205 protein-coding genes and 2 pseudogenes (2 of these 207 running past the window's edge) are annotated in these 229,679 nt (G+C 65.3%); 119 read left to right on the forward strand and 88 right to left on the reverse strand.

Annotated elements, in window-relative coordinates; all coding sequences use genetic code 11:
• From ARTH_RS17825 to ARTH_RS17835, 3 genes are all read left to right on the forward strand, one after another.
• On the forward strand, positions 1-352 hold the 3' portion of the coding sequence (locus tag ARTH_RS17825; RefSeq protein WP_232223546.1) for a PTS sugar transporter subunit IIA. 161 nt of this gene lie to the left of the window's left edge; only the last 352 of its 513 coding nucleotides appear in the window; the start codon falls outside the window, past its left edge; it ends in the stop codon at positions 350-352.
• A 4-nt stretch (positions 353-356) separates the two neighbouring features.
• On the forward strand, positions 357-1,073 hold the full coding sequence (locus ARTH_RS17830; protein ID WP_011693342.1) for a GntR family transcriptional regulator: 717 nt from the start codon (positions 357-359) through the stop codon (positions 1,071-1,073).
• A 124-nt stretch (positions 1,074-1,197) separates the two neighbouring features.
• Positions 1,198-2,055, forward strand: a complete 858-nt coding sequence (locus ARTH_RS17835; protein ID WP_043430032.1) for a prephenate dehydratase — start codon at positions 1,198-1,200, stop codon at positions 2,053-2,055.
• A gap of 9 nt (positions 2,056-2,064) precedes the next feature.
• Here ARTH_RS17835 and ARTH_RS17840 read toward each other — a convergent pair whose 3' ends face one another.
• Positions 2,065-3,981 (reverse strand): FAD-binding monooxygenase, encoded by a 1,917-nt coding sequence (locus ARTH_RS17840; RefSeq protein WP_011693344.1) that lies wholly within the window; start codon positions 3,979-3,981, stop codon positions 2,065-2,067.
• Between the two features lie 222 nt (positions 3,982-4,203).
• Between ARTH_RS17840 and ARTH_RS17845 the strand changes: the two genes are divergently transcribed.
• From ARTH_RS17845 to ARTH_RS17875, 7 genes are all read left to right on the forward strand, one after another.
• Positions 4,204-5,673 carry a fumarylacetoacetate hydrolase family protein gene (locus tag ARTH_RS17845; RefSeq protein WP_011693345.1) on the forward strand — a complete coding sequence of 490 codons (1,470 nt, stop codon included), beginning with the start codon at positions 4,204-4,206 and terminating at the stop codon, positions 5,671-5,673.
• The gene (locus ARTH_RS17850; protein ID WP_011693346.1) at positions 5,666-6,349 is read left to right on the forward strand and encodes a GntR family transcriptional regulator; all 684 of its coding nucleotides are present in this window, start codon (positions 5,666-5,668) and stop codon (positions 6,347-6,349) included. The genes ARTH_RS17845 and ARTH_RS17850 overlap by 8 nt, the downstream gene beginning before the upstream one ends.
• A gap of 9 nt (positions 6,350-6,358) precedes the next feature.
• On the forward strand, positions 6,359-7,873 hold the full coding sequence (hpaE, locus tag ARTH_RS17855; protein WP_011693347.1) for a 5-carboxymethyl-2-hydroxymuconate semialdehyde dehydrogenase: 1,515 nt from the start codon (positions 6,359-6,361) through the stop codon (positions 7,871-7,873).
• 50 nt (positions 7,874-7,923) lie between these two features.
• A complete protein-coding gene (gene hpaD / locus ARTH_RS17860; RefSeq protein WP_011693348.1) occupies positions 7,924-9,009 on the forward strand; it encodes a 3,4-dihydroxyphenylacetate 2,3-dioxygenase in 1,086 nt (361 codons plus the stop codon).
• Positions 9,010-9,011: 2 nt separating this feature from the next.
• A complete protein-coding gene (gene hpaH / locus ARTH_RS17865) occupies positions 9,012-9,797 on the forward strand; it encodes a 2-oxo-hept-4-ene-1,7-dioate hydratase (RefSeq protein WP_011693349.1) in 786 nt (261 codons plus the stop codon).
• Positions 9,782-10,603, forward strand: a complete 822-nt coding sequence (locus ARTH_RS17870) for an aldolase/citrate lyase family protein (protein WP_011693350.1) — start codon at positions 9,782-9,784, stop codon at positions 10,601-10,603. The genes hpaH and ARTH_RS17870 overlap by 16 nt, the downstream gene beginning before the upstream one ends.
• Positions 10,604-10,723: 120 nt before the next feature.
• Positions 10,724-12,895: a transglycosylase domain-containing protein gene (locus ARTH_RS17875; RefSeq protein WP_011693351.1), complete on the forward strand. Its 2,172-nt coding sequence runs from the start codon at positions 10,724-10,726 to the stop codon at positions 12,893-12,895.
• Between the two features lie 3 nt (positions 12,896-12,898).
• On the opposite strand, the gene ARTH_RS17880 is transcribed toward ARTH_RS17875, so the two are convergent.
• The gene (locus ARTH_RS17880) at positions 12,899-13,633 is read right to left on the reverse strand and encodes a FadR/GntR family transcriptional regulator (RefSeq protein ID WP_011693352.1); all 735 of its coding nucleotides are present in this window, start codon (positions 13,631-13,633) and stop codon (positions 12,899-12,901) included.
• A gap of 191 nt (positions 13,634-13,824) precedes the next feature.
• Between ARTH_RS17880 and ARTH_RS17885 the strand changes: the two genes are divergently transcribed.
• The 4 genes from ARTH_RS17885 (at position 13,825) to ARTH_RS17900 (ending at position 18,091) form a co-directional block, all read left to right on the forward strand.
• Positions 13,825-14,370: a gluconokinase gene (locus ARTH_RS17885; protein WP_011693353.1), complete on the forward strand. Its 546-nt coding sequence runs from the start codon at positions 13,825-13,827 to the stop codon at positions 14,368-14,370.
• Between the two features lie 72 nt (positions 14,371-14,442).
• Positions 14,443-15,846: a GntP family permease gene (locus tag ARTH_RS17890; RefSeq protein ID WP_011693354.1), complete on the forward strand. Its 1,404-nt coding sequence runs from the start codon at positions 14,443-14,445 to the stop codon at positions 15,844-15,846.
• Positions 15,847-16,223: 377 nt separating this feature from the next.
• A complete protein-coding gene (locus ARTH_RS17895; RefSeq protein ID WP_198011522.1) occupies positions 16,224-17,537 on the forward strand; it encodes an ammonium transporter in 1,314 nt (437 codons plus the stop codon).
• 269 nt (positions 17,538-17,806) lie between these two features.
• Positions 17,807-18,091 carry a DUF1540 domain-containing protein gene (locus tag ARTH_RS17900; protein ID WP_011693356.1) on the forward strand — a complete coding sequence of 95 codons (285 nt, stop codon included), beginning with the start codon at positions 17,807-17,809 and terminating at the stop codon, positions 18,089-18,091.
• A gap of 98 nt (positions 18,092-18,189) precedes the next feature.
• Here ARTH_RS17900 and ARTH_RS17905 read toward each other — a convergent pair whose 3' ends face one another.
• Positions 18,190-18,561, reverse strand: a complete 372-nt coding sequence (locus ARTH_RS17905) for a hypothetical protein (RefSeq protein WP_011693357.1) — start codon at positions 18,559-18,561, stop codon at positions 18,190-18,192.
• A gap of 165 nt (positions 18,562-18,726) precedes the next feature.
• On the opposite strand from ARTH_RS17905, the gene ARTH_RS17910 reads away from it, so the two are divergent.
• Positions 18,727-18,912 (forward strand): hypothetical protein, encoded by a 186-nt coding sequence (locus tag ARTH_RS17910; RefSeq protein WP_043430035.1) that lies wholly within the window; start codon positions 18,727-18,729, stop codon positions 18,910-18,912.
• 6 nt (positions 18,913-18,918) lie between these two features.
• Positions 18,919-19,233: a DUF6221 family protein gene (locus ARTH_RS17915; RefSeq protein ID WP_011693358.1), complete on the forward strand. Its 315-nt coding sequence runs from the start codon at positions 18,919-18,921 to the stop codon at positions 19,231-19,233.
• A 16-nt stretch (positions 19,234-19,249) separates the two neighbouring features.
• Here ARTH_RS17915 and ARTH_RS17920 read toward each other — a convergent pair whose 3' ends face one another.
• Positions 19,250-20,017 carry a hypothetical protein gene (locus ARTH_RS17920; protein ID WP_011693359.1) on the reverse strand — a complete coding sequence of 256 codons (768 nt, stop codon included), beginning with the start codon at positions 20,015-20,017 and terminating at the stop codon, positions 19,250-19,252.
• 156 nt (positions 20,018-20,173) lie between these two features.
• Here ARTH_RS17920 and ARTH_RS17925 point away from each other — a divergent pair, with 156 nt between their 5' ends.
• A complete protein-coding gene (locus tag ARTH_RS17925; protein ID WP_011693360.1) occupies positions 20,174-20,815 on the forward strand; it encodes an NADPH-dependent F420 reductase in 642 nt (213 codons plus the stop codon).
• Positions 20,816-20,859: 44 nt separating this feature from the next.
• Here the strand turns inward: ARTH_RS17925 and ARTH_RS17930 are convergent, their stop codons facing one another.
• Positions 20,860-21,465: a J-domain-containing protein gene (locus ARTH_RS17930; RefSeq protein ID WP_011693361.1), complete on the reverse strand. Its 606-nt coding sequence runs from the start codon at positions 21,463-21,465 to the stop codon at positions 20,860-20,862.
• A gap of 335 nt (positions 21,466-21,800) precedes the next feature.
• On the opposite strand from ARTH_RS17930, the gene ARTH_RS17935 reads away from it, so the two are divergent.
• On the forward strand, positions 21,801-22,118 hold the full coding sequence (locus ARTH_RS17935) for a hypothetical protein (RefSeq protein WP_043430038.1): 318 nt from the start codon (positions 21,801-21,803) through the stop codon (positions 22,116-22,118).
• Positions 22,119-22,186: 68 nt separating this feature from the next.
• On the forward strand, positions 22,187-23,377 hold the full coding sequence (locus tag ARTH_RS17940) for a winged helix DNA-binding domain-containing protein (protein WP_052309725.1): 1,191 nt from the start codon (positions 22,187-22,189) through the stop codon (positions 23,375-23,377).
• Between the two features lie 69 nt (positions 23,378-23,446).
• Here the strand turns inward: ARTH_RS17940 and ARTH_RS17945 are convergent, their stop codons facing one another.
• The gene (locus tag ARTH_RS17945) at positions 23,447-24,133 is read right to left on the reverse strand and encodes a DUF2848 domain-containing protein (protein ID WP_011693364.1); all 687 of its coding nucleotides are present in this window, start codon (positions 24,131-24,133) and stop codon (positions 23,447-23,449) included.
• Positions 24,134-24,281: 148 nt separating this feature from the next.
• Between ARTH_RS17945 and ARTH_RS17950 the strand changes: the two genes are divergently transcribed.
• The gene (locus ARTH_RS17950; RefSeq protein ID WP_011693365.1) at positions 24,282-25,673 is read left to right on the forward strand and encodes an MFS transporter; all 1,392 of its coding nucleotides are present in this window, start codon (positions 24,282-24,284) and stop codon (positions 25,671-25,673) included.
• A 13-nt stretch (positions 25,674-25,686) separates the two neighbouring features.
• Here the strand turns inward: ARTH_RS17950 and ARTH_RS17955 are convergent, their stop codons facing one another.
• Entirely contained in the window at positions 25,687-26,343 is a 657-nt protein-coding gene (locus ARTH_RS17955) for a GntR family transcriptional regulator (RefSeq protein WP_011693366.1), read from the reverse strand.
• A gap of 32 nt (positions 26,344-26,375) precedes the next feature.
• On the opposite strand from ARTH_RS17955, the gene ARTH_RS17960 reads away from it, so the two are divergent.
• From ARTH_RS17960 to ARTH_RS18000, 10 genes are all read left to right on the forward strand, one after another.
• The gene (locus ARTH_RS17960; protein WP_011693367.1) at positions 26,376-27,170 is read left to right on the forward strand and encodes a carbon-nitrogen hydrolase family protein; all 795 of its coding nucleotides are present in this window, start codon (positions 26,376-26,378) and stop codon (positions 27,168-27,170) included.
• An 86-nt stretch (positions 27,171-27,256) separates the two neighbouring features.
• On the forward strand, positions 27,257-27,358 hold the full coding sequence (locus tag ARTH_RS23975; protein ID WP_156810703.1) for a DUF2630 family protein: 102 nt from the start codon (positions 27,257-27,259) through the stop codon (positions 27,356-27,358).
• Between the two features lie 92 nt (positions 27,359-27,450).
• Positions 27,451-28,179 carry a FadR/GntR family transcriptional regulator gene (locus tag ARTH_RS17965; RefSeq protein WP_011693368.1) on the forward strand — a complete coding sequence of 243 codons (729 nt, stop codon included), beginning with the start codon at positions 27,451-27,453 and terminating at the stop codon, positions 28,177-28,179.
• Between the two features lie 197 nt (positions 28,180-28,376).
• Positions 28,377-29,792 carry an aspartate ammonia-lyase gene (locus tag ARTH_RS17970; protein ID WP_011693369.1) on the forward strand — a complete coding sequence of 472 codons (1,416 nt, stop codon included), beginning with the start codon at positions 28,377-28,379 and terminating at the stop codon, positions 29,790-29,792.
• 88 nt (positions 29,793-29,880) lie between these two features.
• Positions 29,881-31,182: a dicarboxylate/amino acid:cation symporter gene (locus tag ARTH_RS17975; protein ID WP_011693370.1), complete on the forward strand. Its 1,302-nt coding sequence runs from the start codon at positions 29,881-29,883 to the stop codon at positions 31,180-31,182.
• 63 nt (positions 31,183-31,245) lie between these two features.
• Positions 31,246-31,539: an ArsR family transcriptional regulator gene (locus tag ARTH_RS17980; RefSeq protein ID WP_011693371.1), complete on the forward strand. Its 294-nt coding sequence runs from the start codon at positions 31,246-31,248 to the stop codon at positions 31,537-31,539.
• 268 nt (positions 31,540-31,807) lie between these two features.
• Positions 31,808-33,406, forward strand: a complete 1,599-nt coding sequence (locus ARTH_RS17985) for a PucR family transcriptional regulator (RefSeq protein ID WP_011693372.1) — start codon at positions 31,808-31,810, stop codon at positions 33,404-33,406.
• Positions 33,403-34,347: a glutaminase gene (locus ARTH_RS17990; protein WP_011693373.1), complete on the forward strand. Its 945-nt coding sequence runs from the start codon at positions 33,403-33,405 to the stop codon at positions 34,345-34,347. The genes ARTH_RS17985 and ARTH_RS17990 overlap by 4 nt, the downstream gene beginning before the upstream one ends.
• Positions 34,348-34,421: 74 nt before the next feature.
• Entirely contained in the window at positions 34,422-35,936 is a 1,515-nt protein-coding gene (locus ARTH_RS17995; RefSeq protein WP_011693374.1) for an amino acid permease, read from the forward strand.
• Positions 35,937-36,182: 246 nt separating this feature from the next.
• A complete protein-coding gene (locus tag ARTH_RS18000) occupies positions 36,183-37,958 on the forward strand; it encodes a thiamine pyrophosphate-dependent enzyme (RefSeq protein ID WP_083812717.1) in 1,776 nt (591 codons plus the stop codon).
• On the opposite strand, the gene ARTH_RS18005 is transcribed toward ARTH_RS18000, so the two are convergent.
• The gene (locus tag ARTH_RS18005) at positions 37,927-38,634 is read right to left on the reverse strand and encodes a DUF2306 domain-containing protein (RefSeq protein ID WP_011693376.1); all 708 of its coding nucleotides are present in this window, start codon (positions 38,632-38,634) and stop codon (positions 37,927-37,929) included. The two genes, ARTH_RS18000 and ARTH_RS18005, sit on opposite strands and share 32 nt — an antisense overlap.
• Before the next feature lie 415 nt (positions 38,635-39,049).
• Between ARTH_RS18005 and ARTH_RS18010 the strand changes: the two genes are divergently transcribed.
• Positions 39,050-39,247, forward strand: coding sequence for a hypothetical protein (locus tag ARTH_RS18010; protein ID WP_011693996.1), 198 nt, complete (start codon positions 39,050-39,052; stop codon positions 39,245-39,247).
• Between the two features lie 135 nt (positions 39,248-39,382).
• On the opposite strand, the gene ARTH_RS18015 is transcribed toward ARTH_RS18010, so the two are convergent.
• From ARTH_RS18015 to ARTH_RS18025, 3 genes are read right to left on the reverse strand one after another with little or no spacing between them, the layout of a single operon-like run.
• The gene (locus ARTH_RS18015; protein ID WP_011693377.1) at positions 39,383-39,880 is read right to left on the reverse strand and encodes an SRPBCC family protein; all 498 of its coding nucleotides are present in this window, start codon (positions 39,878-39,880) and stop codon (positions 39,383-39,385) included.
• Positions 39,881-39,892: 12 nt separating this feature from the next.
• Positions 39,893-40,225, reverse strand: a complete 333-nt coding sequence (locus ARTH_RS18020) for an ArsR/SmtB family transcription factor (RefSeq protein ID WP_011693378.1) — start codon at positions 40,223-40,225, stop codon at positions 39,893-39,895.
• Between the two features lie 58 nt (positions 40,226-40,283).
• Positions 40,284-41,669 (reverse strand): NtaA/DmoA family FMN-dependent monooxygenase, encoded by a 1,386-nt coding sequence (locus tag ARTH_RS18025; protein WP_442852980.1) that lies wholly within the window; start codon positions 41,667-41,669, stop codon positions 40,284-40,286.
• 152 nt (positions 41,670-41,821) lie between these two features.
• On the opposite strand from ARTH_RS18025, the gene ARTH_RS18030 reads away from it, so the two are divergent.
• The 3 genes from ARTH_RS18030 to ARTH_RS23980 are packed head-to-tail and all read left to right on the forward strand — an operon-like array spanning position 41,822 to position 43,810.
• Positions 41,822-42,256: a hypothetical protein gene (locus ARTH_RS18030; protein ID WP_232223547.1), complete on the forward strand. Its 435-nt coding sequence runs from the start codon at positions 41,822-41,824 to the stop codon at positions 42,254-42,256.
• Positions 42,253-43,002 (forward strand): cyclase family protein, encoded by a 750-nt coding sequence (locus ARTH_RS18035; protein ID WP_011693381.1) that lies wholly within the window; start codon positions 42,253-42,255, stop codon positions 43,000-43,002. Before ARTH_RS18030 ends, ARTH_RS18035 begins: the two co-directional genes overlap by 4 nt.
• Positions 43,003-43,048: 46 nt before the next feature.
• Positions 43,049-43,810: an IclR family transcriptional regulator gene (locus tag ARTH_RS23980; RefSeq protein ID WP_011693382.1), complete on the forward strand. Its 762-nt coding sequence runs from the start codon at positions 43,049-43,051 to the stop codon at positions 43,808-43,810.
• On the opposite strand, the gene ARTH_RS18045 is transcribed toward ARTH_RS23980, so the two are convergent.
• Both ARTH_RS18045 and ARTH_RS18050 read right to left on the reverse strand, forming a co-directional pair.
• Positions 43,803-44,579 (reverse strand): IclR family transcriptional regulator, encoded by a 777-nt coding sequence (locus ARTH_RS18045; RefSeq protein ID WP_011693383.1) that lies wholly within the window; start codon positions 44,577-44,579, stop codon positions 43,803-43,805. The two genes, ARTH_RS23980 and ARTH_RS18045, sit on opposite strands and share 8 nt — an antisense overlap.
• Before the next feature lie 188 nt (positions 44,580-44,767).
• Complete coding sequence (locus tag ARTH_RS18050; protein ID WP_011693384.1) at positions 44,768-46,225, reverse strand: amino acid permease; 1,458 nt, start codon at positions 46,223-46,225, stop codon at positions 44,768-44,770.
• A gap of 300 nt (positions 46,226-46,525) precedes the next feature.
• Here ARTH_RS18050 and ARTH_RS18055 point away from each other — a divergent pair, with 300 nt between their 5' ends.
• Together ARTH_RS18055 and ARTH_RS18060 are read left to right on the forward strand one after the other, a co-directional pair.
• Positions 46,526-47,575: a homoserine dehydrogenase gene (locus ARTH_RS18055; RefSeq protein ID WP_011693385.1), complete on the forward strand. Its 1,050-nt coding sequence runs from the start codon at positions 46,526-46,528 to the stop codon at positions 47,573-47,575.
• Positions 47,576-47,582: 7 nt separating this feature from the next.
• Positions 47,583-48,977, forward strand: a complete 1,395-nt coding sequence (locus ARTH_RS18060; protein WP_011693386.1) for an aldehyde dehydrogenase family protein — start codon at positions 47,583-47,585, stop codon at positions 48,975-48,977.
• 13 nt (positions 48,978-48,990) lie between these two features.
• On the opposite strand, the gene ARTH_RS18065 is transcribed toward ARTH_RS18060, so the two are convergent.
• Entirely contained in the window at positions 48,991-49,464 is a 474-nt protein-coding gene (locus ARTH_RS18065; protein ID WP_011693387.1) for an Lrp/AsnC family transcriptional regulator, read from the reverse strand.
• Positions 49,465-49,547: 83 nt separating this feature from the next.
• Between ARTH_RS18065 and ARTH_RS18070 the strand changes: the two genes are divergently transcribed.
• Both ARTH_RS18070 and ARTH_RS18075 read left to right on the forward strand, forming a co-directional pair.
• On the forward strand, positions 49,548-50,246 hold the full coding sequence (locus ARTH_RS18070) for an HAD hydrolase-like protein (RefSeq protein ID WP_011693388.1): 699 nt from the start codon (positions 49,548-49,550) through the stop codon (positions 50,244-50,246).
• A gap of 55 nt (positions 50,247-50,301) precedes the next feature.
• Positions 50,302-51,549 (forward strand): NYN domain-containing protein, encoded by a 1,248-nt coding sequence (locus tag ARTH_RS18075; RefSeq protein ID WP_011693389.1) that lies wholly within the window; start codon positions 50,302-50,304, stop codon positions 51,547-51,549.
• Positions 51,550-51,649: 100 nt separating this feature from the next.
• On the opposite strand, the gene ARTH_RS18080 is transcribed toward ARTH_RS18075, so the two are convergent.
• Entirely contained in the window at positions 51,650-51,913 is a 264-nt protein-coding gene (locus ARTH_RS18080) for a GlsB/YeaQ/YmgE family stress response membrane protein (RefSeq protein WP_011693390.1), read from the reverse strand.
• A 323-nt stretch (positions 51,914-52,236) separates the two neighbouring features.
• Here ARTH_RS18080 and ARTH_RS18085 point away from each other — a divergent pair, with 323 nt between their 5' ends.
• Complete coding sequence (locus ARTH_RS18085) at positions 52,237-53,697, forward strand: hypothetical protein (protein WP_011693391.1); 1,461 nt, start codon at positions 52,237-52,239, stop codon at positions 53,695-53,697.
• A 9-nt stretch (positions 53,698-53,706) separates the two neighbouring features.
• On the opposite strand, the gene ARTH_RS18090 is transcribed toward ARTH_RS18085, so the two are convergent.
• Positions 53,707-54,624, reverse strand: coding sequence for a DUF817 domain-containing protein (locus ARTH_RS18090; protein WP_011693392.1), 918 nt, complete (start codon positions 54,622-54,624; stop codon positions 53,707-53,709).
• 79 nt (positions 54,625-54,703) lie between these two features.
• Positions 54,704-55,477: an oxygenase MpaB family protein gene (locus ARTH_RS18095; protein WP_011693393.1), complete on the reverse strand. Its 774-nt coding sequence runs from the start codon at positions 55,475-55,477 to the stop codon at positions 54,704-54,706.
• A gap of 65 nt (positions 55,478-55,542) precedes the next feature.
• Between ARTH_RS18095 and ARTH_RS18100 the strand changes: the two genes are divergently transcribed.
• Positions 55,543-56,034: an NUDIX domain-containing protein gene (locus ARTH_RS18100; protein ID WP_011693394.1), complete on the forward strand. Its 492-nt coding sequence runs from the start codon at positions 55,543-55,545 to the stop codon at positions 56,032-56,034.
• 41 nt (positions 56,035-56,075) lie between these two features.
• On the opposite strand, the gene ARTH_RS18105 is transcribed toward ARTH_RS18100, so the two are convergent.
• Both ARTH_RS18105 and ARTH_RS18110 read right to left on the reverse strand, forming a co-directional pair.
• Positions 56,076-56,435, reverse strand: a complete 360-nt coding sequence (locus ARTH_RS18105) for a TfoX/Sxy family protein (RefSeq protein WP_011693395.1) — start codon at positions 56,433-56,435, stop codon at positions 56,076-56,078.
• Positions 56,436-56,480: 45 nt separating this feature from the next.
• Positions 56,481-57,527: a metallophosphoesterase gene (locus ARTH_RS18110; protein ID WP_011693396.1), complete on the reverse strand. Its 1,047-nt coding sequence runs from the start codon at positions 57,525-57,527 to the stop codon at positions 56,481-56,483.
• Positions 57,528-57,706: 179 nt separating this feature from the next.
• Between ARTH_RS18110 and ARTH_RS18115 the strand changes: the two genes are divergently transcribed.
• From ARTH_RS18115 to ARTH_RS18130, 4 genes are all read left to right on the forward strand, one after another.
• Positions 57,707-59,581: a Na+/H+ antiporter gene (locus ARTH_RS18115; RefSeq protein ID WP_011693397.1), complete on the forward strand. Its 1,875-nt coding sequence runs from the start codon at positions 57,707-57,709 to the stop codon at positions 59,579-59,581.
• A 123-nt stretch (positions 59,582-59,704) separates the two neighbouring features.
• Entirely contained in the window at positions 59,705-61,357 is a 1,653-nt protein-coding gene (locus ARTH_RS18120; RefSeq protein WP_011693398.1) for an alkaline phosphatase D family protein, read from the forward strand.
• The gene (locus ARTH_RS18125; RefSeq protein WP_011693399.1) at positions 61,354-62,634 is read left to right on the forward strand and encodes an alkaline phosphatase family protein; all 1,281 of its coding nucleotides are present in this window, start codon (positions 61,354-61,356) and stop codon (positions 62,632-62,634) included. The genes ARTH_RS18120 and ARTH_RS18125 overlap by 4 nt, the downstream gene beginning before the upstream one ends.
• Before the next feature lie 56 nt (positions 62,635-62,690).
• Entirely contained in the window at positions 62,691-63,263 is a 573-nt protein-coding gene (locus ARTH_RS18130) for an MOSC domain-containing protein (protein WP_011693400.1), read from the forward strand.
• A gap of 67 nt (positions 63,264-63,330) precedes the next feature.
• On the opposite strand, the gene ARTH_RS18135 is transcribed toward ARTH_RS18130, so the two are convergent.
• Genes ARTH_RS18135 through ARTH_RS18145 form a run of 3 tightly spaced genes read right to left on the reverse strand, consistent with a single transcriptional unit; the run spans position 63,331 to position 65,752 of the window.
• On the reverse strand, positions 63,331-63,594 hold the full coding sequence (locus ARTH_RS18135) for a hypothetical protein (protein ID WP_043430047.1): 264 nt from the start codon (positions 63,592-63,594) through the stop codon (positions 63,331-63,333).
• Positions 63,591-64,394 carry a putative hydro-lyase gene (locus ARTH_RS18140; protein WP_011693401.1) on the reverse strand — a complete coding sequence of 268 codons (804 nt, stop codon included), beginning with the start codon at positions 64,392-64,394 and terminating at the stop codon, positions 63,591-63,593. The genes ARTH_RS18135 and ARTH_RS18140 overlap by 4 nt, the downstream gene beginning before the upstream one ends.
• Positions 64,391-65,752 carry an MFS transporter gene (locus tag ARTH_RS18145; RefSeq protein ID WP_011693402.1) on the reverse strand — a complete coding sequence of 454 codons (1,362 nt, stop codon included), beginning with the start codon at positions 65,750-65,752 and terminating at the stop codon, positions 64,391-64,393. Before ARTH_RS18145 ends, ARTH_RS18140 begins: the two co-directional genes overlap by 4 nt.
• A gap of 413 nt (positions 65,753-66,165) precedes the next feature.
• Between ARTH_RS18145 and ARTH_RS23610 the strand changes: the two genes are divergently transcribed.
• Complete coding sequence (locus tag ARTH_RS23610; protein ID WP_011693403.1) at positions 66,166-66,339, forward strand: CsbD family protein; 174 nt, start codon at positions 66,166-66,168, stop codon at positions 66,337-66,339.
• Positions 66,340-66,515: 176 nt separating this feature from the next.
• A complete protein-coding gene (locus tag ARTH_RS18155) occupies positions 66,516-66,764 on the forward strand; it encodes a hypothetical protein (protein ID WP_043430053.1) in 249 nt (82 codons plus the stop codon).
• Between the two features lie 114 nt (positions 66,765-66,878).
• Here the strand turns inward: ARTH_RS18155 and ARTH_RS24130 are convergent, their stop codons facing one another.
• On the reverse strand, positions 66,879-67,046 hold the full coding sequence (locus tag ARTH_RS24130; protein WP_198011621.1) for a hypothetical protein: 168 nt from the start codon (positions 67,044-67,046) through the stop codon (positions 66,879-66,881).
• A 7-nt stretch (positions 67,047-67,053) separates the two neighbouring features.
• Here ARTH_RS24130 and ARTH_RS18160 point away from each other — a divergent pair, with 7 nt between their 5' ends.
• The 5 genes from ARTH_RS18160 to ARTH_RS18180 all read left to right on the forward strand — a co-directional run bounded on the left by ARTH_RS18160 (position 67,054) and on the right by ARTH_RS18180 (position 71,000).
• A complete protein-coding gene (locus ARTH_RS18160) occupies positions 67,054-67,506 on the forward strand; it encodes a helix-turn-helix domain-containing protein (RefSeq protein ID WP_232223549.1) in 453 nt (150 codons plus the stop codon).
• 171 nt (positions 67,507-67,677) lie between these two features.
• Positions 67,678-67,977, forward strand: coding sequence for a DUF4193 domain-containing protein (locus ARTH_RS18165; RefSeq protein ID WP_011693406.1), 300 nt, complete (start codon positions 67,678-67,680; stop codon positions 67,975-67,977).
• A 60-nt stretch (positions 67,978-68,037) separates the two neighbouring features.
• Positions 68,038-68,421 carry an RNA-binding S4 domain-containing protein gene (locus ARTH_RS18170; protein ID WP_011693407.1) on the forward strand — a complete coding sequence of 128 codons (384 nt, stop codon included), beginning with the start codon at positions 68,038-68,040 and terminating at the stop codon, positions 68,419-68,421.
• Positions 68,422-68,429: 8 nt separating this feature from the next.
• Positions 68,430-70,181 carry a long-chain-fatty-acid--CoA ligase gene (locus ARTH_RS18175; RefSeq protein WP_011693408.1) on the forward strand — a complete coding sequence of 584 codons (1,752 nt, stop codon included), beginning with the start codon at positions 68,430-68,432 and terminating at the stop codon, positions 70,179-70,181.
• A gap of 510 nt (positions 70,182-70,691) precedes the next feature.
• Positions 70,692-71,000 (forward strand): hypothetical protein, encoded by a 309-nt coding sequence (locus tag ARTH_RS18180; protein WP_011693409.1) that lies wholly within the window; start codon positions 70,692-70,694, stop codon positions 70,998-71,000.
• Between the two features lie 33 nt (positions 71,001-71,033).
• Here the strand turns inward: ARTH_RS18180 and ARTH_RS18185 are convergent, their stop codons facing one another.
• Entirely contained in the window at positions 71,034-71,846 is an 813-nt protein-coding gene (locus tag ARTH_RS18185) for an alpha/beta fold hydrolase (protein WP_011693410.1), read from the reverse strand.
• A gap of 37 nt (positions 71,847-71,883) precedes the next feature.
• Between ARTH_RS18185 and ARTH_RS18190 the strand changes: the two genes are divergently transcribed.
• Complete coding sequence (locus ARTH_RS18190) at positions 71,884-72,294, forward strand: VOC family protein (RefSeq protein WP_011693411.1); 411 nt, start codon at positions 71,884-71,886, stop codon at positions 72,292-72,294.
• On the opposite strand, the gene ARTH_RS18195 is transcribed toward ARTH_RS18190, so the two are convergent.
• Positions 72,284-73,021, reverse strand: a complete 738-nt coding sequence (locus tag ARTH_RS18195; RefSeq protein ID WP_011693412.1) for a GOLPH3/VPS74 family protein — start codon at positions 73,019-73,021, stop codon at positions 72,284-72,286. The two genes, ARTH_RS18190 and ARTH_RS18195, sit on opposite strands and share 11 nt — an antisense overlap.
• Positions 73,022-73,310: 289 nt before the next feature.
• Here ARTH_RS18195 and ARTH_RS18200 point away from each other — a divergent pair, with 289 nt between their 5' ends.
• From ARTH_RS18200 to ARTH_RS18230, 7 genes are all read left to right on the forward strand, one after another.
• Positions 73,311-74,366 carry an iron-containing redox enzyme family protein gene (locus ARTH_RS18200; protein ID WP_011693413.1) on the forward strand — a complete coding sequence of 352 codons (1,056 nt, stop codon included), beginning with the start codon at positions 73,311-73,313 and terminating at the stop codon, positions 74,364-74,366.
• 20 nt (positions 74,367-74,386) lie between these two features.
• Entirely contained in the window at positions 74,387-74,617 is a 231-nt protein-coding gene (locus ARTH_RS18205; RefSeq protein ID WP_043430061.1) for a CDGSH iron-sulfur domain-containing protein, read from the forward strand.
• 237 nt (positions 74,618-74,854) lie between these two features.
• Positions 74,855-75,754 carry a MurR/RpiR family transcriptional regulator gene (locus tag ARTH_RS18210; RefSeq protein WP_011693415.1) on the forward strand — a complete coding sequence of 300 codons (900 nt, stop codon included), beginning with the start codon at positions 74,855-74,857 and terminating at the stop codon, positions 75,752-75,754.
• A gap of 37 nt (positions 75,755-75,791) precedes the next feature.
• Entirely contained in the window at positions 75,792-76,697 is a 906-nt protein-coding gene (locus ARTH_RS18215) for an NAD(P)-dependent oxidoreductase (RefSeq protein ID WP_011693416.1), read from the forward strand.
• 32 nt (positions 76,698-76,729) lie between these two features.
• Complete coding sequence (locus tag ARTH_RS18220) at positions 76,730-78,277, forward strand: aldehyde dehydrogenase family protein (RefSeq protein WP_011693417.1); 1,548 nt, start codon at positions 76,730-76,732, stop codon at positions 78,275-78,277.
• 28 nt (positions 78,278-78,305) lie between these two features.
• The gene (locus tag ARTH_RS18225) at positions 78,306-79,532 is read left to right on the forward strand and encodes an amidohydrolase (protein WP_011693418.1); all 1,227 of its coding nucleotides are present in this window, start codon (positions 78,306-78,308) and stop codon (positions 79,530-79,532) included.
• On the forward strand, positions 79,529-80,902 hold the full coding sequence (locus ARTH_RS18230) for a DUF3100 domain-containing protein (RefSeq protein ID WP_011693419.1): 1,374 nt from the start codon (positions 79,529-79,531) through the stop codon (positions 80,900-80,902). Before ARTH_RS18225 ends, ARTH_RS18230 begins: the two co-directional genes overlap by 4 nt.
• Positions 80,903-80,998: 96 nt before the next feature.
• On the opposite strand, the gene ARTH_RS18235 is transcribed toward ARTH_RS18230, so the two are convergent.
• The 4 genes from ARTH_RS18235 to ARTH_RS18250 form a co-directional block, all read right to left on the reverse strand.
• On the reverse strand, positions 80,999-81,667 hold the full coding sequence (locus ARTH_RS18235; protein ID WP_011693420.1) for a GntR family transcriptional regulator: 669 nt from the start codon (positions 81,665-81,667) through the stop codon (positions 80,999-81,001).
• Between the two features lie 44 nt (positions 81,668-81,711).
• Entirely contained in the window at positions 81,712-82,698 is a 987-nt protein-coding gene (locus ARTH_RS18240) for an ornithine cyclodeaminase family protein (RefSeq protein WP_011693421.1), read from the reverse strand.
• Positions 82,699-82,785: 87 nt separating this feature from the next.
• Positions 82,786-84,123, reverse strand: a complete 1,338-nt coding sequence (locus tag ARTH_RS18245; RefSeq protein ID WP_011693422.1) for an amidohydrolase family protein — start codon at positions 84,121-84,123, stop codon at positions 82,786-82,788.
• 191 nt (positions 84,124-84,314) lie between these two features.
• A complete protein-coding gene (locus ARTH_RS18250; protein WP_011693423.1) occupies positions 84,315-85,802 on the reverse strand; it encodes an amidohydrolase family protein in 1,488 nt (495 codons plus the stop codon).
• A gap of 165 nt (positions 85,803-85,967) precedes the next feature.
• Here ARTH_RS18250 and ARTH_RS18255 point away from each other — a divergent pair, with 165 nt between their 5' ends.
• The 3 genes from ARTH_RS18255 (at position 85,968) to ARTH_RS18265 (ending at position 89,502) form a co-directional block, all read left to right on the forward strand.
• On the forward strand, positions 85,968-87,425 hold the full coding sequence (locus tag ARTH_RS18255; protein WP_156810706.1) for a DUF3100 domain-containing protein: 1,458 nt from the start codon (positions 85,968-85,970) through the stop codon (positions 87,423-87,425).
• Positions 87,426-87,514: 89 nt separating this feature from the next.
• Positions 87,515-88,747, forward strand: coding sequence for an amidohydrolase family protein (locus ARTH_RS18260; protein WP_011693425.1), 1,233 nt, complete (start codon positions 87,515-87,517; stop codon positions 88,745-88,747).
• Between the two features lie 230 nt (positions 88,748-88,977).
• The gene (locus ARTH_RS18265; RefSeq protein ID WP_011693426.1) at positions 88,978-89,502 is read left to right on the forward strand and encodes a flavodoxin domain-containing protein; all 525 of its coding nucleotides are present in this window, start codon (positions 88,978-88,980) and stop codon (positions 89,500-89,502) included.
• A gap of 71 nt (positions 89,503-89,573) precedes the next feature.
• Here ARTH_RS18265 and ARTH_RS18270 read toward each other — a convergent pair whose 3' ends face one another.
• The 4 genes from ARTH_RS18270 to ARTH_RS18285 form a co-directional block, all read right to left on the reverse strand.
• On the reverse strand, positions 89,574-90,467 hold the full coding sequence (locus ARTH_RS18270; protein WP_232223550.1) for an NAD(P)-dependent oxidoreductase: 894 nt from the start codon (positions 90,465-90,467) through the stop codon (positions 89,574-89,576).
• Between the two features lie 19 nt (positions 90,468-90,486).
• Positions 90,487-92,406, reverse strand: coding sequence for a TRAP transporter large permease (locus tag ARTH_RS18275; RefSeq protein WP_043431088.1), 1,920 nt, complete (start codon positions 92,404-92,406; stop codon positions 90,487-90,489).
• An 84-nt stretch (positions 92,407-92,490) separates the two neighbouring features.
• Entirely contained in the window at positions 92,491-93,522 is a 1,032-nt protein-coding gene (locus ARTH_RS18280; RefSeq protein WP_011693429.1) for a DctP family TRAP transporter solute-binding subunit, read from the reverse strand.
• Positions 93,523-93,615: 93 nt separating this feature from the next.
• On the reverse strand, positions 93,616-94,968 hold the full coding sequence (locus ARTH_RS18285) for an NAD(P)H-dependent oxidoreductase (protein WP_011693430.1): 1,353 nt from the start codon (positions 94,966-94,968) through the stop codon (positions 93,616-93,618).
• 247 nt (positions 94,969-95,215) lie between these two features.
• Here ARTH_RS18285 and ARTH_RS18290 point away from each other — a divergent pair, with 247 nt between their 5' ends.
• Together ARTH_RS18290 and ARTH_RS18295 are read left to right on the forward strand one after the other, a co-directional pair.
• Entirely contained in the window at positions 95,216-96,250 is a 1,035-nt protein-coding gene (locus ARTH_RS18290; protein WP_043430062.1) for a LacI family DNA-binding transcriptional regulator, read from the forward strand.
• A gap of 9 nt (positions 96,251-96,259) precedes the next feature.
• On the forward strand, positions 96,260-96,571 hold the full coding sequence (locus ARTH_RS18295; RefSeq protein WP_011693432.1) for a putative quinol monooxygenase: 312 nt from the start codon (positions 96,260-96,262) through the stop codon (positions 96,569-96,571).
• 86 nt (positions 96,572-96,657) lie between these two features.
• On the opposite strand, the gene ARTH_RS18300 is transcribed toward ARTH_RS18295, so the two are convergent.
• The 6 genes and pseudogenes from ARTH_RS18300 to ARTH_RS18325 all read right to left on the reverse strand — a co-directional run bounded on the left by ARTH_RS18300 (position 96,658) and on the right by ARTH_RS18325 (position 102,031).
• On the reverse strand, positions 96,658-97,434 hold the full coding sequence (locus ARTH_RS18300) for a hypothetical protein (RefSeq protein ID WP_156810707.1): 777 nt from the start codon (positions 97,432-97,434) through the stop codon (positions 96,658-96,660).
• A 137-nt stretch (positions 97,435-97,571) separates the two neighbouring features.
• Positions 97,572-99,022: pseudogene (locus ARTH_RS18305) on the reverse strand (DUF222 domain-containing protein).
• Between the two features lie 124 nt (positions 99,023-99,146).
• Positions 99,147-100,022 carry an aminoglycoside phosphotransferase family protein gene (locus ARTH_RS18310; protein ID WP_232223551.1) on the reverse strand — a complete coding sequence of 292 codons (876 nt, stop codon included), beginning with the start codon at positions 100,020-100,022 and terminating at the stop codon, positions 99,147-99,149.
• Between the two features lie 177 nt (positions 100,023-100,199).
• Positions 100,200-100,526 (reverse strand): helix-turn-helix transcriptional regulator, encoded by a 327-nt coding sequence (locus tag ARTH_RS18315; protein ID WP_011693437.1) that lies wholly within the window; start codon positions 100,524-100,526, stop codon positions 100,200-100,202.
• Complete coding sequence (locus ARTH_RS18320) at positions 100,523-101,551, reverse strand: TerC family protein (protein ID WP_011693438.1); 1,029 nt, start codon at positions 101,549-101,551, stop codon at positions 100,523-100,525. The genes ARTH_RS18315 and ARTH_RS18320 overlap by 4 nt, the downstream gene beginning before the upstream one ends.
• A 183-nt stretch (positions 101,552-101,734) precedes the next feature.
• Positions 101,735-102,031 (reverse strand): hypothetical protein, encoded by a 297-nt coding sequence (locus ARTH_RS18325; RefSeq protein WP_156810708.1) that lies wholly within the window; start codon positions 102,029-102,031, stop codon positions 101,735-101,737.
• A gap of 167 nt (positions 102,032-102,198) precedes the next feature.
• Here ARTH_RS18325 and ARTH_RS18330 point away from each other — a divergent pair, with 167 nt between their 5' ends.
• The 4 genes from ARTH_RS18330 to ARTH_RS18345 all read left to right on the forward strand — a co-directional run bounded on the left by ARTH_RS18330 (position 102,199) and on the right by ARTH_RS18345 (position 105,466).
• Positions 102,199-102,738: a TspO/MBR family protein gene (locus ARTH_RS18330; RefSeq protein WP_307800682.1), complete on the forward strand. Its 540-nt coding sequence runs from the start codon at positions 102,199-102,201 to the stop codon at positions 102,736-102,738.
• Positions 102,739-102,784: 46 nt separating this feature from the next.
• Positions 102,785-103,522 (forward strand): VOC family protein, encoded by a 738-nt coding sequence (locus ARTH_RS18335; protein ID WP_011693441.1) that lies wholly within the window; start codon positions 102,785-102,787, stop codon positions 103,520-103,522.
• A gap of 184 nt (positions 103,523-103,706) precedes the next feature.
• Complete coding sequence (locus ARTH_RS18340; RefSeq protein ID WP_011693442.1) at positions 103,707-104,798, forward strand: type I restriction endonuclease; 1,092 nt, start codon at positions 103,707-103,709, stop codon at positions 104,796-104,798.
• Positions 104,795-105,466 (forward strand): hypothetical protein, encoded by a 672-nt coding sequence (locus ARTH_RS18345; RefSeq protein ID WP_011693443.1) that lies wholly within the window; start codon positions 104,795-104,797, stop codon positions 105,464-105,466. Before ARTH_RS18340 ends, ARTH_RS18345 begins: the two co-directional genes overlap by 4 nt.
• Before the next feature lie 93 nt (positions 105,467-105,559).
• Here ARTH_RS18345 and ARTH_RS18350 read toward each other — a convergent pair whose 3' ends face one another.
• Positions 105,560-106,333, reverse strand: coding sequence for a GOLPH3/VPS74 family protein (locus tag ARTH_RS18350; protein ID WP_011693444.1), 774 nt, complete (start codon positions 106,331-106,333; stop codon positions 105,560-105,562).
• Between the two features lie 78 nt (positions 106,334-106,411).
• The gene (locus ARTH_RS18355; RefSeq protein WP_011693445.1) at positions 106,412-106,852 is read right to left on the reverse strand and encodes a CBU_0592 family membrane protein; all 441 of its coding nucleotides are present in this window, start codon (positions 106,850-106,852) and stop codon (positions 106,412-106,414) included.
• Between the two features lie 184 nt (positions 106,853-107,036).
• Here ARTH_RS18355 and ARTH_RS18360 point away from each other — a divergent pair, with 184 nt between their 5' ends.
• The gene (locus ARTH_RS18360) at positions 107,037-107,960 is read left to right on the forward strand and encodes a LysR family transcriptional regulator (RefSeq protein WP_011693446.1); all 924 of its coding nucleotides are present in this window, start codon (positions 107,037-107,039) and stop codon (positions 107,958-107,960) included.
• Between the two features lie 98 nt (positions 107,961-108,058).
• Here ARTH_RS18360 and ARTH_RS18365 read toward each other — a convergent pair whose 3' ends face one another.
• Positions 108,059-108,364 (reverse strand): hypothetical protein, encoded by a 306-nt coding sequence (locus ARTH_RS18365; protein ID WP_011693447.1) that lies wholly within the window; start codon positions 108,362-108,364, stop codon positions 108,059-108,061.
• Between the two features lie 147 nt (positions 108,365-108,511).
• On the opposite strand from ARTH_RS18365, the gene ARTH_RS18370 reads away from it, so the two are divergent.
• From ARTH_RS18370 to ARTH_RS18380, 3 genes are all read left to right on the forward strand, one after another.
• Positions 108,512-109,069 (forward strand): hypothetical protein, encoded by a 558-nt coding sequence (locus tag ARTH_RS18370; RefSeq protein ID WP_011693448.1) that lies wholly within the window; start codon positions 108,512-108,514, stop codon positions 109,067-109,069.
• Complete coding sequence (locus tag ARTH_RS18375) at positions 109,066-111,966, forward strand: ATP-binding cassette domain-containing protein (RefSeq protein ID WP_011693449.1); 2,901 nt, start codon at positions 109,066-109,068, stop codon at positions 111,964-111,966. Before ARTH_RS18370 ends, ARTH_RS18375 begins: the two co-directional genes overlap by 4 nt.
• A 164-nt stretch (positions 111,967-112,130) precedes the next feature.
• Entirely contained in the window at positions 112,131-112,955 is an 825-nt protein-coding gene (locus ARTH_RS18380; protein WP_011693450.1) for an alpha/beta fold hydrolase, read from the forward strand.
• Positions 112,956-113,064: 109 nt separating this feature from the next.
• Here ARTH_RS18380 and ARTH_RS18385 read toward each other — a convergent pair whose 3' ends face one another.
• The 10 genes and pseudogenes from ARTH_RS18385 to ARTH_RS18425 form a co-directional block, all read right to left on the reverse strand.
• On the reverse strand, positions 113,065-114,297 hold the full coding sequence (locus ARTH_RS18385) for a saccharopine dehydrogenase family protein (protein ID WP_011693451.1): 1,233 nt from the start codon (positions 114,295-114,297) through the stop codon (positions 113,065-113,067).
• 90 nt (positions 114,298-114,387) lie between these two features.
• Positions 114,388-118,038, reverse strand: coding sequence for a methionine synthase (gene metH / locus ARTH_RS18390; RefSeq protein WP_011693452.1), 3,651 nt, complete (start codon positions 118,036-118,038; stop codon positions 114,388-114,390).
• A 281-nt stretch (positions 118,039-118,319) separates the two neighbouring features.
• Positions 118,320-119,279 carry a carbohydrate kinase family protein gene (locus tag ARTH_RS23615; protein WP_011693453.1) on the reverse strand — a complete coding sequence of 320 codons (960 nt, stop codon included), beginning with the start codon at positions 119,277-119,279 and terminating at the stop codon, positions 118,320-118,322.
• A gap of 69 nt (positions 119,280-119,348) precedes the next feature.
• The gene (locus tag ARTH_RS18395) at positions 119,349-120,791 is read right to left on the reverse strand and encodes a hypothetical protein (RefSeq protein ID WP_232223552.1); all 1,443 of its coding nucleotides are present in this window, start codon (positions 120,789-120,791) and stop codon (positions 119,349-119,351) included.
• Between the two features lie 420 nt (positions 120,792-121,211).
• Entirely contained in the window at positions 121,212-122,300 is a 1,089-nt protein-coding gene (locus ARTH_RS18400) for a hypothetical protein (protein WP_043430070.1), read from the reverse strand.
• Positions 122,297-124,090, reverse strand: a complete 1,794-nt coding sequence (locus ARTH_RS23620; RefSeq protein ID WP_232223553.1) for an ORC-CDC6 family AAA ATPase — start codon at positions 124,088-124,090, stop codon at positions 122,297-122,299. Before ARTH_RS23620 ends, ARTH_RS18400 begins: the two co-directional genes overlap by 4 nt.
• A gap of 254 nt (positions 124,091-124,344) precedes the next feature.
• Positions 124,345-125,460, reverse strand: coding sequence for a phosphoribosyltransferase-like protein (locus tag ARTH_RS18410; protein ID WP_011693457.1), 1,116 nt, complete (start codon positions 125,458-125,460; stop codon positions 124,345-124,347).
• A gap of 320 nt (positions 125,461-125,780) precedes the next feature.
• Positions 125,781-127,388, reverse strand: coding sequence for a hypothetical protein (locus ARTH_RS18415; protein WP_011693458.1), 1,608 nt, complete (start codon positions 127,386-127,388; stop codon positions 125,781-125,783).
• 192 nt (positions 127,389-127,580) lie between these two features.
• Positions 127,581-128,475 (reverse strand): annotated as a pseudogene (locus tag ARTH_RS18420) (ABC transporter ATP-binding protein); the annotation flags it as partial.
• A 71-nt stretch (positions 128,476-128,546) separates the two neighbouring features.
• The gene (locus ARTH_RS18425) at positions 128,547-129,965 is read right to left on the reverse strand and encodes an amino acid permease (RefSeq protein WP_043431094.1); all 1,419 of its coding nucleotides are present in this window, start codon (positions 129,963-129,965) and stop codon (positions 128,547-128,549) included.
• Positions 129,966-130,628: 663 nt separating this feature from the next.
• Here ARTH_RS18425 and ARTH_RS18430 point away from each other — a divergent pair.
• Together ARTH_RS18430 and ARTH_RS18435 are read left to right on the forward strand one after the other, a co-directional pair.
• On the forward strand, positions 130,629-132,032 hold the full coding sequence (locus tag ARTH_RS18430; RefSeq protein ID WP_011693461.1) for a DUF6421 family protein: 1,404 nt from the start codon (positions 130,629-130,631) through the stop codon (positions 132,030-132,032).
• A complete protein-coding gene (locus ARTH_RS18435) occupies positions 132,029-132,787 on the forward strand; it encodes an SDR family NAD(P)-dependent oxidoreductase (RefSeq protein WP_011693462.1) in 759 nt (252 codons plus the stop codon). Before ARTH_RS18430 ends, ARTH_RS18435 begins: the two co-directional genes overlap by 4 nt.
• A 103-nt stretch (positions 132,788-132,890) precedes the next feature.
• Here the strand turns inward: ARTH_RS18435 and ARTH_RS18440 are convergent, their stop codons facing one another.
• Together ARTH_RS18440 and ARTH_RS18445 are read right to left on the reverse strand one after the other, a co-directional pair.
• Positions 132,891-134,888 carry an ABC transporter ATP-binding protein gene (locus ARTH_RS18440; protein ID WP_011693463.1) on the reverse strand — a complete coding sequence of 666 codons (1,998 nt, stop codon included), beginning with the start codon at positions 134,886-134,888 and terminating at the stop codon, positions 132,891-132,893.
• A complete protein-coding gene (locus ARTH_RS18445; RefSeq protein ID WP_011693464.1) occupies positions 134,885-136,633 on the reverse strand; it encodes an ABC transporter ATP-binding protein in 1,749 nt (582 codons plus the stop codon). Before ARTH_RS18445 ends, ARTH_RS18440 begins: the two co-directional genes overlap by 4 nt.
• A gap of 406 nt (positions 136,634-137,039) precedes the next feature.
• Between ARTH_RS18445 and ARTH_RS18450 the strand changes: the two genes are divergently transcribed.
• From ARTH_RS18450 to ARTH_RS18500, 11 genes are all read left to right on the forward strand, one after another.
• Positions 137,040-139,091 carry a hydantoinase/oxoprolinase family protein gene (locus tag ARTH_RS18450; RefSeq protein WP_011693466.1) on the forward strand — a complete coding sequence of 684 codons (2,052 nt, stop codon included), beginning with the start codon at positions 137,040-137,042 and terminating at the stop codon, positions 139,089-139,091.
• A gap of 10 nt (positions 139,092-139,101) precedes the next feature.
• Positions 139,102-140,775, forward strand: coding sequence for a hydantoinase B/oxoprolinase family protein (locus ARTH_RS18455; RefSeq protein ID WP_011693467.1), 1,674 nt, complete (start codon positions 139,102-139,104; stop codon positions 140,773-140,775).
• A 23-nt stretch (positions 140,776-140,798) separates the two neighbouring features.
• Positions 140,799-141,821: a sugar ABC transporter substrate-binding protein gene (locus tag ARTH_RS18460; RefSeq protein ID WP_011693468.1), complete on the forward strand. Its 1,023-nt coding sequence runs from the start codon at positions 140,799-140,801 to the stop codon at positions 141,819-141,821.
• A gap of 98 nt (positions 141,822-141,919) precedes the next feature.
• On the forward strand, positions 141,920-143,446 hold the full coding sequence (locus ARTH_RS18465) for a sugar ABC transporter ATP-binding protein (RefSeq protein WP_011693469.1): 1,527 nt from the start codon (positions 141,920-141,922) through the stop codon (positions 143,444-143,446).
• 11 nt (positions 143,447-143,457) lie between these two features.
• Entirely contained in the window at positions 143,458-144,441 is a 984-nt protein-coding gene (locus ARTH_RS18470) for an ABC transporter permease (RefSeq protein ID WP_011693470.1), read from the forward strand.
• An 83-nt stretch (positions 144,442-144,524) separates the two neighbouring features.
• Entirely contained in the window at positions 144,525-145,844 is a 1,320-nt protein-coding gene (locus ARTH_RS18475) for a hydantoinase/oxoprolinase N-terminal domain-containing protein (protein WP_011693471.1), read from the forward strand.
• Positions 145,841-146,923: a DUF917 domain-containing protein gene (locus tag ARTH_RS18480; RefSeq protein ID WP_011693472.1), complete on the forward strand. Its 1,083-nt coding sequence runs from the start codon at positions 145,841-145,843 to the stop codon at positions 146,921-146,923. Before ARTH_RS18475 ends, ARTH_RS18480 begins: the two co-directional genes overlap by 4 nt.
• Positions 146,916-148,460, forward strand: a complete 1,545-nt coding sequence (locus tag ARTH_RS18485; protein WP_232223554.1) for a helix-turn-helix domain-containing protein — start codon at positions 146,916-146,918, stop codon at positions 148,458-148,460. The genes ARTH_RS18480 and ARTH_RS18485 overlap by 8 nt, the downstream gene beginning before the upstream one ends.
• Entirely contained in the window at positions 148,444-148,899 is a 456-nt protein-coding gene (locus tag ARTH_RS18490; RefSeq protein WP_011693474.1) for a GAF domain-containing protein, read from the forward strand. The genes ARTH_RS18485 and ARTH_RS18490 overlap by 17 nt, the downstream gene beginning before the upstream one ends.
• A 33-nt stretch (positions 148,900-148,932) precedes the next feature.
• On the forward strand, positions 148,933-150,219 hold the full coding sequence (locus tag ARTH_RS18495; RefSeq protein ID WP_011693475.1) for a metal-dependent hydrolase family protein: 1,287 nt from the start codon (positions 148,933-148,935) through the stop codon (positions 150,217-150,219).
• A 206-nt stretch (positions 150,220-150,425) separates the two neighbouring features.
• Positions 150,426-150,860 (forward strand): hypothetical protein, encoded by a 435-nt coding sequence (locus ARTH_RS18500; protein ID WP_011693476.1) that lies wholly within the window; start codon positions 150,426-150,428, stop codon positions 150,858-150,860.
• A 34-nt stretch (positions 150,861-150,894) separates the two neighbouring features.
• Here ARTH_RS18500 and ARTH_RS18505 read toward each other — a convergent pair whose 3' ends face one another.
• The 3 genes from ARTH_RS18505 to ARTH_RS18515 all read right to left on the reverse strand — a co-directional run bounded on the left by ARTH_RS18505 (position 150,895) and on the right by ARTH_RS18515 (position 152,478).
• A complete protein-coding gene (locus tag ARTH_RS18505) occupies positions 150,895-151,224 on the reverse strand; it encodes a YegP family protein (protein ID WP_043430078.1) in 330 nt (109 codons plus the stop codon).
• A 124-nt stretch (positions 151,225-151,348) separates the two neighbouring features.
• Positions 151,349-151,747 carry a hypothetical protein gene (locus tag ARTH_RS18510; RefSeq protein WP_011693478.1) on the reverse strand — a complete coding sequence of 133 codons (399 nt, stop codon included), beginning with the start codon at positions 151,745-151,747 and terminating at the stop codon, positions 151,349-151,351.
• Positions 151,748-151,758: 11 nt separating this feature from the next.
• Complete coding sequence (locus tag ARTH_RS18515) at positions 151,759-152,478, reverse strand: GAF and ANTAR domain-containing protein (protein ID WP_011693479.1); 720 nt, start codon at positions 152,476-152,478, stop codon at positions 151,759-151,761.
• A 349-nt stretch (positions 152,479-152,827) separates the two neighbouring features.
• On the opposite strand from ARTH_RS18515, the gene ARTH_RS18520 reads away from it, so the two are divergent.
• Positions 152,828-153,559, forward strand: a complete 732-nt coding sequence (locus ARTH_RS18520; RefSeq protein ID WP_332248801.1) for a PhzF family phenazine biosynthesis protein — start codon at positions 152,828-152,830, stop codon at positions 153,557-153,559.
• 16 nt (positions 153,560-153,575) lie between these two features.
• Here ARTH_RS18520 and ARTH_RS18525 read toward each other — a convergent pair whose 3' ends face one another.
• Positions 153,576-154,403 carry a response regulator transcription factor gene (locus ARTH_RS18525; RefSeq protein ID WP_011693481.1) on the reverse strand — a complete coding sequence of 276 codons (828 nt, stop codon included), beginning with the start codon at positions 154,401-154,403 and terminating at the stop codon, positions 153,576-153,578.
• 274 nt (positions 154,404-154,677) lie between these two features.
• On the opposite strand from ARTH_RS18525, the gene ARTH_RS18530 reads away from it, so the two are divergent.
• Positions 154,678-155,709 (forward strand): hypothetical protein, encoded by a 1,032-nt coding sequence (locus ARTH_RS18530; protein ID WP_232223555.1) that lies wholly within the window; start codon positions 154,678-154,680, stop codon positions 155,707-155,709.
• Positions 155,710-155,773: 64 nt separating this feature from the next.
• Here the strand turns inward: ARTH_RS18530 and ARTH_RS24135 are convergent, their stop codons facing one another.
• The gene (locus ARTH_RS24135) at positions 155,774-155,932 is read right to left on the reverse strand and encodes a hypothetical protein (protein WP_198011523.1); all 159 of its coding nucleotides are present in this window, start codon (positions 155,930-155,932) and stop codon (positions 155,774-155,776) included.
• A 6-nt stretch (positions 155,933-155,938) separates the two neighbouring features.
• Positions 155,939-156,988 carry a glycosyltransferase family 2 protein gene (locus tag ARTH_RS18535; RefSeq protein ID WP_011693483.1) on the reverse strand — a complete coding sequence of 350 codons (1,050 nt, stop codon included), beginning with the start codon at positions 156,986-156,988 and terminating at the stop codon, positions 155,939-155,941.
• A gap of 276 nt (positions 156,989-157,264) precedes the next feature.
• On the opposite strand from ARTH_RS18535, the gene ARTH_RS18540 reads away from it, so the two are divergent.
• From ARTH_RS18540 to ARTH_RS23235, 6 genes are all read left to right on the forward strand, one after another.
• On the forward strand, positions 157,265-158,980 hold the full coding sequence (locus ARTH_RS18540) for an NAD(P)H-dependent oxidoreductase subunit E (protein WP_232223556.1): 1,716 nt from the start codon (positions 157,265-157,267) through the stop codon (positions 158,978-158,980).
• Entirely contained in the window at positions 158,977-161,643 is a 2,667-nt protein-coding gene (gene fdhF, locus ARTH_RS18545) for a formate dehydrogenase subunit alpha (protein WP_011693485.1), read from the forward strand. The genes ARTH_RS18540 and fdhF overlap by 4 nt, the downstream gene beginning before the upstream one ends.
• A 144-nt stretch (positions 161,644-161,787) precedes the next feature.
• Complete coding sequence (locus tag ARTH_RS18550; protein WP_011693486.1) at positions 161,788-162,261, forward strand: Hsp20/alpha crystallin family protein; 474 nt, start codon at positions 161,788-161,790, stop codon at positions 162,259-162,261.
• A gap of 196 nt (positions 162,262-162,457) precedes the next feature.
• Positions 162,458-163,819 (forward strand): hemolysin family protein, encoded by a 1,362-nt coding sequence (locus ARTH_RS18555; RefSeq protein ID WP_011693487.1) that lies wholly within the window; start codon positions 162,458-162,460, stop codon positions 163,817-163,819.
• Complete coding sequence (locus ARTH_RS18560; RefSeq protein ID WP_011693488.1) at positions 163,812-164,852, forward strand: hemolysin family protein; 1,041 nt, start codon at positions 163,812-163,814, stop codon at positions 164,850-164,852. Before ARTH_RS18555 ends, ARTH_RS18560 begins: the two co-directional genes overlap by 8 nt.
• 68 nt (positions 164,853-164,920) lie before the next feature.
• On the forward strand, positions 164,921-165,691 hold the full coding sequence (locus ARTH_RS23235) for a nuclease-related domain-containing protein (protein WP_011693489.1): 771 nt from the start codon (positions 164,921-164,923) through the stop codon (positions 165,689-165,691).
• Here ARTH_RS23235 and ARTH_RS18570 read toward each other — a convergent pair.
• Positions 165,688-166,374, reverse strand: coding sequence for a TetR/AcrR family transcriptional regulator (locus ARTH_RS18570; protein WP_011693490.1), 687 nt, complete (start codon positions 166,372-166,374; stop codon positions 165,688-165,690). The two genes, ARTH_RS23235 and ARTH_RS18570, sit on opposite strands and share 4 nt — an antisense overlap.
• A 232-nt stretch (positions 166,375-166,606) precedes the next feature.
• Between ARTH_RS18570 and ARTH_RS18575 the strand changes: the two genes are divergently transcribed.
• From ARTH_RS18575 to atzF, 5 genes are read left to right on the forward strand one after another with little or no spacing between them, the layout of a single operon-like run.
• Positions 166,607-168,118 (forward strand): amino acid permease, encoded by a 1,512-nt coding sequence (locus ARTH_RS18575; RefSeq protein WP_011693491.1) that lies wholly within the window; start codon positions 166,607-166,609, stop codon positions 168,116-168,118.
• 55 nt (positions 168,119-168,173) lie between these two features.
• Positions 168,174-169,076, forward strand: a complete 903-nt coding sequence (locus ARTH_RS18580; RefSeq protein ID WP_011693492.1) for an urea amidolyase associated protein UAAP1 — start codon at positions 168,174-168,176, stop codon at positions 169,074-169,076.
• The gene (locus tag ARTH_RS18585; RefSeq protein ID WP_011693493.1) at positions 169,073-169,744 is read left to right on the forward strand and encodes an urea amidolyase associated protein UAAP2; all 672 of its coding nucleotides are present in this window, start codon (positions 169,073-169,075) and stop codon (positions 169,742-169,744) included. Before ARTH_RS18580 ends, ARTH_RS18585 begins: the two co-directional genes overlap by 4 nt.
• Entirely contained in the window at positions 169,744-173,448 is a 3,705-nt protein-coding gene (gene uca, locus ARTH_RS18590; protein WP_011693494.1) for an urea carboxylase, read from the forward strand. The genes ARTH_RS18585 and uca overlap by 1 nt, the downstream gene beginning before the upstream one ends.
• Positions 173,445-175,328 carry an allophanate hydrolase gene (gene atzF, locus ARTH_RS18595; protein ID WP_011693495.1) on the forward strand — a complete coding sequence of 628 codons (1,884 nt, stop codon included), beginning with the start codon at positions 173,445-173,447 and terminating at the stop codon, positions 175,326-175,328. Before uca ends, atzF begins: the two co-directional genes overlap by 4 nt.
• Before the next feature lies 1 nt (position 175,329).
• Here atzF and ARTH_RS18600 read toward each other — a convergent pair whose 3' ends face one another.
• Positions 175,330-176,250, reverse strand: a complete 921-nt coding sequence (locus ARTH_RS18600) for a 2-hydroxyacid dehydrogenase (protein ID WP_011693496.1) — start codon at positions 176,248-176,250, stop codon at positions 175,330-175,332.
• A 139-nt stretch (positions 176,251-176,389) separates the two neighbouring features.
• Between ARTH_RS18600 and ARTH_RS18605 the strand changes: the two genes are divergently transcribed.
• Positions 176,390-176,779 (forward strand): VOC family protein, encoded by a 390-nt coding sequence (locus ARTH_RS18605; RefSeq protein ID WP_011693497.1) that lies wholly within the window; start codon positions 176,390-176,392, stop codon positions 176,777-176,779.
• A gap of 222 nt (positions 176,780-177,001) precedes the next feature.
• Positions 177,002-179,665, forward strand: coding sequence for an exo-rhamnogalacturonan lyase family protein (locus tag ARTH_RS18610; protein ID WP_011693498.1), 2,664 nt, complete (start codon positions 177,002-177,004; stop codon positions 179,663-179,665).
• Here ARTH_RS18610 and ARTH_RS18615 read toward each other — a convergent pair.
• The 3 genes from ARTH_RS18615 to ARTH_RS18625 form a co-directional block, all read right to left on the reverse strand.
• Positions 179,662-180,792 carry a Gfo/Idh/MocA family protein gene (locus tag ARTH_RS18615; protein WP_011693499.1) on the reverse strand — a complete coding sequence of 377 codons (1,131 nt, stop codon included), beginning with the start codon at positions 180,790-180,792 and terminating at the stop codon, positions 179,662-179,664. The genes ARTH_RS18610 and ARTH_RS18615 overlap by 4 nt on opposite strands.
• Positions 180,793-180,897: 105 nt before the next feature.
• Positions 180,898-182,301 (reverse strand): C4-dicarboxylate transporter DctA, encoded by a 1,404-nt coding sequence (locus ARTH_RS18620; RefSeq protein ID WP_011693500.1) that lies wholly within the window; start codon positions 182,299-182,301, stop codon positions 180,898-180,900.
• A gap of 150 nt (positions 182,302-182,451) precedes the next feature.
• Positions 182,452-182,694: a hypothetical protein gene (locus tag ARTH_RS18625; protein WP_011693501.1), complete on the reverse strand. Its 243-nt coding sequence runs from the start codon at positions 182,692-182,694 to the stop codon at positions 182,452-182,454.
• A gap of 380 nt (positions 182,695-183,074) precedes the next feature.
• Here ARTH_RS18625 and ARTH_RS18630 point away from each other — a divergent pair, with 380 nt between their 5' ends.
• The gene (locus ARTH_RS18630) at positions 183,075-183,545 is read left to right on the forward strand and encodes a hypothetical protein (RefSeq protein WP_011693502.1); all 471 of its coding nucleotides are present in this window, start codon (positions 183,075-183,077) and stop codon (positions 183,543-183,545) included.
• 91 nt (positions 183,546-183,636) lie between these two features.
• The gene (locus ARTH_RS18635; protein ID WP_011693503.1) at positions 183,637-184,287 is read left to right on the forward strand and encodes an SRPBCC family protein; all 651 of its coding nucleotides are present in this window, start codon (positions 183,637-183,639) and stop codon (positions 184,285-184,287) included.
• A gap of 65 nt (positions 184,288-184,352) precedes the next feature.
• Here ARTH_RS18635 and ARTH_RS18640 read toward each other — a convergent pair whose 3' ends face one another.
• Both ARTH_RS18640 and ARTH_RS18645 read right to left on the reverse strand, forming a co-directional pair.
• Positions 184,353-186,386 (reverse strand): rhamnogalacturonan lyase, encoded by a 2,034-nt coding sequence (locus ARTH_RS18640; RefSeq protein ID WP_011693504.1) that lies wholly within the window; start codon positions 186,384-186,386, stop codon positions 184,353-184,355.
• Between the two features lie 263 nt (positions 186,387-186,649).
• Positions 186,650-187,498 (reverse strand): hypothetical protein, encoded by an 849-nt coding sequence (locus ARTH_RS18645; RefSeq protein ID WP_011693505.1) that lies wholly within the window; start codon positions 187,496-187,498, stop codon positions 186,650-186,652.
• Positions 187,499-187,649: 151 nt separating this feature from the next.
• Here ARTH_RS18645 and ARTH_RS18650 point away from each other — a divergent pair, with 151 nt between their 5' ends.
• Positions 187,650-187,826, forward strand: a complete 177-nt coding sequence (locus ARTH_RS18650) for a CsbD family protein (protein ID WP_043430082.1) — start codon at positions 187,650-187,652, stop codon at positions 187,824-187,826.
• A gap of 118 nt (positions 187,827-187,944) precedes the next feature.
• Here the strand turns inward: ARTH_RS18650 and ARTH_RS18655 are convergent, their stop codons facing one another.
• The 7 genes from ARTH_RS18655 to ARTH_RS18685 form a co-directional block, all read right to left on the reverse strand.
• Positions 187,945-189,201 carry a Gfo/Idh/MocA family protein gene (locus ARTH_RS18655; protein WP_011693507.1) on the reverse strand — a complete coding sequence of 419 codons (1,257 nt, stop codon included), beginning with the start codon at positions 189,199-189,201 and terminating at the stop codon, positions 187,945-187,947.
• A gap of 43 nt (positions 189,202-189,244) precedes the next feature.
• Positions 189,245-189,994: a ThuA domain-containing protein gene (locus ARTH_RS18660; protein WP_011693508.1), complete on the reverse strand. Its 750-nt coding sequence runs from the start codon at positions 189,992-189,994 to the stop codon at positions 189,245-189,247.
• 1 nt (position 189,995) lies between these two features.
• On the reverse strand, positions 189,996-191,099 hold the full coding sequence (locus ARTH_RS18665; protein ID WP_011693509.1) for a Gfo/Idh/MocA family protein: 1,104 nt from the start codon (positions 191,097-191,099) through the stop codon (positions 189,996-189,998).
• 62 nt (positions 191,100-191,161) lie between these two features.
• A complete protein-coding gene (locus tag ARTH_RS18670; RefSeq protein ID WP_011693510.1) occupies positions 191,162-192,061 on the reverse strand; it encodes a carbohydrate ABC transporter permease in 900 nt (299 codons plus the stop codon).
• The gene (locus ARTH_RS18675) at positions 192,058-192,990 is read right to left on the reverse strand and encodes a carbohydrate ABC transporter permease (protein WP_011693511.1); all 933 of its coding nucleotides are present in this window, start codon (positions 192,988-192,990) and stop codon (positions 192,058-192,060) included. Before ARTH_RS18675 ends, ARTH_RS18670 begins: the two co-directional genes overlap by 4 nt.
• A gap of 2 nt (positions 192,991-192,992) precedes the next feature.
• Complete coding sequence (locus ARTH_RS18680; RefSeq protein WP_011693512.1) at positions 192,993-194,354, reverse strand: ABC transporter substrate-binding protein; 1,362 nt, start codon at positions 194,352-194,354, stop codon at positions 192,993-192,995.
• Positions 194,355-194,557: 203 nt separating this feature from the next.
• Positions 194,558-195,556 carry a LacI family DNA-binding transcriptional regulator gene (locus ARTH_RS18685; RefSeq protein ID WP_011693513.1) on the reverse strand — a complete coding sequence of 333 codons (999 nt, stop codon included), beginning with the start codon at positions 195,554-195,556 and terminating at the stop codon, positions 194,558-194,560.
• A 344-nt stretch (positions 195,557-195,900) separates the two neighbouring features.
• Between ARTH_RS18685 and ARTH_RS18690 the strand changes: the two genes are divergently transcribed.
• The 7 genes from ARTH_RS18690 to bcp all read left to right on the forward strand — a co-directional run bounded on the left by ARTH_RS18690 (position 195,901) and on the right by bcp (position 203,461).
• Positions 195,901-196,701 (forward strand): hydroxypyruvate isomerase family protein, encoded by an 801-nt coding sequence (locus ARTH_RS18690; RefSeq protein ID WP_011693514.1) that lies wholly within the window; start codon positions 195,901-195,903, stop codon positions 196,699-196,701.
• Positions 196,702-196,750: 49 nt separating this feature from the next.
• Complete coding sequence (locus ARTH_RS18695; RefSeq protein ID WP_011693515.1) at positions 196,751-197,629, forward strand: 2-hydroxy-3-oxopropionate reductase; 879 nt, start codon at positions 196,751-196,753, stop codon at positions 197,627-197,629.
• A gap of 144 nt (positions 197,630-197,773) precedes the next feature.
• Entirely contained in the window at positions 197,774-199,552 is a 1,779-nt protein-coding gene (gene gcl, locus ARTH_RS18700; protein ID WP_011693516.1) for a glyoxylate carboligase, read from the forward strand.
• A gap of 2 nt (positions 199,553-199,554) precedes the next feature.
• A complete protein-coding gene (locus ARTH_RS18705) occupies positions 199,555-200,784 on the forward strand; it encodes a glycerate kinase (protein WP_011693517.1) in 1,230 nt (409 codons plus the stop codon).
• Complete coding sequence (allB, locus tag ARTH_RS18710) at positions 200,777-202,120, forward strand: allantoinase AllB (protein ID WP_011693518.1); 1,344 nt, start codon at positions 200,777-200,779, stop codon at positions 202,118-202,120. Before ARTH_RS18705 ends, allB begins: the two co-directional genes overlap by 8 nt.
• An 11-nt stretch (positions 202,121-202,131) precedes the next feature.
• Complete coding sequence (locus tag ARTH_RS18715) at positions 202,132-202,896, forward strand: winged helix-turn-helix domain-containing protein (RefSeq protein WP_011693519.1); 765 nt, start codon at positions 202,132-202,134, stop codon at positions 202,894-202,896.
• An 85-nt stretch (positions 202,897-202,981) separates the two neighbouring features.
• Entirely contained in the window at positions 202,982-203,461 is a 480-nt protein-coding gene (gene bcp / locus ARTH_RS18720) for a thioredoxin-dependent thiol peroxidase (RefSeq protein WP_011693520.1), read from the forward strand.
• Between the two features lie 301 nt (positions 203,462-203,762).
• Here the strand turns inward: bcp and ARTH_RS18725 are convergent, their stop codons facing one another.
• Together ARTH_RS18725 and ARTH_RS18730 are read right to left on the reverse strand one after the other, a co-directional pair.
• Positions 203,763-204,728 carry a polysaccharide deacetylase family protein gene (locus tag ARTH_RS18725; RefSeq protein WP_011693521.1) on the reverse strand — a complete coding sequence of 322 codons (966 nt, stop codon included), beginning with the start codon at positions 204,726-204,728 and terminating at the stop codon, positions 203,763-203,765.
• A 14-nt stretch (positions 204,729-204,742) separates the two neighbouring features.
• Positions 204,743-206,281 carry a purine-cytosine permease family protein gene (locus ARTH_RS18730; protein ID WP_052309726.1) on the reverse strand — a complete coding sequence of 513 codons (1,539 nt, stop codon included), beginning with the start codon at positions 206,279-206,281 and terminating at the stop codon, positions 204,743-204,745.
• 107 nt (positions 206,282-206,388) lie between these two features.
• Between ARTH_RS18730 and ARTH_RS18735 the strand changes: the two genes are divergently transcribed.
• Positions 206,389-208,038 (forward strand): PucR family transcriptional regulator, encoded by a 1,650-nt coding sequence (locus ARTH_RS18735; RefSeq protein ID WP_011693523.1) that lies wholly within the window; start codon positions 206,389-206,391, stop codon positions 208,036-208,038.
• A gap of 156 nt (positions 208,039-208,194) precedes the next feature.
• Here ARTH_RS18735 and purU (ARTH_RS18740) read toward each other — a convergent pair whose 3' ends face one another.
• From purU (ARTH_RS18740) to glyA, 7 genes are read right to left on the reverse strand one after another with little or no spacing between them, the layout of a single operon-like run.
• Complete coding sequence (gene purU / locus ARTH_RS18740) at positions 208,195-209,106, reverse strand: formyltetrahydrofolate deformylase (RefSeq protein ID WP_011693524.1); 912 nt, start codon at positions 209,104-209,106, stop codon at positions 208,195-208,197.
• A 3-nt stretch (positions 209,107-209,109) separates the two neighbouring features.
• Positions 209,110-210,483 carry an L-serine ammonia-lyase gene (locus tag ARTH_RS18745; protein WP_011693525.1) on the reverse strand — a complete coding sequence of 458 codons (1,374 nt, stop codon included), beginning with the start codon at positions 210,481-210,483 and terminating at the stop codon, positions 209,110-209,112.
• Positions 210,483-211,118 (reverse strand): sarcosine oxidase subunit gamma, encoded by a 636-nt coding sequence (locus ARTH_RS18750; RefSeq protein WP_011693526.1) that lies wholly within the window; start codon positions 211,116-211,118, stop codon positions 210,483-210,485. Before ARTH_RS18750 ends, ARTH_RS18745 begins: the two co-directional genes overlap by 1 nt.
• Positions 211,111-214,065 carry a sarcosine oxidase subunit alpha family protein gene (locus ARTH_RS18755; RefSeq protein ID WP_011693527.1) on the reverse strand — a complete coding sequence of 985 codons (2,955 nt, stop codon included), beginning with the start codon at positions 214,063-214,065 and terminating at the stop codon, positions 211,111-211,113. The genes ARTH_RS18750 and ARTH_RS18755 overlap by 8 nt, the downstream gene beginning before the upstream one ends.
• On the reverse strand, positions 214,062-214,499 hold the full coding sequence (locus ARTH_RS18760) for a sarcosine oxidase subunit delta (RefSeq protein ID WP_011693528.1): 438 nt from the start codon (positions 214,497-214,499) through the stop codon (positions 214,062-214,064). The genes ARTH_RS18755 and ARTH_RS18760 overlap by 4 nt, the downstream gene beginning before the upstream one ends.
• Positions 214,500-214,526: 27 nt before the next feature.
• The gene (locus ARTH_RS18765) at positions 214,527-215,747 is read right to left on the reverse strand and encodes a sarcosine oxidase subunit beta family protein (protein WP_011693529.1); all 1,221 of its coding nucleotides are present in this window, start codon (positions 215,745-215,747) and stop codon (positions 214,527-214,529) included.
• On the reverse strand, positions 215,744-217,105 hold the full coding sequence (gene glyA / locus ARTH_RS18770) for a serine hydroxymethyltransferase (protein ID WP_011693530.1): 1,362 nt from the start codon (positions 217,103-217,105) through the stop codon (positions 215,744-215,746). The genes ARTH_RS18765 and glyA overlap by 4 nt, the downstream gene beginning before the upstream one ends.
• A 206-nt stretch (positions 217,106-217,311) precedes the next feature.
• Here glyA and ARTH_RS18775 point away from each other — a divergent pair, with 206 nt between their 5' ends.
• Complete coding sequence (locus ARTH_RS18775; protein WP_011693531.1) at positions 217,312-217,983, forward strand: GntR family transcriptional regulator; 672 nt, start codon at positions 217,312-217,314, stop codon at positions 217,981-217,983.
• Positions 217,984-218,163: 180 nt separating this feature from the next.
• Here ARTH_RS18775 and ARTH_RS18780 read toward each other — a convergent pair whose 3' ends face one another.
• From ARTH_RS18780 to hxlB, 4 genes are all read right to left on the reverse strand, one after another.
• Positions 218,164-218,724, reverse strand: a complete 561-nt coding sequence (locus tag ARTH_RS18780; RefSeq protein ID WP_011693532.1) for a hypothetical protein — start codon at positions 218,722-218,724, stop codon at positions 218,164-218,166.
• A gap of 178 nt (positions 218,725-218,902) precedes the next feature.
• Positions 218,903-219,043, reverse strand: coding sequence for a hypothetical protein (locus tag ARTH_RS23985; RefSeq protein WP_156810710.1), 141 nt, complete (start codon positions 219,041-219,043; stop codon positions 218,903-218,905).
• A 163-nt stretch (positions 219,044-219,206) separates the two neighbouring features.
• Positions 219,207-219,830: a 3-hexulose-6-phosphate synthase gene (gene hxlA, locus ARTH_RS18785; protein ID WP_011693533.1), complete on the reverse strand. Its 624-nt coding sequence runs from the start codon at positions 219,828-219,830 to the stop codon at positions 219,207-219,209.
• Between the two features lie 48 nt (positions 219,831-219,878).
• On the reverse strand, positions 219,879-220,481 hold the full coding sequence (gene hxlB, locus ARTH_RS18790; RefSeq protein ID WP_011693534.1) for a 6-phospho-3-hexuloisomerase: 603 nt from the start codon (positions 220,479-220,481) through the stop codon (positions 219,879-219,881).
• 135 nt (positions 220,482-220,616) lie between these two features.
• Between hxlB and ARTH_RS18795 the strand changes: the two genes are divergently transcribed.
• From ARTH_RS18795 to ARTH_RS18805, 3 genes are all read left to right on the forward strand, one after another.
• The gene (locus tag ARTH_RS18795) at positions 220,617-221,897 is read left to right on the forward strand and encodes a helix-turn-helix transcriptional regulator (RefSeq protein WP_011693535.1); all 1,281 of its coding nucleotides are present in this window, start codon (positions 220,617-220,619) and stop codon (positions 221,895-221,897) included.
• Positions 221,898-221,942: 45 nt separating this feature from the next.
• Entirely contained in the window at positions 221,943-222,515 is a 573-nt protein-coding gene (locus ARTH_RS18800; protein ID WP_011693536.1) for a GNAT family N-acetyltransferase, read from the forward strand.
• A gap of 138 nt (positions 222,516-222,653) precedes the next feature.
• A complete protein-coding gene (locus tag ARTH_RS18805) occupies positions 222,654-223,463 on the forward strand; it encodes an IclR family transcriptional regulator (RefSeq protein WP_011693537.1) in 810 nt (269 codons plus the stop codon).
• Positions 223,464-223,498: 35 nt separating this feature from the next.
• Here ARTH_RS18805 and ARTH_RS18810 read toward each other — a convergent pair whose 3' ends face one another.
• Positions 223,499-224,431, reverse strand: a complete 933-nt coding sequence (locus ARTH_RS18810) for a LysR family transcriptional regulator (protein ID WP_043430085.1) — start codon at positions 224,429-224,431, stop codon at positions 223,499-223,501.
• A gap of 156 nt (positions 224,432-224,587) precedes the next feature.
• Here ARTH_RS18810 and ARTH_RS18815 point away from each other — a divergent pair, with 156 nt between their 5' ends.
• From ARTH_RS18815 to purU (ARTH_RS18830), 4 genes are all read left to right on the forward strand, one after another.
• Positions 224,588-225,892: an aromatic ring-hydroxylating oxygenase subunit alpha gene (locus ARTH_RS18815; protein ID WP_011693539.1), complete on the forward strand. Its 1,305-nt coding sequence runs from the start codon at positions 224,588-224,590 to the stop codon at positions 225,890-225,892.
• A complete protein-coding gene (locus tag ARTH_RS18820; protein WP_011693540.1) occupies positions 225,889-227,292 on the forward strand; it encodes a ferredoxin reductase in 1,404 nt (467 codons plus the stop codon). The genes ARTH_RS18815 and ARTH_RS18820 overlap by 4 nt, the downstream gene beginning before the upstream one ends.
• Positions 227,293-227,580: 288 nt before the next feature.
• Complete coding sequence (locus tag ARTH_RS18825; protein ID WP_011693541.1) at positions 227,581-229,470, forward strand: BCCT family transporter; 1,890 nt, start codon at positions 227,581-227,583, stop codon at positions 229,468-229,470.
• 9 nt (positions 229,471-229,479) lie between these two features.
• Positions 229,480-229,679, forward strand: the 5' portion of a protein-coding gene (gene purU / locus ARTH_RS18830) for a formyltetrahydrofolate deformylase (RefSeq protein ID WP_011693542.1). Its footprint extends 730 nt past the window's final position; only the first 200 of its 930 coding nucleotides appear in the window; it begins with the start codon at positions 229,480-229,482; the stop codon falls past the right edge of the window.

Consider the following 229,679-nt stretch of genomic DNA (forward strand, 5'->3'; position numbering starts at 1 on the left):
CGACGACGCCGGGGTGCTCACCGCCGTCGCACCGCTGGACGGCCGGGTCATCAAAGTCATGCCGCACGCCTACATCGTCCAGCACGCCTCGGGACCCGCAGTGCTGGTCCACGTCGGCATCGACACGGTGGGCCTGAAGGGCGAAGGCTTCAGCGTACTGGCGCAGAAAGGGGACCAGGTCCGGGCCGGAGACCCCATGATCAGCGTCGATGTCACGTTCGTCCGCTCGAACAACCTGAGCATGTGCAGCCCCGTGGTGGTCCTGGACAGCAAAGCGGATGCCGTTGAACTGCCGGCTTCCGGCGGCCGCGTGGAAGCGGGCGGACACCTGTTCAACCTGCCCGGACAATAGAGCTATGGATACGGCGGGGGAACTCAAACACGTCTGGGTGCGCAGGCAGCTCCAGGACCTCGTGGCCACCAGGCTGCGGCCCGGGGACGCGCTGCTGGGGGAACGCCAGCTGGAGGAACAGTTCGGGGTGTCGCGCATTACGGTGCGGCGGGCAATCTCGGACCTCGTCCAGGACGGGGCACTGGTCCGGATCAAGGGCAAGGGGACCTTCGTCTCGCACGGGCTGGTTCGTTCAACCCTCCATCTGGCCTCCTTCAATGAGGACATGCGGGCTGCCGGCTTCGAACCCAGCACCAAGGTCATCACGGCCGCGACGGCGGAGCCGCCCGCCGCGGCGGCCGAGCACCTGGGGCTGCCTCCGGGGCAGGCGGCCTACCAGGTACGCAGGCTGCGCCTCGCAAACGGGGCACCCGTCAGCGTTGACGAATCCTGGCTGCCGCCCCCGCTCCTGCCGGACCTGCTCGCCGAGGACCTGACTGGCTCGCTTTACCGGGTCCTCGCTGCCTCCGGGCATCCGGTGCAGCATGTGGAACAGACCGTCGAGGCTGCCGCCGCATCGGAGGACACCGCGGTCCTGCTGGACATCGAGCCCGGGGCCCCCGTGCTCCTCTTCAGGCGCCGCTCCTTCACCGGCCAGGAGGATCCGGGCACGCCCATCGAGTACTCCATCTCGACGTACCGCTCAGACCGGTACCAGGTGTCGATGCGGCTGGCGCTCTGACGGGAGCGCGGCTGTTCTCGTCCCACCCAACTGACTGGCAGTGAATGTCGTGAAACGCGCGAATGGCGACGTTAAATGCGAGCCGGTTGGGTGGGAGCCGCCAGGACGTGAAACCATACCGACCATGGCCCAGAAGATTGCGTACCAAGGTGAACCCGGCGCTAATTCCAATATTGCGTGCGCCCAGATGTTCCCGGAGCTGGAGAGCATCCCGTGCGCCAGCTTCGAGGACGCCTTCGAGCTGGTATCCGGCGGTGAAGCCGACCTGGCCATGATTCCGATCGAGAACTCGATCGCGGGACGGGTGGCGGACATCCACATCCTGCTCCCCCAGTCCCGCCTGCAGATCGTGGGCGAGTTCTTCCTGCCCATCCACTTCGACCTGCTGGGCATCCCCGGCAGCACCATCGAAGGCGCCACGGAGGTCCACAGCCACATCCACGCCCTGGGCCAGTGCCGGCGCCTCATCCGCAGCGCCGGCCTGAAGCCTGTCATTGCCGGGGACACTGCAGGCTCTGCCCGGGAGGTGAGCGAATGGAACGATCCTGCCAAACTTTCCCTCGCTCCCCCGCTCGCGGCACAGATCTACGGCCTGGAGGTGCTCGCCTCGAGGGTTGAGGATGACCCCTCCAACACCACCCGGTTCGTGGTCCTGGCGCCGGAAAAGGAACTGCCCTCCCGGGAGGCGTTGCCGGGACCGGCCGTGACCAGCCTCTTGTTCCGAGTCCGCAACGTCCCCTCCGCGCTCTTCAAGGCCCTCGGCGGATTTGCCACAAACGGCGTGAACATGACCCGGCTGGAAAGCTACATGGTGGGCAACGAGTTTGCCGCCACCATGTTCATGGCCGACGTCGAAGGCCACCCCGAGGACCTGCCCGTCCGGCTGGCCCTCGAGGAACTGGACTTCTTCACCACCGCAGTGCGCATCCTGGGCGTCTATGCCGCCGCCGAATACCGGACAGGGCAGGCAGTCGCCGGCTGACGTCCGGGGCTAGACTGCCGCGGCCCGTCCCGTAGCCAGGAGGGGTGCGAAGAACGCACCGAGTTCCGCCGTCGCAGCCAGGGGCAGGACGTTGGCCACGTATTGGTCCGGGCGAACCACCACGATCACGCCGCCGCGGTCCAGGCCGCGCAGCTCGAAGATGTCAGCCTTCGGATCGGTGGCGTACACCTTCTCGTAATCCGTCAGCTGGAACGGGCCAACCTGCGGCTTGAACACCGCCGGCACTGCGTTGATATCGATGTCCGTGTGGGGCTGCTGGTAGATCACCTTCACGTCGAACCATGCGTCGAGGTCGGCGCCCGACGGCGTGGCGGCCAGCGGCGAGTCCGGCGCCTGCGCAATCCACTCGGCAAAGTCGGCCACTGCTGAGGGGACACCCTGCTGTCCCGCTGCCGGCGCGGCGGCGTCGGCGAAGACATAGATGCGCCACCGTCCGTCGGCTGTGGCGTGGTGTCCGAGTTGCATGGGGTTGGTATCGCAGACCCGCACGACGGGCGCTGACTTGAAGCGCTTGCCGACGGGGAAACCGGCGGCCAGGTCCTGGTGTCCGGTGCCGCCGGTGAGCATCGACGGGGCGTACTGGGTCATGAATCCGGCCGGGAACTCGGCGGTGCTGACGTAGAAGTCCTCAAGCTCGGAAGGGCTCTCGAACTCTTCAGGCTTCTTCGCCATCATCGTGGACCACTCTTTGTCGAAGTCGATGAGGTTCTTGGCGATGACCTGACGTTCGTCCGAGTACGTGGTCAGCAGGCTTTCCGGGCTGCGGCCCTCGAGGACGTGGCCAAGCTTCCAGGCCAGGTTGAAACCGTCCTGCATGGAGACGTTCATGCCCTGGCCGGCCTTGGCGCTGTGCGTGTGGCAGGCGTCGCCGGTGATGAATACGCGCGGCGTGCGGGTGCCCCGCTGGTCCGGGAGGACGTCGTCGAACCGGTCAGTGAGCCGGTGGCCCACCTCGTACACGCTGTGCCACGCGACATTTCGGACGTCGAGCGTGTACGGGTGGAGGATCTCGTTCGCCTTGCGGATGATCTCTTCGATGGAAGTGTTGCGCACGGCGCCCTTGTCGTTCGGGTCCACCTCGCCGAGGTCAACATACATGCGGAACAGGAAGCCGCCTTCGCGCGGGATGAGCAGGATGCTTCCGCCCGACCCGGACTGGATGGCGCACTTTGTGCGGATATCGGGGAAGTCGGTGACGGCCAGGGCGTCCATAACACCCCAGGCGTGGTTGGCGGCGTCGCCGGCCAGGGTGCAGCCAATCGCATCGCGTACCTTGCTGCGCGCGCCGTCTGCACCAATCACATATTTGGCCCGGACAACCTTCTCCCGGCCTTCCTGGGGGCCTGCAGTGTGAAGCAAGGTCACCGTGACCGGATACTCGCCCTCGCCGGTGACCTCCAGGCTCCGGAACTCAAAGCCGTAGTCAGGCGCCATGCGGGTAGGCGAGTTCGCCATGAATTCAGCGAAGTAGTCCAGCACGCGGGCCTGGTTGACGATGAGGTGCGGGAACTCACTGATCCCCATCTCGTCGTCCACCGCGCGGGCTCCCCGGATGATGCGCGAGTGGTCGGCCGGGTCCGGCTTCCAGAACGCCATTTCGGTGATGTGGTACGCCTCGGCGATGATCCGCTCGGCGAAGCCGAAGGCCTGGAAGGTCTCGACGCTCCTCGCCTGGATGCCGTCTGCCTGGCCGATGGGCAGCCTGCCGGCACGGCGTTCCACGATCCGCGTGGTGACGCCCGGGAACTGGGACAGCTGGGCGGCGGCCAGCATGCCGGCAGGGCCTGTGCCGACAATCAGGACGTCCACTTCATCAGGAAGCTCAGTAGGCCGATTGATGCCTACGCCTGCTGCCGGCTGGACTCGCGGGTCACCGGATACGTAACCGTGATGGTGGAATTGCACGGGGGTCCTCACTTCATTGTGTGGCGGCGAATCGCCGTCTTCGGTATTCGATATCAGAACTCAGTGTTCGATAATAGAAATCTAATGCTCAATCAAAACTGTACGCAGATATGACCTGCGTTACAAGCAGCCCGGAAAACTCCCGAATGCAAGGGGTTGACGTTCCACGCTTCCTAGGCAATAGTTATCGTATACGATTTCGTACTCGATGAGGAGTAACTCTTGGAACAGGTCACCGACCACCTCCTGGCCGCGGCCCGCAAAGTCATCGCGGTGCATATCAACTACCCCAGCCGGGCAGCCCAGCGCGGCCGCACTCCGGAGCAGCCCTCGTACTTCCTGAAGCCGTCCTCCTCCCTGGCGATCGGGTCGGCAGAAGCCCCTTCAACGGTGGAGCGCCCGGCCGGATGTGAGCTCCTCGGTTACGAAGGCGAGATCGCCCTGATCATCGGCAAGCCGGCCCGCCGCGTGGGCATCGAGGACGCCTGGAGCCATGTCGAATGGGTCACCGCCAGCAACGACCTAGGCGTCTACGACCTCCGCTACGCGGACAAGGGCTCCAACCTCCGTTCCAAGGGCGGGGACGGTTTCACGCCGATCGGCCCGGGGCTGATCGCCGCCGACGCCGTGAACCCCGCACAACTGCGGATCCGCACCTGGCATAACGGCGAACTGGTCCAGGACGACACCACCGAAGACCTCCTCTTTCCGTTCGCCCGGCTCATCGCGGACCTGTCCCAGCTGCTCACCCTCGAAGAGGGCGACATCATCCTCACCGGCACCCCGGCCGGCGCTTCCGTCGCCAAGCCGGGCGACGTCATCGAGGTTGAAGTCAGCACTCCTGACGCGACCACCGGGCGGCTGGCCACCCGGGTGGAGGAAGGCACGACGCCGTTCGCGGACTTCGGCGCCCGCCCCAAGACCGATGACCTCCAGCGGGAGGAAGCATACGGTTCGCGGGAAGCGGCCGGGCTTGCCGCCGTCGGACCTGTCCTCTCGCCGGAGCTGAAGGCCAAGCTGGAAAGCGTCTGCACGGCCACGCTGTCCTCCCAGCTGCGCAAGCGCGGCCTGAACAACGTCAGCATCGACGGCCTCACCTCAACGCGTCCGGAGAAGCGGATCGTGGGCCTGGCCCGGACCCTGCGCTACGTGCCGAACCGCGAGGACCTCTTCAAGACCCACGGCGGCGGCTTCAACGCCCAGAAGAAGGCCATCGACTCGGTCAACGAGGGCGAAATCCTGGTGATGGAAGCCCGCGGCGAAAAGGGCACCGGCACCATCGGCGACATCCTGGCCCTCCGCGCCCAGGTCCGCGGCGCCGCCGCCGTCATCACCGATGGCGGCGTCCGTGACTTCTCCGCTGTGGCCGCCATGGACATGCCCACGTACTACTCCAACCCGCACCCCGCGGTGCTGGGGCGCCGGCACATCCCGTGGGACACCGACATCACGATCGCCTGCGGCGGCACCACCGTACAGCCCGGGGACATCATCGTGGCCGATGCGGACGGCATCCTGGTGATCCCGCCGGCCCTCGCCGAGGAGCTTGCGGACGATTCCATCGCCCAGGAACGCGAGGAGGCGTTCATCGCCGAGATGGTGCAGCAGGGCCACAGCGTGGACGGCCTCTACCCGTTGAACTCCGAATGGCGGGCCAAGTACGACGAATGGGAAGGCCCCGCACATGACTGAAACAGTGGTGGCCGGTAGCAAGTCCGAGCAGGCGTACGCGGCCGTCAAGGCCCGGATCGTGGACGGCACCTACTCCCCCGGTTACCGGCTGGTGCTGGCAAAAATTGCCGAGGACCTGGGCGTCAGCGTGGTGCCCGTCCGCGAAGCCATCCGCCGGCTCGAGGCCGAAGGGCTGGTCACGTTCGAGCGGAACGTCGGAGCCACCGTGTCCGGCATCGACCCCACCGAGTACCTCTACACCATGCAGACCCTGAGCATCGTCGAAGGTGCCGCCACGGCTCTCTCGGCTCCACTGATCGGGTCGGCGGACGTGGCCCGGGCCCGGGCCGTCAACGAGGAAATGCGCGAATGCCTCGAGCACTTCGACCCCGTCCGCTTCACCCGGCTGAACCAGGACTTCCACAGCGTCCTGTTCGAGCACTGCCCCAACCCGCACATCCTGGACCTGGTCCACCGGGGCTGGAACCGGCTAGCTTCGCTGCGGTCCTCCACGTTCCGGTTCGTCCCCGGCCGCGCCCGCGACTCCGTGGACGAACACGAGGCCCTGCTCCGGCTCATCGAATCCGGTGCGGGGGCCGACGAAATAGAAAAGGCGGCCCGCCTGCACCGCAGCGCCACCCTGGACGCCTACCTGGCCCAAGCCACCTCCACCGAACAACAGACCGCACAGCAGTAAGGAAAAACAATGACGTTCACTGCCGCAGAAACCACGTCCCATTACGTTCCGCAGGACCTTCCCAGCCACATCCAGCACTACATCAACGGTGAATTCGTTGACTCCGTGGGCGGTAAGACCTTCGACGTCCTGGATCCGGTTTCCAACACCAACTACGCCACCGCCGCCGCCGGCCAGAAGGAAGACATCGACCTCGCCGTCGCCGCCGCCCGCGAAGCCTTCAGCAACGGTCCCTGGCCGAAGATGAAGCCCCGCGAACGTGCCCGGATCCTGAACAAAATCGCCGACGCCGTCGAAGCCCAGGAAGAACGCCTGGCCGAACTGGAAACGTTCGACACCGGCCTGCCCATCACCCAGGCCAAGGGCCAGGCCCTGCGCGCGGCAGAGAACTTCCGTTTCTTCGCGGACCTGATCGTGGCCCAGTTCGACGACGCCATGAAGGTCCCGGGCTCGCAGATCAACTACGTGAACCGCAAGCCGATCGGCGTCGCCGGGCTCATCACCCCGTGGAACACCCCGTTCATGCTGGAGTCCTGGAAGCTCGCCCCGGCACTGGCCACCGGCAACACCGTGGTCCTCAAGCCCGCCGAATTCACGCCGCTCTCCGCCTCGCTGTGGGCCACCATCTTCAAGGACGCAGGCCTGCCCGACGGCGTGTTCAACTTGGTCAACGGCCTCGGCGAGGAAGCCGGCGACGCCCTGGTCAAGCACCCGGACGTCCCGCTGATTTCCTTCACCGGCGAGACCACCACCGGGCAGACGATCTTCCGCAACGCCGCCGCCAACCTCAAGGGCCTCTCCATGGAACTCGGCGGCAAGTCCCCCTGCGTCGTGTTCGCCGACGCCGACCTCGACGCCGCAATCGACTCCGCCCTCTTCGGCGTCTTCTCCCTCAACGGCGAACGCTGCACCGCCGGCTCCCGCATCCTGGTGGAACGCGCCATCTACGACGAGTTCTGCGAAAGGTACGCCGCCCGCGCCAAGAACATCGTCGTCGGCGACCCCCACGACCCCAAGACCCAGGTGGGCGCCCTGGTCCACCCGGAGCACTTCGCCAAGGTGGCCTCCTACGTGGAGATCGGCAAATCAGAAGGCCGGCTCCTCGCCGGCGGCGGACGCCCGGAAGGCCTGCCGGAAGGCAACTACATCGCCCCCACCGTGTTCGCCGACGTCGCCCCCGACGCGAGGATCTTCCAGGAGGAAATCTTCGGCCCCGTCGTCGCCATCACCCCGTTCGAGAACGACGACGAAGCACTCGCCCTCGCGAACAACACCAAGTACGGTCTGGCCGCCTACATCTGGACCCAGAACCTCACCCGCGCCCACAACTTCTCGCAGAACGTCGAGGCCGGCATGGTGTGGCTGAACAGCCACAACGTCCGCGACCTCCGCACCCCGTTCGGCGGCGTCAAGGCCTCCGGCCTGGGCCACGAGGGCGGCTACCGCTCCATCGATTTCTACACCGACCAGCAGGCCGTGCACATCACCCTCGGCACTGTCCACACCCCCAAATTCGGCGCCTAGTCCCGGTCCGCAAGACCACCCCGACCCCCTTTCAAAGAAGAGAGAACGCCATGAGCAACGTCATCCCCAAGCCCTCCGTTCCGGCCCCTGACATCGTCCGCTGCGCGTACATGGAAATCGTGGTCACGGACCTCGCGAAGTCCCGCGAGTTCTACGTTGACCTCCTCGGCCTGCACGTCACCGAGGAAGACGAGAACAACATCTACCTGCGCTCCCTCGAGGAGTTCATCCACCACAACCTGGTGCTGCGCAAGGGACCCATCGCCGCCGTCGCAGCCTTCGCCTACCGGGTGAAGTCCCCCGCCGAGGTGGACGCCGCCGAGGCGTACTACAAGGAGCTCGGCTGCCGCACCGAACGCCGCAAGGAAGGCTTCACCAAGGGCATCGGCGATTCCGTCCGCGTCGAGGACCCGCTGGGCTTCCCGTACGAATTCTTCTACGACGTGGAGCACGTGGAACGCCTCACCCAGCGCTACGACCTCTACTCCGCCGGCGAACTGGTCCGGCTGGACCACTTCAACCAGGTCACCCCGGACGTTCCCCGCGGCCGCAAGTACCTCGAGGACCTCGGTTTCCGTGTCTCCGAGGACATCCAGGACTCCGACGGCGTCTCCTACGCCGTGTGGATGCACCGCAAGCAGACCGTCCACGACACCGCACTGACCGGCGGCAACGGCCCCCGCATGCACCACGTCGCGTTCGCCACCCACGAGAAGCACAACATCATCCAGATCTGCGACAAGATGGGCGCCCTGCGCATCAGCGACCGGATCGAACGCGGCCCCGGCCGGCACGGCGTGTCCAACGCCTTCTACCTCTACATCCTGGACCCGGACGGGCACCGCATCGAGATCTACACCCAGGACTACTACACCGGAGACCCGGACAACCCCACCATCACCTGGGACGTCCACGACAACCAGCGCCGCGACTGGTGGGGCAACCCCGTCGTCCCCTCCTGGTACACCGAGGCCTCCCTCGTCCTGGACCTCGACGGCAACCCGCAGCCCGTCATCGTCCGCGAGGAAAAGTCCGAGATGGCCGTGACCGTGGGCGCCGACGGCTTCTCCTACACCCGCAAGGACGGTTCGCCCGAGGGTGACCGGACGGGCTTCAAGCTCGGAGTCCAGGTCTAGCCATGCTGGATGCCAAGACGATCGAAGCCATTGCAGACGAACTGCTGGAAGCCGGCCGCAACCGCAAGCCGGTGCCCCGCCTGACGTCCCGCTACCCGGAGATGACCGTGGAGGATTCCTACGCCGTCCAGCAGCTCTGGCGGAGCCGTAACGAGGACGCCGGCCGAAAGCTCGTCGGCCGCAAGATCGGCCTCACGTCCAAGGCGATGCAGGCCGCCACCGGCATCACCGAACCGGACTACGGCGCCATCTTCGATGACATGGTCCTCGAAACCGGCTGCTCCGTGCAGTGGGACCGGTACACGCATCCGCGGGTGGAGGTCGAGCTGGCATTCGTGCTCAAGGACGGGCTCAAAGGCCCCGGCTGCACCATCTTCGATGTCCTGAACGCCACCGACTACGTGGTTCCGGCCCTGGAGATCCTGGACTCCAGGATCGAAATGGAGGGCAGGACCATCGTGGACACCATCGCGGACAACGCCGCGATGGGCGCCATGGTGGTCGGCGGCCGCCCGGTGAAGCCGGACGCCGTGGACCTCCGCTGGGTCTCGGCCATCCTCTACAAGAACCAGACCGTTGAAGAAACCGGCGTGGCCGCCGGGGTCCTGGACCACCCCGCCAACGGAGTGCACTGGCTCGCCAACAAAATCGCCGCCCACGGTGACGGCATGAAGGCCGGAGACATCATCCTCGCCGGCTCCTTCACCCGCCCCCTCTGGGTGTATAAGGGCGACACCGTCCACGCAGACTACGGACCCCTGGGAGTTGTGACATGCCGCTTCGAGTAGAACCGGACGCCACGTTCCGCCACGCCCTCGCCGCCGCCAGCCGGCCGCTCATGGGGATGTGGGTGTGCTCCGGCAGCCCCCTGGTGGCCGAACTCTGCGCGGGGGCCGGCCTGGACTGGCTGCTGATCGACGCCGAGCACAGCCCCAACGGGCTCGAATCCGTCCTCGCCCAGCTGCAGGCCGTCCACGGCTACCCGGTCCAGGCCATGGTCCGGCCGCCGGTCAACGACACCGTGCTGATCAAGCAGTACCTGGACCTGGGCGTCCAGAACCTGCTGGTACCCATGGTGAACTCCGCCGCGGAGGCCGAAGCCGCAGTGGCCGCCACCCGGTACCCGCCCCACGGGGTCCGCGGTGTGGGCTCAGCCCTGGCCCGGGCCTCGCGGTGGAACCGCATCCCGGACTACCTCGCCCGCGCCAGCGAAACCGTCAGCGTCACCGTCCAGATCGAATCCGAAGCCGCGGTCGCCGCCGTGGAGAACATTCTGGCAGTCGACGGCGTGGACGCCATCTTCCTGGGCCCCTCCGACCTCGCCGCCTCCATGGGCGTGCTGGGACAGCAGGAACACCCCCAGGTGCGCGCCGCCGTCGAACACTGCCTCACCGCCGCCAAAGCGGCAGGCAAACCAGCCGGAGTGAACGCCTTCAACCCCGCCACCGCCCGCAGCTACCTCGCGGCCGGCGCCACATTCGTGCTGGTGGGCGCCGACGTCGCCCTCCTGGCCCGCGGCACCGAAGCCCTCGCCGCCGAATACATCCGTCCGGAACCGGTGGTTGAGCCGCCCCACACCCCAGCCAGCTATTGAGCCGCCACCCCCCTTCGGCGGGTAGGACAGCAGGACGGCAGGGTAGGGCAGTAGGACTCTGTCCGGCTGGCGGCCGCCCGGCGTAGCCTTGAATCACTGGCACGCGTGATAGCTGGAAAAATGGCGCCGAAGAAGCGATGGGGTTCCCGTCTGGCCGCAGCCTTGGGAAGGCTGATCGGATTTATTGCCGTGAGCGCCGTCTGCGGGGTCCTGGCCGCCAGCCTGGTGGCACCCAGCGTGGCGGCGGCAGGTGTGACGGTCAGCACTTCGATCACGTTCTTCAACAGCCTGCCCGGTGACCTCACCGTCGATCCTCCCTCGCAGGCCACCAAGATGGTGACCGCAGACGGCCAGCCCATCGCCACCTTCTACGCGGAGAACCGGGTGCGGGTCACCCTCGACCAGATGTCGCCCTTCATCAAGGACGCCATCGTGGCGATCGAGGACAGCCGCTTCTACGAACATGGCGGCGTCGACCCGCAGGGCATCCTCCGGGCGCTGACGTTCAATGTCACCCAGGGCGGCCGTCAGGGTGCGTCCACGCTGACCCAGCAGTACGTCACCAACGTCATCAACGAGTCGCATCTCTCTGCGGATCAAAGCGAGCAGGTGGTCCTCAGCGGCCAGAAGAGCGTTGGCGACAAGGTCCGGGAGATGAAGCTCGCCGTCGAGCTGGAGAAGAAATACACCAAGGACCAAATCCTCGAAGGCTACCTGAACATCGTGTTCTTCAACCGGGACGCCTACGGAATCGAGGCAGCCGCCCGGCACTTCTTCAGCACGTCCGCCAAGGACCTCACCTTGCCGCAGGCGGCCATGCTGGCCGGGCTGGTGAACAGCCCCAGCTTTTACGACCCCGCCGTGCATCCGGAGAACTCGCTGCAACGCCGCAACCAGGTCCTGGGCAACATGCTGGAGCAGCGGAAAATCACCCAGGCCGAGCATGACGCCGCCGTGGCCACGGGGGTGGAACTGAAGGTCACCCCGGGCCGGCAGGGCTGCGCCGCCGCCGTTATTGCACCGTACTTCTGCGACTACGTGTCCCACCTGATCCTCAACAACCCGGCCTACGGCGCGGACCCCAACGACCGGGAACGGCTGTTGTACCGCGGCGGCCTGACCATCGTCACCACGCTGGACAGCAGGCTGCAGGCCGCCGCCCAGGCCCAGGTGGACGCCACCGCCGGCGCGAACCCGGACAAATGGGGGGCTGCCCTGGTAACCATCCAGCCCGGGTCCGGCAGGATCCTGGCCATGGCGCAGAACACCGTGTTCCTTCCCGCGGAAGGAAAGTTCGACACCCAGCTGAACTTCAACGTCGACTCCAAGGACGCCAACGGCAATGACCTCAACGGGGCCGGCGGGTTCCAGCCCGGATCCACCATGAAGCCGTTCACGTTCGCGGAATGGCTGAATGAAGGCAAACCCCTGAACGCGATGGTCGACGCCTCCCGGCGGACCTATCCGCTCGACTTCCCGTGGCGGTCCAGCTGCGGAAAGGTGCTGGGTGCCTACAACACCGCCCAGCGGAACGAGGGCGCGGCGGACGATCTCCAAAACAATGACCCGGGCTACTACCGGCCCATGCCCGTCAATTACGGCCTGTACAACTCCATCAATACGGCAACCTTCGCTGAAGCCGCGCAGCTGGACTTCTGCGGCATCCAGAAGATGGTGGATGCAGTGGGCCTCCACAGCGGCCTGGACGGAGCGCAGGTGAACATGCACCAGCTCGGCAACCTGCTGGGCGCCATCGGCGTGGCTCCCCTTCACCTGGCCAACGCCTTTGCCACGTTCGCCGATGACGGCCGCTACTGCTCGCCCATCGCCATAGCGGACGTGACTGACACGGCACAACGCCACCTGCCGTCCGAGTCCTCCCAGTGCCGCAGCGCCGTCAAGCCCGATGTGGCCCGCGGCGTCAACGCCGTGCTCCAGGACGTACTGAAGTTGGGATCCGGTGTCTATATCGAGCCGAAAGTCCAGAGCAAGGTGCCGGTGGCGGCCAAGACGGGAACGTCAAACAACAACGGCGCCACCTGGGTGGTCGGTTACACCTCCAGCCTGGCCACGGCGTCCTTCTTCGGAGACACTTTGGAAGGCCAGCAGCGGGCAGGCCAGAACGTCACCATCAACGGCAAGTTCTACAAGTCGATCGACGGCTACATGCTCGCCGGGCCGCAGTGGGCCAACTATATGATGCAGGTGGCCGGGCTGTACCCGGCCGAGGCCTTCCCTCCGCCGCCGCCGTCCATGAGCAACCCGACGCCGGCGCCGACGCCTTCCCGCTAGGTCCTAGGGCAGCCCCATCGCGGTGCGGACCTCATCGAGGATGTTGTGCATGGCGGCCTCCGCTGTGCCGGCGTCGCCCCCGGCAACCGCCGCCGCCACGGCCTCGTGCGCCGCCAGCGCTTCAGGACGCGGCTTGAAGGGCATCAATCCTTGTTTAGTCCGGCTGGACAGGACTTCGGCCACCATGCCGTCCAGGGCCTTGAACATTTCGTTCCCGCTGCTGTGCAGGAGCAGGCTGTGGAAGGCGATGTCCGCTTTGAGGAATGCTTCCAGCTCGCCGGCTTCGCCAAGCCGCCGTAATTCTGCAGCCAGCGCGGTGAGCTGACGGCGTTCGGCTGCGCCCGCACGCCGCGCAGCACCCGCCGCGGCAATGGGTTCGACGGCGATCCGGAGTTCCGTGAGGCTGCTGTACTGCTCGGCCCGGCGGCTGGACGCGAGCCGCCACCGCACCAGCTTGGGATCAAAGACGTTCCAGAGTTCGGGGTCCTGCACCACGATGCCCACCCGCCGGCGTGAGTACACCAGGTTCATCGATTCCAGGACGCGCATGGTGTCCCGGGCCAGGGTGCGGGACACGTTGTACTGCTGCTGCAGGTCGTCCAGGGTCAGCCGGCGGCCGGGGGCCAGCTCACCGGAAACGATGGCTTCGCCGAGGGCGTCGAGCACCCGCAGGTGCAGGGCCGGAACCGCCGTCTCACCATCGGTTGCGCCTGCGTGGTCCTCTGTCTCCATCGACATCTTTGTAGCCTCCCTCTGCGCCGCGGCGCCTGGCCTCCAGTTTAGGCCACAAAACGTCAAAGGTATGACCTGTGTTACAAAAAGATGCTACTAATCGCCTCAAATGGTGCTATCTTATTTTCCTATCCAGCGTCCGCTGCTGGCTTGAGCTTCATTCCGAAGCCAACGACGTCTTCTACGGAGGTAGAACAATGAAGTTTCCTGCCATGCATTTGGTAGTCATGGGTGTCGCCGGAGCCGGCAAGTCCACCATCGCCGGGGCCCTCTCCCGGGATCTCGGCTGGGACATGGCCGAGGCGGACCAGTTCCACCCCGACTCCAACATCGCCAAAATGAACGCCGGCACACCGCTGCAGGATGAGGACCGCTGGCCTTGGCTGCAGTCCATCCGCGATTGGATGACCGCCCAGGCCGCGGAAGGCAAAAGCACCGTCCTGACCTGCTCCGCCCTCAAGCACAGCTACCGCCAGCTCCTCTCGGAGGCAGAAGGCACGGTGGTCTTCATCCACCTCGACGGCGATCCCGCCCTGCTCGGCGAGCGCATGCGCGGACGCGAGGGACACTTCATGCCGGTGACGCTCCTGCCCAGCCAGCTGGCCACCCTTGAGCCGCTGACGCCGGAGGAACTCGCCGCCGGAAGCCTTCGGCTGGACATCACGCGCACACCTGAAGACCTGATCCAGGCCATCAAGGCCGAACTCCACCTGCCGGCCGGCCACGCCCCCAGCACTTCCTGATCTCCCGCTTCCCCTAAGCTCCACTCCCCCAAGCTCCACAGCCCCCCAACACATCTGTTTCAAAGGAGAACCATGACCATCGAAGGATGGACTCAAACCCTCGGCGCAGGCCCCCTGCTGCTGATTGCCGGCGCCGCCATCTTGGTGCTGCTGTTCCTCATCATCAAGCTGCGCATGCACGCGCTGCTCGCCCTGATCCTCATCAGCCTGGCAACCGCCTTCGCCACCGGCATCCCGGCGGACAAGGTGGTTCCGGTGCTGGTCAACGGATTCGGCAGCACCCTGGGCACTGTTGCCCTGCTGGTCGGCCTCGGCGCCATGCTGGGCCGCATCGTAGAGACCAGCGGCGGCGCCAAAGCCCTGGCCGACTACCTCATCAACCTCTTCGGTGAGAAGCGCGCGCCGTTCGCGCTGGGCCTCGCCTCGCTGATCTTCGGCTTCCCCATCTTCTTCGACGCCGGCCTGGTGGTCATGCTGCCCGTGGTCTTCGCAGTGGCGCACCGGCTTGGCGGCGGCGTGCTGCGCTACGGCCTGCCGGCCGCAGGTGCCTTCTCCGTGATGCACATCTTCCTGCCCCCGCACCCGGGACCGGTCTCCGCGGCTACGTTCTTCGACGCCAACATCGGGCTCGTCCTGATCGCCGGCCTCATCACTGCCATCCCCACCTGGTACGTCACTGCCTACCTGTTCGGCCTGTGGACCGGCAAGAAGCTGGTCCTCCCCGTTCCGGAACTGCTGGGCCACGCCGACTCCGCCGCCGAAGAGAACCCGCCGCGCTTCCGCACGGTCGTGGGCGTCCTGCTCCTCCCGCTGGTCCTCATCTTCCTTAACACCGGCCTCAGCACCCTGGCTTCCTCCGGTGTCCTTCCGGCTTCGGCAAAGACCGAAGCCTGGTACCAGATCCTGCGCACCCTCGGTGAAACGCCGGTGGCACTGCTGATCGCGGTACTGGTGGCCATGTTCGTACTGGGCAGGCTTCGCGGCTCCCGCGGCGCCACCCTGGAGAAGCTGCTCGAATCCTCGCTCGGCCCGGTCTGCTCCGTCATCCTGATCACCGGCGCCGGCGGCATGTTCGGCGGCGTGCTGCGCACCTCCGGCATTGGCACCGCCCTGGCCGGCGTCCTCGGCGACGTCGGCATCCCCCTGCTGCTGGCCGGCTTCCTGATCTCGGCCATCCTGCGCATCGCACAGGGTTCCGCCACCGTGGCACTGACCACCACCGCCGGGCTGATCGCTCCCGCGGTGGCCCTGGCCGGCATGAACGGCATGCAGGTGGCCGCCCTGGTCATCGCCGTAGCCGCCGGCTCCGTGGTGGTCTCGCACGTCAACGACTCCGGCTTCTGGCTGGTGGGCCGCTTCTTCGGCATGGACGTCAAGACCACCCTGAAGACCTGGACCGTCATGGAAACGCTGATCGGCGTCATGGGTTTCGCTATCGCTGCCGCCATCTTCGGCGTGGCCGGCCTGGCCGGCTAGCCGGCCGAACCATCTCCGGGTCAACCCGGTAACGCAACAGAGAACGACGGCGGCACGTACCGCCGTCGTTCTCGCTTTAACGCCGGCCCATCGCCGGCCTGGCCGGATGCTCAACCGTCAATCCATGGGAAGTGAGCAGCCGGTCATCTCGCGGAAACGTATCCCGCCAAAAGCATCCCGCCATCCCATCCGCACGCCTCCGTTAACATTCCCGAAACACAGTGGTCATGTGATCTTCACGCAAGGGCCGTTCCTGTAACTTTCCCGCAACGTGGCGCCCCATTATCGGAAACACGGAACGTGAACCATTGAGCGGGGGCGTGGCCCGGAATCACTCGAGGTCCCGTACGGAAGACTTGATGAGAAGGGACACGCAGGTGCAAATCACTGCGGAAAACGTCTGGGTGCTGGTGTCAACGGCCCTCGTGCTGATCATGACGCCCGGCCTCGGCCTCTTTTATGGCGGCATGACCCGGGCCAAGGCGGCACTCAACATGATCATGATGAGTTTCATCTCCGCGGGCATCGTCGGCGTCATCTGGGTGCTGTGGGGTTACTCCATGAGCGGCGGGGAGGGCGTGCTGGGCATCTTCGGCAACCCGTTCGCCAACTTCGGGCTCACCAACCTCATCGGCTCCCCGGACCTCATCAAGGCAGCCTACGCGGGCACGTTCGCCATGGTCACCGTTGCCCTCATCAGCGGCGCAATCGCCGACCGCGCCAAGTTCAGCTCGTGGGCGCTCTTTGTGCCCATCTGGGTCACCTTGGTGTACTGCCCGCTGGCCTACATGGTCTGGGGCGGCGGACTGCTGGGCGCCAACGGAGCCATCACCTCCGTGTTCGGGCAGGTCATCGACTTCGCCGGCGGCACCGTGGTCGAAATCAGCTCCGGTGTTGCAGCACTGGTCCTGGCCGTCATCGTTGGCAAGCGCCAGGGCTTCGGCAAGGACCCCAACCACCGCCCGCACAACATCCCCTTCATCATGCTCGGTGCCGCCATCCTCTGGTTCGGCTGGTTCGGCTTCAACGGCGGCGCAGCCACCACGGCAGAGCAGGCCGGCCTGATCTGGATCAACACACTGGTGGCCCCTGCCGCGGCCATGCTGAGCTGGCTGGTCACCGAAAAGATCCGCCACGGACACCCGACCTCCCTGGGCGCAGCCTCCGGCGTGGTGGCCGGCCTGGTGGCGATCACCCCGTCCTGCGCCAACATCAGCCCGGTGGCCGCAATCGGCCTGGGCCTTGCCGCCGGCGCCCTCTGCGCCATCTTCGTGGACCTGAAGTACCGGTTCGGCCTCGACGACTCCCTCGATGTGGTGGGCGTGCACCTCGGCGGCGGCCTCATCGGAACCCTGGCACTTGGCTTCATTGCACTGCCGGTGGACGGCCAGGGCGGCGGCCTCTTCTACGGCGGCGGACTCCACCAGCTGGTGGCCCAGACGGTTGCCGTGCTGGTGACCGTCCTGCTCTCCGGCCTGGTGACCACCGTGCTGGGCCTCGCCATCCACAAGACCCTCGGTTTCCGGGTCAGCGAGGAAGCGGAGAACGCAGGGGTGGACCTGTCCGAGCACGCCGAGACCGCCTACGCATTCGGTGAGCTGTCCCGCAGCCGCTTCAACCCGTTCCACCACCACGTGCCCGCTCCGGCAACCGCTCCGGCAGCGCAGGAAAAGGAAGACAGCCTGGTATAGCTGCCTTCTCCGGGTGTGCTTCGCTGGATCAGGATCGAGGGGCCGGCGGCGGTTTGGGAAGGCCCCCCGGACGTACCGGGAGTCGTGCCGTCGGCCCTACCTCAATTCTAGGGAGCGGGGCATTTCCGGACCATAGGCCCTTGTGCCCTAAGCGCCCGCAATTCCCGCAATTAGGTCATGCGTTTGGGTCTTTTTGATTGGGCGGAACGGGCCTACCGTGGACGCAGGGAGCCGCCCGCCCGGGCAGCCGAACCACGGAGGATCTTCCTATGACAACGCACGTCGCAGACTGCAGTGTTTCCAACTGTTCCTTCAACGACCACTCGCATTGCAACGCCGCCGCCATCACGGTGGGCGGGAGCGAAGACCACGCGTCATGCGCCACTTTCATCGACACCGGCATCCATGGCGGCCTGCCCAAGGTCCTGGCCGACGTCGGAGCCTGCCAACGCTCGGAATGCGCCCATAACGACCACCTGATGTGCAAGGCGCCCGAGGTCCGCGTGGGTCCCGGGGCGGACAACGCCGACTGCCTTACCTACGCGCACGCGTAGCGGCACTCCCCGCGGGGACTACTAACTGAACGCAGCGGACGACGGCGGGACTTCCCGCCGTCGTCCGCTTGCGTTTGCCGGCCACCGGCGTCCAGCGGTCATTGCGCCGGCGCCTCAGGTTCGGATGTCTCCATCCAGTTCACCACGCTGCTGCCGCCGTGGGCGCGGCTGAGTGTCTCCTGGAGGGCGTCGGCCTCCTGCGCGGCGATGTCCAGCTCAGCCACCGCTGTCATCACGCCGCGGGCACTTTCATTGTGCGGGCGGAAATAGTGCGTTCCGGCTGCCGCTGCCCGGTGCCATGCGGCCAGTTCCCGGATGGCTTGGGCGATGGAGCCCTGAGTTTCCGTCAGGCTGCGGAGGATTTCATGGCTGTCCGAGGGTGCGTCCAGGTTCCTGGTGGCACGGGCAAGGTACCGGGCCGCTTCCTGCATCTGCTGCGCTGCACGCCGTGGTCCGTTCGTCTCTGACACTGTCCTGCTCCTTCGCTGGGCTGTCCTCCGATGGGACCTATTGTCCTCCACCCCGGCAGCGCGGGTAGGGGCGGAAAGGTCCTTGACAGCCCCATGGCACCGGGAGCTAGATGATCAGTAGCGGGGATCCACAAATCAGGACAAAAGCACAGCAAAGGACCGGACATGAGCGAGAACCCACGCGCGTCGGAGCGTGTCCACAGTGAAGCTCCGGCCGAGGGCGACGAGAACGCTGATCCGAGGGACATCCGGGTGCATTCCCAGGAGCCGGCCGAAGGCTCCGATGTAACAGGCGGGGCGGGCCCCGACGTCACAGGCGCCGACCTCACGGATGGCGCGGCCGGCGGCTGAACCGTTGTGGACATTGTCGAATTCCTGTCCTTGCGCATCAGGGAAGATGAGGCGGCAGCCCTAAAAATCCTCAGCGACCGCACGGTTTCCGAGTCGGCGAAATGGTACGAGCACCGGCTTTTGCTGGAGTGCGAGGCGAAGAAGAAGGTCATCCGGATCGTTGAATCAGCGCGGCAGACCGCGCTGGCCACTATGGTCAGCGACCCGTTCGAAGAGGAATCCCGCTGGATTCCTGAAGCCATTGAATGGACCACTCGATCGCTGAAGGCCCTGGCGCTGCCCTACGCCGATCACCCGGATTTCGAAGAGGACTGGCGCTGAACGGGGTGGCGGCTGGCTAGCCCGCGGGCCGCAACGAGGTGATCATCCGCCTGATGTCGCGGTACTCCGCGGTCTCCGTATAAATCTTGGCTTTCTCCAGATACGGCAGGGACGGGTCGCCCGGTGTTTCATTGTTCGCCGGGTCGTAGAACGCCCCGAACATGGCAGCGTTCGGCGGCCAGGTGAAGAAGTGGAAGATGGCGCATGCGGAGTCCCCCGACGCTGGCGGACCGGAGGTGATGCCGTAGCCCGCAGCGGGGGTATCTGCCGGTCCCGGGGCAGCCGCGTTTCCGCGGGTCTCATACACGAACCGGGGTGTGGATCCCTTGAGAGTCAGCGCCGGCAGATCCTGCGAGTCCAGGACGGAATACGGGAACCGGTCGGTGCAGGTTGACCCCGTTGCCATGTTGGTCCGAAGCGTGGCCAACGGTTTCCCGGCCTGGTTGGTGATCTCGGCGAAGGCGCCGCCGCCCTCCGCCAGCTCGCCGGCCGGATCCTTCACGCTCCACGGGGCGGGATGGTCGAAAATCAGCTGGCCGTCGGCCGTCGTGTAGCTGGTCCACGCCGCGGAGGCGGTGGACGTCCCGGTCCCATCCGGCCTCGTCGTTTCGCCCGGGACATGCGTCGATCCCGGCGGGGCGGATGCCGTCACAGAGGCAGGCAGGTCGCTCGCGGTTCCTGCCGACGTTTCCGGCGGGCCGGCCGGCTGGGCGCAACCGGCCAGCAGGCTGGCAATGAGGAAGGCGGCAGGGGAAAGAAAACGGGATCGTGTTCGCGAGTTCATGCCATTCTCCTTGGGCCAGGATCCGGTCCCTTCATTCTGACGCTTCGCAGGGTTCTCGGGATCGTTGTTTACCCGATTGGCACCGAACCGATGCCGGGCATAACGATTTGTTGCACGCTGTGAAATATCCCCTGCCGGGTTGGTGTTGGCCCGGATATGACAACAATCGGAATCATCGGTGCAGGACACATTGGCAGCCAGATTGCCCGCAAGGCCGTGGAACTCGGCTACGAGGTGGTCATCAGCAATTCGCGCGGACCGGAAACGCTGACGGACTTCGTGGCGGAGCTGGGACCGCGGGCTAAAGCCGCAACAGCGGCGGAGGCGGCCGCGGCGGGCGATTTCGCCGTCGTGACCGTGCCCCTCAAGAGCATCAGGGACGTTCCGGTGCAGCCGCTGGAAGGCAAGATCGTGATTGACACCAACAACTACTACTGGGAACGGGACGGCCGCTTCCCTGAGCTGGACAGCGGCCAGGAGACAACGTCCGGGCTGCTGCAGAAGCACCTCCCCACTTCCAAGGTGGCCAAGGGCTTCAACCACATCATGGCCAGGGAAATCACCACTGACGGAACGCCGGCCGGCACGGAAGGCCGCCGGGCCCTTGCCACGGCCAGCGACTATCCCGAGGCTGCGGAACTCGTGACCAGGTTCTACGACGAGTTCGGCTTCGACACCGTCAACGTCGGTCCCCTGTCAGAAAGCTGGCGCGTTGAGCGCGACCGCCCGGCGTATGTGGTGCGCCAGACTGCCGCCGAGCTTACGGAAAGCTTGGACCGGGCTCCGCGCACCATCTGACGTTCACGCAGTATGGCCACCTGCGGTTGGCCGTCAGGTGGCCGTCAGGTTCTACCGCTCCAGACCCGCCGCCACCACGAGCGCTTCACTTCAGGCTCCGGTGGCGGCGGCGCGGCTGCAGCAACGGCCGCACGGCGCTCGCGCCAGAGCTCCACCTCGGCGTCAACATCACGGGTCCTGGTAATGACGGGCGGCCCGCCCTGGAGCTGGCGCCGTGCGTCGATCACGCGCTTATTGAAGTCCTGGAGGATGTCGCGGACCTGCTTTTCCGAATACTGGGCATCGAGCCTGGCATCCAGCCCGGCGTCCTCGGTCCGCAGGAGAATGGCTTTCGGGCCCATCCCGGTGATGTTCTCGCGCTGGATCAGGCCCTTGACCCACCAGTCGGGGTCGTAGCCTTCGCCCAGCCCCGGGATGGGTTTGCCGGCGTACTTCAGGTTGTCGAACTTTCCCTGGGCCATGGCGTCCCGGATCAGGTATTCAACCCGCCTGGCGTCATCCACTTTCCGCCGCTTGTCCCGTTCCTTTTCCTCGGCAGCGGCGAGCTCGGCCTCCTCCTGGGCCGACATTCCGGTTGCGCGGACGGCGCGTAGCTCGGCGGCACGTTCCACCCGGCGCCTGAACGCGCCGCCGGTTCCTTCGCTGGTCATGTAAACACCGCCCCGATCCTGAATAACCTGCCTTCCAGTATTCAGAGGCCTTGAGGGAGTTTCAATAAGGCGGTAACGGGACCGGGGACACAAGCACTGCCCGGGCGACAGCTCCCCCGGACATAGGATTCAAACAGCACCAGGAAACATGCCGGACGCGGAGTTTCACCGAGACCTATATCCGAGAGGGCCAGATGGACCAGCCAAGGCTCGCCATGAAGGCAAGACGGCGACGCACCCGCAACCCGGGCACCGCGCCGCTTCCCGTGCCAAAGGCCAGACTGCGTGGCCGGTTGATTCTCCGGCTTCTTCTTGCTTTTCCGGCAGGACTGATCTTGGCCGCCATGGTAATCGCCGCATTCGGGCTCGAGCTTTCCGCGGCTCGGACGGCCACCTACTCGGGACTGGCGCTCTCGTATGCCCTGTTCCTGTTCGTCACCTGGCGCCTCGGAGTCATGCGGCGGGCCGCCTTTGCAGCCTCCGGCGGCGATCCCCAGGCGGCCGGTGTGCTGTTGTTCGGGGTCATGAAGCCTCGCAGCCGCGCCAATGGTTCCCGATCAGGCGGCTCAGGCGACAACGGCTACTTCGGCGATGGCGACAGCTCCGACGGCGGTGACGGCGGTGGCGGCGACGGCGGTGGCGGCGGCGACTGACGCGGCCGGAATCCCAAGTGGCGGGGTTGGCTCCCGCGGTGGCTGGCCGCCGGCGATAGTATGTGCCAGTGGCTGACAGGGTTTCGAAGGTCGACGTCATAGCGTTCCGCCTGGCCGCCCATCATCTCGACGAACGGTTGGGCGAAGGCGGTCTGCTGGACGCAGCCGGCAGGTGCGGGATTCAGAACAGCCCGCCCGGGTCGGCGCTACTAGCCCTGCACGCCAGGGTGCGCAACCTGACACAGCAACAGGTGGCCGGCGCCGTCGCCAAGGAGAAGAGCCTGCTGCAGACCTGGTGCATGCGAGGATCACCGTTCTACTTCCCGGCCCTGGACGCGCCGGTATTCACTACCGGAGTCCTACCGCCGACCGAGGAGGCGATGCGCCATCTGGTGGTCGGGGTGGAGCCGGCGCTGGACAAGCTTGGCATAAGCCTGACCGAGGCGGTGGAGCTGGCCGATGCGGAAATCCATGAGGTACTGTCCGGGCGCAGGCTCGCCATCAACGAGCTGGGGGCGGAGATCGCCACGCGGATTGCCCGCAGGCTGCCGAAGCGACAACGCGACATCTGGGAGGACAACGGTCCCTACGCCCCGGGGCAGCCGCTCGGTGAGGGCGTCGTGCATTTCTGCGTCCGTATCCTCACGCTGCAAAGGGTGCTCTGCCTCGCGCCGCGCGTGGGGAACCAATCTCCGTTCGTCCTGGTCGACGAGTGGCTTGGCGATCCAATCCCGGACATCGACCCTGAACTCGCGCGCGCCGAACTGCTTCGCCGCTACCTGCGCTGCTATGGACCGTCCACGCGCGGCGACTTCGCCTCGTGGGCGGGGGTCCATGCCGGTGACACCGGCCCCTGGTGGAACCTGGTCGGGACCGAGCTGACCCCGGTCGAGTTCGGCGGCACGTCCTGGATCCTCACCGAAGATCTCGACGCACTGCGGTCCGCCCCGGCGCCGACGGGGGTGCGGCTGCTCCCGCCCGGTGACCCTTACACGCAGATGCGCGACCGGGAAACGATCGTCGACAAGAAGTACCACCGGGAAGTGTGGAGGATGGCCGGCGGACCGGGAACAGTCCTCGCAGGCGGCAAAATCACCGGCACATGGCGCTCACGCAAGAGCGGCCGGAAGCTGGCCCTCACCATCACGACGTTCGGCTCATTGCCGGATCGGGACAGGACGTCGCTACAGGGTGAGGCCGGGCAGGTCGCGGCGCTGCGAGGCGCATCGTCGGTGGACGTCGCGTTCGGCACCTACTGACCGTCCCTGGCGCGGACGACGGCGGGACCTCCCGCCGTCGTCCGCTCCTGTTTGTTCCGGGGAGCCGCATCAGCCGATCGGCTCGGCCATCTGTTCCACCACATACTGGGCCTCCACGGAGGCGCCGGTCACCGGATCGGCCATCTCGACCTTCCAGCTGCGGGCGAACTGGTCCACCCCGTGGGTCATGGCCACCGTGCCGGAGATGAGCACCGTGCCGGGCTCGTTGAGACCGCGTTCGGCGAGGACGTCCAGCCAGTAGTCGGGGCTCAGCAACGCGCCCAGCGAGCTGTCCTGGATGAGGGTGTCCGGTGTGTCGCCCTCCCCCACCCAGCCCCTGAGCGTGATCTGGTCCAGGTGCTCCCGAACGTCGTCAAGGCGCCAGGCTTTGCGTCCCAGGACGTCAGGGCTGGCGTTCTTGCTCCAGGCAACGCCGTGGACCTCCAGCTGACGGTCAGTGTGGTCGCAGGCCACCGTCAGCAGTACGCCGTCCTCGGTGATCACCAGCGCCCATTCGGCTTCTCCTGAAGTCCGGTCATGTTGCACGCGGACTTCGGAAACCTGCTGGGCCAGGTACGGCGACACGGGATAGAGCGCCGGGGTGGTTGCGGGGCCGGGAACTCCCAGCTCGGCCAACTCGGCGATGTGGGCCTGTACCTCTTCCTGCTGCCGCCCTGCGTAGCCGGCGTTCAGGAGGTGCTTGACCTCGACTTTTCGGGTGGTGCCGTCGGGAAGTTCGAAGCTCAGAGTCGTCATGTTCTGTCCATCCTTTGCGTGTCCTGCTCGAGAAATTTACAAACCGGAAACCGGAAACGATCGCCAATGTACATCCAGTATGCGTAATGTATACATTTAACGCCAGCGTGACAGGCGTCACCGTAAACATCTCGTGGAGGACAACACCATGGCCAACGTCCCAGTTCAGGCTTCCGGCGCAGCGCCGCGCCCGGGCAAGCCGATGCACCCGAAGGGCCTGTATAAGGCCTTTGCCGCAAGCCTTACCGGCACCGCACTCGAGTGGTACGACTTCGCCGTCTACTCAGCCGCAGCCGCCGTCGTATTCCCCATCGTCTTCTTCCCGTCATCCGATCCCCTGACCGGCACCATCCTGGCGTTTTCAACCTACGCTGTGGGCTACGTTTCCCGCCCCGTGGGCGGCATCATCTTCGGCCGGCTCGGCGACCGGATCGGCCGCAAGAAGGTCCTGGTCACCACCCTCATGATCATCGGCGTGGCCACCGTGCTGATCGGCGTGCTTCCCGGGTACGGCAGCATCGGCATCACCGCCCCGATCATCCTGGTGCTGCTGCGCTTCGCCCAGGGCGTGGGCGTAGGCGGCGAATGGGGCGGCGCCGTGCTGCTCTCCAGCGAATACGGGGATCCCCACCGGCGCGGCTTCTGGGCATCCGCCGCCCAGGTGGGCCCTCCCGCCGGCAACCTCATGGCGAACGGCGCGCTGGCCGTCCTGACCCTCACCCTGACCGAAGAGCAGTTCATCAGCTTCGGGTGGCGCATCGCCTTCCTGGTCTCGGCCGTGCTGGTCGGATTCGGGCTCTGGATCCGGCTCAAGCTGGAAGACACTCCGATCTTCAAGGCCATTGAGGCCCACGGCGAACAGCCCAACGCCCCGGTCCGGGAGGTCTTCAGCAAGGAACTCCGGCCGCTCATCGCCGCCACGCTGTGCCGGGTTGGTCCTGACGTGCTCTACGCCCTGTTCACCGTCTTCACCCTTACCTATGGCATCCAGGCCCTCGGCTACGAGCGCAGCCAGGTCCTCACCGCTGTGCTGATCGGCTCCGCATTCCAGCTGTTCATGATCCCGCTGGCCGGCGCCGTATCGGACCGCTTCAACCGCCGCCTGGTCTACGGCACGGCCGCGGTGCTGGGCGCCGTCTGGACATTCATCTTCTTCGGCATCCTCGGCGGAGACAATGAGCCGATGCTGATCGCGGGCATCGTCCTGGGCCTCATGGCACACTCATTCATGTACGGACCGCAGGCCGCCTTCATTGTGGAGCAGTTCTCCCCCAGGCTCCGGTCCACCGGAAGTTCGCTGGCATACACCTTCGCCGGCGTGATCGGCGGCGCGATTGCCCCGCTGATGTTCACGCTGCTGCTGTCCCAGTTCGGCACCTGGATTCCGGTGGCCATCTATGTTGCCGTGGCCGCCGCCGTCACCGCAGTAGGCCTGGCGCTCGGCCGGGATTCCAACACAGTGGAGGACGAGGACTACCGCCTGCTGCTCGAAGGATCCGCAGCAGCGCGCCAGCCGTCCGCCGTCGCGGAATCCCGCTGACGATCCGGCGTTTTCAGGTGCGGAGCAGGATGTCCCGGGTCACGGCCAGGTGATGGTCAATGGCTTCCTGCGCCTTCGCCGCGTCGCCGGACACCAGGGCATCGAGGATGCCCTGGTGTTCGGCGCACACCTGCTCGCGCCGGCCTCCGGTACGGAACAGCGCGGACACGCCCACCAGGATCTGCCGGACGTGGAGCTTGCTGTACGTCCGGGAGATGAGCTCATTTCCGGCGGCGTCAATGAGCTGCTGGTGGAACAGGGTGTCCAGGCGGATGAACTCCCGGGCAGCCTCCGGGTTCAGGTCCTCGGGAAGGGCCGCCTGCTGGTCCAGGGTGTCCTGCATCGTCCGGGCGGGGACACGCTTCTGTTCGATTACCAGGCGGGCGGCATGGCTTTCCAGCACTCCGCGCAGTTCCATCAGCTCGGACATTTCACGGCCGGTCACCGGTGGGACGTACGCCCCGCGCTGCGGAATCAGTTCCACCAGGCCGTCCGAGACGAGCAGCAGGAGCGCTTCCCGCACCGGAGTGCGCGAGACCCCGATCTCGGCGGCAAGCTCCTGCTCATTCAGGAACTTCCCCTGGACTTCGGGATCGATCAGGATGTTTTCACGCAGGTACGCGTACGCCTTCTCGCGGCCGGACGCCGCTGTCCCCGAACTTTTTCGCATACATCATGTATACAACAGACTGGAGTAATTTCATGCGTTTAGCAGTGGCCCAAATCATCACGGGAGCCGATCCGTCCGCCAACCTGGAGCTGATTCGAGAATACGCCACCCGGGCCAAAGCCGCCGGAGCCGAGCTGGTGGTATTTCCGGAGGCAGCCATGCGCGCCTTCGGCAACAGCCTGGCGGACATCGCCGAGCCGCTGGACGGACCATGGGCCAATGCCGTCCGGACCATTGCCAGGGGCCTGGGTATCGCCGTCGTCGCCGGCATGTTTACCCCGGGAGACAACGGCCGCGTACGGAACACGCTGCTGGTCACCGGCCCGGGGCTGGACACTTCCTACGACAAGATCCATCTGTTTGACGCCTTTGGTTTCGCCGAGTCCGATTCGGTGGACGCCGGCACGTCGCCTGTGACGTTCGAACTCAACGGCACGGTGATCGGCCTTGCGACCTGTTACGACGTGCGCTTCCCCGCGCTTTTTGCGGCCAACGCGCGGGCCGGCGCCCAGGTCAACATCGTCTGCGCCTCGTGGGGCGCCGGCGAAGGCAAGGCGGAGCAGTGGGACCTGCTGGTGCGGGCCCGCGCCGTGGACAGCACCACGTTCGTCGTGGCAAGCGGCCAGGGCAATCCCGCCAGCATCGGGCTCCCCGCCGCCGGCACTGCGCCCACCGGCATCGGCCACAGCGCCGTGGTGTCACCGCTCGGCAGTCCCCTGGTCACATTGGGCGGCGAACCCGAACTGGCCGTGCTGGACATCGACACCGCCGTCATTACCGACGTCCGCGCAAAGCTGCCGGTCCTCGCCAACGCGCGGAACCTTTAGCGGCAGTACGGAAGCAGACGGTGCGGGAGCGGACGACGGCGGGACGTCCCGCCGTCGTCCGCTTTCGCGTGTGCAGGCTGCCGTTTGTGCCGGCCGCGGGTCCGCACGGCCCGCAGAAACAGTACGGCGAGAATCCGGACGAGGCCGAGGTGCGGCCGGTCAAGCAGGTGGAGGACTACCGCGGCTGATTCGGCGTCCTTTTCGGCGGCGAAAGCACCTCGCGGTACGCAATATTCAGGAGCCCTTTGACAGGTTCTGTGACAAGTGCCATAGTCGTCGTATGAACCTGTTGGACAGCTGGACAGCTGCGCAAGACCGAGTGGTGCGCGTTGGCGCGGCCGAGGCGGTGTTTGCATCCCTTCGCAGCGCCATCGAGGGCGGCAGGATTCCGGTCGGCACCCGTCTCGACTCGGAGGCCTCGCTCGCCAAGCAATACGGTGTGAGCCGGACGATGGTCCGGGAGGCGCTGCGTTCATGCACCGCACTGGGATTGACGGCCACCCACACAGGCAAGGGCACCTTCGTCATCGCTGACAAGGTGGCCCAGGACCTCAAGCTCGGCAAGTATTCGGCCAGCGCCCTCGTCGAAGCCCGCCCCCACGTCGAAGTGCCTGCCGCCGGCCTGGCAGCCCAGCGCCGCAGCGCCGAAGATGTGGAGGCACTTCGGGAAATCCTTCGGGAAATGTCCCAGGAGGACGACCTCCAGCAGTGGGTGCTGTTGAACACCGAGTTCCACGTGACCATCGCCCGGTGCAGCGGCAACGGCGTGTTCGAGTCATTCCTCTCGGATATCTGTGACGCCATGGCGAACCAGTCCAACACCCTCAACCTCGTGGCTGACCGGCGCAAGGAATCCGGCGAAGAGCACGCGCGCATTTTCGCTGCCATCGAGAGCGGATCAGCCGAGGAAGCGTCCCAGGCCATGAGGATGCATCTGCACGGGGTGGAATGCGCCCTGGGCACCATCGTCCCCGGAAGCGAGAACTCCACGTCCGGCCATACGCGCTAAACCCTCCTAAGCCCCGAAGTCCATCCAGCGTCCCCTGACCTGCCCTACCCGCCGCAAACCCGCGTGCCTCCCCCCGCCGTGGCACCCCTATGCCTCCATGCTGGCGGCGGCGTCCCCCAAGCCTGCACCGGCCCCAGGCTCTGTGCCCCAAGAATTCCATCGTCCAAACCCGTCAACGAAGCCCCGCGAGGACCCCCATGACTCTTCCCCTTACCGCCCCGAAAACCCGTTCCGAGCATGATCTGCTGGGTGACCGGGATGTTCCCGCTGCCGCGTACTGGGGTGTGCACACCCTCCGGGCCGTGGAGAACTTCCCCATCACCGGCCAGCCGCTCTCCACCAACATGCACCTGGTCCGCGGCCTCGCCGCCGTGAAACTCGCCGCCGCCCGCACCAACCACGAACTCGGCCTCCTCGACGCCGAACGCGCCGACGCCATCGCAGCGGCCTGCACCGACGTCCTCAACGGCAAACTCAACGACCAGTTCGTCGTGGACGTCATCCAGGGCGGCGCCGGAACCTCCTCGAACATGAACGCCAACGAGGTCATCGCCAACCGCGCCCTGGAAATCCTCGGACACCCCAAAGGCCACTACACCCGCCTGCACCCCAACGACCACGTCAACCTCTCCCAGTCCACCAACGACGTCTACCCCACCGCCGTGAAACTCGGCACCATCTTCGCCGCCCGCGAACTCCTGGACGCCCTCGCCGAACTCGAAGACGCCTGCGCCGCCAAAGCCCTCGAATTCCGCACCGTCGTCAAAATGGGCCGCACCCAGCTCCAGGACGCCGTCCCCATGACCCTCGGCCAGGAATTCGGCACCTACGCCGTCACCATCGGCGAAGACCGGCTCCGCCTGGCCGAAGCGGACCTGCTCATCCACGAAATCAACCTCGGCGCCACCGCCATCGGCACCGGCCTGAACGCCCCCGCCGGCTACGCCGCCACCGCCTGCCGCCACCTCGCCGAAATCACCGGCCTGCCCCTGGTCACCGCCCCGGACCTCATCGAAGCCACCCAGGACGTCGGCGCCTTCGTCCACCTCTCCGGCGTCCTCAAACGCGTCGCCGTGAAACTCTCCAAAATCTGCAACGACCTGCGCCTGCTCTCCTCCGGCCCCCGCGCCGGCTTCGGCGAAATCAACCTCCCCGCCGTGCAATCCGGATCCTCCATCATGCCCGGCAAAATCAACCCCGTGATCCCCGAAGTCGTCTCCCAGGTCGCCTACGAAGTCATCGGCAACGACGTCACCATCACCATGGCCGCCGAAGCCGGACAACTCCAGCTCAACGCCTTCGAACCCATCATCGTCCACAGCCTCCACAAGAGCATCTCCCACCTCGAAGCCGCCTGCCGCACCCTCACCGCACGCTGCATCCAGGGCATCACCGCCAACACCGACCACCTCCGCCGAACCGTCGAACAATCCATCGGCCTCGTCACCGCCCTCAACCCCCACCTCGGCTACACCACCGCAACCGCCATCGCCCAGGAAGCCCTCGCCACCGGCAAAGGCGTCGCCGAACTCGTCCTCGAACACAACCTGCTCACCGCCGAGCAACTCGAAGACCTCCTCAGCCCCCAACGCCTGGCCAACCTCAGCAAGTAGCGCAACCCAAACCACACCCCACCCGCCACGGGAGCAGGGGCACACCGCCGTGCCCAAATTTCCCAGGCCTTTTACCCAAGGACTGACCATGAAAAACAAATCAACGATGTGGATTCTGGCCGCACTCGTCTTCGGAATCCTCAGCGGGCTGCTTTTCCACTGGCTGCTGCCGGTGGACTCACGCGAATCCGTCGTGTCCGTCCTGGACACCGTGACGCACATGTTCCTGAACCTCATCAAAATGATCATTGCCCCGCTGATCTTTGCCACCCTCGTCTCCGGCATCGCGGGAGCGGCCAAATCCGCAGGCGTGGGCAAGCTCTTTGGGCGATCCATGATCTGGTTCCTGTCCGCCTCCGTCCTGGTGGGCGCCTTCGGTTTCGTCACCGCCCATGTGCTCAACGTCGGTGACGGGCTCAACCTGATGCCGGGCGGTGACGCGGGGATGGAAACGAAGCCCCTCGATTACCAGGCGTTTGTCACCCACATCATCCCCACGAGCGTCTTCGCCGCACTGACCGAAAACAACCCCCTTCAGATCCTTGTCTTCGGCGCTCTCTTCGGCATCGCCCTGCTGAATCTTCGGAAGAAGGGCCGCTCCTCCATAGCGGATGCCATCGATGAACTGATGGGCGTCATGTTGAAAGTCACCGGATATGTGATGAAGGCGGCCCCGGTGGGCGTTTTCGCCGGCATCGCAGCAGCCTTCACATCCAAGGGCCTGGATGCGTTTGCCACTTATGCCTCGTTTATCGGCGGCTTCTATGTTTCCCTCTCCGCACTCTGGGCGATCATGATCGCGGTCGCGGTCGCGTTCCTCGGACGGGCGGCCTTCCGGCTGGTCCGAATTGTGCGTGAACCCATGGTGATCGCGTTCGCCACCTCCAGCAGTGAAGCCGCCCTGCCCAAGCTCATCGAAGGCCTGACCAAGTTCGGCATCGAGAAGCGCACCACCGGCTTCGTGTTGCCCTTGGGTTACTCGTTCAACGTGGACGGCTCCATGATGTACATGACCTTCGCCTCGGTCTTCCTGATCAACGCCTACGGCATCGATATGGACCTTGGCCAGCAGATCGCGATGACCGCAATGCTCCTCCTCAGCAGCAAGGGCATGGCCGGCGTGCCGCGCGGGTCACTCGTCGTCGTAGCCGCGGTGGTCCCTGCCTTCGGTATCCCCGCCGCCGGCATTGGCGTCCTGCTGGTGATCGACCAGCTCCTGGACATGGGACGCACCGCCACCAACATCCTGGGAAATGCCATCGCCACCGCGGTGATCGGCCAGAAGCACGACCAATCCTCTTCCGCCCCCGAAGAGGCCTCTTCCGGAACGGCCCTCGGAGCGCTGGACGCTGAATTCAGTAGAGAGCCTGAGCGCGTTTCGATGCACTAAAGGACCTCGCCCGGCCACCCTCGTTTCAATCACCACTACCCCACCGAATGAAAGGGCATGCCAATGACCGCTGATTTTGAGCTGCAGAGCCCGAAGGACGTGCAAACCCTCGAGCGGACGGCAAGGACGCGGAGAACACCGATCAGGGCACAAATCATCGACTACCTGGCAAGCAATGGCGCTAGCAAAGTAGCCGACATCAGTAGCGGCATCGCTTCCTGCCGGGACTCCGTAAGGCACCATCTGGCCGCCCTTGAAAGCGCTTCGATCGTCCGTTCCAACATCGCCCCCGGAGAAAGGGGACGGTTCACGCCCTTCTACGCCCTCGCCCCCGGAAGAACAGAGCCGGATTCCTGACCGGCGGCGCCGGCCACTAAGCAATCGGACGACGGCGGGACCATCCGCCGTCGTCCGCTGTGCCTTAACCGGCATCCAGAAAAGCAACCGGCGTCCAGAAAAAGCCGAAGTTCCACGTCAGCGTCCCCGGCCGGCAACGCCTTGGTTCGGGGACCTAAAACGCAGCGCAGGATTTAGTCCGGCATCCATATTCTCCCCGAAATGCTCTGGATAGCATGGGGTGACCGGACAGAGCCGTCCGGCGGGGTATCAACGCAGAAGGAAGCCCATGGCCGCAGCTACAGTGGACGACATCCTGTCGGATCTCCCTCTGGGTTTCGCCAGCCTCATCCTCCGGCCGTCCCGCGCGGATTCCCCCATTGAACGCTTCCTGATCGTTGACTCCGACGACGAGACATCCGACGGCGGCGCCGCCTTTGTGCTGCTGATCGGGGTTCGCGGGCGCTCCGCTTTGCCCGCGCTGCGGCGCCTTCTGAAGGATCCTCCCCTGGTGATCGCGGTCAAGGGCAGTCCGGGTGAACTCGAGGAAGCCGAAGAGCTGCTCCGCGCAGCAGGAACAGGCCTTCTCCTGGTGGACCCGGCCGCCGACTGGGACCGGCTCCTGTCCATCGCCAAGGACCGCATCACGCCGCGCAGCTACCAGAGCGAGGTGCTGACGCTGCTGGAAGAAGACCTGTTCGCCATCGCGCAGACCACCGCACGCCTGACGTCCAGCCACGTGGTCATCGAGGACGCCGCCAACAAGGTCCTGGCGTACTCCACGGTGACGAATGACATCGACGAGCTCCGCAAGGCATCGATCCTTGCCCGCCGCGGTCCGCGGAAATACGAACTCCTCCTCAAGGACCTCGGCGCCTACCGCGAACTGCACCGGACCCGCCTGCCAGTCAGGGTTCCGGCCCGGCCCCAGGACGGACTTCGGGAGCGCATTGCCATCACATTGTTCGCCGGCGACCGCATTATGGGGTACATCTGGCTGCAGGAAACCGGCGACGGCTTCGGGGCCGACGTCGACTACGTCCTCACCGGATCCGCGGCGCGGGCGTCCGCCGAGCTGATCCGTTACCGCAACCAGCAGTCCGTGCACATGCGGCAGGACCGGATTGCGCGGATCCTATCCGGGCCGGCCGAAGCCGCGGCGAGCGCCCACAGCGAGAAGATCCCGGCGGACCGCCCCGCAGCACTCGTTCTGCTAGGGATGTCAGCAACTGACGCGCAGGCGGACGATGCGGCCCTCAAACACGGTGAACTCGCCAACCTCGCTTCCATCCATGCGGCCGCCTATAAACAGTCAGCCGTCGTGGGGCAGTTCAACGGCGACACCGCGGTGATCATCCCGGCGCTCCAGTCCGCGAATGCCGAAGCCGGACTCCGGAGCCTCGCCGAAGCCATCGTGCGGGACGCTGGAAAGCATCTGGGTATCAGTCCCTTCGCCGCGGTGGGACCCATCGCCCCTGATCTGCTGTCCATCCATTCGGTGACCGCAAAAACGGAGGCACTGCTCGGCTGCATGCGGCGGTCCGGGACGGCCGGGGTGGCCACCGTTGACGATTTTGAAGTGGACATCCTCTTCCAGGAAGCACTGGAGAACTTCACCGCTTCGGCTTTCCGCCATCGCAGCCTCTGGTCCCTCCTCCGCCACGACGGGGAACTGGCTGAGACCCTTCGGGTGTATTTCGAGGCGTCACTGGATGTCAGCGAATGCGCCAGGCGAATGAAGCTGCACAAGAACACCGTTTACTACAGGATCAGCAAGGCCAGCCGCGTGACCGGCCTGAACTTCACCGATCCCCGCCATTCATTGGTCGCCCTGCTCCACATCCAGGAGTGGGCCGGCAAGCATAAGGAGCACCCGGGCAACCCATGAAGACAGCACTCGACTCGCCGCCTCTCGACCTGGTCCTGGACGACATCGTGCGAAACCACCGGCCGCGGGCCGAAGCAGGATCGGTTCCCGCAGGCATCCCCCACCTCTCCTCCCCGCCGTTCAGCCGCTTCGGCATTGCCGTGGCCACCTCGTCCGGGGAAGTCTTCAGCGCGGGCGACGCCGACGTTCCCTTCTCCATCCAGAGCATCTCCAAGGTCTTCACGCTGGCCCTGGCACTCAGCGCGGACGACCCCGGCGCGCTCTGGTCCCGGGTCCTTCGCGAACCGTCCGGCACGTCCTTCAACTCCCTGGTACAGCTCGAAGTGGAGCACGGGATCCCCCGGAATCCGTTTATCAACTCGGGCGCCCTGGTGGTCACCGACCATCTCATGGACGGATTTCCCGACGCCGCCGAACACCTCCTGCGCTTCCTCTCCCGGGAAGCGGGCCGCCGCACGGGCGGGCAGGGCCCGTTCATCGACGAGGAAGCCGCGAAGGGTGAGCTGGCCAACAGCAGCCGAAACCTCGCCCTGGCCCACTTCCTGAAGGGCTTCGGCAACCTGCGCTACCCCGCGCAGGCAGTAGTGGAAAACTACGTCAGGCAGTGCTCCATCATGATGACCTGCGTGGAGACAGCGAAGGCCGCGCTCTTCCTCGCGCAGGACGGCCGGGGCGCGCAGGGCACCGTGGTGTCCCGGAGCGAGGCCAAACGCATCAGCTCCATCATGCTCACGTGCGGAATGTATGACGCGGCCGGCGAATTTGCCTACCGCGTCGGGCTTCCGGGGAAGAGCGGTGTGGGTGGCGGCATCCTGGCGATCGTGCCCGGCGAAGGGGCCATCTGCGTGTGGAGCCCCCGGCTGGATGCCAAAGGCAACTCCCTGGCCGGGACTGCCGCCCTCGCCGATCTGGCCGACCGCACCGGATGGTCTGTGTTCTAACCCGTCCCCCAGCTGTTTCCAATAACTCCCGCTAGACCCCCATTTAGATCTTTGACAGGTCGAAAGGAACACCCATGTCCAACAACCCCAATGGCGAGGTTGCTTTGTACGAGGCCGACGGCGGCCACGCCCACGCACCCGATTCCCTCATCCACGCTGAAGACGCCGGCTACCACAAGGGCCTCAAGGCGCGGCAGATCCAGATGATCGCGATCGGCGGCGCGATCGGCACCGGCCTGTTCCTTGGCGCCGGCGGCCGCCTCAACGCGGCCGGCCCCTCCCTGGTAATCGCCTACGCCGTCTGCGGCTTCTTTGCTTTCCTGATCCTCCGCGCGCTGGGCGAGCTGGTGCTGCACCGGCCGTCGTCGGGCTCGTTCGTGTCCTACGCCCGGGAGTTCTTCGGTGAGAAGGCCGCCTTCATCTCGGGGTGGTTCTACTGGATCAACTGGGCCACCACCACCATCGTGGACATCACCGCAGTGGCGCTCTATATGAACTTCTTCGGCAAGTACGTCCCGTGGATGGGCGCCGTGCCGCAGTGGACCTGGGCCCTGATCGCGCTGGTAGTGGTTCTTTGCCTCAACCTCGTTTCGGTGAAGGTCTTCGGCGAGCTGGAGTTCTGGTTCGCCCTGATCAAGGTGGCAGCGCTGGGGGCGTTCCTCATCATCGGCACGTACTTCGTCATCTTCGGCACACCGGTGGACGGGCAGGACGTCGGGCTGAGCCTGATCTCGGACAACGGCGGCATCTTCCCCACTGGTCTGCTGCCGATGATCATCCTGATGCAGGGTGTGCTGTTCGCCTACGCCTCCATCGAGCTCGTGGGCACCGCCGCCGGTGAAACCGAGAACCCGGAGAAGATCATGCCCAAGGCCATCAACTCGGTGGTGTTCCGCATCGCGGTGTTCTACGTCGGTTCAGTCCTGCTGCTGGCGCTCCTGCTTCCCTACACGTCCTACGAGAAGGGCGTCAGCCCGTTCGTGACATTCTTCGGCTCGCTGGGCATCGAAGGCGTGGACGTCATCATGAACCTGGTGGTCCTCACGGCCGCCCTGTCCTCCCTCAACGCCGGCCTCTACTCCACCGGCCGGATCCTGCGCTCCATGTCCATGGCCGGTTCCGCCCCCAGGTTCGCGGCCCGCATGAACAAGGCAGGAGTCCCTTACGGCGGCATCGCCCTCACGGCGGTGGTCTCACTGCTGGGCGTGCCGCTGAACTACCTCGTCCCCGCACAGGCCTTCGAAATCGTGCTGAACGTGGCCTCGGTGGGCATCGTTGTCACGTGGGCCACCATCGTGGTGTGCCAGATCCAGCTCAAACGCTGGGCGGACAGGGGTTGGGTGGAGCGTCCCGCCTTCCGGATGTTCGGTGCGCCCTACACCGGCTACCTCAGCCTGCTGTTCCTGCTCGGCGTGCTGGTCATGGTGTTCATCGATTCCCCGCTTACCTTGCTGGTGACCCTCGTGGCCTGCGCGCTGATGGTGGCGGGCTGGTACTCCTGCCGGAAACGGATCCATGAAATCGCCGAGGTCCGGAACGGATACACGGGCGCCGCACCCGTGGTGGCCAACAGAACTCCCATCCGGTAAGCGCACACCCGCCCGCTTTTTCCCCCGGCCCCGCAGCCCCAGACCCCACCAACAACCGACGAAAGCCCGCCATGAACCGACAAGACCTGCTAAGCCCCCAAACCATCGGGGCGTCAACGGAAAACCAGACGACGGACAGTTGCGAGGACGGCTGCTTCTTCTGCACCGGACCGGAAACCGACTAGGCGCCACCGGCGCTCCACCCAACGCACGCACACCAACACCCAACCCAGAAGACAAGCAGAGATGACAACGGAATCCGCATCCACCATGACAGCAACCGACACCAGGCCGATCGACGCCGGCACCAGCAATCACCTCGCGGTACGGCCCGCTTCCGCGGCCGACCCCGGAACACTGAACCCCCGTGGCGGTAGGGCAGGCTCCGGGACCCTGAAATCCGCCGGGCACGTCATAGTGGATTCCCTCGCGATGCACGGGGTGGAACGCACCTACGTTGTTCCCGGCGAAAGCTTCCTGGACGTGCTGGACGGGCTGCACGGCTCCGGCATCGACACGGTGGTCTGCCGGCACGAAGGAGGCGCCGCGTATATGGCCGAAGCCGACGGCAAGATGAACCAGCGCCCGGGGGTGGCCATGGTGACCCGCGGACCCGGTGCGGCCAACGCCCACGTGGGGCTGCATACCGCCTGGCAGGACTCCACCCCCATGCTGCTCTTCGTGGGGCTCATTCCTTTTGCGCACCGTGACCGCGAGGCATTCCAGGAATTCGACATCAAGGCCTGGTTCGACACCGGTGCGAAGCGCGTCATGGTGCTGGACCACGCCGAGCGGGCATCCGAGATCGTTGCGGAAGCCATGTTTGCAGCGATGAGCGGGCGGCCGGGTCCCGTTGTGGTGGGCCTGCCGGAGGACATCATCCGGCAGCAGGTCGATCCGGCGCTGCACCCGGCCATCCCCGTGGCTGCGGGCGGCATGAGCGCCACGGACGCAGAAGCCCTTGCCGGTGCCTTGTCTCTTTCCAAGAAGCCGCTGTTTGTCACCGGCGGCAACGACTGGACCCAGGAGGCGGCCGGCCAGCTGACCGGCTGGCTCGAAAAGCACCACATCCCGGCCGCCGCGGAATGGCGCACGCAGGGTACTGTCTCCTTTGATTCGCCATCCTACGTGGGACCGATCGGCTACGGCCGCCCCCGCCCCACGTATGACCTCCTGGAGGAAACCGACCTGCTCGTTTTCGTCGGGACGGTGCCCGGGGACGTGATTACTGACGGCTTTGTCTGCCGCCAGGACTGGAACAAGCAGAACTTCCTGGTGACCATCGACCCCTCGCTGCGCGGCCGCTCGGGCCCCGTCTCACGGCAGATCGTGGCCAAACCGGAAGCCTTCGTCCGCGATCTGCTGGGCATAGAGCTGCCCGTGAAAGACGAGTGGAAAGCGTGGACGGCCAGGATGCGCACCGAGCAGGCGGCGTTCGCGGCGCTGCCGCCGGCAGCGCCGGCTGCGGGGCCGGCCAGGATGGACACGCTGATGGCCAACCTCGTTCCGCGGCTCCCCGAGGACGCCATGGTGACGTTCGGTGCAGGTGAGCACACCAACTGGGCGCACCGCTACTTCCCCACCCGTCGTTATGCCTCCATGATCAGCGCCAGGAACGGCTCGATGGGCTACTCCATCCCGTCCGCCATCGCCGCCTCGCTGGCCAGCCCGCAGCGGCGGGTGGTAACCATCGCGGGCGACGGCGAGTTTTTGATGAACGGGCAGGAGCTGGCCACGGCAGCCCAGTACGGGGCAACGCCGCTCATCATCGTGATGGACAACCAGGAATACGGCACCATCCGCACCCATCAGGAACGGCACTACCCGTCCCGGGTTTCGGGGACGCAGCTGAAGAACCCCGACTTCGGCCTCATGGCTAAAGCGTTTGGCGGTTTCGGCGTCACCGTCACCCGCGACGAGGATGTGCCGGCCGCCCTCGACGCCGCTTTCGGGGCCATCGACCGGGACGGGACGTTTGCCCTCATCCACCTCATCGTGGAACAGCGGGTGAAGGCGTACTGACCGGCCGCCGGACCCCGCCCGCCGCCCGCCGGGCGCGGCGGCGAATGACGTACTCGGCAACCGCGACGTTGATCAGCCACCCCGCTCCCAGCAGCACCGCGCGTGTGGGCACATCCGTGGGGCCGACCAGGAGGAGCCACGGGATGCCCACCAGGGCCTGGGTTCCCGCGCCCACGGCGATAGCGTATGCGCGCGTCATCCAGGCGCTGTGCGCTGCGAAGTCCCGGCGCCTGACGGCGAGGATCCCCAGGACGATACTCACGAGCATCGCGGAGCCGAAGAAGAGCCGGAGCGGGACGTCGGTGAAGCCGTCCGGGAGCGGGTAGAAGACGGACATCCACAGCCCGGAGAGCGCTGCGAGCAGGCCTGCCGGGATGAGAACGCGTCCGGCGATACGGTGCCTGCCGCGCCTGCCCCGTAGTGAGGGAACGAACTGGAACGCCCCCAGAAGGGAGTAGACGGTGACGCTGACAATGTGCGTCACCACCGGGACGGGAGAGGCGAAGAACCGCGCGTTTTGCGGCGTCACCTCTGCACCGGACGTCAGTTCGGCCAGCCGGAGGGCCCCGAAAATGACCGGAATGAGGCTCAGCAGGATGAGGCCGGCGGGCACGGGCCATTGGGGCCGGGGGCGCCGGACGGAGGCGGCGGCGGGAGTGATGGTTTCGGTTGACATGGCCGGCCCTTCGCATGGCTGGTATACGGCGTACACCTCTTGCGATTGAGGATAGGTGTACGCCGTACACTTGTCAATGAAAGTGCGCCCCGCCGCCCCGCCCCCGCCCCGCGCACAGGGCTGTGATGAGTCTCACGTGCAATGAACGGATCCTGGCTTGAGCCGCCGCCACCCCTCCGTGCATCATGGAAAGGACGGTTGAGAATGCGATTTCACAGCCTCACCAGCCCTTGTTTCCGCGCTAAGGCGCAGGGAATGCAGCGGCTTAGAACGACCCAACCTGGTGGACGCAACGAGGCCAAACCAGTGAGCTCGCCGAGCTGCGCAAGGCCTCAGAGCGTTCATGAATAGACCCGTCCCGGGCTCCGCGCCGATGCGAAGCCCATGACCAAATTTATGAATGAGGCACCGAATAATGACGTTCGAAACCAATCACTCCGTGACCCTTAAGATCTGGGACCGCTCCGCCATCGACCACACGCTGGACGCCCTGGTGCACGACATTTCCACGAAGGCCAACGCCCACCGGAACGATGTTGCCGTCACCCTCAGCGGACCGAACACCTTCACGGTGAGCCTGAACCGCAGCGCCGCCCAGGGCGCCGCTGTCTAGGAAACCCGCAGTCCGGTAAAGTCGCGGCCTGGTAAGCCAGGCTCAACACAACGCAAGCGGACGACGCCGGGATCTTCCCGCCGTCGTCCGCTTGCGTTTTCGGATTATTCCGTCGGTGCCGGTCCGGGCGGCCCGCTACGCGTGGGAGTGCTCGGTGAGGAGGGCATCGATCTGCCCGGCGGCCTCCTTCAGGCCTTCCTCCATACCCATGTCCACCATCTGCTGCATCTGCTCTTCGGATTCAAAGGTGGACATCATGGTCATGCGGGTGCGTCCGCCGAGGTCTTCGAGGGTGACAGTGGCGTGGGCGATCCCCATGGCTTCAACATGGTCACCGTTTTCGTCGGCAAAACCGTCGTCGAACTCCAGCTGGTTCGGCGCCTCGATCGTGATGAACTTCCACCAGCCGCGGGGCTTCTCGCCTTCGGGGGTTGTCATGTAATAGCCGGCCTTCCCGCCGGGCTGGAAGTCGAACCGGTCAAACGTGGCAGGATAGCCGGGCGGGCCCCACCAGCGCTCCAGCTGGCGCGGGTCTTCCCAGATCTGCCAGACACGCTCGACGCCGGCGTCGAACTCGGCCACGAGTGTAAGGCTGAGTGCCTCGAGATTCTTGGTGGAACTGATAACAGGCATTGCGAAACCTTCCTATCCTTCAGCCAGAATGTCTGCGATCCGCTCGGCGCGCTGCCGCCAGATCGCTTCATACTCGTCAAGCAGCCGGCGGGCTTTCTGCAGGGCTTCACGGTTACCCCGCACGATCTGCTCCCTTCCGCGCTTCTCCTTGGTGACCAGGGAAGCGCGCTCCAACACCGCCACGTGCTTCTGTACGGCGGCGAAGCTCATGGCGTAGAGGGCTGCGAGGCCGGAAACAGAATAATCCGCCACGGCCACCCGCCGGACGATGTCCCGGCGGGTGGTATCCGCGAGCGCTTGGAACAGGCGGTCAACGTCGGCATCACTCAACTGATCTACAACCATTTGGTTGTAGATTATGACTGCCGCGTCCTGCTGTCAATGGGTCAACGCTGTCAACGGGTTAGCGCTGGCGGAATCCGGCCCCGTAAGCCGTGCCCGCCATCAGGTCCGCACCGTCGGCACGGAGCCGGGAGCGCAATGTGCCCTTCTTCGGTTCCGTGTCGTAGAGCCCCCTCTTGGCAAGCTCCGGCACCACCAGCTCCGCGAAGTCATTCAGGGAACCCGGGCTGACCAGCGGGTTGATCATGTAGCCATCCAGCCCCGACGCCGCCGCGTGGTCCTGGATCTGCGAGGCGACATCCTCCGGCGTGCCGATGAACAGCAGGTCCGTTCCGCGGGTGACCTCGGAGAATTTGCGCCGCACATCCCCCGCGGTGAGCGGCCGGTCCTGCGGCGCCCCCTTGACCACGTAGGAAGTGAGTCCGTTGGATGCCGTGGCCAGCGGCTCGTCGTTGGCGTATTTGCTGAGGTCGATCCCGGTGTCGCCGGCATAGCTGACCAGCTGCGCCTCCAGATGGTAGTTGCGCTGCAGTTCCTCGTACTTTTCCTGCGCTTCGATCGCGGTGGGCGCGGTGATGATCCGGGCGAGCGCCATGGAGCGGACCTCGCCGGCGGGACGGCCACCCTCCAGCGCCCGCCGGTTGATATCCGCCAGGCCTGCGGCGATTTCCTGCGGGTCCTTCTTGGGCAGCAGGATCACTTCGGCATGCTTGGCGGCGAATTCGCGGCCCCGCGGAGACCACCCCGCCTGGAACAGGGTGGGGGTCCGCTGCGGCGACGGCGAGGTCAACGACGGTCCGTCGACCCGGAAATGCTCGCCGTCGTGGTTGATCGGCTGGACGGAACCGGGACGCGCATACATCCTTTCGCTCTTGCTGCCGACGACGGCGTCGCCCGCCCAGCTGCCTTCCAGCAGTTTGTAGAACACATCCATGAACTCGTCCGCGCGGCCGTACCTGTCCGCGTGCTTGAGCATCTCGTCCATACCGAAGTTCCTGGCCGCGCTGGAAAGGTATGAGGTGACGATATTCCAGCCGATCCGGCCGTTGCTGAGGTGGTCCAGGGTGCCGAAGCGGCGGGCAAGGGAGAACGGGTGCTCGTAGGTGGTCGACGCCGTGATGACGAAGGACAGCCGCTCCGTCAGCGCCGCCAGCGCCGGGACATAGATGAACGGGTCATTCGCCGGTGCCTCGACAGCCCAGCCCAAGGCCGCGTCGGCAGATCCGCCGTAGACGTCATAGAGGCCCAGCACGTCGGCGAAGAACAGCGCATCAAGGTTGGCCTGTTCCGCCGTCACGGCCACATCCCGCCAGCGGTCCAGGGAATTTACCGCCAGGCGGTCATCCAGCGGATGCGTCCAGAGGCTTGGGGCGCCGCCGCAACCGACGCTTGCCTGTTCGTAGAGGGCAAAAAGCAGCGGGGTGGCGGGGGTGCTCAAGGGAATCACTTCGCTTTCGTAGACGGGGCAATGGCAATCTATGTGCATCATATACAAGTAAATATGCTTGTGCTGCTCATCACAGTCTGTCAGGATGAATCAAAAGCCGCACGACGGCTCCGGACGATCGAGGGAAGAGGCATCAAGGCATGGATATTGGAATGAAAAGTGTGCGCAAACTCCGCGTCCACTGGCCCATTGGCGCAGGTTCCCTGAGGCGGCTGGTGGAGGGCGACCTGGAGGTCCTGAAGGCGGACCCCGGCCTTTCGTCACTTTTCGACACACTCGAGTCCTGCCCCGATCTCGGGGACTTCGGAAACTACCGGCATGTTTTCGAATCGAGTCTCGGCTTCGAGGGCTTCACGGCATCGGCCGGGGCAAATCCCACCTTCGGCCGCGCAGATGAAAGAACGTTTTCGCCCACCTTTGTCCTGACCACGTATCTGGACGCGGATCTGTCCGAGGAGGCCGTCAGCCGGCTCGTGGAGCGCATGATCGAAGTTCACCCCTGGGAGGTGCCGGTCATCGAACTTTCCGGGCCGGTCCGGGTTTCCACGGCAGCGTCTGTTCGTCCCGCACTGGGGCGGGCATCATGACGGTCCAGGCCACCGGGCTCTGGGAAGGTTTCCAGTCGCTGCTGTCCGGCCGGTCGTTCACCGATCTGACGCACGCCTTCCACCCCGGCCAGCCACACTTCCCTGCTTTTCCGGACGAACGCCGGACGGCTCTTTTCGATCTGGAAAACGGCGACGGCTTCACGGCACACGTCTACTCCATCGTCGGCCAGTGGGGCACCCACGTCGACCCGCCGTCGCACTTTATCCGTGGCGGGCGAACGCTGGACAACATCCCCGTGGATGACATGGTGCTGCCCCTGGTGGTGCTGGACATCAGCACCAGGGCCGCGGGTGACGCTGACGCCACGCCCACGCTGGATGACGTCAGCGCGTGGGAGGAGCGCAACGGAAGGATCCCGGCGGGCGCGTTCGTGGCGCTCCGGACCGGCTGGAGCAACCGCTGGCCGGACCCGGAGGCCATGGCGAACCGGGATCGCGACGGCGTCAGCCACACCCCGGGCTGGTCCCGGGAGGTGCTGTCCTTCCTGGTCGGCGAGCGGAACATCACGGCGATCGGCCACGAGCAGACCGACACGGACCCGGGCAAGGCGACGTCGAACCAGGACTTCAGCCTGGAAACCTACATCCTTGCCCAGGATTGCTGGCAGATAGAGCTGCTCGCCAACCTGGACGGCCTGCCGGAATCAGGTGCCGTGCTGGTGGCTGCCTGGCCGAAGCCGCAAGGCGGAAGCGGATTCCCCGCCCGGGTCTTCGCGATCCACTAGGAACAATCCCCCTGCCCCTCCTGAGCCAGGAACTAAGATCGGATCCATGTCGAAGATCTCCAGCATGGGCCGCGGAATGCAAGTCGTCTTCGCCGTCGGGTCCCGTCACAAGGGCGGGGCGCGGGGCGCGACGGTCGGGGACATCGCCGCAGATCTCGGCAAGGACCGCAGCCAGATCTCTCGCGGGCTCAAGGCCGCCCAGCAGGAAAACTTCCTGCTGCGTGGCGGGCACCGGGAGTATTCGCTGGACTGGAGCCTCTATACGGATGCGCAGTTGCTCACTGAGCAAAGGCTGCGGACCGAGGGATTGACGGCATTGGAGGGGCTCGTCGAGGATACCGGCGAAGGCTGCTTCCTGGGTGTCCTCAACGGTGACAGCACCGTGACCATCGGTGAGCATGTCCCGTCGAACAGCACGATGGTGGGCTCGTGGATCGGCCGGCCCTACCCCGCGTACTGCAGCGACGCCGGCCAGGCGCTGCTGTGGGACTCCAGCGATGCCGAGGTCCGTGCCGTCTTCAGCCATACCGAATTTGTGCGCCACGGCCCCAACACTCCCGCCGACGTCGAGGACTTCCTTGTTCGCCTGGCCGGGGCGCGGGAGCGCGGATACTCGGTGGTGGATGAAGAGGCGGAGCCTCGCCTGTACTCCGTGGCCGTTCCGGTGCGCGACTTCCGCGGCGAGACCGTCGCCGCGTTGCAGGTGGTCGGATCAAAGGCGCGGCTGGAGCCGAAGTGCGACGAGATTGCTGCCGCGGCCCTGAAGTGGGGCGGCCGGTTGGAAGCGGCCCTGGGGCGTCCTAGCTGACTCCGGCGCCGGCCGCACCCACCGCTGCGAGGCGCCTTGCCGCCGAGTGCAGTGCATCGGCAATTTCCCCGGTCCGGAGCTCAACAGCGTTGCGGCTGCCCAGGACGGAGAGGGCTGCGCTGACCCGTCCGTCCGGATCCCTCACGGGCACGGCCAGCTCATGGACATCGTGCTCAAACTCCTCGGCCGCCCTGATGAAGCCCTGCGGCCGGTCCTGCTCCATCAATTCGCACACTTCCGGCACGGAGTGGGCCGCCCTGGGGCCGCCCACGCCGATGAAGTCCATGCCCTGAAGGAGCTCCTCAAGATCGGCTGCCTTGTGGTCCCAGAGCAGGGCACGGCCTGATCCCGTGCACCAGACGGGTGTGACCATGCCCGGTTTCACAAAGCTTCCCAGCACGCCGTCATTGCTGGACGTCCTGAGGAGGATCACCCGCACACCGTCACGGACTGACAGCCGGGCCCGCAGCCCGAACTCCGCCACGAAGAGTTCCAGTTCGCTCTTGGCCTGGCCGATCCAGCCGACGTTGAGGCTGGCCGCAAGCTGGAAGAAGGCCGGACCGGCACGGAACGGTCCGCGTTCCACCCGCTCCAGAATGGCCAGCTCGCACAGCTCCTGGGTAAGCCGGGACACCCGGCTTTGGTCCATCTCCAATTCGGCGGCGAGCTGAGATACCCCCAACAGTCCCCTGCCCCTCTTCTCGCGGTCGACGATCAGCCGGACAATGCGAAGGCCCTGGCCCAGCGATGACGCTTCCGACAATTCCAAGCTGAACCGCTCCCTCTGGTGGACTTCAACGCCCATTCTCACACAGCGCAGGCAGTGGTGACCGGCAGCTTTCGTCCTGCCGGAACGGCCGCCTTCGGAGGCACACGCCAAGGCCCGGCGGCCGAACACTGGTTCGGCCGCCGGGCATGCGGGTTGCCGCAGATCTGCCGTAGATCTGCCGCAGCAGGCTACTTGGCGAGCTGCTGCCGCCGTCCGTACTTGTAGTAGAAGAAGGCGTAGCAGGCACCCACAAACGGAATGCCGAAGTACAGGGCTGCGACCTGGTTCGGGTCGAAAGCGATGCCGATCAGCGAGATGAGGCACAGCGCGAAGGCAAGGATCGGAACCACCGGGAACAGCGGCGCCTTGTAGGCGAGGTCGTCGACGTTTCCGCCGTTCCGAACGAAGGCCCGCCTGTGGAAGAAGTGCGACGCCGTGATGGACATCCATACCCCCACAACAGCGAACCCGGCGACAGAAACCAGCGCGAGATAGACCGATTCCGGAGCGACCACGCTGCTGATGAGCGAAGCCAGCCCGCCGACCATGCTGACGCAGAGGGCGATGAGGGGAATCCCGCGTTTGGTGAGCTTCCGGAATGCCTTCGGCGCGTGCCCTTCCTCGGACAGGGAAAAGAGCATCCTTGCGCAGGAGAACAAGCCGCTGTTTCCGGCGGAGAGCAGCGCGGTGATGATGACGAAGTTCATGATGTCCGCGGCATAGGGGATGCCGATGGAGGAAAAGACGGTGACGAAGGGGCTCTCGTCCAGGCCTACCTGGTCAAAGGGGATGGTGGCGGCGATGACTGCGATGGCGCCTACAAAGAAGATGAGCAGGCGGAACACCGTGGTCCGCATTGCTTTGGGAATGCTTGTCTCGGGGTTGGCCGTTTCGCCCGCTGCGACGCCGATGAGTTCCGAACCGGAGAACGCGTAGAAGACCGCCAGGGCAGTCACCAGGACGCCGGAAAAGCCGTTGGGGAATAGTCCGCCCGACGTGTTGAAGTTTTCGAGCAGGAACGGGTGGGAGCCGCCGGCCAGCGGGTGGAAGCCGACCAGTGCGGCGCTGCCAAAGGCAATCAGGACCACGATGGCGCCCACCTTGATGATGGAGAACCAGAACTCGGATTCGCCGAAGAACCGCGAAGAGACGGCGTTCAGGGCAAACAGGATGGACGCGAAAACGACGCACCAGACCCACACCTCAATTCCCGGGAACCACCGCTGCATGAGCAGGCCGGCCGCGGTGAACTCGGATCCCAGCGCCACGGCCCAGCACAGCCAGTAAAGCCACGCTGTGGTGAAACCGGTGGCGGGACCGATGGATCTGGCCGCGTAGATGTGGAACGCGCCCGAGACCGGGTAGGCGATGGCCAGTTCCCCGAGGCAGGCCATGACGAGGTAAACGACGAAGGCGCCCACGAGATACGCCAGAACCGCGCCCAGCGGGCCGGCCTGGGAGATCGTGTAGCCCGAACTGAGGAAAAGGCCCGACCCGATGACGCCGCCCATGGCGATCATCACCAGGTGCCGCGGGCCCATGGATCGCTGGAGCCCCGGCGCCGGACCGCGCTCTGGCGCAGCGGGTTCCGATTCAGGCGGTAAAGAAGCCTGCGGATCCAAGCGGGTTGTGGAGGAAAGTTCCATGAATTGCTCCCGGGAGAGTAGTCGAGGTGCGAACGGGATTGATGCACCGGAAAGCCTCGGAGGGCGTTGGGGACCAGACCGGTAAACCCAACCACCGTGATGAAAGTAACACCAAAACGCCTTTTTGATCTTTAAAAACATTCCTAGATGCATATATTGCACGATTGTTAAGGGCTGACGATACGTATGGCGTCATCCTTGGTCACTTTGCGCAGTCCTTTGGGCGGAATCACATGGCGGGACGGACACGGGGCGCCCTGAGCATGGAAACACCAAGCAATTCCGAGAGAAGGACACGGCATGACCACCTATGACCTTGCACTGATCGGCTTCGGCGGAGTGAACCGCAGCCTGGCTGAGCTGATCGCCGCCCGCGGGGAAGCACTCCGCGCCGAGGTGGGCTTCGGCCTGCGTGTAGTTGCCATCACGGATCTGCGCCTCGGGTCCCTCGTGGACGCCGGCGGTATTGATCTGTCCATGGCCCTGGCGCTGGGCGGCGACGGCGAAACCTTTGCCCGGCACGGCGGTTCCGCGGAGCCGGATAACGAGGGCGTGATCCGCAACTGCGCAGCGGACATCATCTGCGAGGCCACCTTCACCAATCCCGAGGACGGCGAGCCCGCGGTGTCGCACGTCCGCTGGGCACTGGAGTCGGGCAAGAGCGTCTGCACCACCAACAAGGGACCCGTGGCGCTTCGGGGCCGGGAACTGGCAGCCCTGGCGGAACGGCAAGGTGTCCGCTTCGAGTTTGAAGGTGCCGTCATGAGCGGCACTCCGGTGATCCGGCTTGCCAAGCAGATGTTCGGCGGCCTGCAGCTCAACGGCTTCGAAGGGATCATGAACGGCACCAGCAACTACGTTCTGGGGCGCATGGAAGCCGGCTTTGAACTTGCTGAGGCTGTCCGGGAGGCCCAGGAGCTGGGTTACGCAGAGGCGAATCCCGCCGCGGACCTCGAGGGTTTCGACGTGCAGCTGAAGGTGCTGATCCTCGCCAACGAATTGCTTGGCGGGAACCTGGAACTGAAGGACGTCCGCCGGGAGGGAATCTCCGCGCTGACGCCCGGGGATATCCGGGCAGCCGCTTCGTCCGGCCGGCGCTGGAAGCTGATCGGATCCGCCAGGCGGACTCCCGACGGCGGCATCGCGGCAAGCGTTGCACCGCGCGCCGTTGATGTTGCGCACAGCCTTGCCGGCATTTCGGGCGCCACGAACGCGGTTTCGTTCGAGACCGACCTGCTGGGCCCCGTGACGGTTTCCGGCCCCGGCGCCGGACGCATCGAGACGGCCTACGCGCTGCTCTCCGACATCATGGCCATCCACAAGATGTCGGAAGGACTGGCACGTGTCTGAGGCCACCATGCTGCAGGTTGTCCGCGCCCCACGGCTCCACGAGGTGACCAGTCCCTACGACGGCAGGGTTGTGGGAGACGTCCCCATCACCGATGTCAGTGCTGTCGAAGAAGTGATGGCCGCGGCACGCTCCGGCGCCGTGGCGGCGAAATCCCTGTCCCGCCATGAACGTGCCGCCATCCTGTCCGCGGCCGCCTCCGACATCGAGCGCAGGAGCGGGGTCTTTGCCCGGACCATTGTGGCGGAGGCCGGGAAGACCGTCCGCCAGGCGCGCAAGGAGGTGCACCGGGCCATCAACACCCTCCGGCTGTCCGCAGAGGAGGCACGGCGCGGCGCCGGCGAGGTCATCCCCTTCGACTCCTATGCCGGATCAGAGGACCGGACCGGCTGGTTCACACGTGAGCCGCTGGGGATCATTGCGGCCATCACTCCTTTCAACGATCCCCTCAACCTGGTGGCACACAAGGTGGGCCCGGCGATCGCAGGGGGCAACGCCGTCGTACTCAAGCCGTCAGCCCTCACGCCGTTGTCCGCACAGCTGCTGGCCGACGCCCTGTACGACGCCGGCCTGCCGCCGGAGGTCCTGACGGTGGTCCACGGCGGGAGGGATGTTGCGGCTGCCATCATCAGGACCCGGGACGTGCGGATGGTGTCCTTTACCGGCGGGTTCGCGACCGGTGAGGCAATCGCCCGCACGGCCGGGTTGAAGAAGCTCGCCATGGACCTGGGCGGCAACGCACCGGTGATAGTCCTTGACGATGCGGATGTGGACCGTGCGGTGGATTCCTGCGTATCCGGAGCGTTCTGGGCTGCGGGGCAGAACTGCGTGGGAGTGCAGAGGATCCTGGTCCACCGCTCCATCTACGGCGAATTCCGTGCAAAGTTCCTGGCGGCCACCAGCGCGCTGGTCACCGGGGACCCCGCCGAGGAACGGACCGACGTTGGCCCCATGATTACCCCCGCTGCAGTTCGGGAGGTCCAGCTCAAGATCAGCGGGGCCGTTGACGCCGGCGCGACGGTCCTGGCGGGGAACCGGGCGGAGGGAAATGTCCTGCTGCCCACGGTCCTGGAGTCCGTTCCGGAGGATTGCCGCCTCTGGCAGGAGGAAGTCTTCGGACCGGTGGTGATGCTCAGGGCTTTCAGCACGTGTGCCGAAGCCATCGAACTGGCGAACTCCATCGAGTTCAGCCTGCATGCAGGCATCTTCACCCGCTCGCTCGCGTCCGCCATGGGCGCGGCACGGGACCTGGACGCGGGCGGCGTGATGATCAATGACTCCTCCGATTACAGGTTCGACGGCATGCCGTTCGGCGGGTCCAAGTACGGCAGCATGGGCCGCGAAGGCGTCCGGTTCGCCCTTGAGGAGATGACGCAGCCCAAGGTGGTCTGCATCAGAAGCTAGCGAGGCAGCAGGCCTATGGCCCGGCCGTTCCGGGCCCGTCTGATCCCTGCCGCCGGATGACGTTGGACAGGGTCAGCGCCGTGACGGTATCGCCGACCCCGGGCAGCGCCGCGATCTGCTCCCAGATCTCCTGGACCCTGTCCAGCGAGCGCGCCTCCAGCCTCACCAGCAGGTCAAAGTCGCCGCTCAGGACATCGCACAGGACCACTTCGGGAATGGTCCGCAGCGCTGCCAGGACGTCGGCACCACGCATGCGGTCCTTGCGGTAAATCATGAGGAATGCGGAGACCATGCTCTGGCCCACGCTGCCCGCCACAATCGTGTAGCCCTGGATGTAGCCCTGCCGCTCCAGGCGGTCAACACGCTGCCGCACGGCGTTCCGGGACAAAAGCACCCTGCCGGCCAGTTCGGCATGGGACACCCGGGCATTCTTCGTCAGTTCCGCAAGGATCTTCTGGTCGATGTGATCCAAACCCGCCCCGTCCATCCCTACCCTCCGCCGCAATCATCGGCTCACCCTTGTCCCTTGGACAGGGTGGCCGATGCCGTAGCCAGAAAGGCTCCGCAGAAATGATACGTCCACACCGGGACAATCAGCCGCCCGCCGCCATCACCTGCATTCTGTTCGACATGGACGGGACGCTTCTGGATTCCGCTCCGGGCGTGATGGACAGCGCTGCCCGGGCGCTCAGGGCGGTGAATGCCCCCGTCCCTCCACGCGGGGAACTGCTCAAGTATGTCGGACCGCCCATGTACGAGTCGTTCAGGCACAGCGCCGGGCTGGACGAAGCAACCGCCCGGGACGCGCTCCGGCACTATCGCGCAGCCTACGCCGAGACAGGGGCACTGCAATCCGGCCTATTTGGCGGTATTGACAGCCTTTTGGGTCAGCTGGATTCGTTGCAGTGTCCGATGGCGGTGGCAACGTCCAAGGTGGAGGACCAGGCGGTCCGGCTGGCCATCGCCCTTGGGATTGACCGTCACTTCGCTGACATCTGCGGTGCCTCCGACGCAGCAGGAAGGGCCTCCAAGGAGGATGTCATTGCCGAATCGCTGGCACGGCTCGATGCACAGGGGGTGGACATCTCCGGCGCGGTCATGGTGGGCGACCGGAGCTACGACATTGCCGGAGCGGCCGCACACCGGATCCCTACGATTTTTGTCTCGTGGGGCTACGGGGAACCGTCGGAGGCCCGTGGCGCTGCGGCTGTTGCACAGACGCCCGATACTCTTGGGCGGCTGCTATCCGCCGGCGTCCCGACCGCCTGAGCGTGTCGTGAATAAGGCGGCTGCAGGTTTTCCGGCGTGCTGGCACACTGGGCAGATGAAAGAGTCGCCGTCCCCTGCCCGACGGCCCGGAATCCGGGCGGCCATGTTTGTCGACTTCGACAACGTGTACACGGGGTTGCTGGCCCTCGATCCCCTGGCGGCGAAGCGTTTCGCCGAGGATCCCAAACACTGGGCCGATGCCTTGTCAGCCGGCGGCTCCGCCGAAAGTTCCCGCCGCTTCCTGATCAGAAACTGTTACCTGAACCCGGTGGTGTACTCGAAGTACCGGACGTACTGGACCCGTGCCGGTTTCCGGGTGATCGACTGCCCGTCGCTGACGCAGCGCGGGAAGTCCAGCACCGACATCAACCTGGTGCTGGATGCGATGGACGCGTTGTCCGGCAGCGCAGGCATCGACGAGTTCTTCATCGCTTCGGCAGATGCCGATTTCACGTCCCTCATCCAGCGGTTCCGGGCAGCGGACAAGATGACCACGGTCATCGCCGCCGGTGCGGTTGCCTTCGCCTACCGCGAGATGGCGGACAGCGTGGTGGAGTCCCACGACTTCGTGGCGATCCTCAACGGCACCACCGCTGAGCCAATCCGCGCCGTCGCCTCTGTCCAGCCCCTGCAGGCACAGACGGCCGCCAAGGTAAAACCCAAGGCAAAGTCGAAGGCCGTTTCCGCCGCGGTCCGGGAGGTCTGCGATTTCGTCCGGGCCGCACCGGGTCCTGTTGTCGGAGCCATGGTGGCCCACCGTGCACTCACGGCGGACCCTTCCCTGAAAACAGACTGGGGCGGGTACGGGAAGTTCGGGACCTGGGTGGCCCAGATCGGCAACGGTGTTGAATACTCCCCCTCACGGGGCGGCTGGGTCTGGGACGCGCAGAGGTTTTCCAGCGACGACCTGCCCGCCGATGCGGACGTCGAGCCCGGCATCGAGGAACGGGTCACCAGGGTGACGGACGTGCCCGCACTCTCCGAGGCGCAGTTCCGGCAGCTATTCCAGGCTATGGCAGCACGGCTTCGCGAACAGCCGGTCAACCGCAACGAGCTCTCCCGGCTCGTCCGGGATGACTGCGTCACCGCCGGCCAGCCGGTGTCCCGCGGTGCGGTGAACTTTGTGGTCCAGGGCCTCGGCTACGTCAATTACCAGCTCAATGAAGATGCGACGGCGGAGGGGCTGGCGGCGGCCTGGACCGAGAACGTGGAAGAGCTCTGCCGCGTGGCGCTGATGGAGTTCGACGACGGCGAGAAGGCGGCGCTGCGCCGCTGGGCCAGCGGCGGCTACCTGGCGGCCTAGTTGCGCTGCGGCGGGCGCCGGTGAGAGGACGACGGCGGGGAGGAGTCGCCGTCGTCCGTCTCGGTTTTCTTTGCCTTACGCCGGCCTCACAAGCCGCGGGTCAGGCCCTGCTTCGACGCGTGACGGCACCGAAGATGCCCAGCACAATCACGGCGCCCAGAATAGCCAGCAGCCAGGTCCTGAGATCGAAGAACTCAGCGAGGCCGCCGCCGAAGACCAGCGAACCGATCCATCCGCCAAGGATGGCGCCGACCACACCCAGTACCAGGGTGACTACCCAGCCGCCGCCCTGCCTTCCGGGAAGTATGGCCTTTGCGATAGCTCCCGCGATCAAGCCGAGCAGGAGAAATCCGAGAATTCCCATGACGAGCTTCCTTCCGAATGAGAGAACCGCTTAGCTGCGGCAGGTGCAGGGATTCCTGCTGGGCGGGTCATGCCCCTTGCCTGCTGACCTCCGCGGTCCGGGTTGCCGGCACCTGCCGGTGAGTGCATTCTAGGGATTGTCCTGTGGCCCGTCACGAGTGGCCGCCACCCGAATATGCGGCCGCCTACGTGCACCGCCGTCACCGACTACCCGCATCCCGCGCCCGAGGCCGAGGCCGAGGCCGAGGCCGAGGCCGAGGCCAAAATACCCTAGTGGGTATGCCTGCTCAACCATAGCCTTGGCTTCTGGAAAGGAGGCCGAAGATGCCCGTTTGCGGAATCGAAATCGGCGGTGGGTTCGGGCGGGGCGGACGGTGGATAGCGTGCGCCGCGGCCGCCCTGCTGGTGCTGGCGGGATGCTCATCCGGAGGCGGGACGCCGGGTGCAAGTCCGTCGGAGGGGACGCCGACCGCGACAGTCACTACGCCGCCCGCCTCCTCATCAAGCGGACCTGGAACAACCGGGCTGCCCGAAGCGGTCTTTACGGACCAGGAACTCGTGGCGATCATCAACGGAGTGGCTCAGCACCGGGGCGTGCAGTTTCCCACGGCGCAGGACTCCGCCCGTCAGCGAAGCGGAGCCTCGAGCGGCACCTTCCCCCAAGTCAGCACCGAGACGACACCCAGCGAGTGCACCAGCCTCGTCCCCCAAAACCCCTTCAGCCGCTGGGCCGACAAGGGCGTGAACTTCGCCGAGGGCGCCATGCCGATGGGTGCGCAGTCGGGACCGGCCACCACCATCATGATCACACTGCGAAGCGCGGAAAAGGATGCCATCGCCAAGGCCGATTTCGGCTACACGGACGATCTGGCGTCCCGTTGCGGCCACTTTGACCTGGCATCAACGGAGTCGGGCCGGACCTCCACATACGCCGTCCAGCTCTTGGCGGCTCCCCCGATCGGGGAGAAACAGCACGGCTTGATGCAGACCACAAAGCCGAAGGGCCCGGGGGACTACGGCTCGGTGGTACTGCGGTCTCTTGCAGGAACAATGTCCATCACCCTGAGTCTGGCTGTCGCCGAGCTCAACTCAGAGGCCGACGCGAAGCCTGCCCTCGACTCCATGGCCGCCCTGGCGAAGGAACTCATCGACCAGGCCGTGACGAAGCCTCCGACAGTTGCCCCGCCGCCGTCCAACTCCCGGTCCGCTGATGATCTCGTGGCACTGTTCAAGGGCGTCACCGGGCCGGACGGAAGTCCCGTGGCACTGCCCGGCGCCTCGGTTATCGGCCCGGCGCCCGGCTCTTCCGCGGGTCCGTCGCTGCAGGGGCCGGTGCCTCCGTGCACCTACAACGACGAAGCATATTACGGCTCGCTCCTGGGCTCGGTCCTCGGCCAGGGGCAGATCCAAGGTGCCAGCAAGATGGATTACACCGAATTCAGCGTGATCAGCATGCCGACGACGGCGGCGCCGCCTTATCCCTTGGACACCCGGGCGGCTGCACTCCGGGATTGCGCGACGATCCAGGAGGTCATTCTTGGCGGCGGCTCGCGTGAGTGGTCGGCCGTTTCGAAGCTGAACACAACCATTGCCGCCGACTCAAGCTACGCCGTCGCCTATCAGTTGTCGGACGGGACGGGCGAATGGCACGTCCGGGCCGGCGCGCGCAAGGGGACGTTGTCGGTGGAGGCCAATAACAGGACGTCCTCGAAGGCCGCAGCCCAGGCCACCGCCGACGCGCTGGCGGCCTTCTTTGGCAGCGTGTTCTCCCATGCCGGGCTGTAGAACCTTTCCTCACATTGGGGGCCGTGCGATCCCTCCCGGAACCACATGCAGACGGGTTTCACCGCCGGTATCCTCCGTCGCTTCCGGCGGCTGCGGCTTGTAGACCCAGGCCACCAGCACCACTGAGATGATCATCAGCAGGAACCACGAAACCAGCTTGTCGGGCGACACCATGTGCCAGCCGTCCACCTGGTTGGGGTAGAGCCAGGCCCCCGACCAGGTGGCGATGTTCTCCGCAATCCAGATGAACAGCGCCACCAGGAGGAACGCCAGGACCAGCGGCATCCGGAAGGTCCGGCGGAAGACGCGGAAGTGCATGACGCACCGTCCAAAGACGATTACGACGGCGGCCAGCAGCACCCAGCGCGCGTCCCAGGTGTAGTGGTGGGTGAAGAAGTTCACGTAGACGGCCGCGGCAATGACCGCGGTGATCCACCGCCGCGGGTACCGTGCAAAGCGCAGGTCGAAGAGCCGGTAGACACGCACCATGTAGGAACCGACCGCCGCGTACATAAAGCCGCTGAAGAGGGGCACCGCACCGATGCGAAGGAACCCTTCGGCCTCATAGGACCACGAGCCGACGTCGGTCTTGAACAGCTCCATCACCGTTCCCACGATGTGGAACAGGACAATAACCCTCAGCTCGCGGACAGTTTCCAGCCGTGTGGCCACCATCAGGATCTGGATGACGACGGCGGCCAGGGTCAGGAAGTCGTTCCGGGCCAAACCGGCGTCGTCCGGATACCACAGGCGTGCCGCCAGGAGCACGGCGAGGAGCGCGGCCCCAAAGATGCATGCCCAGCCCTGCTTGAGGCCGAAGACCACGAACTCGGTGAGCCTGGAGCGGGCGCCACCGGCTGGCCCTTTGTCCAGGAATCGGTGGGCACGCTGATCGATCAAGAGCTCTACGGATGTGAAACTCCGCACTGACGTACCCCGTTCCCCCGCCACGAGTGGCAATGTTGATTTCCCCGCCGGATTGAGCCGGACCAGGGCGTTTCAGAATCTAGGCCGGGCTGAGCCGGCCCAGGCAGTAGTTCTTGGGCCAGTGGCGGACCCGCCGCGGCAGCCGCGGATAGACCACGGCGGACCACCGCATGGTGCGGTCGAACCAGCGGCCGTGGCGCTCGCTCCACGGCAGTCCGAAACCCCGCCGGAGCTTGTCCGGCAGCAGGCCCGCGGTGATGAAGCGGGCCAGCGGCATGGCAAGGCGCTGCCACAGCAGGGGGTCCTCCGGATAGAGCAGGCTGCGGGCCACGTGTGACGTGACGTCGTCGGCTTCCAGCCCCTCCAGCGAGGTCTTCCAGTAGCTTCCGAACGCCTCGCGATCTGCCGGCCACAGTTCCGCGGGAAGCTGGAGGGCGGTGCCGAGTCTCACGTAGTCCCGGTACATGAGGTCTGCCGCGTCATCGTCCAGCGTTCCGTAGATTCTCTCGTAAACCGTGACGGCGGTGTCGTATAGGGTTGCCACCACCCAGAGCTGGGATTGCGCGTCGAAGGCGTCATAGCCGGCGGAGCGGGCGTCGGGCTTCCGGCGGACGGGGCCGTGGGCACGGTTCACGCGGCGACGCACCGCCGCCACCTGCTCCTCGGTGCCGTAGACAACGGCATACACGTAGGTGAGGGTGGCACGAAGCCGGTCCAGCGGACGCTCGGCAAAGTTGCTGTGCTCGGCGACGCCGTGACCCACCGCCGGGTTGGCGATCTGCAGCAGAATTGCCCGCCCTGCCCCAGCCAGCAGAACGCCTTCTGCTCCCATGTCGGCAAGTCCACGCACCATGCCCACACACTACCCGAGAGCCGACCCTCAGCGTCGTCGCGTATAGCCTTGGACCAGGAGGCACTATGACGGTTCGAAGCGCAGGCATATTGCTGTACCGGTGGAATCCCGCGGCTCAGGTGGAGGTCTGGATAGCCCATATGGGCGGACCGTTCTGGGCCCGGAAGGACGAGCACGCGTGGTCCGTCCCCAAGGGTGAATACCCTGAGGACGAGGATGCCCTGACGGCCGCCAAACGCGAGTTCGCAGAAGAAATGGGCACCCCGGCCCCGCCCGCTGACTACATCGGCCTGGGCGCCTTCCGGCAGCCGTCCGGCAAGGTCATCACCGTCTTCGCGGCCGAGTGGGATTTCCGGCCCGAACGCATTGAGAGCAACACTTTCCCGCTGGAATGGCCTAGGGGCTCCGGCGTCATCAGGCACTATCCCGAGATCGACGACGCCCGCTGGTTCACCGAGGCGGAGGCGCGCACCAAGCTCGTGAAAGGCCAGCTTCCCATCCTTGACGCCCTCGTTCAGCGAATCGGAGTTCAAACTCCCGGGGACAGCACCTCCTGAGGTGACGAAGGCCTAGGACGAGGCAAGTCCGCCACCGTTCATTACTTTTTCGGCTTGGAACTCTTGGGCGCCTTCGGCGGCAGTGCGGCGACATGCGCGAGCGCCCGGGCCAGCCACGGTTCGATCTCTTCCGGCGGGCCCTGGACCGGGAGCCCCGCATAGCCGCCCATGGGCCGTTCGGCCGAGATGAATGGCAGGACTTCCCGGCTCGTCATCAGCTCTTCGCGGTCAGCATCCGCGAGCTTCAGTCCCAGGGTGGAGCCGTAGAGCCCCGCGAACATGTTTCCGTTGACGAAGGCACCGAGGTTCCCGAACATCGGCTTGATCTCGATGCCCGGCAGCCCTGCCATCAGTGACCTGAACTGCTCTTTGTCGGCCTCGGTGGCTTTTGCCATTTCCATGTAAGCGCCTTCCGGTACGGGGCCTTTATTATCGCCCCCGCCGGACTACGGACGGAAAGGAACCTTTTCCCAGGACAGGACGCCGTGGCCGGACGCGTTGTTTTCCGCCACTGTGAACCTCACGTAATTCGTGGCGTTGGCCGAGCCGTCGACGGTGATGCGCTGCAGGTCATCCGCAGCTTCCTGGCCGTAGATCTTCAGCCAAGGCGAGCCTTCGGCAAGGGGCTGGTTTTCGGCGTAGACGTGGCTGTCGCCGTTGATGAGGTAGACCGGGCCATCGAAGCGGTTCGTTTCCTCGGTTATCGTCCTGACGATCTCGCGGAAGCCCGAGACCGAGTCCGGGTTGGCGGTAGCCGCGTCGAGCAGCGAAGGGTCGAACATGTCCGCCTGGGTCATGAGGACCACAGCCCTGTCGTTGCGCCGGGTCGCATCCTTGAAGGTGTCCCGGACCTGATCCAGGACCGCCTTTGTTCGGTGGTCCACCTCGGCCTGCTGCTCGGGTGTCACTGCGGTTTCACCGATGCCGGTCCACGGCTGGAGCGAGTTGTTGCTGCCCTGGACGTTCACCACGGAGAATGCCACGCGGTTCCTGGTGAAGCGGACATTCTCCGGCAGCCCGAGGGCTTCCTGGCTCTTCACTGGCATGGTCCGGCCGAGGGTTTTTCCCGGTGCGTTGAAGAAGACCTCCCGAAGCTTGTCCAGCCGCTCCAGGGGGTTGTACGCGCCGTTGTTCCCCCGGTGGCAGTCCACCCATTCGTTGTCGCCGGGCGTGTAGACCAACGGATGTTCGAAGGAGTCGAACTCGGAGCGGATATATGCGAAGTACTCGTCCGAGCAAACGGACGACCCGTTCTTGATGTCACCGACGTGGGCCACAAAGTCCAGGCCGCGGTCGGCGTTGATGTCCTGGATGCGGGAAGGGAATTTTGCGGTCTCGGCGTCGCCGTACGGGATGTCCCCGATGACACCGAAGCTAAACGCCTGCTGGCTGGAAGGATCTTCCCTGGCGTGGGGGGCGGCGGATGCCGGGGCTGCGATCCCGGCCAGGGACATGAGCGCCACGACGGCGGTGACAGCGGTTTTCACGAGCACAGGGGTTCTCCTTGGTGGAGCTCAACGGGTTTCGGCTCAGGCGGTCACGCGCTGAACGGGGGTGCGTGAAAAGAGTGCCCGCCCCGGAATAACGCGCGAGAACCGCACGGTGTCGGCGCCGTGAACGGAAAATGTCGCTACACCGCCTTGCACCTTTTATCGCCTGACAGAATGACCCCATGGAGATCGCACTGGGACTGCTGGTTCTCGTGGCCGTTGTCTGCGCCGGCAGCGCACTCGGCCGGAAGCTCAACGTGTCCGTCCCCCTGCTGCTGGTGCTGGCCGGCGTCGCTGGTTCTTTCCTCCCCTTCGTCCCACGCATTGAACTCAATCCCGAATTGGTCCTCGTCGGGCTGTTGCCGCCGCTGCTGTACGCGGCCGCGCTGCGGACCTCGCTCTTCGATTTCGGCTCCAACCGGCGCGCCATCGGGCTGCTTTCAGTGGGCTACGTCATTTTCGGAACCCTCACCGTGGGCTTTGTGGTCTGGTGGCTGTTCCCGGAGATCCCGCTGGCCGCCGCGATCGCCCTCGGCGCCGTCGTCGCGCCGCCCGACGCAGTGGCCGCGACCGCCATCGCCCGGAAAGTGGGGATGCCGCGCCGGATCGTCACCATCCTCGAAGGCGAATCCCTGGTCAACGATGCCACCGCACTCGTCTGCCTCCGCGCCGCCATCGCGGCGATCGCCGGGTCCGTGTCCGCGGCCGGGATCGCCGGCGGCTTCCTGCTGGCGGCAGGCGGCGGACTGGTGGTGGGCCTCGCCGCCGCCTACGTACTGACCGAGCTCCGCAAGCGGATCCGAAACGTCCCGATCAACACCTCGACGTCGCTGATAGCCCCGTTCGTCGCCTACCTCCCCGCCGAGGCAATCCACGCTTCCGGGGTGCTCGCCGTCGTCGTCACCGGGCTCGTGATGGGCACCAAAGCGCCGTCCATGCCCAACGGCGCCGCCCGGCTGAGCCAGCGCAGCAACTGGAACACGGTGCAGTTCCTGCTGGAAAACTCCGTGTTCCTGCTGATCGGCTTGCAGGTCCGCACCATCATCGAGGGCGTCCAGGACGATTCGCTGGGCGCCGGACGGATCTGGGCAGGCTGCGCCGTGATCCTGCTGGCGGTGCTGCTGCTGCGGCCGGTGTGGGTCTTCCCGGCGACCTACCTGCCCCGGCTGATCCCGGCTGTGCGGCGAAAGGATCCGGCGCCGCCGTGGCAGTTCGCCGCGATCGTGTCCTGGGCGGGGATGCGCGGGGTGGTGACGCTGGCCGCGGTGCTGGTGCTGCCCGCCGACCTGGAGCACCGCTCCGTGCTGATCCTGGCCGCGATGGTGGTGGTGGGCGGGACCCTGACGCTGCAGGGCTTCACCTTGCCTGCGCTGGTCCGGTTGCTCCGGGTTCAGGGTCCGGACCAGCGCGAGGACGCCTTGAACCAGGCCTCCCTGATGCAGTTGGCCACCGCCGCCGGAGTGCAGCGGCTGCAGGAACTGCGCAGCGACGATGACCCGCCGGAGGTGGTCGCGATGCTGAAGCGGCGGACCCAGGAGCGCGGGCTGGCGGCCTGGGAGCGGCTCGGCCGGCCGACGGCGGAGGCCGCGACCCCGAGCCAGCGCTATGCCCAGCTGCGGCTTGCCATGCTGGAAGCTGAGCGGGCCAAGGTGCTGGAGCTGCGGCGCGGAGGCGAGTACGCGCACGAAGTACTCAGCGAGGTCCTGGACCGGCTGGACGTTGAGGAGTCGATGCTCGACCTCTCACTGGATGAGCTGGATACTTCCGGCGAGGGCGGCGGGGAAGGCATCGCGCGCCCGGGCGGGGTGTGCGGCCACCTCGAGTCCGCCCGGTCCCCGGAGGTGCCGCGCGACCCCTTCTGCGCGGACTGCCACCGGGAAGGGACGACGCCGGTCCACCTCAGGATGTGCCTGGCCTGCGGAAACGTGGGGTGCTGCGACTCCTCCCCCGGAACGCACGCGTCCCGGCACTTCGCGGCCACCGGCCACCCTGTGATGCGGAGCATCGAGCCGGGTGAAGACTGGCGCTGGTGCTATGAGGACGACCTGCTGGGGTGACCGCGATGCATCCACTTAAGGCCGGATTGCGTCTTTAGCCAACGGACAAACAGTGGGCAAACAGCTGGAAAACAGGCGCCGGGAAAGCCCAATCCGCTACTCGCGGGTAGGAATACTGGAACAATGAACAACTTTACTCGTCGTCAAGTACTGCGTTCTGCCGTGGTGGTGGCCGCAGCAGGAGCCGCCGCCACCGCGTTGACCGGCACCGCTGGCACCCCTGCCCGCGCAGCCGGCGCGGGAGCCTTCGGTCACGGTGTTGCCTCCGGTGACCCGCTGCCTGACAGCGTGCTGCTCTGGACCCGGGTCACACCGTCGCCCGATGCGCTACCCGGAAGCGGGTTGGGCCCGGACGTGTCCGTGGGCTGGGAGGTCGCGGCCGACGCCGGCTTCAAGAAGATCGTGGCCCGGGGTACTGCCGCCACCGGCGCGGCCCGGGACCACACCGTCAAGGTCATCGCAGGCCGGCTCGCGCCCGGCACGAGCTACTGGTACCGATTCACTCTTGGCCGGTCGGTGTCTCCGGTTGGCCGTTCACGAACAGCGCCAGCGGCCGGCGCTCCGGTGGACCGGCTGAAGTTCGGCGTCGTGTCCTGCGCCAACTGGCAGGCGGGCCATTTCTCCTCCTACCGCCACCTTGCCGGCCGAGGAGATCTCGACGCCGTGCTCCACCTCGGCGACTACCTCTACGAATACGGCCCGGGCGAATACCAGGCGCGCGACGTGGTGGTCCGCCCCCACGAGCCCGCCCACGAGATGACCCAACTGGCCCACTACCGCCGCCGCCACGCGCAGTACAAGACCGACACCGACCTGCAGGCCCTGCACGCTGCCGCACCCTTTATCGTCACCTGGGATGACCACGAATCGGCCAACGATGCCTGGAAGGGCGGCGCCGAGAACCACACGGAAGGCACCGAAGGGGCCTGGAGCGCGCGGTTTTCCGCCGCGCACCAGGCATACGCCGAATGGATGCCCGTGCGCTACGAACCGGGCGGACAGATTTACCGGCGGTTCGACTTCGGTTCGCTGGCCAGCCTGTCCATGCTGGACCTGCGTACCTACCGGGACCAGCAGGCCGCCAGCGGCACCGACGCTGCAGTCAGCGACCCCGCCCGCACCATCACCGGCACCGCCCAGATGGACTGGCTGCTGGGCAACCTGAAGTCCACCGGCCCGCAGTGGAAGCTCGTAGGCAACCCGGTCATGATCGCACCCGTCCGGGTTCCTTCTACCCTGAGCACGGCCGAATTGGCCGGTGTGCAAAAGCTGATGGGCGGGACGAGCATCAGCGGCGTGCCCTACAACGTGGACCAGTGGGACGGCTATGAGGCGGACCGCAACCGCGTGGTCCGCCACCTGCGGGATAACGCCGTCAAGGACACTGTGTTCCTCACCGGCGACATCCACTCCGGCTGGGCCTGCGACATCCCTGCGGATCCGGCCAGCTACCCGGCCACCGGCGATTCCGTGGCCGCGGAACTGGTCTGCACGTCCGTCACGAGCGACAACCTCGATGACATCCTCAACGTCCCGCCGCGGACCGGATCCGTCGCCGTCGAGAACGCCATCAAGGCGGCCAACCCGCACGTGAAATACCTTGATTTCGACTCGCACGGCTACTCCGTCCTGGACGTGACGGCCGCCGGAGTCCGGATGGACTGGTACGTCCTTGCCGACCGCACCTCCGCCAGCTCAGGATCCACGCTGTCCACATCGTTCAACGTTCAAGCCAACACCAGCAAAGTCACGCCGGCCCAGGGAGGACTCCAGTGAGCCGTTCAACACCCCCACGCCCGACGCCGGGACGCCGGCAGTTCCTGCAGCTCGCCGCTGCCGGCGGTGCCGCCGTCGTTCTTTCCGCCGCACCAGGAACGGCGTGGGCCGCACCGACCGCGGGACGGACCCGGTGCTACGTGCTCGTGGTGGACGGCTGCCGCCCGGACGAGATCACCCCCGCGCTGACGCCGCGGCTGGCTGACCTGCGTGCAGCCGGCACCAACTTCCCGGCGGCACGGTCCCTCCCGGTCATGGAGACCATTCCCAACCACGTGATGATGATGAGCGGCGTGCGACCGGACCGCTCTGGCGTTCCGGCCAACGCGATCTACGATAGGGCCGAGGGTGTGGTCCGCGACCTCGACCGGTCCACGGACCTGCACTTCCCGACCATTCTGGACCGCTTGCAGGAGCGCGGGCTCACCACCGGCTCGGTGCTGAGCAAGAAGTACCTCTATGGCATCTTCGGAGCCAGGGCAAGCTACCGGTGGGAACCGCAGCCGGTGCTTCCGGTAACCGGCCATGCTCCCGATGCCGCCACGATGGACGCCCTGCTGGCGATGGCAGGCGGGCCGGATCCGGACTTCGTGTTCACAAACTTGGGCGACATTGACCGCGTGGGCCACTCCGACCTTTCCGGCACCACGCTGCGAGCCGCCCGGGAATCCGCACTGGCGGACACGGACCTGCAGGTGGGCCGCTTCATCGACCATCTCAAAGGCACGGGCAAGTGGGAGTCCAGTGTGGTGATGGTGCTCGCCGACCACTCCATGGACTGGTCCATCCCCACGAACGTGGTTTCCGTCGACCTGGTCCTGCAGTCCCGTCCGGAGTTGCAGCACAACGTCAGGATCGCCCAGAACGGCGGGGCTGACCTGCTCTACTGGACCGGTCCTGATGCAGAGCGTGCGGCCGGTATGGCTGCCGTCGAACAGTTAGTCAGCGCCCATGAGGGAGTGCTGTCCGTCCATAAACCGGTGGACCTGCGGCTGGGGACCGAGGCCGGAGACCTCGTAGCCTACTGCCGCGCCGGCTGGCGTTTCTCCGACCCGTATGTGGCTTCCAACCCGATCCCGGGAAACCACGGACACCCCGCCACCGAACCCATCCCCTTCTTCATCTCCGGCGGCAGCCCGCTGGTGGCACCCGGGACGGTGTCCTCGGAGCATGCAAGGACTATCGATGTTGCACCGACCATCGGCACCATTTACGGGCTCAAAGCCCCGGACGGCGGGTATGACGGAACTTCGCGGTCCGGCTCCCTGCGGCTCTGACTTTCGTGCGTGCCATGCGGCTGCGGCTGCCCTCCGATGAACGATAGTTTTGAGGCATGACGGCAAGCTACAGGTACAACGTTGAGGTCCTGCATCTTCTGGTGTCGCCGGCCCATGCCTACTTTGGCCGCGCACGGGAGGGGGCCGCGGACGTGCCCACCACCGACGCAGACCAGGTGGAGATGGTGGCCGGCAAAGGCATCGTGGGCGACAGGTTCTTCGGTAAGGCCGCCCACATGGATGCTGCCGTCACCCTTTTCGCCGTCGAGGCACTCGAGGCCATGGCCGCGGAGCTGGGGGCCGCACCGTTTGACCCGCTGCTGACGCGGCGCAACGTAGTCCTCAGGGGTGCCCACCTGGCTCCGCTGCTGGGCGGGGAGTTTGCGCTGGAATCGCGCGGGGATGTGGTTCGGCTCAAGGCCGGGCGGCCCGCCAACCCCTGCGCCTGGATGGACCAGATGCTCGCGCCCGGCGCGCACAAGGCCATGCGCGGGCGGGGCGGCGTGCGCTGCCAGGTGGTTTCAGGCGGCATCCTGCACCGCGGCCCGGCAGTGCTCGTCAGCCCCGTGCCCCTCGCCCCCGAAAGTGCCGGCACACCCACGCTGCTGCGGGCGTCCCGGCTGCCGTAGCAGGTCCCAGGCAACGCAAGCGGACGACGGCGGGAGGTCCCGTCGTCGTCCGTTTGCCGGTTGGTCTTTACAGCCTGTGGTGCTCCGGCGCTGCACGGCGGGCGTCGCCGGATCCGGCTTTGCTGGCCGGGAGGCCAACGTAGGTCCAAATGCAGGGCCGGCCGGACTCGCCCGGGAGGAGCTGGCCCTCGAACAGGGAGACGCTGGTTCCTGTTGGACTCTGCCAGACGCCGGTCAGTTCGCAGTGCGTCCCGGTGGCCTGGCGCCGCGATGCGGTCAGGTTCATGATCCTGCGGGCCCGTGCCTCGGCAACGGGAAGTCTCTTCTTCACAATGACACTCCTGCCGGTTCCCGGTAGTTGCTCTCGGGAACATCCGTGATGAACATATGCCCGGGGGCGTGGCTGATGGCAAACGAGGGCCTGGATGCCATCACGGCGCTTTGCGGGGTCACCCCGCAGGCCCAGAAGACCGGCACCTCCCCTGGCCGGATCTCCACCGCGTCTCCAAAGTCGGGGCGGTTGATGTCGGCGATGCCAAGATCTTCGGGAGACCCGACATGAACCGGGCTGCCGTGGACCTTCGGGACTTCCGACGTCACCCGGATGGCCGTGTCGACCAGCCCCGGCAGCATGGGACGCATGGAGACCACCATCGGACCGTGGATGCGTCCCGCAGGGGTGCACTCAATGTTCGTACGGTACATGGGCACGTTGCGGCCGGTTTCGGTGTGCCGCAGCGGGATGCCCTCGCTGGCGAGGGCGGCCTCAAAAGTGAAGCTGCAGCCAATAAGGACGCCCACCATGTCATCACGCCAGACCGACGTCGCATCGGTGACTTCGTCGGCAAGTTCGCCGTCCACCCATATGCGGTAGGCCGGGACGTCGCTGCGGATGTCCGATCCTGCGGCGAGGACGCTTTCGTGACGCCCCGCCGGGATGATGTCGATGACGGGGCAGGCCTTGGGATTGAGCCGGCAGAATTCAATGAATTCATCGGCGTAGTCGGCCGCCACGGCAATCAGGTTCGCCTGCGTGTATCCGTCGCTCCATCCGGAGGTGGGGGTGACCAGGCCGTTGCGGAACTTCAGGCGTGCGTCGGAGGGCGCCATGAGGGCGGTTGCCTGGTTCATCGGGCCACGGCCTCAGTGAGTTCCACCGGGGACTGCAGGTATTCCTCGTCCTCGGCAACGTTGGAGTCACGCCCCAGTGCCAGCCCCACCAGGGTCAGCAGGCAGGCGACGCTAAGGTACATGGCAACCGGGACCCAGCTATGGAAGGTGCTCAGCAGCAGGGTGAACATGAACGGTGCAATGGCACCGCCGATGATGCCTGCGAAGGTGTAGGCCAGTGAACTGCCGGTGGAGCGGAGCCGCGGCGAGAACTGTTCAACTACGAAGGCTGCCTGAGGCCCGTACATGAAGGAGTGGCACAGCAGGCCCAGGACCGTTCCCACGATCAGCATGACCGGGGACCGTCCCTCCAGGACGATGAAGAACAAGTACGCCCACACGGCGGCGGCCACTGCTGCGATGGCGTAGACCAGCCGGCGGTTGATGCGGTCCGAGATGGCGCCGGCAAGCGGCATGGTGAACAGCTGGACGGCTGAACCGACGAGCACAGCCACCAGCACCTGGCCGCGGTCGAAGCCGAGCTCCTGGATGCCGTAGGTGAGGGTGAAGACGGTGCACAATGCGTAGGTGACGTCCGGGCCGATCCGGCTGAGCATGGCGGCAATGAGGGGCCGGCGCTGGGTGGTCAGGACTTCCCGGATCGGGGCCTTGGGCTTGTCTCCCCTGGCTTCCATGGCCTTGAAGATGGGGGTGTCCTCAAGCTTGAGCCGGATCCAGAGGCCGAAGGCCACCAGCAGCGCGGAGATGAGGAACGCGATCCTCCAGCCGTAGTCGAGGAAGGCTTGCTCCGACAGGGTCAGGGTCAGGACTGCGAGCGCGCCGTTGGCCATCAGGTTGCCGGCAGGCGGTCCGATCTGCGCCGCGGATGCCCAGAATCCGCGGCGGCGGGGGTCACCGAACTCGCTGGAGAGCAGCACTGCCCCGCCCCATTCGCCGCCGACGCCCACGCCCTGGGCGAAGCGGAGGAAGACCAGGATGGCGGGGGCGATGACGCCGATGTTGTCGTACGTGGGTAGCAGGCCGATGAGGAACGTGGCGACGCCGATGAGCATCAGCGTGATGACCAGGATCTTCTTGCGGCCGATCTCATCCCCCAGCCGTCCGAAGATGATGCCGCCGACGGGCCGGGAAATGTAGCCCACGGCGTAGGTGGAGAAGGCCAGCAGGGTGCCCGTGACCGGGTCCGAGGCCGGGAAGAAGATCAGCGGGAAAACGATCGCGGCGGCGGCGGAGTAGACGGCGAAGTCGTAGAACTCCAGGGCGGTTCCGGTCAGGCTGGCCGCAAATGCCTTGTACATGCTCTTGCGCCCTATAACGGGCTTCGGGTCACCGGGGGCCATAACTGATGGAGTGGCCATGTGTATCCTCCATGAAAAGTGTGGATTTTATCCGCGTGTGGCGGATGGTGCTGGGGCGCCACGTTGTCCGGCTAGCGAAGTTGCAAGCGCGCAAATGGCGGGGTGCGCGACTACCGTGACGGGCTGCGGAAGTCGAAAATACGAGCGATCGTTGGATCGTTGAACAATCCGAACTGTTGAACAATCTACGCGACGTAGATCACACCGTCAAGGGTTAAATAACCGCCACTTCAACACTGGGGCTTGGAGTCCTCGTCCTCGTGGCGCCGGGACCCGCATGCGACTTCAGCTGCATCGGCACTTGCGCCGCAATCCAGTCAGCATGCTTACTATTTGGGCATGATCGGGTTTACGATGAAGTTGTAGGCCACCGGCGGAACGCCGGCGGCAACCAAACCGGAGGGAGTAACACCATGGGTCTGGGAGACAAGATCGATAACGCTGCCGAGAAGCTTGGGGGCAAGGGCAAGGAAGCTGCCGGAGAAGCCAAGGGCGATCCGGGCCTGAAGGCCGAAGGTCAGGCTGATCAAAGCAAAGCCGACCTGAAGCAGGCCGGCGAGAAGGTCAAGGACGCCTTCAAGGAATAGTCCGCCGCCAAACAGGAAGGGTGCCACTCCAGTGCGGGCGGCACCCTTCCTTGCCCTAACACGCTCCGCCAAAGCGGCCGACGTCGTAGATACTCAAGGCCGCATCACCCCAGGCTGCAACGGGAACGGGCAGCAAGCATCCGGAGCAAATGGTCCGGCTGTTGACAGGAAGTCCAGTGGATCCGACCACCGTTGCCGGGTACGCGCTCATTTACATGGCAGCAATAGCGGGCATAGTTGTCCTTTTGTTGCCGATCCTCGTCCTGTTTCTCCTGCTACTGCTGGTGACGGGAGCCGTTGGAATCGTTCTCCTCGTACTGAAGACCCTCACGGTCGGACTCATCAGGGGCATCACCACGCTTTTCACAAGTTCGCGCAGCCACCGCCAGCCCAGGAGCCCCAGCGATGAACTGGTGCCGCATTAGCCTCTCACCGGTGATGAGCGACGGCGGGGCATCCCGCCGTCGACCGTTTGCGGTGACCTATGAACGGGACCGCAGGGATTCCAGCGTTCCCCGGGCACCGACGCTGTGGAGGTCCTAGAGGGCCTCAAGGTAAGCCGCAACAAAGACCGGGCTGTCCACCAGGTCGCCGAAGACTTCGCGGTTGGAGATGAAGGCGAGCGGTTCCTCGCGCTGATGCGCGGCGGCTGCCATCAACGGGATCGAGTTCCTGGGCCGCTCAGCCGTGAAGGCGGCCGCGTCCATTGAGGCGATGGGCGCCTCCACCGGGCTGGAACGGCTTCATCATCTGTTTGAACTGTTCGCGGTACTTGCCTATGCACCCGCTGAAGAACGCCGGTATCTCGCCGATGAGTGGTTCCGGCCGCAGCTGGACGGCCAGGCCGCGGCCGTGGTGGACATCATCCTGGAGTACGTATTCACCAACCATGCCGGAAACGTCAAGATGTCCGAGGCCGCGGCCCTGGTGGGAATGCCGGAGCCTACCTTCTCGAAGTATTTCAAGCGCGCCACCGGCCAGAACTTCAGCGCCCTGGTCCGCAAGCTCCGGCTGGCGCACGCGCGGCGGCTGCTGGAGCGCAGCGACAAAGCGATTTCCGAGATCTGCTACGAAGTCGGCTTCTCCAACCTGTCCAACTTCAACCGGCATTTCCTTAACGACGCCGGCGAAACCCCCCGGAACTACCGGCAACGGGTACAAAGCTGACCGCCTTTCGCCCCTCCGCAAGCGCACGACGGCGGGACTTCCCGCCGTCGTCCGCTTGCGTTTGGTGCCGCAGCAGAAGGCCTTTTATGTTCCCGCCGGAGTGGCTAAGATGTGTTTTCTTCAGACGGTACACAGACGCCGTCTTCGCCTGCTCCAAGGAGAGACCGGCACATGGCAACCGACTATGACGCGCCCCGGGTGACCACAGAGGACGAGGCAAATGACGCGGCCGACGTTCTCAAACCCGAGCGCTCGGCCACGCAAACGTCCCAGATCGACGTGGACGAGTCCGATCTGGCCGACTCCTTCGAGCTCCCGGGAGCCGACCTGTCGCATGAGGAACTCCTGGTTCAGATCATCCCCGTCCAGAAGGACGAGTTCACCTGCATGTCGTGCTTCCTGGTCCACCACCGCAGCCAGCTGGCCCGCGAGAAGGACGGCATGAAGTACTGCAAGGATTGCGAAGGCTAGGTCACGCCTGCTGCCGCACGGTCGCTGGACGATCGCGTCCCGCTATACTCGGCTGCAGTCATGAGCAGCCTTCCGTCAGCCCCCGCCACAGTCCGCATTGATGCCTGGCTGTGGGCCATTCGCGCCTACAAGACCCGTTCTGCAGCCACTGCCGCCTGCCGGGCCGGGCACGTCCGGCTCAACGGAAACCCTGCCAAGGCCTCGCAGTCGCTGGTTCCGGGCGACACCGTCCGGGTCCGCCAGCCGGGTTACGAACGGATTCTTGAGGTCCGGCGGCTGATCGCCAAGCGCGTGGGCGCCGAGGCGGCCGCACACTGCTTCACCGACCACACGCCGCCCAGGCCGGTGGCGCCCGCACTCGGTCTTCCGCAACGCGACCGCGGAACCGGGCGGCCTACCAAGAAGGACCGCCGGGAAATGGAACGCCTGCGCGGGCCGGCCTAGGACTGATCGTGAAGAAGAACAGCAATGCCCAGCAGCCCGGGCACCTCTGGAGCGACCGCCCGTGGACCAGTTCCTACGGGCCGGGCGTGCCGGCCGACCTGGTGCTGCCCCAGGGCTCACTGGTGGACCTCATGGACAGCTCCATACGTCGCTACGGGTCGAAGACCGCCCTTGAGTTCTTCGGCGCCCGCACCAGCTACCGTGAGCTCGGCGCACTGATCAGCAAGGCGGCCGCCGGTCTGAAGAAACTGGGTGTCAAGGCCGGCGACAGGGTTGCCCTGGTCATGCCGAACTGCCCGCAGCACATCGTCGCATTCCATGCCGTGCTGCGTCTCGGCGCGGTGGTGGTCGAACACAATCCGCTTTACACGGACCGGGAACTGCGCCACCAGTTCGAGGACCACGGAGCCGCTGTCGCAGTTGTCTGGGACAAGGCGGTGGAGCGGGTCCGGCAGTTGCCGGCCGACGTCGGGCTCCGGAGTATCGTCTCGGTGGAGCTCATCCCGGCCATGCCCCTGGTGCAACGGCTGGCGCTGCGGCTTCCGGTTCCCGCGGCCCGCAAGGCACGCGGGGCCCTCACCGTGGGAAAGGACCAGCCGAAGGGCCGGGCCGCTCCGGCTGCGCGGCCGGTTCTGCCCTGGCGGAAGCTCCTCGAATCCGGAGAGCTCAAGAAGAAGCATCCGCGCCCCGCGCCCCAGGACCTCGCCGTCCTCCAGTACACGTCCGGCACCACCGGCTTGCCTAAGGGCGCCATGCTCAGCCACGCCAACCTGCAGGCAAATGCGGCGCAGGGCCGCGCCTGGGTGCCGGGGCTCAAGGAGGGTCGGGAAACCGTCTACGCAGTGCTGCCAATGTTCCACGCTTACGGTCTGACGCTCTGCATGACCTTCGCCTTGAGCATCGGCGCGAAGCTGGTCCTGTTCCCAAAGTTTGATGTGGACCTCGTGTTAAGGGCGCTCAAGAGGTCCCCGGCGACCTTCCTGCCGGCCGTGCCGCCCATTTATGACCGGATCGCGGCCGCGGCGGCTGAACGCGGCATCGGGCTGGAAAGCATCCGATACTCCATTTCCGGTGCCATGAACCTTCCGACGTCGACGGTGGAGACCTGGGAGAAGGCGACAGGCGGCTACCTGATCGAGGGCTACGGGCTGACCGAGACGTCCCCGATAGCGATCGGCAACCCTTTCGGCCCCAGCCGCAAGCCGGGCACCGTCGGGGTGCCGTTCCCGCTGACCGACATCCGGGTGGTGGATCCCAGGAATGTTGCGCGGGACCGCGCCCCAGGCGAGGAGGGGGAACTCCTGATCCGTGGTCCGCAGGTGTTCTCCGGCTACTGGAACCGCCCGGAGGAGACCAAAGAGGCACTCCTCGACGGCGGCTGGTTCCGCACCGGCGACATCGTCTCCGTGGACGACGACTACTTCGTCACGATCCGGGACCGGATCAAGGAGCTGATCATCACGGGCGGGTTCAACGTCTCACCCAGCGAGGTGGAGGACGTCCTTGCCACGTTCCCCGGTGTTTCGGAAGTCTCCGTGGTCGGGTTGCAACGCCCGAGTGGCGGCGAGGACGTGGTCGCCGCAGTAGTGCCCATCCCGGGCACCACCATTGATCCGGACGCGCTCCTGGCCTTTGCCCGGAAGCACCTGACCGCATACAAGGTGCCGCGCCGGGTGGTGGTGCTTGATTCCCTCCCGCGCTCGCTCATAGGCAAGGTCCTCCGTCGTGAGATCCGGGACACCCTCGTGGCCGGGCGGTGAGCCTCGGCTCCTTCTGTCGCCGCCAGTTCCCGCGCCTAAGCCACGCGGGACGGTGCGGGCCACCTGAACCACTGGTATGACTCCCGGGAGCCATGCGCCCAACACGGCCAGCGCACTAATTCAGGTTGTTCTCCGCCGTTTCGGGCCCGCCCGTTTAATTCTACGGACCTTCCGCCGACGTCCGTTTGCGTTAAGCGTTGTCACGCAGGCAGCTAGTGAGTAATCTACGGCCATCCGGACTTTCCGCCGCATCAGGCGGCGCCCGGAACGGCGCTGTCGTCAGGGGCCACGCCCCATACCTATAAGGCGCCCAGCCACCGCATTGGCCCGCCGTGCCGAACCAGGACGCCACGCTTCCATTCAAGGGAGAACCTGATGTTAGGCACCAGAAGCTGCCTTGCCGCCGCTCTTGCAGCCACCCTCGTGGCCATATAGCCACCCCCGCACAAGCAGCCCCCGCAACGCTCGTAAGCGCCGGGCCGGGAATCCTCGTCGCCGACGGCGCAGCGGGTGGATGTTCCCGTCACCTTCGTTTGCGACACCGATCCCGCATTGATCATCGCAATACCCGTGGTCCAACTCACCCAAAGAGTCAGCGACGGGCGGATCGCCGGCGGCGGCGGAAATGATCAGCTCAGCTGCACCAAGCAGACCCAAACAGTCACCATACGAGTAATCCCGAACATGATGGCGTTCAACGAAGGTGCCGCCGCGGCTTCGGTCTACCTGCAAACGTGCAGCGCGCAATTCCAGTGTTCCGCCAAGATTGTCCACACCGTAATTACGCTCGCCAATCCGGCCGGCGACGGGCAGGACTGACATTGGGCAGGACTCAGGAGAACAGCTAAGCCCCTAGCCGTCGAGGAACAGCATCAGGAACGGGGCGGTGGCGTGCATCGTCCGCAGGTCCCCGACGCTGGCGGCCTGCTCGCCAAGGTAGTCGCCGTGGCCGCCGGGGACGACCAGCAGGCGGGCCCCCGGGATGAGCGTGGCCATCCGGTCGGCGTACGCGGCGGTGACGATGTCCCGGTCGCCGCACACCACCAGTGTGGGCGCCGTGACGGTGCCCAGTTCGTCGTCGGACCAACCGGGGAAGTCAAGGATGCGCCGGCGATCCAGCTCGAAGAGCCGCTCCAGGTGGCCGGGTTCCGGGTTCAGGAGGCGGTCGGCGTCCTTATAGGCGTCGGGCATGTCCGCCAGCGTGGCCGTTGCCATGCCGTTCCAGAACTCCTCCGGCACGGCGTCGCGGCTCACAAAGGTGGAAGCCACGATGAGGCGCCGGACAGCGGCGGGGCGTGCGAGTGCCAGCGCGATCGCGGTGTGCCCGCCGGCGCTGAATCCCAGCACATCAACGGTTTCGACGTTGAGGTCGCCCAGGACGGCGAGAATGTCGCCGGCGGAGTTCTCGGCGGTGAGCGGGCGGCTGGTGGGCTGGGTGCGGCCGTGGCCCTCCTCCTCCACGGCGATCACCTGGCGGTGTTCGGCCAGCAGCGGGATGAGTTCACTGAAGTTCGTGCCGATGGTGGAGCCGCCGCCCGGGATGAGGAGCAGCGGCGGCCGGCCCGCGAACGCCTCCCCGTGGACCTCGTAATACATGCGGAGGCCGTTGTTGTCCGCGTAGCCGTGGCAGAAGGTTGGATCTGTCCGGTTTCTGCTGTACGTCATCGAGTATTCCCATCTGATTTTCGGAGAGGAGCCAGAAATGCCCAACGATCTTACGGACATGGTCAGCGTCCGCTACATGGTTGACGACGTCGAGGCGGCCGTCGACTTCTACACAAAACACCTCGGATTCACCCTCAGGATGAGCGCGGCGCCGGCGTTCGCCGACGTCGGGCGCGGCCGGCTGCGTCTCCTGCTGAGCGGGCCGGCCAGCTCGGCAGGGCGGCCGATGCCGGATGGCGCGGTGCCGTTACCGGGAGGATGGAACCGCATCCATCTCATCGTGGACGATATTGCGGCAGAGGTCGACCGGTTGCGCGCAGCCGGGCTCACCTTCCGGAACGACATCGTCAGCGGCCCGGGCGGCCAGCAGATCCTGCTCGTGGACCCGGCCGGAAACGTCGTCGAGTTGTTCCAGCCCGCGGGCGAACAGCCCCGGCCTAGGTCATAGCCTCTGCCTCCGCCATCCGGATCATTCGCAGTTCGTCCGCCACCGCACGGGCAGGCCAGTAGTCCTTCGCCAGCTTTCGAGGAAAGTCCCGATCAGCTTCCGGGAACATTTTGTCGAGCAGCCCGGCCGCCTCAAGCAGGGCGATCAGGGCTGTGGTCCTGGCGTCTGCCGGTTTGGCATCGGCCGGCGTCGCAGTTGCCTGCGGCGCTACCGGCGCCGCAGTTGCCGGCGGCGAGGCCGGCGTCGCAGCCGCCGGCTTGAGTCCGAGTGCGTCATGGATCTTCTTCAAAAGCGCGGCCTCCGGACCGTGGTCCTTCTCCGGATACCGCACGGACTTGAACAGGCCCAGATGCTTCTCGCCGACCCGGTCCACAATGCCTTTCGAAGCCATCCCCTCATAGGCGCGCTGCACTTCTGCCCGCCCCTCCAGCATGGAGACCCACCGTTTGGGAGTATGAGGCCGCGATTTGTGACGGATGAGCTCCAGCTGGTGCTGGAAGTCCGATTGCGGGACGGTCCCGGTAGCCCTCACGTGCTTCCCGTCCAGCCGGACCGCGCCGAGTAGTTCCAGCTCGGCCAATATTGCCCCTGCCACAGTGGTCCGGAGTATGTAGGCCGGCACTTCGGGGGCGCCGTCGGTGTCGTTCGTAGCCAGGAGGAGGAATGCCTGGGGAAGGCTCAGCTCCGGGGCCCTGGGTTCCTCCGCCTGAGGTGTTTGTGCATCCATACGATCATGGTGGCGCAGTTACGCGACTACCACAATGAGTCTCGGCAAAGCCGCCGCGCGCTGCCACCGGCCCTTGCGCGTTCAATAGCAAGTATGCTTAGTATCCATCACGACGAAGGGAACCACCGCCATGAAGAAACTGCTCATCGCTTTCCTCCCCACCATCATCAGCCGCGTCATGCGCGCCCGGCGGGCGAAACAGAACCCTGCCGCCAACCCCCGCAACCGGAACCGGCTCTAACCCCGTCCGCAGCAGCGCCCGCCTGGCACGAGAATCCCTAGGAGAACCATGAACATCCCCGACCCGCGGGGGCCGGTCAGCGCCGCCCTGCTAGCACTCCTCGCCGGCCAGCCCGACGCGGACGCAGCAGCCCTTACCGGCCTGCAGGTACTCGTCTCCGCTCAGCTGGCCGAGACCGGGGACGTCATCGAGGACGAGGACCTCCAGTTGGCGCTTTTCTGTCTCTACGAGCTGCACTATGGCGGACTGGACGGCGTGGATGACGGCTGGGAGTGGACTCCGGGCCTGATCGCCGTCCGGCGGCTGCTGGAGCAGCCGTTCGAGGAGGCGTTGCGGACGGCGGCGCGGACCGAGGCCCCCGCGGCTCCCCCGGTCACCACGGGAGTCCCTGCCAGTGACGCCGTGGCCACCGTCCTGTTCACCCTCGCGGCCGCGGACACCGGGCCCAGCCTTTCGAAGCACGTCGCGAAGAAGGCCAGCCCCGACCAGCTCCGGGAATTCCTCATCCACAAATCCCTCTATCAGCTCAAGGAAGCGGACCCGCACACGTGGGCAATCCCCCGCCTCTCCGGCCGCGCCAAAGCCGCCCTGGTGGAGATCCAGGCCGACGAATACGGCGGCGGCCGCGCGGACCGGATGCACAGCGCCCTCTTCGCCAGGACCATGCGCGCCCTCGATCTCGATGACCGGTACGGCGCCTACGTCGATGCAGTGCCCGCGATTGCCCTTGCTTCGGTAAACATGATGTCCCTCTTCGGATTGAACCGCCGCCTCCGCGGTGCCATCTCCGGGCACCTGGCGATCTACGAGATGACGTCCTCCCGGCCCAACCAGCTCTATGGCAACGGTTTCCGCCGCCATAATTTCGACGCGGCAGCAACCGCCTACTTCGATGAACACGTGGAGGCCGACGCCGTCCACGAGCAGATCGCAGGACGGGATCTCGCGGGAGGTCTGGTGGAGGCAGAACCGGACCTGCTCCCCGACGTGCTGTTCGGGGCGACGGCGGCCATTGCCTTAGACACCAGGCTCACCCTCCGCATCCTCGAGGCCTGGGAGAACGGGCGCACCTCACTCCGCACCGGCCTCCCCGCTGCCGCATGACCACGCACCAGGAAGGGCACATGAACCAGGAGCCCGCTGAAGGTTCGATCGTCGTCTGCCCGGACGGGCCCTTGCTGGTCCGTGGTGACTTCGAGATTGTCACGCCTTCCGGAGAGCCCGTGCCGAGGCAGCGCCGGACGGTGGCGCTCTGCCGGTGCGGGGCGTCAGCGATCAAACCCTACTGCGACGGGACACACAAGCTGATCAAGTTCCGGACCGAACCTGCCGGGCCGGCAGACACCGGGCCCTAGGCGCCACTTCAGCGCGGACATCGGCGCTGACTCCAACAGCTGACTCCAAAAGGTGAACGGACGACGGCGGGACCTCCCGCCGTCGTCCGTTGCTGTTTGCGCCGCGGCAGCCCAAAGGCCGCCGCAACGAGGATTTACAAGCCGGAAACCAAAAAGCCTGTTCGCAAACGAAATTGCATAGTAGATTTGATGCAATCAGCCTTGCAGAGTGATGTGCGTTACAGAAGAGGTCCGGACTTGAACACCAACGCGGTCGATCTTGAAGCCGGCGGAGCAGGCGCGGGCGGCGCCGGCAACGTTTCCCAGGCGTGGCTCGGCGACGCCCTGCCGGACGTTCCGCTGTCCAAGGCGCAGAGCCGGGTGGTGGATGTCATCGCCCGCAATCCGCAGCTCTCCTCATACGCGGACATCGCCGAGATCGCCCAGCGGGCGGACGTCAACAACTCCACGGTGGTCCGCACGGCCCAACACCTGGGCTACCGAGGCTGGCCCGATCTCCAGCGGGAACTGCGCTCGCGCTACCTCGTCATGATCTCCACCGAGGACACCCTGACCGAGCATGGCGAACACCGCAGCCCCCTCCACGACGCGATCAACCACGACATCGAGAATCTCCGCCTGACGCTGGACTCCAATACGGGCGACGACGCCGAGGCCGCCATTGCTGCCATGGCCGCCGCCAAATCCATCACCGCCGTCGGGCTTGGCTCTTTCGCCGGCCCCGCCAGCGTGATGGCGCACCTGGGCTCGACCATGGGCTACCCCATCACGTTGGAGAACCGCGCCGGCGTCCACCTCGCTTCCAGCACCAACACCCTCGGCGAAGGGGACGTCCTGGTGGTCATCAACATGTGGCGCTCCATCCGGCAGATCATCGTCACAGCCGAAGCCGCCAAGCAGGCAGGTGCCACGGTCATCGCCATCAGCGACATGCGCCGCGGCCGCCTGGCCGCGGCCGCCGACCACCTCCTGGTGGTGGCCTCGGAAGGCATCTCCTTCTTCCAGTCCGTCACCGCGGCAAACTCCGTGGTCTACGGCCTCCTCGCGGGCATGGAGGCTGCACATCCCGAACGCAGCCGCGCCGCCATCCGGCGCACCCAGCAGCTCTGGAAAGACCTGGACATCTACCTCGACTGACCCCCACAACCCCACACGTATCCCCCAGGAGTACTTCATGAACACCAGCACCCGCATAGCCGTCATTGGCCTTGGAGCCATGGGCGGAGCCATGGCTGCCACGCTGCATAAAGCCGGCTGGGACGTCACCGGCTTCGACCCCTCCGAGGCCGCCCGGACCGCAGCCGCCCAAACCGGAATCGCCACCACCGCCAGCCTTGACGACGTCGCCGGAACCCCTTACGCCGTCCTCTCACTGCCTGCAGCCAGCATCGTGGAAACCACCGTTCCCCGGCTCCTGGCCGTACCGGGGACCGTGGCGATCATTGACACCACCACCTCCGAACCGGCCACGAGCAAGCAGATGGCCCACCTTGCCGACACACAAGGCGCGGCCTTCGTTGACGCTCCGGTCTCCGGTGGCCGCGACGGTGCAGCATCGGGATCCCTGAGCGCGTTCGTTGGCGGAACCGACGCCGCCCTCGCCGCCGCCGAACCCGTACTCCTCGCCCTCACCGGCGGCAAGTACAGCCACATCGGCGGCCCCGGCAGCGGCAACGTGGTCAAGCTCCTCAACAACGTCCTGGCGGCGGCCAACCTGGTGTCCGTGGGCGAGGCGCTCGGAGTGGCCAAGGCCTACGGCATCGATCCCGCCAAGGCGGCGGCCAGCATTAGCGAAGCCTCCGGCGGCAGCAGAGTCTCGGCCAACATGTACCCCACCTGGGTACTCAGCGGCACCCACGATTCCGGCTTCTCGCTCGGCCTGATGGCCCGGGATGCCGCCCTCGCCGTGGAGGTCGCCGCCCAGATCGGCGAAAGCCCGGCCCTCCTTGCAGCCGTGGCCGGGCAGTGGCAGGACGCCCTCGCCGCCCTCGGACCGCGCGCCGACTTCACCGAAATCGCCAGGACCGTCGCCCCCGCCATCACGCCAGCGGGCGCGCCGTCCACCACACCCGTCTCCTGATCCCCGGATCCCAGCCCTGAAGGACCATCACTTTGAGCATCACCACAGCACCCACCTCCTCCTCGGCGGCCACCGCCCGGGCCGTCCTCGACGCAGCCTTTCCGGCCGGCCTCGGCGCCTTCCTTGACGGTAAGACCGTTCCCGGCAGCGGAGAGAGCATCACCCTCACTGCCGCGGCCACCGGCGAAGCTTTTGCCAGCCACGCTGACCCCGGCGCCGAAGGTGCCAACGCCATCCTGGAAAGCTCGACGGCGGGCGCGGCAGCCTGGGGCGCGATGAACGGCTTCGAAAGGGCCGCCATCCTGCGCAATGTGAGCCGCGTCGTGGAAGCGCACGGCGAGGAACTTGCCATCCTCGAGTCCGCCACCACCGGCAAACCCATCCGGGACGCCCGCGTCGAGGCCGCCAAGGTGGCCGAGATGTTCGGCTACTACGCCGGCTGGGCGGACAAGCTGACGGGTCTCACCATTCCGGTTCCCGGCCCGTGGCACACCTACACCGAACGCGTCCCCTGGGGCGTCGTCGTCGCCATCACGCCCTGGAACGCTCCCCTGTTTACGGCGGGCTGGAATTCCGCCGCCCCGCTGGCCGCCGGCAATGCCGTGATCATCAAGCCCAGCGAATTCACTCCGGCATCCTCCGTCCGGCTCGCCCAGCTGGCGCACGAGGCAGGCCTGCCGGCAGGTGTGTTCAATGTGGCGGCCGGGCTGGGCCAGACCATGGGCGCGGCCCTCACCACCGACCGGCGGGTGGGCAAAATCAGCTTCATCGGCTCCGTCCCCACCGGCCGGCGCGTGGCTGTTGCGGCTGCGCAGGCCGGGATTCCCGCCCTCTTGGAGCTCGGCGGCAAGAGCGCGAACATCGTCTTCGCCGATGCGGACCTGGACCGTGCCGCCGACGGCGCCATCTCGGCGATCTTCTCCGGCGCCGGGCAGTCATGTGTCGCCGGATCGCGGCTCCTGGTGGAGCGGAGCGTGCACGCACAGTTCATTGAGCTCGTGGCGGACCGTGCCGCCCGGCTGCGGGTGGGCGACCCGCTCAGCGCGGACACCGAGGTGGGCCCGATCATCACGGCCCGGCAGTTCGCCACGGTCAACACCCTCATCGAAGCAGGAATGAACGACGGCGGCCGCCGGGTCACCGGGGCGGCACTTCCGGACGCCCTCGCCGGGTCCACGCTGTCCGGCGGGCACTGGGTCATGCCCACCCTGCTCGACGGCGTCACGCCCGCAAACCGCCTCGAAACGACGGAGGTGTTCGGTCCGGTGGTGGGTGCCGACGCCTTCGACACCGAAGCTGAAGCCATCGCCCGGGCCAACAACACCAACTTCGGCCTGGCCGGCGCCGTGTGGACGTCCGACATTTCCCGCGCGCACCATATCGCCCGCGAGGTGAAGGCGGGAACGTTCTGGATCAACTCCTACAAGACCATCCACGTGGCGGTTCCGTTCGGCGGCTTCGGCGACTCCGGCCACGGGCGCTCGTCCGGCCCTGGCGTCCTGGACGAGTACACCCAGACGAAGGCGGTCTGGGTGCCAACGCGGGCTGCCGGCTCCCCCTTCCCGTCCCTGTCCTACTAAAGCGCCCTACGAGAACAGGCAGATACTGATGGAACTGACAGACTCAAGCCCCGCCCTGGCGGCGCTCCGCACGGCCCTTGCCGCCGGCGTCGAAAACTGGAAGCCCCGCGTCCAGGCCATGGCGCGGGAAATCCATGCCGCGAAGGAGGTCTCCTTCGAGGAGGTCCGTTCCGCCGAGGCGGCGGCGGCACTGCTGGCCGAAGGCGGCTTCGAGGTTGAACGCGGCACCGGCGGGCTGCCCACAGCGTTCACCGCGAGCGCGGGCAGCGGCGAACTGACCGTGGCGCTGTGCGTGGAATACGATGCGCTCCCGGACATCGGGCACGCCTGCGGGCACAACCTGATCGCGGGCGCATCGGTGGCCGCCGCACTGGCCCTGCAACCGCACGTGGACCAGCTGGGCATCACGCTGAAGGCCATCGGAACGCCCGCCGAGGAGCATGGCGGCGGCAAGGTGCTCATGCTGGAGCAGGGAGCGTTCGACGGCGTGGGGCTGGCTTTGATGGTCCATCCCGTCCAGGACGGGCTGACCTACAACCCGGCCGGCACCAGTGCGCAGGCCGTGGGCCGGTACAAGGCGACGTTCACCGGCAAGGCCGCCCACGCGGCAGCGGCCCCGCACCTGGGCGTAAACGCCGCGGACGCGGCCGTGCTGAGCCAGGTGGCCATTGGGCTGCTCCGCCAGCAGATCCCCTCGGACCACCGCATCGCCTGCTTCGTTGAGGAAGCCGGACACGTCACCAACATCATTCCGGAGCGGGCCGTGGTCCAGTTTGAATGCCGGGCCTTCACCCTGCCGGAATACGACGCGCTGCACCAGCGCGTTCGCCGCTGTTTCGAAGGAGCCGCGATGGCCACCGGAACAACGCTGGCCATCGAGGAGGCGGAACCCCTCTACGAGCCCCTCCTCCAGGACGATGCCCTGGCTGCGCACTGGACCGATGCGATGGAGGTGTTCGGCAAGGACATCTCGCGTTCGTCAGGCCTCAGCGGCGGCTCCACCGACATGGGCAACATCTCCCAGGTCATCCCGTCCCTGCATCCGTGGCTGAGCATTCCGGGTGCTGACGTTCCCATTCACTCGCATGCGTTCGCCGCGCTGGCCGACTCCCCGGAGGCGTACGGGGTGATGTTTGAAGCAGCCACCGCGCTGGCCTGGACGGTCGCCGCAGCAGCCTCAACCCCCGCACAAAGAGAACGCTTCATCAAAGCGGCATACCGCCGTCGTACTTTCACCCAGGAAGGCACATCATGAGCACCACCAAAACAGCGCGGATAGACAAGGCCGGCACCAAGCTGACCATCCCCATTGCCGCCCTGGCCCTTGTGATCGCCGTCGCGGTCCAGTTCATCGGCCAGGCCAAGATCGACGTCGGAATTGGCGCCATCATCATCTTCCCCATGGTGTGGGGCCTCATCGTGGGCCTGCTCGTCTCCATCCAGAAATTCAAGCCGCTCGGCCTTGACCTCCAGCGCGTTGCGGCTGCCCTCGTGGGCGTCGCCGTGCTGCTGCTGGTGGCCCGGCTGGCCTTCAATATCGGACCCAGCCTTCCCAGCCTCATCAAGGCCGGGCCGGCGCTGCTCCTCCAGGAGGTCGGCCACCTGCTGGGCACCATCGTGCTGGCACTCCCCCTGGCAGTGCTGCTCCGGATGGGCAAGGCAACCGTGGGTGCCACGTTCTCCCTGGACCGGGAACCGTCGTTCGCCATGGTCTCGGAAAAGTACGGACCGGATTCGGACCAGTACCGCGGCGTGCTGGCCATGTATGTTTTCGGCACCCTGTTCGGGGCCGTGTTCATCACGCTCCTCACCTCACTGGTGGCCAACTGGAAGATCTTCGATCCGCTGGCCCTGGCCATGGGCGCCGGCGTAGGTTCCGGCTCCATGATGGCGGCCTCCGCGGCCAGCATCGTCGCCGCCTACCCGGCCGATCAGGAAGCCATCCTGGGCATGGCCGCCGTGTCCAACCTGATCACCACCGTCCTGGGCGTCTACGTCGGCATCTACATTGCGCTGCCGCTGGCCGACCGCTTCTACAAGGCCCTCACCCGGAAGCAGACAGCACGCGAAGCTGCCGCCGTAACAGCAGGCGCCACCGCCGAGCGCAGCGCCGCCGACATCGACCGTGAAGAAGCACAGGCCGAGGAAAACCGCCTGTTCCGCGAGCGCGTCGCCGAATCCTCGGCAGCCATCAAACTCCCGCTGTGGCTGTCCCTGTCGGTGCTGACGGTGCTCGGCATCGCCACGGCTTCGGTGGCGGCCAAGGGTTTCAGCCTGACGATTGTGGCCGGCTACGCCATCATGCTCGCCCTCGTGCTGGTCAGCATCGCCCTGGCGAAGGTCACCCGGAAGATCTCGGCGATCGTTTTCATCACCACCATCGGCGCCTACATCTCCAGCCCGTGGTTCTTCGGGGCAGGGGCGCTCAATGCCGCCGTCAAGACCGTGGACTTCCTGTCCATCGCCACGGTCATGCTGACGCTGGCGGGCCTGTCGCTGGGCAAGGACATCCCGCTGCTGAAGAACATCGGCTGGAAGATCATCCCGGTGGGCCTGGTGGCCATCACGGCGTCCTTCCTGCTTTCCACCGTGATCGCGGAGTTCGCCCTGGGGCTCTGGCACTAGGACCCCCGGCTTTCGGAACAAACAGAAAGGACGACGGCAGGACATCCCGCCGTCGTCCTTTCTGTTTGGTCAGCCTGTCCGGTCAGCTCTGTTCGGTCAGTTTTCGGGCAGGCGCCCGGCCAGTCCTTGGAGTGACGGCTCGCGGCCCAGCTCCACATGCGCGTAGGCCAGCGCCGCCGCCAGCTCCGCCTTGCCGTCATAGATGGCCTTGCACAGGCTCAGGTGCTCAGCGCACTGCACCTGGGGATCACGGTGCCCGGTCAAGGTGAAGAGCCACTGCATCCGGCCCAGCAGCGGCTTCATGGAGTACTCCAGCAGCGAGTTGCCTCCCATCGCCACAATCTCTGCGTGCAGGGCCGTGTTGCTGAGCGGGATCTGCGCGTGATCGTGGCGCATGGTTGCTTCTTCCGCCTGGTCCATCATGTGCTGCAACCGCGACGAGGACTGGCCCCTTGCCGCGGCCTGGGCGGCGAGGCGTGCGGCGAGGACCTCCAGGCTGAGCCGCACGTCAAAGAGTTCGTTCACGTCGCGCAGGGTGATCTGCTTGACGGTGGCACCACGCCGGGGGGACGTATCAATAAAGCCTTCGGCTTCGAGCTGCTGGAGGGCTTCCCTGACGGGTACGCGGGAAACGGCCAGGGTCTGGGACAGCTCACGTTCCCGCAGCCGGGAGCCCGGCGCGAAGTCGCCTGAAATGATCAGTTCCCGGATCCGCGCCCGGGCCGTGTCCGAGGAGGACGCGGGGGATTCCGCTTGGACCGTCATACATACCTCCCGTTATTGCTCCGGCGTCGTGCTTCCGCAGCCTCTCAGTTATTCAACGCCACGCGGGTGCCAACCCCCTTGCTGAGCGCAGCGTCGTACAGGAGCCGCCCGATGGCAAGGTCCTGCAGACCGATACCTACCGAATTGAACAAGGTTACGTCCTCAGCACTGACGCGGCCCGGTCGTGTCCCGGCCGCCACGTCACCAAGTTCGGCTTCCACGTCCTCAAAGCCCATCACACCCTCGGCCACCGGGATGATGAGCCCGCCGGATTTTGCTTTGGCCGTGGCCAGGCTGTCCACGAAAACCCTCGCCCTCACCATGCCCGCGGAATCTATCTCCCGGTGGTCCGCGCGGGGACGGGATCCGACAGCGTTCACGTGCAGCCCGGGCTTGAACCACTCGCCTTTTACCAGGGGCTCAACGGCCGGTGTGAGGGTGCACAGCACGTCGGCGGCCTCCACCACTTCCCGGACGCTGGCAGCCCGCGTGATGTTCAGGCCGTGATGGGATATTTCGGCGCAGAAGGCGGCGACGGTGTCCGCGGAACGGGACCACACCACCACGTTTTCGATCGGGAGGACGGAAAGCATGGCTTCCACATGCGCCACCGCCAGGGCACCTGCCCCGACCAGCCCCAGCGTGGTGCTGCCTGGCCTGGCGAGCAGCTTCGTCGCCACGGCGCTGGCGGCGGCAGTCCGGACCCGTGTGGGCACTTTGCCGTCCAGGATCGCCAGGGTCTCACCGGTCAGCTGGGAGACGAGCATGATCGTGGACCGCTGGGTGGGCAGGCTGGACTCCCGGTTCGCAGGGATGTCCGCCAGCAGTTTCACTGATGCCAGTTCTTCGGCGCTGGACAGCGCTGCCATCGGCAGGAACCTCGCGTCAGACGAGGGCAGGAGGAGGGAATCCGGCGCCGGCTGAACGGCGGTGCCCCGGCTGAGGCCGGCAAAAACGCGTTCGACGGCGGCAATCGTCGCGGGCATATCGGCCAGGGCCTGGAGCTCGGAGGCCTTAAGAATCAGGGTCATGGGTGGCTTTCTCAAATGGGCGCGGCTAAACGCTCGGGCAGGGTAAGGCGGGCGGGGACAGCGTCGCCGCTATCCCCTGTCCCTCGATCAGAGGTCGTTCCGGACAAGGACCCCCTGTGCCACCACAGCCCGGATTTCTTCCAGGGCCGAAGCGCTGCTCAACGGATCGGAGTCCACAATGACGGCGTCGGCGAAGGAACCGCGCATCAGTCGGCCCGCGCTCTCACCCCAGCCGAGCAAGGCGGCGGCGTTCACCGTCGCTGCCCTGAGCGCTTCCAGCGGAGACAGCCCTGCCTCGGCAAGAAGACGGACTTCCGTGCCAATCGGGGTTACGTCGGATCCGAAAGAGTCCGTCCCGGCAACGATGGTCACACCGGCTTCATGGGCAGCTTTGACGGCGGCTTTGATGATGGGCGTGTATTCCTTGCCGCGGGCGGCGAGGATGGGATTGGGCGAGCCCGCCATCCCTGTGATGGCATCCATGGTTGGCGTGAAGTAGGTCCCTCGGCGGGCCATCCGGGAAATGGTCTCCTCGGTGACGAAGACGCCGTGCTCGATGCTCCGAACACCGGCCCGGACTGCGCCGTCGATCCCTTCCGCGCTGTAGGCGTGGCACAGCACTCCTGCTTTTCCTGCGGCCGTGACCACGGCAGAGAGCTGATCGTAGGTGTAGACGAGTTCGCGGGGGTCCTGTTCCGGCAGCCCCGCCCGGGGGTTGGCCCGGGTTTTGATCACCTGGGCGCCGCGTTTCAGGTTGGTGCGGGTGAGGTAGGCAAGGTCCGATGGTTCGGCGACTCCCCCGGACAAGGAGGCGAGTGGTGCAAGGTCCGGGTCTGCAAGGAGCGAGTCCCCGAGTTCGGGTGAAATGAACAGCCCGGCCGGGCTCATCCGGGGCGAGGCGCCGGCGGCCCAGGCGGGCAGGGCAGCAAGGGCGACGTCCTGGTAGAAGCTGCTCGACCCGCTCCTGACGCTGGTCGCGCCGCCCTGCAGGATGGCCCGTGCATCGGCCAGTGCGTTGGCATGGACGTGCACGTCGATGAGGCCGGGGAGGACAAAGCGGCCGGCGGCATTCACGATGCGGGCGCGCCCGGCAAGTGCGGCCACGGCACGCCGTGTTTCCTCCCGGCTGCCGACGGCGGTGACCTTACCGCCTTCCAGGACAAGGACCCCGTCTGGCACGGCGTCGCCTGTCATGGGGTCCACTATGGTGCCGCCCTCGATGATCATGGGCTGCGGTGAAGCGGGCCGGCCGGGGTAGCCGGGACCGGATGCGTTGCCCTCCGCTTTCGCGGCCGGGGCACCTCCCAGCTGAGCGGCAAGGCTTGCCACTGAGATTCCGGCGAGGGCGGCCGCCCCGGCGAGGATGCCGCGGCGCGGAACCGCAGCGGGGGGCACAGCGGCAGGGGTGTGATCATGCAGGCACATTGTTTTCTCCAATGGAATGGGCCGCTCCGCAACACTGCGGGAGCCGATGTCAGCAGGTCAAAGTCATGGTTCCGGTAAGGGGGCGGAGGAGCTTTCCCAGGATGCGCCGGCAGCCCTCGCATGTATCCACCATACCGCCTTTGGTATACCAAGCCAATAGTGGGCGGCATGGTAGTCCGTAGCTCCCGTCGCTACGGGACAACAACCGGACGGCCAATTTCGGCGTGCGGATAGGTGGGCGGAAACAGCTCATCGGAAGCACGGCGCCGGACGTCCCGCTCCGAGTAGGCAGCCCGCATCGCCTCGAACAGCCCCTGACCCCCGGCCCGCAGCGCGTCCAGGTCAACGCCGGGCAGGGCACCGTCCACCACCACGGGGCGGCCGGCCACAAAAGTATCCGTAACCTGCCGCGCCGTGCCGTTGAGCACCAGGGTGCGAAGCGGATCCTCGACGACGCCGTCGCCGAAGTGGCCCAGGGAGAACACCGTGATGTCGGCCTGCATGCCGGGCGCCAGCCTCCCGAGGTCTTTCCGGCCAAGAGCTCGCGCGCCGCCGAGGGTCGCGGCGTCAAAGTAGTCGGCCAGGGTCCCGGCGTCGGCCCTCCCCTCAACCATCCGGGTCAGGTGCATGCCCACGTCCATGCCCCGCACCAGGTCCGGCGGGAAAGAGTCGGTACCCAGGCACATATTGATTCCGGCCTCGCGGAAACGGTCGAACGAATCGAGCTGCTTCTGGTAGCGGAACGAGGTCAGCGGGCAGTGGACAATGCTGACGCCGTGCCGGGCCAGCACGTCCAGCGGACCTCCGGGAGCCGACGCGGCAGGGTCCTTGCCGCTAATCACCACCCCGTGCGGAATGAGAAGGCGGGTGCCGAACAGGCCGGTGGATTCGAGCAGTTCCAGGACGCCGCGTCCGGCTGAACGCTGCAGCAGCTCGTCCTCGAGGGGCGACTGGAGGCAGTGGAGCCGGACAATCGCGTCCCGATCGCGGGCGATCCTCGCCGTCTCCCGCATGAGGTTTTCGGACAGCGTCTCAATGCGGCACGGCAGCAATACGCCGGTGACGAGGGGGTCATTTAGCCCGGCGGCATGGTCGAGGAAACGCTCAGCGTCGCTCAGGCCGGCAACCCCCCGGGCTTCGTCAAAGTGGACCTCGCGGCTGCCTGCTGCAGTGGTGACGTGGACCCCGGAACGGTAGGCGGGGCCGAGGTAGCCCCGCAGGCCGATCCGTCGGCTGGTCTCTGCCATGTCCACGAGCTCGTCGAAGCCTTCGGCCCAGGAACTGTGGATCTCGGAGGCGATGGGCATGTAGGTGGTAATGCCGTGCAGGGCGAGCTGGGCAAGGGCGAATTCGCGGATGGTGGCGCGTTCCGACGGCGTGAACACGTCCCGGCGGCGGCTGGCGAAGTAGTCGTCCGACCACAGGTGGCCGGCGGCGACGTCAGGCGAGGGCCACGAGTCCAGGATGAGGTGGTCGATGTCGGCGAGGGCATCCAGGTCGATCAGTCCAGGCATCACCAGGCTCTGGCCAAAGTCGCGTTCCTCATCAACCGGGCCCTCATAGTTGCGACCCACGAAGATGATGGAATCTCCTTCGAAGACGACTTCGCCGTCGGAGATGAGCGTGTGCCGGGTTCCGTCGAACCCCAGAACGAACCGGGCCGAGATCTTCGTGTACAAGGTGCCTCCTTGGGGCAGCGGCCGGGGATTACCGGCGTTTGAAAAATGTGACTTGCCTCTCAATGGGTACGAGTATACAGTCACTTGGTATACCAAAGCTTGATTCCGCAAGTGCGAGACGTCTTTGTTCTGATCCCCCAACTCCTCCTTGGAAAGGCCTGCGCCATGCCCAACGAAACGAAGACCACAGGCGGCCCGGTACCCGCCTTAGTGGACGCGCCGCCCTCCCGTTCCTTCCGTGCCCGGCCCGCCCTGTGGCTCGGGATGATCGCGCTCTCCACAGCGGTCTGTGCCGTGGCCATCACGATCGGCACCCACAAGTTGCAGCTCGGTCCGGCCGCCATCGTCCTGATGCCCATCCTGTGGACCGTGCTCATTGGCGGATTCCTCGGCGTCCAGAAGTGGAAGCCGATCGGAGGGCGTGCACGTGCGGTGTCCACGCACCTGATGGACGTATCCATCGTTTTCTTCCTGGCAGGCCTCGGGACCCAGATTGGCCCGTCGCTGACGAAGTTCACCGACATTGGCCCCGCGATACTCCTCCAGGAGGTCGGGCACGTGGTCGGCACCGTGATCCTGGCCCTGCCGGTGGCAGTTGCCCTTGGATTGGGCCGTACTGCAATCGGCGCCACCTGGTCGATCGACCGCGAGTCCTACCTCGCCTTCGCCATCCAGCGATTCGGCGTCCGTTCCCCCGAGTACCGCGGTGTTTTCGCAGTGTGGGTGCTGGGCAGTGTGTTTGGCGCCGTGTTCATCTCCCTGCTCGCCGGTCTTCTCGGCGGACTGGACTTCTTCGATCCCCGCGCCCTGGCGCTGGGCCTGGGACTGGGTTCCGCTTCCATGATGCTCGGGGGCGTCGGAGCCCTGTCCATCCTCTACCCCGAGATGGCCGGGGAGATCATGGCCCTCGCTGCGCTTTCCAACCTCGTGACCAACATCGTCGGCTTCTACGCCGGCGTCTTTATCGCGCTGCCGATGTGCCAGAAGCTCTACAAGATGTGGTCCCGCATCTTCGGACGGGACGACCTCGGCCGCCGTGTCCGCCACAGTGTTCCCAGTGGCGCGACAGTCGGAGCCCGAGCAGGCCGCACAGGCGCTGCGCTCCCGGGCGGGGCATTGACCGACTCCGATGACGCGTCTGGCACGGACACCGTGGACGTCAACGGAATCGAAGAGGATCCCACAGTTGTCCGGACACCCAGGACGTGGCTCATCGCATTCGCCGCGACCGGAGTGGCCGGTTTCTTCCTGAACACCCTTGGCACCGGTTCAGCGCAGCCGTTGGACGTGGTCGGCATCCTCATCCTGCTGGCTCTCACTGCCATCGCGCTGGTGCTCGCGAAGCTCGTCCCGGTTGTGCCGTCCAGCATCTGGGTGCTGGCCCTGGCCACGATTGCCTCCGCGACGTTCCTGCCCATCGGGCCCTTCGTCGCCTCCGCCACGCAGCACATCAGCGTCCTCTTCGCAGGCCTGCCCATGATCGCCCTGATCGGCATGTCACTGGGCCGCGACGTGAAGGCCCTGCGCTCACTGAGCTGGAAGATCATTATCGTCGCCCTGATGACGTTCACGGCGAGCTTCGTCGCCGCGGCAGCGATTGCACAGGTTGCCTTCCACTTCTAGTCCATGGTGCGGTAGGGAAGGCGCCGGTGCCACTGTACCGGCGCCTTCCCCGCCGTCGTGGTCACCAGCCCATCCGAAAGGAATGAATCATGCTCATCACTAACGTCCGCCCCTGGGGCGGGGACAACGTAGACCTCGAGGTTCACGAGGGGCGTATTGCAGCCGTTCATCCCGCGGGGACCGGCGACGTGTCAGCTGACGCCGCCGGCGGCACGATCGACGGACGCGGCCGCATCGCCTTCCCCGCTTTCACGGACGTGCACGTCCACCTCGACTCGACCCGGATAGGACTGCCGTTTCGGGAGCACACCGCCTCTCCCGGGGTGTGGAACATGATGTGCAACGACCGGGAAAACTGGCGTGACACGCCCATCCCGTACGCGGATGTGGTGGCAGGAACGCTGGAACGGATGATTGCGCGGGGCACCACACGCGTCCGTTCCTATGCGCAGATCGATGTGGACTGCAAGCTTGAGCGCTTCGAAGCAGTCCTGGCGGCGAAGGAGCGCTTCGCCCACGCGGCCGAGGTAGAAGTCATGGCTTTCCCCCAGGCGGGCCTCCTCCTCGAGGACGGCACTGTGCCGCTCCTTGAGGAGGCCCTCCGTGCGGGGGCGACCACCATCGGCGGCATTGATCCCTGCCAGCTGGACCGCGACCCGGCCCGCCATCTGGACATCGTCTTCGAGCTGGCCGAGAAGTACGGGGTGGACGTGGATATTCACCTGCACGAGCCCGGCCATCTGGGGGTCTTCAGTGCGGAACTCATCTTCGAACGCACCCGCGCACTGGGCATGCAGGGACGCGTCTCGCTTTCCCACGCCTACGATCTGGCCAACGTCCACCCCGATGTGACCGCCCGGATCGTGGAGCAGATGGCCGAGCTGGACGTCGCCTGGGCGACCGTGGCCCCGGCAAGTGGAGGCGCCCAGTTCGACCTGGCCCGGATGACGGAGGCCGGGATCCGCGTTGGTCTGGGCGAGGATGGTCAACGGGATTACTGGAGTCCGTATGGCAATTGCGACATGCTCGACCGCACCTGGCAGCTGGCCTTCACGCACCGGCTGCGCAAGGACCGTCTCATCGAGCACTGCGCGGCGATCGCCACGGTCGGAGGCGCGTCCATCATGGACCGCACCGTCCCGCGGCTCACCAGCCCCGACGACCGGCCGGGCCTGACCCCAGGCGACCGGGCCGACGTCGTCCTGGTAGACGGCGAAACCGTCACCAGCACCGTCATGGACCGCGGCACCGACCGCACCGTCATACACGACGGCAGGCTCGTCGCCGACGGGCTGGCTGTTCTTCCACGCGCAGCCGGGTAATAAACACCGGCCCCATTCGTCATCATCGGTGACCAACACGAAACGAACCGGCGGCAGCCCCGGAGTCCGCCGCCCGGGCCGCGGCCAGCGGTGAAAAGCCGGCTCCCGTTCCGGGTCGTTCGACCCTACGGCTGCATCCCCGGGCGTGCTCAGACTGGTGTGAGAAGGTCCGTGGATCATTCAGGCGATGCCCTCTTCGCGCGCGGGCCGTCAGCACAAGGAGGCCAATCATGGCCAAGATCTACCTTCCCTACGGGACTACCGAGGGGCAGACTGCCAAGATCGCCGAGTACATCGCGGACGTGGTGCGGGCACACGGCCACAGCGCGGACCCGGCGGACATCAAGCAGGCCGGGGACACGATCCCGGACGGGTACGACGCCGTGATCGTTGGCGCGTCGGTCCACCTGGGAAAGCACGAAGACTACGTCCGGGACTTCGTGCGGAAGAACGGTGATGTCCTGACGCGCCTCCCGTCCGCGCTCTTTTCTGTCAGCCTGGCTGCCCACGGGGACGCCGAGAACGCGGAGAGCTACGTCGAGAAATTCGAGCATGAAACGGGCTGGCGGCCTGCTCGGGTGGGACTCTTCGGCGGGGCGCTGCTCTACACGCAGTACGGGTTCCTCAAGCGGCACATGATGAAGAAGATCGCCAGCGACAAAGGCAGCCTGGATACCGACACATCGCAGGATTACGTCTACACCGAGTGGGATGGTGTCAGGCGGTTCGCAGAGGACTTCCTCGGCAGCTTGTGAGCTGATCCCCCGTTCCCGGCGACGCCACTCCCTCGTAGGCGCGCCGTTGCGTTTGTTCCCCTGTCTGGAGGCTAAGACAGTAAGGTCCGGTAGATGCCGGTATGGTCCATGTCACCGTCGCCGGCCGCGATCATCTCTTCGAACGAACTCTGCAGGCACGCAGCCAACGGAAGGTTTATCCCGTGTGCCGCGGCAATCTCGGCTATGAAGTTGAGGTCTTTGAGCTGGTTCTTCGCAGAACCGCCACCCTCGAAGTCCTGGTCGATCCAGCGGTGTCCCTTTTGCCTTAGGACCTCTGAGTTGGCAAGGCCGCCTGCCAGAGTGGTTTGCACCTTCTCAAGGTCCAATGCGGCAGTGCTTGCGAGGGCCATCGCTTCGGCCAGGGCGTTTACCGTGGCGGCGACGACGATCTGGTTGCACGCCTTCACCGTTGACCCCGCGCCGGTTTTGCCGAAATGAACGGCTGTTGAGCTGTATAGCCCGAAGAGCGGGGTCAGGCGCTCCACGGCCTCGGCCGGTCCGCCAACCATGATGCTCAGCCGGCCCTCTTCAGCACCGATGGTTCCGCCACTGAGGGGTGCGTCCACGACGGTCAGTCCCCAGTTGCGCAGGCAGTCGTCGGCGAACTCCGCGACCGCCACCGGTGACACCGTCCCGTGAATCACCAAGACCGGATGCTCGATGCCGGCGGCCTTCCATCCTGCCAGCAGGCCGTCCTCGCCGGGAAGTAGCGCCGCAACCTGGGGGAGGTCGGGCAATACAGTCAGCACGACTTCGCTTGCGGCCGCGGCCGGGGTGGCTACGACGGTCCCTCCCCCGATCGCGCGGGCCTTTTCCGCTGTGCGGTTCCAGAGAGTAAGCGGAACGTGGCCGGCGAGGATGTTCCGGGCGATCGGGGCCCCCATGGGCCCCGTGCCGATGAGGGCCACGGAGCCGCGGAAGCCGGGCATTTCCTTCTCACTCATTGCGGGTGTTGTCATTCGCTTAGAAGGGGATCAGTCCGGCGAGGGCGGGAAGGAATGTGCTGAACCACGGGACTGCGGCAAGAACGAGGAGCCCGAGGAACACGGCGATGAGGTAGGGCCAGAAGTGCTTGAGGCTCTTCTCGACAGTTTCGTGGGCGGTTGCGCAGGCGACGTAGAAGCCGACGCCGGCTGGCGGTGCGAATGAGCCGATACCCATGGAGATGATCAGTACCATCGCGTACTGCACGGGGTTGACGCCGAAGTCGACGGCGATCGGCAGGAGCAGGGGCGCGAAGATCAGTACCGCGGGGAGGCCTTCAAGGAGCTGGCCCATGATGATCAGCAGGACGATGGTGAACAGCATAAAGAGCAGTGGTGAGTCGCCGAGCCCTGACATGAGGTCGTGGATCTGCTGGGAGACACCTGCAAGCGCGAGGGTCTGGGCCAGCGGCGACGCCGCCGCGATGATGAACAACACCATTCCCGCCGTCGTCGTGGTTTCCCGCAGCGTGTCACCCAGCAGCCGCTTGCTGCCGCGCCGGTAAGCGGCGGCGAGGATGAAGGCGTAGGCGACGGCCACGGACGACACTTCAGTGGGTGTGGCAAAGCCGCTGAGGATTCCCACCACCATGCCCACAGGAAGCAGAAGAGTCGGAATTGCGAAGAAGGTTGCCGATCCGCGTTCACGCCAGCTGGATTTGGGGCTGGCGACGCCGCCCTGTTTGCGGGCGCGGAAGAAGACGAGCGCCATGACACAGAGGGCCAGGAAGGCGGCGGGAACGAAGCCGGCCAGGAACAGCGTGGTGGTGGAGATGGTGGTGATGGATCCAAGGATCAGGAGCACGATGCTCGGCGGGATGGTTTCGCCCATAATGGCCGAGGCCGACAGGACGGCGACGACTTCTCCACGGGGGTACTTTCGTTCTTCGAGCATGCCGCGCATCGTGGTGCCCACTGCTGCGACGTCGGCCACCTTGGAGCCGGAGATGCCGGAGAAGATGTACATGGTCACGACGACCACCTGGAGCAGGCCACCGCGCAGGTGCCCGATCAGGGCATCGACTAGCTTGGCCAGCGGAAGGGTCAGGCCGGCGGAGTTCATTACCGTGCCGGCAAGGATAAAGAACGGGATCGCCAGAAGGACGAAGCCCTTAGCCCCGGAAGCCATTCCGATGGGGATGGCGCTGACCTCGGAAATGCCACCCAGGTAAAGGTAGATCCCGGATGCCAGGGCAAGGACGAATGCGATGGGCAGGCCCAGGAACAGCAGCATGAACAAAAGCAGGAGGACGACGCCGAGCAGGACGTTGGGGGTGGCGTAGTAGAAGAGCGGCTGGGCCACAAGGACGAGAACAATCAGTCCGGCGGCGATTCCCGCAGCAATGAGTGCCGGCCGGCGGTCCTGGCGCCACAGTTTGAGGAGGGCGAACCAGGCGATCAGCACCATGCCGACGGAGAAGGGCAGTGAGACCCAGAAAACGGGCAGCTGCAGGATCGGGGTCTTTTCCTCGATCTGCTGGACAAGGGTGGGAACGAACAGCGCAAATGCGCCTGCGCTCATGATGAACACCAGCCAGTCGACCAGGGCGGCCAGGTAAGGCTTCCAAGTGGCGGGGAGGCGCATGATGAGGGCCTGGACGGACATGTGCGCGCCCTTGGGGTACGCGATGGCGCCGCCGATGAAAGCGATGGTCAGCAGCGCGATCTCGGAGACTTCCTGGGTCCAGAGCACGGAATCGCCGGTGACCACCCTCACCATGATGTTCAGCAGGATCACGACGAGCTCCGCGAGGATGGCAGCGCCCACAACCCATTCAAGCGTTTTGTCTAGCCACAGGGCACCGCTCCAACGCGGGGGTACATGGCCGTGGTGGAGTATCTCTTCCGCGTCCGAGGGGAGGACCTCCTCGAGTTCCTCGGGCGTAGTGATGTTTTTCATGGGCTTCCAGACTGTCGACATTGAGAGTGGGACTTTTCCTTGCGGGTGGCCCGGGGAGCGTTCGGCTCCCCGGGCCGGCGGGGGCTACTTGGTGGTGGTGAAAGCGATGGCCTGGTCGAAGAAGTCCTTGCCGATCAGCTGGGAGAAGGTCGGGTAAAGGCTCTTGGAAGCCGCTTTGAATTCCTCCAGACCGGAGGCGCTGAGCTCGTTGGATTTCATGCCCTTGGCGGTGAGTTCCTCGAGCTGCTTCTTGGACTGCTCGGCGTCGTAACCGGTCTTAAAGGTGGCGGTTTCCTCAGAGGCGTCCGTGAGGGCCTTCTTCTGCTCATCGGTGAGGGTGTCCCACTTCTTCGAGGAGAGGGCGAGTACCCAGGCGTCGTTGATGTGGTTGGTCATCGAAATGTACTTCTGGACTTCTGAGAACTTGTTCGTCCACGGCACCTCGATCGGGTTTTCCTGGCCGTTGATCGTTCCGGTCTGCAGACCGGTGAAGACCTCAGAGAATGCCATGGTGGTGGGGCTGGCGCCGAGCTTGCTGAAGTAGTCGGTCCACAACGGGTTGCCTGGAACCCGGATCTTAAGTCCCTTCAGATCCGAGGGCTGTTCGATGGGGCGAACGGAGTTCGTAATTTCCCGGCCGGTCCGGGTGAGGAAGGAAAGCGCGACCGTGTCTTTGGCGGCAAGCTTTTCCTTCAGCGCCTGGCCCGGCTTTCCTGCCAGGAACGCCGCTTCCTCGGTGGTGTCTTTGAAGAGGAACGGAATGCTGATGGCGTTCATTTCAGGTACGACGGCTGCGTAGACGGACGTCGACAGGATAAGTGCATCGAGGGAACCGCCCTGCAGGCGTGTCACAGCCGCGTTCTGGTCTCCACTGAAGCTCGTTCCGTTGGGGACTACGGTGACAGTCACGGACCCGTTGGACGTCTTCTTGACCTGGTCGGCGAAATGCTGGGCCGAGACACCAACGGAGGACGTGAGCGGATCGGGGATGGAGAGCTGGATCTTGGCCACCGGCGCTCCAGTCCCGCCGGAGGCCCCTGAGGCACATCCGGCGAGGACTGAGGCGGCGAGGGTGCATGCCAGCATTCCGGTGAGGGCGCGGGTCTTGGATTTCATGTGATGCCTTTCTTCATTGGAAGGAGTCTTGTTCCGGAGGCGTGAACGTCATCGGCCGAAGTTCATTGCCGCGCCCGGTTTGGTGCGGGAGGGTCAGGCGTTGAGGGCGAATTCCGCGACGAGCGCTTCGGTTTCCCGGCGAACCTCCAGGGCCTGGGACAGGGAGTCGTCCATGATGACGTCGTCCCAGCCCACGATCCCGCCCTTGGCCACGTCGTTCCGCAGTTCCACGTGGTGGGCCAACGCAACCGGGAGGGCGCCGGTTGCGACGGAGTGCTTGGCCGAAACCAGCTGACCCCAGACCGTGTACCCGCCTTCGCCGTCGAGGAATTCGCCGGCTTTGAGGTTCTTCTTTGCTGTCGCAACAACGTCGCCGAAGAACCCGATCGGCGAACCTGTGGAGATCCCGCGGAGAGCTGCGTTGGCGATGGACATATTCAATTCGAGGCCCACGTAGTGGTAGGGGCGGTAGAGCGCGGCGTACTGGCCGGTGGGGTCCGGGTGCCACGGGTACTCAGTGAAGCAGCCGGAAACGTAGGCGTTGGTGGCCTTGACCACGACGAACACGCCCTCCTGGGTGTTGTGCGGGATCCACGTGCCGTCACGCTTGACGCTGGACATGACGTCAACGGTTCCTTCGTGGGCGAGGACTCCCCCGGCGTCGGCCGGACGGCAGATTGTGGCGATCTCTTCAACGTCCCCCGGCGTAAACGTAAGCCCGGTGTCGGAAGGCACGAGTCCGGCGCCGTTGGCTACGGCGGCCATCTCGATGGAGGCCTTTGTGCCGTCACGGAAGGAGGTGTGCATATTCGGGTTCAGCTGCCCGGAATCGGTGAGTTCCTTGGAGAACTCCCAGTTCTCCCAGACGTTGTCGGGATTCATCTCGTGATAGTGCTCAAGGAACTTTGCGCCCTTGCCGGCACAGACAACATCGAAGCCGCTGGTGCGTGCCCAGTCGACAAGTTCCATGATGAGGGCCGGCTGGTCACCGTAAGCCATCGAATAGACCACACCGGCGGCTTCTGCGCGCCTGGCAAGGGCCGGACCCGCCAGGGCGTCGGCCTCCACCGTGACCATGATGATGTGCTTCTTCGTCTCGATGGCACGCAGTGCATGCTTCACTCCGACGATGGGGTTGCCCGTCGCTTCGACAATGACGTCGATATCTACATCAAAGAGCTCGTCCGCGTTGGCCACGATGGTCGTGGAGCGGTCCCTGAGGGCGGTAGCGATGTCCGGCGCGATCTGGTTCTTGGGCCAACCCACAAGCTCGAATGCCCCTTCGGCGCGCTTGACGTTGATGTCGGCGATAGCGACGACATGGATTCCCGGGATGTTGTTTGCCTGAGCCAGGTACATGGTGCCGTAGCGGCCGGCTCCGATGAGTCCGACTCGGATCGGACGGCCATCCTGCTCGCGGTCGCTAAGAAGCTTGTGGAGGTTCATGGGGATCTCTCTGATTGGCGTTCCGCGTCGAGAAGGGCCTCCACCGGAGGGGCGGAGCAACTTCTCCGTCGCAAACTGGAATTTTAGGACCGGAGTGGAACCGGTTCCACTTTTGTACCAGTCGGTGATAGGCTGTGTCAACAGTCACACCGGAACGCAAACGAAGGTTTCTCAGGGAGCATCCCAGGGCTAATGAACAGCTCGTGGTGATCGCATGCCGGGCCAGGAGCCTCACCGAGGAGGAGAAGTGAAGAAGGCGCCAACAATTCGCGATGTCGCGTCGGCGGCCGGAGTTTCAGTCTCGGTGGTGTCCCGGGTACTGAACCCTGACTCAGGCCCGGTCGCGCCGGCCAAGCGCGAAACGGTGTTGCGGGTCATTGACGAACTCGGGTACCGGCCCCGTGCCGCCGCCCGTGAACTCAGCGTCGGCCATACCCCCACAATTGGCCTGGTGGTGGCAGACCTGGCCAACCCCTTTTTTGCGCAGCTGGCCGACCGCGTCGTCTGGGAGGCCCGCAGCCACGGCGTGCAGGTGATGGTGATGACCACCCAGGAAGACCCCCACCTTGAAGCCGACAGCCTGGACACACTCCTTGACCGCTCAGTCGGAGGAGTCATTGCCACGCCCACCGGAGCAAACATTGAGAAGTGGGCACGCCTCCAGTCCCTGGGTGTGAATGTGGTCTTCGTCGACCGCACCATTCCGGAACTCGAAGACGTGGACCTGGTGAGCATCGAAAACGTAGATTCGGCCCGACGCGCCACCGAACACATGCTCGGCCTCGGACACAGGCGTATTGGCCTCATTACCGGGCCCGTCAGCACCTCGACGGGGCGGTCCAGGATCGAGGGCTACAAAGCCGCGCACAACAACTTTTCGATCAGCGTGGACCCCCAGCTCATCCGGGATGTAGCGTTCCGGGGAGACGGCGGGGGTGACGCCGTCGGGTCTCTTCTGGCCCTGCCGGACCGCCCCACGGCGCTCATTGTGGCCAACACCGCCCAGGTTCTGAGCTCCGTCCGGCGCCTTGTCCAGATCGGCGTGCGGATACCTGACGATCTGTCGGTCATTGTCTTTGACGACAACCCCTGGACAGAACTGACCAACCCGCCGTTGAGCGTGATCCGTCAGCCGATCGACATGCTCGCGGTGCACTCGTTGGAGCTGGTTCTGGGCAGGATGCAGGGACGGCTCCCTGCGGCTCCCCGCACGATTGAAGTTAAGGCCGACTTTGTCCCACGCAGCAGTTGCTCACCTCTCGCCCTCTCCCCTATCAGCTAAGGAAATTTCATGACTGTCATTGTCACCGCAGAATTCACTCCCAAAGAGGGCGCCTACGACCAGGTGGTCGCCGCGCTCTCCCCCGCCATTGCAGAGGTGCACGAAGAACCCGGCTGCCTGCTGTACGCCATCCATGAATCGCCGACCGGCCAGATCATGATGATTGAAAAGTGGGAAAGCGCCGAGCTGCTCGATGCCCACGGCGCCGGCGATGCCGTCAAACGGCTCAACGCCTCGCTCGAGGGTCTTCTGGAGAAACCGGTGGATGTCACGCGACTGGTGCCGATCCCCGCCGGGACTCCCCACCAGGGCGAACTCTAAGCAGTACCCGATACGGGCAGCGGACGACGGCGGGACTTCCCGCCGTCGTCCGTTTGCGTTTGATCTGGGGAATGTCCCCCCGCCGGCTATTCCGGCAGGCGGCCGACGTCGCTGACGGGTCCCTTACGGCGCCGCCGCAGCTGTTGACCCGGCACCGACGGCGGGCCTGCCAACGGGAGGTCTTCCCGCCGTCGTCCGGCCAGCTCGCTAAACCGGTCGACAGCCTGCTGGGCCGCCGCCTGCAAGTCCGGAACCAGGGTAGCGGCCCGGGCATAGGTGCCAACTGCGGTTAGGGCTTCGGTTAGCAGCCGGAGGGGAATCTCCCCGGATGCGCCACCGCCCTGCATCAGTACGGCCCCGCGATCAGCCGCCAGCGTGTCAGCCATGGTGCCCACGGTGATGCGCTGCCACACGTCAGGGATGCTCTCCACGCTCACCAGACTTTCGCGCAGCGGCCATGTTGCGATGAATCGGGCAAGCCACGCCTTGTGCCGCTTTTTGTGCCGCCATTCCTGCCAATGCGGGTAGAAGCTGAAGACGATTGCGAACGGCGCGATGATTCCCAGCAACACAAGCGCCCAGTCCGCTTCCCCTTGGTAGGGCCCGTCTGCCGCGTCGCTGTAGACGGACCACATCACGCCGGCGGCGATGCACGACAGAATCCACGTGACGCCCAAGACATCCCGGATGCGTTTCTGTGATCTGGTGGCGTACTGGACGGGGGCCGGTTCGGAGACGATGAGAGCTTCAGCCGCAGTGAGCCCGGTGTTCAGCAGTTTGGATGTCCCGGCATCCTGCAAACCCGACGGGTGCGGCACTTCCAGGTACACCGGCGGTAGTCCCTGCGTTTCCTGGGCAGGCACAGCAGTTCCCTCGTCCACGTCTCCCCCAATAAGGCCGTCCGGCTAGGACTCTTGAGTATAAGGTCCGTTCCTGGCTGCCCTCGGCATTCGCCACCGGTGGTTGACTGGGCAGCGGGCAGGACCGTGCACGGGTGATCCTATGCCGCGATGAATTGTGCCCAGTCAGGGAAGGGGTCGGCGGGTAATGGTGGCCCGGTCTCTCCGGGACCGGTGGCGCCGGTGCTTCCCTCCGCGCCGGCGGGTAGGTCCGGCCAGTGTGGTGGTTCCCATTCCGGTACCCACTCCGGGTCGTCGTCCTCCACCGCGGGGTTTTCGCCCGCGGGCTCCGCGCCGGCGGGTAGGTCGGGCCAGTGTGGTGGTTCCCAGTCCTGTTGTTCGCTGGGGTAGGAGCGTCCTGCGGGTGAGATCCAGCGCGGTGGCTGGTCCCGGGTGGCGTCGACCGGCGTCCATGCTGTGGTGTGTTTGAGCCGGTGGTGCTTCGGGCATGGCTGGCCCAGGTTGGTGATGTCGGTGCCGCCACCTGCGGACCAGGCCAGCAGGTGGTCCGCTTCGTTATCCAGGGAGTGGTTGTTGCAGCCGGGAAACGGGCACCGGCCGTCCCGAAGCCGCAGCCATTGGCGCATCGCTTTCGGAACCGGGTAGCTGCTGCGTCCGATCTCCAGCGGCGCCCCGCTGCGCGGGTCGGTCAGCACACGCAGGAACGATCCGGCGCCCTCGCCGAGAAGCCGGCGGGCCATGGACGGCGGAACAGGACCATACCCGTCCAGGGTGGCCGGTTCCGTCCCCGCGCCCAGCAGCGACAGCACCGGGACGGTCACCAACACCTGCGCCTTCGGCGACGGAACACCTTCGGCAATGCCTGCGATGAGCCAGTCAGCGGCGACGTCCGCGCGGAGCTGGGTCAGGGTCCGGGATTCGGCCGGGCCCTGCAGGAGAGCCAGGCCATGCCGTCCCGGTCCGGGACAAACTCCAGCCGGCGGTCCGTCACGGCCTTGCGGTGGCGTGCTTCGAGGCTGACCGGATGGTGCCGCTCACGCCAGCTGCGGGCTTTGGCCCGGAACCTGCCCGGCACCAGCTGCCCGGCCGGGCAGCCCCGCGCAGCAAAGGGAGCTTCGGGGTCCAGGAAATGAGCCTCCAGGGCAGCAGCCGCGACCGGGTCCAGGCCGGATGTTTCATCACAGATGATGCGCGCGTGCTGCCACGAAATGCCCCCAGCCCGCAGCGCGGACAGCGTCAGCGGCAACCGGGTGGTCAGGATGACTGAGTCCGCCAGGAACGCCGCTGCCGATCTTTCACTCACCGTCAGGACACAGGCCACCTCCGCCGTGACCGCCATCTCTTGGGCGGTGCGCTCCTGCGGGGAAACGGCCGGGACCGCCAAGGCCGCGGCAGCGCGGACGTACCCTGCGGCGAAGTGCACCTTCACCGCGGCCAGCATGGCCTCCAGGCCACCCACCCCGGCCAGGCCGTCCAGGCACGCGTCCGCCTCGTCCCGCAAAGGATCAGCACCAGACGAGGCCAGGTTCCCGGCGCCGTTCCCGGCCCCGCGGCCGGCACACGCAGCCAAGGCAGAAAGGGAGGCCGCCATGCCCTCCAACGTCTCCGCCACTGCTTTGCCGTCCATACCCACAGCATGTCAGCAGGGTCTGACAAAAAACCCCGGACCATTAACCCCGCTTCAAAGCCAACCCGCTTCAAAGCCGCAGGCAGAGTCAGCCTTCCAGAATCTGCCTGATCCCGAACTCTCCGACGGCGAACATCCGCGGATTATCGTCGGAGTTGCTCAACATGGCGGTGGAAAGGATGAGAGCCCAGCCCCGGGCCCTCATCCAGGTGTCCCATTCCACTGCGGGGCCAAAGGCGTCCGTGAAGCGGCGGCGGGCGCCGGCGTCGAACATCAGCCACCCCACCGCGAGGTCGACAGCCGGGTCCCCCGCCCCGACGTCACCGAAATCGATGACGCCGGCCAGCGAGCCGTCCTCCGCCAGCAGGATATTGCCCGGGTGAAGGTCGCCGTGGAGCATCACCGCCGGGCCGTCCCAGGCTCTAGCGGCACACGCCTGCGCCCACACCTCCTTCAGCGCTGCCGCCTGCGGGTAGCGTCCGCGGTCCGCGAGCCGTTCCAGCACCGCAGAGTTACGGTCCGTCAGCGGCACGCCGCGGAAAGGATTCACCGGGACGCCGGTTTCGGCGGCCACGTGGAGGGCCAGGAGGAACTCGGCCAGGCCCTCGGCGGCCGGCCCGCGGTCTGCAAGGCCGGCGTCGGCCGCGGCGTCCCCGGGGACCCACCGCACGATGCTCCACGGCCAAGGAAAGTCCAACGTCGGCCGGCCGGCATGGACGGGGACAGGAACCGCAAACGGGGAGCGTCGGGCTATGCCGGGAAGGTAACGCAGCTCATGCAGTATCAGGGAAACCGCCTCCGGCCTGCGTGGCAGCCGGACGGCCAGGTCGTCGCCGAGCCGGAAAGTCGCGTTGTCCCAGCCATTCGCCACCCGCTCCAACGGACGATCGCCGAGGTCGGGCCGCTGGTCCCGGACGAGGCCCTGGACGACGGCGTCACTCACTTCCACCGTGGCTGGTGGCATTCCCGCCATTCAGGGTTCCGCCTTCCTTGTTCCTGCGTCTAAATGTTCCGGCGAGGCATCCGGCCCCTTCCATTGTCAGGTACGGACGTTACGGTCCGCCTTGGGGGCGCACTGCCAAGCGGACGACGGCGGGACGTCCCGCCGTCGTCCGCTTGCGTTTGAAAACGGGCAACGTTCTTACGGCGCCGGATCGGAGAACAGGCGGATCAGCCCGTCGATTTCGCGTGCTGCCTCGGTGGGATGCCGGAAATGCTGATGCGGTTCAATGTTGTAGAAGGTGCGGCGTCCCACCCGGGTGCGGTGCAGGTATCCGCCGCTTTCAAGGTCTTTGAGGATCTGGAGGGCCGCCCGCGGCGTGATGCCCACCCGGTCGGCGATGTCCGCCACACGCATTTCGGGGTCCGCCGCCACGGCCAGCAGCACGTGCCCGTGGTTGGTGAGGAAGGTCCACCCGGCCCGCCCGGAAGCGGGCAGGCCGGGGCGGGATGCTTCCTCCGGATTCACGTCCGGACCGATTTCTTACCGGGACGCCGCCACAACGGTTCCAGCGCTTCGATCTCCTCGGCTGAGGCGGTTCCGAAGGGCGGGTTCTGCGGCGCGGGGAGCGCGTGACGTGCCTGCCCGCGGGTGACCCAGAGGCTTGCCGCGATGGATACGCCGAGGATTGTGGCGATGACGGCGAGCGACACCGGGGTGGGGATGTAGTAGATGTCGATCTTGAGGAGCATCTTGATGCCGACCCAGATCAGGACGAGTGCCAGGCCGATCTTGAGGTAGATGAACCGGTGGATCAGGTCGGCCAGGAGGAAGTACATGGCCCGGAGTCCCAGGATGGCGAAGGCGTTGGCGGTGAAGACGAGGAATACTTCGTCGGTGACCGCGAAGATTGCCGGAATGGAGTCAACCGCGAAGATGATGTCGGTGACTTCAACCAGCACCAGGACGGCCAGCAACGGGGTGGCGAGGAGGGCGCCGCGCTTGCGGATCAGGAACCGCTGGCCGTGGAAGTCCTCGGTCATGGGCACCCGCCGGCGGAAGAGCGCCAGCGCCTTGGATTTCTCCGGGTCCAGGTGCTCGTTGCGGTGGCGGATCATCTGGTAGCCGGTGTAGAGCAGGAAGGCCGCGAAGAGGTACAGCACCCATCCGGCGCTGGCGATGATCGCGGAGCCGGCCGCGATGAAGATGCCGCGGAACACCAGCGCGCCCAGCACACCGAAGAACAGGACGCGGTGCTGGTACTCCCGGGGCACCGCGAAGTACGTGAAGATGATGGCCCAGATGAACACGTTGTCCACGGCCAGGGACTTCTCGATCAGGTATCCGGCGAAGTACTGCTGGCCGAACTCGGCCCCGTAGATCCGCCATACCAGCGCACCGAAACCAACTCCGAAGGCAACCCAGACAGCCGACCACAGGGCCGCCTCCCGGACACCGATCACATGTGCCTTGCGGTGCGCGAAAAGGTCCACAGCCAGCATAAGGACAATGAAGCCAAGGACGGCCAACCAGGCCCATAGGGGAACGTTCATCAGACAAACCCGCTTCCAGTCAGTTCAACCAACTGGAGGTCTTTCCCGGTCCTCTGGGGACCTGTCCCGCCGGGCCGTTCAGGGACGGCCGGACTGACGACGGAACATTCAGGGGATACTCCCCTCCGTACGAAATAGTGAAACATATTTCACCTGTTACGGCAATGGGTGAGCGGGCGGCTTTCAGGCCGGGGGACGCGGCTCGACGTGGAGGGTTTCCAGATAGTCCTCGTCGTACTTGTCGTCCCGGACGTCGTCATTCGGGAAACCACCGGGAAGGCTGCCCTGATTGAGGCCGGCCAGAAGGACGTGCTCAAGCCGCACCTCGGTGTTCATAGCCGTTGCCTGGACGGTTCCCGTCGCCGTACCCGGTATTTTTGCGTTGGCCATCTCATCGATGCCGGCCACGCTGGCTGCGACCAGGAAGAACGCCGCGACGGCGGCCAGCCCGCGAACTGTTCTCCTTCTCCATGCGCTCATACCCTGATCGTCGTCCACCCGCATTGGAACAAGTCACCGATTGCCTTTGGGCAGGCTGTGAAAGCCAGTAGGCGAACGACGGCGGGCGGACGACGGCGGGGGTCCCGCCGTCGTGGTTTGACGGTCGTGGTTTGACGGGAGGGCTCGCAGTTGTTCACAGTAAGTCAGTGCTCTTGAACGTTGAACAAAGCGCCCCGGGCACTCCCGCCCCCGGCACACGGCCGCGGAGGCGGCAGATCGCGGCCCTCCTCGGTTTCTTGGCGGCGTCCTGTGCGGTGTCGCTGCTGGGCTCCCTGCCGATCAGGATGAACAGTGCCTGGTACGCGGCCGCGGACAAGGCACCGTGGACCCCGCCGGGGTGGATGTTCGGCTCGGTCTGGCTGGTGCTATATGCCGCCATGGCGGTGGCGGCATGGCTGGTGTGGCGTCAGCAGCGGCACCCGCGCCGGCCGGCGCTCAAGGTCTATGGCAGCCTGCTGCTGCTGAACCTGTCGTGGCCGCTGATGTTTTTCGGCATGTATCCGATGATGGGCACCGCAGCCCTGTGGCTGGCGCTGCTGGTGATCGCGGCGCACGCGGTGATTGCGACCCTCGCCGTGCTGCACTTCGGGCCGATCAGTACGACGGCGGGGGTACTGATGCTGCCCTACGTTTCGTGGCTGGTGTTCTCGGGCAGCCTGAACCTGTACGCGGCCCTGAACAACTAGGGTTCGCCTCCCGTTTCGGATGCTGGCTGTTATAGGGTCTGGCGGTATGGCATTGCAACTCGTTCAGGTGAATTTCAAGGCTCGGGATGACGCAGCGATCGGCCGGTTCTGGGCGGAGGCACTCGGCTGGGGTGTTTCCAGCGAGGGACCCGGCGTGACCAATGTTGAACCCGTGGGCTTCGTCTGGCCGGACCCCGTCGCCGTCTGCGTGGATGTGGTCACCGTCCCGGACCCCGAAACGGTCAACTACCGCGCGCACCTCGATCTCGCCACCGCCTCCGCGGCCCACCAGGCGGAGCTGGTGGCCCGGCTGAAGGAGCTCGGTGCGACGCCCGCCGACGTGGGCCAGGGTGATGTGCCGTGGACGGCCATGGCCGACCCGGAGGGCAACCTGTTCCGCGTGCTGGAACCCCGGTCGATCTACCGGGACACCGGGCCGATAGCCGCCGTGGTGGTCAACTGCGCGGACCCGCGGGCCATGGCCCGGTTCTGGGGCGAGGCGATGGACTGGACCCTGCATGAGGTGACCGACGATCACGCCAGGCTGCGATCCGCCAAGGGTGTGGGGCCGTATCTTGAGTTCCTTCGCGAGCCAGTTTTGAAGACCCTCTGCGGCCGCGTCCATCTGGACCTGATGCCGTACCCCGGTGATGACCAAGCGGCCGAGGTGGCCCGGCTGCGGGCTCTGGGCGCCACTGACGCCGACGTCGGCCAGGGCGATGTGCCGTGGGCGTGCCTCGCCGACTCAGAGGGCAACGAATTCTGCGTCCTCGCTCCGCGGTGAGGCGCGGTGGCTCGGCTGGCGGGGCTGGTGCGAACTCCCGGAGCCTGAACTAAGCGGCGCCACTTAGACAACCAAATGTCGAAATGTTCACCAGCGCCTCCTGCAAAAACCATGCCTACATTTCGGTTAGATTCGGCTCCGCTGCGCTACGGTTGGCAGCACCAACATTTTTCAAGGGGGACAAATGGAGTTTGCAGAAAAACTTTCGGCTCTGGCAGCAAAGGTGCGTCAGCAGCGAGGTGTGATCCAAACTGAGGAGGCTACAAAGAACGCCTTTGTCATGCCCTTCATTTCCACAATTCTTGGTTACGACGTCTTCAATCCCATGGAGGTCGTTCCAGAGTTCATCGCGGATGTAGGTCTCAAGAAGGGCGAGAAGATCGACTACGCCATCGTTAAGGACGGCGAAGTCCAGATCCTGATCGAGTGCAAAAAGTCCACGGAACCAGTGAAGATCGAGCACGCCTCGCAGCTTTTTCGGTACTTTGCCGTCACGAACGCCAGAATCGCTATCCTGACCAACGGCGAGGTGTACCAGTTCTTCACGGACCTCGATGCACCGAACCGCATGGACGAAAAGCCGTTTCTCGTCCTCGATTTAAGCGACATTGATGAGTCCCTCATCCCGGAACTGCAGAAGCTATCCAAGGACGTCTTTGATCTCGATTCAATCATCAGTGCCGCTGGTGAACTGAAATACATCGGTGAACTCAAGAGGACTTTGGCGGCTCAATTCAAGGAGCCGGAGGATGAGTGGGTCAAGTTCCTCACTGGTCGCGTTTATCCGGGCCCTTACACTCAGAAAGTCCGTGAACAATTCACAGCCTTGGTAACCAAGGCGTCCAAACAGTTCCTGAACGACCAGGTGAACGAGCGCCTAAAGAAAGCCCTCGGCGCCCCCAGCTTCCCACAAGCCGACGACGCCACGGCGGCGGCCACCGTCACAAGCGCCCCTGTCGCCGAAGCCGACCTGGCCGAAGCGGATGGTTTGGAAACAACACTGGAGGAAATCGAGGGCTACCAGATCGTCCGGGCAATCGTCTGCAGCGAAGTGAAGCCCGCTCGCGTGGTTCAGAGGGACGCCAAGTCCTATTTCGCAGTGCTGCTGGACGACAACAACCGCAAGCCGATTGCGCGCCTGCACTTCAACCGTACGCAGAAGTACATCGGAATCTTTGACGTCAACAAAGAAGAGACGCGCGTGCCCATCAGCTCGCTGGAAGAAATCTACGAGCACACGGAAGCCCTTCGGGCGAGTGTGAAGAGCTACCTGTGAGCGCAACTATTTCTGACCTCGATCGGCTTCTCGTCGCCATCGCGGCCATACCGACGCCCTGGAAAGAATGGCCTGGCGGCTATCCTGGCCGCCTGGATCTCGCCTTGGTAGACGCCGTCATGTCGATCCGGTTCCGGTACGGACGAGAACGCAAAGACGGATCGTGGACAGGCGCGCGCGGCGCGGTCTTGCGATATCAGGCGTACTCAGACCACGTCGCCCCTGCAGAGAAGATGAAGAATCTCGCGAATCAGGATCCGATTGCGCTCGAAAGGATTCTGAATCGCCAGAAGGTCCATTCCGGGAAGACCAAAGCTTGTGCGATCGTGGAGGCGGCGCAACGCTTCCTAGCGATTGACGTAACCGAGCCGGCGCACTTACGGCCCGACGATGCTGAACATAGAGCTCAGTACACTGGCGTCTCGGGCCTAGGTCCAGTCACGTGGGAGTACTTCACCATGCTCCTAAGCCACGACGGCGTAAAAGCGGACACGTGGATCAGAAGGTTCGTCGAAAGATCCGTCCAGCGCAATGTGTCTTCGGACGAGGCTGGCGCCCTGATCAAGGAGGCTGCCAATAAGCTCGACGTAAGAGAGACGAAACTCGACTACGCAGTGTGGAACTACGCCAGCACCACGCGGTTAGAGACCATGCCGAAACTATCCTGATCTTCCCAGGGCAGAAACTGCGGACGGCGGCGGGACGGCCGCCGTCGTCCCCGCGGTGAGGCGCGCACTCCCCGCCGTCGTCCGCGGACAGCACTACAAGGTTGCGGCTTCTTCCTCCGCCAGTCTGATCAGGCGGAGTTCGTCCTCCACGGCACGGGTGGGCCAATAGTCCCTGGCCAGCTCATTTGCCCGGGTTAGGTCTGCTGCCGGGAAGAGCTTGCCGAGCAGTCCGGCCGCCTGAAGCAGGGCGATCAGCACCGTGGTCCGGAGATCGGGCCCTTTGGACTCAGGTTTCGCGGCAGGTTTCGCAGCATCAGGCGCCCCTTCCCCGGAAACCCCGGCCTCAGCCGCCGCTGCATCAGGCGCCCCTGCCTCGGTAACCCCCGCCTCAGGAACCTCGAGATTGGACGGCGCACCACTGAGTGCCGCTTCGATCTTTTTCAGGAGCACCTCCTCCGCAGCGTGGTCCTTGTGCGGGTATCGTACGGCCCGGAACCGGCCCAGATGCTTTTCACCGACGTGCTCCACGATGCCCGCCGACGCCATTCCCTCGTACACACCCTGCACTTCGGCGCGGCTGTCCAGTACGGAGACCCACCACTTGGGAGTGCGGGCACGGGATTTGCCGCGGATGAGTTCCAGCTCGTCCTGGAAGTCCGTTTGCGGGACAGTCCCGGTGGCCCTGACGTGCTTCCCCTGCAGCTCGATCGCACCGAGCAGCGCCAGCTCGGCCAATATTGCCCCTGCCACAGTGGTCCTGAGTGCGAACACCGGCACTTCAGGTTTGCCGTTGTTGTCGTTCGTTGCCAGAAGGAGGAAGGCCTGGGGAAGACTCAACTCCGCTGCGTTCGGTGTTTCAGCGTTCATAGCATCATGGTGGCCCTGTTGGGCCGCCACCACAATGAGGAACTAAAAGCGGCGACGTCAACGTGAGCGGGAACCCCGTCAGCGAGTCCCGGCAGTGCTGCTCAGGTGCGCGGAGTCCGCTGTCCACCCGTCACGCAGGCTGGCGTGGCACTCGGCCGCACGTTCGGCGACGTCGCCGTGAACCGCAGACGTAATTGCCTCGACAACAGCGATCTGTCCGGTCGTGTCGGGGACGCCCGGAAATTGCACCTGCGGCGCCTCAACCGCGTCCACCGGCGAATCGTGCGTGGCACGCATGCGAAGAATCGCGATGGCGGAAATAAGGCACCAGGCAATGTTCGTGACCACGGAAGGCCACGCTTCGTGGACCGCACCATTGACGATGAAGGCACATGCACCGATGAGGTTGGCCACCTGGAAGCGCTTGCCGGCCTTCAACCAGCCCATGGAGACGGACAGGTATGCCGACAGGATCAGAACTGCCCCCGACCAACCTGCGATTTCCCACAGCAGTTCCATGATGTCCTTTCGAGGTGATGCCCGGCTGCCATCCGCTGGCGGAATGAAGTTGGCGGGCTACGCGTGTGTTTGGAGTCCGGCCTGGATGTCGCCCGCGGGCCTGCCGTTTCAACAGCAATTATGGGGACGTACCACCTTTAGAGCAATTGCATTCCACTGAAGTCCTGGTTTAGATGTACTTAACATGGACATCGATCCGCGCCGGTTGCGCGTGCTTCTTGCAATTGCTCGTACGGGCGGCGTGCTGGCCGCAGCGGACGAGCTGGGACTTACGCCCTCGGCCGTCTCACAGCAGCTCACCAAATTGGAGGACGAGACGGGGCACGCCTTGGTGGTGCGCACGCCCAAGGGTTCGGTTTTGACACCCGCCGGCCTGGCAGTTGCCGAAGCAGGCGAGGAGATTGAACGCGCCCTCAGTGTTGCTCGCGCCCGAATCGAAGGCGGGGCCAAGGTCGCAGGAGTCGTGCGCGTGGGCGGGTTCACCAGCTTTGTTCGGACGGTGGTGATCCCGCGCCTGCCCGGCTGGCGCACCCAGTACCCGCAATTGGAGATCAGGATCTTTGAGGACGACTTCCCTGCCTTGATGCGGCTGCTACGTCAGCGCCAGCTCGACGCCGTCGTGGTCGAGCTCGACTCTACGACCGCCGAGCAACGTTCACTGTCCGCCGGAATGATTGAAGAGCCCCTCCTTGACGAACCATGGAAGCTGGTGGTTCCGTCGGGTGCACTGCTCACCACCGAGAACGTTGATCTTGCCGGGCTGCCCTTTCCGTGGCTCGGCGTCGAGCCGTCCGCGGCCAACGCGGCGGTGCTCGGTCGCCTTCGCCAGTCAACGGGTGCCCGGATGGAGACGGTCCATCAGTACCAGGACACGCTTACCGCCCTCGCGCTCGTGGCCGCGGGCGAGGGTATTGCGATCGCACCCACCCTGGCATTGAGCGGCGTCCGCCATGACGGGGTGGATGTCCTGGACGTCCCCGGATTGGGCACGCGACGTATCGTCCTGCGACGGTTCGACCGGCGGCGGTCAGCCAACATGCCCGTGGACACAGTCGCGCGCCTCCTGCGGGAATCGGCGGCAGCGTTCGATACCCGGTCCACATCCTGACCGGCCGCAGCAGAAGGGACGGACGACGGCGGGAGGTCCCGCCGTCGTCCGCTTGCGTTTGGCGTTGCTCCACACAGGGCTGCCGTGCGGGGCAGCGGTCAGTCCGCGCCCTGGCCCTCGCGGGCCGTCTCCTCCAGGATCCTGGCTGTGGGGGCTGCGGTCATCAGCTGCCCTATCACCTCGGGGTTGTCCCACACCTCGCTGCGTAGCCGTCCCAGAAAGGCGTTCGCAGAGTCCTTGGTGTCGAAGTCAAGGAGCACAGCCACTCTGTTCCGGTCCTCCGTATCCCGGAACAGGCGGACAGACCTGGCGCCCGAGGCCGCGCGGCCTGCAGGATCGCTGTCGAATACTTTTTTGAAGGCCTCGTAATCCCGGACCGGATAGCTGATCTGCAAGGTGAACATCGTCGTTCCTTTCGCTCGGACTGTGGCAGGTCAAACTTAGGACTTCCGGCATTATCCCGGTAGGGCCGAAGGACGGTGCAGACCGCGCTAACGTCACACAACGCGACGGCATCCCGATCCGGACAGGCCACGCCCTACCCTTGACATGTGACTTTGACTAAGATCCGCACCGCCGCCGCGAGCTCCCTCGCCGCCGCAGGCCTCCTGTTTACCCTCGCCGCCTGTTCCACGCCGGCCGCCACCCAGCCGACCACCTCCGCACCGGCGTCGCCGGCAACGGCTTCATCCAGCGCCTCCTCCGGGCCCTGCACCGGAGTGAAGGTCATCGTAGATTCCGGCGCCCTGAAGCAGGCTGCCGCTGACACATCCGTCTGCGTGCCCGCGGACGCGCCAATCCTCGCGTCCACGGTGCTCGAAGAGGCCAAGGTGAAAACCGAGGGTACCGCCCAATATCCCAAGGAACTGGCGTGCCGGGTGAACGGTGTGCCCGCCGCGGACTTCGACATCACCCACAAGGGCGGCACGTACCGGGAAGACTGCAGCAAGATGCCTGCCGCCTTTGCGTACTGGGCCCTCTGGGTGAAGCCGGCTTCCGGTGACTGGGCATACGCCCAGGAAGGCCTCGCCACGTTGAAGGTGAGCCCCGGCGAGAGCCTGGAACTGCTCTTCACGGTCGACGGCGAACCGGCCGCACCCGCGGCATGACCTTCCGACCCGCGCCGCTACGTGCAGGGGCGGCCCTCGCCGTCGTCTTCATCGTGGCGCGGGTCATCTACCGCGTCCTTTTCAACGGGGCAGGCATCGCCGAGCCGGTTCTGCTCGACCTGCCGGCGATTCGGCTGCCTGCCCCGTACGCCCATGTGGTCCTCCTCGGCCCGGTCACGGCGCCCGGACTGTGGGCGGCGGTCCTGTCCGCCCTGCCGATTGCAGGAATGTTCCTTGGTTTCGGCCTGCTCAACGCCTGGGTGGACGTGGCCCGCGGCTTTGTGCACCTGGCCCGCCGCGGCCCCATGCAGGGCTTGGCCCGGACGCTTGTGGTGGCCTGGGCGGCACTCCCCGCGCTTTCCGACGCCGTGACCTCCGTGCGCCTGGCATTCCGGTTGCGGGGCGAACGCTTCGGGCCCCGAGCCCTTGTTCCCGTGCTGGAGCGCACCCTTGAGCACGCGGCCCGGGTTGCCGCGGCCCTGGAGCTGCGTGGATTCGGGAGCCGGGCGGCACCCCAGCCCGGCAGCGGTACCGAAACACCGCTTTTCGTCCGGAATGCCGAGTTCCGCATTGGTGACGCGCAGGTGCGCGTCACGGAATTCACGCCGTCTAGCGGGTCCATGACGGTGATCACCGGGCCCACGGGCTCCGGCAAGTCCACTATCCTGCGAGGTATCGCGGGCCTCCTCTCCCACGTTGACGGCGGAGAAATTACCGGGACCGTGCGCGTCGCCGGAGCGGACCGTTCCGCCACGCCGCCGCGCGATACCGCCCGCCTCGTCGGCGTCGTATTGCAGAATCCCCGCGCCGCATTCGCCACCACCCGGGTCCGGGACGAAATCGCCCTGGCCCTTGAGCTGCGCGGCATGGCATCCGGTGCCGCCAAGGCCCGGGTGCTGGAGATTGCGGAGAGCATTGGAGTCTCGGCCCTGCTGGACCGGAATGTCAGCACCCTCTCGGCGGGCGAGGCGACGCTCGTTGCCATCGCCGCTGCCGTGGTGGAGCAGCCTGCCCTCCTCCTGGTTGATGAGCCCCTGGCCGACCTTGACACCGCAGCACGCGGACACGTCATCGCGGTGCTTCACGCCCTCGCCCGGGACGCCGGTGTCTGCGTCATCGTGGCGGAGCACCGAGCGGAGCCGCTCGTCCCGGTCGCCGATTCGTGGTGGACTATCGACGACGGCGACCTGGTGCCGGGTGCCGCACCATCCCCGCCGCCGCGCCTTGTCGACGCCGGTCCAATGCCGGCAGAGCCTGCGGACTTCGCGCCCGTACTGACGGCGACACAGCTTGCGGTGCACCGCAAGGGCACGCCGCTGGTGCGCGACGCATCCCTGACCCTGCACCGCGGTGAAGTGGTGGCCCTGGTGGGGCCGAACGGGGCCGGGAAGTCGTCCCTCCTGGTGGCGCTAGCCCTTGGTGAGGGCATGGTGAGTGAAGGAACTGGCAGTGCAGGAAAGCGCGACGTCGGCACGGTGGACGGCGGAAAGGCCGACGGCGGGCGCGTCGCCCTGGTCCCGGACGCCTCGGACGACCTCTTCACGCGGGATACCGTCGCCGGCGAGCTCCGCGCGGCAGAGCGCCGCCTTGCGCGCCGAAAGAACGGCGGACAGCCCGCGCCCGGCTTTGCGGCGTCGCGCCTGGCCCGTCTGCGGGGCGACGTCACGATCCCCATTGGCCAGGAGCATCCGCGGGACCTCTCTGCGGGGGAACGCAGGATCCTGGCGATCGTGCTCCAGACCATGGACGACCCCCGGGTGCTCCTGATCGATGAGCCGACCCGCGGACTGGATCCCGCGGCGCGCACGGCAGTCTCGGCGGCGCTCCGGGCTGCAGCGGATTCCGGTGCGGCGGTCCTGATCGCCACGCACGACCTCGACTTTGCCCACAGCCTTGGCGCCCGGATCCTCCCGATGCATGACGGCGTCGCGCCCTCCTCTGCGGCAGCCGATGTACCTGAACCGCCCCTTCCGCTCCCCCGGACGGCGGGCGCCGGACCAAGGCCGGAGGTCATCGAACCAGACTCGAAGGGCGCAAAAAGACGGCGCCGCATCCGGATGCCACGGGGCATCGAGCTCGCCGTCCTCGCAGCTGCAAACCTTCTGGCCCTCGCAGCATTCTGCTGGCCGCTGCTCGCCGCGGCCTTCCCCGAGGATGCCGCCGCGGCACTCCCCTATGCGGCGCTGGCCATTGCGCCGATCGCCGTCGTCGCCATTGTCGTGTCCCTTGACGGCTCGGTCCGCTCCGCACACACGGTGGCGCTGCTCGGCGTCCTGGCGGCAGTAGGTTCGGCGGTCCGGGTGGCCAGCACCGGCGTCGGGGGTGTAGAGGCAGTCTTTATCCTGCTGATCCTGGCCGGCCGGGCCTTCGGCCCCCGTTTCGGCATGCTCCTCGGCGCCGCCACCATCGCCCTCTCCAGCGCCCTGTGGGGTGGCATCGGGCCGTGGACGCCGTTCCAGATCTTTGCGTGTGCGTGGGTGGGCGCCGGGGCCGGCCTGCTCCCCCGCCGGGTGCGGGGCAAAGCCGAGCTGTGGATGTTGTGCGGCTACGGAGTCGTGGCGTCCTACCTGTTCGGCCTGCTGACCAACCTGTGGTTCTGGCCCTTCGCGGTGGGCGCCGGCACCGGCATCTCCTACGTGCCCGGCGCACCGCTGGGCACCAACCTCAGCAGCTTCCTGCTCTACTCGCTGTTGACGTCGACGGCGGGCTGGGACACCCTGCGTGCCATCACCACCATCGTCGGAATCGCCGTGGTGGGGCGAGCCATTCTCGCCGCGCTCCGGCGGGTGAAGCCGGTCTCCGGCGCGGTTCCTGGACCCGGCGGGCAGGCCGTGCAGGCTCAATCCGCCCAGGCTAAATCCACCCAGTCCGAGGACCGGCTACACATTGGAGTTTGAGGACACCCGACACAGGTCCCTGTCGGGGAGTCGCGTAAGCCGCGTCGCACGCAATGGGCTGAACGGACGTCGCCTTGAAGGTCATAGTGCGGGGATCCCTAGGATTAGCTATTCCCCGTGGATAGTCTGGGACAGGACGCCACCCGATATAGGTCAGTGAGAATGTGAAAGAAGGAGTTGCTGCGGTAATAGGCCGGAACAACGTCACCATATCGGGCCGGGATGACGGGCCTGTGATGATGTTTGCCCACGGTTTCGGCTGCGATCAGGCTATGTGGCGGAAGCTGCTGCCCTATTTCGTTGATGACTACCGGCTGGTGCTTTTTGACCATGTTGGTGCAGGACACTCTGACATCAGCGCCTATGACTGGGAGAAGTACGGGTCCCTCAACGGGTACGCTTCGGACCTGCTGGAGATTTGCGCCGCTCTTGACCTTGAGGATGTCATCCTGGTGGGCCACAGTGTCAGCACGATGATTGCCGTGATCGCCGCTGTGCAGGACCCCAACCGTTTCTCCCACCTGGTTCTGCTTGCTCCTTCGCCCCGTCATACGGATGACCCGTACGACGGCTACGTGGGCGGCTTTTCGCGGGAAGACATCGAGGGCCTGCTGGCATCTCTGGACAGCGATTATTTCGCGTGGGCCGCGGCCTTGGCCCCCATGGTTATGGGCAACCCGCAGGAGCCTGAACTAGCGGAGGACCTGCGTGTCAGCTTCTGCCGGACGAATCCGACCATCGCACGGCACTTCGCCGGGGTAACTTTCTTTTCCGACACCCGCCCTGAACTGAAAAAGTTGCGCACCAGCTGCCTGATCCTGCAGTGCTCCGACGATCGGCTTGCCCCGCCGGAAGTGGGCGCCTACCTGCACAAGAATCTGGAACACAGCACCCTGGTGCAGCTCCAGGCCACCGGGCACTGCCCCCACGTCAGCGCCCCGGAGGAAACAGCCCGGGCAATTCTGCACTACCTCGACACCCACTCCTGACGGAAGCCGCTGGCCCGCGCCCGGTTTGCAGCCTTCTTTCATCAAACACCCCCGCGGGTGCCCGGATAACAGGATTGCCCCGTTTTCAGGCGAGCTGCAGGATCCGGGTTCAGGCGAGTTTGCTTACCTGGTAAGTGTGGCCGGCCGCGCGGAGCCGCTGTATGAGCACGTTGCCGAGTGCCGTGGCCGGCGTCAGTGACCCTTTAGCGGTCGGCAGCCGGTCACCATCGAGGGCAAGGGCGAGTGCAGTCTCCCCTGCCATCACGGCGGTGGCGGCATAGCCGGGATCACCGGGGCCAGCAGCAATCGCTTGGTAACGCTGGCCGTCCTCGGTGCGGGCGGTCACCTGGGAGTGGAACCAGCCCGCGCGCTGCGTGCTGGTGCTCGGACCCGTACCCGGTGCCGGAAGAAAGCGGTCGAGCACCTTCCGGGTAGGCGGGAAGGCCATCGCGCCCGTGAATGCCCTGAGCCCGAGTGCCATTGCCCTTGGGATGACCGCTCCTGCCGGTCCGGGGGCCACCCCCATCACCTCGCCGTACTGAAGGGAGCGCCCGTAGGCCCAGCGCTGCAATGCGTTGCTGCGGCGCACTATCCGGGTGTTGAACGGGGCCATGATGAAAGGCGCGGTCCAGGTGCCGTCAGCGGAACGGCGCACAGGACCGGCGTCAGGCGGCTGTGGTGTCGTTGGCTCCCGTGTGCGGTCGGGGCTCAGGGCGTAGGGGTCCGCGGCTAGTGACCTCAGTGCGGTGCTCGATCGCATCGCATCGAGCTGCCCGCGCATCGATTCGAGGGTGCCCCCGCTGATGCCGGCCCTGGCCCTAGCCTCGAGTTGGACCTCGACCAGACCGCCAGCGCCATCGGCTTCTGCCGCCTGATGAAGCAGCAGTACGGCGAGGTCGGACGGCACAGAGTCGTAGCCGCAGGAGTGCACGATCCTGGCCCCACTCGTCCTGGCCAGAGCGTCGTAGCAATCGATCGCCTCTCGGATGAAGAACACCTCACCGGCGAGGTCGGCGTAGTGGGTACCGGCCCGGGCGCAGGCCTCGACGACGGGCAGTCCGTGTTTCGCGTATGGACCGACGGTTGTGAAGAGCACGCGTGTGTTCGCAGCCAGGGCGGCGATTGAGTCCGCGTCCTCCGAGGAGGCTTCGATGAGGGCCCACCCGTGCGCCGCGGCCGGCAACTCCGCCCGAACCGCCTCGAGCCTGGAGTTGGACCGGCCCGCGAGTCCAACCCGCATCCCGGCCGGTGCATGCTCGGCGATGTAGACGGCAATCAGTCTGCCAACGAAACCCGTCGCTCCGTAGATCACGAGGTCATGTTCCCGAGATGAGGTGTCCATGACTGCAGCCTTTCACAGCGGCATTGCACTTAGCAGCTTTGGACCGGTTACCCCGGAGGCGCTGCGTCCCCGCCCCGATCCGGCTCCAACTCACACCTTGAAGTACTTCGCCTCCGGGTGGTGGAACACGAACGCGTCCGTGGACTGCTCGGGGTGCAGCATCAGCTCATCGCTGAGGACCACGCCCATCCGCTCGGGCTTCAGCAGCTCCGTCACCTTGCGGCGGTCCTCCATGTCAGGGCAGGCGGGGTACCCCAGCGAGAACCGGGCACCGCGGTAATCGAGCTTGAAGTACCCGGCTTTGTCCTTGGGCTCCTCAGCCGCGAAGCCCAGCTCGGAGCGGATGCGCGCATGCCAGAACTCCGCCAGGGCCTCGGTGAGCTGCATGACCAGGCCGTTGAGCTCGTAGTAGTCGCGGTAGTGGTTCCCCTTGAACAGCTCGGACGTCACCTCGTCGATCTTCGAACCGGCGGTGACCAGCTGCACGGGCAGGACGTCCACCTGCCCCGATTCGCGCGAACGGACGAAGTCGGCGAGGCACAGGTGCCGGTCCCGGCGCTGGCGCGGGAAGTCGAAACGCAGCCGCTCGGTGCCGATCGGACCGCCTGAGCCACCATCGGGGGCGAGCAGGCCCGGGGTGCCGAGCACACCGTCGTGGTCCTCCCCGTGGTGCAGCACCACCACCTGTTCCCCCTCGGAGACCACCGGGAAATAGCCGTACGCGACGGACGCATCCAGCATTCCCTCGGCGAGGATGCGGTCCAGCCAGTACCGGAGGCGCGGCCGGCCCTCGAGTTCCACCAGCTCCTCATAGGAGGCGCCGTCATCGCCGCGGCCGGGCTTGAGCCCCCACTGCCCCATGAACGTGGCGCGCTCGTCGAGCAACGCCGCGTAGTCGTGGAGCGCGACGCCGCGGACAATGCGGGTGCCCCAGAACGGCGGCGAAGGCACTAGGTTGTCGGAGGCGACGTCGGAACGGCCGGGCATAGCTTCCGGTTCGGTCACCGTGAACTTCGGGCCGCCCTTATGGATCCGCTTCTTCAGCGGCGGAAGGCCGACGGCGTCCGGATCGGCGCCCCGGGCCACCTGTACCAGGGGTTCCATGAGTGCCAGGCCCTCGAAGGCGTCCTTGGCGTACCGGACGGTTCCTTCAAACTGCTCCGCGAGGTCCTGCTCCACGTAGGCGCGGGTCAGGGCTGCGCCGCCGAGGATGATGGGCCACTTCTTCGCGAGGCCCCGGGACTGGAGTTCCGCGAGGTTTTCCTTCATCACCACGGTGGACTTCACCAGGAGCCCGGACATGCCGATCACGTCGGCGTTGTGCTCCTCGGCTGCGGCCATGATCTCGGCGATGCCCTGCTTGATGCCGATGTTGACCACTTTGTAGCCGTTGTTGGTGAGGATGATGTCCACCAGGTTCTTGCCGATGTCGTGCACGTCGCCACGCACAGTGGCGATCACCATGGTGCCCTTGCCCGAGGAATCCGACTTCTCCATGTGCGGCTCGAGCAGGGCCACCGCATTCTTCATGACCTCGGCGGACTGCAGCACGAACGGCAACTGCATCTCGCCGGCGCCAAAGCGCTCACCCACCACCTTCATGCCTTCGAGCAGCTGGTCGTTGATGATGCCGAGCGGGGTCATGCCTTCGCTGCGGGCGAGGTCCAGGTCAGCTTCCAGGCCCTTGCCTTCGCCGTCGATGATGCGCCGCTGCAGCCGTTCGCCGGTGGGCAGGGCGGCGAGTTCGGCGGCGCGCTGGTCCTTGAGCGCTGCGGTGTCGACGCCGGCGAACAGGTCCAGCATGATGGCCAGGGGGTCGTAAGTGACGTTGCCGTCGGCATCGTATTCGCGGCGGTCATAGACGAGGTCCAGGGCCACTTTGCGCTGTTCTTCCGGGAGGGAGGCGAGCGGCACGATCTTGGCGGCGTCGATGATGCCGCTGGACAGGCCGGCCTGGACGGCTTCGTGCAGAAACACGGAGTTCAGCACCACGCGCGCTGCCGGGTTGAGGCCGAAGGAGACGTTGGAGACACCGAGGGTGGTGTTGATGCCGGGGTACTTGGTGGTGATCTGGCGGATGGCCTCGATCGTTTCGATGCCGTCGCGTCGGGTTTCTTCCTGGCCGGTGGCGACGGGGAAGGTCAGGGCGTCCACGATGATGTCCTCGACGCGCATACCCCATTCGCCCACCAGGGCGTCGACGAGGCGGGAGGCGATGGCCACCTTGCCTTCGGTGGTGCGGGCCTGGCCCTGTTCGTCGATGGTCAGGGCGATCACGGCGGTACCGTGTTCCTTCACTAGCGGCATGATGCGCGCGAAGCGGCTGTTCGGGCCGTCGCCGTCCTCGTAGTTGACGGAGTTGACCACCGGGCGGCCGCCGATGAGTTCGAGCCCTGCCTGCAGCACGGGCGGTTCGGTGGAGTCGATGACGAGCGGGAGGGTGGAGGCCGATGCGAAACGCGACACGATTTCCTTGATGTCGGCCACGCCGTCGCGCCCCACGTAGTCGATGCAGACATCGAGCAGGTGTGCGCCCACACGGACCTGCTCGCGGGCAATATCGACGCAGTCGTCCCAGCGTTCTTCGAGCATCGCCTGGCGGAACGCCTTCGAACCGTTCGCGTTGGTGCGCTCCCCGATGGCGAGGTAGGCGGATTCCTGGTCGAACGGCACGTGATGGTAAAGGGAAGCGATGCCGGCTTCACGTTCGGTGGGGACGCGGCTGCCGTCGGCGCCCCTGCCGCCGCTGGTGACGGCGGCGCTGGCGCGCAAGGGCGCAAGGCGTTCGACGACGGCGGCCATGTGTTCCGGCGTCGTACCGCAACAGCCGCCCACCAGGCCCAGGCCGAATTCCCGCACGAACTGCTCGTGTGCGGTGGCGAGTTCGCTGGGTGACAGCGGATAGTGCGCGCCGTTGGGGCCAAGCACAGGGAGGCCGGCGTTGGGCATGCAGGCGATGGCCACGGAGGACTGCTTGGAGAGGTGGCGCAGGTGCTCGCTCATCTCATCGGGCCCGGTGGCGCAGTTCAGGCCGATGGCGTCGACGCCGAGCGGCTCGAGGGCGGTGAGCGCGGCGCCGATCTCGGAGCCCATGAGCATGGTTCCGGTGGTCTCGACCGTCACCTCCACGAAGATGGGGAGCCGGATGCCGCGGGTGACGATGGCCTGCTTGCAGCCGTTGACCGCGGCTTTGGTCTGCAGGAGGTCCTGGCTGGTTTCGATGAGGAAGGCATCCGCGCCGCCGTCGATCAGGCCCTCGGCCTGCAGTGCGAAGGTCTGCTTGAGGTAGTCGTAGGTGGTGTGGCCCAGGCTGGGGAGCTTGGTGCCCGGCCCCATGGAGCCCAGGACCCACCGCATGCGTCCGTCTGTTTTTTCTGCCGCTTCGGCGCGCTCGCGGGCGATCGCAGCACCCTTGCGGGCGAGCTCCTCGATGCGGTCGTCGATGCCGTAGTCGGAGAGGTTGGACCAGTTGGCGCCGAAGGTGTTGGTTTCCACCGCGTCGATGCCTGTGGCGAAGTACGCGTCGTGGATGTCCGCGAGGACGTCCGGGCGCGTGTCATTGAGGATCTCGTTGCAGCCTTCGAGTCCCAGGAAGTCTTTTTCGAGGGACAGTTCCCGGCCCTGCAGCATGGTGCCCATCGCGCCGTCGGCAATGACGACCCGGGTGTTCACTGCATCCAGGAGCTCCTGGGCGCGGACGGGGCGGGGGACGGACTCAATATCAAGCGCGAAACGAGGCATCTAAACAGGTTACGTCTGGTGGCTCCAACGTTGCGCTGTGTGTCCGTGTACTACGGCGGCGGGTGGGTGCGCTCCTTCCTAGATCTTGCACAGGATCTGCTCCGGAGTCCGCGAGGTGCTGGAGTTTGTCCACATCGCACCACGCCGGTTGATTTTTAAGGCCATGACAGCCAGCCTTGCGAGCATCCTGCCAACCGCTCCGAAATGTCGAGTGTTAGGAGAAACGGGGTCCGGGGTTTGCCCTCGCTCTCTCCCCCAGAAGGAGACCTTCACAGCAAGGGTCAGGCTGAAATGGTATTTCTCTGCGAACTAGGAGTATCACCTTGTAAGGTTTTCGATTCACGGACAACGCGAGGACAAGCAAACCGTTCAAAGTCAGCGATGTCTAACTTCTCCGGAACCTTCGGGTGAACACCCTCCCAAGAACACGCCATCGCTCCGAGCGATTGTCCCTTCGCAACTGCACGCGAGACACCCTCGGTGCTAAGCCCCTCGGTAGATTGAGCCGAAAAGAGACTGTCGAGTAGGCCGGCCGTGGTCCAGTCTCCTGCACCAGCAGAATCGACTTTGCTTGGTACTGCTTCCGGCGGGAAGTGCGTCCATAGGGCTTCTTTGGCAAAGCGAACTTGAGCACCTTCGGAGCCCCGAGTTTCCACTAGCGTTGCGCTGCTGTCGGCAAGACGATCTATGAACGAAGATGAACGTTCCGAACTGAATTTCACTAGTTGTGCAGCGTTAATCGCTCTATCGAATAGCTGAGGTCTTCCCAGTCCTGCGGGCTCAAAGACTACGAAAGTTCCCTGACCAGCCCATGACTCTGCAATAGCGAGCGTAAAAAGGCTAGGGCGGTCAAAAAAGAACACGTCCGGAGGCGGCAGTTCAAGGACAAGCGACCGCGCCTTCTCGTTTGGGGTTGGACGGTGCTTCGCGAAGGCAGTGGCACAAATAGGACAACGAAAGCGCCAAACGTGGTCGCCGCGGTGTTCGATTTGAAGGACCACCGGTGTTGTCCACTCTTCATCTTGGCGAAGGTGGACAACGCCCACGCCCTCGCCTTCCAACTCCGACTTAAGAAACTCGCCGGCGGGATCGGCACCAATTGTGCCAATCAACTGAGTTTTCCACCCCAACCCTTGAAGTGCCCTAGCGACGTTCGTAGCCGTACCACCGGACGAAACACTCATTCCGTTACCCATGATCACGTCGACGGCGCTGAAGCCGCTACTTACAAATGTTCGCACGAGGTGGCTCCGGTCATCGTAGCTTTCCGGCTTGGTTCGCCGGTCGGGACGTCGTAGTTTGTCACCACGTCAATGATCGCTGTTTTTCAGCAATAGATACAGTTGGCTCTTACTCAAGGTCAACTTAGAGAGCGTCTCAACTAGCGCTCGCGGGCCCCTTGACCCAGCGCTGGCGATGTTCCAGCACCTTGTAGGATCAGCCGAACACGCGTCGACCGACACAGTCATTGTATTGGCGCCAAGCAGCGTGAAATCATTCCCACCGGGTTGGCCCTGGTCTCCGATTGCCAGTGCAGATCCGTGACGGGTGATGATGTCCGCTAAGACCCTCTCCTTCCCGTATTTATAGTCGGTAATGTCAACGCTGTGGCCGCTGGAGGCAACTCGCGCAGAATGGCTGTCGTCGTCGACCAGTGCGATCACAAGCTCCCGGAGTGAATTTGAGGTCATTTTCCGACTGTCACTCGTGACCGTAATTTGGGAGGGCCTGACCCGGACGCTGATCAATCTTCTGTCCGAGAACGGTTTTAGCCGATCCTGCAGTCGCCCGAACCAGTCCGGGGCTTCGTTGCGCGATTCACGCAGATCTTCGCTAAGTTCCTGTTGCCAGGCGCCGTTGTGCAGTCCCATCGAAATCATGGGCCAGAACTGACGCGGTACCCATCTTCTAAGATCCTCGTGAAGGCTACCCCCTCGGCCTGAAGCGAAAGCCAATGGAATACCGCCAGCGACCACGCCCACAAGTGCAGTTTGAACTGTTGAGTCAGGTAAGTCATATCGACCAGCGGTGGTGACACACGTTCCGTCGTAGTCAAGAACCAGCGCCTTGACGGGTTTGGAGCGGAGGTCAGCAACCCACGCTGAGTATTCGGCCGAGTACAGCTCCCAAGCCTCTTTAGAGCCGATTTCAAAGCCAGCAGCCTGAACCTTTCGCAATACAGGCCCGACTTTCTGAATAGGGTACAGACGCTTGAACGGCAAATGGTACAAAGAGCGACCATAGGCCGGAACCTGAGGCCTGCTAGGTTCGACCATCTGAATAGCAGCGGCTTCCGCAGGCAAGTTCATTGCGCCTGCCAGCAAGTCCAACGCCGCGGCAGAACCCGTTAGCAGCGTCTCAATTCTGTGAACGCTGAGCCGGTCGGGAAGAGTTGCGATTGTCTTAGCTGCCAGGGCGGCGGACGATGGACTCACTAGTGCCACAACGGTCGTTGTTTCTGATCGGCGCTCCAAACCCACGTGTCGCCCGTGCGCCAGGTTTCTGTAGTCGGCAAGCTGAACGGAGCTTAAACCAAGTTCGTGCATGCGCGTCTCAATGTCGACGGCTGCCGCTCGGCCGTCTTGGGCATGGAGAACTAAGAGCCGCTCCATAATTGTTTTACGAATTGTCACGCAGACATTCGGTAAGACTCGCGGCAAGTCTTCTCTGTAAAGCCGTGTCACTACAGCCGCCATGACGAGCACACTCTGCGTAGCAAGAAAGCCGTCTTGAATTTGGCTGGGAACAGTCACAACAGTTACGGAAGGTTCCGACATGGGGGTGCTAAGTTCTGACTGTACCCGCTGGGTGACCATGACAACTGGCACACCGTGAGCCAGAGCATGAGAAATAGCCATTCCAGTATCGGGGTGCTTTGCGCGGGCAGAAAATATTATCAGGGCAGCATTACAGGTTCTGCCGACAACTTCCACGAACTTAAGAGGTGTCAGGGCGAGAGCGAAGGCTCCAGTCGATCGATGATGTAGGTCCGCAGCGTGCTCCGCCGCTGGCATCGTTCCACCGCTGCCGACCGCATATAGCGGTCTACCCCGAAGCACCTCATATGCCGAATATAGTTGTCTCTCGTCCGGCTGCGTAAGTGCAGCTTCATAGGCTGACTGAAGCCCATCGAGCTCGTCATTGTAGTTGGCCAAGTGGAGCCCTTTCCAAAGCTACTTATAGGGCTTTCCTGTGAGCCACGCGGTATAAATCCAAGGCTCGCGGTCAACGGGACCAGAGCCGTCAAGTCGATAGGCCATAGGTCGGACGTGGCCGACCACGATATTGGCCTCATGGGCTGCTAAAAGAACCCCCAGGCTAAGGATCTTACTCGTGTGCTCGCTGACGACGATCGTGGCCCCTCCCAACGGTGCCAACGCGGTCCTATATCGATCTGCGAGCCAAACCAACTGGCGGTATAGATCGAAGGGATTCGTCTCTGATGCGTACAACACATTTCTGGGTTCAAACTGCAGTTCATCGATAAGCAACGCCCGATGCTCAAGTACGAGTTCGTCGCCTCTCCTAGGATTCCTCGAGGGAAACGGGAGTACCGGACAGACTTCGTCCGGCTCCAAGAGGTTTGTTAGTGCTCTCAATTCTTCCCCGGCGCCAGCACCCAGGACAGGGACCCAAATGCAAGTTTTGGAGACATCGGGCAGTCGTTCGAAGCCCGCAAGCGTCCCCGGCGCATCGAGGCCGCTGGCAATGATTCTCGCATCCGTGGAAACATCTTCGGACACAGTGACTAGAAGATTACCGTCAAAGCGCCTCCCATCGGCAACATCTGGCAGCGATTGCTGGAGAAGCAGTTGGAGTACGGTGAACGATATGGATGACGGAAGACCGCTCATGTCGACAATTACTGTGTCAAACTCCAAAACACGGTGTTCTGCCTGCAACTGCCGGCTTAACACAGTGCCGACAGTGTTGGGATCAAGCACCTGCGGTGAATCTAAAATCGTGAGCTGACTTCCGAAAAGTCTTTGAAGCTCTGCTTCATTTTCCGTAGCCGCAGCTTCTGCATCGTCATGTTCTCCACTAACGCTGGGCTTGAGGGCCAAGACGGTAAGACCGCCCCAATGCTGCTCAGCGATCAAACGTGGTGTGTCCAAGGTCCTAGGATCAAATCCTGCCCCACATATCAGAAGAGAGGATTCGCCTTCTTTGCACACTTCATTCCACAGAATTTGGCTCTTCTCCGTGCCATCTGCGAACACATAGTCATACCAGCGGAGCTGTGCTGAGGCCGCGGTGGTCATTTGGGCCACCCCTCCAGAGTGCTGAGAGGCATCGTAGGATCCGGGGCTGGCTGGACCCCGCCAATCTGTCGAGCGATTTCAATTTTTCGGGCTAACTTGGTGATTGATTGTTCTCGAAAACCGCCCCTTTGCAGAGGAAGGTCGAAATGGGGACACAAGAGTCGATTCAGATAAAATACTGACCATTTTTGGCCTTTAGCGCTAGTTCCTTCAGATGACATTTCCAGCAGGTTGTTTGCCACCGCCGATGACAGTGCTCGAGAAAGACGCTCGTAGCGAGCATCAGGACCGCGACCGTCCTTTCGGCCAAAAAGAAAAGAACGCTCGTGCATGGCAATTGCAGTGCCGGTTACACCAGGAGCATAAGGAGCTGTGGATCTATATGTCTCCAGACGACTGTGGTCAGCGACGGTGTGCAATAAGGCCAGCACATCCTGCCCATGCGCAACGCGACGAACTACAGCCTCCCACAGCTGCTTACTGGACCGACGTACACGTTGATCTTGCTCTGCCGCGCTAAGGTAGGGGCCGGTTCGCCTGCGCTGAGCAACCGCCGATGTCATCAGGTCAAACATGTCGCCGCCAAGGCTCAAATATTGTTCGACGTTTCGGCTAGAAAGGTCGGCAAGGGTTTCATGACCTGTGTAATACGGCAAATTAAACTCGGTGGCCAGGAATAGCCGCGCAGCGCCCTTTGTACTTGACGACGACATGCGTGTTGCCTGACCAGCTTCAATTTCATATTCGAAAAGTGCAGGCTGGGAACGCCTCACATCCCTTTCGATAAGAATCTGGAGTTCTCGCCAATCTAGAGCGGCTTCTAAGCGATCCACACCAGCTTGTCTGCCCTCGGCGGCTGACAGCCACCCGGCGTATCGAGGATTAGCAGCAACAAGAGTCCGGAGTTCGGCCGCAACGGCATCAAAGACTTCCTTCCTGCGGCCGGCAGGAATTTGTTCGGCTGTACTAAGGAGAGTCGTGAAGGGTTCATGGATATTCAACGACGCCAAGCGCACCTGCGCGCGACTGTCCGCGATACCTCCGAGAATTCTACCCAGCCGTGTTGAATGTCCCCCCTTTGCGCCTGCAGTGAGTTCGTCTTCCAAAGCAACCATTTGATAGTCGCGACCGTCAGTGGTGCCCGTCAGAAGTTCATGATCCGGAACAGCGTCTTTGCGCTCCGCAATCCACCTGCCCAAGTTGTTGGCTCGGTCCAAAAGTTGAGTATACAGAGCCTCGCGTTGCGCCACCTCAAGCTCGTGCACATCATCGAAAAGGACAACAGGCCTATAGTCAACAACACGTCCATCAATTTCGATTTTGACATTCCCCAACAGCGGCAGGGCGTACAGTCGGGAATGACCTGTCTCCGATTCCCATTCAACTGGCAATAACGAATCCAGCAGAGAAAGGACGCTTCGTTCTTTATTGCGCACGATGCCGAGAAGCGTCTCACCGTCGATACCATCAGAATCTCGGGCCGAAAGCGCACTATCCTTATATGAGTCATCGATCTGAGCCAGTGCTTCTCTGGCTGACTCACCCTCTGATCCTTCTCGTGGAATGAGGCGCAGACGCTTGGCATCCAAAGGAAAACGTAGTCCACTCGCGGACATAACTGCCTCCACAGCGCGAGCAATTATTCGCGCGTCCAGAAGCTTGAAGAATATTTTTTGATTGCCGATTCCGCTTGGTCCCAGGTCAATTAGCGACCTGTAATCTTTTCCTACACTGACCAAAACGCCGAGGATCCGCAACTTCCCGTTGCCTATGACATCAAGATCCTCCAAGGCTCTGCGAAGTGCCCTTATTGCGTCGTCAGGGTTGTCAATTCGGGTAATAGCGTTGAGGGACTCAGGCGTCAGCAGGCGAAGAATGGAAGTCTTACCGGCACCCGGCGCACTGCGAAGGACGACAAGTCTGTTCCAAGCACTTTCCGCGGGCGGTAAGACTTCCAACATACCCACACTGAAAGTCCGGATAAAGCTTATATGGTCGCGTTGCTGCTCGGTGAAGCGAAGGCGAAACGGATTCCCCACGACCACTAGGGCCTACCTGGATGATGACGTTCGTGGCGAGGAAACACGCCTAACCATTCACTCAGAGAGTCGTCACTCTTACGTCCTTCGATGGACTCGTCTTTCCAGATGATGGGCGGAGCGTTGTTCGGAGCGTTGTGGTGGATAACGAGTGGCAAAGCACTTCCTCCGAAGCCATGTGATAGGTCACCGGCAAGGCCGGAGTGTGCATTATCCCATTCTTCGCGAAAGTACGCCGAACAAAGCTTCCAGAACTCGGGATCGGAGTTTTCCGTCAGAGGAAAGTCATCATCAAAAGTGTGGGCGGCGACCAACGAAACCTCCGGTTCAAGATAGCCCGCTTCCGCCATTCGGGCTGCTAGCTGCGATTGTGCCAGCTTAGTAAGCAAGTAGAGCAGAACAATTACGTGGGCATCCTCAGCGATGACTCCGCTGGTTTTGAGATTTGTCACATGGTTATGTATTTTCGGCAATTTGCCTTTCCACCCGTCTCCCTCCCGTCGAAGCATGGTTGTTCCGCTTCCTGAAAAATCATCAACCACGATGACCAAGCTAAATTTCGCTTCGCCAGGCAAGTTCATTGACTCCAGCGCCTCCGCAAGTTTTGCACTCATGTCACTGGCCTTTTCGTCATCGACGGTGGAAACCAGATGAAACTGTTCGGTGGAAAGTGGACTTGCACGTCGCAGTTTGTCCAGACGTGCGCCATCGCTCATGCCCAGAATCAGTGTCCTGCGCTGGCGGGATAAGAACTCCGGCGAGCTTGCAATCTTTTTCACCGACCATGACGGGATGCCGAGTTCTGCCGCTACAGCTTTGAGCAAGCGCGGACGCAGCATGTCCTTGTACACGGTGGAAACGAGGTGATCAAGTTCAGTAGCGGAGATATAAGCCAGGCGGTGTAGAACAAAATTGAGGGCGGTCTCTCGATCTTCTTGCTTAAACTCACTAAGCCATACCGCGAGAGATTCAATAAAGCGAACTCCGGGAGTGTAACCACCATAGTCGTCATACTTAATGTCAGCGAGAGTGCGAAGCCGCTGCGTGATTTCGGTGAGGTGAGCAAGGTCCTGGATTCCTGTGACCTCCGCGAGTAGCTGCTCGGCCAGAAGTGCCTTCATCTATCACTCCAAGTTCTAACCATCACCGCGCGCAGGATTTGCACGTGGCTTCACCGTATCGTAGGAACATGTAGACGCTTTCTTCTCGTGCATCCAAAACACGTTACGACACTTGTCATGAAGGCTACGGGACAAGCGCGCTGGGAACACTGACCCGTTGGCCGAAAAGACTAGAGGCCCCGTCGCTGGCCTATCTTCTTCTGAGGCGGAGGACAACCTGCCAACGACGGGGATCTGAGGTTTCCCCGGCGGTACCGATTTCTGTCACCGCAGGGCTGCCCTTACGCTGCCTGTTTGCCTACGATTATGAAGAATCGGGCCTAATCTTCATAGTTAAAAAGAGGTTCGCTTTCTTCATCAGAAGATGAATGGGCTATGGCAGAGCCTGAATCTTTCGCTTTCTTTTCCCGCCAGTCTGGCGTGTATATCCAGCTGCTTCGGCGGAGGTTGTCGAATTCTGCGACCGAAGTCCAAAACTCCGGGATCTTTTTGCTGAGGCGGACGTTTGCCTGCTGGCCAAGGTCAATCATGAATACCATCATCTTTATTCCTGCACTGGCACCCGACTTGAGTTTGGTGTCTTTTATGCGATGGATCAGGCGGAGGTTTTCAAGTTGCTGAATCTCCTTGCCCCACACGTCGCGTTCGAGCTGGGCCTGAGGCACCAGCACGAACGATTCGCCAGTTGAAGCCACAAAATCACATATGTCACGCCAGCGATTGCTGAGAGCGGAGGCGTCGGACTCTGCATCACGCTGGAATGCTTCTTGTTCCTTTACGTTCATCTGCTTCTTTACAGCGCTCTGTATATCGACGGCCCAAATTTTCAGTATGGCGTCTTCGTGGTACTCACCCTTTTTACTCATTCGCTCAACTGCTTCATCGAGAGACGCTTCGGTCAAGGTGATGTAGTCCCTAGTAACTGCTCCGCCGCACGCCAACACCATTCGGTTGCGCGAATCATCAGTAAACAATTCCGTCGGCGTAACGTAGGGGGACACAACCCCGGCCAAGACGTCCTCCAGGAACCTACGCGCTGTAGCGAAATCTGCCAGAGTAACATCAAGTGGCACGACACTAAGATCGTGGCCAGGTTCCATTCCAACGGGCGGATGACCGTCCACATAGGGGTGCAGCCGTGAGCCTACACCGCCCACTTTCAGCCAAACTCCTGTGCCCTTACACACCTGATGGAGATATCCCAGAACGGAAGGCTGGTCGTTTATGGGTACGAAGTAGTAGTCATCCAAAAACACAACAGCATGCCCATCGGGAGACACCTTCATCACATCCACGAGCAAGTCCGAGATTCGAGCAGCAATCGATTGGAGACGCTGGATCTTGAATTCCTCGTACTCTCCAACGGCTGATATTTCTTCGTCGCGGCTGCGCTGAGCGGACGCGGTCGCGCCAGCCTCCTGACCAGCGTAGTTACCCTTCAATGCTATCTGGGCGCCGCTATCTCTTTTGTTATTCACCCTGCGGCTCAACTGCTTGACGAGCCTCTGCGGGTCCGTCAACATTTGCCGCAGCTCAGATTCCAACGACGACATCTTCCACTTCAGGCGGAGACGTGGCAGGAACTCCCTTGCGGTCAGCTTCGGCTGAATCTCCCGCATTAGAGCTATCAGAACTTCAATCAGAACGTCGGGGTAGTCGCGACCGTTGTACTTTTCCATGTCGAGTATGGCAACGGGAATCTGCTTACTTTTCAGGTTCTTGCGCAAAACGAAGAGAAGCGTCGACTTGCCGGTTCCTCTACGACCAGTAAGGAGCTGATGGCGCTCAGCTGAGAGTTTGTCCTGAAGCCCCGGCGTCAGTTCGACGAATCGGTCGACGACGCTATCCGCAGTGCTTGCATCTGTTCTCGCCGCTTTGGCAAGAGCTTTACGGACCTCGCCAAGATTTCTGATGTGCAGTTCAGCCAATTAGTCCCCCAAAGTGATAAATATTGCTGCGACGATTCTACGTCGTCAAGGGGACCTAACTGCTCATTGGTCTTCGTGCGGAAGGGCTGAAATCCATCTGCAGAAATCAGACGCTACCGTTTCCCAATGGGCTTAATTCGTCTAAGCGCAAAGCGATTATTTGCACTCCCCACGACGAGGACGATGCCCTCCTTAGACCTCCGCCACCGGAGCCGCGAACTGGGCCTCGTACAACCGCGCATAAGCCCCGCCCGCAGCCAGCAAGGAAGAGTGCGTGCCCTGCTCCACGATCTGGCCGGCCTCCATCACCAGGATGAGGTCGGCGTCGCGGATGGTGGACAGGCGGTGCGCGATCACGAAGGAAGTACGGTCGGACCGCAAAGCCCGCATGGCCTTCTGCACCAGCACCTCGGTCCGGGTATCCACGGATGAAGTCGCCTCATCCAGGATCAGCACCGACGGCCGGGCCAGGAACGCCCGCGCAATCGTCAGCAACTGCTTCTCGCCTGCGGACACATTGGACCCCTCATCCTCCAGCACCGTGTCGTACCCCTCGGGCAGTGACCGAACGAACCGGTCCACATACGTCGCCGTCGCCGCCTCCATGATTTCCGCCTCCGAAGCAGTGGGCCGGCCGTACGCAATGTTGTCCCGGATGGTCCCGCCGAACAGCCACGTGTCCTGCAGCACCATGCCCAGCCGCGAGCGCAGCTCACGCCGCGGCACCGAGGTGATGTCCACGCCGTCGAGCGTTATCCGCCCGGCGTCGATCTCGTAAAACCGCATCATCAGGTTCACCAGCGTGGTCTTGCCCGCACCGGTCGGGCCGACGATCGCCACCGTCTGCCCGGGCTCTGCAACCAACGAAAGGTCCGAAATGAGCGGCTTGTCCGGTGAATAGGAGAACGACACGTTCTCGAACACCCGCTCCGCCGGGGCCACGCCGGACTGCAGCAGGTTGGCCATGGACCCCCAGCTGCGCCAGCGGCTGGGTGAACTGTCGCGAGTACTGGATGAAGCCCTGCACGTCCCCAAGTTGCATCGCGCCGGACGCCACCTGCAGGCCGCCCACCACGGCTATCTCCACGTCCTTTACTGCCCTGGGGGCGGAGCGAAGCCGGGTGCTGCTCTCACCCGGCTCCCCTCATTCTGGCCTCGTTAGTGGGTGGCGACCCTGGGTTCGTCCTCGACGTCCTTAGGCGCCGTGAGATCCATCTCGAGCAGCGGCACTACTTTGGACTTGGTGATGTAGCGGTGACCCAGCCACAGAACGATGAAGACCGGCAACCCGATGTAGGAAGAAAGCACCTCCACGGACCGTCCGGCAAGCACAGCCTCGTAGTTCTGTCCCGCGATGACCAGTATGAGCAGGGCGAAGGCCAGCAGCGGGCCAATGGGGAACAGGGATGCCTTGTACGGCAGGTCACTGACTTTGTTTCCCTGGGCCAGGAAGCCGCGCCTGAAACGGTAGTGGGAGACCGCGATTCCCGCCCAGACGATGAAGCCGCATAGGCCCGACATGTTCAGCAGCCAGGAGTAGGCTGCACCCTGCCCGACGATCGCGGAGAGGAATCCGAAGAGTCCCACGGCCGCCGTCGCGAGCAACGCCGCAATCGGCACGCCGCGCGTATTGGTTCGGCCGAAGATCTTCGGGGCCATGCCGTCATGGGCCATGGCGTAAAGCATCCGGGTGGAGGCATATAGTCCGGAGTTGCCCGCGGACAGGATTGCGGTCAGGATCACGGCGTTCATCAAGGCCGCCGCGAAGGCAATTCCGGCACGAGAGAAGACCAGCGTAAAGGGCGATGATGCAATATCGGACTCACCGGAGGCCAGCAGGCTCGGATCGGTGAACGGGATGAGGCAGCCGATGATAAAGATGGCGCCAATGTAGAAAAGCATGATGCGCCAGAAGACAGTGCGGATAGCTTTCGGCACCTCGCGGCGCGGGTCCTTCGCTTCGCCTGCGGCGACTCCTACGAGCTCGGTGCCCTGGAAGGAGAACCCGGCAACCATGAAGACCGAGATGATCGAGACCCAGCCCCCGTGGAACACGTCGTCGCGGTTTTCCCAGTTGCTCAGTCCCGGAGAGTTATCCCCGAGGATGCCGAAAATCATCAGCACGCCGGCGATCAGGAAGAGCACCACTGCGCTGACCTTGATCAGTGAGAGCCAGAACTCCGACTCACCAAAGGCCTTGGCCGAGAGGGCATTGAGCCCGGTCAGCACCAGCAGGAAGAACCCTGCCCACACCCACCCTGGTACCCCCGGGAACCAGAAGTCCATGATGATTCCGGCCGCGACCAGCTCTGCGGCCACCGTGATGGCCCAGTTGAACCAATAGTTCCAGCCGATCGCGAACCCAAAGGACGGGGAGACGAAACGGGTGGCAAAGGACTGGAACGAACCGGCAACCGGAATTTTGGCGGACATCTCGCCCAGTGACTGCATCAACAGGAATACCATCAGCCCAACCAGCGCGTAGCCGGCCAACGCCCCGCCGGGACCTGCCTGGGAAATGGTGCTGCCCGAGGCCACAAACAGCCCGGTACCGATCGCACCGCCGATGGCGATCATCTGCAGGTGGCGGTGGTTCAGCCCGCGCTTGAGTTCGTTGGTGGATTCGCCGGAACCGTGATCTGCCGCTATCGCAAGGGAAGACCCCACTGTTCCATCGGGCTTGATTTCTTCTTCGAATTCAATAGCCCGATCACTTAATTGCGTTTGGGAGCCAAGTCCCATGGTGCCTCCGAAAAGGTAGCTGCGGTGAATTGGGGCCTTCCGAAGCCCTCGGGCCGGGAAGGACGGTGATCAAGCTAACACAGGCAAAGGAAGCGACTTTTGGCGTGGCGAATGTTGCACGTCCGACGGGTCAAGTACTTACGCATAGGCGGTGGCAATCCAATCCGAGCCCAAGAGTTGCTGATTTGATCTCGCTCGGTGACTAAGCGGCTCTGATGATCTGCTATGGCGCGTTGGTAGACGGCGAGCAGCCAATGCCACTGAGGGCGCAGGGTGCAGGAGCCGAACCCCCATTCGTCCCGAGACCGCCGCCGCTTCATCGGTGATACGCCGCTTCTGGGGATGTCTTAAAAGCACCGACCCCAAGGTCAGACACAGGCATTGCGCTGAAGAGCAGTCCTCGAGCAAAAGTATCTCTTATGCAGTATGGAAGAACCCTTCACGGATGCTTACGCACTGCTAGCTTCTTCAGGAAATCCCTCAACGGAAGGAAAGAGCATGTCTGTAATCGCAAACCCTGAAGTGACAACCATCCGGGCAGAAGACCTCAGGGCGCTCCCCGCATGGCAGGCCCTGAAGGCAGCCGTCGTCGGGCTGCAGCAAATACAAGTGCAGGACGGTTCCGTTCCGGAACCCGCTGACCACGGCCAGGCCAGCCGGAATGTCGGCATCATTACGGACTCACTCAACGATCTTCGCCACCACCTCCCCCACGACACGGACTACCTTGAACTGCTCGTGCAGGACTTCCAGCGGTGGGCGTCCGAGGGCTTCGCCGTACCGGACTTCCACGACTCATTGGTAGCCTTCCACCCCGAGCAGTGGCGCATCGACGGGCTGCCGCACCTGGTTCTGTTTCCCATGTACACGCAGAACGGCAGCACGAACCGCTACTTCGAGGCCGTCCTCATCGAGGTCATTTGGCCTTCGTTCGTGGCTGACCTGGAGGCAACAAAATACTCCAACAAGCTGTTCGTCCCCATCAGCTTCATCGATTTCACGCCCGGCTATGACACAAACTCCGCAGTTCTCTTCCCCGAGAGCGTAGCGGTCCGGAGCACCCCTTCCTTCACGTGGGGCGGTATCTTCGCGGACCGCGAAGCTGCCCGGTTCCGTCGCGTCCTCAAAGCTGCTACGGACATCACTTCCCTGGACCTGCCGGCTGACGCCGCAGAATTCATCGACGACCAACACCTCACGGAGAAGACCTTCGTGATGTGGGATCTGATCCATGACCGGACCCACATGCGCGGTGACCTGCCCTTTGACCCCTTCATGATCAAGCAGCGGATGCCGTATTTCCTGTACTCCCTGGAGGAGCTCCGGTGCGATCTGACCGCCTTCCGCGAGTCCGTCCTCATCGAGCGGGACGAAACGGCTTCCGAGGACGCGCGCAAGCACGCCAAGCTGGTCCAGTACGCCGTGATCTTCGACCGCATTTTCCGATTCGCGATTACAGGGAACAGGGTCCGTAACTACGACGCCGTGGGCGGCCAATTGCTGTTCGCCTGGATGCACCAGCACCGGGTCCTGCACTGGACCGATGGAAAGTTGAGCATCGACTGGACGGACGTCGCCGGCGTGGTCGTCGGGCTGGGTCTCCGCATCGAGGAACTCTACTGGCGTTCAATCGACCGGCCGAAGACCGCACACTGGCTGGCTGCCTACGAGCTCGTCTCGGAAACCCTCACCCCCCACCCGGCCTCCGTATGGGCCAAGGGACCGGAGGCCCTTCCGCTGAACGGCCCCCTCCGGGGCCTGACGGACCAGATCCTTGATGACGAATTCCCCCTGTCGATGTTCTACGAAGCACTGGAGAAGAAGATGCGCCCTGTTATTGACTCAACTGCCGGGATCACCGGGAAGAGCCCTGTGAAGACCGACGGCGAGGCAGGCGCATGAGCCAGGACCTCTCGGGGCGTACGGTCGTCGTCGCCGGTTCGACAAGCGCCGCCGGCGTCGCTGTAGTCCGCAGCCTCTCGCAAGCAGGTGCGCGCGTGGCCGCAGTGGACATTCTTGAGGACCGAGTGCGGGAGCTCTCGGGAGCATATGACAACGTCACGGGCCATGTCTGCAACCTCGCGGACCTGCAAGCCGTTGAGGACCTGGCGACGTCCGTCCGGAACGATCTGGGTCCCGTGGACGGCCTTATCCATCTTGTAGGAGGGTGGCGGGGCGGTACCGGAATTACCGGCCAGACGGATGAAGACTGGGACTTCCTGCACACCAGTGTTCTCACCACCCTGAGGAACACCAGCCGCGCGTTTTACGATGACTTGGCTGCCTCGCCTGTGGGCCGCCTGGCCGTTGTTTCCGCACAGTCCGCCGCCTCGCCGACAGCGGGCGGCGCCGCCTATGCCGCCGTCAAGTCCGCCGCCGAGGCATGGACCCTGGCCGTGGCCGACGGATTCCGGCACCTGCAGGGCGGAGATGGAGGCCCCCACTCCGCTCAGCACTCAGCCGCCCTGGTCTTCGTCGTCAAGGCTCTGGTCGACGACCGGATGCGCGCAGCCCAGCCGGAACGGAAATTTCCGGGCTACACCGATGTCAGTGTCCTTGCCGACGCTGTACAGCGGATCTTCGGCCTGGAGGCAGAACAGATCAACGGGCGGCGCCTGCCCCTCACGGCCGGCCACCTCGTGGGCGCACCGGCATAGGCGTCAGCGTTGATACCAAAGCAGGCGTCCCGCGCGGGGACTGACTGCACGATCCGGCCTGCGATATCTAGAGCAGAGCTTCAGCAACCGGCCGATGCCCCCTCTAAACCTCCGCCACCGGAGCCGCGAACTGCGCCTCGTACAGCCGCGCATAGGCCCCGCCCGCAGCCAGCAAGGAAGCATGCGTCCCCTGCTCCACGATCTGGCCGGCCTCCATCACCAGGATGAGGTCGGCGTCGCGGATGGTGGACAGGCGGTGCGCAATGACAAACGAAGTCCGGTCGGACCGCAGCGCACTCATCGCCTTCTGCACCAGCACCTCAGTGCGGGTATCCACTGACGAGGTCGCTTCATCGAGAATCAGCACCGATGGCCGCGCCAGGAACGCCCGGGCAATCGTCAGCAGCTGCTTCTCGCCCGCCGAAACGTTCCCGCCCTCGTCCTCCAGCACCGTGTCGTAGCCCTCCGGCAGGGAGTGCACGAACCGGTCCACGTACGTCGCCGTCGCCGCCTCCAGGATCTCCTCCTCGGGAGCATCAGGCCGCCCGTACGCGATGTTGTCCCGGATGGTCCCGCCGAACAGCCACGTATCCTGCAGCACCATGCCCATCCGCGAGCGCAGCTCGCGCCGGGAAACAGAGGTGATGTCCACGCCGTCGAGCGTTATCCGTCCCGCATCAATCTCGTAGAACCGCATCATCAGGTTCACCAGCGTCGTCTTCCCGGCCCCCGTGGGGCCGACAATCGCCACGGTCTGCCCGGGCTCGGCCACCAACGAAAGGTCCGAAATCAGCGGTTTGTCCGGTGTGTAGGAGAACGAGACGTTCTCGAACACCAGCCGCCCCTGCCCTCCGTCGGGCGCAGAACCAGCAGCTTCAGGAGACTGCTCCTCCTCATCCAGGAGCTCGAACACCCGCTCCGCCGATGCCACCCCGGACTGCAGCAGGTTGGCCATGGACCCCAGCTGGGCCAGCGGCTGGGTGAACTGCCGCGAGTACTGGATGAACGCCTGCACATCGCCCAGCTGCATCGCCCCGGACGCCACCTGCAGGCCGCCCACCACGGCGATCCCCACGTACACCAGGTTCCCGATGAACGTCATGGCCGGCATGATCAAGCCGGAGATGAACTGCGCGCCGAAGCTCGCCTCATACAGCTCCGCGTTCTTCTGCCGGAACCGCTCCCCCACCTCCTGCTGCCGGCCGAACACCTTCACCAGCGCATGCCCGGTGTACGTCTCCTCGATCTGCCCGTTCAGCTCGCCCGTGTGCTTCCACTGCGCCACGAACAGCTTCTGCGAGCGCTTGGCGATCATCGTCGTCGTCACCAGCGTCAACGGAATGGTCACCAGCGCAATCAGCGCCAGCGTGGGCGAAAGCAGGAACATCATCACCAGCACGCCCAGCACGGTCAGCAGCGAGGTGACCGCCTGGCTGATGGACTGCTGCAGGCTCTGGGAAATGTTGTCGACGTCGTTCGTCACCCGGCTGAGCAGCTCACCGCGCTGGATCGAATCGAAATACCGCAGCGGCAGCCGGTTGATCTTCGCCTCGATCCGCTCGCGCAGCCGGTACACCGTCCGCTGCACCACGCCGTTGAGTATGTAGGCCTGGATCCACATGAACGCGGACGCCAGCACATACAGCACCAGCGCCCACAGCAGCACGTTGGCCAGCGCCGTGAAGTCGATCCCCTGCCCGGGAGTCAGCGCCATGGCACTGAGCATGTCCGCCTTCTGGTTCTCCCCCGCGGCCCGCAGCTGCGCGATCAGCTGCGCCTTGCTCACCCCCGCCGGGAGCTGCTTGGATACGACGCCGGCGAAGATGAGGTTGGTGCCCTCGCCCAGCAGCCGCGGCCCGATCACGGACAACGCCACCGCAGCGACGCTCAGCACAATCACCAGCACCAGCCACAGCCGCTCCGGCCGCAGCGTGCCCAGCAGCCGCTTGGCGGACGGCCAGAAGTTCATCGCCTTTTCGGCGGGGACGTTCATCCCGGCGAACGGTCCCCCGTGCCCGGGGCCGCCCCGCGGCCTGGGGATGCGTTCGACGGCGGCAGTCCCGCCGGGTGCCCCGCCTGCCGGCCTGCCTGTGGTGCTCATACCGCCTCCTCCGCTGCCAGCTGCGAGGACACAATCTCGCGGTACGTCTCCGACGTTTCCAGAAGCTCATCGTGCGTTCCGTGGCCGACTATCCTGCCGTCGTCGAGCACCAGGATCTGGTCCGCGTCCGCGATGCTGGACACCCGCTGGGCGATGATCACCAGGGTGGCGCCGGAGGTGTCGTGCTTGAGCGCCTGCCGCAGCCGGGCGTCCGTGGCGGTGTCCAGCGAGGAGAACGAGTCGTCAAAAATGTAGAGCTCGGGCCGTTTCACCAGCGCCCGGGCTATCGCGATCCGCTGCCGCTGCCCGCCGGAGACGTTGGTGCCGCCCTGCGAAATCGGCGCATCGAGGCCGCCCTCCATCTCCCGGACGAACTCCTGCGCCTGCGCGGTGGACAGCGCCCGCCACAGCTCATCCTCCGTTGCGTCCGGCTTGCCGTAGAGCAGGTTGCTGCGCACCGTGCCGGAGAACAGGTACGGCCGCTGCGGCACCAGCCCGATGTGCCCCCACAGCTGGTCCGGCTGCAGCTCGCGGACGTCCACGCCGTCGAACTTCACCGAACCGGTGGTCGCATCGAAAAGCCGCGGCAGCAGGTTCACCAGGGTGGTCTTGCCGGACCCGGTGCTGCCGATGATCGCCGTCGTCTGCCCCGACCGGGCCGTGAAACTGATGCCGGACAAAACCGGCTGCTCGGCACCCGGGTAGGCGAACCCGACGTCGTGCATTTCCAGCTCGCCGCTGCCCGCACCGCCACGGCCGGTGCCGGCGGTGACCGGATGCTCCGGCGGCCGCACGCTCGACTCCGTGGTGAGCACCTGCCCGATCCGGTCCGCCGAAACAGCCGCACGCGGGATCATCACGGCCATGAACGTGGCCATCATGACGGACATCAGGATCTGCAGCAGGTAGCTGAGGAACGCGATCAGCGTGCCCACCTGCATGGAGCCGTCCTCGATCCGGAACGAGCCGAACCAGATCACCGCCACGCTGGAGACGTTCAGCACCAGCATCACCACGGGAAAGGCGAGCGCCATCAGCCGGCCGGCCCGGAGCGCAGTGTCCGTGACGTCCTCGTTGGCGCGTCCGAACCGGGCGGTTTCGATGTCCTCGCGCACGAACGCCCGCACCACCCGGATGCCGGTGAGCTGCTCGCGTAGCACCCGGTTCACGGTGTCGATCCGCACCTGCATCTTGCGGAACAGCGGCACCATCCGGGTGATGATGAGCCCGACGGCGATCAGCAGCACCGGGACGCTGACGGCAATCAGCCAGGACAGCTGCGCATCCTGCCGGACCGCCATGATCACCCCGCCGATGCTGAGCATGGGCGCGGCCACCATCAGCGTGGCGGACATCAGGACCAGCTGCTGGACCTGCTGGACGTCGTTCGTGGAGCGGGTGATGAGGCTCGGCGCGCCGAACCGGGTGACCTCCTGCTCGGAGAACTCCCCCACCCGGGTGAAGATGGCGCCGCGCAGGTCCCGGCCCAGCGCCATGGCAGCCTTCGCCCCGAAGTACACGGCCACCACCGCGCACGCGATCTGCAGCATCGTGATGAACAGCATCAGGCTGCCCACCCGCAGGATGTAGCCGGTGTCCCCCTTCGCCACGCCCTGATCGATGATGTCCGCGTTGAGCGTGGGCAGGTACAGCGACGCGATGGACTGCGCCAGCTGGAAAATCACGACGGCGATCAGCAGCCGCCGCTGCGGCCGCAGGTATTCAACAAGCAGTTTCCAGAGCATCCGGAACTCCAACCCATTTCGGTCCCGCGGGAAGCGGTTCGAAGGTCAGTTTACGTCTGGTTGCTGGGGGCAACCAGCAGGCGTCCGGCAGAAGTGGGCGGGTTCTCCCAGAGCGTATTCCCCGCGCTCCCAGGCGCCGTCGGCTAACCTTCCCGGCGGCCGGCCATGGAACGGTAGGACCGCCTGACAACACCGCCATGAACGCGTCAAGCACCATAGCTGAAATCCATCCCACAATTTCTCAGGTGCCAAAATCCCGCTCCAAATGGTGTTCTCCAGAGCCTCATTAGGCAGCACGCCCTTTCCCCTCCTCCAGGTTTGTGCATAATGCAACCGGTTCCGGAACCCCTGATGTCTAACGTGATCTTCCACACACCAAATCATTCAGAACGATGAGGAGATACACATGCCGAACTACAGGGTGTCGATGGATATCGGCGGAACGTTCACGGACATCGTGGCGTACGACCAGGCTGCGGGGACCTATGAGGCGACGAAAGCATCCACCACGCCAGGCAACCTGAGCGCCGGCGTCATCGCCGGCCTCGAATCGATTGTTAGCGACCTGTCCGACATCGAATTCCTGGTGCACGGCACTACCCAGGGCCTTAACGCTTTCCTCGAACGCCGCGGCGTTCCCGTGCTGCTGCTGGCTACTGCCGGTGTCGAGGACACCTACCACATTGCCCGCGGCCCCCGCCTCGAGCTCTACAACGCCCAGTACCGCAAGCCGGCTCCCCTCGTCGAGCGGAAGGACGTCATCGGGATCGGCGGACGCCTGGACGGTCAGGGCCACGTGATCCGGCCGCTCGACGAAGTGGCAGTACGCCAGGCGGCCCGCCGGGCACTGGACGAAGGATACGGCGCCGTGGCCGTTGCCTTCCTCTTCAGCTACAAGAACCCGGCCCACGAACTTCGTGCCCGCGAAATCCTGCTCGAAGAACTGGGTGAAGACTTCACCATCTCCCTTTCGCATGAAGCAGCCAAGGAATGGCGCGAATACGAGCGCACCTCGTCCGCCGTCGTCGAGGCGTACACCGGCCCCGTGGTCCGCAACTACCTCCTGGACCTGGAGGAGAAGCTTGCCGACCGCGGCGTGGAGGCTCCCCTGCACATCATGCAGTCCTCCGGCGGCGTGCTCACCGCCGAGTCCGCCCGCAAGCGTCCCCTTCAGACCCTGCTGTCCGGGCCGGTGGGCGGCGCCATGGGCGATGTCGAACTGGCCGGCGTGTCCGGCAACCGCAACCTCATCGGTGTTGACATGGGCGGCACCTCCTTCGACGTCTCCCTGGTAGTCGACGGGAAACCCGATGTGTCCACCGAAGCCCACCTCGAAGGCCTGCCAATGCTCATGAGCGTCGTCAACATCCACACCGTGGGCGCCGGCGGCGGCTCTGTGGCATGGCTCGAAGCCGGCGGCCTCCGGGTGGGCCCGCGTTCGGCCGGCGCCACCCCTGGGCCGGCCTGCTACGGCCGCGGCGGCACCGAACCCACCGTCACCGATGCCAACCTGGTGCTCGGCCGGGTCGACCCCGACTGGTTCGCAGGCGGACAGGTCACCCTGGACCGGGAAGCAGCCGTCACCGCCCTCAAAACCGTGGGAGACCAGCTCGGCCTGGATCCGATCGCCATGGCCGAAGGCATCTGCGACGTCGCCAACTCCCAGATGGCCCAGGCCATCAGGACCATCACCATCTCCCGCGGCATCGAACCCCGCGACTTTGCCCTCGTCGCCTTCGGCGGCGCAGGACCAATGCATGCAGTCTTCCTCGCCAAGGAGCTTGGAATACCGGAAACCGTGGTTCCCCGTTTCCCCGGCGCGTTCTCGGCGTGGGGCATGCTGCAGACGAACATCCGCAAGGACTTCTCCGAACCGTACTTCTTCCTCGACGAGGACATCGACGTGGCTGACATGGCCGGTGTCCTGCGAAGAATGGAAGTTGAGGGGCTGAGGTCCCTTGTCTCCGAGGGCGTCCCCGAGGAAAGCCGCCGCACCACCGTCTCCGTGGACGTCCGCTACCAGTCGCAGGAATTTTCGCTGAACGTCCCACTGACGTCCGCCGACGAACCCGAGTCAGAGGGCTTCGTCGCCAACCTGGCTACCCGCTTCTCCGCGATGTACCACGAGCGCTACGGGCACTCCAACCTGGGCGCCCCCATCGAGATCGTCGCACTGCGGACGCAGGCGGTGGGCGACCTGGGCCGGCTGGAGGCACCGCTCTTCGCCGCAGCACAGAGCCCGGAATTCAAGCACGAAATGCGCCGGGTGGTCTTTGACCACGAAGAACACGAGACCACCGTGGTTCGCCGCGACGACCTGGCCGCGGGGCACACCTTTGAAGGTCCCGCCATCATCGTGGAGCAGACCGCCACCACCGTGGTGCCGCCCGGGTTCAACGTCACAGTCGACGAGTTCGGCTCCCTGGTCATCCGCACTGAAGACGCAGAAGGAAATTGAGGTACCACTAATGACAATCGCTGCAGTCAAAACCCTGGATCCCGTAACCGTGGAGATCATCCGCAACGCGCTCACCAGCGCCGCGGACGATATGAATGCAACCCTGATCCGCTCCGCCTACTCGCCCATCCTCTATGAGGGCGGTGACTGCGTGGTGGCGCTGCTGGACAAGGAACACCGTGTACTCGGACAATCCGCGGGGCTCCCGCTGTTCCTCGGCAACCTGGAAACGTGCTCCATCGCTGTGGAGGAGCTGTACGGCCGCGAAGTCTGGCAGGAAGGGGACGTGTGGATCCTCAACGACTCCTACCTTGGCGGAACGCACCTGAACGATGTCACCATCTTCGCGCCGATTTTTGATGACGGCTCGGTGGTTGGCTTCGCCGCCACCCGCGCGCACTGGATGGACATGGGGTCCAAGGATGTGGGCGGCTCGATGGATGCCACGGACATCTTCCAGGAAGGCTTCCGTATGGGGCCGGTCAAGCTCATGGAAGCCGGCATTGAAACCTCGGTGGTGGACCTGATCCGCACCAACGTGCGTTTCCCCTACCAGACCATCGGCGACATGCACGCGATGATCGCCGCACTCCGGATGGGAACCACCCGGATGAAGGAGCTGGTGGGCCGGTACGGCATGGAGCAGCTCGATGCTGCCCGCGATGAAATCTTCCGCCAGACAGAGGAGATCGAGCGCGAAACCGTCCGAAACATCCCGGACGGCGTCTATGAAGCCGAAGGCGTGCTGGACAACGACGGCATCAACCTGGACACGCCCATCCCCATCCGGCTGAAGATCACCGTTGCCGGCGACACTGTTGACTTCGACGTCACCGGCTCCGCCGACCAGACCATGGGCCCGGTCAACTGCGGCGCAGCCCAAGCCGTTTCGGCCCTGCGCGTGGGGTACAAGCTCCTCGTCAGCCCGGACTCCAACTCCAACGGCGGATCCTTCCGCCCACTGACCACGCAGGTGCGTTCCGGGTCGGTGCTCGGCGCCGTGGCACCTGCACCGTGCCAGTGGTACTTCTCCCATCTGGGGCTGCTGATCGACCTGGTCTCCAAGGCAATGGCCCCCGCAATGCCTGAACGCGTAGCCAGCGCCAGCCACGGCGACTCAATGATCATCACCGCCGCTGGCTTCGATCCCCGCTTCGGCCGGAACTTCGTCAGCATGGAAGCCACTCTGGGCGGCTGGGGCGCCTGGCAGGGCACGGATGGCGAATCCGCCATGATCAACAACGTCAACGGCTCGCTCAAGGACCTGCCCATCGAAATGATGGAAACCCGGTACCCGCTGCGGATCAACGAGTACTCCATCCGGCCGAACTCCGGTGGCCCAGGGCAGTGGCGCGGCGGCAACGGAGTTATCCGTGAATACGAGTTCCTGGCCGACTGCGTGGTAGGCCTCTGGTTCGAAAGGTCCAAGACGCCGGCCTGGGGCCTCTTCGGCGGTTCCGACGCCCAGGGCCCGGAAGTGGTGATCAACCCCGGCCGGCACGACGAGGTCCGGACGCTGAAGGCCAACGCACGGAAGGTCAAGGCCGGCGACGTCGTCCGCCTGGCAGTCGGGGGCGGTGGCGGTTTCGGAGATGTCTCCAAACGTACCCGTGAAGACATCAAGTACGACATCGTCAACGGTTTCATCACCGAGGACTTCGCCAAGACCCACTACGGCTACTAAACGCCGCATAGAAAGGACTGACCGTGAAAATCACCAAGCGTCCAGCCGCAGCGATGGCCCTCATGAGCCTCGCCCTGCTGACCTCAGCATGCGCCCCGCCTGCCCAAAGCAGCACCACAGAAGCAGTGGCTGCCGGTGCAGACCAGAAACTCAACGTTGGATTCTTCGGCTTTGCCAAATCCAACGGCTTTGCCCAGGGCACGTACCTCGGCGTGGAGCAGGCGGCGAAAGCCAACAACGCCAGCGCCACCTTCGTGGACTCCAATTTCAGTGCCCAGACGCAGGTCCAGCAGATCCAGGATGCCGTCACCTCCAAGCAGTTCGAGGTGATCGTAGTCCAGGCAAATGACAACCAGGCCCTCATCGCACCTTTGACGCAGGCCGTACAGGCGGGCATCACGGTAGTTGTCGAATTCTCTGTCATCGGGCCAAAGTTCGACACCATCCAGCCGCAGGTTCCTGGTGCCATCAGCATCGTGGACCTGCCCACCCGCAACGGCAAGGTGCTCGGCGAGATGGGCAAGCAAGCCTGCGCCACGGTGCCGGGTGACACGTGCAAGGTAGCCTACCTTGAAGGCTTCAAGTCCCTGCCCCTGGATAATGCCCGGACCGAGGCTGTGAAGGCGGAACTGGCAACCGATCCGAAGATCAAGCTCGTTGCCAGTGTCGAAGGCGGGTACACCCAGGACACCGGCCGCCAGGCATTCCAAAACGTCTCACAGGCGAACCCTGATGTTGACGTGGTGATTGGCGCATCCCAGGCCATAACCGGGGCCGCCGCGGCCGCCGGGAACAGTGACGTCAAGTTCATCGGCAACGGTGCATCCGTTTCCAATGTGGAGGCGGTCCGGTCCGGTAAATGGTTCTCCATCTACGTCAGCGACGTCGTGGCCAACGGTGCCAAGGCCACCGAACTGGGGCTCGCCAAGGCGCGGGGCAAGCAGGTGGAAACTGCCATCGACGAAGCCAGCCTGTCCCCCAACAACGGCAAAGGCACTAAAGAGGCACTTGATGCCCTGAACTACGTCTCAAAATACTCGGACTAGTCCACCCCCCTCCAGGGGGCAACCCCGGGGCCGGAGCCTGACCGCTTCGGCCCCCGGGGACCCTGGTCCTCAAGTCCCTTCCATTTCCAGAGGTCAACATGGCGATACAACAGTTGGAAAAACCTGAGCATGCCGGCCGGCGGACCGCCCCGGAGATCACCGTCTCCGGAATCGGCAAACGGTACGGTGCAACCCCGGTGCTGATGGACGTCACCCTGTCGGTAACCCCCGGAGAAATCCACGGCATCATGGGGGAAAACGGCGCCGGAAAGAGCACCCTGCTGAAAATCCTGGGCGGTGCCATCATGGCGGACTCCGGAACCATGGAATTGGACGGAAATCCGGTCAGGATCACAACCCCACGGGACGCCATCTCCCAAGGGATTTCCCTCATCTCCCAGGAACTGGCCCTGATCCCCAACCTGTCGGTGCTGGAGAATGTCTTCCTGGGCCGCTGGTCGAACAGGGGAAGCCTCCTCCGCCCAACCAAGGACGGTGACCATTTCGCCCGGCTGTTGGAAGAGACCGGTTTTGACCTGGACCCCCGGGCAACCGTGGGGAACCTGCCTATCGGCCAACAGCAGCAGGTAGAAATCCTGAAAGCCCTCGCCCGCGGGGCGAAGGTGCTGTGTATGGACGAACCCACAGCGGTCCTTAACGAGGCGGAGAAGGAAAAACTCCTGCAGGTCATCAAAAGGCTGGCCCAGACCGGGACCACAATCCTCATCGTCTCTCATTACCTGGAGGAAGTCCTGGAGTTGGTGGACCGGGTGACCATACTCCGCGACGGACAGCACATCGTCACCGAAGACGCCGCCGGCCATACGCCGGAGTCGCTCGTGCGGCTGATGGTCGGCAGGGACGTCGATTTCCTCCTCCCCGAGATTCGGCAGGTTCAGTCCCAAGCTGACACGGTTCTCCGGGTTGTTGGGTTGACCAGCGCCAAGGTCAAGGAGATCTCTTTTCAAGTTCGCCGGGGGGAGATCCTGGGCATCGCCGGGCTGGTGGGCAGCGGCCGCAGCGAAACCCTGCTCGCCGTTTTCGGTGCAGACCGGACGACCGGCGGTCACGTGGAAGTCAACGGACGCCGTATCCGCGCCAGCTCCATCAGGGACGCCATCAAAGCCGGTATAGCGCTCATTCCGGAGTCGCGGAAAGAACAGGGCCTGGTCATGTCCCGGCCGGCCTCAGAGAACATTGCCCTCTCAACCCTGTCCGGCCGGTCATGGGCCGGCTTCGTCAGTGCACGGCGGGAAAAGGCGGCCGTCAAGGACGTCAGCAGGTCAGTTGACCTGCGCGGCGCCCGCCCGGGACAGCCTATTGCCAACCTTTCCGGCGGGAACCAGCAGAAGGCTCTTTTCGCCAAATGGCTGTTGGATCCTCCGGCAGTGCTGTTGGTGGATGAACCCACCCGGGGAGTGGATATCGCAGCCAAGGCCCGAATCCACAGCATCATCGCCGAATTGGCTGCCAAAGGTACAGCAGTCATCGTCGTCAGTTCCGAGCTCGAGGAAGTACTCGGCCTGTCCCACCGTATCCATGTCATGAGGCACGGGCGCATTGTTGCCGAGTTCGACCGAAACGCCTCCCGCGATGAAGTCATGACTTCCGCTTTCCTGAAATAGGTGAATCCAAAATGAGCACAACAACAGTTGCCGTGCCTTCGACGGCAGAGAAAAAGTTCAATCTGAATCTCAAAGATTTCGGGATCGTTTTTGGCCTGGCCGCCATCATGCTGTTCCTGGCCTTGAACACCGGAACATTCCTCTCGGGCCGCAATTTCATCAATCTGTTCGACCAGGCCGCCGTGGTGGGGCTGCTCGCGGCGGCAGCCACGCTGTGCATCATCAGCGGGGTCTTTGACCTTTCGTCAACAGCGACCCTCGCTGTCTCCGCCATTTCGGGGGTAATGCTCACCCAGCATTTCGGCGTTGCGGCTGGATTCTTCGGAGCTTTGCTGGTGGGCGCCCTGCTGGGGACCGTTACAGGGCTGATCGTGGTCAGCACCAAGGTCAACTCGTTCATCGGAACGTTGGCGGTGAGCATCATCTACCGGGGCCTGGCTATTGTGATCACCGGCGGCGCAATTGTGGCACCGCTGCCTGACCAGCTTGCATCGTTCCAGACCTGGACCTGGCCCAGCCTCTTCGGCCTGACTGCCGGCTCGGTATTAATGCTGGTGATGACCATGGTGCTGGGAATTGTTCTCTGGCGCACCACCTTCGGCCGCAGGATCTACGCAGTAGGCGGCAACCAGGAAGCCGCCCGTCTTAGCGGCATCCGTACGGGTTCAATCCACGTTGCGGTCTTTGCTATCAGCGGCCTCTGCTCTGCAATGGCCGGGATGATCCTGGCCTCGCGTGCCGGCTCGGCTCAGCCGGCCATGGCCATCGGCATCGAACTCACGGCCATCGCCGCCGTGGTGATCGGCGGGACCAGCATCCTGGGCGGCCAGGGCGCCATGTGGAGGGCCTTCGTGGGAGTCATGATCCTCACCGTCATCAGCAACGGTTTCAACCTGCTGCATTGGGATACCACTTACCAGCAGGTGGTGACAGGCGTCCTCATCCTGGTGGCCGTTGCAGCGGACGGATTGTTCTTCCGCAAAGCGACCAGATGACTGTCCAGGGTGGACCCTAGTTATATGACATGGATGCAGCGCGGGGCAGGGGCCCGGCAGGAAGTTGAACAGGAGGCCCGGCGATGCGGATAGGACTGATGCTTCAGGGCAGCAGCTGCCGGGCGCTTGTTCTGGAGGGACGCTCCGTCATCTCCGCGGCCGAGCAGACGCAGGCCAGCAGCCTGGCTGAAGCGCTGGACCGGGTGCTGTCCGAGTTACGCCTGCAGTTCGGGAGCCGGATCACGGACGTAACGGCCGACGTCGGACGCGTACTCGGCGCGGGGCAGCCAGGGGACGTCGTCGCTATCCGCATCTCTCCCCGCCCTCCGGCTGATCGGTTCCACAACACCAGCCTGCCGGCGCTCATTGAGCCGGCTGTGATCAGGACCATGCATGTCCGCGGCGGCCACGACCTGCGGGGACGGCCCCTTGCGCCGCTGGACCTGAAAGCATTCCTGGTGGAATTACCCTCCATCCTGTCTGGGGGGTTGCGGAACGTAGCCATTACCGCCGTCGGCTCCACCGCCTCCCCGGAGCACGAAACGCGTATCGCGGATGCCATCCTGTCGAACAACAGCGACATGCGGATCAGCATCTCCAGTGATTTCTACTCAAGCGTGTTCCGCGACCGCGACTACACAGCCGTCCTTAATAGTGCCTTGATGGAATCGGGTGAAGGGCTGGCGGCAATGCTGGAAGAAGCGGGGCAGCGCCACTTCCCCTCCGCCACACTGTCCTATGCCAGGAACGACGGAGGCCGGGCACCCCTTGCGCGGCTGGCGGTGGCCCCCGTGCACGCGCTTCGTCCGGAACCTGCAATGGCGATCCTCGGCGCAGCAACGCTGGGCGGGCTGCCTGACGGCGAAGTAGTTGTCTGCACCGATGAGGATGTCAGCGTGGGCAACATGCGCCGTGGTCTCCCTGTTGCCCACAGCCTCATCCGACAGGGGTATGAAGCGGGCCTCGCCACCAACGCCGCCATCGTCGAACCGTACACCGCCAACCATTTAGTCCGGCACGACATCCCGTCAGTGGTCGCCGACGCCCGCACCAGCCAGGACATCCCGCCCGACTACGGCCTGGTTCCCACACTTCCAGACGCCCGGGACCTGACCCTCATAGGCTGTGCCGCGACACCCCTTACAGCGTGGATCGACAGGCTCGAAAGCGTCAGCGGACAGGCGGACCTGCAGCGGGTGCAGAACCGCGCCGAGGAGGAAGCCCGGTCTGCGGCGGTCCAGCTGGGAGCAAGCCCCACGGAAACCCGCATCATCGAATCGAACGTGTTCGCCATGCCCTACGGGAATCCCGGAATCGTCCGGATCCGGGTCCAGGCCGCAGGTGGGACCTCCAGCCATGAAGAACATGGCTTGGCCACACACTCTTTGGGGGCCACCGCATGAGTACCATCCTCACAGCCGAAGACGTTCGGCACCTCCGAACCGGTGCCCATTTCCTGGCCTGCGCCATCGATCCCACCGCCATCCATATCTACGCCGGCATGATCCAGGAGGCCATGAAGAACCGGTCCGTGGAGCTCGTCACCGTGGATGAACTCGCTCCAGAGGATCTGGTGGTGGCTGTCGGCATGGTGACCCAAGGCCTGTTCATCGCTGACATGCCCCCGGTGGGTGACGAGTTCACGGGCTGTATCGACGCGATCGAAACCAGGCTCGGCCGCAAGGTGCGGGCCATCTATTCGCTCGCCGCCGCCAACATCAACGGAATAATTCCACTCATGGTAGGGCTCCAGTCCTCGCTTCCCGTTATCGACTCCGACCCCATGGGGCGCGTGTTCCCCCTCATCAGCCAGACCACCTTGAACATTGGCGGGGTCAGCATCGGCCCCATAGCGCTCATGGGAGTAACCGGCGAGCGCGCCCTGGTGGAGGCCAGTGATCCGCAACGCGCCGAGACGCTGGTGCGTGCACTCGTCACCGAGCTCGGCGGCTGGGCCGCCACCGTCATGTATCCATGCTCCGCACGTGAGCTGAAGGAGCACGGAGTCCACGGCTCCATCAGCCGGATGATCCGAATAGGACAGATCCTCGACGCCGAAACCTCAGCGGAGAGCAAATTCCTGTCACTTGCCGACTTCCTGGGCGTGACCCGGATTGCACGGGCGCGGGTGAGCCACATCGAAGGCCTCTCCCGCCCTACCGACCTGGGACTGCCGGCCCAGCCATCAAGTGTGACCCTGGAGGATGAAACCACCGGCCAAATCATCCGGCTGGAGGTCCAGAATGAGATTTTGCTGGTGCTCGTGGACGGTGCCGTAGCGGCAGCCGTCCCCGACATGGTGACGCTGCTCAACCCCGAACACGGATCTGTGGCCAACCTGGACGACGTCCGGGTAGGCAACGTTGTGGACGTGCTTAGACTCAATGCCGCCCCGCAGTGGTACTCCGAGGCCGGACTGGACCTGGCCGAACCGGCTGCGTTCGGCATTCCACTCAAGCATCCAAGGCGGCGCCATGGGTAGGTCGATGAAGGACACGCGGCTCGATGTTGCGGGACTGCTGGCGCACGGGTCCCTGCGCGGCACGACTCCGCTGTACCTTACCCCCACCAGCGCACTTGTCGAAAGTGTCGTCCTTGTCTCCCAGCTGGAGGCGATCCAGCGGGTGCGCCCGAACACAGTTGTGGTCCTCGCGGCAGAAATGGGCTCGGGTGGATGGCTTGTGTCCGCGGCACTGCGGCATGCCTGGGAGCGGCGGGCCAGTGCCGTCGTCGTCGCCGGGAGCACCTATTCCAACGCTGTAATCGGCCTGGCAGAACGACTGGGCATCACGCTGTTGGCCGCTGAAGGTAACCCGGCCGAAGTCGCGTTGTCTTTGGCAGCTGAGATCGGTGCTGCCCTGTCCGTAGTGGATGCCGAACTCGCCCGGTTCGCCCGTGCCGTGGCCAAGGACAGCACACTCGCTGACGTCCTCAAGACCATATCCGGTGAACTGGATGGCGTAGGCGTCTCGCTCGAATACGACGGCGTCCTCCTCGCCTCAGCCGGTGGTGCCCCGCGGGATTCGGCCGAGGTCATTAGGGTTGACATTGGCGCTGCCAACGCCGCCGTCCCTTCAGCCCTCACCGCCCGTGTACCCGCCTCCGGTGTACACAACCTGCGGCTGGTTCGTTCGATCCTCGAAGTAGCGGCTCCTTCCGTAAAGGCCGCATGGTTGTTGGGCAACTCCCGGGACGCGGCCCGCGCTGTTCCCACTGCGGCGCTCGCCGGGCTAATCCAGGACCCAGGTTCTTCGGGCGCCGCCTTCGAGGAAGATCACCGGCACCTCCTGTCGCAGCTTGGTTGGCGCCGCAACGAACGCTACGTGGCCGCGTGGATCTGCCCCAGCGACGTGCACGCATCTGGTCCCGACCTGACGGCTGTGCTGAGGCTGCTCTGGCGTAAGGTCGCTGCACGCAGTCCGCTGGCGGAGGTCGACGGCGGCTGGCTGGCACTTGTCCCGTCAGCGCATCAGGCTGCGGTGGCACAGCTCGAGCTCCGCCTCAAGGCCAGGCTGCGGCCCGCCCTGGCCGAACTGCGTCTGGTCGCCGGTCTGTCCCGCTGGACGGAAGAGGCACCGCCGCTTCCGTCCATCATTCAGGAGGCCCGGCTGGCTGCAGTGTCAGCGCGGCCGGCGGGCCCGGGCACAATACTTGGCTTTGCCGGCCTGGGCGTAGCGGCGGCATCTACATTCGTCGACAAGGACGCCGTGGCACTGGTGGCTGCGCTGACCCTGCCGCGGCTTATGGATTCTCCTGACCGGGAGGCGATAGTGGCAGCTGTAGCAGCGTTCCTTGATCACGGCGGATCGGTTACCCTCGCAGCGGCGGCGCTCGATGTGCACCGCAACACCCTTCAGGCCCGGCTGAGCCGTGCACGGGAACTCGGCGTCCCGTTGGACCATCCAGCCGAGTTGCTGTCCGTCCATCTGATCCTCGCCGTGCTGGCGGCAGCGCATGAGAAACCAACTTCCCCAAATCCGTACGAAACCAGAAAGGACTCCCATGAGTTCCCAGTTTGAATCCTTCGACGACGTCTGCGCCTCCGCCCGGGAAACAGTGGGCGTGCGTCTCTTCACCGCCTCCGTGATCGCCGACGAAGGCAGCAGCATGGCGCGCATTTACACCACCCACCCCGAGGTCTACCCGATAGGCGGGAAGAAGACCCTCTCGGGGGACACCAATCCGGTTTGGCTGGAGCAGGTCCTCATCGGCCAGCAGCCATTCCTGGGCGCTGACATAGAAGCGGTCAGGGCATTCTTCTTCGACTCCGGAACCATTGAATCGCTGGGGTGCGGCGCGATCGTGAATGTCCCGGTGGTGAGCGGTGGGCGCACTATCGGCTCCATGAACTTCCTGGCGCCCGAAGGCAGCTATGACCAGTCTTCCGTGGATGCCGCCGTGGTAGTTGCGGGGCGCTCCGTCCAGCTCCTCGAAGCCGCTTTGGCAGCCACCAGCTAGCCCGCCGACGTCGACAGGAAGGAAACACTTCACGTGGTCCCCAATCTCCCGGGAAACCTGACCATCCGGAACGCCAGGATCTTCGACGGCGAATCCCCGGCTCTCGTTGAGGGCTCCATCACTGTCCGCGACGGCCGGATCACAGCCGTGCGCGGCAGCGCAGAAGACAGTGGCGCCTCGCCCGACTCCGAGACAGCACTCGACGCGGGCGGCCGGGTGGTGATTCCCGGCCTCATCGACGCCCACTTCCACGCCTACGCGCTTAGCCTGACCTCGGCGCTGAACGAAACAGGGCCTTTGAGCTACTCCGCGCTGGCCGGTGCCCGCAGACTTGAGGCCGCACTCCGCCGGGGCTTCACCTCGGTGAGGGACGTGGCTGGGGGCGATGTGGGCCTTTCGGCTGCAATCGAGGAAGGACTGTGCCCCGGACCCCGCTACTTCTATACCGGTCCCGCGCTGAGCCAAACCGGCGGCCACGGTGATATTCGCGCCGCGAACGATGGAAGCTGCTTTCATGGCGGTCATATGTGCGAGGTGGTGGATGGCGTTGAGGACTTGCTGCGGGCGGTGCGCCACAGGTTCCGGACCGGTGCCACCGCCATCAAGCTCATGACCTCCGGGGGAGTGATCTCCCCCGTCGATCCGATTCGTGTCCCCCAGTACAGCGCCGCGGAGATCCGGGCGGTCACTGAGGAGGCATCCCGGCGGGGCAGTTACGCCACCGCGCACGCTTACTCACCAGAAGCCATCAGCCATTCGGTGCTCAACGGGGTTCGCTGCATCGAACATGGCAACCTCCTGGATGCTGAAACCGCCCGGCTGATGGCGGAGTACGACGTCTATCTCGTGCCCACGTTGGTGACGTACGATGCGATGGGCCGCCGCGGAGCGGAAATCGGGCTTACCGAAATGGGCGCCGCCAAGAATCACGAAGTATTGGCCGCGGGAAAGAACGCCGTCACACTGGCACGGGAGGCCGGGGTCCGGATTGGCTTCGGCACCGACCTTATGGGTGAACTTGAGGATGAACAGCTGGCCGGGCTGCGCCTTCAGGTCGAAGTGCTGGGCGTCTACGACGCACTCCGCTCGGCGACATCGACGAACGCCGCACTCCTCGGGCGGGAAGACCTAGGACACATCGCGGAGGGGGCCTGCGCGGACTTAGTGATACTGGACGGCGATCCCTTCGAGGAGCCCTCAGTGCTTTGGGACGGGAGCCGGAAACGCATAGTCATCAAGGCCGGCCACATTGTCTCCTCAGACGGCCTTCGGGCCGGTAAAGCGGCGATGGACGAGGCGATCAGCGGCGCTCACAGCTGACGACTTTTTGCTGAGACAGGACCAGCGAGACTCCCATACGAGCACATCGTCGCAGCATCTCCGCCGCCAGCCCTGGATGGTGCGGAAGTAGCGCAGTACCGGGTAGCTCACTGAATGCTGCAGCCCGATGGCCGCCCGTGTGACAAGACGGCTCGCCGGCCGGTGGCTAGGCTGGGACATTCGGCGCGCTCGAGGGCGCGGAATTCATGGTGAAGATGGGGGACCCTTTGGGGGAACAGCGTGTGATTTTTGGCGGACCGGCCACGGTACCGCCGGTGGTGCGGGCGTCGACGGCGTTCTGGCTGGCCAGTGCACTGGTGGCCGGCGTGCTGCCCGTCGTCTTGGAGTTCGCTGGAGCCGGCACCGGTCCGTCCACGCCCATCTGGGCCGTGATTGCCCTGGCAGTTCCCCTGGTGGCCCTGCAGGTATGGGGGGCCTTCCGGCTCCTGGCAGGCGTGAGATGGGTCCGCACCGTGCTCACGGTCATCGCCGTGCTTTCCGCCGCAGGAGCGCCGTTCGATCTGTCACTTGTTGTGGTGACCGGGCTGGCCCTCACATTGGCCGGCGCCGTATTGATGTGGCTGCCGCCGGCGAACGCGTTCTTCCGGGGAGAACACCAGCCTGCCGGGGCGCCCCACTAGGCGCCGGTCAGCCCCGGTACCCGGTTCAGCCGGCCTACCGGCGGGCTGCCGAGCTGAGTTGCGGCTGCCCGTGCTCCGGGTGCGGGTTGTTGTGGGCGGCGCGCATGCGGAGCAACGCGGCGCCGCTGTGGACCGGCGCCGGCTGCGAGGGCCGGATCCGGTGGGACGGTTCGATCCGGCGGCTGCTGCTCATATCGCGGATCAGGCCGGTTCCGGCGATCTCACGAACCAGCGCGATCCCCTGCGCGGCAGCTCGCTTTGTAGGGTACTTCAATGAAATCGCCACGAGTTCCCCGGCCTTGCCGATAAGCCTGAACCTGTACCCGCCGTCGGGCGCGCTAATTAGTTCGAAGTGTCCGGACATCGTTGTCACTCTCCACTCTCAAGGTCGTTTTGTTCACCTTTTCCACCCTAGCCTCGGGCCCGACGCACAAATCAGGGCCGAAGGGCCCCTACGCCCATGCGCCCGTTCTGCTAGCTGAGTAGAGCTAGCCGTCCTCGGAAGGGTCGGTGAACTCGTCAGGTCCGGGCCTGCCGTGGCCGTCGCGACCGCCTGCGGACTCGGACTCCTGGCCGGATTCGTGGGCCGCTTCCGGTACCGCTTCCGGCACCCCCTCCACCGCTTCCGGCAAATTCAGGTCATCGGAGTATGGGGCAAAGAGGCGTGGCATGGCCTCGATGAGTTCGTTGGCGGCCATTGCAAGCAGGTCCCGTTGGATCGGCGGCAGGGACAACAAGCCTTGCAGGTACGCCTCGACTTCGTATTCGCCGACGCTTCCGCCAAGGCTGAAGTAGTTCAGCCACAATTCCCCGGGCGTGATCTCCGCAGCCTTGAGCGCCGCCCTGAGTTGCCGGCGTTGCTCGGGTTCGTTGCGATCGAAGCCCATGGGTGCGCCCCCTAATTCCTGGCGTCCGGCATCTCAGCAATGAGCCCGGCAGCGGCCTGCAGGAGGGACGAACGGCGCTCCCTGGACTGGCGAATCAGTTCTTCCAGGGCACGCTCGTGGCCGAACCCGTGGCGCTGCATCAGTATCCCGCAGGCACGGTTCACCGTATCCCTGCTTTCCAAGGCGGCGTGGAGGTCGGCGCTGATGTGCTGGGGCATCTCGCTGGCCTGGACATGGGAAAGCAACGTTACGGCCGGGACAGCGAACAGCTCCAAGAGCCTTGCTGTGGCGGGCGTGTAAGACGCGGGAAGCGCCGCGTACACCTTGATGGTGCCGATGCTCTGCTTGTCCGCTACCAACACTGCGCTCACCACCGATCGGATGGGGAGTCCTTCGACAGCCGCCCTCCACCGCGGCCAGCGGTCATCCGCGCGGACGTCTTCCACAACAATGGTTTCCTCGGCAGCCCACGCCGTCAGGCACGGTCCTTCACCGAGCTCGTACTGAAGCGAGTCGGCCTGTTCCACCACCCTGTCGGTGGCACCGTAGCTGGTCCTGCGGCCTTGCCCATCCAGAACGGAAACGCCGGCGCCGGCGGTGCCGGGAACTGAGTCCTTGACAGCCCTGGCCAGGACCTCAACGGCAGTGACGACTTTTTCCTCGGTCAGGAGCAAACCGCGGATCCTGCCGATCGCGCCGGAGAGATCATCCAAGGGAAGCTTCTTTGCCATGGACGGACCTCCGGCCGGTAGCCGGACCATCCGAGTCGGCGGACCGTCCGGAGCAATCGTGTGCGGGTATGAGGTTCGAGCCCGCAGTCTCAGCTTAGCCCCGGCGGCGTGCGGGACGCATAAGGTTCACAACAAGGCCACTTTCGGGAAACGGCTATGGTTCCCGGCCGGACCGCCGCCTAGCGTTGGGGGAACACTCCCCGGAGCTCCCCGCCATCCAGAGAAAGACCATCATGCCCACCGATGTGAACGAATACCCCTTCTCCCAGGTAGACGTCTTTGCTCCCGGCCCCAAAGCCGGGAACCCCGTCGCCTCGTTCATGACGCGGACGGACTGAGCACGGAACAGATGCAGAGCTTCGCGAACTGGACCAACCTGTCGGAGACCACGTTCCTGCTGAAGCCGTCCCACCCGGAAGCGGACTACAGGCTGAGGATTTTCACGCCCGCATCCGAACTGCCCTTTGCCGGGCATCCCACGCTCGGCTCGGCCCACGCCTGGCTAGCAGAGGGCGGACAGCCGCTCCGTGAAGGTGAGCTGCTACAGGAATGCGAGGCCGGCCTGGTGAAGATCCGCCGCGCCGGCACCGACCTGGCATTTGCGGCACCGCCGCTGGTCCGCTCGGGCGCGGTTGACCCGGCAGCCCTGGAACAGGCCGTCGTCAGCCTGGGCGTCGACGCCGGGCAGGTCCTCGGCAGCAACTGGGTGGACAACGATCCCGGCTGGCTGGGTATCCGGCTGGAATCAGCGGAACAGGTGCTGGGACTCCAGCCGGATTTTGCCACCATGGACCAGCTCCGTGTGGGCGTCATCGGCAGGTACGCGGAGGGAGGACCGGCGGACTTCGAGGTCCGGGCCTTCGTTCCCGGGTTCGGCGTTCCCGAAGACCCTGTAACCGGCAGCCTCAACGCCGGCCTGGCGCAATGGCTCCTCCGCGAAGGAACTGTGGATGGGAACTACACCGTCCAGCAAGGCACCGCCCTGGGACGCGACGGCCTGGTGACAGTCAGCGTCGAGGACGAGGACATCTGGATCGGCGGAACCAGCCGCGCCGTGGTGAGCGGCCGCGTGTCGATCTAGCGGACTGCGTGGGGTGTTACTGCATGGTCATCCGGTACCCTACTCCCCTGACCGTCTGCACCCACCGCGGGGAACGCGAACTGTCACCCAGGCGCTTTCGCAGGTTCCCCATATGCACCTCCAGGACCCGTTCGTCCCTGGCCGCCACGGCGGAACCCGGGACAGCAGGCTCGTTCCGCAGATAGCGGGCGAGGTCCGCCCTGGTCAGCACCGCACCCCTGTTTTGGAGCAGTGCACGGAGCAGATCGAACTGGGTCCGGGTGAGGTCAACGGCTCTTCCGTCCACTGTTACCGTGCGGGTGCCGTCCATCAGGGCAAGGCCCCGATGTTCAAAGTCCCATCCGACTCCTGCGGCAGAAGCCGCGGCCGCCAGTTGAGGGGTTGCAGAGGCGGCTGCAGCGGGCGTTTCCGCACTGTAGGGTTTGGCGACGAAGTGTCCTGCGGCGCACTGGGCCGCTTCCACCATCGCGTGACGCCTGGGTCTGCGGAGCAGGGCGGCGATCCTGGCGCGGAGCTCGCGCGGACGGAAGGGCTTGGCCAGGTAGTCGTCAGCACCGGCCTCAAGCCCAAGCAGCGCATCCGCTTCGCTCGCCAGTGCGCTGACCATGACCACGTAGGCGTGGCTGAAGGTACGGATCCTGCGTGAGGCCTCGATGCCGTCAAAGTCGGGGAGCCCTACCTCCAAGGTGACCAGGACGGGGTCGTGCTTCCGCACGGCAGCCACACCTTCGGCGCCGGACGCCGCTGCAACAACCTCGAATCCGGATTGGACAAGCAACTCCTCCAGAGCCTCCCTGCTGCGACCGTCGCCGTCAACCACCACAGCCATGCCGCGCGTAACCATCAAAACCCCTCAGAAATTCTCGTACATATTCAGCTCTAGTAAGTACCAGCAATTCCTCAATTGCGAATTGCGTAAAAATTGTGCATTTATTGAGGAAGGCCAAAAAGTAAATATCAGCATTCAGCTATTGCCAACCAAACCCCGCTGAATGATGATCATCATGTGCTCACTGGGGGCGCGGCGCTGCTGTTATCAGCGCAAAAGTAGGGGGCGTTAAATGGTTTCCTTGAGGTCTCGCGTCGCAAAAGCGGTCTGGCTGAACAGACCGCTTGCAATGCTGGCAGCCGCCAGCCTGGTCATGTTGTCCGCAACAACCCCGGCGCATGCCGCCGACACCACCCCCCTGGACCCGGACCCGGGCCCCGCGGGCAGCTTCGCCTGGAAGGGGTTCAACTGGGAAAAGCGGTTCTGGGGCGGTGCGCCACAGTTCAACAAGACCTTCGACGCGGCCAACGTCAGCAATCCCGACAGCAACGGATACGTCACGCTTTCCCTAACCAACCCGACCGGCAGCGCCCCTGTCGGCGCAGAGTTCCAGTCCACCCGGCAGGGATTCGGCTACGGCACTTACAGCACCACGGTGGAGAAAGATGTGAGCGCCCTCCAGAAGGAAGTGGTGTGGGGTTGCCTGTTCACCTACGATCCCCTCGCCACTCCCGGTTACAACGAGATCGACCTGTGCGAGGCATCCGCCTGGGGCGGCGGCGCAAGCTACGGGGAATCCTGGCCCGTAACCCAGGCGCACGGCTACTGGTTCGATGCCACCAAGCCGCCGGGGCAGGGCAACAACACCATCGTCTTTGATACGACGAATGACGCAATCCTCACCCACAAAATGGTCTGGGAACCGGGAAAGATCACTTTCGAAACCTTCGCCGGCGAGGGCTACGGGGGAACCCTTCTCAAGCGAACAGTCCTCCAGGGAAGCACCGTTCCCGTGCCGGCCAAAGAAGCCATCCACTTCAACCTTTGGGTCACTGGCGGTGGCGGCGGCGATCCCGAACATGTGAAACCCGAATCCGTGGTGATCCGGGACTTCTCGTTCACACCGGCGGCCAGCACCACCCCGGTTGCCGAGTCACCCATCACGCTGACGGCCGCCAACAGCAAGGTCAAAGGCGTCAATTCCACCACCCTGAAGTGGACCGGGGCCACGGGGTCCAGCGTCACACTGTGGATCAATGGCACCCCGAAGACCGTCCCCAATACCGGCAGCTTCGTGAACAAGTTCAAGGGCGGAGCAACCACAAGCTACAAGGTCTGCGATGCTGCCGCATGCTCCAACGCCGTGAGTGTGGTGACCTGAGCCGAACACGAACCGGTGGCCCGGATTCTTTGCGAATCCGGGCCACCGGCACGATCAGGCTGAGTTACTTTGCCCGGACCGGCACGATCCGTTTGACGGCCATGCCGAGCGCCACGAGGGCGAAGGCTGCAAGCGCGAACCAAAAGAGGTCACCGGCCCCGGTTGCGGCGAGGGTTCCGGCACCGACACCGGCTGCTGCGGGAGCTGCTGGGTTGCTGTACATAAAGTGTTACCAAGCTTTCTTTTTGTTGAGTGCTACATCCACGTAAGCCTTCGCGTGGACTACCTGAAGGAACAGGTCGATCAGAAGTTCGTACATCGTTGCGGCGGCGAGCATGTACTTCCAGCCACGCAGCCGCACAGTCACTACCCGTTCGATCACGAAGACACCGGTCACGGCCATCCAGAAGGGCTGAATGTGCAGCCCTTCTCCCGTGCCCAGTGCAAAAGCCACCGTTCCGAAGTAGGCCAACGACACCACAATGCCTGTCACGGAGAGCGCCTGCCTCCCCCAGTACGGCCGGGTCACCCTGGTCCAGCCGTACTGGACACAGTTCTCCACGGCTCCGCGCTTCCATCTCAGCCGCTGTGCCCAGAGCTCACGCCAGGTCGGCATGATTTCGGTGACGAGCGTGCAGTCGGCCGGCGATTTGATGCGGTAGTTGAGGGTCAGCAGCGCGAAGGACAACTCGTTGTCCTCGGTCAGGACGGAGGTGTCGTAAACGCCTCCCCTGCAGTTACCCGGCGGCAGCGTGCCGTCAAGCCGGGCTTCGATGACATCCTCCAAGGTCCGGACGCGGAAGAGCGCGGCCGTTCCGGTCACCACAAGGCACTTGCCGTGAAGCCGCTTCACGTCCCGGGCGTAGCGTGCGTACTCATTACGCTGAAGGTGACCCACGAATCCGCCGCCGTCGGCGCCGCGGAAGACGCCGCCCACGGCGCCAAGCCGCCTGTCGGCACGCAGGTGAGCGGTTGCCCGCTCGATGAAGTCATGGCTCAACTGCGAATCCGCGTCCTGGACGAGGATCATGTCTTCCGGATTCGCGCCCGGCAGTAGGCCCTCCAGCGCAAAATTCAAGGCGCCGGCTTTTTTATCTGTGTTTCCCACCGTGCGGATGACCTCTGCGCCGAGCGCCAGTGCGATTTCCCCGGTGGCATCGGTGCATTTGTCGGCAACCACCACCACCCTGTCCGGCGGCTGAGTCTGGGATTTGAGGGATTCGAGCGTGTCAGAAATACCTGCAGCTTCATTATGCGCAGGGATAATAACTGTAATCACAGGAGTTCGGCACCCGCAGTCCCGGGAACAGAATTCACATAGTCACGCACAGGCTCCGCAGCTCCCCACTGAATTAGTCAACTGATTGTTGACTTTGAGTTTTTCAACGGGAACGCAAGCAGGCGGAAAGTATTCGAAAAGGAATCCGCAATCTTCCGTCAAGGAAACTCACACTCAACGGGACCTCAATGTTGCGCCCGCAATTAAGCGGAGTTACTCAATGCGGGAACCTGCCGGCAAGGGGACTTTCGGCTCTTCCCGTCCGGGAGTTCAGGAGTGAACGTTGAACGCATGCGGGAACCACCGACAGGGCGCCCGGGCGCCGAAGCCGATGACCGGCCGGACCGGAACAATGACGATCCCTTCCTCCGGTATGCCGGCCGCTTCGACCGGGCGCTGAGGGACGTCCCGGATGCGCTCCGTTCCTCCCGCACCCCTCCCGCCGGAGTAGCCCGCACGTTGGGACTGCCCGCGGCGGCCGTCGAAGGACCCGCATCGTTCTTCGCTGATTTCTCCGCGCCCCGCGGAGCCCGGCACGTCCGGGTGTGTTCCGCCGCCGCCTGCTTCGCGGCAACCGGCGGCGCGCACGTCCCCGAAGTGGAGGCTGCCCTCGGGGTGCCGTCCGGCAGCAAAAGCCCGGACGGCACCGTTTCGCTCCAGGCAGTGCGCTGCCTGGGCTACTGCTTCGCCGGACCCGCGGCCCTCGTCGGTGACGAGGCTTGCGCCGGCCCCGACCTCGCAGCACAGCTGCTTGGCTCGTCCCCGCGGACGGACCCTCCCATCCCGGTCTACAACGACAGCCCAGTCCCCGTGGTGACCGCCGGACTGCTCGGAGCGTCGCCCCCGTGGTCGGTTTGGCCGGACGTGGCCGCCTCAGCAACCCCAGAGGACATTCTGCTCAGGGTTGAAGCCGCACAGCTGAGAGGGCGGGGCGGGGCCGGGTTCCGCGCGGCCGCCAAATGGCGGGCCGCCCTTGACCACCCTGCACCACGCGTGGTCGTGGCCAATGGCGATGAAGGCGACCCTGGTTCCTATGCGGACCGCCTGCTCATGGAACAGGACGCGCACCGCGTGCTCGAGGGGCTGGTCCTGGCCTGCTTCGCCGTCGGTGCAACCACCGGCATCGTATTTGTACGCTCCGAGTATCCGCTCGCCGCCGCCCGGCTCCGCAATGCGCTGCACGAGGCACGACGAGCCGGGCATCTCGGCCCGGACATTGCAGGCAGCGGCTTCAGCCTGGAAGTGCGCGTTGCCGAAGGCGCAGGGTCCTACGTCTCCGGCGAGGAGACGGCCCTGCTCAACGGGTTGGCCGGGCTGCGCGGCGTCGTGCGGCCCCGGCCTCCGTTCCCCACGGAGCGCGGGTTCCATGGCCGGCCCACGGTGGTCAACAACGTCGAAACGCTGTGCGCGGTCCCGTGGATCGTGCAGCACGGCGGTCCGGCCTATGCGGCGCTGGGAACCTCGGATGAGGCCGGCACCGTGATCGCCTGCCTGTCCGAACGGTTCCTCCGGCCCGGAGCCTACGAGGTGGAGATCGGGACCCCGGTGAGACGGATCGTGGAGGAACTCGGCGGCGGGCTTCGCGGCGGGGCGACACTGCGCGCCATTCAGATCGGCGGCCCGCTGGGCGGTTTCCTTGGGCCCGATGACCTTGACGTGCCGCTGAGCGACACAGCATTGGCACGGCATGGGGCAGCCCTCGGCCACGCGGGAATCGTCGCCTTCGATGACAGGCTCAGTGGTGAGCAGGTGCTGCGGAACCTGTGGGACTTTGCCGCAGCCGAGAGCTGCGGACAATGCTCGCCCTGCCGGGTGGGAACGTGGCGGGGACGCGCCTTGGCGGAGCTCCCGGACGCCCCGGATGTCGGCAGCGAACGCGGCGATGTGCTGCGCACGATGGCGGCGGGCAGCCTGTGCGCCTTCGGCCGCCGGGTACCTGCCGCGGTCCGCAGCCTTGTCCGCGTTTACGGGCTTGCCGGGTGGCCGTCATGAAACTTCTGGTCGACGGCCGCCAGGTTGATGTCCCGCCCGGAGCCACGCTGCTCGACGCGGTGCGGGCAGCCGGCCTGGCCCTCCCGACGCTGTGCCATGATGACCGGCTCACCACGGCAGCCTCGTGCCGGACGTGCCTGGTTGACGTCACCGGCCGCGGCGTTGCTGCCGCCTGCAGCACCCCAGCCGAGGAGGGGCTGCGCATCGCGGTCGAGGCGTCCCGGCCCGTCCGCCGCGACGCGCTGGCGGCCATCGTGGCGGGGTTGCCGGCCCGCGCGCTGGAAGTCCCCGCAGACCGCAGCGAACTGGTCCGGCAATGCGTCGAGTACGGGGTGGTGGCTCCGGCGGGTTCCGTGGAATTTCCAGCGCGCGGAGCCGACCACTCCCACCCCTACGTCAAGCTCGACCGTGACCTCTGCATTGCCTGCGGTCGGTGCGTCCGCGCCTGCGCGGAAATCCAGGGCACGTTCGCCCTGACGCTGGTGGGCCGCGGCGCCGGCACGGTGGTGGCACCCGGGACGGGAGGTCCTTGGGTGGAATCCGATTGCGTCTCCTGCGGGGCCTGCGTGGACACGTGCCCCACCAGTGCATTGTCCGAGCCCGGGCTGCTGAATCTCCTGCCGATCGAACGCCAGACCCTGACCACATGCGGCTATTGCGGAGTGGGCTGCAGCCTCGAGGTCTCCACCCGCGACAACGAAATAATGACTGTACGGCCCGCCCGCGAGGGGTCGGTGAACCGGGGCCATGCCTGCGTCAAAGGACGGTTTTCCCATGGATTCCTCGGATCGGTTGAGCGCCTGACCACCCCGCTGATCCGCAGGAACGGCAGCCTCGCACCGGCAACCTGGGAGGAGGCCACCGCCTACGTTGCTGCACGGCTCGGCACGGTCCGGGACACGGCCCCGGACGGATTTGCCCTCATCTCCTCTGCCCGGGCCACCAACGAGGAGAACTACCTGGCCCAGAAGTTCGCCCGGGCCCTCATGGGTACGAACAACGTGGACAACTGCTCCCGGCTCTGTCATTCCCCTTCAGCCGCCGGCTTGACGGCCTCGTTCGGCCTGTCCGGCGGAACAAACCCATTCGACGACCTGGACCGGTGTGACGCGGTCCTCCTGGTCGGCGCCAACCCGACGGCCGCCCACCCGGTGGTGGGATCCCGCATCTTCCAGCGGGTCATGGACGGCGCCCGCCTGGTGGTGGTCGATCCCCGTCGCACCTTCCTGGCCCGGCACGCGGACGTCCACCTGAGGCCCAGGCCGGGCACCAACGTGGCCGTGTTCAACGGACTGGCGCACGTCCTGGTCCGTGAGGGGTTGGTGGACGAGGCGTTCCTTGCGGCCAGCACCAGCGGCTACGAGGAATTGTCCGGGATGCTCCACGACTACCCTCCGGACCGGGTGGCCCGAATCTCCGGCGTCCCGGCAGACGATCTGGTGCGGGCCGCCGTCGTGTACGGTCAGGCACTGGCTCCCGCCATTTTCTACGGCCTTGGCGTAACCGAACACCGGCACGGCACGGACGGGGTGCGGACGCTGTCCAACCTGGCAATCCTTCGCGGCGCCGTGGGGCCGGGCATCGGCGGAGGGGTGAACCCGCTCCGCGGGCAGAACAACGTTCAGGGCGCCTCGGACATGGGCGCCCTGCCCGACCTGCTGCCCGGTTACCAGAAAGTCCTGGATCCGTCGGCCCGGTCCCGGTGCGCCGCGGCCTGGCAGTCCGAGGTGCCGCCGCAGCCTGGCCTTCGCATCCCCCAGATGTTCGCTGCCGCCCGTGCCGGGGCGTTGAAGGCGCTGTGGATCATCGGAGAGGATGTGCTCACCACCGACCCGGACAGCACATCGGTGCGGGCGGCCCTGGAGTCCTGTCCGCTGGTGATCTGCAACGATTTGTTCCTCTCCGCGACGGCCGCCGCCGCGGACGTCGTCTTCCCGGTGGCCGCGTGGCTCGAGAAGGATGGCACGTTCGTCAATTTCGACAGGCGCTTTCAGCGGGTGCGGGCCGCCGTCGTACCGCCTGCAGGCGTCCGCACCGACTTCGCCGTGCTCCACGCAGTCGCCGCCGGCATGGACGCTGATCTTGGCTGCGCCACACCGGCGGAAGCGCTGGCGGAATGCGCCGCGGTGGCCCCGCTGTTCGGTGGCATCTCCCACCCGAGGCTGGACCGGGACGGTCCCCTGCACTGGCCGTGCGGATCCGTCGATTCCCCCGGCACTCCGCGGCTCTACGAGGATCATTTCGCCACACCGGATGGTTTGGCGCGCCTGGCCGCCAGGCCGTACCTGCCGCCGGGCGAGCAATGTGATCAGGACTTCCCGTTCCTGCTCATCACCGGGCGCCGGGCGGAGCACTACAACTCAGGCAGCATGACGCGCCGTACGGACAACAGCACCCTGTTGCCCCGGGAGACGATCGACATCGAGCCCGGGGACGCCGCGGCCCTGGGGCTGGTCGAGGGAGGCGCCGTCAGGCTGAGCAGCCGCCACGGCACAGCCGTCCTGCCAGCGCGGATCACGGACGAGGTGGAACCCGGCCAGGTGTTCGCGGGCTTCCATTTCCCCGGCGCCGCGGTCAACAACCTCACCTCACCCGTTGAGGACGAGGTCACGGGATGCCCCGAGTACAAGCTGACCGCCGTCCGGCTGTCCGGTCCCGGCTGACGCATTTGCCAAGGGGCAGAGCCTTCGCTGGGCCCTCCCGCGACGACGGGTCTTTGTCCCCTGTTAGTTGTTTTCCGGCAGGTATGTACTGAAAGTACACCCGCCCCAGCGCGGGCCATCCCTGACATTAGTTTGGAGAAAGCCATGTCTGATCTGCTTAAATGGTCGCCGCGCGCGGCTTCCCGATGGACCTCACCGTTCGACGCTTTGCTGAGGTCTCCCCTGGAGTTCATGGACTCCCTGGACCGCATGTTTGAATCGACGGCCGGAACCTCTCCGATCCGCGTCGAGGAGTTCGTTGACGGCAAGACCCTGGTGGTACGGGCTGAGATGCCAGGAGTTGATCCCGACAAAGACGTGGAGATCACCATCGTTGACGGCACCTTGCGCATCCACGCCGAACGCCAGGAAAAGGAAGAGCACAAGGACAAGAACCGCTATCGGTCAGAATTCCGCTACGGATCCTTCAGCCGCAGCATCCCCCTGCCCGAGGGCGTGAAGGAAGATGACATCAAGGCCTCCTACACCGACGGCGTCCTTGAAGTCCGCACACCACTGCCGGAAGAAGCCGCAGCCCAGGCCGAGGCTCCCAAGAAACTTCCGATCAGCCGCGGCTAGGGCCGGGTCCGACCACCATTCGCAGGATGGGCTGCCGGCGCCGGAACCGGCGGCCCCGCGACGGCACGCCCCGTCAACACCAAAGGACTCAAAGCCCGTAGACTAGACGGCATTATGGATGACCCTCCTTCACATATGCCCAAGCCCCTCCACCTTCTGACCGGTTCACCGGCCACCACGGGAGAGGGGCGCCCGAATGTATGAATGGATCATGCTCGGTATCGGCCTTGTCCTCACGGTGGGTACCGGCTTCTTCGTAGCGTCCGAGTTCGCGCTGGTCAACCTTGACCGCAACGACCTTGAAGCCCGCCAGGCCCGCGGCGAGAAACGCCTTGCGCCCACCATCAAGGCCCTCAAGATCACCTCGACGCATCTCTCCGGAGCCCAGCTCGGCATTACGCTGACCACGCTCCTCACCGGCTACACCTTTGAACCGGCCATCAGCAAAATGCTCAGCGGCCCGTTGCTGGCCGCAGGCCTGCCTGAGTCCGTGGTGCCGGGGATCGGCGCCGTGGCGGGGATCTTCCTGGCCACCATTTTCTCGATGGTGATTGGCGAACTCGTCCCGAAGAACTTCGCGCTGGCCCTTCCGTTGGCCACCGCCAAGATCGTGGTCCCCTTCCAGGCCCTGTTCACCGCCGTCTTCAAGCCCGTCATCCTGCTGTTCAACAACACTGCCAACGGCATCATCAGGTCGTTTGGCATCGAGCCGAAAGAGGAGCTTTCCGGCGCGCGCAGCGCCGAGGAACTCAGCTCGCTGGTGCGGCGGTCCGCGCTGGAAGGCGTGCTCGACGTCGACCATGCCGTCTTGTTGCACCGCACCCTCCGCTTCTCTGAGCACTCCGCTGCCGACGTCATGACGCCCCGCGTCCGGATGACGGCGGTGAATGCCGACGACACGGCGGAGCAGATCGTCACCCTGGCCACGTCCACCGGCTACTCGCGTTTTCCGGTGATCGGACGGGACCGCGACGACGTCCTGGGGGTCCTGCACGTCAAGCAGGCGTTCGCTGTTGCCTTGGAAGAACGTGCCAATGTGACCGCCGCGAGCCTCATGATCGACCCGCTGCGGGTCCCCGAATCCATGGGCGTGGACACGCTGCTGGTCCTGCTCCGCAGGCAGGGCCTCCAGGTGGCCATCGTGTCCGACGAGCACGGCGGAACGGCCGGCATCGTCACCCTCGAAGACCTGGTGGAGGAGATCGTGGGCGAACTCGAGGACGAACACGACCGCGCACGCGTGGGTGTGGTCCGGATCGGCCGCGCCATCACATTCGACGCCTCGCTGCGCCCGGACGAACTGCTGGACCGGACAGGGATTGAAGTGCCCGACGGCGAGGAGTACGACACCATCGCGGGTTTCGTCACCGACCAGCTGGACCGGATCCCCGAGCTCGGCGACGAAGTCACCGTGGATGGCGGAACGCTGCGCGTGGAACGCGTGGTGGGAACCCACGTGGAGCGCCTCCGCTTCACGCCGGACGAATCACAGGAAGCACCCCAGAGCCCGCATGACCGCATCATCGACACCCTCACCTCGGAGCTGACCCATGAGTGAATACCTTCCCGGCATCATCTGGCTGGTGGTGCTCCTGGTGGTCAACGCCTTCTTCGTCGGGGCCGAGTTCGCTGTCATCTCCGCCCGCCGGTCGCAGGTCGAGCCCAAGGCCGAGGCCGGCAGCAAGGCCGCGAAGACCACGCTGTGGGCCATGGAGCATGCCACGCTGATGCTGGCCACCAGCCAGCTGGGCATCACCGTGTGCTCGCTCGTGATCCTGAACGTTTCCGAACCCGCCATCCACCACCTGCTGGAAATCCCCCTGGGCCTGACCTCGCTCTCCGGCGAAGCGATCGGGATCATCGCCTTCGTGGCCGCGCTGTTGCTGGTGACCTTCCTGCACGTGGTCATCGGTGAAATGGTGCCCAAGAACATCTCGTTCTCCGTTCCCACCCGGGCCGCGCTCATCCTTGCCCCGCCGCTGGTGATGGTGTCACGCTTGTTCAAGCCGGTGATCTGGACCCTTAACGGGATCGCAAACTCCATCCTGCGGCTCTTCAAGGTCCAGCCCAAGGATGAGGCTACCAGCGCCTACACCCTGGACGAGGTGGCCAACATCGTGGAGCAGTCCACCCGGGACGGCATGCTCACGGACACCACCGGCACGCTGAACGCAGCGTTCGAATTCACCGCCAAGACCGTGGCGGACGTGGAAGTGCCGATCAGCGAGATGGTGCTCCTGCCGGCCTCGTCGACGCCGGCGGACATCCAGAGCGCGGTGGCCCGGCACGGGTTCTCCCGCTACATCCTGACGGACGACGACGGCGTGCCCTCCGGCTATCTGCACCTCAAGGACGTCATGGACCTGACGTCCCCGGAAAAATTCGCCAGGCCCGTGCCGGCCAAGAGAATCCGACGGCTCGCCTCCGCGTTCAGCGGCAGCGACCTCGAGGACGCGCTGGCCACCATGCGCCGCACCGGCGCCCACGTGGCCCGGGTCTTCGACGCGGACGGGAAGACCACCGGCGTCCTCTTCCTGGAGGACATCATCGAAGAGCTGGTGGGCGAAGTGCAGGACGCCACGAGCGCCTAGCCGCGCCCGTGGAAGAGTGACCGCGTGCCGAAACCGGCTGTGCCGGAGCGGAGGCTTATGCTCGGCGCATGCATGAGCTGAGCAACCGCGTACCGGGGCAGGAAGTCATCGCCAAGCTTCTGGACGTCCAGGGACAAGAGGCCGACCGTTCACTGTTGGGACGGATATTCGGCGCCGATCCGCTCAGCGCCGAGGCCCGCCCTTGGTACCGGGGTGCCCTTGGCGAAGTGGCGGTGGGAAGGTTGCTCGCCGGGCTTGGCCCCGAATGGACCGTCCTCCACGCTATTCCTGTGGGCGCGGGAACCTCAGATATCGACCACGTGCTGATCGGTCCGGCCGGGGTTTTCACTGTCAATACCAAGAACCATTCCGACCAATCTGTGTGGGTCGCGGGGCGGACGCTTATGGTGGCAGGGCAGCGGCAGCGTCACATACCCAATGCAGCACATGAGGCAGCCCGGGCGGGCAAGCTGTTAAGCGCGGCGTCCGGCATCCCGGTGGAGGTTAGCGGGGTGGTGGTGATCATTGCACCCAAGAACCTGACCATCAAGAAAGCACCTGAAGGCGCCCAGGTGCTGTCTGACCGGCAGATACTGCGCTGGCTCCGTGGGCTGCGACCGGCGCTGAGCGCCGATCAGGTTTTCAGGATTGCGTCAGCAGCCCGGCTGCCTCGAACGTGGCATCGGAATCCCGGGCTTCAAGCAGATCCAGTTGAACTGCAGGACCGCTTCGACGCTCTCCGGGACCACGTGGACCGGGCGCGGCGGCGGCGCATGTTGTGGGTGCTCGCCGCCTTCGTCGGCCTTTTCTCCATGATCTTCCTCAGCCCGCTCTTCTAGCGCCCGTGTTGCGCGATCAGTTCCCTGCTGAGTTCGCGAATCCCGGGCAGTTCGGCCGAAAGTCCGGCCAGCACGACGGCGGCATCGGCCGTCTGGGAAGGTGACGCACTGTCCGCGAGCCCGTCAGCGCGAAGGTTGATCAGGGACTCAACCAGGCGGAATGCCAGCTCACCGAGCGGCGCGCTGCCGGGACCGCCGGCCGCCGGAAGGAGCTCCTCCACCTTTTGGCCCAGGTCCTGGTACCGCTGCCGCAGCTCCCGCCTGTCCGCCATGAACGGCTCGAAACGCTCGGCGCGCGCTTCCGGCAGGTGGTACAGGATGCCGAGGTTCCACCGTGCACTGCACAGCAGGCCGCCGTCATAGAGCGCGACTGAATGGAGCGCCGCGGCCGCCGCCACTGCACCGGCCGGGCGGGGAGCTGCGCAGACGGCCCTCGCGAAGTCCAGGCCACCGGCCACGGTGCCCTTCAGCAGCTCGCCGAGGATGTCATCCTTGGTGCCGAAGTGATGGTAGAGCGACGACTGGCGCATGCCCACGGCATCGGCGATCGCCCTCGTGGAAGTGTTCGCGAAGCCCTGGCCCGTAAAGAGTTCGGCGGCCGCATCGAGGATTTCGTCCCGGGCGGTGGCCCCCGGGCGCACTGGCTGCTGCTTGCGGGGTCGTCCCGGTCCGGCTGAAGTCACCCCACATTCTTACACCGCAGGCGGCTGCCGGATGCCCTGCCGTTGGACGCCGGGGTAACGGTGAGTTTTTGTTCACCGAACCGAAACACCTCGAAATCCAGCTTTTACACGGGCGAAACGGAACGGGGACACTGCGCTGGAAAACTATCAAGTGACCGGTATTTCGGGAGGGGCCCATCCAGTGGCTACCCAGATGTGGTCACCAGCCCCCGTTCCAGACACGGAGAAACCGATGACTTCCACCATTTCGACGGCGTCCGCCCACGCAGACGATGCAGACCTGACCTCGCTCGGCTACCAGCCGTCCTTGCACCGCAAACTTGGCCGCTACGCTTCCTTCGCCGCAGGATTCTCGTTCGTTTCCATCCTGACCACGATCTTCCAGCTCTTTGCCTTCGGGTACTCCTTTGCCGGACCCGCGTTCTTCTGGACCTGGCCGGTGGTGCTGGTCGGCCAGCTGCTCGTTGCCCTGAACTTCGCCGAACTCGCCGCCCGCTACCCTCTGTCCGGCGCCGTCTACCAGTGGTCCCGCCGCATGGGCGGCGAAGTGGTGGGCTGGTTCGCGGGCTGGTTCATGGCGATCGCCCAGGTTGTCACTGCGGCCGCGGCCGCCATCGCACTCCAGGTGGTCCTCCCGCAGCTGTGGGACGGCTTCCAGATTGTCGGCGGCGATCCCGCATTGGCCACCGTCACCGGCGCCGCCAACGCCGTAGTCCTCGGGGCCGCACTCCTCGTGGTCACCACGGTGATCAACTGCCTGGGCGTCAAGCTCATGTCGCACGTCAACTCCATCGGCGTGACCTGCGAAATCGTCGGCGTCGCCGCCGTCATCCTCGCCCTGATTTCCGCCGCCCAGCGCGGACCCGAGGTAGTGGCGGACGTCAGCGTGGTGGCCGGCTCGGACCTCGGGGCCGTGGGCGCGTTCCTCGTCTCCGGCCTCATGGCCGCCTACGTCATGGTCGGTTTCAACTCCGCCGGGGAGCTCTCGGAAGAGACGAAAGACCCGCGCCGGACCGCACCCCGCACCATCCTTTCGGCCCTGGTCATTTCCGGTATCGGCGGCGGACTCATGATCATCACCGCACTCATGGCCGCCCCCAGCCTCGACGACGGACGCCTCGCCGCAGAGGGCCTGCCCTATGTGCTCACCGCCGTCCTGGGAACCTTCTGGGGCAAGGTCCTCCTGGTGGATGTCGCCGTCGCGATCTTCGTCTGCACCCTGGCCATCCAGACGGCGGGATCCCGCCTGGTGTTCTCGATGGCCCGCGACGGCAAACTGCCCGCCTCCGCGCTTCTGTCCTCGGTCCACCCGGAGCGCGGCACGCCGATGTGGCCGTCCATCGCCATCGGCGGCCTCGCCGTCGGCGTCCTCGCCATCAACATCGGCAACGCCGCCCTGTTCACCACGCTCTGCAGCGTCTGCATCGTCATGGTGTACCTGGCATACCTCCTGGTCACTGTTCCTCAGCTGCTCAGCCGCCTGCGCGGAGACTGGGACCGGGTGGGCCAGACCATGCCGGCGGGACTGTTCTCGCTGGGACGCTGGGGGCTCCCCGTCAACATCCTGGCCGTTCTCTACGGCGCCGTGATGGTGGTAAATCTCGCCTGGCCGCGTCCCGAGGTCTACGACCCCAGCGGCGAAAACGGACTCCTGCTGTTCTCCGCACCCCTCATGGTCGGGGCCGTGCTGCTCCTGGGTATCTGGGTGCGCAGCCGCAAGCCCGCCGACATGCCCGCAGCCTAGGCACCCACGACTGATGCCCACCGCCACAGCCCCCCACCGCCAAGGAATGACTGACATGACACAGACCCTCGAATCCGCTCAGCCCGCCGCCGGAACCGCCCCTGCCGGGACCGCCACCACGGCCGGTGCGCGCGCGCACGCCCGGGCCCAGCACGGACGGACTGCCGCCACCATGATCCACGTGCCTGCGGCCGAAGCACCCGAACGCCTCACGGCGGGCCTGCCGGCGGGAGCCGCCGCCTCACTCACTTGGGCAGAATCGCTCGCGTTCGGGCGGTACACCCACCTGGAACTGGCCCGCGGAACCAGGATCCGCCTGACCGATATCGACGGCGACGCCTGCGTCCACGCCGTGCTCTTCCGGGCCGGTGCGAGCCACGAGCGGATTAACGTCGCGGACACCGTGAAGGTCCCGTGGCAGGCCTATCTCGGGCCGGGCCATCCGCTGCTCTCCGATGCCGGCCGGTTGATGGCGAGCCTCGTGGCCGATTCCTCCGGCAGGCATGACGCCCTCACCGGAACCACCAGCCTCGCGGGCAACCAGGCCAAATACGGTTCAGGCTCCGCGCACAGCGCCTCGCCCGCGGGCCGCGAACTGCTGACCCTCGGCGCCCTCAAGCACGGCATCAGCCAGCGGGAAGTGCCGCCGTCGATCTCCTTCTTCAAGGGCACCGCCGTGGACGCGGACGGCACCATCCGGTTCACCGGCGGCGCCGGTGCCGGCACCGCCGTCGAACTCCTCCTGCACATGGACGCTGTCCTGGTGCTGGCCAACACGGCCCACCCGCTGGACCCGCGTCCGGACTTCACCGGAAGCACTGTGGACATCGTTGCGTGGCGGGCGCCCGAAGGCCTCGCGGCCCTTGCCACCGGCAACCTTGGATTTGCCCCCGGCCCCGAGCACCTGCTTGCCCTCCAGAACACTGAACTCGACTTCACCGCAAGGACTTCCGCATGAACACCAGCACGCTCGCTTTCCAGCCTGACGCCGCAGCCGCCGCCCTGCTCCCGGGACACGTCGTCCTCGACGAATACGTCGAAGCCCGCGGTCCGTGGTCCGCCGTGGTGGAAGCCGGGGACGTCCTCACCATCGTGGACCTTGAAGGCAACCAGGCCGTGGACTGCCTCCTCTACGCGGCAAGTGACACCGCCACGCGCTACTCCGCCGCCGCAACCATCGCCGCGCAGCGCTCCATCGTCCTCACCACCGGATCCGTGCTGCGGGCGGACAGCGGCGAAGCCCTCATGACGGTTGTGGCCGATGAAGTCGGTGTCCACGACACCATCGGCGGCGCCTGCTCACAGGAATCGAACACCCTGCGCTACGGCCAGCACACGCACGAACAGCATGCCTGCGTGGAGAACTTCCTCATCGAAGGCTCCAAATGGGGCCTCGGAAAGCGGGACCTCGTCTCCAACATCAACTGGTTCATGAACGTACCCGTGGACCCCGACGGTGCGCTCGGCATCGTGGACGGGCTCTCCGCTCCCGGCAAACGCGTGGCACTCCGCGCCGAGGCGGACACCCTGGTCCTCGTCTCGAACTGCCCCCAGATCAACAACCCGTGCAACGGCTTCAACCCCACGCCCGTGCGCATGATCGTAACCCGTCCGGAGGCATCCTGATGAACCGCTTCGACACCCTGCTCATCGCCAACCGCGGCGAGATCGCCTGCCGGATCATCGAATCGGCCCGGAAGGCCGGCCTGCGCACCGTGGCCGTATTCTCCGAGGCGGATCGCGGCGCCAAGCATGTGCGCCTCGCCGATGAGGCCGTCCTGCTGGGGCCGGCACCCGCCAAAAAGTCCTACCTCCGGGTCGACGCCATCCTGGCCGCAGCTGCAGCCACCGGCGCCGGCGCCATCCACCCCGGCTACGGCTTCCTGTCCGAGGACGCCGGGTTCGCCGAGGCCGTGGAAGCCGCCGGGCTCGTCTTCGTTGGCCCCACTCCGGAACAGCTGCGGATCTTCGGCACCAAGCACACCGCCCGGGACGCCGCCCAGCGCGCCGGAGTGCCCATGATCGCCGGCTCGGGACTGCTCGAGGACCTCGATGCAGCCATCACGGCCTCCGCCACGATCGACTTCCCGCTGATGCTCAAGGCCACCGGCGGAGGCGGCGGCATCGGCATGGCCGTATGCCGCACCGAAGCCGAACTGGCAGAGAACTACGCCCGGGTGGCCCGGCTCGCCAGCTCGAGCTTCGGCACGGCCGGCGTCTTCGCCGAGCGCTACATCGAACACGCCCGCCACGTCGAGGTACAGATTTTCGGCGACGGCGAAGGCCGCGTGGTCAGCCTCGGGGACCGCGACTGCTCCCTTCAGCGCCGGCACCAGAAGGTACTCGAAGAAGCGCCCGCGCCGGACCTGCCGGCGGGGCTCCGCGAGGAACTGCACCGCAGCTCCCGTGCACTCTGCGCCTCCGTGGGCTACCGCTCCGCCGGCACCGTGGAATTCGTCTACGACCCCGTCCGGCAGGAAGCATCCTTCCTCGAAGTCAACGCCCGCCTCCAGGTGGAGCACCCGGTCACGGAAGCCGTGACCGGCGTCGACCTGGTGGAATGGATGCTCAACCTCGCCCAGAGCCGGCCCGTGCTGGACGGCCTCCCGGACAGCCTTCCGGTGACCGGCCACGCCGTCGAAGCACGGATCTACGCCGAAGACCCGGCCCGCAACTTCCAGCCCAGTGCCGGAACCGTCACCAACGCCCAGTACCCGGGCTCCGACGTCGTCCGCGTTGACGCCTGGGTGGAAACCGGCAGCGAAGTGTCCACCAACTACGACCCCCTCCTGGGCAAGATCATCTCCTTCGGCGCCAGCCGGGACGAGGCCCTCGACTCGCTGTCAGACGCCCTCGCGCAAACCCGGATGGACGGCATCGAAACCAACCTCGGCATGCTGCGCTCCGTCACCGGGCTGGACGTGGTCCGCACCTCCACGCACTCCACCAGCACGCTGGACAGCGTAGGCGACCCCGAACCCCGCATCACGGTGGAGCGCCCCGGCCTGCAAACCAGCGTGCAGGACTGGCCCGGACGGACCGGCCTCTGGCAGGTGGGCGTGCCGCCGAGCGGCCCCATGGACGACCTGTCCTTCCGGCTGGGCAACGTGGCCCTGGGCAACCCCGAGGGGGCGCCCGGACTCGAGTTCACCATGGCGGGCCCGGCGCTCCGCGTCACCCACGCCACCACCGTCTGCGTCACCGGCGCCGAGGTGACCGTCACCGTCAACGGACAGACTGTTCCGGCCTGGGAACCCGTCACGGTCCCCGCTGGCGGCGTGCTCGACGTCGGTTCGGCCGAGGGTGCCGGACTGCGCGGCTACATCCTCTTCGAGGGCGGCCTGGACATCCCGAAATACCTCGGCAGCGCCTCCACCTTCACCCTCGGCCAGTTTGGCGGCCACGGCGGCCGCGTGCTCCGCGCCGGCGATGTGCTCCGCACCGTGGCCGGGGCGGCACCCGATACTGTGCCGGCCCCGGTCCCTGTCGGAAGCCGCCCGGCGCTGACCACTCAGTGGGAGCTCATGGTGGTGGAAGGACCGCACGGCGCCCCGGAGTTCTTCCAGCGTGAGGACATCAATGACCTCTTCGCCGCGTCCTACGAGGTGCACTTCAACTCTGCAAGGACCGGCGTCCGGCTCATCGGCCCGAAGCCGCGCTGGGCACGCAACGACGGCGGCGAGGCCGGCCTGCACCCCTCCAACATCCACGACACCGCCTACTCGGTGGGCGCCCTGGACTTCACCGGGGACACGCCCATCTTGCTCGGCCCGGACGGGCCCAGCCTCGGCGGATTCGTCTGCCCGGTCACCGTGGTGACCGGCGAGCGCTGGAAGCTCGGCCAGCTCCGGCCCGGCGACACGGTCCGCTTCATTCCGGTGAAGACCGTCCAGGCACCGTCCGCCAAAGAGCTCGGTCCGGCCCGGCAGCAGCTGATCCTCCCCGGTGGAAGCCCTGCAAGCGGCAGGGTCCGGACGGACGTCCCTGCCGCCGTCGGGCGTTCCGGTTCAGCCGGCGACGGCGACGACGGCGTGCTCGGCCGCGTGCCGGGAGGCGACGGCCGCCCGGCCGTGACGTACCGCCGTTCCGGCGACGACAACCTGCTCGTGGAATACGGTGACATGGTGCTTGACCTCGGCCTCCGCGCCCGGGTCCACGCCCTGCACCAGGAGCTTGAGAAGCTGCGGATTCCCGGCATCGTGGACCTGACACCCGGCATCCGGTCGCTCCAGGTCAAGGCTGACCCGTCGGTCCTCCCCACCGCGCGCCTGCTGGGCATCGTGCGGGAGATCGAAACTGCGCTCCCTGCCAGCTCGGAGCTCGTGGTTCCGAGCCGCACCGTCAGGCTTCCGCTGTCCTGGGACGACCCTGCCACGCGTGAGGCAATCGAGCGGTACATGGCGGGCGTGCGGGACGACGCTCCCTGGTGCCCGTGGAACATCGAGTTCATCCGCCGCATCAACGGGCTGGACTCCGTGAATGACGTCTTCGACACTGTCTTCAACGCGGACTACCTCGTGCTGGGGCTGGGCGACGTCTACCTCGGCGCTCCCGTCGCCACGCCACTGGATCCGCGGCACCGCCTGGTCACCACGAAATACAACCCCGCCAGGACCTGGACCCCGGAAAACGCCGTGGGCATCGGCGGCGCGTACATGTGCATCTACGGCATGGAGGGTCCGGGCGGCTACCAGTTCGTCGGCCGCACCACGCAGGTCTGGTCCCGGCACGCCACCGCCGCGCCGTTCGAGCCCGGTTCGCCGTGGCTGCTGAGGTTCTTCGACCGGATCTCCTGGTACCCGGTCAGCCCGGAGGAACTCCTGGATATGCGGGCGGACATGGCGGCCGGCCGGGGCCGGGGCGTGGACATTGAGGACGGAACCTTCTCGCTGGCCGAACACGAGGACTTCCTCGAGGAAAACAGCGACTCGATCGCCGCTTTCCGGGCACGGCAGGAGAAAGCCTTCGCCATCGAACGCACGGCCTGGGAAGACGCCGGCGAGTTCGACCGCGCGGAAAAGGCTGTCGCCGTCGTCCCGCCTTCAGAGGAAGTGGTGGTTCCCGACGGCGGAACCCTGGTCAGCTCGCCGTTCGCGGCGAGCGTCTGGAAGGTGGACGTGGCGCCCGGAGACAAGGTGGTGGCTGGCCAGCCGCTGGTCTCCATCGAAGCCATGAAAATGGAAACCGTGCTCACCGCACCCGGCGACGGGATTGTGCACCGCGTCCTGCCCACCGCCGGATCCCAGGTGGTGGCCGGCGAGCCGCTGGTGGTCCTGGGAGCGGCAGATCTGAACGAAACCGGGCTTGTCCTCGAAGGGAGCGCGGCATGAGCGGCGTCAACGAATCTGCCACCAGCCGTGTGACGGCGGCCCTTGCCGCCATCGACGCCGTTGACCGGCCGGAGATCTGGATCAAGGTGCGCGGCCGCGACGAGCTGCTGGCCGAGGCCGCACGTATTGACAACGACGCCTCCGCCGGCGGACTCCCCCTGGCCGGACTCCTGCTGGCGGTCAAGAACAATGTTGACGTCGCCGGAGTCAGCACGACGGCGGCGTGCCCCGGTTTCGGTTATGAGCCCGCCGAAGATGCCGTGGCAGTGGCACGGCTCCGCGCTGCCGGGGCCCTGGTGCTGGGTTCTACCAACCTGGACCAGTTCGCCACCGGGCTCGTGGGAACCCGCAGCCCGTACGGCGCAGTCCGCGACGCGCGCCGGCCGGACCGGATCTCGGGCGGCTCCAGTTCGGGGTCCGCCGTGGCTGTGGCCCTGGGGCTGGTGGACATTGCCATCGGAACAGACACAGCCGGCTCGGGCCGGGTTCCGGCGGGGCTGCAGGGAATTGTGGGCATCAAGCCCACCCTCAACGTGGTGTCCACGGCGGGAATGGTGCCTGCCTGCCGGTCCTGGGACACCGCCACCATCCTGGCCCGCGACCTGGCTACCGCCGAACTCGCCATGGGGATCATGGCCGGAGACTCGCGGGCATGGCCTGCGGACGTGCGCCTCGCCGCGCCGTTCCGGCCGCGGGTGGCCTACCCGGCGTCGCTCCCGGCATTGCCGGAGGCGTGGGCTGCGGAGTTCGGCGCCCAGATCGAACGGCTGCGCTCCACCGGCGTAGACGCCGAGCCGATCGAACTGGACGTCTTCCTCCAGGCGGCAAGGCTGCTGTACGACGGCGCCCTCGTGGCAGAGCGCCACGCCGCCGTCGGAACCTTCATCGACGCTGCAATCGCGGGTGACCAGTCCGGACGCGGCACCGCCGCCGGGCTGGACCCGACGGTCACCGGCATCATCACTGCGGCAGGCCGTGTGGCCGCCCATCAGTACGTGAGCGACACTGCGGCACTGGAGGAGCTGAGGCGCGAAGCCCTTTCCCGGCTTGAGGGATTCGATGCGCTGATCGTGCCCACCACACCGTTCCATCCGACGCTGGCAGAGGTTGCCGCGGACCCCATGGGGGTTAACTCGCGGATGGGAACGTACACGAACTTCTGCAACCTCTTCGATATGTGTGCAGTCGCGGTGCCTGCCGGCACCGTCGCAGACGCAGGAGGCGATGGAGCCGCACAGTTCGGACTCACCGTCGTGGGAAGGACGTTCGAGGACGGCGTGGTGGCCGATATCGCCCGCAGGATCGAAGCGACACCGGACCTCCCGGCCCTGTTTGCCTCCGGCGCCGCAGCGAGCCGCACCGTACTTAACCCTGCCTCCCCAGAACGGCTGCCGTGGCCCGTGGCCGCCGGTGCGCGGGCCGTGCCGCTAGTGGTGGTGGGCGCCCACCGCAAAGGCCAGCCGCTGGTGGACGAACTGGAACGGCGGGGCGCGTACTGGGAGGGTCCGGTCACCCTGGCGCCCCGCTACCGGATGGTGGCGCTGGACACGCACCCGCCCAAGCCCGGCGTCATCCGTTCCAACGACGGCGCGGAACTGGCAGCAGAGCGGTGGCTGCTGTCCGAGGCCGCACTGGGATCGTTCCTCGCGGAACTCCCCGAACCCATGCTCCTGGGATCCGTCCGGCTCAGTGACGGGTCCGCCGCCGTGGGATTTGCCTGCGATGCGGTAGCGGCGTCCCTCGGCAGGGACATCACGCATTTCGGGGACTGGCTGGTGGCCCAAGCCGCGGCCGGGCATTCCGCGGACAAGGCCGGCCAGGGCATCTGGAGGCAGACCGGCGAGGCTTTACTGACAGGTCTGCAGCGCGGCCGGGGCTAGCTCAGCCGCCCAGCACCACGTTGACCGGCGGTTCCCCGGCCAGCATGAGGTCGATCTGCCGCTGCAGCAGCCGGCCCATCCTGGGGCGCATGGCGGAGCTTGCTCCGCCCACGTGCGGGGTAATAATGACGCCGGGGGTGCCCCACAGCGGGTGGTCCTGCGGCAGCGGCTCGGGGTCCGTGACGTCCAGCGCGGCGCGGATCCGTCCCAACGCGGTGTGGCGGACCAGGGCCTCGGTGTCCGCCACCGGGCCCCTGGCCACGTTGACCAGCAGCGCGCCGTCGGGCATTGCTGCCAGGAAGGCGTCGTCGATAAGGTGCATCGTGGCGTCGCTGAGCGGGACACCCACCACCACAATGTCGTGCTCCGGCAGCAGTTCCGGCAGTTCGGCGATCCCGTGGATGACGCCGTTTTCATCGGTCCGCGGCCGGCTGGCCACCCGGGTGACGCTGGTTTCGAACGGGATGAGCCGCTGCTCAATTGCCTTGCCCACGCCGCCATAACCCACGATGAGAACGCGGCGGTCGGCCAGGCTGGCGGTGGGCCGGGTTTCCCAGACGCCCTCCTGCTGGTTGCGCATCAGCCGCGGAAACTCGCGCTGGCTGGCCAGGATCATGGCGAGGACCAGTTCCGCGGTGGAGGTCTCATGCACGCCGGCCGCGTTGGCAAAGACCCGGCCGGCCGGGAGCGAATCCGCCACGCCGTCGTACCCGATCGACTGGCTCTGCACCAGGGCAGTCTCCACGGCTTCAAGATTCCGCAGGATCCGCGTCCCGCCCATGTACGGCGGGACCACGATGTCGATCTGCGCCTGCGGCGGTTCGCCCGAGAAGTCCCACTCCAGCACCGTGACATCCGGGTGCGGCGTCAGGTATTCGCGAAGTACGGCATCGGGCAGGGTGACAGTGATCTTCCGGGTCATGGTTCTCCAACAGCTCCGTCGGCTCGGGCAGGTCGGCGCCAGTGCAGCGCGGCCTGCCGGGGTTCTTTGCTGCCAGCCTAGTGGAGGCAAGCAGTCCCAGGGCGTTGCGGGCCACTTTGCGTCGGTGTAGCTTGGCCGGATGCTGAGCATTGGCTCGATCGTGATCCGCGTTGATGACCTCCCGTCCCAGATGGCCTTCTGGCAGGCCGCCCTGGGCTTCGAGCCGCGGCATGAACCCGAGGCCGACTTCGTGATCCTGCAGCCGCCGGGCGGCGCGGGCACCTGCATCTCGCTGGACCGCGTGCCGTCCTCGGTCCACATTCCGCCGCGCATCCACCTGGACCTCTACACCGAGGACCAGAGCGGCGAAGTGCAACGGCTCCTTGATCTGGGCGCCACCCGGATCGAGTGGAGCAAACGGCCCGCGGACGCGGACTACGTGATCATGGCCGACCCCGAGGGCAACCGTTTCTGCGTCATCGACACTGCCGGCCGCGGCGCCACCCAGGGGTCCGAGCCGGGCACATAGCGTCACACACTAACGCTCATAAGCGCACAGGGGTGCCACCAAAATCATTGACTTGCACTGCTTCGTACTGTTAGAACTGATCGGAAAGCGGTTTCCGACCGATCCCCAACAAACACCCCCCGGGCCACGGGTCGGATTCTGCAGGAGTTTTGAAACGATACAAGCATGTGAAGAGCAGCCCTGCATGCTGGTTAACCCACGCGCCCTCGAAGGAGACGGACAATGACGACCGAAGCAGCACTCAACTGGCTGGACGGCGTGGCTCCCGCGGGGCTATCCGGCGGCACCACCTGGGGCATGCCCTTCGCCCGCGGCTCGCTGGCCGGCGTCAGCGAAATCTCCGTCTCGGACGCCGACGGGCGGCCGGTCGCTTCGCAGGCCTGGCCGCTGGCAACCTGGCCGGACGGCTCGCTGAAGTGGGCCGGCGTCGCCCTGCCAGCCGTCGACGCACCCTCCGCCCACTACCGGGTAACGTCCGACGGCGGCGCCTCCCCGGAGTCCGGGCCCTCACCGGAGGCCGCCCCCGCCCAGGAGATCACCGTGACGGAAACCGAAGACGCCATGACGATCTCCACCGGCACCTTGGACATGGTCATCAACCGAAACGGCTCATCCCTGTTCGCCACCCTCTCCCGCGCCGGCACCGTGGTGGCGCGCGATGGCAAACTGGTCAGCCTGCTCCAGGACGGTGTCGCGGAGGCCGCCGGCAGCGTCAGCCGGCAGGCCTTCACGGGTGAGGTGACCGCCGTCGTGCTTGAACAAAGCGGTCCGGTACGCGCGGTGGTGCGGCTGGAAGGCTCACACCGCCCGGATAACCACAGTGACGGGCGCAGCTGGCTGCCGTTCGTAGTCCGGTTCTACTTCCACGCCGGAGCCCGCAGCGTGCGGATGGTCCACTCCTTCATCTGGGACGGCGATGCCGAGCGTGACTTCCTGGCCGGACTCGGCGTCCGGTTCACGGTACCGCTCGAGGGCCAGCTGCACGACAGGCATGTACGCATCGCAGGGGCCGACGGCGGTTTCCTCACCGAGGCGGTCCGCGGCCTGACCGGCCTGCGCCGCGACCCCGGCGAGGCCGTCCGTCGCGCCCAGATCGAGGGACGGGCCACTCCGCCGCTGGAGGAGTGGAGCGACCTGGTGTCCAAGCGGCTCCACCTGATCCCCGCATGGAACGACTACACCCTGACCCAGCTGAGCGCGGACGGCTTCGAGCTCCGCAAACGGACCGGCGAGGGCCACGGCTGGGTGGGAATCTCCGGCGGCACGCGGGCTGCGGGATTCTGTTCACTAAGCGGTCCGCGCGGCGGCTTCGGCGTCGGCGTCCGCAACTTCTGGCAGTCCCACCCGGGGCAGCTGGACATCCGGGGTGCCGCCACCGCCCAGGCCGCCGTAACGGCGTGGCTGTACTCACCCGAGGCGCAGCCCATGGATCTGCGGTTCTACCACGACGGACTGGGGCAGGACACGTTTGAGGAACAGCTCGAAGGGCTGGAGATCACCTACGAGGACTACGAACCGGGATTCGGCAACCCCGCCGGCATTGCCCGCACCCACGAACTGACGCTGTTCGCCTACGACTCCACTCCGGACGCCGCTGCCCTTGCCGCTGATGCGGAGGCCACCTCCACGCCGCCTCTCCTGCAGGCCACCCCGCAGTACCTGCACTCGGCCGGCGTGTTCGGTGACTGGTCGCCCGTGGACCGCAGCACGCCTGAGCGGGCCGGACTGGAGGACAAGCTGGACTTCCTGTTCGACTTCTACACCGGCCAGGTGGAGCAGCGCCGCTGGTACGGGTTCTGGAACTACGGCGACGTGATGCATACCTACGACGCCGACCGGCACGTCTGGCGCTACGACGTGGGCGGGTACGCCTGGGACAACTCGGAGCTCTCCCCCGACCTGTGGCTCTGGTACATGTACCTGCGGTCCGGGCGGGCGGACGTGTTCCGTTTCGCCGAGGCCATGACCCGCCACACCGGCGAAGTGGACGTCTACCACCTGGGCGAGTGGCGCGGGCTGGGATCCCGGCACAACGTCCAGCACTGGGGCTGCAGCGCCAAGCAGCTGCGGATCAGCACTCCCGCCTACCGCCGGTTCTACTACTACCTGACGGCGGACGAACGCACCGGCGACCTGCTCTCCGAGCTCGTGGACAGCGACCAGAACTTCCTGGGCCTGGACCCCACCCGCAAGGTGCGCCCGGACATCGCCACGTACCGGCCGGACCGGAGCGCGCTGGCCGTGGGCCTGGGAACCGACTGGGGATCGCTGGCCGCCACCTGGCTGACCGACTGGGAACGCACGGGCAACCCGCGCTCACGGGACCGCCTGCTGGGCACCATGGCGGACATCGGCGCCCTGAAATACGGCTTCCTCACGGGCGAAGCGCTGTACGACCTGGATAAAGGAAGGTTCGACGCCGGCCGCGAAGTCATCAGCGTCTCGCACCTAAGTGCGGTGTTCGGGCTGGTGGAAATCTGCAGCGAACTGGTCAGCCTGGTGCCGGATGCCGCGTTTGAAAGCGCCTGGCTGCAGTACTGCCGGCTTTTCCTGGCCACACCCGAAGTACAGGCCCGGGAGGTGGGCCGGCCGCTGGAGGGCATCTACCTGACGCAGGCCCACAGCCGCCTCTCCGCCTACGCAGCCGCGCGGCTGGGTGACGCTGAGCTCGCCGGCCGCGCCTGGGACAGCTTCGCGGAGGGCGGCGAGAACCTCAACCACGGGGAAGCGTTCACGCTGCGGAAGATCGAACCGCCGTATGTCCTCTCTCCCGTGGACGAGGCCCTGACAGTGTCCACCAACGACGCCGCGCAGTTCGGCCTGGCGGTGATCCAGAACCTGGCCCTGATCGGCGGACACCTCCCGGCACTCCAGCCGGTGGGCTAGGCGGCGGCCCATGGCTGGGTTTTGGTCCGGATGCCCTCCCCTGATTCCACGGACTGCTGGATGGTAAGCGCAAGGTACTGGTCGTGGCAGGCTTCCGCGAGGCTGTAAACCTCCGGACCGCCGTGGACGTAGTCGGCCATGCCCTGCAGCAGCGCGGCGACGGAAAGTTCGTCGTCGGCGAGCCGGGCGGGCGCGAACGGGTTCCGGTAGAGCCAGTTCCCGCCCTCCACCAAACCGCGGAGAAACATGCCTTCGTGGTTGCCGGCATGCCCGGCACCGATGCGCCGGATCTCGCTGCGCATGGGCGTACGGAAGTCCTCCACGTAGCGCAGTTCGGTATCGCGGAGCTCGCCACGGTCGCCCCGGACCAGCACGTGCGGGGAGCGGATCCAAGAGCGGTACTGGTCGGTGGTGAAATCGAAGACGCCCAGCCTGCCGCCGAAGTCCAGCCGCGCGGACACGTGCGCCTCATCGATCAGATGGTCTTCCTGCGGATCCCCGGAGCGGTCAGGTCCGGCCTTCATCCTCGAGCGGAACTCGTGGGCGGTCACCTCGGCGTTTTCGAAGCCGATCCCCAGCAGCCGCCTGAGGATGCTGACCCCGTGGTACCCGTGGCAGACCGAGGCGAAGGCCTCTGCAACGCTGCCCAGCCGGCCCGAGCGGGCGATGGCGATCTGCGCCGAGAGCAGGGGTTCCAGGTGGTATTGCTCGGCAACCTGGATCCGCGCGCCGTCCTCCACCAGCCGATACAGGGACAGGAGCCCCTCGAGGTCCGGGGCCGGCGGCGTCTCCGTCAGCACGGGGAGACCCCGCGATGCGGCATCAGCGATGACACCCGGGGCTGCGCCTGCACTGACGGATACAACCGCGAAGTCCGGCGTCGCCTCGTCAAGGAGTTCCGCCAGGGTGGGGTACGCGCAAACGCCCCACTCCCTTTCCACCGCTGTCCGGCTTTCCTCCCGCCTGGCCACCACGCCACAGACCCGGAAGAGGTGCGGAAGGGCCTGGGCTACACGGAGGAAGAAGCCTGCCCGGTAGCCACCGCCAATGACGGCAAAGGTCGTTGGAGGTTTGGTGCTCCCGCCGGCCGGAACGGTGGCGGGGTCTTCATGAGAAAGCGTTTTCATGGGCCCAGTCTGCCTGTTCTGCGGCGGTCAAACCAGCCCCGTTCCGCATGGCGGGACGACGACGGCGTGCGTCAGTGCCGCCGCCGTCCGCCGGCTTCCGCTGTCCTACCGCACCGGAGCCGGTACGGTACCGGCCGGTTCGGCAGCGCCGGCAGGCTCGACGGCGGCAGGAGACTCAGGTGCGCCGCCCGCCGTCGGGCTTTCCTCCGCTTCCCCGCGGAAAGCGCGGAGCATGGCCTCCCGGTCGAACTGGCCTTCCCATTTGGCCACTACGAACGTGGCGACGCAGTTCCCCAGCAGGTTCACGGAGACGCGCATGGAGTCCATGAGGCGGTCGGCGCCCAGGAGCAGGGCCACGCCGGCCACCGGAAAGATGCCCAGGGCGGCCGCGGTGGCCGAGAGCGCCAGGAAGGCCGAACCGGGGACGCCGGCCATGCCCTTGGAAGTCAGCATCAAAATGCCCAGGGCCGCGAGCTGCTGGCCAAGGTCAAGGTTGTGCCCGAAGGCCTGGGCCAGGAACAGCAAGGAGATGGACAGGTACAGCGCGGCGCCGTCCAGGTTAAAGGAGTAGCCCGTAGGCACCACCAGTCCGGTGGTGGCCCGGGAGCAGCCCGCGTTGGTCAGCTTGATCATGATGCGCGGCAGCACGGACTCGGTGGACGCCGTGCCCAGCGCCAGCAGGAATTCTTCGCGGCTGTACTTGATGAACTGCCACAGCGGCACCCGCGGGTACACCCAGGCCACCACGAACAGCAGCCCGATGAAGATGATGGCCGCACCATAGCAGGCCGCGATCAACAGTGCGTAAGTGCTCAGTGAGCCAAGGCCGTACTGGCCGATGATGAACGCCATGGCGCCGAAGGCACCCACCGGGGCAACGCGCATCACCCAGCCCATGATCTTGAAGAACAGCTCCAGCACCGTCTCCAGGAGCGTCACCACGGGCAGGCAGCGTTCCCGGCCCACCACCACGATCGCCGCGCCGAAGAACACCGAAAAGCAGAGCACCTGCAACAGGCTGTTGGACGCGAAGGCACCCACCACGCTGGTGGGAATGATGCCCAGCAGGAAGGCACCGGCGTCCTTGGGCGGGGCCGTTCCGGTCTTGGCATTGAGGGCGTCCTGGGACAGCGTATTCGGATCGATGTTCAGGCCCGCGCCCGGCTGGACGATATTGCCCACCACAAGACCGAACACCAGGGCGAAGAGCGTAGCGCCGGTGAAGTACAGCAGCGCTTTCACGCCCACCCGGCCCACGGCCTTCACGTCGCCAACGGCCGAGATGCCGGTGACAATCACCAGGAAGATCAGCGGAGCGATGATCATCTTGATCAGCTGGATGAAACCGTCACCCAGCGGCCGCAGGGCCGAACCGAGATCGGGCCAGAAGTGGCCGACCCCGATGCCCAGGCACACGGCCGCCAGAATCTGGAAGAAGAGCGACTTGTAAAGCGGCTTCTTCGGGGCCGCACTGCTTGCGTCGGGCACCAGGGGCAAGGGGAGTTTCATCAGGGCTGCCAATCAACGGGGAAAAGGGGCGCTGGACGCCTTCAGGTCATAGGCAACGCTAGGGACCCCGTGTTTCCGGAATGCTAAATCCGTACTGCGGAATTGTTTAACCGCAGAATGGAATCTGCCGTCCGTGCGGGCGGTGCCGCCCTATACCTGGTCATCCCAGGTGCCGGCGTCCTTGGCCGCATCCTCCGGCTTGCGTTCCGCGTCCGGCTCGCCGCTGCCCACGTACGACGCCGGAACGGTGCCTGCCGCCTGCGTCTGCTGCTCTTCGCGGATGTTCTTCGCCGGACCTGCGCCCGGATGCCCCTGCTGCTGGTCGACGGCATCGGGATCGCCGGGGCCGATCAGCTTTGCGGGGTCGGTTGCAGCTTCGTGGGGGTCGGTCATAATGGCGCCTTTCGTTTGTGTTTGGCCTACGTGCGACCTTTCGTTTTCAACGTCCGGCCGGCACTGCAAGCCTATGGCTTCGCGTCGTGCAGTGGCGAGGTTTCCAGATGCATAACATCCGGAATCAATCCCGGTTTTTCCCGTGAAATCGCGGAAAATAGGGGCTTCGCGACTCTGGCGCTTGAGCAAAAGCAGGCGGACGATTGTACTACCGGGCCACGAATTCACGTGGGAAGAGCCCGGAGTCAAGCCCCCGCAGAGACCGGGTGTGCTGTTTGAAACCGGATGGAACTGGGCGCCGCTTCACAGGGGAGTGAGATCGCGGCTGGCCAGTCCTGCCCGAAAATGATCACTCGCATCCTTATGTAGGAGCAAGAGAAATGTCCATCACTCAATCAACCAAATCCCGCCCCTTCGGAACCCGATTCGCATTGATTTCGGCTGTTTCGCTGGGTCTTATTGGCGGACCTGTTGCACTGGCTGTGCCCGCGGACGCATCGACGTCGTTGCGCGGTTGTACCGTGAACCCGCTGAAGCCGACGGACGCGGGCAAGAACCTCGCAGAGTTTAAGATCAGGATCCACTGCAACGGCAACAAGATCGTGGATGTCCGCCAGAAGCGCTTTGAAAAGGACCGGCATGGGCGCGACGACAGGCTCGGCAGTTCCGAATGGCGGAGGCTGGAGTTCAACCGGCACGATGAGCGCATGACCCTCAGCAAGAAGGACAGTGTCGAGAAGGACAAGGGCAAGGACCGCGTGTACCAGGAAGTCTCCTTCCGGGTTAAGAGCGGCAACAACTGGTCCGACTGGACCCAGTGGGAGAGGAGCGACGTAGCCGTCATCCGCTGACCGCTCCGTCGTCCGATCCTCACGGAGCCAGGGGCGCCACGCCCCTGGCTCTTCCATTCCATCCGAATCCGTTCCAACCCAAGGAGACGCCGTGAGCACACGCGTGGAAAAGCAGATACTGGTCAACGTGCCGGTGAGCGAGGCCTACAAGCAATGGACCCGGTTCGAGGACTTCCCACACTTTATGCCCGGGGTAGAGAGCGTCACCCGGCTCGGTGATGACCGCCTGAAATGGGTGGCCCGCATCGCAGGGGTCCGCCGGGAATGGGAAGCCAACATCCTGGAGCAGGTCCCGGACCGCCGGGTGGCGTGGGCGGCCACCGCGGGGGCCACCAACTCCGGCGCCGCGGAGTTCGACGACGCCGGGAGCGGCAGGACCTCGATCAAGCTCACCCTGGAGTACCAGCCCGAGGGCCTTGTCGAGAAGGTGGGCAACCTGCTCCACATAGTGGGCCGCCAGGCGGAGCACGACCTCAAGAAGTTCAAGCAGTTCATCGAACATGAAGGCCGCGCAACAGGTGACTGGCAGGCACCGGTTCCCGGCGGCGCGCAGGCCGGCGCAAGCCCGGAGTACAACCGGTTCGCGCATCCATTCGATCAGACCAACGGGCTGGTCGACTTCGAGGGAGAGTCCGACGAGACGGCAGAGGGCGAGAACTACAGCGCCGCGGAACGGCTACGGGAACAGCGCCGCCACGACGGTAACCTGCCGCCCATGGGAGGCGGCCTGGGCCAGCACTGAACCGGCGCGAAGCACCGCCCGCATCCTCACGATGCGGGCGGTGCGCTGTCCCGCCGTCGGGCGTCCTACCTGCCCGCGCCGACGTACGTGACTGACGGCATCGCCGGTGTTTTCATTCCCGCCCCAATGAAGAAGCTCGGGTGCGGGGGCTGGTTGTAAGCCACGTTTTCCCGCGCCACACCGGTGCGGTACATCGGATCGTGCATCAGGGTGCGGAGCCGCACCTCGGTGGGCGATGTGGTGGTGTAGATCCGCAGCTCGGTGCTGTCGCTGGACGGGAAAGCCAGCTCCTCGCGCCAGTCCCCCAGCAGGTCAGCCTGCAGGGACGGGTTGCCCTTGGTGGTGTTGTTGCTCCGGGCTCCCGTGGCGGTCAGGAGCCGGTCGCTCGTCTCGGTCTCCCAGTTCCACTTGGAGATGGTGGGCACGCCGACGGACGTGGCGGCGTCATAGTCGTGGTCCACGATTTCGCGCAACAGGTCGCCGTCCCACCAGGCCAGGAAGTTCGCGGCCGGGATGTTCTCCGCAATCAGTTCACCCTTCGCGGACATCAACTGCCCCACCGGCGAGTTCCAGGCGGCACTGCCACCGACGGCCCAGCCTTCAGCGCCGGCATAGCGGGGGTCAATATCCCCCGCGGCTCCGCGTCCGGTGTCCTTGATGGCCGGAATGCTCCAGAGGACTTCACCCGTGGCGGTGTCGCGGAAGGTGGCACCCCGGTTCCCGCTCTGGCTCATGCTTTCGTGCACGGCGAAGGTCTCCAAGCCAGGCCGCGACGGGTCCAGGTCACCCGTGTGGATGGCGTCGCCGTGGCCCAGCTTGGTGTTGTACAGCGGCTGGCCGTTGTCATCAATGGTCATGGAGCCAAAGACGAACTCGTCCTTGCCGTCCTGGTCCACGTCAGCCACCGACAGGTTGTGGTTTCCCTGGCCCTTGTATTCGGCGCCGGCGACGTCGGAATCGAACTTCCAGCGCTGCACCAGCTTGCCGTTGACAAGGTCATAGGTAACCAGGACGGTCCGGGTGTAGTAGCCGCGGCTGAACATCATGGACGGGTGCTCGCCGTCCAGGTACGCCACCGCGCCGAGGAAACGGTCCACGCGGTTGCCGTAGCCATCGCCCCATGCGGCCACGGAGCCGCGCGGCGGGTCGTAATTGACGGTGTCCATGACGGTGCCGCTGGCGCCGTTGAACACTGTCAGGAATTCAGGACCGGAAAGGACATACCCGGCGGTGTTGCGGTAGTCCGCGGACGGGTCGCCGATCACGGTACCGGCACCGTCCGTGGTGCCGTCCGCGGTCTTCATCGACAGCTCGGCCTTGCCGTCGCCGTCAAAGTCGTAGGCGAGCAGCTGGGTGTAGTGCGCGCCCGCCCGGATGTTGTGGCCCAGATCGATGCGCCACAGCTTGGTGCCATCCATCTTGTAGGCGTCCACGTAGACGTTGCCGGTATAGCCGGACTGAGAGTTGTCCTTGGCGTTGGACGGCGCCCACGTCTGGATGATCTCGTACTTGCCGTCGCCGTCCAGGTCGGCCACGCTGGCGTCGTTGGCGGAGTAGGTATAGGGCTTGCCGTCCTTGGTGACGCCGTCGGCGGGCTTGTCCAGCTTGATGGCCAGGTAGTTCTGCGCCATCGGAGTGAATTCCCCGGTGAGCTGGTTCTGCCCGTCACCGTTGCCCACTGCCTTGATGACGTACGTGGAGGACGCAGTCCCCTCCGGGTCGACGTACATGGTGGCGTTCCGGATGGGGTCAACCGTAAGCTGCACGCCGTCGCGGATCACATGGAAACCGATGCTGTCCCGGTCCAGGCCCAGCATCCGCCAGCTGAGCGTGACGCCCTGGTCCGTGAGAACCGCCACGGGCGCACGGTCCAGGTTTTCCACCTGGCGTTTGAGTGCGGACTTGCCTGACTGGCCCGGCAGCCGGTCCGCCTGGCCGGGGCTCGCCTGGGTTGGATCAGCCTGCGTTGGATCAGCCTGCGCCAGCGGGACGCCGGTGAATGCGAGGGCGGCCGCCAGGGTTGCCGCGGCGGCCACTGGCGCCGTTTTTCGGAACCGGCCGGTCTTTTGGGGAAGGGAACATTTCGCGGGGTATGCCAAAGAACATCTCCTTTGATGCTGGTGGCAGCTGAGTCTGCCGCCAGAGGGTTTTGTATCGTTTCATTTTCTGCACCGGCTACCTCCCCGAAAGATTTGGAGAGGGAGCCGGGCGGCAAAGAAAGCGCTTTCCGCACCTAAGGTTTATCAGGGCGTGACTGGATCAGTCAAGGATTTATCGACCTGAAATGTCGGAAAATGTTCGATTCTGTTCGGGATATTGCGATCCCCGCATTGGCGTTCAGGCCTGGTACCTGGGCGAATGATTATTTAGACGGCGAGGGACTCATTGGAGATTCCGAGGCTGTCGGAGTCGCGGTAACGGTCGCCGTCGTCGTTTCCGTAACGCTTGGCGTTGAGGTTCCGGTGACCGTCGAGGTTCCGGTCGGCGTCGGGGTGGCCGTTCCGGAGGAACCGCCCTCCGCCTTGTTCAGGACGTCGTTGACCAGGTCCTCCAACTCCTTCTGGTCGGCGTCGCCCAGGTTCGCGCCGCCCTTGGTGGCCACCACCAGGAGGCGGCCCTGCGCCGCGGAAACCTGCATCAGCATGTCCGAAACGTTGCCGCCGCGGGTGCTGACGGTCGCGAATGTCTCCTCGCCGTTGGTGTCGGCATTCAGTTCCTTGCTGGCCACCTCATAACGCTGTCCCAGCACTGAGAGCGTGAATTTGGCGCACTGGTCCATCTTGCCGCTTACGTCGTTGAGCAGGCCGGCGGCGTCAGGCCCTTCGCTGCCCGACTGGGCGGACAACGTGCGCGGCTGCGACCCCCCTGAGATGGCAATGGCCACGTCACCGCTCTCAACCTTGTCCAGCAACCCCGCCGTGGCAATCCCCTTGCAGCCCGCAGGATCGGTAGTGGCAGCGCTCATCAGCAGGTTGGCGATGTTGCTGCCCTGCTCCACCTGGTCCTTGGAGTAAAGCTTGAGCTCATTGCCGTCCTTGTCGGTCCTGCCCGAGATCAGCCCGCGTAGTTCATCTTCGCTGTAGACCTTGGCCTGCGCCGCGCTGGTCGTTGCGGTGGCAGTGGGTGAAGGGCTTTGCCCGCCCCCGCCGGTACATCCGGCCAGGGCCAGGATCGCTGCGGCTGCAACGCCAAGGACAGGAAATTTCTTCATGGGAACCACCCTTTCAGATAGCAAGCATGCTTATGGTTCATAGGGTACTCCTTCCCGGGACGCCATGGACCTTGGGCTTTTTCTTCCTACAATTTAAGTGGCGGGAATTGCGGCAACCAGCCGCATGGGCCGCACCACAAGGAGGACCGCAATGGGTTTGGGTGACAGGATCCACAACGCCGCGGAGCGACTTCACGGCAAGGGAAAGAAAGCCGCCGGCGAGGCCAGCGGCAACCGCCGGATGAGGGCCGAAGGCAGGGGTCAGGCAATCAAGGCCGATCTCAAGCAGGCCGGCGAAAAATTCAGGCACGCCTTCAAGCGGCACTAGGCGACAAACCGATGAAGCGGGCGGTTCCGAAAGGAACCGCCCGCTTTTCTGCGTTCCGGCTACAAAACATATGTCCTCGGGTGCGGGCAGGGACAGCTGCCTGAAGCCTGGAAGAAGCTCAGCCGCCGGAGACAAGGCCCGGCAGCGCCGCGCAAAGGTCGTCCGGGTCGTCTTTCTCCCCGGGCGGGACGCACCGCCGGGTGGAGGCCTTGACCGCGGTGACGGTGCTCCTGTTTTTGGCGGACTCTTCGACCGCGGTCAGGACGCGCTGGATCTGGAGCCCGTCGTCGAACGACGGCGACGGCTGGCTTCCGTCCCGAATCGCAAGGAGGAAGTCCCGGATCTGGTGGGTGAACGTGTGCTCCCACCCGATGATGTGGCCCTGCGGCCACCACGCTTCGAGGTAAGGGTGCTCCGGCTCGTTCACGAGAATCCGCCGGAATCCCTGCTCCCGGACGGGAAGTCTGGCGTCGAGGAAATTCAGTTCGTTCAGGTTCTCGAGGTCAAACGTCAGCGATCCGAGGGAACCGTAGATTTCGAGCTTGAGCGAGTTTTTTTGACCCGTGGCAACCCGGGATGCCTCCACGGACGCGCTGATGTTCCCCGTCATGCCAAGGGTGGCCCAAGCGGCGTCGTCGACTGTCACTTTCTCCGCACCGCCGGGGCCGGGACGTTGGGTGACAAAGGTCCTCAACGTTCCGGTCACCTCAGTGACGGTTTGACCGGTGAGGTGCTGGACTTGGTCGATGGCATGCGAGGCGATGTCACCCAACGCTCCGGATCCGGCCGTTTCCTTGCGAAGCCGCCAGGTCATGGGGGACTCTGCCTCGGAGAGCCAGTCCTGCAGGTAGGCAGCGTGGACGTGCCGTACAGTGCCCAGCCGCCCCTCTGCAATGAGCTCGCGTGCCAGTGCCAAGGCAGGGACACGGCGGTAGTTGAAGCCGATCATCGATAGCACGCCGCGGGCCCGGGCTTCAGCAGCGGCTGCCGTCATGGCCTCCGCCTCCGCGATGGTGTTCGCGAGGGGCTTTTCCACGAGGACGTGCTTACCGGCAGCCAGTGCAGCGATGGCGATTTCGGCGTGCATCCAGCCCGGGGCACAAATATCCACGATGTCGATGTCGTCCCGTTCAATGACGGCACGCCAGTCCGTGGCGGACTCGGCCCAGCCGTACTTGGCTGCGGCCTCGGCCACCTGGGTGCCGTCCCGGCCTACGAGCACTTTCTGCTCGATGGCCGGGACGTCGAAGAAACTGGCCACGTTCCGCCACGCATTCGAATGGGCCTTCCCCATGAAGGCATAACCAATGGCGGCCACGCCGAGCGGGCGCGAAACCGGCGAGGAAGGTCGGGACGAGTGTGCGGAGGTGGTCATGTATTCGTTCCTTGAGAGTGGGTATTTTGCGAAAGTCGAGGGCCTAGGCTTCCTCGAACCAGCCCAGGGCCGGGTTGGAGACCTCGGGTGCCTCCCTGAACTGATCCGGCTGGGCCACCCAGCCGACGCCGTTGGCGATGACCTTCTGGATTTGCGGCTGGTGGTACACCGGGTATTCCTGGTCACCGGGACTGAAGTAGAAGATTCGGCCCTTTCCCCTGGAGAACGTCACGCCGGAGCGGAACACCTCGCCGCCGGCGAAAGAGCTGATGAAGATCAGGTCGTCGGGTTCCGGAATGTCGAACAGTTCGCCATACATTTCCTGCTTGGGGATGACGATGGGGCTTTCGATGCCGGCCGCGATCGGGTGGGAAGGCTTGACCGTCCACACGAGTTCGCGTTCGCCTTCGTTGCGCCACTTCAGCGAGCACGTGGTGCCCAGCAGCCTGGTGAAGATCTTGGCGAAGTGCCCCGAGTGCAGGACTACCAAGCCCATGCCACCCAGCACGTGGCGCTGCACTCGCTCCACCACCTCGTCGCTGACTTCCTGGTGCGCGATGTGACCCCACCACAGCAGGACGTCGGTCTGCTCCAGGACCTCCTCGGAGAGCCCGTGCTCGGGATCGGCCAGGGTGGCTGTGGAGATTTCGGAGTCCGGGTAGTAGGCGCGGAGCCCGGCGGCGATGGCGCCGTGGATCCCTTCGGGGTACATCTCGCCGATGGTTGCAGGCTCGTTGCGGGCCTCGTGCACGGCCTCGTTCCAGACAACAATCCTGAGTTTTGAATCAGTCATATCAGAGCACCACTTCACGTTTTTCGAGGGCGGATTTGTAGCAGGCATCAAGAATCAGGGCGCGGCTGAGGGCAAGTGACCCGTCGTGGCCGCCCCACACTGTCTCGCCGCCGCGCACGGCGGCAACGAAGTCGTCGACGACGGCCTGGTGGGCGCGGCCGGGTTCGGCCACCACTTCAAAGTCGGCGTTTTCGCCGTCCTTTTCAGTGAAAACGTGCACGTCGGCCACGGGATTCTCGGAAGCGCCGACAGAGCGCAGTTCGGCACCTCCGTCGGTTCCGTAGACAGTGAAGTCCATCAGGTCCCGCTCGTCGCGGTAGCTGGCCCATCCGGCTTCCAGGATGAGCGTCCCGCCGCCTTCCAGCCGAATGAAGGCAGACGCGAAGTCTTCCACTTCGAACTTGTGGCTGGAGTTCGAGGCGGTGTAGCGGGCGTTCCCGCCAAGGCCGCGCGGACCGAGTTCGGAGTGGGTCGAGGCCGAGACAGCCAGAACTTTGGGTTCGCCAAGGAGATGCAGTGCGTAGTCCAGGACGTGCACGCCGATGTCTGCCAACGGACCTCCGCCGGCGAGCTCCGGATTGGTGAACCAGCTGCCCAGCATCGGAATGCCTTGGCGGCGGAGCCAGGATGCTTTGGCGTAGTACGGGCGGCCCAGCGTGCCGTCGTCGATCACTTCCTTGAGGGCCTGGATGTCGCCGCGCCGGCGGTGGTTGAACGCGACGTCCAGGACCCGCCCGGCCTCGCGGGCGGCGTCCACCATCGCCTGCCCTTCCACGCCGTTGCGGGCCAACGGCTTTTCACTCAGCACGTGCAACCCGCGTTCCAAGGCTGCAATCGAAATCGGTGCGTGCAGGAAAGTGGGCACGGCGACACTGACTGCGTCGAGGCCCTCAAGCTCGATCATGTCTTCCCAGCGGGCGAAGGCATGGGGAATGCTGTACTCCTCCTTCAGCCGGGCAAGGAGTTCTGCTTCCATGCCTGCGACGGCGACAATTTCGACGCCGTCGATGTTGCTGTACGCCTTGAGGTGCTGCTGGCCGGCCCAGCCGATACCCACAACTCCCACCTTGAGGGTTGCGGACGGGGCCTGCTGCTGAATGCTCACGTTGTTCCTGTTCTTTCTGTGATGCCGGTTGGAGTCTGTTGATGGTCTGCAGCCAGTGGTGGCTAGCCCTTGACGGCGCCGGCCGTCATGCCCGAAACGATGCGTTTCTGGCACAAGAGCACAAGGATGACGAGCGGGACCGTGATGATCACCGACGCGGCGCTGATGGTGCCCAGCGGTTGGTCGAACTCGCTGGTTCCGCTGAAGAAGGCAATCGCGACCGGGACCGGGCGGGCCTCCGGCGAGGTGGTCAGGGTGACGGCAAGGAGGAATTCGTTCCAGACCGAGATGAACACCAGGATCGCTGTCGTGGCCAGGCCGGGGACCGCCAGGGGCAGGATGACTTTGCGGAAGGCGGTGAACGGCGTGGCGCCATCCATGTACGCGGATTCCTCGAGTTCCCGCGGGATCTCCTTGAAGAAGGACGTCAGCGTGTAAATCGCCAGCGGCAAGGCGAACGTCAGCTTCGGGATGATGAGGCCCAGCAGTGTGTCGTACAGTCCGATTTCCCGCCAGATGGAGAACAACGGGGCCGCGATGGCGATGGCCGGGAAAGTTGTCACCGAGAGGATCAGCGTCAGGATCAAGGCCTTGCGGCGCATCTTCAGCCTGGCCAGGGCATAAGCAGCGAACGATGCGAACACCAGTGCCACTGTGGTGGTGACGACGGCGATAATCACGGAGTTGCGCAGGGCCAGGAGGAACTCGGGGTTCTGGAATACCACAAGGTAGTTCTCAAAGGTGGGCTGGCTCGGGTAGAGCTCGCCCTGGGACAGGCTCGCCCCCGTCTTGAGCGAGGTGTTCACCAGCCAGTAAAACGGTATGAGCGAGAAGCCCATGACGGCCACGACGAACACCCAAACAAGCGGGTGCAGTTTCGCTTCGCCCCGGAGCCGACGCTTCGGTGCCCTGGGGCGGGTGGCGGGTTCCGCCGTCGGGCGTTCTGCAGTCAGCGTGCTCATTGTTCCTCCTTGGCGACTTCGCGGATGTTGCCGCCGGCGAAGCGGACGTAAATGACGGAGACCACCATGACGGTCAGAAAGGTCAGAATGGACAGCGCCGATCCTTCACCCACCAGCCGGTTTTCGCGCAACTGGGTGTAGGCCAGCATCGACATGGACTCGGTGCCGTTCGCGCCGCGGGTCAGCACGAACGGCAGGTCGAAGACGCGCAGGGCATCCATGGTGCGGAAGATCGCCGCAAGTACGATTGCAGGACGCAGGAGCGGCAGGGTGATGTGTACGAATGCCTGCCACTTGCTGGCGCCGTCGAGTTCTGCGGCCTCGTAGGTCTCGGAGGAGATGACCTGCAGGCCGGCCAGGATGATGAGTGCCGCGAACGGCGTGGTCTTCCAGACGTCGGCCAGAACGATCACGGCCATGGCGTATCCGTGCTCGCCGAGCCAGACGACGTCGCCGCCGGGCAGTCCGAGCGCGGAGAGGACGTTGGTTACCAGGCCCATGTTCGGCTGGAACATCGTCTGCCAAGTGATGGCGCTGACCACGGTGATGATGGCATAGGGCAGCAGAACCACTGTGCGCAGGAGGGCGCGGCCCTTGAACGCGAGGTTGAGCAACAAGGCCATGGCCGTACCGAGCACCAACTCCAAGGAGACCGAAAGTCCGGCGAAGAGGAACGTCTGGCCGAAGGCAGCCCACCATTGAGAGCTGCTCAGGGCAGAGATGTAGTTCTCCAGACCGACGAATCGGGAGAGGCCTGCAGTGCGGACGCTGTACTGGTTCAGGGAGAGCCAGATCGCGTAGCCAATGGGGACCGCCGCCACCAGGGCCATGATGACCAGGGAGGGGGCCGTCATGCGGACCGCCAGCCGCCGCTCGGCCCGGTCGCGGCCGTTCACTCCGCGACCGGGAACAAGTGTTTTATTGGCCATGTCTAAAAGCTCGCCTTGGCGGTGGTGATCTCCTCGGCCATCTTTTTCACGGCGTCCTCGGCGGAGGCTGTACCGGAAAGGACGGCATATACGTTCTTGTAGATCGCCTGGGAGATCTGCGGGTAGACCGGGGAGATCGGGCGGGGCTTGGCACCCTTGACGGACGCGAGCAGTTCGGTGGCGAAGGGCATCTTTTGGAGAACTGCCGCATCAGAATAGGCGGCTTCATTGACCGGGGCCTGGGAGTAATCCATGGCCACGTGCTTCTGCCATTCCGGCGTGGTGGCAAAGTCGATGAACGCCACGGCCCCGGACTGGTTCGTGGCGTGGGCGGAGATGGCCAGGTTCCAGCCACCCAGCACGCCGGACGCCTTGCCGCCTTCCCATGCGGGCAGCGGCGCCACGCCAAAACTGCCGGCCAGTGATGTGGCGTTGAGCAGGCGGTATACATGCGGCCAGTTGCGCTGGTAGCCGAAGTTGCCGGACTCATAAGCGAGACGGGCGGGATCTTCGTTATAGGTCAGGACTGCGCGGTCAGCTGAGCCGTTCTTGAGCCCGTTGCTCATGAAATCGAGGACCTCGCGGGTCTCCGGCGAATCAATCGCCACCTCGCCCTTGTCGTCGAGTACTTCGCCGCCCGCGCTGTAGAGCATTTCGAGGAAGTTCACCGTCAGGCCCTCGTACTGCTTGCCCTGGTAGACGTATCCGTTGCCGGGCGCCTTGGCTGCTTCTGCGTAGAGCTGCTGCCACGTCTCAGGCTTGGCCACCTTGTCCTTCTGGTAGTAGACCAATCCGGCGTTCGTGAAGAACGGCGAGGCCCAGTACTTGTCCTGGTACTTGGTGGTCTCCACCGTGGAAGGAATGAGCCGGTCCTTGTTGGCCTCTACGAGCTTGGTCTGGTCCAGCAGCCAGCCCTGGGATGCGAACTCGGAGGTCCAAATGACGTCCGTGAGGAAGATATCGCATTCAGTGGACTTACCTTCGAGCCGCTGGACGATCTGGGTGCGGGCCTCGTCTGTGGTGGCACCGATCTCGGTGTACTTGGCCGTGACCTTGCCGTTCGCCTTGGTGAATGCCGCCGCAGTGCCTTTGTAGATCCCCGACGCATCCTTGACGCCGCAGATGTTGACGCTGCCGCCGGCATTAGCGCCCGACGCCGGATCGGCAGCAGCCGCCTGTTCCGCACCTTGGGGTGCGGCTCCCCCGCCGCAACCGCTGATCAGGAGGCCCGCAGCGATAGCCGCTGCGGCGACAGTCACCAAGCGGGTCCGCAAGGAACCTGCGCGCAGTTCAGTGATGTGTGCGGACGTCTGTGATGTTGCGGTGTCCTCCTGGAGCGGAGAAGCAGGTCGAATCAAGTCCACAAGTGGCTCCTTTGGGGGTCTGTGGGCGGTGGGAAGTTCAGGGGGCGGCGGCTGCCGCGCACCCTAAACATGGCTTCTTTGCCGATGGTCCATTGAATTTTGGAATCGATTCCAAAACTGCGAAAAATATAGATTCCCGCGGCTGTGGAATCGATTCCAAAGTAGTGTGACAGGGACCACTCGAGGCTGTCAACCCTGTTTCTTTAGCCCTTGGTGGAGTCCCGCACCACGAGCTCGTGCGGGAGGAAAGTCCGGCCGCGGCGGTGGGCGCCCGGCACGGTCATCCTTTCGAGGAGCTCAGCGAATGCCACACGGCCCATCTCATAGGCCGGCTGCCGGACCGTGGTCAGTTCCGGGACGCACATTTCCGCCTGGGCCGAGTCGTCAAAACCTGCCACGGCAATGTCGCCTGGAACCCGCAACCCGGCGTCGGTGAGTTCACGGACACACCCGGCCGCAACGATGTCGGTGCCGCAAAACACCGCGTCCGGAAGGTCCCCGGCCTCCAGCAGTTTCCGCGCAAGAGCGCGCCCTGAGTGGAAGCCGAAATTGCCTTCGCCGAACAGGATTCTGTCCGGCGCCAAGCCCGATTCGGCGAGCGCCTGTCGAAAGCCTTCTTCGCGCAGCCGGCCGGAGCGGGCGCCTCTGTGCGCGAGCATGGCCAGCCTCTTGCCGCCGGTGTCGATCAGGTGTCGGGTGATGTCATACGCGGCCTGACGGTCGTCGATGGACACACCGAAGGCCGCTTCGGCGTCGACGATCTCACAGACCTGGACCACGCTCATCTGCTCGGCAACGGCATCAACTTCCTGATCCGACATCGTCGGAGAAAACAGGACAAGTCCATCCACGGAGCCATTCCGCAGCATGTCCACCAGTTGCTGTTCGCGCTCCAGGTCCCCGGACGTCGCCGCGATGAGGCTGACATAGCCCGATTCCGCGGCAGCGTCGCCCACACCCCGGAAAACTTCACTGATCACCAAAGAATCCAGGTTCTTGGCGAGGGCCAAAACACGCATTGTCCGGTCCCGGCGAAGGTCCCGGGCCGAGGCAAGCGGCCGATAGCTGAGCTGGCGGATTGCGGCATTGACCTTTTCCTTGCTCGCCTCACTGACAGCCGGACTTCCGTTTAGGACACGGGACACCGTCCCCACGGACACCCCCGCCGTCCGGGCGACGTCCTGGACTGTCGCTCGCGCCATTCGATTGTCCTTCCGCGACCAGTGACACTGGTCCTTGCCGCCATACCACCGCCGTGCCTTACGGGCGTTCCTCAGCATAGTCGCAGGGGCGAACGGCGATGTCAGAGTCAAGCGGACAAGGGCATGGCCCATGTGTGGGCGCAGCGGATGCGGCCCCGGACCCCTCCGTTTCGATACGCCTCACGCCCGCACCCGCCCTGCCCCCTTGACTCGCACCCCAGCATTCCCTAAACTTTTCATAAAGCAGAATCTAAATTCCACAAAGCGGAAATGCTTCGGCGCCGAACAGGCGGAGGCAAGCAAAGAGGAAGATAGATCAAAGCCCCTCCTCGGAAGGACCTACGATGACGTACACAGTGAACTGCTCCATCCTCCTGACGGAGCTGCCCTTGCTCGAGCGCCCCGCCGCCGCGAAGGCAGCCGGTTTTGACGCCGTCGAGTTCTGGTGGCCCTTCGAGTCCTCCGTCCCCACGGACGCCCAGATCAACGAGTTTGAAACCGCCATCAAGGATGCCGACGTTCAGCTCACGGGCCTGAACTTCAACGCCGGCAACATGCCCGGCGGCGATCGCGGCCTGGTTTCCTGGCCTGCACGCTCCACCGAATTCCAGGACAACATCGACGTTGTCGCCGGCATTGGTGAGCACCTCGGCTGCAAGGCCTTCAACGCCCTCTACGGCAACCGCATCGACGGCGAATCGGCCGAACAGCAGGACGCCATCGGCGCCGAAAACCTCGCAAGGGCAGCTGCCGGCGTCGGCCGTATCGGCGGCACCGTCCTCCTGGAACCAGTAAGCGGCGCCCCCAGGTACCCGCTCCTCAAGGCCCAGGACGCCCTCAGCGTCATTGCCCGGGTCAAGGAGGAGTCCGGCGCTGAGAACATCAAGCTCCTCGCCGACTTCTACCACCTGGCCGTCAACGGAGACGACGTCGCCGCAGTCATCGAAAAGCACGCAAAGGACTTCGGCCACATCCAGATCGCCGACAACCCCGGCCGCGGGGCTCCCGGAACCGGTGAGCTTCCCCTCGGCGAATGGATCGCCCGCAGCCGCGAACTCGGCTACGAGGGCTACATCGGCCTCGAATACAAGGAACCGCAGGAAACGGCCTTCAGCTGGGCCATCCGCCAGCGCGTCTCGCAGTAGGTTTCGACCCCCCACCGGCACCACCACAGACTTCAGAAAGAGAACCATCATGAGCAACGTTGCAGTCATCGGACTCGGAATCATGGGCCTGCCCATGGCCATCAACCTGGTCAAGGCCGGCCACACCGTCACCGGCTTCAACCGCAGCCAGGACAAGATCGACAAGCTTGTCTCCGAAGGCGGCAAGGGCGCCACGAGCATCGCGGACGCTGTTAAGGACGCCGACGTCGTCATCACCATGGTCCCCGACTCCCCCGATGTTGAGGGTGTCGTCAGCGGCAAGGACGGCGTCTTCGCCAACGCCAAGCAGGGCACCCTCTGGATCGACGCATCCAGCATCCGTCCGGACGTGGCCAAGCGGCTGGCGGACGAGGCCAAGGCAGCCGGCATCCGTGCCCTCGACGCCCCGGTCTCCGGCGGCGAGCAGGGTGCCATCGACGCCGCACTCTCCATCATGGTGGGCGGCGAAGCGGCCGACTTCGAGGCAGCCTCGGACGTCCTGAACGCCGTCGGCAAGACCATCGTCCACGTCGGCCCGGCAGGCTCCGGCCAGACCGTCAAGGCCGCCAACCAGCTGATCGTGGCAGTCAATATCGAGGTCCTGGCTGAGGCCATCGCCTTCCTCGAGGCCTACGGCGTGGACACCGACGCAGCCCTCAAGGTCCTCGGCGGCGGCCTCGCCGGCTCCAAGGTCCTGGACCAGAAGGGCCAGAAGATGCTGGACCGCAACTTCGACCCCGGCTTCCGCCTGGCCCTCCACCACAAGGACCTCGGCATCGTCACTTCCGCAGCCCGCGAAGCCAACGTCGCCGTTCCCCTCGGCGCCGTCGTCGCACAGCTCGTCGCCGCCACCGTCAACCAGGGCGACGGCGGCCTCGACCACTCGGGCCTCTTCAAGCAGGTCCTCCAGCTCAGCGGCCGGAAGTAGGAGCCGCCCCGCAACGGGGCACTTCGACACGGACACGCCGGCCGCCGTCGTAATTTACGACGGCGAATCCCGCAAAGTGCCCCGCGACGAACGCCGGGCCTTCCTTCATCACACCCAAAAACAGACTTCCCCTAGGAGTACACAATGACCAAGATGCGCACCGTAGACGCTGCCGTCGCGATCCTGGAAAAGGAGGGCGCCACTGAGGCGTTCGGCCTGCCAGGCGCGGCGATCAACCCGTTCTACTCCGCCATGCGGAACCACGGCGGCATCCGCCACACGCTGGCCCGCCACGTTGAGGGCGCCAGCCACATGGCGGACGGCTACTCCCGTGCCGCGGATGGAAACATCGGCATCTGCATCGGCACCTCCGGCCCGGCCGGCACGGACATGATCACCGGGCTGTACGCGGCCTGGGCCGATTCCATCCCCATGCTCTGCATCACCGGCCAGGCCCCCGTTGCCAAGCTGCACAAGGAAGACTTCCAGGCCGTGGACATCGAGTCCATCGCCAAGCCTGTCACCAAGATGGCCATGACCATCCTGGAGCCCGGCCAGGTTCCGGGCGCCTTCCAGAAGGCCTTCCAGCTGATGCGCTCCGGCCGTCCCGGCCCGGTGCTGCTGGACCTGCCGATCGACGTGCAGATGGCAGAGATCGAATTCGACATCGACACCTACGAGCCCCTGCCCGTGGAGAAGCCCAAGGCCAGCCGCAAGCAGCTGGAAAAGGCCCTGGACATGCTGACCGCAGGCGAGCGCCCGCTGATCGTGGCCGGCGGCGGCGTCATCAACGCCGGCGCTTCCGAGCAGCTGGTGGAACTGGCCGAACTGCTGGGCGTTCCGGTCATCCCCACCCTGATGGGCTGGGGCGCCATCTCCGACGACCACCCCCTGATGGCCGGCATGGTGGGCCTGCAGACCTCGCACCGCTACGGCAACGAGAACTACCTGCGCAGCGACTTCGTGATCGGCGTCGGCAACCGCTGGGCCAACCGCCACACCGGAGGGCTGGACACCTACACGGCCGGCCGCACGTTCGTGCACATCGACATCGAGCCCACGCAGATCGGCCGCGTGTTCTCCCCGGACTTCGGCATCGCGTCCGACGCCGGCGCAGCGCTGACCGGGCTGGTTGAACTGGCCCGCGAACGCCAGGCCGCCGGATCCCTGCCGGACTACTCCGCCTGGGCCGCCGAATGCCAGGAGCGCAAGGCCACCCTGCACCGCAAGACGCACTTCGAGAACATCCCCATCAAGCCGCAGCGCGTGTACGAGGAGATGAACAAGTCCTTCGGCAAGGACACCACCTACGTTTCCACCATCGGCCTGTCCCAGATCGCCGGCGCCCAGATGCTGCACGTTTTCGGCCCGCGCAAGTGGATCAACGCCGGCCAGGCAGGGCCCCTGGGCTGGACCGCTCCGGCCGCCCTGGGCGTGGTGCGCGGCAAGCCGGACGAGACCGTTGTTGCTTTGTCCGGTGACTACGATTTCCAGTTCATGATCGAGGAACTGGCCGTGGGCGCGCAGTTCAACCTGCCGTACATCCACGTGGTGGTGAACAACTCCTACCTGGGCCTGATCCGCCAGTCCCAGCGCGGCTTCAACATGGAACAGAACGTGTCCCTGGCTTTCGAGAACATCAACTCCCCGGAAACAAACGGCTACGGCGTGGACCACGTCAAGGTGGCCGAGGGCCTGGGCTGCAAGGCCGTCCGGGTGGAGAACCCGAACGATCTGGGTGCCGCCTTCGACAAGGCGAAGGCACTGGCCGGCGAGTTCAAGGTTCCCGTGGTGGTTGAAGTGATCCTGGAAAAGATCACCAACATCTCCATGGGCGTGGAAATCAACGCGGTGAACGAGTTCGAGGAACTGGCCGAGACCAGCGCCGACGCCCCCACCGCCATCCTGGCGATGCAGGCCTAATCATGCGGATCGTGATCGCACCGGACAAGTTCAAGGGCTCGCTGTCCGCCCCGGAGGTGGCCCGGCACCTGGATGCCGGGCTGCAGTCGGCGACCGGCCACAACCTTGACGTGCTCCGGATTCCGGTAGCCGACGGCGGCGAGGGCACCCTCGATGCCGCCGTCGGCTCCGGCTTCACACGCAGGAGCGCCATGGTCAGCGGCCCCACCGGGCAGCCGCTCCGGGCGGACTTCGCGGTCCGCGGCCGTGAGGCGGTCATTGAGATGGCCGCCGCGTCCGGGCTCGCCGTCCTGCCCGCTGAAGGCGGCTCATCCGGCCGGCCGGATTCCGCCAGCGCCAGGGGTGCCACCAGCCTGGGCACCGGTGAACTGATCCGGGCAGCGCTCGACGCCGGATGCCGGCAGATCATCCTGGGCGTCGGCGGGAGCGCCAACACCGACGGCGGCGCCGGCGTCCTGCAGGGACTCGGCGCGCAGCTCCTCGACGCCGACGGCAACGAACTGCCGCCCGGCGGCGCGGCCCTCGCCAGGCTGGACCGGATCGATTTCTCCGGATTCGATTCGCGGCTGGACGATACACGCTTCGTCCTAGCCAGCGACGTGGACAACCCGCTGCTCGGAGCCGAAGGAGCCGCGGCGATCTTCGGCCCGCAGAAGGGTGCCGGCCCGGAGGACGTGTCAATCCTTAATGCCGCGCTTGCACACTTTGTGGATGTCCTCGCCGCCGAGATCGGGCCCCGCGCGCTGAAGGCCGCGGAGGCACCGGGCGCCGGAGCGGCGGGCGGTGTTGGCTACGCGGCCATAGCCGTCCTGGCCGCGACGCGCAGGCCGGGCATCGACGTCGTGCTTGAATTCACCGGGCTCGCCGACCGGCTGGCCGGGGCAGACCTGGTGATCACCGGGGAAGGCAGCCTGGACGAACAGAGTTTGCTCGGCAAAACGCCCATGGGCGTGGCGCGAGCGGCCGCCCGGGCCGGCGTTCCGGTGGTGGCCGTCTGCGGGCGGACCACGCTGACGCCGGAGCAGCAAAAGGATTCCGGATTCCGGCAGGTCTACCCCCTGACCTCGCTGGAGGCCAAGGTAGAAATATGTATAGCCGAAGCAGCACCCCTGCTTGAACAATTGGGAAAGCACATCGGCGCGGAACTGGCGGACCTGACCCGGGCCGCCACCACGGTTGATTCCGCCGCGCCAGCGAACAACGCCCGCACTAAGGAGCCCCTCAATGTCTGAAGAAAGCTTTGACCTCGTTATCCGGGGGCAGCGTATCCTCACCACGGCCGGCATCGCACCCCGGGAAGTGGGCGTGCGCGGCGGCAAGATCGTGGCCATCGAACCGCTCGGCAACGGCCTGGCCGGCGCCGAAGTGATCGAACTCGCCGACGACGAAACCTTGATCCCCGGCCTGGTGGACACCCACGTCCACGTCAACGAGCCCGGCCGCACCGAATGGGAGGGCTTCGCGTCCGCCACCCGGGCCGCGGCAGCCGGCGGCGTCACCACCATCATCGACATGCCGCTGAACTCCATCCCGCCCACCACCACCGTTGAAGGCCTTAAGCTCAAGCGCGAAGTGGCCGAGGACCAGGCGTTCGTGGACGTCGGCTTCTGGGGCGGCGCCGTGCCCGGCAACAAGGCCGACCTGCGCCCGCTGCACGACGAAGGTGTGTTCGGTTTCAAGTGCTTCCTGCTGCACTCCGGCGTGGACGAGTTCCCGCACCTGGAGGCGGACGAGATGGAAGAGGACATGGCCGAGCTCAAGTCCTTCGACTCGCTCATGATCGTCCACGCCGAGGACTCGCACGCCATTGACCGCGCACCGCATCCGGGCGGCGACCACTACTCCACCTTCCTGGCATCCCGCCCCCGCGGCGCAGAGAACAAGGCCATCGCCGAGGTGATCGAGCGTGCCCGCTGGACGGGTGCCCGCGCCCACATCCTGCACCTCTCCTCTTCCGATGCGCTGCCGATGATCGCCAGCGCCAAGCGCGACGGCGTGCACCTCACTGTGGAGACCTGCCCGCACTACCTCACCCTGATGGCCGAGGAGATCCCCGACGGCGCCACCGCCTACAAGTGCTGCCCGCCCATCCGCGAGGCCTCCAACCGCGAGCTCCTCTGGAAGGGACTGCAAGACGGCACCATCGACTGCATCGTCTCCGACCACTCCCCGTCCACGCTTGACCTGAAGGATCTGGAAAACGGCGACTTCGCTGTGGCCTGGGGCGGCGTCTCCTCGCTGCAGCTTGGCCTGTCGCTGATCTGGACCGAGGCCCGGCACCGCAACATCCCGCTGGAGCAGGTTGTTTCGTGGATGGCAGAGAAGCCGGCCGCCCTGGCACGACTCTCAAACAAGGGCCAGCTGGCGCTCGGTTTCGACGCCGACTTCTCGGTCTTCGCGCCCGATGAGGCCTTCGTGGTGGACGTTTCCAAGCTCAAGCACAAGAACCCCATCACGCCCTACGACGGCAAGGCACTCTCCGGCGTGGTCCGGAAGACATTCCTGCGCGGACATGAAATCGATGGCCAGACCCCCGGCGGCAAGCTGATCCGCCGCGGCGGCGTCTGAGGCACCACGCCATGGCTGTCCAGGTACATTCCCCGCGCGGCATATGCACTGCGGGCCCGGCGCAGGCTGGCCCGGCGCGGCCCGGTCCGGCGCAGGCCGGTCCGGCGCAGGCCGGTCCGGGGCAGCCCGGTCCGGGGCAGCCGGGTGCGCAGCTCAAAGCCCATGGCCTGGCCGTCTGGGTAACCCCGGACGACGGCCAGGACATTGACGACGCCGTTATGGCGCGCGCCGCGGAACTGTTGCTGGCGCGTGCCCTCAAGATTGCTCCGGAGGCGGAAGTCCATGTCTGGCCCGCCGCCGGAGCTGCAACTTCCGCTGCCGAGGCTGCCCTGCCGGGGGGACCGCACGGGGCAGCCCGCAGCGGAACCCGGGTGCCGTCGTCGCCCCTTACGGAGGACTCCCCGGAAGGGGACGACGACGGCGCCACTCCCCTGCCGCCGTCGGCCGGTCCCGCGTGCCTCGTGTCCGTGGACCTCGCCGCGGGTGAGGTCCGGCTGGACGGCAAGCGGGTGGCGCTCACCGGCGTCGAGTTCAAGCTGCTGCGCTACCTCGTGGAAAATTGCTCGCGGACCGTCAGCCGGGAGGAATTGCGGCTGTTCCTGGAATCCTTTGATTCCCCAGCGGCGGCCTCGCGCTCTATCGATGTATACGTGGGGCGGGTGCGCCGGAAGCTGCGCCGCGGCCGGCACGCCATCGCCACAGTGCGCGGCGGCGGCTACCAGTTCGTCCCGGGCGCGCACACTAAAGTTCGCGGCCCCGCGGAATACAGCATCTGAACCGGTGGTTGTGCCATACAGCCGTCTGCCCCACCCCGTTGTTTACGCAGCTCTTTTGTCAGCAACAGACTCCCGAAGGATCATTATGAGCCCCACTCTGACCACCAAGCTCCAGCCCGGAACCCAGGCACCGGATTTCACCCTGCCGGACGCTGAGGGCAAGCCCACCTCGCTGGCCGATTACCGCGGCAAGAACGTCATCGTGTACTTCTACCCCGAAGCGGCCACGCCCGGCTGCACCACGGAGGCGTGCGACTTCCGCGACAGCCTCGAGTCCCTGCAGGGCTCCGGCTACGAGGTCCTGGGCGTCTCCCCCGACGCTCCCGAAAAGCTGGCCCACTTCACCGGCGACTTTGCCCTGACCTTCCCGCTCCTGGCCGACGAGGACCACTCCGTGGCCCTGGCCTACGGCGCCTGGGGCGAAAAGCTGCGCGATGGCGAGGTCACTGAAGGAATCGTCCGCTCCACCGTGGTGCTCGACCCCGAGGGCAAAGTGAAGCTGGCCCAGTACCAGGTCAAGGCCCAGGGCCACGTCGCAGCGCTGAAGGAAACCCTGGGCCTCTAGCCCCTCCTCCCGCCGGACGCTCTCTCACTTCCTGCGGGATCTGGGCAGACGCTCTCTCACTTCCTGCACGATTTGGGCGGACGCTCTCACTTCCGGCACGATCTGGGCCGACGCTCTCTCACTTCCTGCACGATTTGGGCCGACGCTCTCTCACTTCCTGCACGATTTGGGCCGACGCTCTCTCACTTATCGCAACAAAAGCCGGAACGCTCACTCACCGAGTGAGAGAGCGTTCCGGTGGTTGGGGCCGAGGGTGGTTGGGGCCGCCGGTGATTGGTTCGCCGGCTCGGGCCTCCGGTGGCTAGCGACCGGCCGGTTCAGCGGCCAGCGCTGGCTGGCGCACCTGTGCCGGGGTGAAACGGGCGCCGGCGTCGGGGAATCCCGGAACCTCAATCCGTGCGTGGCTGTGGACTTCGGTGACCGTGTCCCGGATGTGCTGGGCGATCCCGGCCATGGTGGTGACCCACATTCCGTCCATGTCCTTGACGCGGCTGATCAGCTGTTCCAGGGCCACGGCTTTCGAGGGCCGGCCGGAGATGAACGGGTGATTGGTCAGTACAAAGCAACTCCCGGCCGCATGGTGTGCCTCCGCTTCCAGCGTCCACATTTCCAGGACCTTGGCGGGGCTTTCGATGACGCCGCTGCCGGTGACCCCGGGATAGAACGCGTACTGCTCCCAGTCGTCGAGCGCCCAATCCACCGGGATTTCCACCAGGTCCCTGGAATCGCCCTCGCCGACGCTGAAGCGGTACGGTGCATCGCCGTCGAGCAGGCTTGAATCGTAGAGGAAGCCGCGGTCCGCAAGGAGCGCTGGCGAGTGCCAGTTCAGTTCCCACCACGGGGCCCGGTAACCGATCGGCCGGACACCGGCGACCTTGGCCAGCGCTTCCAGCCCGCGGTCGATGTACCGCGCCTCGGTGGCCGCGTCGATGCCCTGCATGGGTTCGTGCAGGTAGCCGTGGTGGGCGATTTCGTGGCCGGCGTCCACAATCCGGCGCACCACGTCGGGGTAGCTTTCAGCCGTGAATCCGGGAATGAAGAACGTGGCCTGGATGTCCTGGCGCTGCAGGATCTGGAGCAGCCGGGGCACTGCAACCTTGGGCCCGTAGGACTGGTGCGTCATGAGCGACATCCGGCGGGTGCTGGTGGGGTCGTGCGCAATGGTGCATGATTCCGCGTCCACATCGAAGGTGAAGGACGCGGCCGCCCGGAACCCTTCGGGCCAGGTGATGGGATGGGCGGAGTCCGGGAAGGCGGGGAATTCCATGGTCCGAATCCTTTCTACAGCGAGACTGCGGTGGTTGACGGGCGGGCTGAAGGTTCCGGGACCGTCGTCTCCGGGACGGTTACCTGGACCGGCTCAGCGGCGCCGCCGGCCAGAAATTTCCGGTGGACCCGGGGGCCAAGAACTGCGTAGCACGCTGCGCTGCTGACGCCGCCGGCGAGCCAGGAGAGGTCCCAGCCGCCCAGTGCCACTGCGATGGGGCCCTGCATTGCGGGAACCAGGCCGTACATGAACAGCCAGGTGGCGAAAATGCCGACCAGGAGGGACACGACGCCCGCCCAGTTGACTCCGGGGAGCCGCTTAGTGCCCACGCCGTCGAACAGCCGTGAGGCCTCGCCGGGCCAGCGCTTCTCGATCCAGAAGAAATGCACCAGCATGACGCCGCCCCAGGCGGCCACCCAGGCCACGAGACCGATCAGCCACGCATCCAGGACGGAGGCGAAGTCCTCCTGGAAGATGAAGAATACGACGGCGATGAGCGAGAAAACGCCGACGAACAGATTGAGCTTGCGGCGGCTGATGGTGATGTCGAGGGCCTGGGTTGCGACTGAGAAGGTGTAGATGTTCAGGATGTTGGTGGCGATGGGTCCGTGCAGGACCATCAGGAGTACCGGAAGCGCGAGGACTCCGAAGTTTTGCACGATGAGTTTTCCGGGGTCGATCTCGCCACTGTTGGTTGCAAGGCTGGCGCCCAGGACTCCGAGCCAGACGACCGGGATGAACTGCCCCAGCACTGAGGCCAGGTAGACCTTGCGCTTCGGCACCTCGGTGCTCACAAAACGGGAGTAGTCAGCGGCGTAGGTGAACCAGGTGATTCCCCAGCCGATGCCGATGGCCGTCATAACGGCGCTCATGGCCGCGATCCGCTCCGAGCCTTCGAGGATGTTGCCGGCGGGTCCGGCGTAGGACCAGTTGATCTTCATGCCGAACCAGGCGACGGCGGACATCACCGCGAGGATGATGATGGTGGGCGGCACGGTCCACTTTTCAAAAGCCGCAATAGCCTTGTAGCCGAACCAGGCGATGGCAACCTGCGCAGCCATGATGGTGGTGGCGACACCGATCTTCCAGGCGTAGTTGTGGGCTGTCGGGTCCACCCAGCCGAGGGTGCCGAAGAGTGCCATGACAAGGTCCAGGATGATCCAGGTGTTGACGGCGCACCAGCCGATGACCAGTAGCGCCTGGATGGCGGCGGGAAGGTAGTTTCCGCGCCGGCCAAATGCCGCGCGGGCCAGCACCATGCCCGTGGCACCTGTCTTCTGGCCCAGCAGTACGAAGCAGCCGAACAGAAGCATGCCGATCAGGTTCCCCAAAACCAGGACGGTAACGGTGTCGGCGAAGCCAAGTCCGAGGTGGATGCCCAGGGCGCCGAGCACCCAGTTGATGGGCGCCAGGTTGGCTCCCGCCCAGATCCAGAACTGTCCGGAAACCTTCCGGGTCCGCTGTGATTCGGGGATGGGCTGAAGCCAGGCTTCAACGTCTTCGCCGGCTGCGGGCACGTGGCCGGCCGGGACTGCAGTGGAGTTGTTTTGCATGTGGGCCTCCGTGGGAGAAAGGGGATACAGCCAGAGTATGTGCCGCAGACCACACGCAACAAGATACGATATGTACATCAAAAGCCCCATTTGCATGACGGAGCGTAATGCCAATAAAGCTCAGTGAGATCCTAAAACATGCCACCCTCACAGCCGCCGATCCCGTGATCCGCGCCGGTGCAGGCGCAGTGGCGGGTACGCAGCTGCGGTGGGTGCACTCCAGTGAAGTCCTGGACATCGCGCCGTTACTTAGCGGCGGCGAGCTGCTTCTTACCGGCGGCGACGCGCTGGTTACTGCCTCGGATGCACGCCGGGCGGAGTACGTCCGGCAGCTCTCGGAGCGCGGGGTTGGTGCGCTGGCGGTGGAAACTGGCCAGCGGCTCGCTTCACTGCCGTCGTCGATGATCCAGGCAGCGGAAACCGCCGGGCTTCCCCTTATCGAATTCCGCAAGGTGGTGCCCTTCGTGGGCATCATGCAGGCGATTAACTCGATGCTCGTCAGTGAATCGGTGGCCCATCTGCGCCGCGCGGATGAGGCCAGCCACGCCATGGCCGTTGAGCTGGCCCACGGGAGCAGCCTGGATCAGATCCTTGCCGTGCTGGCCGGAATCATTGGTGCGACCCTGGAGCTCTCATCCGTGTCCGGTGTAACGCTGGGCAACGCCGGCCCGGGCGGCGCCGATACGCGTCCGGCGGCCGGCGCCGGTACGCATCCGGGGAACGGCACGGCTTCCCAGCCGGCAGAGGGCCTGGAGTCCGGCACCGGCTCCCCGGCAGAGCCCGGAAGCGCGGCAGAGCCCGGAAGCGCGGCAGAGACGGGCATCGGCGGCACGTTGATAAGCATTGATGTGCCGGTCCGTGGCGTGCCCTCCGCGAGGTTGCTCATCAATGTCCCGGCCGACGGCGACGTCAACCTGGCGCGCGTGGCCGGCGGCCGCTGCGTGGACATCCTGTCGCTCGCTCTGCTGCAGCGGATGCCGCCCGGGCTGAAAGAAGTGGCCGGCACGGCGCTGCTGCGGGCCGTCAGTTCCGGCAGCCAGCCCTGGCGGCTTCAGCAGCTCTCCCCCGCCGCCGGGATCCTTCCCTCTGCGACGGTGGTCGCCGTCGTCGTCCGGTCGTCCACCTCACAGCAGCTGCGGGCGGCAATGGACACTATCCTCAAGCGGTCGGCGCAGCAGAGCGCCAGCTATGTGGACAATGCCGAGCTCCTGGCGCTTGCCGCCCTCCCTTTTGACGGGGCGGCGGCCGCGCGGGCCGGGCTCGTGGCAGCACTCAGGGAGCTCCCGGTTGAGGCGGGGACCATGACGGCGGTGGGTCCGCTGGCCGCCGGGATCGAACACGCTCCCTGGTCGTTGTCGGAGGCGAAAAGCGCCCTGGATCTCGCCGTGAACGGCTCACTTCGGTCAGCGGCCCGGCCGGCGTCGGACACGGAAGGAGTGGTGATCGACGTCGAAAATCTGGCGGTGGAGCGCCTGGCGGTGCAGCATCTGGACCAGGGCGCGCGGCAGGATTTCGTCCGCCAGCAGGTGGGGCCCCTGCTGGATCACGACGCGCGGCGCAACTCCCAGCTGCTCGCAACCCTGGCAACCTGGCTGGACTCTGGCTGCAACACCGCGCAGGCTGCCCGCGAACTGCATGTTGAGCGGCAGTCGATGCATCACCGCATGCAGCGGATTTTTGAGTTGTGCGGCGGCGATCCGCGCGGAACCGGCCGGCTCGCTGCGCTGCACCTCGCCACCCGGCTGGCCGCGCTGTAGCGAGTGGCCAACGCGTGAATGGACGCTCTCTCACTTAACGCAGGAAAAACCGGGACGCTCTCTCACTTTCTCCAAGAAAGTGAGAGAGCGTCCCGGCTTAACCGACCGGAAGTGAGAGAGCGTCCCGGCTTAACCGACCGGAAGTGAGAGAGCGTCCTAGCGGAGCACCACTGTCCTGTTGCCGCGCAGGATCACACGGCCCTCGCAATGCCAGCGCACCGCGTTGGAAAGGGCCTTGCACTCGGTGTCGCGTCCGGCGGCCACCAGGTCTTCCGGGCCGTAGGTGTGGTCCACCTCCACCACCTGCTGGGCGATGATGGGTCCCTCGTCCAGCTCGCCGTTGACGTAGTGCGCGGTAGCCCCTACCGTCTTAACGCCGCGGGCGTAGGCCTGGTGGTACGGCTTGGCGCCCTTGAAACTGGGCAGGAACGAGTGGTGGATGTTGATGGCACGGCCGTCCAGCTTGCGGGTGAGGCCGTCGCTAAGGACCTGCATGTAGCGGGCCAGCACCACCAGTTCCACGTCGAACTCGTCCACCAGCTCCAGCAGCCGCGCCTCGGCCTCGGGCTTGGTGGCGGCGGTAACGGGCACGTGGAAGAACGGGATCCCGTGCCATGCCACCAGCGCCTGGTGGTCCGTGTGGTTGGACACCACGGCCACCACGTCCACCGGCAGCTCGCCGATCCTGGCACGGAACAGCAGGTCGTTGAGGCAGTGCCCGAACTTGGACACCATGATCAGCACGCGGCGCTTGGAACCGTGCGGCTCCAACCGCCAGCTCATCCCGAAGCGTTCAGCAACCGGGGCAAAAGCGGCCCGCAGGGTCTCCGCGGTGGAGGCATCGCCGTCGGACGCAAAGTGCACCCGCATGAAGAAGTGCCCTTCGGAGCGTTCGCCGAACTGCTGGTTGTCGATAATGTCGCAGCCGTGTTCCAGCAGGAAGCCGGAGACGGCGTGGACGATGCCCGGCGACTCGTTGCAGTCCAGCGTCAGGACATGTTCCACGGTGGTCGCGGCCGGGCCCGCGAAGGACGGAAGGGAAGAAGTTTCAGTCTCAATGGCAGTCATGGCTCAGCACTCGATCACATTCACGGCGAGGCCCCCGCGGGAGGTCTCCTTGTACTTGGTTTTCATGTCCGCTCCTGTCTCGCGCATGGTTTTAATGGCTTTGTCCAGCGATACCTTGTGGCTGCCGTCCCCGTGCAGGGCAAGGCGGGCGGCGTTGATGGCTTTCACGCTGGCAATGGCGTTCCGTTCGATGCAGGGGATCTGCACCAGGCCGCCCACGGGGTCGCAGGTCAGGCCCAGGTTGTGTTCGATTCCCACCTCAGCCGCGTTTTCCACCTGTTCCGGCGTGCCGCCGAGCACTTCGCACAGTCCGGCGGCCGCCATGGAGCAGGCGGAACCCACTTCGCCCTGGCAGCCCACTTCGGCGCCGGAGATTGAGGCGTTGATCTTGAATAGAATCCCGACGGCGGCCGCCGCCAGCAGGAAGCGGACCACGCCGTCGTCGTCGGCTCCGGGGACAAACTTGACGTAGTAGTGCAGTACGGCCGGCACAATCCCGGCCGCGCCGTTGGTGGGGGCGGTGACGATCCGCCCGCCGGCGGCATTTTCCTCGTTGACTGCCAGCGCGAAGAGGTTCACCCACTCCATGGCCCGGAGCGGATCGGTGACGCCGGTGTCCGCGGTCAGGGTCTTGAACAACGACGGCGCCCGGCGCCTGACGTTCAGCCCGCCGGGAAGGATCCCTTCCGCGGCGCAGCCGTTGTCCACGCATTCGCGCATGACGGCCCAGAGTTTCAGCAGCTCCTCGCGGAGTTCCGCTTCGCTGCGCCATGCCAGCTCGTTGGCGAGCATGACGTCGGAGATGGACATTCCCTCGCGGCGGCAGATCTCCAGGAGTTCGTCGGCCGTGGTGAAAGGGTATGGCAGCGGTGTGTCGTCCGCCACCACTTTGTCTCCGGCGTCGGCATCGCCGTCAACAACGAAACCGCCGCCAATGGAGTAGAAGCTCCGTTCACTGAGCACGGCGCCGGTGTGGTCCAGCGCGCGGAACGTCATGCCGTTGGGGTGGGCAGGCAGGGATTTCCGGCGGTGCAGCACCACGTCCTCGTCCCAGTTGAAGTCCACCCGGTGGTCCCCGCCGATCCGGAGTTCGGCGTCGAGCGCGGCGGCGGCCACCTGGTCGTCCGCGGTGGAGGTGTCCACCGTTTCGGGGTCCAGGCCCTGGAGGCCCAGGACCACGGCTTTGTCGGAGCCGTGGCCCCTGCCGGTGGCGCCGAGCGATCCGAACAGTTCCGCCTGGACCCGTGTGGTGGCGCTCAGGTGGCCGTCACCTTTGAGCCCTTCGGCGAACAGTTTCGCCGCCCGCATCGGGCCGACCGTGTGTGACGACGACGGCCCGATGCCAACGGAGAAGAGGTCCAGGGCGCTCAGCGCCATCAGGGCACCTCGGGGGAGGCGTATTCCCTCATGGCGTCCAGGAGCCACCGGCCCAGGAAGTCCGCGAACGAAGCCCGCGGGAAGAGCCGGAAGCTGTCCTCGCCGGTCTTCAGCAGGATCACCGGGATGTTGCCCACTTCGGTGCTCAGGGCTGTTCCCGGCGTGAAGCTGCGGGGGTGCAGGTCCAAGGCGCAGCCCTTCTCCAGGACTGCCCGTGCACGGGGGCCAGAGAGTTCGAACGTGGTGCGGTTGGCGGAGAGGTCCACCACCTGGCCCGGGGCGTCTCCGAGGGCTGCCGTGAGGGAGCCGATCAGGTGCCCGCCGAGGGAGTCGTGGGCTTCTTCCGGTGCGACCACCAGGAACTCGGACGGGCCGAGCCACAGGACGCTGATGCCGTCCGAGCCGGCCACTTCGCCGCACCGTGCGGGCAGGCCGCCGGCCACGGACGCGATCCGCGAGCCCTGCTCGGAGCGGGGGTCAACGCGGATCCCCGCCATGGTCTGGAACGGGCCTTCCTGGAGGACAACCGTGCCCGTCACGGAGCCGGCGTCCAGCGCTTCGGCCAGGTGGGAGGCCGGGCTGCGGCGGATGTCCCGGAGTCCATTGATGCCTTCGAGTGCTGCTGTGTTAGCCATCTTTGCGGGTCCCTTCAGGGTCAAAAAGTACGGTTTCGGCGACAACGACATCAACCAGCTGGTCACCGGCGGCGGCCACGAGGGTCTCGCCGATGCGGTTGCGGCCGTTCTTGATCAGGGCCAGGCCGAAGGACCGGCCCAGTGCGGCGCTGTGGTAACTCGAGGTCACGAAACCCTGCATCGGGACGGGACCGTAGGCGGGGTTGGTCGGGATGCCCTTTTCCACGAGCTGGGTGCCTTCCGGCAGCCGCAGCGTTCCGTCCACGGGGAGGACGCTGACCAGGTGCTTGCGGTCCTCGCGCTTCGCATCGGCACGGGCGTAGGAGCGCTTGCCGATGAACTCCTTGGCCTTGGAGACAACCCATTCCATCCCGGCATCCTGCGGGGTGACAGTGCCGTCGGTGTCCTGCCCGACGATCGGGTAGCCCTTTTCGGCGCGGAGCACGTGCATGGTTTCGGTGCCGTAGGGGGTGATATTGAATTCGGCCCCGGCGGCCGCAACAGCTTCCCAGGTGTTCAGGCCGTACCAGGACGGCACGTTAATTTCGTAGGCCAGTTCGCCGGAGAACGAGATCCGGCAGATCCGGGCCTGCACGCCGGAGGCGAGGGTGGTTTCGCGGAAGGTCATGAACGGGAAGGCTTCCGCCTCCAGGCCGCCGCCGGCGGCGAGTTCGGGTGCCACCTTCGCGAGGACCGCGCGGGATTTGGGCCCGACGACGGCAATGGTGCTCCACTGTTCGGTCACCGAGGTGCAGTGCACGTCCAGCTCAGGCCATTCGGTCTGTAGCCATTCCTCCAGCCAGTCCAGCACCTTCGCGGCACCGCCGGTGGTGGTGGTCATGAAGAACCGGTCCTCGTCGAGGCGCAGGGTCACGCCGTCGTCGAAAATCATGCCGTCCGCCATGCACATCACGCCGTAGCGGGCGGAACCCGGGGCGAGCTTCTTGAACGCGTTGGTGTAGATCCGGTTGAGGAACTCACCGGCGTCCTTGCCACGGATTTCGATCTTGCCGAGCGTGGTGGCGTCCATGAAGCCCACGGATTCGCGGACGGCGGCGCACTCGCGCAGCACGGCGGTGTCCATGTCCTCCCCGTCCTGCGGGTAGTACCAGGGGCGCTTCCACTGCCCCACGTCCTCGAACAGCGCACCCTTGGCCACGTGCCACGGGTGGATCGACGTAACACGGGCGGGGTCGAACAGTTCGCCGCGCTGGCGTCCGGCAAGTGCCGCAAACGCCACCGGGGTAAACGGTGCCCGGTACGTGGTGGTGCCGATGTCGCCGATGCCCCGGGACGCTTCGCCGGCGGTGCGGAGAGCCGCGGCGATCACGCCGATGGCGTTGACGCCGGAAGTCTTGCCCTGGTCGTTGGCGGTGCTGATCGAGGTGTAGCGCTTGATGTGCTCCACGGACCGCATGCCGGCGCCGGTGGACCGCAGCACGTCAGCCACGGACTGGTCGCGCTGGAAGTCCACGAAGTGGTGGTGCCAGTCGTCCGGGGTACCGGCCTGGCCGGGCACCAGCCACAGCTGGCGGGTCGGGGCGGATGCCTTCGGCTCGCCGATGACAGAAGGTTCGACGGCGGCACTGAAGCCGGCGGCGATGGCCGCCGAAGCTCCGGCGGAGATGCCTTCGGCGAGGCAGTCGGCGAGTTCGAAGCTGCCGCGGCCGGAGCCGATGGTCTGCTGGTTCGGGACCACGGTGCTCGGTACGAACGCCGCCAGGTCCTCGTCCCAGCGCAGCTTTCCCTGCCGCTGCGAGTGGAGGTGCACCAGCGGGCTCCAGCCGCCGGAGACTGCCAGCAGGTCGCAGGCGATCTCTTCGATGCCGGAGGTGAGTTCGCCGTCGTCGTTGATACTGCGGACGGTGACGCTGTCCAGCCGGCCGTCTGCGGCGCCTTCTCCTGAGGCGGAGGTGTTGGCCACGGCGCTGCCGATCAGCACGCGGGTGCCGGACTCGACGGCGGCGGCTGCCACTTCCGTAAGGCGGGGACGGGCGTCGACGACGGCCGCCACCTTGACGCCGGCGGCGCGCAGGTCCGAGGCCAGTGCGTAGGCGCTGTCGTTGGTGGTGCTGATGACGACGCGCTGCCCGGCGGCCACGGCGTAGCGGTTGAGGTAGCTGCGGACGGCCGAGGCGAGCATGATGCCCGGGCGGTCGTTGTTCTCGAAGACCAGCGGGCGCTCGTGGGCGCCGGGAGCAACCACCACCTGCTTGGCACGGATGTGCCAAATCCGCTGCCGGGACACGCCGGGGGCGGCCGGGCTGGAGAGGTGGTCGGTGCGGTTCTGGACGGCGACGATGTAGTTGGCGTCGTAGGCGCCGAAGGCCGTGGTGCGGTTCAGGACGGTGCATTCGGCTGCGGAGACGAGCTCGGCTTCCACATCAGCCACCCATTCCAGGGACGGCTTGCCTTCGATGGCCTCGGCCAGGTCAGGTGCGGTGGATCCGGACAGGAGCGTGCCGCCCAGTTCGGGCTGGTCGTCCAGCAGCATCACCCGGGCGCCGGTGCGCACGGCCTCGCGGGCCGCGGCCAGGCCGGCGGGGCCGCCGCCGATCACCAGGACGTCCGTGTGCACGAACTTCTTGTCGTACTCGGCGCGGTCCTCCTCGGGGTCAAGCCGGCCCAGGCCGTTGAGCAGGTCTGCCTTCAGGCCGTCCACCAGGGTGACGGTGGTGGCGGGGAGCATGGACTCTGCCACGTGGCCCGGGAACCGTGCTTCGACCCGGACCAGCGCGTTGGATTCCTCCACGCCGGCGGACATGATGCCGCGGGGGCGGTCCTCGTACAGCGAGTTGCCGGCGGCGATCCGGCCATTGGCGAGCAGGGCCGAGGCGAGCGTGTCGCCGGGGTGGCCGGTGAATTCCTCGCCGTCCACGGTGAAACGCCAGGAGATGCTGCGGTCGATGCGTCCGCCGGCGGCGAGGCGGGCGTTCTGGGAAGTCACTTGGTTGCTCCTTCCGGGGCGGTGGTGCTTGAGGCTGTCGTGCTTGAGGCTGAACCGGCCGGTGCGATGCTGGTTGCAGAGGTGCTGGGCGCGCTGGTGCCGGTGGTGGTGCTGTCAGCGGCGGTGCTTGCAGTGCCGGATTCGGCCGCGGCCGCGACGGACACGTCCGGCCGGGGTGAACCCATCGGGTAGACGGCCTGGATGTCGTACGTGACGGTGTCGCGGAGCATGTTGAACCACTGGCGGCAACCGGTGCTGTGGAGCCAGCGCTCGGCGAAGGCGCCCTTGGTGTTGTCGCGGTAGAACAGGAACTCGGCCCATTCGCGGTCGTTCATGTCGTTCGGGTTTTCCGGGTACGGCACGTGGGCCTGGCCGCCGTAGTGGAACTCGGTCTCGTCGCGCGAGCCGCAGTTGGGGCATGAGATAAGCAGCATGTGCGTCTTCTTTCTATGGGACGGCGGCTAGTGGGCTACTGCGGCTGCGCCGTGCTCGTCGATCAGGGCGCCGGTTTCGAAGCGTTCCAGCGCAAACGGCTTGTTCAGCTTGTGCGGGGTGCCCGTGGCGATGGTGTGCGCGAACGTGAGTCCGGCAGCCGGGGTGGCCTTGAAGCCGCCGGTGCCCCAGCCACAGTTCACGAACATGTTCTCCACCGGGGTGGTGCCCACGATCGGCGAGGCATCCAGCGTGGTGTCCACGATCCCGCCCCAGGTCCGGAGCACATGTGCCCGCGCAAAGATGGGGAACAGTTCAACGGCGGCGGCCATCTGGTTCTCAATTACGTGGAAGGACCCGCGCTGGCCGTAGCCGTTGTAGGAGTCGACGCCGGCGCCCATGACCAGTTCGCCCTTGTGGGCCTGGGAAACATAGACGTGCACGTGGTTGGACATCACCACGGTGGGGTGGACCGGTTCGTGCAGCTCGGAGACCAGGGCCTGGAGCGGGTGGGACTGGATGGGGAGCCGGAAGCCGGCCATTTCCGCAAGGACCGAGCTGTGGCCGGCAGCGCACAGGCCCACCTTTTCGGTGTTGATGGTGCCGCGGTTGGTCTTGACGCCCACCACGCGGTCGCCGTCCTTGAGGAAGCCGGTGACTTCGCAGTTCTGGATGATGTCCACGCCCAGTTCGTCGCACTTGCGGGCGAAGGCCCAGGCCACGTGGTCGTGCTTGGCGATGCCGGCACGCGGCTGGTAGGTGGCGCCCATGACCGGGTAGCGGATGTTGTCGCTGATGTTCAGGATCGGGCAGAGCTCCTTGACCTGGTCCGGTTCCAGCCACTCAGCGTCCACGCCGTTGAGCTTGTTCGCGCCCACGCGGCGGATGCTTTCGCGGACGTCGCCCAGGGTGTGGGCGAGGTTCATGACGCCTCGCTGGCTGAAGAGGAAGTCGTATTCGAGCTCTTCCGGCAGGATTTCCCAGAGCTTGAGGGCGTGCTCGTAGATGGCAGCGCTCTCGTCCCAGAGGTAGTTGGACCGGATGATGGTGGTGTTGCGTGCCATGTTGCCGCCGGCCAGCCAGCCCTTTTCCAGAACGGCGATGTTGGTCATGCCATGGTTCTTGGCCAGGAAGTAGGCGGTGGCCAGGCCGTGCCCGCCACCGCCCACAATCACGGCGCCGTAGGAGGACTTGGGCTCCGGGTTGCGCCAGAGGAAATCCGGGTGCTCGGGGAGCTGTTGGGTGCTCACTGGGCTGCTCCAATCATGTCTGTTTCAAAGGCGGCGATTTCATCGCCACTGTCCTGGGAAAGATGCGGGTAGAGGGGGAATTGTTCGGCGAGGGCGGTCACCCGGGCGCGAAGTTCGACGACGGCGCTGTCACTCAGGGACGTTGCCCCGGTGGCGCCGTTGGCAGCCGCGGCAATCAGCGCCGTCGCGATGATGTCCGCGACCTCAGTGAATTCCACGGCGCCGAAGCCGCGGGTGGCCAGGGCGGGCGTTCCGATCCTGAGGCCCGAGGAAACCATCGGCGGGCGGGGGTCGAACGGTACGGCGTTGCGGTTGACCGTGATGCCGATCCGGTGCAGGGCGTCTTCGGCCTGCTGCCCGTCTAGTTCGGAGTTGCGGAGGTCCACGAGGACCAGGTGCACATCGGTGCCGCCGTTGACTACGGAGATGCCAGCCGCGGCGACGTCGTCACGGAGGAGCCGTTCCGCCAGCAGCTTGGATCCCTGCAGGACGCGCTCCTGGCGTTCCTTGAATTCGGGGGTGCCGGCCAGCTTGAAGGCGACGGCCTTGGCGGCGATGACGTGCTCCAGCGGTCCGCCCTGCTGGCCCGGGAACACGGCGGAGTTGATCTTGCGGGCGTATTCCTCCTTGGCCAGGATGACGCCGCCGCGCGGACCGCCGAGGGTCTTGTGCGTGGTGGTGGTGACGACATCGGCGTACGGCACCGGGTTGGGGTGCAGCCCTGCGGCCACCAGGCCGGCAAAGTGCGCCATATCCACCATCAGGTACGCGTCCACGAGATCGGCGATGCGGCGGAATTCGGCGAAGTCCAACTGGCGGGAGTAGGCGGACCAGCCGGCGACGATCAGCCGCGGACGGTGCTCCAGGGCCAGCGCTTCGACCTCGGCCATATCGATCCGGAGGTCCGATTCACGCACGTGGTACGGGACCACGTTGTAGAGCTTGCCGGAAAAGTTGATCCGCATGCCGTGGGTCAGGTGGCCGCCGTGGGCCAGGTCCAGGCCCATGATGGTGTCGCCCGGGTTCAGCAGCGCGAACATGGCAGCAGCGTTGGCCTGGGCGCCGGAGTGCGGCTGGACGTTCGCGAACTCGGCGCCGAAGAGTGCCTTCACCCGGTCGATGGCCAGCTGTTCGATCACATCAACGTGCTCGCAGCCGCCGTAGTAGCGCTTGCCGGGGTAGCCCTCGGCGTACTTGTTGGTCAGTACCGAGCCCTGTGCCTCCATGACTGCGGACGGGGCGAAATTCTCCGAGGCGATCATTTCCAGCGTCGACTGCTGGCGGCCCAGCTCATTGGCGATGGCCTGCTGGACCTCGGGATCGACTGCGGAAAGTCGCTCGTTCAACTGCTCAACCACGGATGCTCCTTTGAAATACCACTATTGCTATGACTGATATATCAGTGTGAGGTCAATGGTATGATTGGGATCACATGAGAGTCAATAGCCGGTGGCAAAGTGGCACTGAGCTTCCGGTTGGAACCGCATCAACCGGTGGTTGGAGGCCGGCCGCTGTGGTGACGACGAGCCATAAGGAACTGAGTAGCGAAGAACGGAGCGGCACCTTGAATGCACTTCCCGCCCTGCCACCCGCCGAGGACGAAGTACTGTCCCAGGCGGAGGCCGCCTACCGGCAGCTGCGCGACAAGCTGATCATGCTCGAGATCCGGCCCGGCGAGCCCATCAATGACGGCCAGCTGGCGGCCGAGCTCGGCTTCGGCCGCACTCCTGTGCGCGAGGCGATCAAGCGGCTGGAGGTGGACCATCTGGTGGTGTCCTATCCGCGCCGGGGAACTTTTGCCACCACCGTGGACTTCACCGAACTGGCTGACGTCTCGGAGGTCCGGGAGCTGCTGGAGCCGCTGGCCGCCCGCAGTGCTGCCACGAGGGCAAACGCCGCCATGCGCCGCGAACTCCTGGAAGTCGCCACGATCATCGCGGAGCTTGATCCCAGCCCTGCCGAGTCCCGCGAGCTGATGCGCTATGACCTGACAGTGCACCGGTTGATCTACAAGGCGGCTGCCAACCCGCACCTGGAAGACACCCTGATCCGCTACGACAACCTGGCCACCCGCATCTGGTGCCTGGTCCTGGACAAGGTGCCCTCGGTGAGCGGCCACATCACCGAGCACGTGGAGCTGCTCAAGGCGGTGGCCGCGGGCGACGCCGACAAAGCCGGCGAGCTGGCCCTGCACCATGTCACAAGCTTCGAAGAGACCATCCGCGGGGTGCTCTAGGCGCCCCAAGGCAGAAACGCTCTCTCACTTTTGGCCCTAAACCCCAAGACGCTCTCTCACTTTTGGCCTTAAAACCCCAAGACGCTCTCTCACTTTCCTGAAGAAAGTGAGAGAGCGTCTCGTGTAAACCGGCAGGAAGTGAGAGAGCGTCCTGCGTTGCTTTCCAGTCCTGTCTGCTTCCTAGTGGCCGCCGCCTCCGATCACTCCTGCTTCCACAGCCTTCGTGACGGCGTCCGCCTCGACCTGGGTCAGTTTGCCGTCGGTGACAGCCTGGTCAAGCCGGGTCTTAAGTTCGGCCGCCCGTTCAGCCTGGCCGGCCGTGCGGATTTCTTCCAGGGCTGCGGTGACCTTGGATTCTTCGACGCCGAGTGACCCAGCCAGGTCCTTGGCCATCGCCGCGTCCATGGCGGAGCGGTCCGGTTTGGTCCCCTCGGTTGGCTTGGTTCCGTCAGCCGGTTTGTTGGCATCCCGGAACGCCTGGAGGGCCTCGGTCACCTGGGACTCCTCCACGCCGAGCTTGGTGGCCAGGTCGGCAGCCAGCTGGCCGCGGTCGCCGCCCCTGTGGCCGCCGCGCATGCCGCCGTCAGTGGTTGTGGATCCGTCGGTGGATGCGGTGCTCTGGGCCGTTGCGCTGGGGCTAGGGGTTTCGGCCGCCGAGGCCATCCCGGTGACTCCCAGCCCGGCGCCGAGCGCCAGTGCCCCGGCCGCCAGGCCGAGCGTGATTCTCTTCGTGCGTGACATCTGATGTCTCCTCGATCCGCCGTGTGAACGGCTCTTTGGGGAAGAACGGCCGGTTTGCACCGTCCTTCACTCAAAGATGCGGCACCAAGGTATGGCGCTGCTGTTCGGATCCTGTCGGCAGGCTGTGAATGCGGGCCGGGAGATCAGGTGGAGGGTCGAGGGCATCCACGCAAGGCGGTCAGCTGTTCCTCTTCCAGCCCTTCGGCCACTTCACGTTCAGCAGCAGAAGGCCCAGCAGGAGCGAGTCCACTGTCATGATGGCCGCCATAAGGTAGGCCCAGCCGATCATCATGCGGTGTTCACCGCCAACCTGCGGCACGAATTCTTGGCTGGCATCGATGGTCGCATGACAATCTCCTGACGTGGATCCCCCCAGTCACTCGATAGTCCATCAAGTGTGGCATGGCCGCAGTCAGGACGGAACGGCCGGGACTACTCGAATCCTGCCGCGGTCATACACCGAAAGGCGCGCGGAATACTCGTTAGATAATCGCCGCGCGCAGCTGCTTGGCGGCCAGTGCCGGATCCTCTGCGCTGTAGATGGAGCCACCGACGACGGCGACGTCCGCACCGGCGCGCTGTACGGCTTCAATGGTGGACAGGTTTACTCCACCGGCCACCGAAAACGGCACCCGGGCTTCCTCCCCTGCGCTGAGCAGCAAGTTGAGGTTGTAGCCCGGCTTGGCCTGCTCGTCGAGGCCTGCGTGGAACTCAATGAACTTGGCGCCGAGTGCGCGGGCTTCCTTGGCGCGGGTGACTTTGTCCGCGACGCCGATCAGGTCAACAACAATCCCCTTGTTGTGGGCCTTCGCCGCCTTGACCGCGCCGGCGATCGTGGAGTCATCCGCGCTGCCGAGGACGGACACCAGGTCCGCACCGGCGCCGAAGGCGATCTCGGCCTCCAGTTCGCCGGCGTCCATGGTCTTCATGTCCGCGAAGACGATCTTGTCCGGGTGGGCGGTCTTGACGGCGGTCACGGCGGACAGGCCGGCGTTCTTCACCAGCGGGGTGCCGAGCTCGATGATGTCAACGTATTCGGCGACCTTGCCCGCGAGCTCGAGGGCGGCTTCGACGGTCAGGACGTCCATGGCGACTTGCAGTTTCACGTGGTGTCTCTTTTCTGGTTGGGGTGTCTCGGTGGAAATTGGCGTGGTTTACTCGAGGTTCGCGTGGCGCCGCCAGAGTTCCTCGGCAGCGGCCGCGTCCTCGTCCCAAAGGCTTTGGAAGACGGCTTCAGTGGTGGTGAACAGCACCTGTTCGAAGAGGCTGCCCGAATACTGCCGGGACACCGCCGAGCCGTGGTCCGTTTTCCGGGCGGCCGGGATAAGCACGACGGCGGCAGCAACCGCCGCGAGCGGGGAACCGGCGTCAGTGGTGTAGGCAGCGACCCGCGCGCCCTGGCCGGCCGCTGTCTCCGCCGCCTTGACGACGCCGGGGGTGGTGCCGGAACCGGAAGCCGCCAGCAGCAGGTCCCCTGCGCTGATGGCAGGCGTGGTGGTCTCACCGACCACGTGCACCGTCAGTCCCAGGTGCATCAGCCGCATGGCCGCCATTTTCAGGACCAGCCCGCTGCGGCCGGCTCCGGTCACGAAGATCCTGCCCGCCAGCCGGAGCTCGGTGACGAGCGCCGCCACCTGAACCGGATCAACGCGTCCGGATACAGCCCTGATCTCGTCCTGGACCAGGTCCCGATTGCGGCCAAAGGCGCGGGACGCATCGGCCAGGACGGCCGGATCGGTTTCGGCGATGACGCTCATCTGCGGGTTCCTCCTTCACGAAAGTTGCTACCTATTCATCCTCACCCGCCCGACAGGTAGTTCCAACGCCATGATTGAACGGTATTTACTACCCAAAGGGATAGGTCTATTCCCGTGGCGTCGTAGACTGGGCAGGTGGAAGCCCCCGATACAGTCCTGCTGGAAGCCGTTGCCGCCCTGGCCACCGCCCCGCTGGCCACCATTGCCCAGCGGCTGCGGGAGGCGACCCTCCCCTATCTGGGAAGCAGCGCCCTGGTCATCTTCACCGAGGACTGCACGGGCAGGCCGCAGAAGAAGGCCGGAGACGAATCGATCATCAGCCGGGTCTCCATCGCGGAACTGGACCAGATCCGGGCGTCGCTCTCCGCGGCAGGGGGACTGTCGCCGGGTGACCGGTGGCAAGGCGGAGCCGTGCTCGGCGGCGAGGAACGCCAGGTCCTCGCCTTGTCCTCCCCCAGCAACGCCCTGTTGGTCCTCGCCGACCCGCAGCTGCCGGATCCGGCCGGGCACGATGCAACGGAGAGCATGCTCCGCTACCTGTGGACGCTGGCAGCGGAGCGGATCCGCGAAAAGGTGGCGGACGCGCCGCCGTCGTACCTCATCGAATCCCGCGCGGCCTCGGCCGAGCGGGTGAGGGTGACGGCGGAACTGGTGGATCACCACTCCACCACGCTCGAAACCCTGCTCGCCGCGCTGCGGTCGCCTGCGCTCAGCGACGACGCAGCACGAAAGTCCGCCACCGATGTCGCCGCCAGGGCGTTGGTGGGACTCCGCACCCTCAACGACCGCACCACCGAACTCGTGGAGGAACCGGTGGCCACGGCTTTCCAGCGGCTGCGCGAGGACCTGAAACCGCTCATGAACTTCAGCGGCATCGACGTCCAGTTCATCGAGCCGCCCGTCAACGGCCGTGCCCTGCCCGGCGAAGTGGCGCACGCGGCCCGCGCGATCGTCCGCGGGCTGGTCCTTGCCATGGTGGACCAGGCGGGAGTGCGGCGGATCCGTACGCAGTGGGATTGCGACGGCGAGAACCTCCTGGTCAACGTCCGCGACGACGGACCCGGCGAGCGCTCCGCGGCCGCGCCCGCCATGGCCCGCCTCGCCCAGCGGGTGGAAGCCCTCGACGGCAGAATGTCCGTGGATGTGATGCCCGGCTGGGGTGCCGACGTCGCCATCTCACTCCCCCTTGATCCGCCTGCCCGCCCGCTGGCCGACGTTTCCGACTGGAAGCTCGGGGACCGCGAACTCGAGGTGCTCCAGCTGCTCGCCGCCGGACAACGGAACCGGGCCATCGCCGCGAAACTGCACATCAGCGAGAACACAGTGAAGTTCCACCTGCGCAACATCTACCGGAAAGTGGGCGCCACCTCCCGCACCGAAGCGATCGCCATGGCCCACAGCAACGGTGTGCGGTAGGCCTGGGACCGTACATCAGCATCAGCATCGAAAGGACTCCGCGGCATGGCAATCGAGGTTCGTCCGGCGACCCGGTTCGAGGACGTAAGGACGATGGTGGGCCCCAAGCGCCCCGACGCGACGGTGTGCTGGTGCCTGAGCTATCGCATCCCCTCCAAGCAGAACCTGGCGTTGCGCGGCCCTGAGCGCGGCGAAGTCGTCAAGGAGTTGGTCCGGCAGGACCCGCCGCCCGGGGTGCTCGCGTACGACGGCGACGAGGTGGTGGGCTGGGCCGCTGTCCATCCGCGCGCCGATACCAGCTTCGCCCGTAACCGTAAGATCCCCCACGTAGACGATGTCGACGTGTGGTCGGTGTGGTGCATCCGGGTGCGGCCCGGGCATCGAGGCAAGGGGATTTCCCATCACCTGCTGCAGGGCGCCATCGACTTCGCCCGCAGCCACGGCGCTCAGGCAATCGAAGGCTATCCGGTCGATAACCAGGGCCGGAAGGTGGACATCACCATGGCCTACGTCGGCACGCGCAAGCTCTTCGAGGAGGCCGGTTTCACCAAGGCCGCGGACACCGACTCCGTGCTTAACGGCTTCCCCCGGGTGCTGATGCGCCTGGACCTGTCGTGACGACCCCGCGCTTAACGCAATGCCGCCTGGCGCACCCGTCTCGGCATAGGATCGAAAGTGTGGAACTAACCGAGAGGACGCTCTAAGCGGCCTTGTGGCGGGTAAGCAAGCCGCAGAAACTACTTAAGGGTATGGATCATGGCTTCGAAGAACGACCCCGAATCCGACGTCGACGCGGACTCGGGCCAGCACGGCGGCGTCCAGTCAGTGGACCGGGCAATGGCAGTCCTGGAGATCCTGGCCCGGGACGGCCATGCGGGCGTGAGTGAAATCGCCGAGGAGATGGGCATCCACAAGTCCACCGTGTCCCGGCTGCTGGGCTCGCTGGTGAGCCGTGAAATGGTCCACCAGAACAGCGAGCGCGGAAAGTACCAGCTGGGCTTCGGCATCCTGAGGCTGGCGAGCTCCATCCCCGGACGGCTCAGCCTGGTCCGTGAAGCCCGCCCCGTACTGGAAGGGCTGGCCGAGGAATTCAAGGAGACGGTGAACCTGGCCGTCCTGCGCTCCAACTACGCCGTCAACGTGGACCAGGCCATGGGACCGTCAACGCTTGCCACCTACGACTGGGTGGGCAGCCTGACCCCGCTCCATGCGACTTCGAGCGGCAAAGTCCTCCTGGCGGCGCTGTCCGCGGACGACCGGGACCGCATCCTGAAAGAGACCGGCCTCCCGGCCCGGACGCCCCGGACCATCACCAACCGGAAGGCGCTCGAAACCCAGCTCCTCGACGTCGCCCGCGACGGCTACGGCGTGGTCCGCGAAGAGTTCGAAATCGGCCTCAACTCGATGTCCGTGCCGGTGTACAACCACATGGGTGCTGTGATCGGTGCGGTCAGCATCTCCGGGCCTGCCTTCCGTTTTGATCCCGAAAAGGCACCGGGACTCCTTGAGGCGCTGAAAGAGGCGGGACTGCAGATCAGCGCAAGAATGGGCTACACCCGCCGCTAAGGCATCAGGTCCAGGACGCCCCACGCCGGCAGCGCTCAGGGGTCCACTTCGGGCCGGGCGGTGAGGATCCGATTGGCATTGACCTGCAGGATGCCGAGCGACTCCTGGATCAGGGGTGAGGCGATGCTGCCCCTGCGCACCGCGGCGACAATGCGGCGCGTGGGTTTCGCCCTACCGGTGATGCGTAGCCGAACCACGTTTTCGGCACCATGCAAAGGCGCCAGCCGGGGCAGCAGGCCGACGCCCAGCCCCGCACCCACGAACGCGATCTGGGTTTCCCATTCAACGGCCTCGTGGGCAATCCTCGGTGTCACCCCGACTGCCGTGAACGCCGCGGTGAACAGGGAATGGTAGGTGGAACCGACTGCCTCCGTGATCCATGGTTCCGATGCCAGTTCTTCAAGCGTCGCTGTTTCCCGTGATGCCAGCGGATGGTCACCGGGAATGATGACGTCCAGCGGATCGTCGAGCAGAACTCTCTGCTCGAAGCGCGGATCGTCCTCACCATAACTGTCGGACTGCATGGCGACAATGACTGCAAGGTCGATTCGTTCCGCAATCAACAAGTCGAAGCAGCGGGCCGGATCAGCCTCAAGAACCTGCACCTCCAGCATGGGGCGTGTTGAGCGCAGGGTGGCGGCCAGCGGCGCGAGCAACTGGGCGGCTGCTGAGGAGAATCCGCCGAGGCCAAAGTGGGACTGCACCTGGTCGCCAGCCTCCATGGCTGCGGCGCGCAGCTTCTCCCATTGGGCAATGAGGGGATCCGAGCCCGCCACCAGAAAGCGTCCCGTGGCGGTAAGACGCACACCCCGGCCGTCCTTCGTCAGCAGCTGCATTCCAAGCACGCGCTGGAGCTCCCGCAATTGCGCGGAGACAGCGGAGGGAGAATAACCCGTGAGCTCCGCGGTTGCGCCAATAGTGCCGCACCGGGCAAACACCCGAAGTGTTGTGAGCCGTGGATCGATCATGCATCTATTCTGCATGGTTATCTTCAAAATCACGCGCTTTTGTTGCAGCTCCCGTGACCCTAATCTCATCATTACAAGTACTTCGACCGGCCGTTAGCACCCGCCCACGCATGGCCGCCGCAACACCCACTACCCATGCCTCCCGGGAGGAAACCCATGACTGCTTCAGTGAACGTCCCCCTCAATTCACGCGGAAAACTCGCTGCATCCTTGCCGGCCGAGCAGCTGGCAGAAATTACCGCGCTGTTTGAGTTCCGGCGCACCGGCTACTCCCTCGATGCCCCCTTCTACACCGATCGCTCGATCTTCAACATCGACATGGAGGCCATTTTCGGCCAGCACTGGATCTTTGCCGCGAGCACCGCCGAACTGCCGGAGCCGGGCGACTACGTCACCGTCGACTACGGGCCCTACTCCCTGATTGTGCTGCGCAACGACGACGGCGCCGTGAACGTCCTGCACAACGTATGCCGCCACCGCGGCGCCCGCGTTCTCACCGAAGCTGCCGGGTCAACCGGAAACCTGGTCTGCGGCTACCACTCCTGGACCTACTCCCCGGAGGGTAATTTGATCCATGCCTCCGCGCCGGGGGAAACGAAGTTCGACAAGAGCTGCTTCGGCCTCAAACGCGCCCACGGCCGCGAAGTCGCCGGACTCATCTTCGTCTGCATTGCCGATGATGCGCCGACGGACTTCGATGAAACCGCAAAAATCTTTGAGCCCTACCTGGCGCCCCACGATCTCTCGAAGACAAAAATCGCCTACCAGCAGAACATCATCGAAGAGGGCAACTGGAAGCTCGTCATGGAGAACAACCGTGAGTGCTACCACTGCGACGGCCACCCTGAGCTCGCCTGCTCCCTCTTCCCCACCTGGGGCCTGACGGAGGGCCTGATCCCGCCCCATCTTGAGGAAGTGTGGAACCGGAACAAGGAGGCTCAGTCCTCCCTCGAGGAGCGTTGCCGCCGCTACGGCCTTCCCTACGAGGTGGTCGAGCAGCTTGACACGCGTATCGCGGGAATCCGTATCTCACGGGAATCACTCGATGGAGAGGGTGAGTCGTTCTCCGCGGACGGGCGGAGGCTTTCCAAGAAGCTGCTGGGTGATTTGCCCGACTTCCGCCTTGGCCGCTGCTCGATGCACCTGCAGCCCAACAGCTGGTTCCATTTCCTCGGCGACCACGTGATCACGTTCGGCGTCTTTCCCATCAACGAACACCAGAGCCTCGTACGCACCACCTGGTTGGTGGCTGACGACGCCGTGGAAGGCGTCGACTACGACCTGGAGAAGCTCACCTACACCTGGAAGCAAACGAACCTGCAGGACAAGGCGTTCGTGGAGCTGTGCCAGCAGGGTGCCGGCAGTCCCGCCTACGAGCCCGGTCCGTACATGAAGAGCGAATACCAGGTCGAGGCATTCATCAACTGGTACGTGCAGCGCGTGCAGGAGCACTTGGCATGATTGAACTCCTCACCGAAACGGCAATCCAGGAACCACAGCGTATTCGCGGTCTTGAGATGCCGTGGAACAGGGTGATGGGAAGCCCCGAGGCACCCGCACGGGCAGCCCGGGCGTTGGGCCCATGGCATCCGCAGGAGTTCATGGCCGAATGCGTCGAGACCGTTCCCGAGGCCGGCGCCATGATGACCTTCGTGTTCCGCCGATGCGACGGTGCACCCCTGGCGTTCCGTGCCGGCCAGTACGTGAACGTCGCATTTCCCGTGAATGGCGAGGACCAGGAACCGGTGGACCGCAGCTACTCGCTGTCCAGTTCGCCCACCGAGCCGTGGACTTTCAGCATTACCGTCAAGTGCGACCCCACGGGATTGGTCTCACCCTGGGTGCACGAGAACGTCAAACCCGGCACCGTTCTTGAGATGCTGGGACCGGTGGGAGCATTCCACCTGCCCGATGCCGACCGACGGGCACGGTATCTCCTGCTTGCTGCCGGCGCAGGCATCACCCCCATCATGTCCATGGTGCGGACCATCCACTCCCTGCCCGGACACGCCGATGTTGTGGTGCTCTACCACGGCTCGGATGCTGGAGGCTTTGGCTTCCACCGGGAACTGGCCTATATCGCATCCGTGGACTCGCGCGTCAAGGTCCACTACTCCCTGGGCGACCGCAGCGTACCGGAGGGGTGGGAAGGGCTCAGCGGAAGGCTGACGGCGGCCATGCTCGAGGAGGTGGCCCCTGATGCCAACGGCCGCCAGGTGTACGCATGCGGTCCCGAGGGTTACCTGAACACCGCCACCGAGCTCCTCCAAAAGGTCGGCGTCGATGACACTTCCATATACATGGAGTTCTTCTCGGGAGACCGCCAGACGCTCCTTGAATACCAGGCGGAGGTGGCACTTGCAGCCGACGTCGCGGAGGAGATCGCCGAATCCGCCGAGGACTACTTTGAAAGCCAGCCCGCCGCATTCGGGCTCTACGAGCCTGGCTACGACGCCGACGGGACTCTGCAGGCCTCGGGTCTGCCGCTGGAAATCAGCGGCCCGGAGGCACCCGGCTCCGACCCCGCCGTCGACAGCCCGGGCCTGGAGCCGGAAGCCGGTTCCCCTGACGCCTCGAGCTTCGGCACGGTGGGGACAGGCAGCCTCACCATGTCCTTCATGCGTACCGGCATCAATGTCCGGATCGATCCCACCGAGCGCATCCTCGAGGTGGCCCAGCGTGCGGGCGTCAGGATTGGCGCGAACTGCAAGGAAGGCATGTGCGGCTCCTGCAAGGTCGTCAAGCTTTCAGGGGAGATCGAGATGAACCACCAGGGAGGGATCCGGGCGCGGGAAATCTCGGCGGGCAAGTTCCTGCCCTGCTGCTCCACGGCGCAGACGGACCTGGTTATCGATGCCTAGCCCCTGCCCCGGCCCACCGTCAAGGCGCAGCCGGATTGCCTGAAATAGGGCTTAAGACTTCAGAAAATCCTTGACACGTGACTGTGATACGGGCCACTCTGTTGCTTATGGCGAGACGTGTTGCTCTTTACGGAACAACTGCCGCGATGCAAGCAAAGCTGACCTTGAACAATGAATGCCAGGAAGGCCCCGATCTTCCGCCCGGTTTGGGGACACCGGAGTACAGCTTCAGCCCATGAATTCAAACCAAAGGACTTGACATGGCTTTGAACAGCGACATCCGCACGGATGCCCACCCCCCCCGTTGAGCTGGAGGAGCCCAAGCTCGTTCCTGCGTCCGAGAACTCTCCTTCCTCCCACGATTCACACGATGCCGAGGACACCGAACAGATCATGCAGGAACTCCGCCAGACCAAAGCCGAGCAGGCTGTGGCAGAGCGGCGGAACCGCAAACTCACCCTCGACAAGGCCACCTTCGGCATCACCGGGGTTCTGGCCCTGGCCTTCGTGGCGTGGGGCTTCCTGGGCCGGGACAGCCTGGCCGCCACGTCAACAGCCGCCCTCGACTGGGTAATGGAGTACACCGGCTGGCTCTTTATGGTCCTGGCCTCGCTGTTCGTTGTTTTTGTGCTCTGGCTGGCCCTGGGCAAGTGGGGCAACATTCCCCTCGGCAAGGACGGCGAGAAGCCCGAGTTCCGGACCGTGTCATGGATTGCCATGATGTTTGCGGCCGGCATGGGCATCGGCCTGATGTTCTACGGTGTGGCCGAGCCGCTGTACCACTACATCTCCCCTCCGCCGGGAACGGTGGACGGACGCACGCCGGCAGCCATCCAGACGGCCATGGCAACCTCCATCTTCCACTGGACCCTGCACCCCTGGGCGATGTACGCCGTCGTCGGCATTGCCATGGCCTACGGCACCTACCGCCTGGGCCGCCGCCAGCTGATCTCGGCAGCGTTCACGTCGCTGTTCGGCATCAGGACGGTGGAAGGGCCGGTGGGCAAGTTCATCAACATCCTGGCGATCTTCGCCACGCTCTTCGGCACGGCCGCTTCCCTGGGCCTCGGCGCCCTCCAGATCGGCAGCGGCCTGACGTCGAACGGCTGGATCGGGGAAGTGGGAACACCCATCCTGGTGGCCATCGTTGCCGTCCTGACAGCCTGCTTCGTGGCCTCGGCGGTGTCCGGCATCAGCCGCGGCATCCAGTGGCTGTCCAACATCAACATGGTCCTGGCCGTGATCCTGGCGCTCATCGTTTTCCTCGCCGGGCCCACACTGTTTATCCTCAACCTCATTCCCGCAGCAGTCGGTGACTACGCCAGGGACCTGGCCGAGATGTCCTCCCGCACCGAAGCCGTGGGCGACGAGGCGCTCCGGACCTGGATGTCCGGCTGGACCATCTTCTACTGGGCCTGGTGGGTATCGTGGACGCCGTTTGTGGGCATGTTCATCGCCCGCATCAGCCGCGGCCGCACCATCCGCCAGTTCGTCACCGGCGTCCTGCTGGTCCCCAGCATCGTCAGCGTCATCTGGTTCGGTATCTTCGGCGGCACTGCGTTCCACGTCCAGGAGGAAGCGGACAAGGCGGGTACCCCCGGACTGGTGTCCATGGCCAGCGGGTCACCGTCCATCGACTTCGACGGCGCCCTGTTCGACCTCGTCCGGAACATGTCCATGCCTGCCTGGCTCACCGCAGCAGTGGTGGTTCTCGCCATGGTCCTGGTGGCCATCTTCTTCATCACCGGAGCCGATTCCGCATCGATCATCATGGCATCCCTGAGCTCCAACGGGTCCTCCGACCCGAAGCGCGGCCTGGTCATCTTCTGGGGCCTGCTCACCGGCGCAGTAGCCGCCGTCATGATGCTGGCCGGCGGCGATGAACCCTCGGAGGCGCTCTCCGGCCTGCAGCGGATCACCATCGTGGCGGCCCTGCCGTTTGTGCTGGTCATGCTGCTGCTGTGCTTCGCCCTGGTCAAGGACCTGCGCCGGGATCCGCTGTCCCTCCGGCGCCGACTGGCGGACTCGGTAGTGGAGCGCGCCATTCGCAGCGGCGTGGACCAACACGGCGGCGTCCAGTTCGATCTCGTTACCAAACATCAATGTGATCAGCGCTGTCCGGACGACGGCCGCTGCGCGGCTTCCCCCGCTGACACCCAAGCCCCCGCAAAGAATTAGGAGTAGACCATGACCACAGTCCTCGAAGGCCGCCCCACCGGTAACGCGACGGTGGAGGCCGGCGACGTTGCCGGCGTCCGCGGCACCGACACCGTACAGTATGTCCTTACCCTTGCGTGCCCGGAGCGCCCCGGAATCGTCCGGGCCATCACGGCATTCCTCGCTGATCGCGGCTTCGACATTGTTGAGCACCAGCAGTTCGATGACCA

Origin of the sequence: Arthrobacter sp. FB24 (genome assembly GCF_000196235.1) — a bacterium.
Lineage (GTDB): Bacteria > Actinomycetota > Actinomycetes > Actinomycetales > Micrococcaceae > Arthrobacter.

Bases quoted from the DNA above. Each gene is read 5' to 3' on its own strand.
- ARTH_RS18350 (WP_011693444.1), bottom strand. From the start codon at position 106,333: ATGAACGCTGAAACACCGAACGCAGCGGAGTTGAGTCTTCCCCAGGCC.
- ARTH_RS18735 (WP_011693523.1), top strand. From the start codon at position 206,389: ATGCCAATAAAGCTCAGTGAGATCCTAAAACATGCCACCCTCACAGCC.
- ARTH_RS18660 (WP_011693508.1), bottom strand. From the start codon at position 189,994: ATGACTGATTCAAAACTCAGGATTGTTGTCTGGAACGAGGCCGTGCAC.
- ARTH_RS17975 (WP_011693370.1), top strand. From the start codon at position 29,881: ATGAAAAACAAATCAACGATGTGGATTCTGGCCGCACTCGTCTTCGGA.
- ARTH_RS18200 (WP_011693413.1), top strand. From the start codon at position 73,311: ATGAACATCCCCGACCCGCGGGGGCCGGTCAGCGCCGCCCTGCTAGCA.
- ARTH_RS18600 (WP_011693496.1), bottom strand. From the start codon at position 176,250: ATGACCCGGAAGATCACTGTCACCCTGCCCGATGCCGTACTTCGCGAA.
- ARTH_RS18000 (WP_083812717.1), top strand. From the start codon at position 36,183: ATGACAACGGAATCCGCATCCACCATGACAGCAACCGACACCAGGCCG.
- ARTH_RS18185 (WP_011693410.1), bottom strand. From the start codon at position 71,846: ATGACGTACAGCAGAAACCGGACAGATCCAACCTTCTGCCACGGCTAC.
- ARTH_RS18560 (WP_011693488.1), top strand. From the start codon at position 163,812: ATGAGTGAATACCTTCCCGGCATCATCTGGCTGGTGGTGCTCCTGGTG.
- ARTH_RS18655 (WP_011693507.1), bottom strand. From the start codon at position 189,201: ATGACCACCTCCGCACACTCGTCCCGACCTTCCTCGCCGGTTTCGCGC.
- ARTH_RS17880 (WP_011693352.1), bottom strand. From the start codon at position 13,633: ATGTCGATGGAGACAGAGGACCACGCAGGCGCAACCGATGGTGAGACG.
- ARTH_RS17990 (WP_011693373.1), top strand. From the start codon at position 33,403: ATGAAGACAGCACTCGACTCGCCGCCTCTCGACCTGGTCCTGGACGAC.
- ARTH_RS18445 (WP_011693464.1), bottom strand. From the start codon at position 136,633: ATGCTCTGGAAACTGCTTGTTGAATACCTGCGGCCGCAGCGGCGGCTG.
- allB (WP_011693518.1), top strand. From the start codon at position 200,777: ATGTCTGAAGAAAGCTTTGACCTCGTTATCCGGGGGCAGCGTATCCTC.
- ARTH_RS18450 (WP_011693466.1), top strand. From the start codon at position 137,040: ATGCCGAACTACAGGGTGTCGATGGATATCGGCGGAACGTTCACGGAC.
- ARTH_RS18275 (WP_043431088.1), bottom strand. From the start codon at position 92,406: ATGAAAAACATCACTACGCCCGAGGAACTCGAGGAGGTCCTCCCCTCG.
- ARTH_RS17970 (WP_011693369.1), top strand. From the start codon at position 28,377: ATGACTCTTCCCCTTACCGCCCCGAAAACCCGTTCCGAGCATGATCTG.
- ARTH_RS18695 (WP_011693515.1), top strand. From the start codon at position 196,751: ATGAGCAACGTTGCAGTCATCGGACTCGGAATCATGGGCCTGCCCATG.
- ARTH_RS18820 (WP_011693540.1), top strand. From the start codon at position 225,889: ATGATTGAACTCCTCACCGAAACGGCAATCCAGGAACCACAGCGTATT.
- ARTH_RS17835 (WP_043430032.1), top strand. From the start codon at position 1,198: ATGGCCCAGAAGATTGCGTACCAAGGTGAACCCGGCGCTAATTCCAAT.
- ARTH_RS18195 (WP_011693412.1), bottom strand. From the start codon at position 73,021: ATGGATGCACAAACACCTCAGGCGGAGGAACCCAGGGCCCCGGAGCTG.
- ARTH_RS18270 (WP_232223550.1), bottom strand. From the start codon at position 90,467: ATGAGTGAGAAGGAAATGCCCGGCTTCCGCGGCTCCGTGGCCCTCATC.
- ARTH_RS17960 (WP_011693367.1), top strand. From the start codon at position 26,376: ATGCGTTTAGCAGTGGCCCAAATCATCACGGGAGCCGATCCGTCCGCC.
- bcp (WP_011693520.1), top strand. From the start codon at position 202,982: ATGAGCCCCACTCTGACCACCAAGCTCCAGCCCGGAACCCAGGCACCG.
- ARTH_RS18030 (WP_232223547.1), top strand. From the start codon at position 41,822: ATGAAAAGTGTGCGCAAACTCCGCGTCCACTGGCCCATTGGCGCAGGT.
- ARTH_RS18520 (WP_332248801.1), top strand. From the start codon at position 152,828: ATGCAGAGCTTCGCGAACTGGACCAACCTGTCGGAGACCACGTTCCTG.
- ARTH_RS18130 (WP_011693400.1), top strand. From the start codon at position 62,691: ATGACGGCAAGCTACAGGTACAACGTTGAGGTCCTGCATCTTCTGGTG.
- ARTH_RS18100 (WP_011693394.1), top strand. From the start codon at position 55,543: ATGACGGTTCGAAGCGCAGGCATATTGCTGTACCGGTGGAATCCCGCG.
- ARTH_RS24135 (WP_198011523.1), bottom strand. From the start codon at position 155,932: ATGTACAGCAACCCAGCAGCTCCCGCAGCAGCCGGTGTCGGTGCCGGA.
- ARTH_RS18355 (WP_011693445.1), bottom strand. From the start codon at position 106,852: ATGGAACTGCTGTGGGAAATCGCAGGTTGGTCGGGGGCAGTTCTGATC.
- ARTH_RS18675 (WP_011693511.1), bottom strand. From the start codon at position 192,990: ATGGCCAATAAAACACTTGTTCCCGGTCGCGGAGTGAACGGCCGCGAC.
- ARTH_RS18510 (WP_011693478.1), bottom strand. From the start codon at position 151,747: ATGGGCTTCGATCGCAACGAACCCGAGCAACGCCGGCAACTCAGGGCG.
- hpaH (WP_011693349.1), top strand. From the start codon at position 9,012: ATGCTGGATGCCAAGACGATCGAAGCCATTGCAGACGAACTGCTGGAA.
- ARTH_RS18605 (WP_011693497.1), top strand. From the start codon at position 176,390: ATGCTGAGCATTGGCTCGATCGTGATCCGCGTTGATGACCTCCCGTCC.
- ARTH_RS18360 (WP_011693446.1), top strand. From the start codon at position 107,037: ATGGACATCGATCCGCGCCGGTTGCGCGTGCTTCTTGCAATTGCTCGT.
- ARTH_RS18105 (WP_011693395.1), bottom strand. From the start codon at position 56,435: ATGGAAATGGCAAAAGCCACCGAGGCCGACAAAGAGCAGTTCAGGTCA.
- ARTH_RS18650 (WP_043430082.1), top strand. From the start codon at position 187,650: ATGGGTTTGGGTGACAGGATCCACAACGCCGCGGAGCGACTTCACGGC.
- ARTH_RS18815 (WP_011693539.1), top strand. From the start codon at position 224,588: ATGACTGCTTCAGTGAACGTCCCCCTCAATTCACGCGGAAAACTCGCT.
- ARTH_RS18615 (WP_011693499.1), bottom strand. From the start codon at position 180,792: ATGAAAACGCTTTCTCATGAAGACCCCGCCACCGTTCCGGCCGGCGGG.
- ARTH_RS18365 (WP_011693447.1), bottom strand. From the start codon at position 108,364: ATGTTCACCTTGCAGATCAGCTATCCGGTCCGGGATTACGAGGCCTTC.
- ARTH_RS24130 (WP_198011621.1), bottom strand. From the start codon at position 67,046: ATGGACGCGGCCGCCTTCACGGCTGAGCGGCCCAGGAACTCGATCCCG.
- ARTH_RS18280 (WP_011693429.1), bottom strand. From the start codon at position 93,522: ATGAAATCCAAGACCCGCGCCCTCACCGGAATGCTGGCATGCACCCTC.
- ARTH_RS17965 (WP_011693368.1), top strand. From the start codon at position 27,451: ATGAACCTGTTGGACAGCTGGACAGCTGCGCAAGACCGAGTGGTGCGC.
- metH (WP_011693452.1), bottom strand. From the start codon at position 118,038: ATGCCTCGTTTCGCGCTTGATATTGAGTCCGTCCCCCGCCCCGTCCGC.
- ARTH_RS18475 (WP_011693471.1), top strand. From the start codon at position 144,525: ATGCGGATAGGACTGATGCTTCAGGGCAGCAGCTGCCGGGCGCTTGTT.
- ARTH_RS18050 (WP_011693384.1), bottom strand. From the start codon at position 46,225: ATGGAACTTTCCTCCACAACCCGCTTGGATCCGCAGGCTTCTTTACCG.
- ARTH_RS18070 (WP_011693388.1), top strand. From the start codon at position 49,548: ATGATACGTCCACACCGGGACAATCAGCCGCCCGCCGCCATCACCTGC.
- ARTH_RS18610 (WP_011693498.1), top strand. From the start codon at position 177,002: ATGACGACCGAAGCAGCACTCAACTGGCTGGACGGCGTGGCTCCCGCG.
- ARTH_RS18585 (WP_011693493.1), top strand. From the start codon at position 169,073: ATGAACACCAGCACGCTCGCTTTCCAGCCTGACGCCGCAGCCGCCGCC.
- ARTH_RS17925 (WP_011693360.1), top strand. From the start codon at position 20,174: ATGACAACAATCGGAATCATCGGTGCAGGACACATTGGCAGCCAGATT.
- ARTH_RS18620 (WP_011693500.1), bottom strand. From the start codon at position 182,301: ATGAAACTCCCCTTGCCCCTGGTGCCCGACGCAAGCAGTGCGGCCCCG.
- ARTH_RS18245 (WP_011693422.1), bottom strand. From the start codon at position 84,123: ATGTGCCTGCATGATCACACCCCTGCCGCTGTGCCCCCCGCTGCGGTT.
- ARTH_RS18240 (WP_011693421.1), bottom strand. From the start codon at position 82,698: ATGACCCTGATTCTTAAGGCCTCCGAGCTCCAGGCCCTGGCCGATATG.
- ARTH_RS17900 (WP_011693356.1), top strand. From the start codon at position 17,807: ATGACAACGCACGTCGCAGACTGCAGTGTTTCCAACTGTTCCTTCAAC.
- ARTH_RS17985 (WP_011693372.1), top strand. From the start codon at position 31,808: ATGGCCGCAGCTACAGTGGACGACATCCTGTCGGATCTCCCTCTGGGT.
- ARTH_RS18490 (WP_011693474.1), top strand. From the start codon at position 148,444: ATGAGTTCCCAGTTTGAATCCTTCGACGACGTCTGCGCCTCCGCCCGG.
- purU (WP_011693524.1), bottom strand. From the start codon at position 209,106: ATGACTGCCATTGAGACTGAAACTTCTTCCCTTCCGTCCTTCGCGGGC.
- ARTH_RS18295 (WP_011693432.1), top strand. From the start codon at position 96,260: ATGACTGTCATTGTCACCGCAGAATTCACTCCCAAAGAGGGCGCCTAC.
- ARTH_RS18555 (WP_011693487.1), top strand. From the start codon at position 162,458: ATGTATGAATGGATCATGCTCGGTATCGGCCTTGTCCTCACGGTGGGT.
- gcl (WP_011693516.1), top strand. From the start codon at position 197,774: ATGACCAAGATGCGCACCGTAGACGCTGCCGTCGCGATCCTGGAAAAG.
- ARTH_RS18235 (WP_011693420.1), bottom strand. From the start codon at position 81,667: ATGACGGTCCAAGCGGAATCCCCCGCGTCCTCCTCGGACACGGCCCGG.
- ARTH_RS18375 (WP_011693449.1), top strand. From the start codon at position 109,066: ATGACCTTCCGACCCGCGCCGCTACGTGCAGGGGCGGCCCTCGCCGTC.
- ARTH_RS18160 (WP_232223549.1), top strand. From the start codon at position 67,054: ATGGGCGCCTCCACCGGGCTGGAACGGCTTCATCATCTGTTTGAACTG.
- ARTH_RS17995 (WP_011693374.1), top strand. From the start codon at position 34,422: ATGTCCAACAACCCCAATGGCGAGGTTGCTTTGTACGAGGCCGACGGC.
- ARTH_RS18310 (WP_232223551.1), bottom strand. From the start codon at position 100,022: ATGCCACCAGCCACGGTGGAAGTGAGTGACGCCGTCGTCCAGGGCCTC.
- ARTH_RS18265 (WP_011693426.1), top strand. From the start codon at position 88,978: ATGGCCAAGATCTACCTTCCCTACGGGACTACCGAGGGGCAGACTGCC.
- ARTH_RS18385 (WP_011693451.1), bottom strand. From the start codon at position 114,297: ATGGACACCTCATCTCGGGAACATGACCTCGTGATCTACGGAGCGACG.
- ARTH_RS18020 (WP_011693378.1), bottom strand. From the start codon at position 40,225: ATGGTTGTAGATCAGTTGAGTGATGCCGACGTTGACCGCCTGTTCCAA.
- ARTH_RS18015 (WP_011693377.1), bottom strand. From the start codon at position 39,880: ATGCCTGTTATCAGTTCCACCAAGAATCTCGAGGCACTCAGCCTTACA.
- ARTH_RS17875 (WP_011693351.1), top strand. From the start codon at position 10,724: ATGGCGCCGAAGAAGCGATGGGGTTCCCGTCTGGCCGCAGCCTTGGGA.
- ARTH_RS18095 (WP_011693393.1), bottom strand. From the start codon at position 55,477: ATGGTGCGTGGACTTGCCGACATGGGAGCAGAAGGCGTTCTGCTGGCT.
- ARTH_RS17945 (WP_011693364.1), bottom strand. From the start codon at position 24,133: ATGACGACTCTGAGCTTCGAACTTCCCGACGGCACCACCCGAAAAGTC.
- ARTH_RS23980 (WP_011693382.1), top strand. From the start codon at position 43,049: ATGTCGAAGATCTCCAGCATGGGCCGCGGAATGCAAGTCGTCTTCGCC.
- ARTH_RS17830 (WP_011693342.1), top strand. From the start codon at position 357: ATGGATACGGCGGGGGAACTCAAACACGTCTGGGTGCGCAGGCAGCTC.
- ARTH_RS23235 (WP_011693489.1), top strand. From the start codon at position 164,921: ATGCATGAGCTGAGCAACCGCGTACCGGGGCAGGAAGTCATCGCCAAG.
- ARTH_RS18685 (WP_011693513.1), bottom strand. From the start codon at position 195,556: ATGGCGCGAGCGACAGTCCAGGACGTCGCCCGGACGGCGGGGGTGTCC.
- ARTH_RS18170 (WP_011693407.1), top strand. From the start codon at position 68,038: ATGAGCAGCCTTCCGTCAGCCCCCGCCACAGTCCGCATTGATGCCTGG.
- ARTH_RS18530 (WP_232223555.1), top strand. From the start codon at position 154,678: ATGCTGGCAGCCGCCAGCCTGGTCATGTTGTCCGCAACAACCCCGGCG.
- ARTH_RS17980 (WP_011693371.1), top strand. From the start codon at position 31,246: ATGACCGCTGATTTTGAGCTGCAGAGCCCGAAGGACGTGCAAACCCTC.
- hpaD (WP_011693348.1), top strand. From the start codon at position 7,924: ATGAGCAACGTCATCCCCAAGCCCTCCGTTCCGGCCCCTGACATCGTC.
- ARTH_RS18205 (WP_043430061.1), top strand. From the start codon at position 74,387: ATGAACCAGGAGCCCGCTGAAGGTTCGATCGTCGTCTGCCCGGACGGG.
- ARTH_RS18760 (WP_011693528.1), bottom strand. From the start codon at position 214,499: ATGCTGCTTATCTCATGCCCCAACTGCGGCTCGCGCGACGAGACCGAG.
- ARTH_RS18230 (WP_011693419.1), top strand. From the start codon at position 79,529: ATGAGCACCACCAAAACAGCGCGGATAGACAAGGCCGGCACCAAGCTG.
- ARTH_RS17870 (WP_011693350.1), top strand. From the start codon at position 9,782: ATGCCGCTTCGAGTAGAACCGGACGCCACGTTCCGCCACGCCCTCGCC.
- ARTH_RS18320 (WP_011693438.1), bottom strand. From the start codon at position 101,551: ATGAACGTTCCCCTATGGGCCTGGTTGGCCGTCCTTGGCTTCATTGTC.
- ARTH_RS18340 (WP_011693442.1), top strand. From the start codon at position 103,707: ATGGAGTTTGCAGAAAAACTTTCGGCTCTGGCAGCAAAGGTGCGTCAG.
- ARTH_RS18285 (WP_011693430.1), bottom strand. From the start codon at position 94,968: ATGAACCTCCACAAGCTTCTTAGCGACCGCGAGCAGGATGGCCGTCCG.
- ARTH_RS18260 (WP_011693425.1), top strand. From the start codon at position 87,515: ATGCTCATCACTAACGTCCGCCCCTGGGGCGGGGACAACGTAGACCTC.
- ARTH_RS17850 (WP_011693346.1), top strand. From the start codon at position 5,666: ATGACTGAAACAGTGGTGGCCGGTAGCAAGTCCGAGCAGGCGTACGCG.
- ARTH_RS18425 (WP_043431094.1), bottom strand. From the start codon at position 129,965: ATGATCGCCATCGGCGGTGCGATCGGTACCGGGCTGTTTGTGGCCTCG.
- ARTH_RS17955 (WP_011693366.1), bottom strand. From the start codon at position 26,343: ATGCGAAAAAGTTCGGGGACAGCGGCGTCCGGCCGCGAGAAGGCGTAC.
- ARTH_RS17920 (WP_011693359.1), bottom strand. From the start codon at position 20,017: ATGAACTCGCGAACACGATCCCGTTTTCTTTCCCCTGCCGCCTTCCTC.
- ARTH_RS18140 (WP_011693401.1), bottom strand. From the start codon at position 64,394: ATGAACCAGGCAACCGCCCTCATGGCGCCCTCCGACGCACGCCTGAAG.
- ARTH_RS18440 (WP_011693463.1), bottom strand. From the start codon at position 134,888: ATGAGCACCACAGGCAGGCCGGCAGGCGGGGCACCCGGCGGGACTGCC.
- ARTH_RS18550 (WP_011693486.1), top strand. From the start codon at position 161,788: ATGTCTGATCTGCTTAAATGGTCGCCGCGCGCGGCTTCCCGATGGACC.
- ARTH_RS18715 (WP_011693519.1), top strand. From the start codon at position 202,132: ATGGCTGTCCAGGTACATTCCCCGCGCGGCATATGCACTGCGGGCCCG.
- ARTH_RS18690 (WP_011693514.1), top strand. From the start codon at position 195,901: ATGACGTACACAGTGAACTGCTCCATCCTCCTGACGGAGCTGCCCTTG.
- ARTH_RS18670 (WP_011693510.1), bottom strand. From the start codon at position 192,061: ATGAGCACGCTGACTGCAGAACGCCCGACGGCGGAACCCGCCACCCGC.
- ARTH_RS18115 (WP_011693397.1), top strand. From the start codon at position 57,707: ATGGAGATCGCACTGGGACTGCTGGTTCTCGTGGCCGTTGTCTGCGCC.
- ARTH_RS18335 (WP_011693441.1), top strand. From the start codon at position 102,785: ATGGCATTGCAACTCGTTCAGGTGAATTTCAAGGCTCGGGATGACGCA.
- ARTH_RS18805 (WP_011693537.1), top strand. From the start codon at position 222,654: ATGGCTTCGAAGAACGACCCCGAATCCGACGTCGACGCGGACTCGGGC.
- hpaE (WP_011693347.1), top strand. From the start codon at position 6,359: ATGACGTTCACTGCCGCAGAAACCACGTCCCATTACGTTCCGCAGGAC.
- ARTH_RS18505 (WP_043430078.1), bottom strand. From the start codon at position 151,224: ATGTCCGGACACTTCGAACTAATTAGCGCGCCCGACGGCGGGTACAGG.
- ARTH_RS18400 (WP_043430070.1), bottom strand. From the start codon at position 122,300: ATGACCACCGCGGCCTCAGCACAGCTCCGCTGGTATGACTATGTGTTC.
- ARTH_RS18810 (WP_043430085.1), bottom strand. From the start codon at position 224,431: ATGATCGATCCACGGCTCACAACACTTCGGGTGTTTGCCCGGTGCGGC.
- ARTH_RS18575 (WP_011693491.1), top strand. From the start codon at position 166,607: ATGACTTCCACCATTTCGACGGCGTCCGCCCACGCAGACGATGCAGAC.
- ARTH_RS18625 (WP_011693501.1), bottom strand. From the start codon at position 182,694: ATGACCGACCCCCACGAAGCTGCAACCGACCCCGCAAAGCTGATCGGC.
- ARTH_RS17950 (WP_011693365.1), top strand. From the start codon at position 24,282: ATGGCCAACGTCCCAGTTCAGGCTTCCGGCGCAGCGCCGCGCCCGGGC.
- ARTH_RS18470 (WP_011693470.1), top strand. From the start codon at position 143,458: ATGAGCACAACAACAGTTGCCGTGCCTTCGACGGCAGAGAAAAAGTTC.
- ARTH_RS18075 (WP_011693389.1), top strand. From the start codon at position 50,302: ATGAAAGAGTCGCCGTCCCCTGCCCGACGGCCCGGAATCCGGGCGGCC.
- ARTH_RS18165 (WP_011693406.1), top strand. From the start codon at position 67,678: ATGGCAACCGACTATGACGCGCCCCGGGTGACCACAGAGGACGAGGCA.
- ARTH_RS18065 (WP_011693387.1), bottom strand. From the start codon at position 49,464: ATGGACGGGGCGGGTTTGGATCACATCGACCAGAAGATCCTTGCGGAA.
- ARTH_RS18215 (WP_011693416.1), top strand. From the start codon at position 75,792: ATGAACACCAGCACCCGCATAGCCGTCATTGGCCTTGGAGCCATGGGC.
- ARTH_RS17890 (WP_011693354.1), top strand. From the start codon at position 14,443: ATGACCATCGAAGGATGGACTCAAACCCTCGGCGCAGGCCCCCTGCTG.
- ARTH_RS18080 (WP_011693390.1), bottom strand. From the start codon at position 51,913: ATGGGAATTCTCGGATTTCTCCTGCTCGGCTTGATCGCGGGAGCTATC.
- ARTH_RS18725 (WP_011693521.1), bottom strand. From the start codon at position 204,728: ATGGAATTCCCCGCCTTCCCGGACTCCGCCCATCCCATCACCTGGCCC.
- ARTH_RS18825 (WP_011693541.1), top strand. From the start codon at position 227,581: ATGCCCACCCCCCCCGTTGAGCTGGAGGAGCCCAAGCTCGTTCCTGCG.
- ARTH_RS18060 (WP_011693386.1), top strand. From the start codon at position 47,583: ATGCTGCAGGTTGTCCGCGCCCCACGGCTCCACGAGGTGACCAGTCCC.
- ARTH_RS18190 (WP_011693411.1), top strand. From the start codon at position 71,884: ATGCCCAACGATCTTACGGACATGGTCAGCGTCCGCTACATGGTTGAC.
- ARTH_RS18255 (WP_156810706.1), top strand. From the start codon at position 85,968: ATGCCCAACGAAACGAAGACCACAGGCGGCCCGGTACCCGCCTTAGTG.
- ARTH_RS18055 (WP_011693385.1), top strand. From the start codon at position 46,526: ATGACCACCTATGACCTTGCACTGATCGGCTTCGGCGGAGTGAACCGC.
- ARTH_RS18485 (WP_232223554.1), top strand. From the start codon at position 146,916: ATGGGTAGGTCGATGAAGGACACGCGGCTCGATGTTGCGGGACTGCTG.
- ARTH_RS18010 (WP_011693996.1), top strand. From the start codon at position 39,050: ATGACGTTCGAAACCAATCACTCCGTGACCCTTAAGATCTGGGACCGC.
- ARTH_RS18745 (WP_011693525.1), bottom strand. From the start codon at position 210,483: ATGGCGCTGAGCGCCCTGGACCTCTTCTCCGTTGGCATCGGGCCGTCG.
- ARTH_RS18225 (WP_011693418.1), top strand. From the start codon at position 78,306: ATGGAACTGACAGACTCAAGCCCCGCCCTGGCGGCGCTCCGCACGGCC.
- ARTH_RS17930 (WP_011693361.1), bottom strand. From the start codon at position 21,465: ATGACCAGCGAAGGAACCGGCGGCGCGTTCAGGCGCCGGGTGGAACGT.
- ARTH_RS18730 (WP_052309726.1), bottom strand. From the start codon at position 206,281: ATGCAAAACAACTCCACTGCAGTCCCGGCCGGCCACGTGCCCGCAGCC.
- ARTH_RS18005 (WP_011693376.1), bottom strand. From the start codon at position 38,634: ATGTCAACCGAAACCATCACTCCCGCCGCCGCCTCCGTCCGGCGCCCC.
- ARTH_RS18455 (WP_011693467.1), top strand. From the start codon at position 139,102: ATGACAATCGCTGCAGTCAAAACCCTGGATCCCGTAACCGTGGAGATC.
- ARTH_RS18800 (WP_011693536.1), top strand. From the start codon at position 221,943: ATGGCAATCGAGGTTCGTCCGGCGACCCGGTTCGAGGACGTAAGGACG.
- ARTH_RS18325 (WP_156810708.1), bottom strand. From the start codon at position 102,031: ATGAGCGCATGGAGAAGGAGAACAGTTCGCGGGCTGGCCGCCGTCGCG.
- ARTH_RS18705 (WP_011693517.1), top strand. From the start codon at position 199,555: ATGCGGATCGTGATCGCACCGGACAAGTTCAAGGGCTCGCTGTCCGCC.
- ARTH_RS18465 (WP_011693469.1), top strand. From the start codon at position 141,920: ATGGCGATACAACAGTTGGAAAAACCTGAGCATGCCGGCCGGCGGACC.
- ARTH_RS18145 (WP_011693402.1), bottom strand. From the start codon at position 65,752: ATGGCCACTCCATCAGTTATGGCCCCCGGTGACCCGAAGCCCGTTATA.
- ARTH_RS18630 (WP_011693502.1), top strand. From the start codon at position 183,075: ATGTCCATCACTCAATCAACCAAATCCCGCCCCTTCGGAACCCGATTC.
- ARTH_RS18085 (WP_011693391.1), top strand. From the start codon at position 52,237: ATGCCCGTTTGCGGAATCGAAATCGGCGGTGGGTTCGGGCGGGGCGGA.
- ARTH_RS18120 (WP_011693398.1), top strand. From the start codon at position 59,705: ATGAACAACTTTACTCGTCGTCAAGTACTGCGTTCTGCCGTGGTGGTG.
- atzF (WP_011693495.1), top strand. From the start codon at position 173,445: ATGAGCGGCGTCAACGAATCTGCCACCAGCCGTGTGACGGCGGCCCTT.
- hxlB (WP_011693534.1), bottom strand. From the start codon at position 220,481: ATGAGCGTCATCGCCGAAACCGATCCGGCCGTCCTGGCCGATGCGTCC.
- fdhF (WP_011693485.1), top strand. From the start codon at position 158,977: ATGAAACTTCTGGTCGACGGCCGCCAGGTTGATGTCCCGCCCGGAGCC.
- ARTH_RS18750 (WP_011693526.1), bottom strand. From the start codon at position 211,118: ATGGCTAACACAGCAGCACTCGAAGGCATCAATGGACTCCGGGACATC.
- ARTH_RS18515 (WP_011693479.1), bottom strand. From the start codon at position 152,478: ATGGCAAAGAAGCTTCCCTTGGATGATCTCTCCGGCGCGATCGGCAGG.
- ARTH_RS17910 (WP_043430035.1), top strand. From the start codon at position 18,727: ATGAGCGAGAACCCACGCGCGTCGGAGCGTGTCCACAGTGAAGCTCCG.
- ARTH_RS18500 (WP_011693476.1), top strand. From the start codon at position 150,426: ATGGTGAAGATGGGGGACCCTTTGGGGGAACAGCGTGTGATTTTTGGC.
- uca (WP_011693494.1), top strand. From the start codon at position 169,744: ATGAACCGCTTCGACACCCTGCTCATCGCCAACCGCGGCGAGATCGCC.
- ARTH_RS17885 (WP_011693353.1), top strand. From the start codon at position 13,825: ATGAAGTTTCCTGCCATGCATTTGGTAGTCATGGGTGTCGCCGGAGCC.
- ARTH_RS18780 (WP_011693532.1), bottom strand. From the start codon at position 218,724: ATGTCACGCACGAAGAGAATCACGCTCGGCCTGGCGGCCGGGGCACTG.
- ARTH_RS18480 (WP_011693472.1), top strand. From the start codon at position 145,841: ATGAGTACCATCCTCACAGCCGAAGACGTTCGGCACCTCCGAACCGGT.
- ARTH_RS18430 (WP_011693461.1), top strand. From the start codon at position 130,629: ATGTCTGTAATCGCAAACCCTGAAGTGACAACCATCCGGGCAGAAGAC.
- ARTH_RS18580 (WP_011693492.1), top strand. From the start codon at position 168,174: ATGACACAGACCCTCGAATCCGCTCAGCCCGCCGCCGGAACCGCCCCT.
- ARTH_RS23610 (WP_011693403.1), top strand. From the start codon at position 66,166: ATGGGTCTGGGAGACAAGATCGATAACGCTGCCGAGAAGCTTGGGGGC.
- ARTH_RS18410 (WP_011693457.1), bottom strand. From the start codon at position 125,460: ATGAAGGCACTTCTGGCCGAGCAGCTACTCGCGGAGGTCACAGGAATC.
- ARTH_RS18035 (WP_011693381.1), top strand. From the start codon at position 42,253: ATGACGGTCCAGGCCACCGGGCTCTGGGAAGGTTTCCAGTCGCTGCTG.
- ARTH_RS18645 (WP_011693505.1), bottom strand. From the start codon at position 187,498: ATGAAGAAATTTCCTGTCCTTGGCGTTGCAGCCGCAGCGATCCTGGCC.
- ARTH_RS18435 (WP_011693462.1), top strand. From the start codon at position 132,029: ATGAGCCAGGACCTCTCGGGGCGTACGGTCGTCGTCGCCGGTTCGACA.
- ARTH_RS18525 (WP_011693481.1), bottom strand. From the start codon at position 154,403: ATGGTTACGCGCGGCATGGCTGTGGTGGTTGACGGCGACGGTCGCAGC.